A 226,306-nucleotide genomic window follows, 5' to 3' on the forward strand; every position below is an offset into this window, starting at 1 on the left:
CCGCAGACCCGCGGTCACCGGCACCGAGGGGAGCAGGCCGGAGCCGTCGGGCGCGCTCCGGTCCGCCGTGCCGAGCCGCACCGTGAGCGTCTCCGGGTGTCCCGGACCGCGCTCCCACAGCCGCGGTCCCGGTCCGAGCGCGGCCAGCAGCAGCGCGGCGGGATCCGGCCACCGCTCGGGAGCGGACGAGCCCGCGACGACGGGCTCCTCGGCTGCCTGTGTCTCGTACGTGCCGTCGTACGCCTCGTCGTGCTCCGCGTCCGGCTCGTCGCTCCGGCCGCCCGCCAGGCGCCTGGCCCATGCGGAGATCCCACCGCGCTTGCGCACACCGCGCGGCACGGGTGTCCCCCGGAGGGGAGTGCCTTTTCGGCCGCCCTCACCGGGAGCCGGTGCGTCCGGGTTCTCCTTGGGGGCCGCTCCGGAAGGTGCTCCGGTGTCCGTGCTCTCGATCCGCGGCGCCCGGCCCTGCCCCGGTACGACGGTCGGGTCCGCGGGCGTGTGCCCCTGGGGTGTGGGCGCGGTCCCGTGCGAGCGCCCGCCCTCGGCGGAGCCCCACCCGGCGGTGCCGTATCCGTGATGTGTCTCGGCGGTCGGCGGCGCGACCTGGAAGCGGGGCCCCGCCTCCGAAGCGCCCCCGCCCTCCCCGTCACCTCGGGCGCCCCCGTCGCGCGCGTGGGGCACCCTCGCCGCTCCGGGCGCCGGTGCCTGCTGTCCCGTACGACCCGCCGTGGCCGGCGTCGGCTGTTCCCGCTCGGGAGTCTCCGGTGCCGTCACGACCCGGACGTGTCCCTCGCCGTCCGGCGCGGTCTCCCGCACGACGGCCGGTTCGCCCGCCGGGGCCAGGCGCAGCGCCGACTCGCCCACCCGGAGGAGCGCCCCGGGCGCGAACCGCACCTGGCGCTCGCCCACGCGTCGGCCGTCCAGTGTCGTGCCGTTCGTGGAGCCCAGGTCCGCCACCGAGACGCGGCCGTCCGCCGCGACCGTCACGGCGCAGTGGAGGCGGGAGACGTCAGGGTCGTCCAGCGGCACGTCGGCGTCGGCCGAGCGGCCGATGTCGATCCGGCCGCCGTGCAGGAAATGGACACCTCCGGCGTCGGGCCCGGCCACCACGCGCAGCTGTGCCGCGGCGGGGTCGAGGTCGGGACCGGGCTCCGCGGGGGAGCCCAGGGACAGCACGGCGCCGTCCATGAGAGGTGGCTCACCCAGCGTGCAGCGCTGTGCGTCGAGCCGCTCCGCCCCCGCGTACAGCACCCCGGCTCCCTCGCCCCCGACCGCCGAGGCGAGGCCGGAGGCCACCGCCGCGAGCGCGGTCCCGGCGGGTGCTGTGACCAGCACGTCGCAGGACGCGGGGCGTCCCTCGGGGCGCGTCCCCAGCGGGTCTACGACGGTCAGCCGGATCTGCATCGCCGTCAGCGGTCCCTTCTGTCGCGGGCGCCCGCGACGAGGCTGCCCCGCGGTCCCCCACCGCAGATCCCCCCACCGCACACGGGCACGTCGGCCAGTACGGGAAGCATCCTCGCACCTGCCACTGACAACACGCCCGCCCTCCACCGGCAAGTGATCTTGATTGGTCGGCTCTGCCCGCAAAAGTGCCTGACCAATGCCCGACCGATGTCCGCTTGAGATCGGTCACGTCAAGATGCGGCAACCAAACCACCCAAAGCGAGCGTCTTTTCATCGAACACATACAGGAACGCCTTGCGTAATGCATGGGCAGGCGGGGTGAGGGAAACCGCAGCGGGACGACAGCCCGGTGCCACGTTCGACGGCACTACAGTGGGTCGGAACCATCCGTAGCAGGGTGGACGGATCAGTCAGGCAAGCAGCAGGGAGCGCATGACGTGCGGCCGGTAGGGAGCAAGTACCTCCTTGAGGAGCCGCTGGGGCGCGGCGCCACAGGCACCGTCTGGCGCGCCAGCCAGAGGGAGACAGCGGGAGCCGAGGCGGCAGTACCCGGTCAGCCGGGTGAAACGGTGGCGATCAAGGTCCTCAAGGAGGAGCTCGCCAACGACGCGGACATCGTGATGCGGTTCCTGCGCGAGCGCTCCGTGCTGCTCCGCCTGACCCACCCGAACATCGTGCGCGTACGGGACCTCGTGGTCGAGGGCGATCTGCTGGCCCTGGTCATGGACCTGATCGAGGGCCCGGACCTCCATCACTACCTGCGCCAGAACGGCCCGTTCTCGCCGGTCGCCGCCGCGCTCCTGACCGCCCAGGTCGCCGACGCGCTCGCCGCCAGCCACGCCGACGGCGTCGTGCACCGCGACCTCAAGCCCGCGAACGTCCTGCTCAAGCAGGACGGCGGCCAGATGCACCCGATGCTGACGGACTTCGGCATCGCCCGCCTCGCCGACTCCCCGGGCCTGACCCGCACCCACGAGTTCGTCGGCACGCCCGCCTACGTCGCGCCCGAGTCGGCCGAGGGCCGCCCGCAGACCTCCGCCGTCGACATCTACGGCGCCGGAATCATGCTGTACGAGCTGGTCACCGGCCGTCCCCCGTTCGGCGGCGGATCGGCCCTGGAGGTTCTCCACCAGCACCTGAGCGCCGAGCCGCGCCGGCCCTCCACGGTCCCCGACCCGCTGTGGACCGTCATAGAGCGCTGCCTGCGCAAGAACCCGGACGAGCGGCCCAGCGCCGAGAACCTCGCCCGCGGTCTGCGTACGGTCGCCGAGGGCATCGGCGTGCACGCGAACTCCGCGCAGATCGCCGCCGCCGAGGCCGTGGGCGTCATGCTCGCTCCGGACCTGGCGCCCGCCGCCGTACCGGGCGACTTCGGTGCCGCCGACCCCACCCAGGTGCTCCCGCAGGGGGCCGCCTCGTTCGACCCGAACGGCGCGACCAGCGTCCTGCCGCACACCGGCGCCGCCGACCCCACCGCCGTACTGCCGGGCCGTGGCGCGGCGGACCCGACGGCCGTGATGCCGCCGGTGCCGCCGGGTCAGCCCGGGGGTGGCCCCGAGGACCCGCACCCCTGGCAGAACCAGCTGCGGGCGGCCCGCGACCGCAACGAGCCGACGCAGATGCAGCCGTACCTCGACCCGAACGAGGACCCGCTGCGGCGGCGCCCGCAGCGCCAGGTCGCGAGGCCCCAGCAGCAGCCACCGCCGCCGCCGAGGCCCCAGCAGCCCCAGCAGCGCCGGCAGCGACCGCCCCAGAACCAGCCCGGCTACGGCTATCCGCAGCAGGGACAGCAGCCCCAGGGATACGCGCCCCAGCACCAGCCCCAGCAACCGCAGCAGCGGCACGCTCCGCCCCAGCAGCCTCAGCAGCCCGCGCCCCGGCCGCCGCGCGAGCCCCGGCAGCGCAGCGCCAACCCGATGAAGATCCCCGGGCTCGGCTGCCTCAAGGGATGCCTGTTCACCATCGTCATCCTGTTCCTGGCCGGGTGGGCGGTCTGGGAGTTCAGCCCGCTCCAGGGCTGGATCGGGACGTCCAGGAACTACTGGGACCAGCTGACGGACATGTTCGGCACGGTCTCCGGCTGGGTCGAGAACCTGGGCGGCGGTTCCGGGAAGTAAGTCTTCTCAGCTGCCGGTAAGTCTTTTCCGGTATTTCAGAGCATTGCCCCTTCAAATCCCCGGAACCGCGGTGCGGTTCTGGGGATTTGTCGACACCTGGGGGGTGATTTCTGTCGCCGAAGAGGAGGTTGGCGCTCTGGGCGCGTAGCTTTATCGGCAACACGCGCCCGTAGGAGCAGTCTTGGTACGGAAGATCGGCAGCCGGTACACCGCCAACCAGATTCTGGGGCGGGGCAGCGCCGGCACGGTGTGGCTCGGCGAGGGGCCCGAGGGCCCCGTCGCCATCAAGCTGCTGCGCGAGGACCTCGCGTCCGACCAGGAGCTCGTGGGCCGTTTCGTGCAGGAGCGGACGGCCCTGCTCGGCCTCGACCACCCGCACGTCGTCTCCGTACGCGACCTCGTGGTCGACGGCAACGACCTCGCCCTCGTCATGGACCTCGTCCGCGGTACGGATCTGCGGACCCGGCTCGACCGGGAGCGGCGGCTCGCGCCCGAGGCCGCCGTCGCCATCGTGGCCGACGTCGCGGACGGACTCGCGGCGGCGCACGCGGCGGGGGTCGTGCACCGGGACGTCAAGCCGGAGAACGTGCTGCTCGACATGCAGGGACCGCTCGGACCGGGCGGCTCGCACCCCGCGCTGCTCACCGACTTCGGCGTCGCCAAGCTCATCGACTCACCGCGCCGGACGCGCGCGACGAAGATCATCGGTACGCCCGACTACCTGGCGCCCGAGATCATCGAGGGGCTGCCCCCGCGGGCGGCCGTCGACATCTACGCCCTGGCGACCGTGCTGTACGAACTCCTCGCGGGGTTTACGCCGTTCGGCGGGGGACACCCGGGCGCGGTCCTGCGGCGGCACGTCACCGAGACCGTCGTCCCGCTGCCCGGGATCCCCGAGGAGCTGTGGCAGCTGCTCGTACAGTGCCTGGCGAAGGCGCCCGCCTCCCGCCTGCGGGCGTCCGAGCTGGGCGAGCGGCTGCGGGAGCAGTTGCCGCTGCTGGCCGGGATGCCGCCGCTGGACGTGGACGAGCCGGAGGGCGACGAGGACGGGGGCGGCGGGTACGACGACGGGTCGGCCGAGCCGGAGGCTCCGCGCGAGCGGGTCCGGCGCGGGGCCGTTCCCCTCGTACCCGGGGCCAAGCCGGACTCGAACCGTGACACGCATACGTCGATGAGGGTGCCCGGGCCCGACGAGCTGGCGGGCGGCGCCCGTGGCACGGCCCGCGCTCCGCGTGCCGCCGGGGCGCCCCGGCCGGGGTCCGCCCGCCATCGGGCCGCCGCGGCTCGGCGCCGGCGGATCACGTTGGGGGCGGCGGGGGTGGCGCTCGTCGCCGCGGTGGGGGTTGGCGCGTGGCTCGCCACCTCGGGTGACGACGCGGGCGCGACGCCCTCCGAGACGGAGACATCGGCACCGGCTTCGCCCTGACGGGCCGCTTGTCGTTTTTCGAGTGCGGGCCCGGCGGGGGCTGGTCGCGCAGTTCCCCGCGCCCCTGAAGACGAAAGGCAGGGGCTACGCCCCCGCTTTCGTCTTCAGGGGGCGGTAGCCCTTGCCTTTAAGGGGCGCGGGGAACTGCGCGACCAGCCCCCACCGGGCCCGCACCCAACAAACCGAGCCCAGCAAACACAAGCCCCCCGTTCCACCGGCGGAGCCACTTCGTGGAGCCGTTACGCTGGAGGCGTGGCAGTCGTCGATGTATCCGAAGAGCTCAAGTCCCTCTCCTCGACCATGGAGTCGATCGAGGCCGTCCTGGACCTCGACAAGCTGAGGGCAGACATCGCCGTGCTCGAGGAGCAGGCGGCAGCGCCGTCCCTGTGGGACGACCCGGACGAGGCGCAGAAGATCACCAGCAAGCTGAGCCACCTCCAGGCGGAGGTGCGCAAGGCCGAAGCGCTCCGCGGGCGTATCGATGATCTCAGTGTCCTCTTCGAGATGGCCGAGGAGGAGGACGACCCGGACACCCGGGCCGAGGCCGAGACCGAGCTCACCGCCGTGAAGAAGGCGCTGGACGAGATGGAAGTCCGCACTCTGCTCTCCGGGGAGTACGACTCCCGAGAGGCGCTGGTCAACATCCGCGCGGAGGCCGGTGGCGTGGACGCCGCCGACTTCGCCGAGAAGCTGCAGCGCATGTACCTGCGCTGGGCCGAGCAGCACGGATACAAGACAGAGGTCTACGAGACCTCGTACGCGGAGGAGGCCGGCATCAAGTCGACCACCTTCGCCGTCCAGATCCCGTACGCGTACGGGACGCTCTCGGTGGAGCAGGGCACGCACCGGCTGGTGCGCATCTCGCCCTTCGACAACCAGGGGCGGCGCCAGACGTCGTTCGCGGGTGTGGAGATCCTTCCCGTCGTCGAGCAGACCGACCACATCGAGATCGACGAGTCCGAGCTCCGGGTGGACGTGTACCGCTCGTCCGGGCCCGGCGGCCAGGGCGTCAACACGACCGACTCCGCGGTGCGGCTCACCCACCTCCCCACCGGAATCGTCGTCTCCTGCCAGAACGAGCGGTCGCAGATCCAGAACAAGGCGTCCGCGATGAACGTGCTGCAGGCCAAGCTCCTCGACCGGCGCCGGCAGGAGGAGCAGGCCAAGATGGACGCCCTCAAGGGCGACGGCGGCAACTCCTGGGGCAACCAGATGCGTTCGTACGTCCTGCACCCGTACCAAATGGTCAAGGATCTGCGCACGGAGTTCGAAGTCGGAAACCCCGAGGCCGTTTTCAATGGCGAGATCGATGGGTTCCTTGAGGCCGGAATTCGCTGGCGCAAGCAGCAGGAGAAGTAGGCGACATTTGCAGGCGTCGCTTTGTCGACAGGGCAACTGCCATCCACCGGACGGCAGTTGCCCTTTGTGTAGGCCGATGTCTGGGTTTTACATCACACTCACATGACGCTGTGCCGGTCAAATGAGCTTGATCTGGACATCGCGGTCGCAACGACCTTGACGTTGCATTGAAAAGTGGGAAGGCTAACGCGCGGCATGCGTATCTCTGGGGCGCATGTGAACCGGGGGCTCCACCGAGCTTTCCCCGATGTCGCGGCCCCGGGCGCTGCACCATTGACGATGAGCTACTGGGGGTAGCAACCAGATGACCAAGAAGACGCGCATCCGGATCGCGCGGATAGCCGCCGGCGCGGTGATCGCCGCCGGTGCCTCGCTGACCGCCGCCGGTGCCGCCTCGGCTCTCGATGTCGGTGTCAACGTGGGCGGTCTGAACGTCGGCGCCAGCGCCGACAAGGACGGTGTCGAGGTCGGCCTCAATGTCGAGGACCCGACGACCCCGGCCCCGACTCCCACCGAGCCGACCGAAGAGCCGACGGTGATCCCGACGGAGCCCACGGAGGAGCCGCCCACCGAGGAGCCGCCCACGGAGGAGCCGACCGAGGAGCCCACCGAGCCGACCGATGAGCCCACCGTTGAGCCGAGCGACCCGGGCAACGGCAACGGCGGCGGCACCGGCGGCAACGACACCGACCCCGACGGCGGCTCCCAGCCGGTCGAGCAGGGCGCGGGCAAGGAGAGCCTGACCGACACCGGTTCGGACACCTCCGCCCAGGGCACCGGCGGCGAGCTGGCCGAGACCGGCGCCGCCGAGAACATCACGTACCTGCTGATCGGCGCCGCGACGATGATCGCCGGCGGCATCGGCTTCCGTATGCTGCCCCGCCTGATGAACGGCCGCGGCGCGGCTGCGTGACGGACGTCATGGGCGTACACGCGCGTGAGTGCGTGATGTGAGTGCGTGAGAAGGGCCCGGAGCTTCAAGCTCCGGGCCCTTCTTCATGTCTTGTCCGCAGGCCTTGTCTGCGTCTCGTCGCCCGCTGCCGCCGTGCCTTGTGCGTGCCCGCTCGTGCCTCGCGCGCGTCCTACGCGGTCTGGTGGGCCAGCAGGGCCACTGCCGCGATCAGGATGGCGAGCAGTGCGATCAGCGCCATGGGGTTGAGGCCGCCTCCGAAGGGGCCCTCCTGCTGCAGTCGCGCACGGTTCGCGCGGCAGACGGGGCAGCGGCCTTCGTTCACGGGCGCGGCACAGTTCGCGCACACCAGCCGGTCGTACGTCATGCGCTCGCCCTCCTTGCACCGGTTCCACGTACACAACGCTCTCGGGAACGGATACGTTCCCCCTCCACTGTGCCAGGTTCCTCCGGAGGGTGCGCGGGTTCTCGTGCGGGGGCTGGGCAGGGCGCCCTCCTGAGGGGTGACTCGGGGTCGTTTCGCGGCTGCGGGCGGGTGGGGGCTTGTCGCGCAGTTCCCCGCGCCCCTTACGGGGCGGGGGCCCCGAGCCCTCTTCTCAGGTTGCCCCGCACAAAAGCGCACAACCCTTGCGCAACCTCTCCCGGCGACTGCGCGCGTGTACCCGGGTCGCGTATGGTCACGCTCATCTACCCCCGATATCCCCGACGGCCTGTGGTGCATCCGTGATCCGATTCGACAACGTATCCAAGGTCTACCCCAAGCAGACCCGCCCCGCTCTGAGGGATGTGTCCCTGGAGGTCGAGCGAGGCGAGTTCGTGTTCCTGGTGGGGTCCTCCGGCTCCGGAAAGTCCACCTTCCTGCGGCTGATCCTCCGCGAGGAGCGGACCAGCCACGGTCAGGTGCACGTGCTGGGCAAGGACCTCGCGCGCCTCTCCAACTGGAAGGTGCCGCAGATGCGCCGCCAGCTCGGGACGGTGTTCCAGGACTTCCGCCTCCTGCCGAACAAGACGGTCGGCGAGAACGTCGCCTTCGCGCAGGAGGTCATCGGCAAGTCGCGCGGCGAGATCCGCAAGTCCGTGCCGCAGGTGCTCGACCTCGTCGGGCTCGGTGGCAAGGAGGACCGGATGCCCGGTGAGCTGTCCGGTGGTGAGCAGCAGCGGGTGGCGATCGCGAGAGCGTTCGTCAACCGGCCCAAGCTGCTGATCGCGGACGAGCCGACCGGAAACCTCGACCCGCAGACCTCCGTCGGCATCATGAAGCTGCTCGACCGGATCAACCGGACGGGCACGACCGTGTTGATGGCGACGCACGACCAGAACATCGTGGACCAGATGCGCAAGCGCGTCATCGAGCTGGAGAAGGGCCGACTAGTCCGCGACCAGGCGCGCGGCGTGTACGGCTACCAGCACTGACCGCGACCTCCCTCACGCTCGCGGCGCCACCGCGGAGCAGGGGGAGGACTCCCCACGCATCCGCCACGGAAAGGCCTGAGAAGACGCCATGCGCGCCCAGTTCGTTCTGTCGGAGATCGGTGTCGGTCTCCGCCGCAATCTGACGATGACCTTCGCGGTCGTCGTCTCGGTCGCCCTGTCCCTCGCCCTGTTCGGCGGTTCGCTCCTGATGAGCGACCAGGTGAACACGATGAAGGGCTACTGGTACGACAAGGTCAACGTCTCGATCTTCCTCTGCAACAAGAGCGATGCGGAGTCCGACCCCAACTGCGCCAAGGGAGCGGTCACCACCGAGCAGAAGAAGCAGATCGAGACCGACCTCGACAAGATGTCCGTCGTCGAGACCGTCTCGCACGAGTCCAGCGACCAGGCGTACAAGCACTACAAGGAGCAGTTCGGCGACTCCCCGCTCGCCGCCTCGCTCACCCCGGACCAGATGCAGGAGTCCTTCCGCATCAAGCTCAAGGACCCGGAGAAGTACCAGGTCATCGCGACCGCCTTCGACGGCCGTGACGGCGTGCAGTCCGTACAGGACCAGAAGGGCATCCTCGACAACCTCTTCGGGCTCCTCAACGGCATGAACTGGGCCGCCCGCGCGGTGATGGCGATGATGCTCGTCGTCGCGCTGATGCTGATCGTCAACACGGTGCGCGTCTCCGCCTTCAGCCGTCGGCGTGAGACCGGGATCATGCGCCTGGTGGGCGCCTCCGGCTTCTACATCCAGGCGCCGTTCATCATGGAGGCCGCGGTCGCCGGGCTCATCGGCGGCGGGGTGGCGTGTGCCTTCCTGCTGATCGCCCGGTACTTCATCATCGACCACGGTCTGGCCCTGTCGGAGAAGCTGAATCTGATCAACTTCATCGGCTGGGACGCCGTTCTCACGAAGCTGCCGCTCATCCTCGCGACGAGTCTGCTGATGCCCGCGCTTGCCGCGTTCTTCGCGTTGCGCAAGTACCTGAAGGTGTGATGCATGACAAGAGGGCCGTACCGGCAAGCGCCGGTACGGCCCTTCTCGTTGTCCTAGACTCACCGGCATGTCAGGCCGTGACCTGTTCTGTCAGCCCCGCCGCTTCGGCCGCGGGGCGGCCCTGACGTTGGTCTTCGCGAGCGTTCTCGCGGCGGGCGCCGCGACCGGCTCGTTCGACACCCCCGGCCGCAAGAGCGCCTCCCCGTCCACCAGGTCCGCCCCCGCGGGCCACCAGGAGGACGTCGCCGACGCCGCCGCCGAGGCCATGGCCGACGGCAAGTCCCCGGTGGAGGCCGCCGAGCGGGCCGTCAGCCGCAGCGGCGACCGCTGGGGCGCGGTCTACTCCCCGGGCGAGTACGAGGAGTTCGAGGAAGCCCTCGACGGCCAGTACACCGGCGTCGGCCTGTGGGCCCGGCGCGAGCGCGACGGACGTATCGAGGTGACCCGGGTTCAGTCCGGCTCGCCCGCGCAGGCCGCCGGGATCCGCGAGGGCGACCGGCTGCGCAGCATCGACGGCCACCGGGTCGACGGCAGGCCCGTCACGGAGGTCGTCTCATTACTGAGGGGCGACGCCACCGACGCGAGCGCCGGAACGACCGTCGCACTCGGCCTTGAGCGCGGCACGCGCGCGTGGCGCGAGACCCTGCGCCGGGCCCGTCTGTCCACCGACTCCGTGACGGTCCGCGAACTGCCCGGCGGCGTCACCGTGATCAAGGTCGCCGCCTTCACCAAGGGCTCCGGCGACCTCGTACGGACCGCCGTGGCCGACGCCCCCACGGGCACCGGGGTCGTCCTCGATCTGCGCGGCAACTCCGGCGGCCTGGTCACCGAGGCCGTCACCGCCGCCTCCGCCTTCCTCGACGGCGGCCTCGTCGCCACGTACGACGTGAACGGCGACCAGCGCGCCCTGCACGCCGATCCAGGCGGTGACACCACCAGACCCCTGGTCGCGCTCGTCGACGGCGGCACGATGAGCGCGGCCGAGCTCCTCACGGGGGGCCTCCAGGACCGCGGTCGTGCGGTCGTCGTGGGCTCCAGGACCTTCGGCAAGGGCTCGGTCCAGATGCCGAGCCGGCTGCCCGACGGCTCCGTCGCCGAGCTGACCGTCGGGCACTACCGCACCCCCTCCGGCCGCGGGGTCGACGGCCGCGGCATCACCCCCGACCTGGAGGCCGACGAAGGCTCGCTGGAGCGGGCCGAGACCGTACTGAGCGGGCTCGGCGACCCCTCGTAACCGACCGGACACGGCATTCTGGGCCGACGGTCCGCGTCTCCCGTAATCGGCTTTCCCTCGTGGGCCCCTCTAGTGCGAAAATGGCCAGCACTATGAGCAAGGGCATGTACGTACCGAAAGAATCCCAGCCGAAGCAGGGAGGGGGCACCTCCGGCAAGGTCAAGGACGGCAAGCGCAAGATCGTCGCGCAGAACAAGAAGGCGCGGCACGACTACGCCATCATCGACACCTACGAGGCCGGGCTCGTCCTCACCGGCACGGAGGTGAAGTCCCTGCGCCAGGGCCGGGCCTCGCTGACCGACGGCTTCGTCCAGATCGACGGGAACGAGGCGTGGCTGCACAACGCCCACATCCCCGAGTACAGCCAGGGCACGTGGACCAACCACACCGTGCGCCGCAAGCGGAAGCTGCTCCTGCACCGCGAGGAGATCGACAAGCTGGCGTCGAAGTCCGAGGAGACGGGTCACACGATCGTGCCCCTCGCCCTCTACTTCAAGGACGGCCGCGCGAAGGCCGAGATCGCGCTCGCCCGGGGCAAGAAGGAGTACGACAAGCGGCAGACCCTCCGCGAGAAGCAGGACCGGCGGGAGTCGGACCGCGCGATCGCTGCGGCCAAGAGGAAGCAGCGGGGCGAGTAGCAGCGGGGCGAGTGGCGGGCCGGTGGGCGCCTCGCCGCCGGGCCGCGGGGAATACGGTGGCATGGGTGCGCGTTGGTCACGTACGATGGCACTGCACCTCATAGCAGGTGCGTACCTCTTCGCTTGGAGAAGTTCCGGAGAGGATTGAAAAATCAACATGGGGATGATCGGTTTCGACAGCGGCTGTTGAAGCAGGGGAAGCGTGTCGAGGAAGCGGCAATGATCTCGTTAACCATATGTCGCAACCAATAATCGCCAATTCCAAGAGCGATTCCCAGTCCTTCGCCCTCGCTGCCTAATAAGCAGTGAGTGAGGGACCCTAATGGGTGTCAGCCCGGGGGTGTTCCCGACCCGGACCCTGGCATAATCTAGGGAACTAAACCATCGAGCCCGGTCACGGGGTTCGCTGGGAAATCAAACAGTGACTGGGCCCGTCGGCGACTTGTTCGCGTGATCGCCGGGGCCGAGAAAATCGCAGCGAACTGCACACGGAGAAGCCCTGATTCTGCACCGGTGGACGCGGGTTCGATTCCCGCCATCTCCACTCATCCCATGTTAAACAAAGGCCTCGCTGCCCAGGCAGCGAGGCCTTTGTCGTGTTTGCCTACTGTCCATGAGGTGCGTCCTCCGGGATGCTCCTGTGGCATGAGTAGACCCGTGAGCAGACCCGTGATGAGAACTGCGAAGAGTTCTGGGGAGCGCGTCAACTCCCGTATGAAGCGGTGGATCTGGCCCGTCGTCATCGGGCTCGCGGCGGCCGCGCTCGGCTCGGGATCGCCGGCCGGGGCGGACGCCGACCGGAGCGGACTGCCGGAGGCCATCGACACCATCCTCGGGGACAGCCGGATGGAGGGCGGGGCGGCGAGCGTCGTGGTCGCCGATGCCGCGAGCGGCGATGTGCTGTACCAGCACCGGCCGACCGAGCGGCTGATGCCCGCCTCCAACACCAAACTGCCCACCTCGGCCGCGGCGATGGAGATCCTCGGCCCCGACCACACGTTCACGACGGACGTCCTGGCGAACGGCAGGCGGCAGGGCTCCGTCCTGCGCGGCGACTTGTATCTGCGCGGCAGCGGTGACCCGACCGCACTCGCCAAGGACTACGACGCACTGGCCGCCGACCTCGCCGAGTCCGGCGTCACCCGTGTCGACGGGCGGCTCCTCGCCGACGACACCCGCTTCGACAGCTCCCGGCTCGGCCGGTCCTGGGCCGCCGACGACGAGTCCGCGTACTACTCGGCGCAGATCAGCGCGTTGAGCGTCGCGCCCGACACCGACTACGACACCGGGACCGTGATCGTGGAGGTCGCGCCGGGCACCGAGGCCGGGGACGAGCCGACCGTCACCGTCACGCCGAAGACGGACTACGTCGACCTGGACGTCCGGGCCACGACCGTCGCCGCGGGCGGCTCGAACGACCTCACCGTCGAGCGGGAGCACGGCACCAACACCATCGTGGTCAGCGGTACGACGCCCGTGGGCGGCTCCGGCGCCACGGAGTGGGTGAGCGTGTGGGAGCCCACCGGGTACGCGGCCGCCGTCTTCCGGGACGCGCTCGCCGCGCACGGGGTGAAGGTGACTGGACCGACCCGGCTGGGACGCGCAACGCCCGCGGGGGCACGGCAGCTCGCCTCGCACGCCTCGATGCCGCTGAAGGAACTGCTGATCCCCTTCATGAAACTGTCCAACAACATGCACGCCGAAATTCTCACCAAGGCCATGGGCCGCAAGGTCTCGGGGGAGGGCAGCTGGAGCGCCGGGCTCGCCGCCATCAGCGGTTACGCGAAGGGCGTCGGCGTCGACACGGGCAAGCTGCGGCAGGTCGACGGGTCGGGGCTCTCCCGGATGAACAACTTCACCGCCGGCCAGTTCAGCAAGCTACTGCTCGCGGTGCGGGCCGAGCCCTGGTACGCCGACTGGTACAAGTCCCTGCCCGTCGCCTGCGGCCCCGACCGCTTCGTGGGCGGCACCCTACGGACCAGGATGTGCGGGACGCCCGCGGCGCTCAACGCCCGTGGCAAGACCGGCTCGTTGACCGGCGCGTCCGCGCTCTCCGGGTACGTGACGGGCGCGGACGGGCGCGAACTCGTCTACAGCATCGTGCTCAACAACTACCTCGCCTCCTCCGTGAAGCCGCTGGAGGACGCGATCGTGGTGACGCTGGCGCGATCCACGGCGGACGCGGCCGTGCTCGTGAAGCCGGGAGGCGCCGCGCGGGCCGCCGAGCGGAACGCGGACCTGGAGTGCTCGTGGCGCAAGCCGGGGGAGTGCTGAGGGAGTGAGTGTGGCGCGGCTGAGGGAGTGAGGCTGCGGTCCAGGGTGTCTCGTCGACGCCCTGGACCGAACAGGGCTCCGTACGGCCCACGGCCAGGGCCCCGGTCACGGCCGCGGCATCGTGCTCGCCCGTACCGTCAGCCGTGGCGAGAGCAGTGTGGCCTCCGGTACGGCCGTGGCGCCGCCGAGCTTCCTCATCAGCAGGTCCACCGCTCCCGTGCCCACCTCGGCGGTCGGCAGGGCGATCGAGGTGACGGGGACGCGGGTCTGGTCGGCCACCTCGTCAGGGCAGATCGCCGTGACCGACAGATCCCCGGGAACCCGTAGACCGAGTGCCTCGAACGCGTCGATCAGCGGCTCCAGGACCGGCTCGTTGTGCACCACGACACCCGTCAACGCGGGCCGCTCCCGCAGGAGTTGCTCCGCGACCTGCCGGGCCGCCGCAGGTGCCGCCTCGCACGGGTGCACCGAGGAGGACAGGCCATTGCGGTCGGCCGCGGCCGTGAAGCCCTGGACCACTCGTTGGGCGAACCCGGTCTCCCGTACGTACACCTCGGGCGGTGAGCCCACCAGGCCGATCACCCGGTGTCCGAGGCCGGCGAGATGCTCGACGCACAGTTCGCCCGCCGCCCTGAAGTCCAGGTCGATGCAGGTCAGCCCGGCGGGGTCGGCCGGGAAGCCGATGAGCACCGACGGGCGGTCCAGGGAGCGCAGCAACGGCAGGCGCCGGTCGTGGAGTTGGACGTCCATCACGATCAGCGCGTCCACGAGGGCGGTGTCCGCGACCCGGCGCAGCCCGTCCTCGCCCTCCTCCTGAGTGAGCAGCAGCACGTCGTGGTCGTGCCGGCGTGCGGCCGTCACCACGGACACCGCGAACTGCATCACCACCGGCACATGGATGCCGGCCCGTAAGGGCACCACCAGCGCGAGCACGTTCGACCGACTGCTCGCGAGGGCCCGGGCGCCCGCGTGCGGCCGGTAGCCCAGCTCGCGGATGCTGTCCTCGACGCGCTGCCGGGTCTCCTCGGAGATCGGGCGCTTGCCGCTGAGCGCGTACGAGACGGTACTGGCGGACACCCCCGCGTGCCGTGCCACATCGGTGATCTTCACCATGCTCAGCCCCGCTCCTGCTCGCGGCCCGGCTGAGGGGACTCGGGGCCCAGCTCAAGGGAGAGGAACCCGGTCCCGGCCTTCGCCCGCGCCACCCGTTCCCCGGCCGCCAGCGCCCAGGGCGCCGACGGATCGCTCGACGAGGCCCGCAGTGTGTCACCTTCGCGTACGACGGTGAAGGTCACGCCGTCCACGGGCACCGTGACCTGCGCGCCGCGATCGAGCCCGTACACGTGCAGGGTCACCCCGTCGGCGTGCGGATAGTCCGGCCGGTCGTCCACGGCTCCCACCGGGATCACCGCGCCCGGCCTGACGAGGAGCGGCACGCTGGAGAAGCCGTGCTTCTCGCGCACCCAGCGCGGACCGGTCACCTGGCGTCCGGTGAGGAAGTGGGTCCAGGTGCCCTCGGGCACGTAGTACGACACCTCGCCGTCGTCGGAGAACACCGGGGCGACCAGCAGATCCGGGCCGAGCATGTACTGCCGTTCCAGGTGCGCGCACCCGGGGTCGTCCGGGAACTCCAGGAGCATCGCGCGCATCATCGGCACGCCCTCGGTGTGCGCGGTGCGGGCGGCCTCGTACAGATACGGCATGAGGCGCAGCTTCAGCCGGGTGAAGAGGCGCAGGACGTCCACGGCCTCCTCGTCGAAGAGCCAGGGCACCCGGTAGGAGGAGCTGCCGTGCAGTCGGCTGTGCGAGGAGAGCATGCCGAAGGCGAGCCACCGTTTGAAGAGGGCCGGTGTCGGTGTGCCCTCGAAGCCGCCGATGTCGTGGCTCCAGTAGCCGAACCCGGACAGGCCGAGTGACAGGCCGCCGCGCAGCGACTCCGCCATCGACTCGTAGGTCGCCTCGCAGTCGCCGCCCCAGTGCACGGGGAACTTCTGGCTGCCGGCGGTCGCCGAGCGCGCGAAGACGACGGCCTCCGCCTCGCCCCGGTGCTTGCGCAGCACGTCGAAGACGGTCCGGTTGTAGAGGTAGGTGTAGTAGTTGTGCATCCGCTCGGGGTCGCCGCCGTCCGCGTACGCCACGTCGAGCGGGACCCGCTCCCCGAAGTCGGTCTTGAAGCAGTCGACGCCCTGTGCGAGCAGCGCCTCCAGCTTCGACGCGTACCAGTCGCGGGCGGCCTCACTGGTGAAGTCGACCAGTGCCATGCCCGGTTGCCACAGGTCCCACTGCCAGACGCTGCCGTCCGGCCGCTTCAGCAGGTGCCCGAGCGCCTTGCCCTCCGCGAACAGCGGTGAGCGCTGCGCGATGTACGGGTTGATCCACACGCTGATGTGCAGCCCGCGCTCCTTCAGCCGGGCCAGCATCCCCTCCGGGTCCGGGAAGACCCGGGGATCCCACTCGAAGTCGCACCAGTTGAACTCCCGCATCCAGAAACAGTCGAAGTGGAAGACGGAGAGCGGGAGTTCGCGCTCCTTCATGCCGTCGATGAAGGAGGTCACGGTCGTCTCGTCGTACGACGTGGTGAAGGACGTCGACAGCCACAGCCCGAACGACCAGGCCGGCGGCAGCGCCGGACGGCCGGTGAGGGCCGTGTACTTGCGGAGGATGTCCTTCGGGCTCGGGCCGTAGATGACGTAGTACGTCAACTGCTGTGTCTCGGCGCTGAACTGCACCCGGGACACCGCCTCCGAGCCGACCTCGAACGAGACCCGGCCCGGATGGTCGACGAACACGCCGTAGCCGGCGTCCGTCAGATAGAACGGCACGTTCTTGTACGCCTGTTCCGTGGCCGTGCCCCCGTCGGCGTTCCACATGTCGACGACCTGGCCGTTCTTGACCAGCGGCCCGAAGCGCTCGCCGAGTCCGTAGACCTGTGTGCCCACACCGAGGTTGAGCTGCTCGCGCAGATAGTGGCCGCCCGTGCCCGCGTCCCGCATGATGCCCATGCCCTTGGCGCCGCTGGTGGTCAGCGTGCGGCCGTCGGCCAGGAAGTCGACGTGCCAGGGTCCGGTGCGGCTCACTCGCACGGACAGGGCGCCCGCGGTGAGGGTCGCGGACTCCTCGTCGTACTCGGCGTGCGCAGTGAAGTCCTCCTTTCCCAACTCGAATTGAGGGCCGCGCGGCTCCTCGCCCTCGAAGTGCGTGAACGTGACGCCGATGACGTCCGGCATCGGTGCGTGTGCGCTGATCGTCACGACCGGTCCCTTCAGCAGGTCGCCGCGGTGGCGGATGGGCTGTGTCGGCGCGTGGATCGCCAACGCGCCCTGACCGGCGGTCACATCGAGGACCTCGACCGGATGGGCGGCGCTCACACCCTCGCGCAGCATCCAGTAGCCGTCGGTGAACTTCACACGCACACCCCTTACTTGGCCGCGCTCAGGGCGGTCACTTGACCGCGCCCACGGCGATGCCGCGGGTGAGCGTCCGCTGGAAGACGAGGAAGAAGACAAGAGCGGGCAGGACGCCCAGGAGAGCGGCGGCGTTCGTCATCGTGGCGTCCATCAGGCGCTGGCCCTGGAGGACGCCGAGCGCCACCGACACGGTCTGGTTGTCGTTGGAGATCAGCATGACCAGGGGGAGCAGGAACTCGTTCCAGGTCCAGATGAAGAAGAAGACCAGGAGTACGCCGATGGTGGGGCGGCTGACCGGCACCACGATCCGCCACAGCACCTGCCACTTGTTCGCTCCGTCGATCCGGGCGGCCTCGATGATCTCGCGCGGGAACTGGCCGAGGACCGAGGCGAGGAGATACGTGCCGAAGGCGGCCTGGATCACGACGAAGACGATGATCACGCTGAGCCTGGTGTCGTACAGGCCCGCTTCCTTGCTCAGGTAGTAGACCGGGTAGACCAGCGCCTCCTGCGGCAGCATGTTCGCCAGCACGAAGAAGGCGAGCACCCAGGTGCGGCCCCTGATCCGGCCGATGCCGATCGCGTACGCGTTGAGGACCGACAGGACGACGGCGCCCAGGGCCACCGACCCGCTGATGAGCACCGAGTTGACCAGCTTCTGCCCGAAGTCGACGCGCTCCCAGAAGTCCTTCAGACCGTCGAGATAGACGCCCTCGGGAAGGCTCAGCGGGCCGTTCGACGAGTACTCGGCGGGCGACTTCACCGCGTTGACGGCGACGATCAGGAAGGGCAGGACCATGAAGAGGGCCCCGATGAACAGGGCGACGAGGACGGGATAGCGGCGGAGGGCTGTCATACCCGGAGCCCTTCCTCTGCGTCTTCGGCGCGGGTCTGGAGCTTCAGCCCCGCGAGGGCGAGGACGAGGATGATCACGGTCAGGACCGTGGAGATCGCCGCCCCGTAGCCCACCTGCGTCTTCTCGAAGAAGGTGGTGAAGGAGAAGTAGGAGGGGACGTTCGTGGCCCCGCCTGGCCCGCCCTTCGTGAGGACGTACACCGCGCCGAACACCTTGAGCGCGGCGATCGTGCACCAGAGGAGTACGACGTAGATCTCGGGCCTGATCTGCGGCAGCGTGATGTGCCAGAACCGCCGCCACCAGCCCGCCCCGTCCAGCTCGGCGGCCTCGTACAGCTGCGGGTCGACGCGTTGCAGGCCCGCCATGAAGACGACGAGCGGGAAGCCGATCTGCACCCAGACCATCACGCCCATGACGGTGTAGAGCGCGAGGTCGGGGTCGCCGAGCCAGTCCTGCTGGAGGCTGCCGAGGCCGATGGCCTTCAGCAGCTCGTTCAGCGAGCCGTTCTCCGGCGCGAGGATCCAGCTCCACACGATGCCCGCGACCGCGATCGGCAGCACCTGCGGCAGATAGAAGCAGGCCCGCAGCACGGCGACCGTCCTGCTGCCGAAGTGCTTGCCGACGAAGTCGAACAGGGCGGCGGCGAGGACGAGTCCGACGACGGTCGGTACGGCCGCCATCGCCACGACCATGAACAGGCTGTGCCGGAAGGACGCCCAGAACTCCGAATCGTCCAGCAGCTCCCGGTAGTTGGCGAGCCCGGTCCACTTCGGCGTACCCACGCCCTGCCACTCGGTGAAGCTCACGCCCGTGTTCATCAGGAACGGCACGACGATGATCGCGAAGAAGGCGAGCGCTCCGGGGAGCAGGAACAGCGCGTACGAGTCGCGGGGGCGGCGCGGGTGTTTTGCGTGTTGATGCGCTTCGACGATCGGGCCGCCCCCGAACCGGCCGCCCCTGCCGCGCCGTTCGACCGTGACGGTCATGGGGCCGGTACACCCTTGTCGTACGCCTCCCGCACCGCGTCCAGGTACGCGTCCGGCTTCGCGCTCCCCGTGATCAGCTTCTGGGTCTCGGAGACGAGCACGTCGTAGAAGCCGGCGGCCGGCCAGTCGGGGTAGAAGGCCAGGCCGTCCCGCCCGGCGAGGGTGTTGAAGTTGGCGATGAGCCCCTTGGAGCGCGGGTCCGTGATGGCGGCGGGGTCGGCGGACACCGGGACTCCGCCGTTGTTGCCGAGCAGGTTCTGGATCTTCTTCGACATGGTGATGTCGATGAAGTCGTACGCCAGATCCTTGTTCTTGGCGCCCTTGGGGACCACCCAGAGGTTGCCGCCGGAGCCGAGGGTCATGTTCGAGCCGGGCCACAGGAAGGTGCCCCAGTCGGCCTTGCTCTCCGCGACGAAGCGGCCGTACCACCAGCTGCCCGAGAACAGGATCGGGCTCTTGCCCTGGATGAAGGAGACCCCGGCGTCCTCCGCCTTCGTACCGGTGGACTTCTCGCTGATGTAGCCCTTCTTCACCCAGTCCGCGAAGGTCTCGGCGCCGTACGTCCAGGCGGCGTCGTGGAAGTCGGGCTTGCCCTTGTAGAGCTCGTACGAGTCCACCCAGGCGCGGTCGGCCTTCGACAGCGCCAGCTGGTAGAGGTACTGCTGGGCGACGTACTCGGCGCCCGCGTTGGCGAGCGGGGTGATGCCCTCGTCGACGAACCTGTCCATGGCGGCGGTCAGTTCGTCGAAGGTCTTCGGTTCGGCGATCCCGTACTTCTTGAAGAGGTCCTTGTTGTAGAACACCATCGTGTACTCGGCGTAGTTGGGGATCCCGTACCACTTGCCGGAACCCATCACGCCCTTGGCGTCGTACTGGCTGGTGGTCCGCACGCCGGCGCTGAGCTTCTTGTCCCAGCCGCGCTTGGTGACCTCCGCGGACAGATCGGTGAGGAGTCCCTGCTGGGAGAGGTGCCCGGCCGTCGCGTTGCCCTTGTTGTACTCCATGAGGTCGGGCGCGTCATTGGAGTTGAGGACCATCGGGGCCGTCTTCTGGATCTGTTCGAAGCCCTTCTCCTCGAACTTCACCTCGACGCCCGGATGGGTCCTCTCGAACTCCTTGATGGCCTCTTTCCAGGCCACGCCCATCGCGCTGTTGGGTGCTTCGTAGTGCCACAGTTTGAGTGTCTTGCCATCGGAGGACCCGCTGTCCGAGTCGCCGCCGCAGGAGGCCAGCAACAGGGTGGTGCTCACCACCGCCGCGGCCGCGGCCATCACACGCCTTCGTGCCGTCAACATCCAGTGCCTCCGGGGAGTCGGATGGGATATCGGGACATCACGCAGCGTTCATCGAATCGATTCGATGCGCGATGTCGAAGCGCTTCGACGGGGGAAGGTATGTGGGGGCTGTGAGCGCGTCAATGGGGTGCGCGTGAATTGGGGCGGGCGTTCGGTGGGTCGAACGGGGGCGGGTGGGGTGTCCTCAGCGCCGGGCCTGGGGCTGGGTCGGGTCCGAGGCCTGGGAGTGGGTTGGGGATGGGGTTGGCGCTGAGGACGCGGCTGGGGCTGGGGCTGGGGCCGGGGCTCGGCGGCCCGTCGTCGTCGTGACGGAGATCAGGAGGGCGGCCGCCGCCGCTGCGACCGGCACCCCGTAGGCCGCGGTCGCCGACACGTGCTCCACGACCCATCCGCCGGCCGCGGCCCCACAGGCGATCCCGCCCAGCAGCCCGGTCACCGCCAGGGTCATCCCCTCGTTCAACCGGCCCTCGGGTGTCCGGTGCTGGACCAGGGTCATGCCCGTGACCATCGCGGGGGCGGTCGCCATCCCGGCCACGAGCAGCGCCTCGGCGAGCACCACGAGGGAACCCGTGAGCGAGGCGGCAAGGAGCGGCAGCCACATCAGCAGGGCCATCGCGGCGAGGCTCCACGGGTGTCGCCGCTCGGCCGGACCCGCCGGCTTCAGAGCCCCGTAGAGGAGCCCTGCGGCGCATGATCCGGCCGCCTGGAGCCCGAGGACCATCCCGGCCGCAGCCCGGTGCCCCTGCGCGTCGGCGAACGCGATCGTCACCACCTCCATCGAGCCGAACACCGCACCGGTGGCGAGGAACCCGACCAGCAGCGGCGGCATCCCGGGCGCCAGGGCCGGTGACCGGGTGGCTGTGGCCGTACGGCCCCGGGCGGGCGGTTCCGTCGAGCGCTGGGCGGCGAAGGTCAGCACGCCGGTCAGCAGCAGGACGACCCCGACGAGGGTGCCGGCCTCCGGGAACAGGGCCCCGCACAGGAACGCGGCCAGCACCGGCCCGAGCATGAAGCACAGCTCGTCGGCGGCCTGCTCGAAGGAGTTCGCGGTGTGGAGGCGTACCGGATCGCCCTTCAGCAGATACGCCCAGCGCGCCCGGGACATACCGCCGGTGTTGGGCGTGGTCGCCGTGGCGGCGTACGCGGCGAACAGCGTCCAGTCGGGCGCCCCGTACCGGACGCAGAGCACCAGCGCGAGCGAGCCGAGCGCGGCGACCGCCGTCGCGGGCACGGCGATCCGCGCCTGCCCGTGCCGGTCGACCAGCCGCGCCGTCCAGGGCGCCACGACCGCGGTCGCCGCCAGGCCGGTCGCGGTGACGGCACCGGCGAGCGCGTACGAGCCCCTTGTCCCCGCGATCATGATCACCGCGCTCACGCTGAACATGCCCATGGGGAGCCGCGCGATCAGATTCCCCAGGGTGAAGGCCCGGGTGCCGGGGATGGTGAAGAGGCGGCGGTACGGGCTGCCTCCCTGTGGGGCGCGGTCGTGCCGAGGCTGTTTCCGGCCAGGGGCGGGGCCGGGGCCGCCGGTCCGCCGCCGTGGTCCGAAATCGGCCACCACCAGGCTGTCGGCGGTGACGGCGGGGACGGTCGTACGTGCGTCGGGGAGGGGCCGGGGATACGGCCGAGGGGGCTGCTGAAGCTGCTGAAGGGATGGTCTGGGTGGTCGCGGCATGGATCAACGTTCGCCCGGGCCGTCGGCGGGGGTCCAACACTTACTCCGTACCGATTGACGCACCCGCGTTGTAGGTTCGCCGGATGCCCGCCCATCTCGACCCCCGCCTGCTGCGCGCCTTCCTTGCCGTCGCCGAGGACCTGCACTTCACGCGCGCGGCCGCCCGGCTGTACGTCGCCCAGCAGGCCCTCAGCCGTGACATCCGGCGGCTGGAGCGGGAGTTGGGCGCCACCCTCTTCGTACGCACCACCCGGCAGGTGACGCTCACCCTCGACGGCGAGCGGCTGCTGCCCTACGCGCGGCGGGCGCTGGAGGCGCAGGACGAGCTGCTCTCCGCCTTCGGGCGGCCGGACGCCGAGCGGCCTCTGCTCGTGGACGTGAACAGCCCCGGGCTGGTCTCCGGGCGCGTGCTGGCCCTGGCCCGTGAACTCGCTCCGGACTGCGAGCTGATGACCCGCTTCGAGAGCGGCCTCACCGGCGCCGCCGCCGAACTGCTCGCCGGGCGGCTCGACGCGTCCTTCGGCCGGTTCGCGGGCCTGGACCCGGCGGTCCGCGCCGGTCTGGAACAGCAGCCCGTGAGGTACGAGCCCATGGCGGTCGTGCTGCCGGAGGACCACCGGTTGGCTGGATTGGATGCAATACCGCTCGACGCGCTGGCGGGCGAACAGGTGTACGCCGGAGCCGGGAATCCCCGGACGCTGGAGTGGACGGACCTCGCCCATCAGCTCTTCGAGGGACGCGGGATCGAGGTCGCGGCACCGGCACCGCTCGCCGTCGGCACCGAGGAGTTCCAGAGGATCATGGCCAAGAAACGAAACCCCGTCCTGGCCGTGATGGATTTTCCGGCCATGCCCAAATCCGTCCTCCGGCCCCTCGTCGACCCCGTACCGCTGTCACCAGTGTCGCTGGTGTGGCGGAAGGGACTGATGCATCGTGGAGTGAAGGCGTTGCGCACTGCGGCGGCGCGGCTTGCGGGGGCGGAAGGGTGGCTGGAGGTCCCTCCGGAGGGTTGGATTCCGGCCACAGATGCACTCATCATGATGAGCCGGGCCTGACACAGAACCCTCACTGTTGCTTACGTGCGCTACATTCATGGGCCGGGTGCAGTGTGATAAAGGGGGCGCTCGGGCCGGATGGGGGTCCGGTCCGGACGACGAGTACGAGTGCCCGGGTCGTACACGGCACCCCTGGAACCAGTCCCGTGGGGGGATGTGCGTGCGCGTGGAAAGTTGGCGGGAAGACGCCCAACCGGGTCGGAGCGATTCCGATCGTCCGGGTGAGCGTGGAGCCGATCGGTCGGCCCGTCGTAAGGACGGTCAGTCGTTCCGTGGTGAGGCCGGTCAGGCGGCCCCTCGGGAGACGGATCAGTCGTTTCGCGGCGACTCCGGTGGCGATGGGTTCGACGGCAGAGCCTCCGGCGGCAGAGCCTCCGGCCGTGGGGACTTCGACCGTGGTGATTCCGGCCGTGGTGATTCCGGGCGGTGGGATTCCGGCCGGCGCGACATCGACGGGCGTGACATCCAGGGGCGTGACACCGACCGGCCTGACACCGACCGGCGTGACGCCGACCGGCGTGACGCCGATGAGCGTGGGACCGACGTGTGGTTCCGCCGTGCCGCGGCGCCGTCGGTGCCGCGGCAGAGAGACGACGAGCCGAACGACTACGAGCCGAACGACAACGAGCCGAACGACAACGACGACGAGCCGAACGACGACGGGCGGAACAACGACGTGCTGAGCGACGACCGGCGCGGTGACGGCCTGCGTGGTGACGGCCTGCGTGGTGACGGCCCGTGGAGCGACGGCGAGTACCGGAAGTACGGCGAGCGCGGTGAACACGGTGCACGCGGTGAGCGCGGGGAACAGAGAGACGGTGACTCGGGCGTGAGCCTGTCGCAGCCCGGCAGGTCCGGAGGGTCCGCCGGGCCGGTCGGGCCCGTAGTGTCCACCGAGCCCGCCGTGTCCACCGAGACCGTCATATCCACAGGGTCGGCCGGATCCACAGGGTCGGCCGGATCCATCGGGTCAGCGGGATCCGCCGGCGCCGCCTGGGACGACGCCGACTCCGACGCCGCCCAGGGCTCCTGGCAGGAGTCCGAACACCCCGAGCACACCCATGACCCGCACGAGGTCACGGTCCAGCTCGACGGTGTGGGACGGCAGCTGGAGGACTGGCTCGTCCAGCAGGCCAAGGGTGCCCCCAGCACCAAGGAGGCCTCGGACGGCCCGGTCTTCGTCGACGAGACGGGCCGCCGCAGCCGCAGATACCGCAGGATCGGCATGGCCGTCGGCATGGCCTGCGCGGTCTACGCGGTGGTCATCCTCGCCACGCTCCTGTCGGGCAACTCCAGCGCGCCCTGGCTCCCCGAACTGGGCCAGGAGCAGGAGGACAAGCCGGCCGGAAAGGTGGAGATCCCGCCGCTGCCCGCCGACTCCGCGGACCCGTCCGGCTCGGTGGTCCCCTCGCCCGGCGTGACGCCGTCGGCCGGCGGCACGGTGAGCAACGCGCCGGGCGCCGGCACCTCGACGGGCCCGTCCGCCAGCCCCACGGGCACGGGGAAGAGCACCGACCCGAAGCCGTCGGCGACCAACACGAAGCCCACCACGCCGAAGCCGACGAACACCGCGCCGTCGAACACGCCTCCGGTCTCACCCGATCCCGAGCCGAGCGTCAGCGTCAGCAGCGACCCCTCTGACCCGCCGGCCGACACCGATACGGTCGCCGGTGACCCGCTCACGCCCGGTCCCGTCGTGTCGCCGGACCCGAGCGCCGCCCCAACCGCACAGTCCCCGGAGAACACCCTCTGATGGCACCCCGCACCAGCCGCCGCGGTGCAGAGCGGGGCGCCGTCCGGCGTCGACGCCTGCCCATGCGTTATCTACTGCCCTCGCTCGTCCTCGTCGCCCTGATGGCGATGCTGATGCTGCGCGGCTTCGTCCACAGCGAGATCCTCGCCGACCACCGCGTCCAGTCGCCGGCCGCCTCCGACCGGGTCCCCAAGGAGATCCTGGAGGGCGGCCCGGTGATCGACACCCGCAACGGCCGCGAGGACAGTGTGCACGTCCCGGACCGCAAGCTGGTCCTGACGTTCGACGACGGCCCGGACCCCGAGTGGACGCCCAAGGTGCTCGACGTGCTCAAGAGGCACGACGCGCACGCCGTCTTCTTCATCACCGGCACCATGGCCTCGCGCTACCCGGACCTCGTCCAGCGCATGGTCGACGAGGGCCACGAGATCGGTCTGCACACCTTCAACCACCCCGACCTCTCGCTCCAGTCCAAGAGCCGGATCGACTGGGAGCTGTCCCAGAACCAGCTCGCGCTGGCGGGCGCGGCCGGCATTCGGACCTCTCTCTTCCGGCCGCCGTACTCGTCGTTCGCGGGCCAGATGGACAACAAGTCGTGGCCGGTGACCGAGTACATCGGCAGCCGCGGCTACATCACGATCGTCAACAACACCGACAGCGAGGACTGGCGCAGGCCGGGCGTCGAGAAGATCATCAGCAACGCCACGCCCAAGGGCGGCAAGGGCGCCGTCGTGCTGATGCACGACTCCGGCGGCGACCGCTCGCAGACCGTGGCAGCGCTCGACCGGTTCATCACCGGACTCCAGGACGACGGCTACCGCTTCGACACGCTCACCGCGGCCCTGAAGGTGCCCAGCGCGCACACCCAGGTCACGGGCCTCGACCTGTGGAAGGGCAAGGCGTGGGTCGTGGCGGTCCAGGCCTCCGAGAACACGACCTCCGTCCTGGTCGTCGGCCTCGCCATCATCGGCGCCCTCGTCCTCGCCCGCTTCGGGCTGATGCTGCTGCTCTCCGTCCTGCACGCCCGCAAGGTCCGCCGCCGCGGCTTCAGTTGGGGCCGGCCGATCACCGAACCGGTCTCCGTCCTGGTGCCCTCCTACAACGAGGCGAAGTGCATCGAGCAGACGGTCCACTCGCTCGTGGCGAGCGATCACCCCATCGAGGTGATCGTGATCGACGACGGGTCGAGCGACGGCACCGCGCGCATCGTCGAGAACCTGCGCCTGCCGAACGTACGCGTCGTGCGCCAGCTCAACGCGGGCAAGCCCGCCGCCCTCAACAGGGGTGTGGCGAACGCCCGTTACGACCTCATCGTGATGATGGACGGCGACACCGTCTTCGAACCGGCCACAGTCCGCGAGCTGGTCCAGCCCTTCGGCGACCCGAGCGTCGGCGCCGTCGCGGGCAACGCGAAGGTCGGCAACCGCGACTCGCTGATCGGCGCCTGGCAGCACATCGAGTACGTGATGGGCTTCAACCTCGACCGCCGTATGTACGACATGCTCAACTGCATGCCGACCATCCCGGGCGCGGTCGGTGCCTTCCGGCGCTCCGCCCTCAAGCGCGTCGGCGGCATGAGCGACGACACGCTCGCCGAGGACACCGACATCACCATCGCGATGCACCGCGACGGCTGGCGGGTCGTGTACGCGGAGAACGCCCGCGCGTGGACCGAGGCCCCGGAGTCCGTCCAGCAGCTGTGGTCCCAGCGCTACCGCTGGTCGTACGGCACGATGCAGGCGATCTGGAAGCACCGCAGGGCGATCATCGAACGGGGCCCGTCGGGCCGCTTCGGCCGCGTGGGCATGCCCCTCGTCTCCCTCTTCATGATCCTGGCCCCGCTCCTGGCCCCGCTGATCGACGTGTTCCTCCTCTACGGACTCATCTTCGGCCCCACCGAGCAGACGATCCTCGCCTGGTTCGGCGTCCTGGCGGTCCAGGCGATCTGCGCGGCGTACGCGTTCCGCCTGGACAAGGAACGCATGACCCACCTCCTCTCCCTCCCGCTCCAACAGATCCTGTACCGCCAGCTCATGTACGTCGTGCTGCTCCAGTCCTGGATCACCGCCCTCACCGGCGGCCGACTGCGCTGGCAGAAGCTCCGGCGCACGGGCGCGGTCGGCCTTCCCGGCGCCGCGGGCCCGGGCGGCGGCGCCGCGCAGCAACCGGAGATGGACCGGAGGCCGGTCGGATGAGCACGCCGCCTTCCGGGACTCCTTGGCCGGAGCCGGCCTCCGGCACTCCGTGGCCGGGTACAGACGCAGGAGCAGGCACAGGTACCGGAATCGGTACGGGCACAGGTACCGGAATCGGTACCGGCACAGGCACATGGGCCGGACAGGACACCTCGATGCAGGACTCGTACGACGGGACGTTCCCCGGCCCCGCGGCGGCACCGGGTTACCCGGACGGCGGTCCGACGGCGACGAAGCCGGGATGGGGTTCGGGACCGGGTTCGGGGCTGGGGCCGGGCTCGGGCTCGGAAACGGCCTCGGGGTCGGAACCGGGCTGGGGGCCGGAACCGGGCTCGGCGTCGAACTCCGTGTTGGGCGCTGCTCCGGACTCCGCTTCGGACTCCGCCTCGGCGTCGGTGAAGCGGTCGGGCCCCGTCCGGGACCGTTACTTCGACCTGCTCCGGGCGCTCGCCCTTTTCCGGGTGGTGCTCTACCACCTCACGGGCTGGGCCTGGCTGCCGCTGGTGTTCCCGTCCATGGGCGTGATGTTCGCGCTGGCCGGCAACCTGATGGCCCGCTCGCTGAAGCGCCCGGCCCCGCAGGTGATCCGCAGCCGTATCCGCCGCCTCATCCCCCCGATCTGGCTGCTCGGCGCGATCGGCGTCACCGGCATGGTCCTCCAGGGCTGGGGCCCGGACGAGGACGGCCACCCGGGCTGGTGGCTCCTCCACCTCACCTTCTGGATCCTCCCGATCAGCGATCCGCCGTACGCCGAGGGGCTGCCCGGAATCCACGGCTTCATCGGCGACAACTGGGCCTCGGACCTGGCGGGCCCGCTCTGGTACGTGCGCGCGTACCTCTGGTACGTACTGCTGTCGCCGTTCCTGCTCCGCGCTCTGCGCGCGCTGCCGGTGGCGACGATCGCGGCGCCGATCGCGCTGTCGGCGGCGTTCCAGCTCGAGTGGCTGTCGCTCCCCGGTGAGCGAATTCCGTCCGCCCTGACGGACTTCAGCACGTTCGGAGCGTGCTGGATCCTCGGCATGGCGCACCAGGAGGGAATCCTGCAGCGCCTCCCGCGCTACGTGGTCCCTTCCGTCGCCCCGGCCATCGCCCTGCTGGGCCTCTGGTACGCCACGAACAACAACTTCACCGAGGGACACGACCTGGACAGCATCCCGCTGGCCCAGGCCCTCTGGTCCTGCGGCACCGTGATGCTCCTGCTGCACTTCAGCCCGTCCTGGTCCGAATGGCCACGCCGACTGCGCCGCTGGGACAAGCCGATCACCCTCCTCAACTCCCGTGCCGTGACGATCTATCTCTGGCACAACACCTGCATCCTCATCGCCGCGACGCAGTGGGACCGCCTGTGGAACTTCGACGTGCTGTGGCAGAACGTCCCCTGGCTCCTGGAAAGCCCCTGGCCAGTCCTCGCCCTCACCTGGGTCCTCATCGGAGCCTGCGTCCTCTCCTTCGGCTGGGCGGAGGACGTGGCGGCGAAACGTCGCCCCCAGCTGTGGCCGACGGGCTCGAAGAAGAAGCCGGTCGCCGGCTCGCGGGGACATAGGGCTGGAGCGCGGTAGAAGACGCGGGACTTCGACGTCGGGACTTCGACGTGGAGGTGTCGCTCCGAGGTGTTTGCGCGGGCCAAGTCGGTGACTTGGCCCGCCACTTGGCGTAGTCGTCTCGCTGCTCATTCGGTCGCTCTTTGCGTCGAAATGCGAACTTTGACGCCCAGTTCGTGACGCGGTTGATGCAATTCGCTCTGGTGTCGTCTGTTACCCCCTCGGTAGCGTGGCCGGGCTCATGTCCCCCTCGCCCCACCGGGAGCCGTCCGTGAACCGCCGCCCCACACTGCTCGCAGCGATCGCGCTGACCGCCGCCGCGGCCCTGTCGCTGTCCGCCTGCGGCAGCGACGACAGTTCCAAGGACAAGGACAACGACAAGATCGCGGGCGCCGACACAGGCACGGAGAAGTCGGCTTCGCCTAGCGCGAGTGCGCCAGCTGTGGCCGGCCGCCCGAAGGTTGAGTTGCCGTCGGACATCACCCTCACCTTCACGCCGGAACAGACCAGTGACGCTGTTCAGACAGCGGTTCTGAAGGACAACGCGGAGTTCATCCGTGCACTCAACGCCGCGATCGTCGCCCAGAACCCACGACTGCCCGCCCTGGAGTACTACACGGAGGGCGAAGGTGCGGTGGCGGCCCAGGACTGGGTGGGGGCATTCAAGGACGCAGGTTGGACGGTCACCGGAACCGTGCGCTACTTCGACCGACAGGTCACGGTCAACTCCAAGAACAGCGCTTCGCTCAGCTACTGCGGTGACGAGAGCAAGGGCTTCAGCAAGGTGATCAAGACCAAGGAGCTCAAGGGAACCAAGGTCACCAAGGACAGCTACACCGCCTACGGAGTGCAACTCCAGAAGAACAAGCAGGGGGTCTGGGAACTCGTGAAGATCTCGTCCACGCAGGGGGCTGACAGGTGCCAGCCGTGACCCGACTTCTTCGTCTTGCCGCGATCGCGATTGTGGCCGGAGCAGCCTGTTTGGCCACCGTTCCCTCGGCTGTTGCCACCCAGAATCCTCCCGGTAAAGGTGGAATCGGTGGTGGCTCCGGAAAAGAGACAGGCCCATCGGGCGACGTCAACGGCGACACCATCTCCTCCGCCGCCGGCGGCATCATCTACGACCGATCCAAGAACGGCAGCGGTGGTTCCGTCGGAGCCGTGCGCCCCGCCACGAACTGGACGCCGCCCGCCTGCTGGTACGCCCCGAAGTACACCCCCGCCCAGCTTCAGGCTCAGATGGAGCCGATTTGGGAAGCCGGATCGACCGGCAGTGGGTGGGACAGCGAACAGCGCAACCGATACGTCAACGGTGATCCGTACAAGGACTTCAACAAGGACAAGACCGGCAAGGGTTACTTCTGGGACTCGTACGTCGACGAGAGCTATCCGCCGGGCTGGGACAAGTGCGAGGAGCCGCCCTTCTGGGTGGACCAGGGCGACGCCCCGCCCCCCGAGATCGAGAACGCCGTCACCCCGGAGATACTCGCCCAGCTCGCGTACGCCGAGATCCGCGTACCCGGCACCGAGGTGACGCTGGCCCCCGAAGGCACGACCAAGGTGAACCTGCCGACCTGGGCCTGGCTGGACGGTGCCGACTTCAAGCCGGTCTCGGTCACCGCGTCCGTACCCGCGATCGGTATCCAGGCGACGACGACCGCCGAACCGGTGTCTCTCAAGATCGAGCCGGGCACCGCGGACGCGGAGACCTACCCCGCCTCCGGCGTGTGCGAACTCAACGGCGACCAGATCGGCGAGGCCTTCGCGAAGGGCAAGGCGGACGAGACCCCGCCGTGCGGCGTGAAGTACCTGCGCTCCTCGGGTGACGGCTCCTACAAGCTCCAGGCCACGGTCACCTGGAAGATCCACTGGACCGGCACCGGCGTGAACGGTGACCAGCTTTTGCCCGACGGCGAGTTCGGGGCCGACCAGGACGTGATTGTCCAGGAGATCCAGGCCGTCAACCGCTGACCGATCCATGGCGAGAATTCACGGTTCCCGGGCTCCGTTTCGCAACGTGAGACGGAGCCCGCGCCGGTGAGCCCGCAGCTGCCAGCCTCGTGCCGGCGGTGCGGTAACTTCGCTTGTGCGTATGTGTGGTTGACGGTGTTGGCGTGACGGGGGTTGCGGCGTGGCGGGTTATCGGCCGACGGACTGGCATGTGCTGGACCTGGAGAAGGATCCGACGCCGGGTGATCCGGACCGGGTCAAGTCGTTGGCGAAGAGCCTGCACGACTTTGCCGACGATGTGCAGGACGCCCTGCGTCTGGTGAAGGGGATGGCGGATGAGGATGCCGTCCTGTCGATGGTGGGCAAGACCGCCGATGTGTTCCGGGACGAGTTCTCCGGCGTCCCGAAGAACCTGAAGAAGCTGAAGAAGTCGTACGACCTGGCGGGGGATGCGCTGGCGGCGTACTGGCCGCAGTTGGAACGTGCGCAGGCACTTGCCGACAAGGCCCTCGCCCAGGGCCGGGAGGCGCAGGCCGATCTCTCCTCCGCCAAGTCCCGTCTCTCCTCCGCCGATTTATGGGTGACCCGCGCCAACAAGGAAGCCGACAAGTACAAGGACGACCCCGGGTCTGCGGGCAAGGACGTCCCCAAGCCGGACGAAGCGAAAGTCCGTGCCGCCACCCGCGACGCCCAGAGCGCCAAGGACGCCCACACCTCCGCCCAGTCCGACGTCACCACCGCGCAGAACGCCCTGGATGCCGCGAAGAAGATGGCGGCCGACGCGCGGAAGATGCGCGAGGACGCCGCCGGGGATGCGAAGCGGAAACTCGACGAGGCCTCCGACGCGGGTATTCAGAACCGCAAGTGGTACGAGGAGGTCGGGGACTGGTTCTCCGACAACTGGGACACCATCGTCGCCGTCTGTAAGGTCGTTGTCGCCGTCCTCGGGGTCATCGCTCTGATCATCGGCGGGCCGATCCTGGGCGCGATCGTTCTCATCGCGGCGCTCGTCGTCCTGGCCGACACCCTCAACAAATACATGAAGGGCCAGGCATCCCTGTTGGATGTGGCTTTTGCCGCGCTGGACTGCATCCCGGGCATGAAGGGCCTGACCACCATCGGCGGTCTGGCCAAGGGACTCAAGGGTTTGAAGGGGCTCAAGGCCGGGATGAAGGGCATGGCGACCGGTGTCCGCGGCCTCGGCAAGTCGGCCCGCGGAGCCCTCGCCGACGGGGCTAAAGGCGCGTACAACCGCCTCAAGAGCAAGATCAAGGGCTGCGGAGACCCGGTCGACGCGGCCACTGGCCAGATGTTCCTGGCAGAGACGGACGTTACCCTGCCCGGCGTCCTCCCCGTCACGTTCACTCGACGAGCCGCCTCCGGCTACCGCACCGGTTGGTGGTTCGGCCCCACTTGGTCCTCCACCGTCGACCAGCGCCTCGAAGTGGACGACGACGGCATCGTCTTCGTCACTGAGGACGGCATGCTGCTGGCCTACCCACACCCAGAGACGACCAACGCCCCTGTGCTTCCTGAAGCAGGTCCCCGCTGGCCGCTGATTCGTGTGGACAGCGGCGGCTACCGAATCGACGACCCGATCGCCAGGCGCAGCCACCACTTCGCGCCCTCCGACGGACAACTGGCACTGTTGGAACGGATATCCGACCGCAACGGCAACACGATCGACTTCGACTACGACGCCGACGGCGCCCCTCACGCGATCCGGCACTCCGGCGGCTACCACCTCGCTCTGACCGTGGAGGAGGGCCGGGTCACTGCCCTCAGCCTGGCCGACGCCGCAAGGGACGGCTCGGAGATCGCGATCAAGCAGTACGGCTACACGGGCGGCAACCTCACCTCGATCACCAACTCCTCCGGTCGCCCGATGCGGTTCACCTACGACGAGCGCTTGCGCATCACGACCTGGGCCGACACCAACAACAGTAACTACGCGTACTCCTACGACGACCAGGACCGCTGCCTCACCCAGGAGGGCGAGGCCGGGCACGTCGCCAACGCTTTTGCCTACGACGGTACTGATGAGGCCTGGCCGGGGCACTGTGTCACCACGGTCACCACGTCCGAAGGAGCGACGTCCCGCTTCGTGATCAACGACAACTGCCAGGTCGTGGCCGAGATCGACCCGTTGGGCGGCGTGGTCCGCACCACCTATGACGCCCACCACCACCTCGTCTCCACGACAGACGAACTCGGCCACACCATCCGTCTGGTGAACAACGCCCTCGGCCAGGTCACCGAGGTGGTCTATCCCGACGGTGCCGTCATCCGCCATACCTTCAACGATCTGAATCTGCCCGTATCCATGGAACTGCCGGACGGTTCCCGCTGGTCGCAGCAGTACGACGAAGCCGGCAACTGCACGGCCGTCACGGACCCGTCCCGAGCCACCACCCGCTACACGTACACCGAACACGGCCACCTCGCCGCGATCAACGACGCACTCGGTCACACGACCACAGTGCGATGCGACCCGGCAGGTCTGCCCCTGGAAAACATCAACCCTCTGGGCGCGGTCACCGCGTGGGAACGTGACGCCTTCGGCCGGCCCGTCACCCGTGTCGATCCGCTCGGGCACGCCACCCGGTTCTCCTGGACCATTGAGGGGCTACCCTCTCGACGCATCACGCCGGACGGATCCGTCGAGTCCTGGACGTATGACGGCGAAGGCAACTGTACGAGCCACACCGACCGAGCGGGCCGGGTCTCCCGCTTCGAGTACACCCACTTCGACCTGCTGTCGGCGCGTACCGACCCGGACGGGTCCCGTCACGAGTTCGGCTACGACTCATCCCTGCGTCTCACGGGGGTCGTAAACCCTCAGGGAATGAGCTGGAGTTATATCTACGACGCTGCCGGCAACCTGATATCCGAGACCGACTTCGACGACCGCACGATCGCCTACACATGCGATGCGGCAGGGCGCTATGTGTCCCGTACCAACGCGCTCGGACAGACGGTGCGCTACGAGCGCGACGCACTGGGACGGGTGGTGCGCAAGGACGCCGACGGGCGGATCACCACCTACGCCTACGGTGCGGCGGATCAGCTGTCGGAGGTGAACGGACCGGACGCCACCCTCATACGGCGGTACAACCCGGCGGGCCGACTGGTCGCCGAGACCGTCAACGGCCGGAACATGACCTACGTATACGACGAGTTGGGTCGCCGCATTCGCCGTACGACCCCTTCGGGCGCGGTCAGCACATGGGAATTCGACGCGGCGGACAACCAGACACGAATGACCGCGTCGGGCAGGACCATCGCCTTCACCCATGATGCATCGGGACGCGAACTCACCCGTCGGACAGGTGAGTTCGCCACCATGACCAGCGCCTTCGACGAGCTGGGCCGCATCACCACCCACTCCATCTCCACTGCCGTTGCCCCGGAGATCCAGCGCCGGTCCTACGGCTACGGTCAGGACGGCAACCTCGTACGCCTCGACGACAAGCTCAACGGCACGCGCCGCTACGACGTGGATGCCGCAGGCCGCGTGACGGCCGTCGAGGCCCACAACTGGAGTGAGCGGTACGCCTACGACGAGGCGGGCAACCAATCCGCCGCGTCCTGGCCTGCAGTGCACCGGGGCCAGGACGCGGCATCCGTCGGACCCCGTCGCTACCGCGGTACCCGCATCGAGCAAGCAGGCAATACAAGGTACGAGCACGACACACTCGGCCGCATCACGCTGCGACAGAAGACCCGCCTGTCCCGCAAGCCGGACACCTGGCACTACGAGTGGGACGCCGAGGACCAACTCACCGCAGTGGTGACTCCCGACGGCACCCGCTGGCGCTACCACTACGACCCTCTGGGGCGTCGCATCGGCAAGCAACGCCTCGGAGCCGATGCCGAGACAGTCGTCGAGCGGGTCGACTTCACGTGGGACGGCAGCACTCTCTGCGAGCAGACGACGGCGGCTCCGGCTCTGCCTGATCCGGTGATCGTGACGTGGGACTACGACGGGTTGCACCCGATCTCCCAGACCGAACGGATGACTGCCGCCGACGCCACTCAGGACGACGTGGACTCGCGCTTCTTCGCCATCGTCACCGACCTCATCGGCACACCCACCGAACTCATCGACGAGTCCGGCACCATCGCCTGGCGTGCCCGAACCACCCTCTGGGGCACTACGGCGTGGGCGTCGAGCAGCACGACGTACACACCTCTTCGGTTCCCCGGCCAGTACCACGACGCCGAAACGGGCCTCCACTACAACTACTTCCGTTACTACGACCCCGAGACCGCCCGATATTGCACCTCCGATCCGCTGGGCCTCGAACCAGCCCCGAATCCACTCACCTATGTGGACAACCCTCACAGGTGGACGGATCCTCTTGGACTCGCGCCCACGGCATGTACGGACATGCCGTCACACAAGACGGCGCCGAGCCGAAACGCGGCATTCAGGATGGCAAAGCGTGACTTGGGGATCCCAGTGACGCAGCAGCCGGACGAGTTGCGCCGAGTCCCGATGACAGACCGCACAGGGCGCCAGATCATGGACGACAGTGGTAAACCGGTGATGACTCGCGAATATGTCTACACGCGGGAAGACGGAAGCCAAGTGATCGTCCAGGACCATTCTGCCGGCCATGATTTCAGAGAGGGCGGTGTTGGAAACCAGGGGCGGCATTACAACGTACGGCCGAGTGAGAACCCGCGGACAGGTAAGGTTCCTGGAACCGCGCAGCACTACGAGTACTAGGTTGGGTGAGGTGGCATGTCCTGGACAGCCCTATTGGAGAACCCCGAGGGAATTGATTCCATCTTCCAGGGATCGCCTCCGCGGCTTGAGGGAGTTCACATTCATGAAGTGGGACTGAACAGGGAAGGTCCTGCACTTCGAGTGCGGTTCGACCTGCCGGACTATCCGGTGCGGGCTCCTCGTAAATGGCAATTGCAGGGGTTCAATACGGTTCAAGTCGAGTTGCTCTTCGGTGGTTTGCGCAGTGTGGAAATCAGCGGATTCTCCGTGGAGCCGGTGGGTGACATCGCCCTGACAAGAGATGAGATGGTGCGGGTCGTCATCTCATCGAATGGAACCAGTATCCAGGCTGTCGCGGACAGCGTATCCATCGCAAAAACAGCCGCCTATCTGAATGCTCGCTGAACTCACCCGTTTTCCCACCTCCCGCACCTGCCGGATGCGGCGTTGCGGCCTCGCGGGGGCGACGCAGGACCGGCATGCCGGTTCGCGTTCCCCGTGCCAGTCGCCGACGCCCGCGTTGAACAACCTGCCCTTCCTTCTCGGCACGTCCGGGACATCGCTCACTTGCGGGGCGGTGAGGGTGCAGAGCACGCCACGGTGGCTGGGACGGAATCTTTGCAGTGGCCAACACGGTGATGGCGTTGCTTTCCTGAGGGCGCCCCTTCGAAGGCTTCGGGCTGAAATTTCCTGAATCTATGGGCGGTTTGATGTCGATGTGGGCGATCCCTCGGCGTAATTCGCTCTGGTGTCGTCTGTTACCCCCTCGGTAGCGTGGCCGGGCTCATGTCCCCCTCGCCCCACCGGGAGCCGTCCGTGAACCGCCGCCCCACACTGCTCGCAGCGATCGCGCTGACCGCCGCCGCGGCCCTGTCGCTGTCCGCCTGCGGCAGCGACGACAGTTCCAAGGACAAGGACAACGACAAGATCGTGGGCGCCGACACAGGCACGGAGAAGTCGGCTTCGCCGAGCGCTTCTGCTTCTGCTGCCGCCAGCCGGCCGAAGATCGAGCTGCCTTCGGATCTGACGATGACCTTCGAAGGTGGCAAGACGGGTGACGCGGTCAAGGACGCAGTGCTTGCAGACAGCGCTGACCGTATGCGCTCGGTCAACGCCGCCATTGCGGGTACCGACCCCAAGAGCGAGGCGCTGAGCTTCTACAACACCGGCCGGGCGCTGGAAGCTGCGGTGACCTGGGTTGGAAAATTCAAGGACGCCAAGCTCGGCATCATGGGCAAGGTTCGGTATTACAGCCGGACCGTGACGCTCGACGGCAGCAAGGCCGCGGCGGCCCTTTTCTGCGCTGATGAAAGCAAGGGGTATGCCAAGGACCTCAAGACGGGCAAGGCGAAGGTCACCACACCATCCAACGAGGACTTCATCCTCTACAACACGCGGCTGGAGAAGAACAGCGACGGTGTGTGGCAGACCACGCGCATCGTGTCGACGGCGGGAGCGAAGCAATGCCTGAAGTGAAGCGAAAGGTGCTCGGCGGCTTCGTCCTTACGCTGCTGTTGACGACTCTTGGGACCCCGAACGCCTGGGCCAAAATCACGCCCGACGGCAGCCGGGAGACTGACACGGACGTTTCGGCGGACGTCAATGGCGACAAGCTCACGTCCACTGCTGGAGCCGTTGTCTTCGACCGCTCCAAGAACGGCTCCGGTCAGTCGGCTGGTCCGGTAACCTCCACGGCGTCCAACTGGACTCCGCCTGCCTGCTATTACGCCCCCAAGTAGTCACCGGACCAGCTGAAGAAGTACCTGGAGCCGATCTGGGAGGCGGGCTCGACGGGATACGAGTGGGACGCGGAGCAGCGTAAGAAGTTCGAGGGCGGTGCCCCGTACAAGGACTTCAACAAGGACAAGGCCGGCGAGGGCTATTTCTGGGCCTCCTATGTCACGGAGGGCAGGGAAGGCGATCCCGGCGCGCTCGACTGCACCAGGGACTACTTCTGGGTGGACACGGGAGACCCGCCGCCTCCCGAGATCCCGGAGGCGATCACCCCGGAAATGCTGGCCCAGCTCGCCTATGCCGAGATCCGCGTGCCCTCGACGAAGGTCGAACTCGCCCCGGAAGGCACCACGAAGGTGAACCTGCCGACGTGGGCATGGCTGGACGCTGCGGATTTCAAGCCGGTCTCGGTGACGGCATCCGTCCCGCTTCTGGGCGTCCAGGCGACGACCACAGCCGAACCGATCTCCCTGAAGATCGAACCGGGCACGGCTGATGCGACGACGTACCCCGCTTCCGGCGTCTGCGAACTCAACGGCGACCAGATCGGCGAGGCCTTCGCGAAGGGCAAGGCGGACGAGACCCCACCGTGCGGTGTGAAGTACCTCCGCTCCTCGGGCGACAACTCGTACAAACTCCAGGCGACGGTCACCTGGAAGATCCACTGGACCGGCACCGGCGTGAACGGTGACCAGCCTCTGCCCGACGGCGAGTTCGGGGCGGACCAGGACGTGATCGTCCAGGAGATCCAGGCCGTCAACCGCTGACCGAGGTGGCTGATTCATCCCGTTGGCCAACCGCTCTCCCGAGGAGCGGTTGGCCGAGCGCCGTGAAGAACGGATAGCGTGATTCCGCTCTCAGGATGCGTGGGCGAACGGGGAGAGGTAGCGGGGCATGGCGGAGCGGTTGGCGGTCGACGGCGATGAGCTCGGGCGCTTCATGAAGATGCTGAACAAGTCGACGGACTCGCTCAAGGGCGTCCGCAAGGCGTTGTCCGAAGCGACCATCACGGGCCTGGGCACCGACGACCTGGACTCCGCGTGCGAGGACTTCCAGGAGGACTGGAAGTACGGCTCGGAGGAGATCGGCAAGCAGACCGAGGACCTTGCCGGGATCATCGAGCAGAGCCGGGACAGTTACCGCGAGGTCGACAAGGCGCTCGAAGAGGCGTTGAAGAAGGCCGGCAATGGCGGGGGCGGCGGTAGGAAGTGACAGTCACCCCCGGCATCGAGCCGTCGCCCTTTCCTCACTCTGAGGCCGCCAAGAACGCCCCCCTTCCGCAAGGGCTGAAGTCCTCCCCGAGGATCACGAATCCCGATTACCCGAATCTGGGGTTCAACCCGGTGCCGGGCAGCACCGACACGGTGAACGGCCTGCACAAGAAGCTCGCCGACTGCGCGAAGGTCCTCACAGACACGCGTGACCTGGTCGCCAAGCTGATGGACGGCAGCTACTGGAAGGGCGATGCGGCCGTCGCCTTCCGGGAGCAGCTCGACGGTGGCCCGCTGCCGCTGAACCTGAAGAACGCCGCGCGTTCCATCGGCAAGGCCGCCAAGCAACTGAGCCTCTGGGAAGGCGAGCTCGACGATTTCCAGCGCCGTGCCAAGCGTCTGGACGAGGAGGCGAAGGACGCGCGCGCCGTGGTCGACACCGCCAAGGGCAAGGCGACCACCGCGAGCGACGACCCGGCGCTGAACAAGAAGAAGGGTGCCGCGCACGAGGACGCGGAGAAGGCCCTGACTCAGGCGAACACGGCAGTCGACGAGGCGGAAGCCGACCTTGAGAAGATTCTTGGCCGGGCTCGAAAACTCGCCGAGGAGCATGAGAACCAAGCCGCGTACCGGGCGGGCAAGATCCGCGATGCGACGAAGAAGCTTGCGCCGCATGAGCCAGGGTTCTTCGACAGCGCTGTTGACTGGATCGCCGAGAACCTGCCGGACATCCTCAGCTGGACGGCGGCCGTGCTCGGCATCATTGCGCTGTTCGTACTCTCGGGTGGGACTGCGGCTGCGGTTTTGCTGCTGATGGCGGCGACGTTGAGCGCGGGAGCGTTTGCGGCACGGTTGTCCAACCCGGAAGTACGTGCCTCCTTGTGGGACGGCGTGAGCAAGGGGGAGCTCGACGCGGACTTCTGGAGCAACGGGATCGGACTGGCAGCCGATGGGCTGGGGATGCTTCCGGGCGTGGGAGCAGTATTGAAGGGGGCGCCAGCCGCTTTCCGCGGAGTCGGAGCGGCGGGCGAGGTGCTCACCGTTGGTCAGAGGGCCGCCGCTGCCGGGAGTAAAACCATGGAGACTGCCAAAGCGCTCACTGACTTGAGGAATCCATTGACGGAATGGGTGGTAACTAAAGCGCCTCGGCTGACCACGGGGGTGAGGGCTGCGGAGACGGCTGCGCCTTGGGCTGGTCTGGCCACGGCGACCTACGGTCTGTCAGCGAGCGTGGTCGACACGCTACAGAGTGATACGGCGGCGAACGTCGGTACCACGGTGGATGGGATCTTTCTGGGGCCGATCGATGCTGCCGAAACCGTTGACTTGGTCCGTCGAGTTTTCCAATGAGCGCCGAGCTGGCAGCGTGAACAAATCTGAACCGGAGAAGGCACTTCGCATGCACCTTACCAACCACCCCAGGGCCTGGGATCATCAGCCATCTCGCAAGGCTTGGATGAGACACATGGCGATGAACGTCGTTGGTCTCCTCGGCTGGTCCGGGAGTTGGGTCGCGCTGCTTGGCATCTCGACGTACACGCCGAACTGGGTTGTGTGGATTTTCATGCCCTGTTTCATTTACGGGTTCTACCGGTTCTTCAATCAACTCACCTACTTCCCCTGGGCCCTCCGCATGCGCAGCATCCTGCGCGAATATCCCTGGCAGGTTCTCGAAGGCGTACCCAGCGGCCTGGGCAAGTATCCCGAAGCTCGGGATGATGGGATCTGGTTCGAGTTTCGTGATCCGGCGGACGCGGATGAGAAGATCCCGTTGGTGTTCATCAAGCATCAGCGGTCGTACTGGTGGCTGAAGCGAATGGATGGTCCCCGCACCAAGCCCGGGCGAAGGGCGCAGATCGAGCCTCTCTGGTTTGCCGGCGACCCTCGCTTCCTCGGCGTGATCGCCGCACCGGGCCGAGGAGGCAAGGCGCCGAAGCGCCTCCATGTCCTCTACCAACGTCCCGTCTTCGACAGCCGTTGTGCGCCCCAGACCTGGGGCGCCGATGTCGCTGATATCGAGCGCGCCCAACGTGCCGGGGCCCGGTACCTCAACAACGCTCCGCAGCCTCACGCATAGCGACGAGCAGACATGAGTCATGACGACAACACCCCCACCTCACTTTCTTCTCGACCCCAGCGTCAACGCACCGGGAGAGGGCATCTGGTTCGCCACCCCGCCAGGGTTCACGGATCTTCCCCTCGAAACGCTTTTCGCGCCGCCCGACTCCCGTGAAGCGGAGAGGTCTCGCGAGGCACTGGCACCCTTCCTTGCATCCGCTCCGGACGAGGTGACCCGCCAGCGATTCATCGCCCAACTGGCCACCGTGCAGCGGATGTTTCACACCCTGCGTTCAGAAGGCACCGTCCACTGCTCCCTGGGCCTGCACCGCGATGACACGGGCGACGGCGATGGAGGAGTGCTGCTGTCCCTGTTCACCATCACCTGGGTGGGCACGGCTCGGGCGCCGCGTGGAGTCACGGCCGCTCGGGCAGTGGCGTCGGCCGAGGGCCACACGCATATCGAGTACGCCGAGCTCCCCTGCGGCCCGGCCACGTTCAGCGAGACGGTGCGTACCGCATCCGGCGAATCGGGTCTGCCGCAGGAGCCACTGCTTCAGCACCATGCTCACCTTCCGCACCCGGACGGTGCGGACCTGGCGCTGCTCACCCTCAGCACAACGGCCGTGGCCCACCGCGAGTACTACCGGGGGATTCTCCGCCACATCGCGACCCTGGTCAGCTTCGACGATCCGCTCTCGCCCGCATCCGAGCAGGAAGAGCGCCGACGACCGTGATATCACCACCACTGCCCCGGGCCTCGCAGCCCGCCATCGAGTACCCGCCCACTCGCCGTGCGATGCGTAGGCGCTTGCTTTGGCAGACGACGCTCATCTTGGTGGTGTGGCCGTCGCTCGTCCTGATCCCCCCGCTTTCCGGGGACAAGGGCCTCGTACCGCTGTGGGGCATGGTCCTGTGCACCGGCGTACCGGTCCTTCTCCCGCTGAACATCTGGGCCGCCGTCTCCGCCCGCAAGGCATACAACACGCTCAGCACTCACTCATGGCGACTCGTGGAGTGTGAAGTCGTGCAGGTCAGTTCGCATGAATGGCCTCTCAGAGGCTTCCAGGAGCAGGCGCAGGGCCGGGAAGTCAGAGCGCAGGCCGTTCTGCGGATCAACGGCCTGGTGGTGACGGCCACGCCGTTCAAGCGCTACGTCGACGTCCGGCTTGGCCAGGTGTGGTGCGCGGGAGATCCGCGTGGCCGAGCTGTTGCCTCGGAACCGGGTGGGAGGCGCCCCTTCCGAATCGTCCGATACAAGGGCCGTCTCCCGGCGGAGGAGGCCAGGGGGAAGTAAATGCATGCCGACAGGTGGCCGCTGCGCGGACCGCGCCAACTGCCATGTCGTCGGCGCGGCATGACGAACACCACCTGGGAAGCCATCGAGGTTTGCTCCGCTGCCGCCGAAGCGATCGCCGGCACGACCGCCGCGCGCTTGCCACCGCCGGGCGCCGATGGCGTCCGCGTAAGTGTCTGGGCGGATGGAAACGGAAGACCGCGCCCCCATGGAGCGGTGGTTTGGTCATGAGGGTCTCGGCCTCGCTGTGGGTAGGCGCCTCAGCGAAGTCGAGTGGCGTCGAGCGCTGCTTGATCAGGCGCGAGGAGTCTCTGGGAGCGTCTTCAGACTGCGTATGAGCCCCCGGAGCTGGTTGAGGTCTGTTGTCAGAATGACGTCGGGTTCGTCGCTTTCGCGGAGATGGACCGTTTCCGCGGAAGTGGCCGCCACGTACACACAGTTGGCCGCTTCGGCGCTGTACGACGATTTCTGCCAGGTGAGTTCGGGCACGGGGGCTCCTCAGAGGTCTTGTGCGATGCGCTGGATGAGGTCTCGGGACTTTGACTCAGGCAGGGCTCGCGATTCCATGCGGTCGAGTACGGAGCGGTAGCGCTCCAACTGCGCCTCCGCGTCGAGGAATTCGCAGCCGTGGTCGGTGTCCAGGACGACGGTGTCGAGCCCTGGCACGGGGCCGATGGCGCAGGTGAGGGGCTGGCCAGATGCAGGGAATCCCGCTTCCCCGAAAGGGATCACCAGGATGGTGATAGTGGGCTGCTCGCTCATCTCCAGCAGATAGCTGAGTTGCGCCCGGCTGATCTCAGGGCCGCCGAAGCCCATCCGCAGCGCCGCCTCGTGGACGATGGCCGTGTACGGGGTCGCGGTTCCCTCGAAGAGGACGGCTTGGCGCTTCACGCGGTGCGAGACGCGGTGCTCGATCTCGTACAACCGCATCGATGGAACCGCTTCGCGCATGACCGCGCGGGCATGCTCTGCGGTCTGCAGCAGACCGGGCATGTGGATCGTGACAGCCACCCGGAGCGCGGTGGCGTGGTGCTCCAGTTCGGCCAGGTCCAGCAAGTCGGAGGGGAGCATGTCGCGGTACTCCTCCCACCAGCCGCGGGGCCGCCGGCCAGTCATGGTGGCGATGGCGTCGACGAGCCCTTCGTCCGCGCAATCGTACGAGCGGGCCAAGGCGCGGACGCGGTCGGCGCTGAGAGGGCTGCGGCCGGTCTCGATCATGCTGATGCGTCCCTGGTTGACGCCGAGCAGCGTGGCAGCGCCGGTAACGGTCAACCCGGCCCGATCACGGAGTTTGCGGAGTTCGGCGCCCATTCGCCGCTGGCGCAGAGTCGGGGTACTGGTGGGTGGCAAGGCGCCTCCTTCAGGCCGCGTCGCGGCGCTCGGGTACCCCACACGAGGTAATCGATGATGGATATCGCAGATTTGGGAGATGTATCTCCCAAGTCGCGTTAGCTTGAGACCGTACCGCCAACTGCCCGCGCCCCCAAGCCGGAAGCGCACCCACCCAGGCATTGCCACCGCAAGGCGCCGACGTTGAGCGAGCTCAAGTGTCCGTCCCCTTCCCTTCCTCTCGGAGGCGTTCATGGTCACCGTAGCCCCGCCCGATACCTGGACGTACGCCCTTCGCCTGCCTCATGACCCCCGGGCCGCACGCGTCGCACGTATGACCGTGCGGGCCGCGCTGAAAGGGCATGGAATGGCTGAAGTCCTCGACACCGTCGAGCTGTTGACGTCCGAGTTGGTCACCAATGCGTACCAGCACACGAAGGGGCCTGCCTCTCTGCGGCTGACCGCGGTGGGGGACGGGCGGTTGCGGGTGGGGGTGTGGGACAGCAGTCCGCACATTCCGGCGCCGTTCGACGAGCCTCCCGGCGAACGGGTCCCGCCCGCCCCGGCGGGTGCGGAAGGAGGGCGCGGGCTGTTCCTCGTGCAGCAGTGCGCGAGTTCGTGGGGCGGCCGGCCGCTCGGTGGTGATCTGCTCGGGCGCGGCGCCGGAAAGCTGCTGTGGTTCGAGGTCGGAGGGCGGGGATGTCGCAGTTGGTAGCCGTGCGAGGGCTGCTCGTCTGCTCGGCGTAGTGAACTTGAGTGAACTTGAGTGAACTTGGGGGACAACGGGAGCCTGGCCACCGGCCTTGTCCTGTGTGTCTTCCGTGGAGTCCCGTGGTGTGGTCGTGGAGGGCCGGAGCTCCGACCCAGGGCCCCGAGTCGCCGTGGATAGGCTGTCCAGAATGATGATCACCCGCCGGCAACGGAGTACACCCCCATGAGCAACCGCCAAGTGCAGAAGATGTTCCAGCTCATGGCGAGTGGTGAAGCCGTCGAGGTGACCAGTGCCATGGCGTCCGTGAAGAAGTTGGCGCGGCTTGCCTTCGTTGCGCAGCAGTTCGGGTACGAGTACGCGGACGTGCGGCAAGGGGGTGGGCACAACGGTGCGCTGAAGATGCTCATCGTGCCCGATCCGGGTCCCTACGCCCGGCAGCGGGCCGCTCAGAACTGGGCCCAGTTTCCGCAGGCCGCCAGTGGTGGACCCCTGCCGCCCTTCGTGCCCGACGCCCTGGAGCTGCTCAAGGCGCGGATCAACTTCGACCTGACCGGGAAGAGCGCCGAGAAGCGGATGCTCTACGGGGCCCTCGGTGTCACCGTCGGATGTGTGGTCCTGGCGTTCCGGGCCGGTGGTGACGGCGTCGCCTTCGCCGGGTCCGCGGTCGTGTGTGTGCTGGTCCTCGGGGCCCTCGGCATCGGATTCGCCGTCACACGCAAGCGCAACGCGAAGTTCGCGGCGCGGTTGCGGGCCGCCGGGTTCACGCCGGTGACGGACGAGACCGGGCGGGTTCGCTACCTGCCGCAGGGCGCGCAGCTGCCCGGGCACGCCAACCCCTTCGCCGGCCCCGGAACGCCCGGCGCGGGAGGTCCGTACGCACCTCAGCCCGGTGTCGGAGGTCCATACGCTCCTCAGCCCGGCCCCGCAGGCCCATACGCACCCCCACCCGCCGCGGCTCCCTACGCTCCGGGCCCGTACACCGCTCCTCAGGCTCCCGGCCCCTACGCCGCTCCCCAAGCCCCCGCCCCGTACCCTGGCCAGCAGGCCCCCGGCTCGTACAGCGGTACCCAAGCCGCTCCCTACGTGCCCCCCGACACGCCCCCCTGGCACCCCCCTCACCAGTAGAAACCCCCCACCCCCCGAAAAAACCCTCACCGCGCCCCCCGCCCCGGGGTGAGAGCAACGTTCCCGGGCGGTCACTCGTCGCCACAGGCCGGAAACGCGCCATCCCTACCTTCGGGTGGACCAGCCGGAGAAATTGTGGAGGCGTGAGATGACAGCCCCGAGCAGCAGCATCGCACCGCGCAAGGGGGGCCGCTGGATCGAGCAGTGGGACCCGGAGGACGAGACGTTCTGGAAGGAGACGGGGGAGAAGGTCGCCCGGCGCAACCTGTTCTTCTCGGTTCTTTCCGAGCACATCGGGTTCTCGATCTGGACCCTGTGGTCCGTCATGGTGCTCTTCATGGGGCCCGAGTACGGGCTCACCCCGGCCGACAAGTTCTTCATCATCTCCATGGCCACGCTGGTCGGCGCCATCGTCCGCGTGCCCTACACCTTCGCGGTCGCGCGCTTCGGTGGCCGGAACTGGACCATCATCGCGGCGAGCATGCTGCTCGTCCCGACGATCGCGGCGTTCATCGTGATGGAGCCGGGGACGTCCTTCGGGACCTTCCTCGTCTGCGCCATGCTCGCCGGCGTGGGAGGCGGGAACTTCGCCTCCTCCATGACCAACATCAACTCCTTCTTCCCGCTGCGGAAGAAGGGGTGGGCTCTTGGGCTGAACGCCGGGGGCGGCAACATCGGCGTGCCCGTCGTGCAGCTCGTCGCGCTCGCCGTCATCGGGGCCAGCGGCGGCCCGCGCGTGCTGCTCGGTATCTACATTCCGCTGATCGTCATCGCCGCTGTTCTCGGCGCGATGTACATGGACAACATCACGTCCGTGAAGAACGACACCGGTGCCGCCAAGGAGGCCGTGAAGGACCCGCACACCTGGATCATGTCCTTCCTCTACATCGGGACGTTCGGGTCGTTCATCGGGTACAGCTTCGCCTTCGGGCTCGTGCTTCAGACACAGTTCGGGCGTACGCCTCTGGAGTCGGCCTACGTCACCTTCATCGGCCCGCTGCTCGGCTCGCTGATCCGGCCCGTGGGCGGCTGGCTCGCCGACAAGTACGGCGGCGCGAAGATCACCCTGTGGAACTTCGTCGCCATGGGCGCGGCGACCGCCGTGATCGTGGTCGCCTCCATGGAGGAGTCCCTGCCCCTGTTCACCACGGCGTTCATCGTGCTGTTCGTGCTGACCGGGCTCGGCAACGGCTCCACGTTCAAGATGATCCCCGGCATCTTCCAGGCCAAGGCCGTCGCCATGGGGCTGGAAGGGGAGGAAGCCGCGTCCTACGGGCGGCGGCTGTCCGGTGCCTCGATGGGGCTCATCGGGGCCGTGGGCGCGGTCGGCGGTCTCGGCATCAACCTCGCCTTCCGCCAGTCGTTCCTGAGCGTGGGATCGGGCACCGGGGCCTTCGTCGCCTTCCTCGCCTTCTACGCGGTCTGCTTCGCGGTCACCTGGGCCGTATACCTTCGCCGCCCGGCGGCCGCCGAGTCCCCGGCGGTGACCGTTTCCGAGGCGAAGCCGCAGCTCAGCTACGCGGAAGTGTGACGTAACACGGATGACATCAAGCGGAACCGAGCCTGTCACGCACGATTGACAGGCTCGGTCATCCGCCATGATGCGGGCAAATAGGGCGTGCAGTGGACGCCCCGGAGCAGGACGCACCGGCCCTGGGACCGGGCGCGCCACCACGGAGGCTCCACGCGGGACGCCCCAACCCAGCGGGTGACGCAGGACGAACACCACTCGAGCGGGACGAGAGCCATGTACGAAGAGCAGCGACCGGAGCAACGCCCCGAGCGAACCGAGCAGAGCCCCGAGCGACGACCCGAGCCACGAACCGAGCAGAGCCCCGAGCGACGACCCGAGCCGAGCCCGCAGCAGCGACCTGGGCTGAGCCCTGAGCAGCGACCTGGGCCGAGCCCGGAGCAGCGAACCGGGCAACGAAACGACCGGCCGGACCACGGGCCCCTCGCGGGGTTCACCGTCGGTGTGACCGCCGCCCGCCGTGCCGACGAACTCGGAGCCCTGCTCCAGCGGCGCGGCGCCGCCGTCATGCACGCGCCCGCCCTGCGTATCGTGCCCCTCTCCGACGACAGCGAGCTGCTCGCGGCGACCAAGCAACTGCTCCACGAGGCCCCGGACATCGTGGTCGCGACCACCGCCATCGGGTTCCGCGGGTGGGTCGAGGCCGCCGACGGGTGGGGGCTGGGCGAGGATCTGCTCGAAACGCTCCGCGGAGTCGAGCTGCTCGCCCGCGGACCGAAGGTGAAGGGTGCGATACGAGCCCAGGGGCTGACCGAGGAGTGGTCCCCGTCCTCCGAATCCATGGCCGAGGTGCTCGACCGGCTGCTGGAGGAGGGAGTCGACGGGCGCCGGATCGCCGTCCAGTTGCACGGTGAGCCGCTGCCCGGGTTCGTCGAGTCGCTGCGGGCCGCGGGCGCGGACGTCGTCGGCGTCCCCGTGTACCGGTGGATGCCGCCGGAGGACATCGGGCCCGTCGACCGGCTGCTCGACGCCACGGTCACCCGCGGTCTGGACGCGCTGACCTTCACCAGCGCCCCGGCCGCCGCCTCGCTCCTTGGCCGCGCCGAGGACCGCGGGCTGCTGCCCGAGCTGCTCGCCGCCCTCAACCATGACGTGCTGCCCGCCTGTGTCGGCCCGGTCACCGCGCTGCCGCTGCAGGCCAGGGGCATCGACACGGTCCAGCCGGAGCGTTTCCGGCTCGGCCCCCTCGTACAGGTGCTGTGTCAGGAACTGCCGTCCCGGGCGCGGACGTTGCCGATCGCCGGCCACCGGGTGGAGATCCGGGGGCACGCCGTGCTGGTGGACGACGCGCTGCGGCCCGTGCCACCCGCCGGAATGTCGCTGCTGCGCGCGCTGACCCGGCGGCCCGGCTGGGTGGTGGCCCGCGCCGAGCTGCTGCGGGCCCTGCCCGGCGCCGGCAAGGACGAGCACGCGGTGGAGACCGCGATGGCCCGGCTGCGTACGGCACTGGGGACGCCCAAGCTCATCCAGACCGTCGTCAAGCGTGGCTACCGGCTGGCGCTCGACCCGGTGGCCGACTCCAAGTACGGCGACGACTGACGACCGCTCCGGCCGAAGCGCCCGTACAGCACCAGAGCCCACGCCAGCAGGCCGAATGCCACGATGTGCAGTACGGCGCGTACGACGTTCCAGGCCACCCACGGGTCCTCGAACTTCTCGCGCACGGCGGCCGGATCGGCCGTCGTGGCCGGATTTCCGGCGTCCACGATCTCGTTGTTCAGCGGGATGTTGAAGGCGACGGTGACCAGGAACGCGAGCGCGTAGACGACGAGTGCAGCGAACACCCACACCCGGATCCGTGGCGAGCCGCGCAGCTGCCAGGCCGAGAAGGCGATCAGTAGCAGCGCTCCGTTGAAGCTCAGGAGGAACACCGGGTTCTGGATGACGTCGTTGATGTTCTGGATGACCTCGATGTAGACGCGGTCGTCGCTGCGGGCCAGCGCCGGCATCACGTTGTTCGCGTACGCGTAGAACAGCCCGGCGACCAGACCCGTTACGACCGTGGCCGCGACCAGTACACCCCCGGCGGTCGAACGCCGCCCCTTGTTGCTCTCTGTGGTGGTTGCCATGTCTATGAGTCAACAGGCAGGCCCCCGCGGACGACATGCTTCGGACGCGCGGCCGCATAAGCGGCCGTCCAGCCGGGGGAGTGCCGGGCGGCGCGCGGGAGGGTACGGCCCGGCGCGGGGCTTCCCGCCGCGCGCGGGGGAAGGCACTGTAGAGGGAGTACGGGCCACGCACGGACCCCTCCCGTACCCCCCACTCACGACCACTCACCGACCCCGCATGGCGGCAACCCCAAGGCGGTGACAGGCACATGGCACTGGGCACGGCCACAGCCACGGCCCCGTACGAGCTGCGGTTCGACTCCGGACGGATCTGTCTCGATCTTCTGGCGACCACCCACCCCGAGGAACGGCTCGACTCGGCGGAGCCGTTGCGGGCCTGGATCACCGGATCCGGACTCGTCCCGGCGGGCACGTCGCTCGCCCCCGTCGACTCCTCCTGGCTCGTCGGGTTTCGCGAATTGCGCGGCCATATAGGCCAGTTGGTGCGTGCGGAGCCCTCCCGGGACTCCCGGCCCTTCGGTATCGCGTTGGCTCGAGTAAACGAACTCGCCCGCACCGCACCGCCCGTGGCGCACGCGGTGTGGGACGCCGGCGGCTCGCTCGTACGCGCCCTGGACGGCCCGCCGACCCCCGCGGCACTGCTCGCGGCCATCGCCCGTGACACAGTGGAGCTGCTGACGGATCCGGCCGCCCGCGCGAGCATTCGGCAGTGTGAGGGAGACAACTGCCCCATCGTGTACCTGGATACGTCCAGAGGGCGTCGTCGCAGGTGGTGCTCCAGTGAGGTGTGCGGGAACCGCGAACGCGTCGCCAGGCACCGGCGCAGAGCAGCCCTCGCGCGGGCTTAGAGTTCACCCGTGAAGGAGACGCCCCCAACTTCCCCACACTCTCCTCACAAAGAATGCCCGTCACTTTGAACACAGCCGCGCCTGCACCCGTATCCCGGGATGAGCGACCGACTGGGGGATCCCCCGGACACCGGAGGTAGGCGTGCGCAAGGATTCCGCCGTGGCCGATGAACGATTGCCGAGGGCCCGACATCGTATGTCCCAGCCCTCGGAGCCGGACGAGGAGCTGATGCGTGCGCTCTACCGTGAACACGCCGGGCCTCTGCTCGCCTATGTGCTGCGGCTGGTCGCCGGGGACCGGCAGCGCGCGGAGGACGTCGTACAGGAGACGCTCATCCGTGCCTGGAAGAACGCCGGACAGCTCAACCGAGCTACCGGTTCGGTACGCCCCTGGCTGGTGACGGTCGCTCGGCGCATCGTCATCGACGGGCACCGCAGCCGGCAGGCCCGGCCGCAGGAGGTGGACCCGTCGCCGCTGGAGGTCATTCCCGCGGAGGACGAGATCGACAAGGCGTTGTGGCTGATGACACTCTCTGACGCGCTCGACGACCTGACCCCCGCCCACCGGGAGGTACTGGTCGAGACGTACTTCAAGGGGCGTACCGTAAACGAGGCCGCCGAAACCCTGGGGATACCCAGCGGCACGGTGCGCTCACGGGTGTTCTATGCCCTGCGTTCGATGAAACTCGCACTGGAGGAGCGGGGGGTGACGGCATGAGCACATACGGGGGATACGGAACGGGTAGTCCTGGACCCATGCAAAGTTCGCAAGGGCAGGGCGATGTACACGAGACGGTTGGTGCGTACGCGCTCGGCATCCTCGACGACGCCGAAGCCACCGCCTTCGAGGCGCACCTCGCGACCTGCGAGTGGTGCGGCCAGCAGCTCGACGAACTCGCCGGCATGGAGCCGATGCTCGCCGCCCTGGCCGATCTGCCCGCCGCTCAGGGCACTCCGGCCATAGGCGAGTCGCTCGCCGCCCGCCCGAGCCCACAGCTCGCGGACCGGCTGGTCGGCGAGGTCGTGGAGCGTCGGGTCAAGGCCAAGAGGAGCCGTCGTGCCTTCTTCGGGCTCGCGGCCTCGCTGATCATCGGCGGCCCCATCGTCGCGATCGCGGCCACCGGCGGCGACACGACCCAGGAGGCCAAGCCCCTGCAGTCCGCCAGTCCCGCCAAGGACGCCTTCACGCACATGACCGACAAGGTCAAGGCCACGGACCCGACCACCAAGGTCAGCGCCGTGGTGGGCATGGAGGGCAAGGCCTGGGGCACCCATTCGGTCCTGGAGCTGAAGAACGTCAAGGGGCCGGAGAAGTGCTCCCTCATCGCCGTCGGCAAGAACGGCGAGCGGGAGACGGCGACCACCTGGGCGGTCCCGAAGTGGGGCTACGGCATCGAGAACGCCAAGACCGAGCAGGCCAAGAGCCCGCTCTACGTGCACGGTGGCGTCGCCATGAACCCCGAGGACATCGACCACTTCGAGGTCATGACCTTCGGCGGCGAAAAGCTGGTCGAGGTCGCCGTGTAGGCGATTCGAGGTCGCCGTGCAGGCGATCAAGAGCGGAAACGTAGCCTCACGGGCTCCCCTTCGCGTACGGTTGACGGCTGCCATGCACGTCAGAAGGGGGCCCGGTGGCCGCTCAGGTTCAGCAGGAAACGGCGTTCGATCCGGTGGGCGACTCCGTGCGCGACCGCGAGATCGGCGTCGAACAGGAACACCTGGACCGGGTGTACCAGCGCCTCGAGGAGAAGATCCACGAGGCGGAGTTCCTGATGAACGACGCCGCCCAGCGCGGCCAGGTCGGTACACCCGGAGCACTCGCGGAGCGTGACGCGCAGGTGTTCCGGGCGGGGATCCACCTCAACCGCCTGAACAACGAGTTCGAGGACTTCCTCTTCGGAAGGATCGACCTCCTCGCCGGCAAGGACGGCAAGAAGGGTCCGGACGGCGCGTACACGGCGGTGGAACCCGCCGAGGGCGCGGTACGGCCCGACAACACCGCCGAGATCGCGGAGACCCTCCACATCGGCCGTATCGGCGTCCTGGACTCGGACTACTCGCCGCTGGTCATCGACTGGCGGGCCCCGGCGGCCGCCCCGTTCTACCGCTCCACTCCGGTCGACCCCGGCCGCGTCGTACGCCGCCGGGTCATCCGCTCCAAGGGCCGCAGGGTCCTCGGGGTCGAGGACGACCTGATGCGCCCGGAGCTGAAAGCTTCCCTCTCCGGCCGCGAACTGCCGGTGATCGGCGACGGCGCCCTGATGGCGGCGCTCGGCCAGGCCCGCAGCCACACCATGCGGGACATCGTCGCCTCCATCCAGGCCGAGCAGGACCTGGTCATCCGGGCACCCGCCGCGTCCGTCACGTACGTGGAGGGCGGTCCTGGCACCGGCAAGACGGCGGTCGCCCTGCACCGGGCCGCCTACCTGCTCTACCAGGACCGCAGGCGGTACGCGGGCGGCATTCTGATCGTCTCGCCCACGCCCCTGCTGGTCGCGTACACCGAGGGCGTCCTGCCGTCCCTCGGCGAGGAGGGCCAGGTCGCCATCCGCGCGGTCGGCTCCCTGGTCGACGGCGCCGAGGCCACGTTGTACGACTCGCCGGCGGTGGCCAGGGCCAAGGGCTCGTACAGGATGCTCAAGGTGCTACGGAAGGCCGCGCGGGGAGCGCTGGAGGCACCGGGCGAGCCCGGCCGGGCGCCCGCGCGGGGCAGGAGCAACGGGCAGGCCGGCCACAGCGGACAGAACGGCCAGAACGGGCAGCTCGCGTTCGGCGACCCCGATCCCGACGACGACTTCGCCGACTCGGACGACGAACCGCAGACGTCGTCCGCCACACCCGACCGCCTCCGAGTCGTCGCCTTCGGGCGCCGGCTGGAGCTGGAGGCACCCGAGCTGGACCGGATCCGCCAGAACGCGCTCTCCGGGACCGCCCCCGTGAACCTGCTGCGCCCGCGCGCCCGCAAGCTGCTGCTCGACGCCCTCTGGGCGCGGTCCGGCGCCGGGACCCGGCACACGGACCCCGAGCTGGCGGCCGAGCTGCGCTCCTCGTTCGACGAGGACGTCAGCTCCGAGGACAGCTTCATCGCGTTCGTCGACGTCTGGTGGCCCGAGCTGGCACCGGGTGCCGTTCTGGAGGCGATGGCCGACGAGAAACGGCTCGGACGGTGGGCGCGGCGGATCCTCAACCCCGGTGAGGTCCGGCGGGTCGCCCGCTCCCTCAAGCGGGACGGCCTCTCCGTGCACGACGTGGCCATGCTCGACGAACTCCAGGCCATCCTCGGCACCCCGGCCCGCCCCCGCAGGAAGCGCGACCTCGACCCGCTCGACCAGCTGACGGGCCTGGAGGAGCTCATGCCCGTACGCGAGGAGACACAGCGCGAGCGGGCGGAGCGGCTGGCCCAGGAGCGCACGGAGTACGCGCACGTCATCGTCGACGAGGCGCAGGACCTCACGCCCATGCAGTGGCGCATGATCGGCCGCCGCGGCAGGCACGCCACGTGGACGGTGGTCGGCGACCCCGCCCAGTCCTCGTGGTCCGACCCGGACGAGGCCGCCGAGGCCCGCGACGAGGCCCTCGGCACGCGCCCGCGCCGCCGCTTCACGCTCACCGTGAACTACCGCAACCCGGCCGAGATCGCCGAGCTCGCCGCCAAGGTCCTGGCCCTGGCCATGCCCGGCTCCACCTCCCCGTCCGCGGTGCGCTCCACGGGCGTACGGCCGCGGTACGCGGTGGTACGGGACTCCCTGGCCAAGACCGTCCGGGAGGAGGCCGCGCGGCTGCTCGACCAGGTCGACGGCACGGTCGGTGTCGTCGTCGCCATGAACCGCCGCGCCGAGGCCGCGCGCTGGCTCGCCGGCCTCGGCGACCGCGTGGTGGCGCTCGGCAGCCTGGAGGCGAAGGGACTGGAATACGACGCCACCGTGGTCGTCTCCCCGGCGGAGATCGCCGACGAGTCGCCGGCCGGGCTGCGCGTGCTGTACGTGGCGCTGACCCGGGCCACCCAGCAGCTCACCGTCGTCTCGGCCGACCGCGACGAACCGGACGCGAACGGGGTGCCGGACCTGCTGCGGGACTGACCGGGGCCCGGCCCGCGAGCCGCCCGCGGTTCGGCCATTGGGCCGGACCGGACCGGGTCCGAAGAACCTTCTCCGTGAACCTCCGGTACGGGAATTGCCTTACGGGGATCGTTTGTTACGGTTGGTGTGGCACCGGCCCGATCCAAGCCCCCGGGCCCAACCTTCGTCGCTACGAGCGACCACTTGCCGCGAGGCGAGCATGGCGGGTCGGTGTCATTGAACGAGTTCCGTTCGACGTGTCGTGAGCGGAAGAGAGGCCCCTGTCACCCAGTGACAGGGGCCTCTCCTTGGTTGAGAACAAAACGTTCGCAATCCAGGGCGGCTACCACGTACTCCGCGGTAGGTGCGACGATCGGACGGCAAACCCGCGAACCAGTAGCGCTCGCAGTACCCGGTGAAAGCAGAGGAAGTCGGCCATGGCAACGGCGCCCAGCGTCTCCTACTCGATTACGGTCCGGTTGGAGGTGCCCGCGAGCGGAACCGCGGTCTCCCAGATCACCACGGCCGTGGAGTCCCACGGAGGCTCGGTGACGGGCCTCGACGTGACGGCCTCCGGCCACGAGAAGCTCCGGATCGACGTCACCATCGCGGCGACGTCCACCGCCCACGCCGACGAGATCGTCGAGCAGTTGCGCGGCATCGAGGACGTGACGCTCGGCAAGGTGTCCGACCGTACGTTCCTGATGCACCTCGGCGGCAAGATCGAGATGCAGTCCAAGCACCCGATCCGCAACCGTGACGACCTCTCGATGATCTACACCCCGGGCGTGGCCCGCGTGTGCATGGCGATCGCCGAGAACCCCGAGGACGCCCGCCGTCTGACCATCAAGCGCAACACCGTCGCGGTCGTCACGGACGGCTCTGCGGTGCTGGGCCTGGGCAACATCGGCCCGATGGCCGCCATGCCGGTCATGGAGGGCAAGGCGGCCCTCTTCAAGCGCTTCGCCGACATCGACGCCTGGCCGCTGTGCCTGGACACCCAGGACACCGACGAGATCGTCGCGATCGTCAAGGCGATCGCACCGGGCTTCGCCGGCATCAACCTCGAGGACATCTCCGCCCCGCGCTGCTTCGAGATCGAGGCGCGTCTGCGTGAGGCCCTCGACATCCCCGTCTTCCACGACGACCAGCACGGCACGGCGATCGTGGTGCTCGCGGCCCTCACGAACGCGCTGCGCGTGGCGGGCAAGGCGATCGGTGACATCCGCGTCGTCATGTCCGGGGCGGGCGCGGCCGGTACGGCCATCCTGAAGCTGCTGCTGGCCGCCGGCGTCAAGCACGCCGTCGTCGCCGACATCCACGGTGTGGTGCACGCGGGCCGTGAGGACCTGGTGAAGGCCGCCGCCGACTCGCCGCTGCGGTGGATCGCCGACAACACCAACCCCGAAGGCGTCACGGGGACGCTCAAGGAGGCCGTGCGCGGCTCGGACGTCTTCATCGGCGTCTCGGCCCCGAACGTGCTGGACGGCGACGACGTGGCCGCCATGGCCGAGGGTGCCATCGTGTTCGCGCTCGCGAATCCCGACCCCGAGGTCGACCCGGCGATCGCCCGCCAGACCGCCGCCGTTGTGGCCACCGGCCGCTCCGACTTCCCGAACCAGATCAACAACGTGCTGGTCTTCCCGGGTGTCTTCCGCGGTCTGCTGGACGCGCAGTCCCGCACGGTCAACACGGAGATGATGCTTGCTGCCGCAACCGCTCTGGCGGACGTGGTGACCGAGGACGAGCTCAACCCGAACTACATCATCCCCAGCGTCTTCAACGACAAGGTCGCGGGCGCCGTCGCGGGCGCGGTCCGCACCGCGGCGAAGGCGGCGGGCGCGACGGCCTGAACGCCGGCCCGACCCTCCTGAGGGCTGCCGCCCCCCGGCCCCCGCTTTGGCCTGCGGCCTTGTCCTCAAGCGCCGGACGGGCTGGGCTGACATGCGCGTGCGGGTGCGTTGTGGCTGGTCGCGCAGTTCCCCGCGCCCCTAAAAGATTGCGCAGTTCCCCGCGCCCCTGAGGTATTTCAGCCCCTCCGGCGTTTGAGGAGCGGGGGTTCGGGGGCGGAGCCCCTGAAAGTGACGGGACTGGGTAGGGGAGGCGGGGGCGGGGAAATACCCCGTCCGGTGGCGACTGTGACGGTTGCCACCCGGCCCCCGTACCGGCGCGTCGCCGGACGTGGGGCCTCAGGCCGCCTCTAGGGTGGCGGCCATGGCTAAGTCCCTGAGGGCCCACCAGGCCTTTCAGGCCCTGCGGTCCGCTGCCGGGAACCGACGGAGCGTCACCAATTCGAGGCCGTGGCGCTTTTCGTGTGACTCCCAGGGGTGCCGGATTGGCTTTCCCGCCGCAGGTGGGGGCAGGATGCGTCTTCGGGCGCGAGGGTCCGGCCACGGACCCGGGTCCGGGGACCGCCGAGGAACCTGGCAGCATCGGCTTCGACGTGCCCAATATGCGGCTCCGCCGCGTGGCACGCCTCAACGGCAAGAAGAACACGGGAGTAACAACATGAACCGCAGTGAGCTGGTGGCCGCGCTGGCCGACCGTGCCGAGGTGACCCGCAAGGACGCCGACGCCGTTCTGGCCGCCTTTGCCGAGACCGTCGGTGAGATCGTCGCCAAGGGCGACGAGAAGGTCACCATCCCCGGCTTCCTGACCTTCGAGCGCACCCACCGTGCCGCTCGCACCGCGCGGAACCCGCAAACCGGCGACCCGATCCAGATCCCCGCCGGCTACAGCGTCAAGGTCTCCGCGGGCAGCAAGCTCAAGGAAGCCGCCAAGGGCAAGTGACCTTGCCGTCTACACCTCGCGGGACGGTGTTCGGCAGGTAGTAGCAGGTAGGTAGTAGGCAGTAGGAAGTGCGATGGGGCGGCACCCGGTTCTCGGGTGCCGCCCCATCGCTGTTGCGCTTACCAATGGCCTCAAACGCCGGCCGGGCTGGATGGCGCCCGGCCGGGCCGAGTGGCGCCGGCCGGGACTGTTCTCGCTAGCCGAGTGCCTTGCCCGGCAGCTCCACCTTCGCGCCCAGTTCCACGAGCTTCTCCATGCTGTGTCTATCCGGGGGATAACCCCCGGACCCCCAGCCGGTGGCGGGACTGCCGTGAGCCGGTGTTTCGGGGCGGGCTGTCAGCCGAGTGCCTTGCCCGGCAGTTCGACCTTCGCGCCCAGTTCCACGAGCTTCTCCATGAAGTTCTCGTAGCCGCGGTTGATCAGGTCGATGCCGTGGACGCGGGACGTGCCCTGGGCCGCCAGCGCGGCGATGAGGTACGAGAAGCCGCCGCGGAGGTCGGGGATGACCAGATCGGCGCCCTGGAGCTTCGTGGGGCCCGAGACGACCGCCGAGTGGAGGAAGTTGCGCTGCCCGAAGCGGCAGTGCGAGCCGCCGAGGCACTCGCGGTAGAGCTGGATGTGCGCACCCATCTGGTTGAGCGCGGAGGTGAAGCCGAGACGGGACTCGTACACCGTCTCGTGGACGATGGAGAGGCCGGTCGCCTGCGTGAGGGCGACGACGAGCGGCTGCTGCCAGTCCGTCTGGAAGCCCGGGTGGACGTCCGTCTCCAGCGCGATGGACTTCAGCTGGCCGCCGGGGTGCCAGAAGCGGATGCCCTCGTCGTCGATCTCGAAGGCACCGCCCACTTTCCGGTAGGTGTTCAGGAACGTCATCATCGAGCGCTGCTGGGCGCCGCGGACGTAGATGTTGCCTTCGGTCGCCAGAGCCGCGGAAGCCCACGAGGCGGCCTCCAGGCGGTCCGGAAGGGCCGCGTGGGTGTAGCCGCCGAGCTTGTCGACACCCGTGACACGGATGGTGCGGTCGGTGTCCATCGCGATGATCGCGCCCATTTTCTGCAGGACGCAGATCAGGTCCTCGATCTCCGGCTCCACGGCCGCGTTCGACAGCTCCGTCACGCCCTCCGCGAGGACGGCCGTCAGCAGCACTTGCTCGGTCGCGCCCACGGACGGGTACGGCAGCGTGATCTTCGTGCCGCGCAGCCGCTGCGGAGCCTCCAGGTACTGGCCGTCCGCGCGCTTCTCGATCGTCGCGCCGAACTGCCGCAGCACCTCGAAGTGGAAGTCGATCGGCCGGCCGCCGATGTCGCAGCCGCCCAGACCCGGGATGAACGCGTGCCCGAGGCGGTGCAGGAGCGGACCGCACAGGAGGATCGGGATACGCGACGAGCCCGCGTGCGCGTCGATGTCCGCGACGTTCGCGCTCTCCACGTGCGACGGGTCCATGACGAGCTCGCCCGGTTCCTCGCCCGGACGGACCGTCACACCGTGCAGCTGCAGCAGCCCGCGTACGACCCGCACGTCACGGATGTCGGGGACGTTGCGCAGCCGGCTCGGAGCACTACCGAGCAGCGCGGCGACCATGGCCTTCGGTACGAGGTTCTTCGCACCGCGGACCCGGATCTCGCCCTCCAGCGGGGTTCCGCCGTGGACAAGGAGTACGTCGTCTGAGCCGTTGACGGTCATGTATCTCGCGTTCCGGTTGGTTGGACAGGGGCGAAGAAGCAAGCGTAATGGCCGCCTACCCCCCTTCAGTAAGTCCAAGGGCGCCCCAGGGACGTCATAGCTTTGCCACAACACGAACCGCTCCTAAACGGACACACGGGGTCACCGTCGGGGGCGTGCGCTCCACCTGCATCCGTACGCCCTGAGCTGCATTCACCCGGGTACGGGTATTGCCTCCCCCCGCACGGGGAAGATGCGGGATCATGTCTCGCATGACCGAGGTGTCCTCGCTCACAGGGCGGCTGCTCGTGGCCACGCCCGCCCTGGCGGACCCGAACTTCGACCGTGCGGTGGTGCTGCTCCTCGACCACGACGAGGAGGGCTCCCTGGGTGTCGTCCTCAACCGCCCCACACCGGTGGATGTGAGCGACATCCTCTCGGGCTGGGCGGACCTCGCGGGCGAGCCCGGCGTGGTCTTCCAGGGCGGCCCGGTCTCGCTCGACTCCGCGCTCGGGGTGGCGGTGATACCGGGGGGCGCGTCGGGGGAGCGTGCTCCGCTGGGCTGGCGGCGGGTGCACGGGGCGATCGGGCTCGTGGACCTGGAGGCCCCGCCGGAGCTGCTGGCCTCGGCCCTCGGTTCGCTCCGGATCTTCGCCGGCTACGCGGGCTGGGGCCCCGGACAGCTGGAGGACGAACTCGTCGAGGGCGCCTGGTACGTCGTGGAGTCCGAGCCCGGAGACGTCTCCTCGCCCTCTCCGGAACGGCTGTGGCGAGAGGTGCTGCGCCGCCAGCGCAACGAGCTGGCGATGGTGGCCACGTACCCGGATGACCCTTCGCTCAACTGATGCTCCCCGGCTTCAGTACTCTTGCGTCTATGAGCACTCTTGAGCCTGAGACCCAGCCCCAGCGAGGCACTGGGACGGGGACCCTCGTAGAGCCGACGCCGCAGACGTCGCACGGCGACGGGGACCACGAGCGCTTCGCCCACTACGTCCAGAAGGACAAGATCATGGCGAGCGCGCTGGACGGCACGCCCGTCGTGGCGCTCTGCGGCAAGGTGTGGGTGCCGGGCCGTGACCCGAAGAAGTACCCCGTGTGCCCCATGTGCAAGGAGATCTACGAGTCCATGGGCGCCGGCGGCGACGAGGGCAAGGGCAAGGGCGGCGGCGACAAGTAGCGCCCCCTGCGCGCCCCCGGTGACTTCCCGCCCGGTGCGGTGCGCCGGGTGCGGTGGTGCCTTGTCGGTGGTCCAACCCTTCGCCGGGTGGACGGGTTTGCCGTGAGCGTGGGCCCCGGATGCGTCTTTTGGGCGCTTCCGGGGCCTTTGTGCTGCCCGTGTACGGTCCACACGTTGCACGGAGTGCTTCCAGTGGTCACAGAGTGGTTGAGACCTCTTGTGGCCGTGTTCATGTAGTCCATAGCCTCCGACGTGTTGTGCAGCGCAAAACCACCATTGCACGTGCTGCAACGCGCTCCCCCGGAGGACGCCTCGTGAAGCTGTCAAAACTCTCTGCCCGAACGGCCGCCCCGATCGCCGCGCTCGTCGTCGCCGGGCTCACGGCCACCGCCTGCGCCCCCGAGTCCTCCGACAACTCCGGGGGCAAGGACGAGAAGAGCGGCACCCTGCGGGTGTGGCTCTTCCAGGAGGTCGACACCGCACCGAAGGAGAAGGTGGTCGACGGTGTCGTCGCCGCCTTCGAGAAGGCCCACAAGGGCACGAAGGTCGACGTCCAGTACATCCCCGTCGAGACCCGCGCCGAGAAGATCAAGGCCGCCTTCAACGACCCCAAGAGCGCGCCGGACCTCATCGAGTACGGGAACACCGACACGGCCGGTTACGTCAAGGACGGCGGACTCGCCGACGTCACCAAGGAGTTCACGGACTGGAGCGAGGCCAAGGACACCGACCCGACCGCCAAGCAGTCCGTCACGGTCGACGGCAAGATCTACGGCGTCCCGTACTTCGTCGGCGTCCGCGCCCTCTACTACCGCACGGACGTGTTCGAGGAGCTGGGCCTCGACGTGCCCAAGACCCAGGCCGAGGTGATCAGCACCGCCAAGGCGATCCGGCAGGCGAAGCCGGACCTCTACGGGCTCGCGGTCGGCGGCGCCTACACGTACGGCGCGATGCCGTTCATCTGGTCCAACGGCGGCGAGATCGCCGAGGGCAAGGGCGGATCGTACGCCTCGACGATCGACAGCGCGGCGTCCCAGAAGGGCATCAAGGCGTACACCTCGCTGTTCGGTGACGACAACTGTCCGGCCGCCAAGTGCGCGGGCATGGGCGGCAACGACACGGTGACGGCCTTCGCCTCCGGCAAGGCGGGCATGGCGATCGGCGGCGACTTCAGTCACGCGGCGATCGAGGCCGGGAAGGTCAAGGGCAAGTACGCGGTCGTGCCGCTGCCCGGCGTGAAGTCCGGTGAGATCGCTCCCGCGTTCGCGGGCGGCAACAACCTCGGCGTGCTGAACAGCACCTCGCACCGCACGCTCGCCGTCGACCTGATGGAGCAGCTCGCCTCGAAGAAGACGCAGGGCGAACTCTTCGACGGAATGGGCTTCCTGCCGACCTTCACGGACGTACGCCAGGACGTCGCCAAGCGCGAGCCGTTCGTCGGGCCCTTCGTGAAGACCCTCGGCGCCGGAGCCAAGTTCGTCCCGGCCTCGCCGGCCTGGTCCCAGATCGACGCGTCCCTCGTACTGCCGACGATGTTCCAGGAGGTCGTCAGCGGGCGTAAGAGCGTGGACGCGGCTTCGAAGGACGCGGCGAAGAAGATGAACGCCGCGTTCAGCTCCGCGGGGTGAGCCGGATGACGAACCGTCCGCTGCGCGGCTCAGGCCCGTCGCCGGGCCACGATGTCCCGGCGGAGCGGGCCGGGAAACCGGCCTCCGCGGCTGTGCCGGAGGCGGCCACGGCCGCCTCCGGGCGGGCCGGCGGTCCCGGCGCGGGTGTTTCCGGGGCCGCGGCCCCGGTCGCGGCCCGCGCCGAGACCCGTCGGGCCGCGGGGTCCGCGCCGGTGAAGGGGGCCCCCGCCGGGGCCGCCCGCCGGGCACCCCGGCCGGGCCGACGAGCGGCCACCGGCCGCAAGTCCCCGCTCGCGCGCGGCGGATGGACGCCCTGGCTGTACCTCGCCCCCGCGCTCGTCGTCATCGGCGGGCTGCTCGTCTACCCCGTCTACCAGCTCGGGCTGATCTCGTTCCTGGAGTACACGCAGGCACAGGTCAGCGGCGGGGAGCCGGCCACCTTCCAGGGGTTCGGGAACTACGCGACGCTCTTCGGGGACCCGCAGTTCTGGCAGGTCCTGCTGGCCACCGTGCTGTTCGCCGCCGCGTGTGTGGTGTCGACACTCGCGGTGGGATGCGCGCTCGCCGTCCTCCTGACACGTGTCCGTGCCGTGCCACGGCTCGCGCTGATGCTGGCCGCGCTCGGCGCGTGGGCGACACCCGCGGTCACCGGGTCGACGGTGTGGCTGCTCCTCTTCGACCCCGACTTCGGTCCGGTCAACCGGATCCTCGGACTCGGCGACCACTCCTGGACGTACGGCCGGTACAGCGCCTTCGCCCTCGTCCTGCTCGAAGTGGTCTGGTGCTCCTTCCCGTTCGTGATGGTCACGGTGTACGCCGGCATCCGCGCCGTACCGGCCGAGGTCCTGGAGGCCGCGTCCCTGGACGGCGCCTCCCAGTGGCGGATCTGGCGCTCGGTGCTCGCCCCGATGCTCCGGCCGATCCTCGTGGTCGTCACCATCCAGTCGGTCATCTGGGACTTCAAGGTCTTCACGCAGATCTACGTCATGACGGGCGGCGGCGGCATCGCGGGCCAGAACCTCGTACTGAACGTGTACGCCTACCAGAAGGCCTTCGCGTCCTCCCAGTACAGCCTCGGCTCGGCGATCGGAGTGGTGATGCTGCTGATTCTGCTCGCCGTCACGCTCGTATATCTGAGGCTGATCAGAAGGCAGGGGGAGGAGCTGTGAGTTCCGCAAGTCCCGTGAAAACAGAAGGCTTTGTACGTGATTTCGCACGCCGTTCCGTACAGCGGCCGTGGCGGCTGGCAGCCGAGGCATCCGCACTGCTGATCGCGGCGGTCGTCGCATTCCCCCTCTACTGGATGGTGCTCAGCGCCTTCAAGCCCGCCGGGGAGATCGAGTCGACCGAGCCGCGGCCCTGGACGCTGGATCCGACACTCGATTCCTTCCGACGTGTCTTCGGGCAGCAGGAATTCGGCCGGTACTTCCTCAACAGCCTCGTCGTGGCGGTCACCGTGGTCGCCGTCTCGGCGCTCATCGCGTTTCTCGCGGCGACCGCCGTGACCCGATTCCGCTTCCGATTCCGCACCACCCTGCTCATCATGTTCCTGATCGCGCAGATGGTGCCCGTCGAGGCCCTGACGATCCCCCTCTTCTTCCAGATGCGGGACTTCGGGCAGCTCAACACGCTGGGCGCGCTGATCCTGCCGCACATCGCCTTCTCGCTGCCCTTCGCGATCTGGATGCTGCGGGGCTTTGTGAAGGCCGTCCCGGAGGCGCTGGAGGAGGCCGCCTACATCGACGGGGCGAGCCGGACGCGCTTCCTGTGGCAGATCCTTTTCCCGCTGGTCTTTCCCGGGCTCGTCGCCACCAGCGTGTTCTCGTTCATCTCCGCGTGGAACGACTTCCTCTTCGCCAAGTCCTTCATCATCAGCGACACTTCGCAGTCCACACTGCCGATGGCCCTCCTTGTCTTCTACAAGCCCGACGACCCCGACTGGGGCGGTGTGATGGCCGCGTCCACGGTGATGACCATTCCGGTACTGATCTTCTTCGTACTCGTACAGCGGCGGCTGGTCTCCGGACTGGGCGGCGCGGTGAAGGACTGAGACATGACCACCTCGGAACTGATCCCCGGCCCGCTCTCCATGTCGGCATCGGGCGACGGCGTTTTCCCGCTCGACGAGGAGACGACCCTCAGGGCGGGGCCGGAGACCGAGGGCACGGCACGCTGGCTGCGCGCGGTGCTCGTCGCCGCCACCGGGCTTCCCCTGCGCGAAGGCGAACCCGGGCCGTCCGGGCACGCGGCGGAGAACTCCGTCGAACTGCGCCTCGACCCGCAACTGCCGCCCGAGGGCTACAGGATCACCGTCCGCGACCGGCGGGCCCTCGTCGCCGGAGGCGGCCCGGCCGGGGTGTTCTGGGGCGCCCAGACGCTACGTCAGCTGCTGGGCCCCGACGCCTTCCGGCGCGCCCCTCTGAGGCGCACCGGCTGGGCGCTGCCGGAAACCGAGATCCAGGACGCCCCGCGATTCGCCTGGCGCGGCCTCATGCTCGACGTCTCACGGCACTTCATGCCCAAGGACGGTGTCCTGCGCTATCTCGACCTGATGGCGGCTCACAAGCTCAACGTCTTCCACTTCCACCTCACGGACGACCAGGGCTGGCGCATCGAGATCAAGCGGTACCCGAAGCTCACGGAGACCGGATCGTGGCGGGCGCGCACCAAATTCGGCCATCGCGCCTCGCCCCTCTGGGAGGAGAAGCCGCACGGGGGCTTCTACACCCAGGACGACATCCGCGAGATCGTCGCCTACGCCACCGAGCGGCATATCGCCGTCGTCCCCGAGATCGACATCCCGGGGCACTCGCAGGCCGCCATCGCCGCATATCCGGAACTCGGCAACACCGACGTCATCGACACGACCTCCCTCTCCGTCTGGGACACCTGGGGCGTCTCCAAAAACGTACTCGCCCCCACTGACAACGTCCTTCGCTTCTACGAGGGCGTCTTCGAGGAAGTCCTCGACCTGTTCCCCGCGGACGCCGTCGGCTTCTCGGAGTTCGTCCACATCGGCGGCGACGAGTGCGCCAAGGACCAGTGGGAGGCGTCACCGACCGCCAAGGCGCGGATCGTCGACCTCGGGCTCGCGGACGTGGACGAACTCCAGTCGTGGTTCATCCGGCACTTCGACAACTGGCTGGCCGCGCGCGGGCGCCGGCTGATCGGCTGGGACGAGATCCTGGAGGGCGGCCTCGCCCCGGGCGCCGCCGTGTCCTCGTGGCGCGGCTACCGGGGCGGCATCACGGCCGCGCGGGCGGGCCACGACGTCGTCATGTGCCCCGAGCAGCAGGTCTACTTGGACCACCGTCAGCACGGCGGCCCCGACGAGCCGGTGCCGATCGGCTTCGTACGCACCCTTGAGGACGTCTACCGCTTCGAGCCCGTTCCACCGGAGTTGACCTCCGATCAGGCGCGGCACGTCCTGGGCACCCAGGCCAACCTGTGGACCGAGGTCATGGAGGACCGCACACGCGTCGACTACCAGGCGTTTCCCCGGCTCGCCGCCTTCGCCGAGGTCGCCTGGAGCGCACTGCCCGAACCCGCGGAGCGCGACTTCGCCGACTTCGAGCGGCGGATGACCGCCCACTACGGGCGACTTGACGCCCTCGGAGTCTCCTACCGGCCCCCCACCGGGCCGTTGCCGTGGCAGCGGCGTCCCGGAGTGCTCGGACGCCCGATCGAGGGAGCGCCCCCGAACGTGTGAGGTGCCTCCCAAGGGGTGTCGTCCGAAGCGGTTGCCCTGGGACGGTGACCCTCAAGGAGAAAGGCCCCAAGGGTCATCGAAGGCTGCCAATTCGCGCTGACGGGCGATGTGGTGCGAAAACGGACCATCTGCTGGTGGCGGTAGGAATGCCTCCTAGCGGACCCCCGCGTCGAGGGGCGGGGAAGATGTGCCAGAGTTGCCACGTCCGCCCTGTCAGCACGTACCGTACGGCAACACAGGTGGGACCAGGTGGGGCAGCGGGAAGGGGCAGCCGGTTTGACCACGCACGCACCGCAGGCGGCGCAGGCCGTGACGCTGCCCGCCTCGCTGGACGAGGCCGTGGCGGCTCTCGCAGCCATGCCCGCGGCCGTTCCCGTGGCCGGCGGCACCGACCTCATGGCCTCCGTCAACTCCGGGCAACTGCGGCCCGCCGCGCTCGTCGGCCTCGGCCGGATCAGCGAGATCCGCGGCTGGCAGTACCAGGACGGCCACGCGCTCCTCGGCGCGGGCCTCACCCACGCCCGCATGGGACGCCCCGACTTCGCCGCCCTCATCCCCGCCCTCGCGGCCGCCGCGAGAGCCGCGGGACCGCCGCAGATCCGCAACGCGGGCACCCTCGGCGGCAACATCGCCTCGGCGTCCCCCACCGGGGACGCGCTTCCCGTGCTGGCCGCCCTGGAGGCGACGCTCATCATCGCGGGCCCGGGCGGCGCCCGCCGTGAGATCCCCGTCTCCCACCTGCTCGCGGGCATGGAGATGCTCCGCGGCGGCGAACTCATCGGGTACGTGCGCGTGCCGCTGCTGCACGCTCCGCAGGTCTTCCTGAAGGCGACCGGACGGACCGGGCCCGGGCGTGCCATCGCGTCCGTCGCGCTCGTCCTCGACCCCGCCAGGCGCGGAGTGCGGTGCGCCGTCGGCGCCATAGCGCCGATGCCGCTGCGGCCCCTGGACGCCGAGCAGTGGGTCGCCTCGCTGATCGACTGGGACAACAACCGCGCGATCGTGCCCGAGGCGCTGCACGCCTTCGGGGAGTACGTCGCCGCGGCCTGCATCCCGGACCCCGCGCCCGCCGAGGACGGCTCCGCCCAGCAACTGCCACCCGCCGTACTGCACCTGCGGCGCACCGTCGCCGCGCTGGCCCGACGAGCACTGGGGAGGGCACTTTCGTGACCGACGACCAGCACGGAGAGAGCACCCCGCAGTCGGGCAGCCGCTGGGACCCGCTGCCCCAGGGCGACTACGACGACGGCGCCACCGCCTTCGTCAAGCTCCCCGAAGGGGGCATCGACGCCCTCCTGGCGGACTCGCCGCTCGCCGCGCCCGGCCACGGCTACGTACCGCCGCCGATAACGCCCTCGCCCGGCACGGAAGACGGGACCGACCCGGGCGCGCCCGGCGCGTGGGCCGCGCCCCCCGAGGGCGGACAGCCGCAGGCCGTGCAGTGGCCCGACCCCAACGCCCTGCCCGAGGAGCACCGGCAGGGCGCCCAGGACGCTTTCGCGTACAACCCGGGGGCAACCGGCCAGTGGACCTTCGACGAGCCCTCACAGGGCGGCCAGGGCGGTCACGGCGACCAGGGCGCGCCCGGCCAGGACGTGACCGGACAGTGGTCCATTCCCGTCGCCGACGGTGATCTGCCCGACGAATCCGGCGAGTTCACGACCTCGGCCCTGGTCGAGCAGTGGGGCGGGACCCCTCCGGCCACCCTGCCGGGCGGGGCCGCGGCGCCCTGGGCCAACGAGCCCTGGGCCCAGCAGCCGGGTCCCGAACAGCAGTCGCCCGCCGAGGAGGCCGCGGCCCACGCCGAGCACGGCCCCGTCGGGCCCAGCGCCGCGGAGATCGAGGCGGCCGAGATCATCGACGTCTCCGGAGAGCACGCCGACGAGATCGCGGTCTCCGTGGACCGCGAAGAATCGATGCGCGAAGGCACGATGCGCGAGGAGCCGGGTGAGGCACCGGCCGCCCACGGCCCCCCGGAACGCGCCGACGAACCGGCTTCCGAGACCGGGGCGCACTCTCCGGAGGAGCGCACCGAGTCACCTGCCGACGCCGCCGAAGGACCCGCGGCCGACGACACGCCGGGTGCGCCCGCGCACAACGACCACCCCCTGGCCTCGTACGTCCTGCGGGTGAACGGCGTCGAACGGCCCGTGACGGACGCCTGGATCGGCGAATCGCTGCTCTACGTACTGCGCGAGCGGCTTGGACTCGCGGGCGCCAAGGACGGCTGCTCACAGGGCGAGTGCGGGGCCTGCAACGTGCAGGTGGACGGCCGGCTCGTGGCGTCCTGCCTGGTGCCCGCCGTGACCGCCGCAGGCAGCGAGGTACGCACCGTCGAGGGGCTCGCCGCCGACGGACAGCCCTCCGACGTCCAGCGGGCGCTCGCCAAGTGCGGTGCCGTGCAGTGCGGATTCTGCGTCCCGGGCATGGCGATGACCGTGCACGACCTCCTGGAGGGCAACCCGGCGCCGACCGAACTGGAGACGCGCCAGGCCCTCTGCGGCAACCTGTGCCGCTGCTCCGGCTACCGGGGCGTCCTGAACGCCGTGCGCGAGGTCGTCGCCGAGCGCGAGGCCCACGCGTCGGCGGACAGCGCGGACGCCGCGGACTCCGCGCCCTCCGCGGATGCCCGTATCCCGCACCAGGCGGGCCCCGGCGCCGGAAGCGTCAACCCGTCCGCGTTCGAGTCCCCACAGCCGCACCAGCAGCCCTACGGCCAGGACGGAGGCCAGGCGTGAGCAACGACACCGCCACCGCGACCACCGCGGAGCCCGGCACCGCCCCGGAGCCGCTGCCCCACGGCCTCGGCGTGTCCCTGCCGACCGCGGAGGCACGTGCCAAGACCGAGGGCACCTTCCCGTACGCAGCCGACCTGTGGGCGGAGGGCCTCCTGTGGGCGGCCGTCCTCAGATCACCGCACCCGCACGCGCGCATCCTGTCCATCGACACCACCCACGCGCGCGAGATGCCCGGCGTACGGGCCGTCATCACCCACGAGGACGTGCCCGGCACCGCGCTGCACGGCCGCGGCAGAGCCGACCGTCCGGTGTTCGCCTCCGAGGTCGTACGCCACCACGGGGAGCCCATCGCGGCCGTCGCCGCCGACCACCCCGACACCGCGCGCATGGCCGCCGCCGCCGTCATCGTCGAGTACGAGGCACTCGACCCGGTGACCGACCCGGAGCAGGCCTTCGAGGCCGAACCCCTGCACCCCGACGGCAACCTGATCCGCCACATTCCGCTGCGCCACGGCGACCCGGACGCGGCCGGCGAGATCGTCGTCGAGGGCCTGTACCGCATCGGCCGCCAGGACCCGGCCCCGATCGGCGCGGAGGCCGGCCTCGCCGTGCCACGCCCCGACGGCGGGGTCGAGCTCTACGTGGCGTCCACCGACCCGCACGCCGACCGCGACACGGCCGCCGCCTGCTACGGCCTGGAACCGGAGCGCGTGAAGGTCGTCGTCACCGGAGTGCCCGGCGCCACCGCCGACCGCGAGGACCAGAGCTTCCAGCTCGCCCTCGGACTGCTCGCCATGAAGACCGGATGTCCGGTCAAACTCACCGCGACGCGCGAAGAGTCCTTCCTGGGGCACGCCCACCGGCACCCGACGCTCCTGCGCTACCGGCACCACGCCGACGCCGACGGCAGGCTGGTCAAGGTCGAGGCGCAGATCCTGCTCGACGCGGGCGCGTACGCCGACACGTCGTCCGAGGCCCTCGCCGCCGCCGTCTCCTTCGCCTGCGGCCCGTACGTCGTGCCCAACGCCTTCATCGAGGGCTGGGCCGTCCGCACCAACAACCCGCCCTCCGGGCACGTACGCGGCGAGGGCGCCATGCAGGTGTGCGCCGCCTACGAGGCCCAGATGGACAAGCTGGCGAAGAGGCTGGGCGTCGACCCGGCCGAACTGCGCCTGAGTAACGCGCTGGCCACGGGGGACGTGCTGCCCACCGGCCAGACCGTGACGTGCCCCGCCCCGGTGGCCGAACTGCTGCAGGCCGTGCAGGACTTCCCGCTGCCCGCCCTCCCGAAGGACACGCCCGAGGACGAGTGGCTGCTGCCCGGCGGTCCCGAGGGCGCCGGCGAGCCCGGTGCCGTACGGCGTGGCGTCGGCTACGCCCTGGGCATGGTCCACATGCTCGGCGCCGAGGGCGCGGACGAGGTCTCGACCGCCACCGTGAAGGTCCACGACGGCATCGCCACCGTGCTCTGCGCGGCCGTCGAGACCGGCCAGGGCTTCACCACGCTGGCCCGGCAGATCGTCCAGGAGACGCTCGGCATCGAAGAGGTGCACGTCGCCTCCGTGGACACCGATCAGCCTCCCGCGGGGCCCAGCTGCCGCGGCCGCCACACCTGGGTGTCCGGCGGCGCGGTCGAACGGGCCGCCAAGATGGTCCGTACGCAACTGCTGCAGCCCCTGGCCCACAAGTTCGGGATGTCCACCGAGCTCCTCCAGATCACCGACGGCAAGATCACCTCGTACGACGGTGTGCTGTCGACGACCGTCACGGAGGCGATGGACGGCAAGGAGCTGTGGGCCACCGCGCAGTGCCGCCCGCACCCCACCGAGCCGCTCGACGGCACCGGCCAGGGCGACGCCTTCGTGGGGCTTGCCTTCTGCGCGGTCCGCGCGGTCGTCGACGTCGACATCGAGCTGGGTTCGGTGCGGGTCGTGGAGATGGCGCTCGCCCAGGACGTCGGGCGGGTGCTGAACCCCGCGCAGCTCGCCTCCCGGATCGAGGCCGGTGTCACCCAGGGCATCGGCGTCGCCCTCACGGAGAACCTGCGCACCGCGCGCGGTCTTGTGCGCCACCCCGACCTCACGGGGTACTCGCTGCCGACCGCCCTCGACACCCCCGACATCCGCATCGTCAGGCTCGTCGAGGAGCGTGACGTGGTCGCGCCCTTCGGCGCCAAGGCCGTCAGCGCGGTGCCGGTGGTCACCTCCCCGGCCGCGGTCGCCTCCGCGGTACGGGCGGCCACCGGGCGTCCGGTGAACCGGCTGCCGATAAGGCCGCAGGCGGCCGTGGTGACGGCGACGCAGTGACGCCGCCTCCCGAGCCGCCGCGTTACGAACCGGGCCCGGGCGTCGGGAAACTGATGCTGTGGGTGCTGGTGTTCGTGGTGGCGGCCGTGGTGGTCGTCGCGGGTGGCGTGTACTTCGGCTGAGGCCTTGCTGACGTTCTTCGGCTGAGGTGAGGTCCGGATCCGGCTGCGGGCTGCGGGCTGCGGGCTGCCGGCCGAGGGTTGTCGGCCGAGGGTTGTTGGCTGCCGGTGATCCGCTGGTCACGGCGGTGCCGGGGCGTTGTCAGTGGTGCCGCGTAGTGTTCTGGGCAGTGGGGAGGACCGCTGGGCGGCGGGGCATCCTCCACAGGTTCTCCATGCGTTTTCCGTGGGTCTGTCCACGGGTCCCACGCGTGTGTTCCCGTGGAGTTCCCTGAGCGTGCCGCCCGGTCCGGTCGTCCCGGGGGACTGTGAACAACCATGCGCGGGGGAACGATGAGCACGACGGACGCCGGCATCAGGACGATCACCCTGACCGAGGACGAACTGGACCCGTACGTCACGCACGCGGCGACGCGGCGCTGGCTGGCGGGCCCCGGACTGCCGGGCGACGGCGGCCTGTTGACCTTCGAGGCGCTGCGCGCGGACGGCCCCCGGACGGTGGCGGACTCGACCGGGGACCCGGACCTGCTCGCCGAGGACCTGCGGGACCAGCTGGTGATAGGCGCGCTGCGCGGCCCCGCCGACGCCGAGACGGAGTCGGTCCTGCTCGACGGGGCGACGGGCGAGGTCTCCACCACGTACTTCTTCCACGACCGCCCCGACCTGATGGACCGTCGCCCGCTCGCGCCCTCGCTCCAGGCGCTCATGGAGTTCGTCGCGGCGACGGAGGAGATGTCGGCCAGACGCGGCCGGTTCGCCTCCTACGAGGGCCGGTTCGGGCCGAAGGCCGTGGCCGCGATGTCGCAGCAGCTGCTCGCGGTCTTCGAGGAGGGCACCGGGGGCGAGATCCCGCCGTTCTGGCGGATGGCCGCGCTGATCCGCCCGCTGGCCCTCGTCGCGGGCCCGCCCGCCGACGAGACCCTGACCCTGGACCTGCCCGACCGGCTGCTGGACCAGGAGTTCGGCCAGGGCCGGGTCGTGCGCTTCGAGGACGTCGACTTCCCGGCGGCGCTGGCGCACGAGCCGACCCGCCGCTTCTTGCGCGACACGGGCCTGCCGGAGGACGGCTTCCTCTTCCAGCTGGACACGGACGTGCCGCTGCCGACCCTCGCCGAGTACTACGAGGACGAGCGTCCGGGCGAGTACACGGCCGCCGAACTCCCCGACGGCTCCGACCACTTGATACGCCTCGGCCATCTCATCGAGGACAACAGCCTGGTCGTCGACGGCTCGACGGGCGCGGTCCTCAACTGGAGCGAGCCCGAGGCCACCCTGCACGCCCTCAACACGGACGTCTCCACGCTGGCCTTCACCCTCTGGCTGCTCCACCGCGAGAAGGCCATCGACGGCACCCTGTCCCACGAACTGACCACAGAGGCCTACGACCAGCTGGCCACGACGATGACGCAGACCCTGTCGACGGTCGACCCCACGGGCACCGCCCCCGCGGCGGACTGGCACTACTGGACGGAACTGTTCCAGGACGAGGCGGGCGGGGTGCTGTGAGCCCTGGGCGAGGTGGGGCGAGGTGGTTCATCCGGAGTGTCGCGGGCGGTCCGGGCCAGTTCGATCGGTCTGGCTGTTCCGCCAGGTCCAGGCGGCGATGCCGACGCGATTGCGTACATCGAGTTTGCGCTGGATGTTGGCCACATGGGTTTTGGCGGTGCCGGCCGTGATGAAGAGCGCGGTGCCGATCTCCGCGTTGGTCCGTCCCTGGGCCACGAGCCGGGCGACCTCGGCCTCCCTGTCGGTCAGTGGTTCCGTCAGTGGTTCCGTCGGGCTCAGGTGGTGGTCGCTGGAGCGGGGAGCGAGGTGGCGCAGCAGTCGTACGGTGACGGATGGGCTGATGAGGACGTCTCCCGCCATGGCGGCGCGGACCGCTTCGGTGAGCAGGGCGGGTCCGGAGCGCTTGAGCAGGAAGCCACATGCGCCGTTGGCCAGGGCCTTGTACACGTATTCGTCGAGGTCGAAGGTGGTGACCACGATGACCTTGGTCGGTTGCGCCGCGTCGGGTCCGGCCAGGACGCGGGTGACCTCCAGGCCGTCCGGTCCCGGCATGCGGATGTCGGCCAGGACGACATCGGGACGGAGCCGGCGGGCGCAGTCGATGGCGGCGGCCCCATCGGCGGCCTCGCCCACGGTGCGCATGTCGGGTTGCGCGTCCAGGATCATCCGGAAGCCGATCCGGATGTCGCGTTGGTCATCGGCCACGAGGATCCGGATGGGAGTCGCGGTCATCGAGTCCGTCGCGGTCATCGGGTCCGTGGTGGCCATGGTTCCTCCCGGGTCGTCGACAAGGTCGCTCGCGTGGGCGTCCGCGCCGAGGCGGACATCGGCAGGACGGCCGTGACCTGCCAGGTGCCCGGGGCGGTGGGGCCCGCCGTGAGAGTGCCGCCGAGCGCCTCCACGCGTTCGGCCAGACTGATGAGGCCGAGACCGTGGCGGCGGTGTGCACCGCCGACGGTGTACGCGGGTGCCGCGCCCTGACGGCCCGCCGGGGTACGGCCGTTGGAGACGACGACAACCAGGCATGAGCCGCTGCCCCCGTCGCCCGTGAGCCTCGGGTCGCCCGGGCCTTCGTCGCAGCCGATGCTGATCTCGACGTGGGCGGCTGTGGGGGCGTGGCGGCGGATGTTGGTCAGGGCTTCGGTCACCACCCGGTAGGCGGTGGTGGCCGTCTCCCGGTCCGACGCGGCAGCCGCCCGGTGGTCGACGTGCAGGCGGGGGACCGAGGGGCCGATGGCCGCGAAGTGACCGACCAGGGCGGGAAGGTCGGCCAGTGTGGGCACTCGGGGCGGGGCGGGGCCGACGGCCGGTTCGTCGTCCGTGCCCCGCAGCATGTGCACCGTACGGTCCATCGAGGCGAGGGCTCTCTGCCCCGCCTCCTCGATGCGTTTCAGGGCCGCGTCGACCTCGGGCTGCCCGGCCAGTACATGGGTGGCGGCCTGAGCCTGGACCACCATGCCGGTGACGTCGTGAGCGACGAAGTCGTGCAGGTCCCGGGCGAGTTCCAGGCGCTGGGCCCGACGGGCCGCCGCGACGGAGCGCGCCCATGCCTCGTCCATCGAGCGCAGATGCAGGCCCACGGCGACGGCGACGGCGGCACCCAGCGACCAGTACGCCGTCGTCAGGAGCATGTTGGACAGTGACTCGGGCCACACGACACGTACCATCAGCCCGGCCTCGGCCAGGCAGATCACCGCTATGGCGACCGCGGCCCGGCCGAGCGTCGCCGACCGCCTGCACACCAGCACGGTCAGTACCAGTAGCGCCCCGGCCTCGCCCACGCCCCACACGGCGATCGGGACTGTCACCCCGCCGCCGACGAGCAGCACCGGGGTCACCCCGGCCGAGACGAGCGCGGCGAGTCCGGCCAGAGCGGCGGTCCAGGGCCGGGTGCGCTCGGGGAACACGATCAGGACGACGACCGCGGACACCGCGAGCACGGCGGGGAGCGGGGCCAGAGGGCCGGCGGTGACCACTCCGACGACGGCCAGCACGCCCACCCCGGCGGCGGCCGCCCCCGGTAACCACGACCGCAGCCGCTCCCACCCTCCACCGGACATGCCGCTCAACGTACCTCCGGCGGCGCGCGCACCGCGATCTGCCGAACGGCAGAGGACGCCCGACGCCCAACGGTCGGCTTCCGCCGTACGGCAGATGGCCGACCCGGCCGACACACCACGACGCTGGTGAACAGACCGGACCAGACCCAGCCCCGGACCCGAACCGGCGTGGAGCCGACGGGAACCACACCTCACCGATGGAGGATTGACATGACGTTACGCTCGCCCGCGTCAGATCAACGGCACACCGCCCGGCACACCGCCCGGCACACCGCTCGGCGGGCCGGTCTCCGCCGGCCCCTCGCCCTGGCCGCCGCGGCGGTGTTCGCTCTCGCCACGGGCGCGAACGCGGCCACCGCCCCGGCCCCGGACCCGGCGGGCGGCCACCTCACGGCAACGAGTGAACTCACCGAACCCACGGGATCGGGCGGATCAGCCGGAGCAGCTGAAGCCACCGCATCAGCCGGATCAGCCGGATCGGCACTTCCGCAGCTCAAGCGACTCATCCAGCGGCAGGCCGACGCGTGGAATCGAGGAGACGGTACGGCCTTCGCCAACACCTACGCCGAGGACGCCGAGTTCATCACTTTCGACGGCACGCACCTGCGCGGCCGACCAGAGATGGCCCGCAACTTCCAGATCTACTTCGACAACTACACGAAAGGGACCCGCCTGGTCTTCACCAAGGTGCCCGTGACACTCCGCTATCCGACGCCCACGACCGCCGTCATGATCACCAACGGTTGTGTCGCCAACCCCGGTGAGCCGGAGTGCCGTCCGGACAGCCACTCCGTCCAGACCTACGTGGCCGTTCACCGGGAGCGAGGCTGGGAGCTCGTCTCCTTCCAGAACACCCGGGTCCAGAACCTCCTCCCACCACCACGAGCCTGACCGGCGCCCGCACCGGCCCCCACCCGTTTGCTTCCGTTGCGCCCCATTCGCGCCCTACCCCGGTCCCGTAAATCACCCACCGGGCCTGAGCCGCCGGCCGGCCCCACTTGCCCCAACTGTGGGCTGGTCGGCGATCGGCATGTCACCTACTACGGCACACATGTGCTCCTTGAGCCGGGCATGCCCGCGCCCGCGCACATGGTGCCCGCCTGGCATCGCTGGTACATCGACTCCAATGGGACGGCGTGGAACAGCCGCAGGACGAGCCGATGGCGGGCGCCGTGTGCCGGATACCGCATCAGATCGCCTGTCCGGGCCTGAAGCTGGAGGAGATCGGGCTGTGGCGATGGCTGGACGCCGTGCGTGCGGAGAATGCGCGTCTGGCGCAGCGGAAAGCGGACGAGGAAGCCACTCCGGAGGCGCTGCCGGAGGTTGGTTGAGCGCCAACGGAGACGGCAACTGAGACGGACGGCCCCGAAGGGTGGCACCCCTTCCGGAGTGCCACCCTTTCGTCTTGCCTGGTCAGGCGCGTTGAGGCCGTGGCGGGAATCGAACCCACGTGCCTCGCTTTGCAGTCTGCTCACGCAGCCTGGGACTCGTACCGAGTCCGACCAGGCTCGTCCCCTTGGTCAAGCGGTTCAGGATATGGCAGGCGACTTACCCAGTTCGGGCACAGAGTTGGCCGTAGCCGCTTCTCACTGTGCTCCCAGTACCTTGACGTCACATGTCCAACCGGCCGTATTCCCTGGATGTCGGCCATGGACGGTAAACGTGATGGTCTTGCCAGGGGCGATGGAGTCCGTAGTCATCTTGACTCCGTCCGCCTGTCTCCCCGTGGCGAGTAATAGTCAAGACCTGTGGATCAAGCCATGGCGAGCTCCTAACACCATGAGGCTGGCGAGCTCCTTCGTTGGTCATGGTTCAGTCTTCAGTCATGGGCCAGGTCTCCCAGACCCGGTCAAGGCGTCGGTATGCGTCGTCGAACCAGGCATCGACCAGTGGGATGGTGACCGTCACGGTCGTCAGGGACATTGAGTGGTCCTTGATCGTGACCTGGCACCGGTCATCGTCCTTGTCGAGTTCGATGAACAGCCACGGGGCGCGTTTCCTCTCGCGCCAGGCGATGTCCTGTCCCGCGTCGAGCGAGTCCAGGGCCTGCTGCCACTGCCGCAGGTCCTCGGGGAAGATCCAGGTCTTGAGGGTGCCACGGACGAAGGGCGTATCGACCAGGAACTCTCCGACCAGGACATCGGCCTCGGTGGGACGCTTCCGCTCCTCCTTCCCCGCGATCCGGAGAATGACGCTGTTGCCCTCCCCCTCCAGGCGGATCAGGTCGATCGGATCCTCAGCCATGACTGCCCCTCCCAACTCACGCATGCCGCCGAACACTAATCGTCGGCACGGACACAGGATCGGTTGAGGTGTGTCAGGCCGCGTGAGCTTCGGGGCGTTCGACGAGGTGTCCTCGTTCGAAGCGGGCTCCGGCGCGGACGAGGGCGACGAGGTGGGGGTGCGTTGACGGCCCGCCACCGTTGCTGGGCGGATTCGACGAGCTTGAAGACCATGGCGAGGGCGGCGGCCGCGCTGCCGGCGCCCTTGGTCACCTTCGTGCGGAGTCGGACGGTGGCGAAGGTGGACTCGATGGGATTTGTGGTGCGCAGGTGGATCCAGTGCTCGGCGGGGAAGTCGTAGAAGGCCAGCAGCTCCTCAACGTCGTCGGTGATCTTCTTCGCCGCCTTGGGCCACTTCGCGCCGTAGACGTTCTCGAAGGCGGTGACCGCCTTGAGCGCGTGCTCGCGGTCCTCGGCGTTGTAGATGTCCTGCAGAGCCCTGCGGGCGCCGGGCTGCGCCGACTTCGGCAAGGCGTTGACGACATTGGCAGTTTTGTGAACCCAGCACCTCTGGTGCCGGGCTTGGGGGAAGACCTCCGCGAGGGCCTTCCAGAAGCCGAGCGCGCCGTCGCCGACGGCCAGGACCGGGGCGCGCATCCCGCGCCGGGCGGCATCGCGCAGCAGGTCGGCCCAGGACTCGGCCGATTCGCGGTAGCCGTCGGCCATCGCGATCAGCTCCTTGGTGCCGTCCGCGCGCACGCCCATCAGGACCAGGACGCAGGACTTCGCCTCCGCAAGCCGGATCCGCAGGTGGATGCCGTCGGCCCAGACGTAGACGTAGTCCGAGCCGGCCAGGTCACGCCCGCCGAACGCCTGGTGGTCGGCCTGCCACTGCGCTGTTAGGCGGGTGACGGTGGCCGGCGACAGCCCGGCCGAGCTGCCCAAGAACTGCTCCAGCGCGGGGACGAAGTCGCCGGAGGACAATCCGTGCAGATAGAGCAGCGGCAGTACCTCACTGATCTTCGGGGACTTCCGTGCCCAGGGCGGCAGGATCGCCGAGGAGAACCGCTTGCGCTCCCCGGTGGTCTCGTCGACGCGCTTGTCGTTCACCCGCGGAGCCTTCACCTCCACCGCCCCGGCGGCCGTGGTCACCGACCTGGGCTGGTGATAGCCGTTGCGCACCACCGGACGACGGCCGTTCTCGTCCCGCTGATCAGCCAACTCAGCTATGTACGCGTTGACTTCGGCTTCCAGGGCGGCGGCGAGCATCCGCCTCGCCCCTTCACGAACGATCTCGTCGATCAGGGAGCCGTCCGGGGTACTGTCATCGGCATTGACTACGCTGAGCACGGGCGTGCCTTCCCGACCCGCGCTGCGAACGCGGGCCTACTCGGTGACCATCACAGGATCAATCGGGAAGGTACGCCCTTCGCGTCCAACCCCAGGTTGATCCACAGGTCCTGAGCATTGCTCGTTGGCGTTCGAGACGGGCTGTAGTGGTGCGAGTGAGAACGTCCTCACTGAGGTCATGCCGCGACAGAATCGCCCGGATGTACTCGGGGGTTTGCAGGAGTCCCGGTATCAAAGCCGGTTGGAACAAGCGCAGTAGAGTCATCTGAGACTCAAGAGCCTTGGTCTGCTGCTGAGCTTTGTGGACTCCCATACGACGGACGAGACGCCATGCTGTGGTTTCTGTCGTAGCTGCCCGTACGACTTCCAGGTACTCGGCCTTGACCTCATCTGAGACACCGATGGCCGTGAGGATGCTCTCTACGTCGGCAACAGAGGGGGCAACCTTGCCGGTCTCGATCTTGCTGAGCTTGCTGGTGGACATGAGAGAACTGCGGGCCACGGTCTTGGCTTCCTTGCCGGATGCCTGCCGTAGTGCCCGCAGCGCTGCGCCTAGCTCTCCTCTGTTCACTCCTCGTACTTTGCCCGCCATTCGGCGAACGGAACAGCCTGAGAGAGAGCTCTGTCCCGGTAGCCGATGAACTCCTGTGCCTGACTGTCCGGAAGAACCTCAGACCCTGTGAACGTGCCCTTGTCGTCGTAGTTCATGACAGCAGCGTTCACGGAATCGAAGAGCCAGAAGTCTCCTACTCCTTCAAGCGGGTTGGTCTTGTCGGTGGTGTCGAGAATGAAGAACTCTTCACCACCCATCGCGTTCTTCCGGTAACCCCACCCAAGCTCAAACCGGAGATACGGAGTGAGGGGGCGAGAGAGGATGTGTACTCGGTAGACGCGCTTGCCCTTGCTTGTGTGGGAGCGGAGTTCTTCCACCCAACCATCGTTGTAATCGTCCGGCTGAGGCTCCCCGGCAAGGAACGCCCGATAGGCGTCCGTATTCCCCGAGTTGCTGTAGTCGTTCAGAGTCTCAAGCCGGAACGCTTCCCGTTCGAAGGTGTCGAAGAGTTCAGCGAGGCTCTTAGATGAGCCCATCGGCAATGGCCTTCCTGATCAGTTCCACGGGCAGTTCAACCACGGTTTCGTGAGCGGGAATCTCTAGGCCGTGGTTGGCAGGAGTCTCCCCCTGGAAGAGCAGTGTGCCCCTGTCCGTGGCGTAGATGGTGGGGCAGTCCTTGAGGTCGCACGTGGTCGCAAGCTTGGTCACCTTCATGGGGTTCCCTCCCTGGTCTGCTGCGTCGTGTCCCTGCCCGATGCTGGCCAGCACCAACCCCTGGGCACAAGGGAGTTGCGTTGCACAACAGGAAACCGGCTCGACACGGGTCTGAGCGGTGCCCGTGGGAACTTCGCCACACAGCGAGCCTCGCGACCCATGATCTTTTCCGCCGAGAGGTCAGTGACTATGCGCGCGTGACTCGCGACGGTGAGACATAAGCCGTGCCCCGGAGGGTTCCGACCGGCAGACGAGAGCCGCCTATTGCCGCTGGGAGGGCCAGGGGTTCGATCTGATCGCTCGCGGGTTCGATTATGAGTCTTCTGAAGAGGCTGAGGAGGGCTACAACTCGTTCATGGAAGCCCGTACGGTGGGATGCTCCGGAGAGCCGCTGAGGGGGACTCATGGCGAAGCCAGTAGAAAAGAGAGCCGACCAGTTGAAGGCAGGTGACTACCTGAAGCTGTGGAACGGCAAGGTAGTTGAAGTGCTGGAGATAGACCAGGCAGTCAGTCAGGTCGGCAAGAAGAGCGTGATACTCACGCTCTACAGGTCCGGAAAGATGACGGTCAAGGGATACCGGATGATGAAGATGCACTATCCGGAAGACTGAAGAGTCAGCACAACCTTGGGAGCCCCTGGATGCCCTGTCTGGGGGCTCTGTCATGCCTAACCGCAGATGTTCCTCAAGTCAGGGTCCGGCAAGGACACCGCTGGGCATCCTTGGCGCATGTCGCTTCCAGCTATCGCGATCATCGTCGCGTCCTTAAGTGCTCTGTTCACGATGTCCAACATGCTGATCTCTGCTGCTACATACCGTAGGGGTGGCCCACGAATTAAGCTGCGAGCTTTCCGGTTGCCGCTAAATGCCCATTTGGCTATGACCACAGGGGAGAAACGTTACCTAGAGCGTGTTATTCATGTGCATGTGGTGAACAGAAGTGCTAGTTCAATCACCATTGAGAGTGTTCATATGGAGCCCCTGTATGCCTTGATGGAAAGGTTGGTCAATTGGACGACGATTACGACTGGTCAGCCATGGGGCGGAGACTTGCGCAGGATGGAGTTTATTGAAGGTGAGGAGAAAAAGGAGATACCACCGTTCGGCGGTGCGCGCTGGATATTGCGAGAGCCAAAAGCGATGCCCGAGGTGAAATCTCGATGGTTGAAATTGGCTCTCGTCAAGCATCCGCACGTTACGGTTAAGCTGACGAATGGCGCCGAAGTACGGAGCCGGAAAGTGAGTAACTGGCGAGTCCGAGGCGTCATCCGAACTGTGGAGATAGTCAGTATCTATGCGCGAAATAGAAACCGGCCTGATTTTATGCTGGGCGCCTCACGTGACGTTCAGCTCTCCTTTGATGACATCCAGGAGGAAGAGTCATGACTGCTGACTGGTGGGCTCGGGGTATTGCAATCGGAGCCGGAATTGCAACGACGCTCAATATGGCTATCTCGTTTGCTACGTACCGTCGGGGCAGGCCGCGCGTAAGTGTAAAGATTCTAAGTATTGAGTCTGGAAACCCTCGCGACGGTATGGCTAAGGGGAGCGTAATATTCTCAGTGCGACTGGTCAACGACGGGAACACGTCGGTAGATGTGGAGGATATGAGTTTCAGCGTCAGGGTCCGGGGGCGCGGCGTGCAGGGTGTAACCGAGAAAACAGGCTTCAGCAAGCGCACCCTGGAGGCACATGCCGGAAAGACGGTGACGCGGTCTCTCCCGTTGGCGGAACTCCCAGCCAACGGGGAAACGCTGGTATATGTGCGGCTCGTTGCGCGTCTCAGCATGGAGAGCACGCGACAAGCAAGAAGATCAAGTCTAGGAACATACCGGGTTTTCCGCAACCCAAGCAGATCGGGAGTTGGGGGCGTTCGTCTAAATTCGTAAGCGGAATCTATCCCTCTCGTTTGTCAGTGGTGGGTGAGATGATGGGGGTAGTTGATTGAGAGGAGGAAGTAACCATCAGCTCACCGGTAAGAAAGCCAGCGAAGAAGTTGAAGGCGGGTGACCATCTGAGGCTCTGGAACGGTAAGACAGTAGAGATTCTGTCCATCGAGCCAGGGACGAACCAGTCAGGAACCAAGTGCTTGATTCTATCGCTCTACAAGATGTCAAAGATGGTAGTAAAAACTCATCGCACGATGACGATGCACTATCCAAAGTAGTAACTCGTCAAGGGGGACGCCGGTATCTTCAAACTCGGAGGTATCGGCGCTCCTGCTTTAGGGGGTCAACAGTAGTAACTCCTTCTAGTCGAGATACCTACGGATACCGAGTGTCCTAGCTGGATTCCCTTATGAATTCACATTGCGTAGCCTTATGTGTGGCAGAACGAGTGAGGGGCAACCTGTGCAGGGTCGTAACCCGCATCCTTTGCCCGCTTCTTCACCAGGACGTAGAGCCCCCTGTACTGGAGTGCTCCGCGTCCCCGCATCCCGAGCCACAGGAATGGAGTTGCGTCCGCCATGGTGTGCGTAGCGCGCACTCGGAGATACCAGGCCAGAGCCTTTGCTGTCTTGGGCTGTAGCGGGATCACACGGGCGTCCACGCTGTTCCGGTCCATCTTCAACGGGATCACCAGCATGGTTCGCTGTGCTAGGTCCAAGTCCTGTACCCGAAGGTTCAAAAGCTCCTCTGCCCTCAGTCCCTCTGTGAGAACACGGATGATGGCGTGATCCCGAACAATCTGGAAGTCACGGACTTCGGGAGAGCCGTTCCCCGTGGCTTTCAGTACGTCACTCACGAACTCTTCTGAGAGCGTCTTGGGCTTACCGAGAGGGGGAGCTGTGTATCTGTGGAGCTTGGGAGAGTCGTAGGGGCTCGGGTGGTCGTACTCCTCTGTCAGATAGATGAACAGCGGACGCAGGTTCTTTTGAAGGGTGTTGGTCCCTCCCGTGTATCCGCCCTTGCCATCCTGGCTCTTGGGTACGTCGTGCTTCGTCTAGTACCAGCGGAAGAACCTGTTGAGGGTGCCCACATCACACGTGGTGAAGTCGCCTTCCATGCTGCTCTCGGTCATCCAGTTGTGCAGAGCGACACCAGCGAACTTGTACGCGTTGATGGTCTTGCGCTGAAACGGACGGCCGTACCGGTTGGTGATCGTGCTGAGGTGCAAGTCCAGCTCATCGAGCATGGCTGTCCGTGCGTCCGTGGCTGAGCGTCCGTCAATGACCTTGAGAGGTGCTGTCGGCTGCTGCTGCGCATCGGTGCTCTGAGGCTTCCTGAGCGCGCTCCGGAGAGGTGTACGTGCTGGCATCGTGGCTCCCTGTGCGCCGTGTGGCGCTCTGTGGAGCTAGGTCAGTCCGTGGAGGACCAAGCAACTGACCTAGCTCCCTCTGGCGTGGGAGTCCCAGAGCTGTGAAGCCTTGCCTGTCCTGCAAAGATGCAGGTCAGACGTACTACTGGAGGCCGTGGCGGGAATCGAACCCACGTGCCTCGCTTTGCAGGCGAGTCCCTAAGCCACTCGGGCACACGGCCAAGCTTGAGTCCGGGGTTGCGGTGACCCGGTTACCCGGTGTTCCGGACTCGATGTGTTGAACGTACGGCGCTGTCGGCAGGGGGCTCAAGGGATGCGGCGGGGCTGCAATGGGACTGCCACACGGCGTTCATGAAAGGAGGCGGGGAGGGGTGGGGGGAGCGCGGAGCGAGGGCGGGTGACGGGTGGTCGTACGACCAAGGTCCCGGGGTGGGACCCGTCTTCCGACAGGGGTCAATGTCAGTCGTGCCCCTTACTCTGGCGGGCATGACCACCCTGGAACCGAGCGACACCGGCGTCGCTGAGACCCCGGCCGACTTGGCTGGCCTGGCTGATTCGGCCGATCCGGCGACACCGACCGCACCGACCGCACAGGTCCCATCGACCGAGGCCGACGCCCGCGAGGGCGTCCTCGGGCGTGCTCACCGGGCGCTCAGTGTCGGGATCGTGTCCGTCGTGCTGCTGATCGCCTTTGAGGCGACGGCGGTCGGGACGGCGATGCCGGTGGCGGCGCGGGAGCTGGGCGGGGTCTCGTTGTACGCGTTCGCGTTCTCCGGGTACTTCACGACGAGTCTGTTCGGGATGGTGCTGGCCGGGCAGTGGTCGGACCGCGCGGGCCCGCTGGGGTCGCTGACGGCGGGGATCGGGGCGTTCGCGGCGGGGCTGCTGCTGTCGGGGACGGCCGGGGCGATGTGGCTGTTCATCCTCGGGCGGGCCGTGCAGGGGCTCGGTGGCGGGCTGGTGATCGTCGCGCTGTACGTGGTCGTCGGGCGGGCCTATCCGGAGCGGTTGCGGCCGTCGATCATGGCGGCGTTCGCGGCGAGCTGGGTGATTCCGTCGGTGGTCGGGCCGCTCGCCTCCGGCGCGGTGACCGAACACCTCGGCTGGCGCTGGGTGTTCGTCGGGATACCGGTCCTCGTCCTCCTGCCGCTGGCGTTCGCGCTGCCGCAGATACGGCGGCGGGCGTCCGGCCCGGCCGGGGGAGCCGTGGCCGCGCCCTTCGACCGGCGGCGCATCCGGCTGGCGCTGGGCATCTCGCTGGGCGCCGGGTTGCTGCAGTACGGGGCGCAGGACCTTAGGTGGCTGTCGGTCGTCCCGGCCGTGGCGGGGGTCGCCCTGCTGATCCCGGCGGTGCTCGGGCTGCTGCCCAGAGGGACCTACCTGGCGGCGCGCGGGCTGCCGTCCGTCGTGCTGCTGCGCGGGATCGCCGCCGGGTCCTTCATCGCGGCCGAGTCCTTCGTGCCGCTGATGCTGGTCACCGAGCGGGGGCTGTCGCCGACGCTGGCCGGATTCTCACTGGCGGCGGGCGGGGGCACCTGGGCGCTGGGTTCCTTCGTGCAGTCCAGGGCGCGCGTGGAACCGTACCGGGACCGGCTGATGACGCTGGGCATGGTCCTGACCGCGGCCGCCATCGCCGCCGCGCCGAGCGTGCTGATCGACGGGGTGCCGGTGTGGACGGTCGCGGTGGCCTGGGCCTTCGGCTGCTTCGGCATGGGCCTGGTGATCTCCTCCACCAGCGTCCTCCTGCTGCACCTCTCCGCCCCCGAGGAGGCCGGCACCAACTCCGCCGCCCTCCAGATATCCGACGGCCTCTCGAACGTCCTCCTCCTCGCCGCGGGCGGCGCGGCCTTCGCGGCCCTGGGCGGCGGCACGGTCACCCATGCCGCCACGAACGCCTCCGGCGGCCACCCGGCCGCCTTCGCCGCGGTGTTCCTGCCGATGGCGGGTGTGGCGCTGGTGGGGGCTTGGGTGACCACACGGCTGCGGGCCCCGTAAGTTGTGTGGTACCACTATGACCCCTCTTTTGGTACCGTGGTGGTATGGCTATGAACCTTCGTCTGCGCGACGACCAGCAGGAGGCGCTCAGGCTGCGTGCCGAGGAGGAGGGGCGCAGTATGCACGCCATAGTGCTTCAGGCGATCGACCGGTATCTGGAGCAGGAGGCGGACCGTGCGACCGTCCGCCGCCTGGGGGCGAAGTACGCGGCGGGCCACGCCGACCTGCTCCGGAGGCTGGGGGAGTAGATGAAGTACCTCACGGTCCAGGAGGTCCTGGACCTGGCGGACCTGGCGTGCGGGGAGCAGACGCTGGTTGCCGTGCGTGACCTGGGTCTGCTCAGCTCGGCCGTTCACCGCCCCCGGTCACAGATGTTCGGCGTCGAGGCATACACGGACCTCTTCGAGAAGGCGGCGGCAGTGCTTCAGTCGCTCGCCGTGAACCATCCCCTGGTGGACGGCAACAAGCGCATGGCGTGGATGTCGACGGTCGTCTTCCTCGACTTCAACGGCACCGAAATGCTCGACGTCGACCAGGACGAGGCGTACAAGCTCGTCATCAAGGTGGCAGCAGGGGATCTGGAGGACGTGCGGATGATCGCTCTGCGCCTGAGAGCACTGCACTCGGCGAATGTGACCTGAGTCCCATCCGAGGTGGACCCCGCGTCGTCCGCGCGTTGACGTTCATGGCCCGCCGGTAGGGTGGCCCGGTTGTCATACCCGGCCGATGCCGGACCCAGCCGATGCCGGATAGCCGAGCCGCCCAACCACCCCACGGAGACCGTGACTACCGCCCGCCCGTCGCCCGCCGCCACCCTCAACGGAGGGCCCTTCGTGCCCGCCTCTCCTGTTGCCAGTGCCACCTCCTCGCACCACCTGTCACCCGCGTTTCCCGGGCGGGCCCCTTGGGGCACGGCCAGCAAGCTGCGTGCCTGGCAGCAAGGTGCCATGGAGAAGTACATCCAGGAGCAGCCGCGTGACTTTCTCGCCGTCGCCACACCCGGGGCCGGCAAGACGACCTTCGCGCTGACGCTCGCCTCCTGGCTGCTGCACCACCATGTCGTGCAGCAGGTGACCGTGGTCGCGCCGACCGAGCATCTGAAGAAGCAGTGGGCGGAGGCCGCCGCGCGGATAGGGATCAAGCTGGACCCCGAGTACAGCGCGGGGCCGCTCAGCAAGGAGTACCAGGGCGTCGCGGTCACGTACGCCGGTGTCGGTGTGCGGCACATGCTGCACCGCAACCGCGTCGAGCAGCGCAAGACCCTGGTGATCCTCGACGAGATCCACCACGCCGGTGACAGCAAGTCCTGGGGCGAGGCCTGCCTGGAGGCCTTCGAGCCCGCCACCCGCCGGCTCGCGCTCACCGGTACGCCCTTCCGGTCCGACACCAACCCCATCCCCTTCGTCACGTACGAGGAGGGGCGCGACGGGATCCGGCGGTCCGCCGCCGACTACACCTACGGCTACGGGTCCGCCCTCGGCGACGGCGTCGTGCGGCCCGTCATCTTCCTCTCCTACAGCGGCAACATGCGGTGGCGTACGAAGGCGGGGGACGAGATCGCCGCCCGGCTCGGCGAGCCGATGACCAAGGACGCGGTCTCGCAGGCCTGGCGCACCGCCCTCGACCCGCGCGGCGAGTGGATGCCCAGCGTGCTGCGCGCCGCCGACCAACGGCTCACCGAGGTCAGGAAGGGCATCCCGGACGCCGGCGCCCTCGTCATCGCCTCCGACCAGGAATCCGCCCGCGCCTACGCCAAGCTCATCCGTGACATCACCGGCAGCAAGGCCACCCTCGTCCTCTCCGACGACACGGGCGCGTCCAACCGCATCGACGAGTTCAGCCACAGCGACGACCGCTGGATGGTCGCCGTCCGCATGGTGTCCGAGGGCGTCGACGTGCCCCGGCTGGCGGTGGGTGTGTACGCGACCACCATCTCCACGCCACTCTTCTTCGCCCAGGCCGTCGGCCGCTTCGTACGGTCCAGGCGACGTGGCGAGACCGCCTCCGTCTTCCTGCCGACCGTCCCCGACCTCCTCACTTTCGCCAACGAGATGGAGGTCGAGCGCGACCACGCCCTCGACAAGCCCAAGAAGGAGGGCGAGGAGGACCCGTACGCCGAATCCGAGAAGGAGATGGAGGAGGCGAACAAGGAGCAGGACGAGGACACCGGGGAGCAGGAGCAGTTCTCCTTCGAGGCCCTGGAGTCCGAGGCCACCTTCGACCGGGTGCTCTACGACGGCGCCGAGTTCGGTATGCAGGCCCACCCGGGGAGTGCGGAGGAGCAGGACTACCTGGGGATTCCGGGGTTGCTCGAACCCGACCAGGTTCAACTGCTCCTCCAGAAGCGGCAGGCCCGGCAGATCGCGCACAGCCGCAAGAAGCCGGACGAGGAGGCCGACCTTCTCGAACTGCCCGCCGAGCGACGGCCCGTGGTCTCCCACAAGGAGATGCTGGAGCTGCGGAAACAGCTCAACACGATGGTGGGCGCGTACGTCCATCAGAGCGGCAAGCCGCACGGTGTGATCCACACCGAGCTGCGCCGGGTGTGCGGCGGGCCGCCGAGCGCGGAGGCGACGGCCGGGCAGTTGCGTCAGCGGATCGCCAAGGTGCAGGAGTGGGCCACCCGGATGCGGTGACCGCGCCCCGGTACGTCCTGCCCGCCCCGGTACGTTCACGTGAGCGCCGGTGTCGTCATGGCACCGGCGCTCACGCGTGTGTGCGCTCCGTGCGGGGGTCGTGCACGCCGAGTGGTGTGCGCCGGATATTTCGGGGCGAAAGTGAATCTAACTCCGGGTAACCGAACCCGGTCCGTACCTGCGAACGCCCGGATTCTGGACGGAGACTTCCGCTGAGCGAACCAGCTCGCTACTGTCCCGCTACGCACACGCCCCGTGGCAGCGCCGCCGCGGAGCGCAGCCGGTGCCCGCCCGGGAGAGCCCGGGACGCAGCCGACCGGCGGCCTCTGACGCGCGTCGCCGATGGGACCGGTGACGCATCCGCCGCGTAGGGGGGCCGTCGACTCTCACCACTAAGGAGTGGGCGTCGTGACCGCGGAGACCTCCCAGACGCTCGACCGGGGACTGCGTGTCCTCAAACTGCTCGCCGACACCGACCACGGTCTGACCGTCACCGAGCTGTCCAACAAACTCGGAGTCAACCGGACCGTTGTGTACCGCTTGCTCGCCACGCTGGAACAGCACGCCCTCGTACGTCGTGACCTGGGCGGCCGTGCCCGCGTCGGGCTCGGTGTGCTGCGGCTCGGGCGGCAGGTGCATCCGCTGGTCCGCGAGGCCGCGCTGCCCGCGTTGCGCTCGCTGGCCGAGGACATAGGGGCGACCGCCCATCTCACGTTGGTCGACGGTGCGGAGGCGCTTGCCGTCGCCGTGGTCGAGCCGACGTGGACCGACTACCACGTGGCCTATCGCGCCGGGTTCCGTCATCCGCTCGACCGGGGGGCCGCCGGCAAGGCGATCCTCTCCGCGCGGGCCGCTTCCGCGGAGGATCCGGGTTACACCCTTACTCATGGGGAGCTGGAGGCGGGCGCCAGTGGGGCGGCTGCGCCGCTGCTCGGGGTGACCGGGGTGGAGGGGAGTGTGGGGGTGGTCATGCTTGCGGATGCTGTGCCTGAGCGGGTGGGGCCGCGTGTCGTTGACGCGGCCAAGGAAGTGGCTGAGGCCTTGCGGTGATCTTGGCTCGGAGGTGCTCGGGGCCGGGGTGCCGTGGGGAGGTTGTGCGTCGGCTGCGGGTGGGTGGGGGCTGGTCGCGCAGTTCCCCGCGCCCCTGAAAGATTGCGCAGTTCCCCGCGCCCCTGAAAATGCGGGGCCCCGGGCCCTGAAAGTCCGCCGCGCCCCCGAAGGGGCGCGGTTGGGGCGTGGTTCCTCGGCGTGCCTACGGTGATTCGTGGGTGGCCCCCGGCCGGAAATCGGCCTCGCGTTAGATTGATCTCGTGCTCTCTCGTCTCACGCGTTCCCAGGCTGTCGCTGTCTGCGCTCTTCCCGTTGTGGCTCTGCTGGCCACGGCGGTGTTCGTGCCGTTGCCGTTTTCGGTGGCACAGCCGGGGATGACGGCGAATGTCCTCGGCGAGAACAAGGGGGACCCGGTTATTACGATCACCGGGGCGGACACCCACAAGACGCGCGGCCAGCTGCGGATGACGACCATCGAGGCGACGGGACCCGACCAGGACGTGAGCCTGGGGGACGTGCTCGACGGCTGGTTCCGTACGGACCAGGCGATCATGCCGCGCGACTCCGTGTACCCGAGCGGCGACAGTGTGAAGGAGATCGAGGAGCACAACGCCGAGGAGATGAAGAAGTCCCAGGACACCGCCACCGAGGCCGCCCTGAACCACCTCGGTGAGAACTCCGGCGACATCGAGGTCACCCTCAAGCTCGCCGATGTCGGCGGCCCGAGCGCCGGGCTCCTCTTCTCCCTCGGCATCGTCGACAAGCTGGACGGCGACGGCAGCGGCGGCGACCTCACGGGCGGCCGGGTCATCGCGGGCACCGGGACGATCGACGCCGACGGGAAGGTCGGCGCGGTCGGCGGCGTCGCCCTCAAGACGCAGGCCGCCCGCCGCGACGGCGCCACGGTCTTCCTGGTCCCGAAGGCGGAGTGCTCGGACGCCGAGTCGGATCTCCCGAAGGGGCTCCGCCTCATCCCGGTGACGACCTTGAAGGGCGCGGTCGCCTCCCTGGTGGCCCTGGAGAAGGGGCAGGGCTCGGTCCCGAGCTGCTAGTCCCGCGCTGCCGGCCGCAACCGGACCGCCCCCGCACCCGCGGCGCGTCCAGCGCTCAGCCCTCCTTCACGAACCCCTCGTCCTTCATCCAGTCCAGCGCCACCGCGTGCGGGTCCTCCCCGTCCACGTCCACCCGCGCGTTCAACTCCTGCGCCACGTCGTTGTTCAGGCGTTCGGTGATCGGGTCGAGGATCTGCGCGATCGCCGGATACTTCTTCAGCGCCTTGGAGTTGATCTCCGGAGCCACGTTGTAGTTGGGGAAGAATTTCTTGTTGTCCGCCATCACCGCCAGGTTCATCGACCTGATGCGCCCGTCGGTGGTGAAGACCTCCCCGTACGTGCAACTCCCCTTCGCCGCCTGGGTGTAGATGATCCCGGTGTCCATCTGGGTGACGTTCCCGGCGGGCAGCTTCATGCCGTACGCCTTCTCCATGCCCGGCAGGCCGTCGGCCCGGTTGGCGAACTCGCTCTCCACGCAGAGCGTGACCGCCTTCGGGTCGGACTTCGACAGCGCGGCCACGTCGGAGAGGGTCTTCGTGCCGTACTTCTTGAAGTTGGCCTGGTTCATCGCGAGGGCGTAGGTGTTGTTGAGTGCCGACGGCGGCAGCCAGGTCAGGCCGTTCTTCAAATCTGCCTCGCGCACGGCCTCCCACTGCTTGCGCGGATCGGTGATGGGATCGCTGTTGCCCTGGTACGTGATCCAGGCGGTGCCCGTGTACTCGTACATGCCGTCCGCGTCCCCGCTCTTGACGGCCTCGCGGGCGCCGATGGAGCCCTGGATGCCCGTGCGGTCCAGTACGTTCGCGCCGGCGGCCTCGAAGGCGATGCCCATGATCGCGCCGAGGATCAGCTGCTCGGTGAACTCCTTGGAGGTGACCGTGAGATCGGCGCCCTTGAGCGGTTTTCCCTGCCCGATCGAGCCGGGCTCCACGTCGTCGACCATGGGCGAGCCGCTGGTCAGCCCGCACCCGGCCGAGGCCGCCAGCACCGCCCCGGCGGCCACCAGACACGTACGCCTTCTCATGTCCCCGCCTCCAACCCGCGCGGGCTGAGCAGGATTTCGGCCAGCGAGGCCAGCCAGTCGACCAGCAGGGCGAGGGACACGGTCAGGATCGAGCCGAGCACCAGGACCGGCATCCGCTGGTTGGTGATCCCGGTCGTGATCAGTACGCCGAGACCGCCGCCCCCGCCGAAGGTGGCGAGGGTCGCCGTGCCCACGTTCAGGACGAGGGCGGTACGGACACCGGCGAGGATCAGCGGTACGGCGAGGGGCAGTTCGACACGGGTCAGTACTCCCACGGGCGACATGCCGATGCCTTCGGCGGCCTCCAGCAGCGTCGGGTCGTTCGCCTTGAGCCCGGCGATCGTGTTCGAGAGGACCGGCAGGACGGCGTACGCGATGATGCCGATCAGCGCCGCCCTCTGGCCGATGCCCAGCCAGATCACGAGCAGTGCCAGCAGGCCGATGGCAGGGGTCGCCTGTCCCATGTTGGCGACGGACATGGCGACCGGGGTCGCCTTGCGGAACATCCTGCGGGTCAGCAGGATGCCCAGCGGGATCGCGATGATCAGCACGAAGAACGTGGAGATCACGGTCAGTTCGATCTGCTGCCGCAGCGCCTTCCACACCTGGCCGCCGGACAGCGCGTTCTCCGAGAGCGGGTCCAGGTCCGCCTGCCGGAACCAGATCCAGGTGGCGAGCAGCACGACCGTCAGTACCGCGGGCAGCAGGGTCAGTTTCTGCCAAGTCACCCTGGAGGCACGGGACTTGCCGGGCGGGGGAGCCTTCGTCTCCTCGGACCCGGACGTCTCCTCGGACCCGGACGTCTCCTCGAACCCGGATGTCTCCTCGAACCCGGACGTCTCCTCGAACCCGGAGTCCGTCCCGGAGGCCTCGCCGTCGGGGTCCGTCCCGGTGTCGTGGCCGGTGTCCGGGGCCCTCACGCCTTCGCCTCCCCGCCGGCGCCGGCAGCACCGCTGACGCCTTCCTGCTCGTGACGGGTCTGCTCGGCGCGCGTCTCCTCCAGTTCGTGCTGGTGCTCCATCGCGTCGAGCCGGTCGGCCTCCAGCAGCTCGTGCACGGAGTTCATCAGCGTCTCCATGTCCACCACGCCGGTGTACTCCCCGCGCCGCCCCGTCACCACGACCCGCCCCGCGTTGTCGATGAGCACGGCCTCCAGCGCGTCCCGCAGCGTCGCGTCCCGGGTCACCGTGTCGTGCACCAGCGTGCCCGCCCTGGCCAGCGAGCCCTTGGCCCGCATCAGGTCCCCGCGCCGCAGCCACTTGTAGGGCCGCCCGCGCCGGTCGAGCAGCAGGATCTCGTTCGTACCGCTCGACCGGAGCTTGTTGAAGATCTCCTGGAGCGGGTCGTCGACGGTCACCGTCGGATAGTCGGTGATCTCCACATCCCGTACGCGCGACAGGTTGAGCCGCTTCAACGCGGCCCCCGCGCCCACGAAGCCGGACACGAAGTCGTCGGCGGGGTTGGTGAGGATCGCCTCCGGGGTGTCGAACTGGGCGATGTGCGACCGCTCGCGCAGGACCGCGATCCGGTCGCCCAGTTTGATCGCCTCGTCGAAGTCGTGGGTGACGAAGACGATGGTCTTGTGCAGCTCGTGCTGCAGCCGGATCAGTTCGTCCTGGAGGTGGTCGCGGGTGATCGGGTCCACGGCCCCGAAGGGCTCGTCCATCAGCAGGACGGGCGGGTCGGCGGCCAACGCCCGTGCCACGCCCACCCGTTGCTGCTGCCCGCCCGACAGCTGGCGCGGATAGCGGCCGTGGAACTCGCCCGGGTCGAGACCGACCAGATCCAGCATCTCCTCGACCCGGGCGTTGATCCGCGCCTTCGGCCACCCCACCATCCCCGGTACGAGGGCGATGTTCTGGGCGACCGTCATGTGCGGGAAGAGCCCCGAGGCCTGGATCGCGTACCCGATCTTGCGGCGCAGCTTCACCGGATCCATGTCGGTGACGTCCTCGCCACCGATCCTGATCCGCCCGCCCGTGGGCTCGATCAGCCGGTTGATCATCTTCAGGGTGGTGGACTTCCCGCACCCCGAGGGACCGACGAAGACGACGAGTTCACCGGCGCTGATCTCCATGTTGACGCTGTCCACGGCGGGGGCGGAGCTACCCGGGTACCGCTTGGTGAGGTTCTCCAGCTCGATGGTGGCGCCGGTGGTGGCGTTCGCCCCCGAGGTCGCGGTGGTCGCGGTGGTGGCGGTTGCCGTCGTGGCGGTCGGCTCAGGCACGGATCCCCCTCGGAATGGTCAGCCGCCCGATGAGGACGTACGCGGCGTCGAACAGTAGAGCCAGGACGATGATCCCGAGCGTGCCCGCGAGCACCTGGTTGAGCGCGTTCTTGCTGCCCAGGGAGGCGATGCCGCGGAAGATCTCATTGCCGAGACCCGGTCCCGAGGCGTAGGCGGCGATCGCGGCGATCCCCATCAGCATCTGCGTGGAGACCCGGATCCCGGTCAGGATCGGCGGCCAGGCGAGCGGCAGTTCGACCCTCAGGAGCCGGGCGAGCCGCGACATCCCGATGCCGGTCGCCGCGTCGACGAGCGAGGGATCGACCCCGCGCAGCCCGACGATCGAGTTGCGCACGATCGGCAGCAGCCCGTACAGGGTCAGCGCGATCACCGTGGGCGGAACCCCCAGCCCCACGATCGGGATGAGCAGACCGATCATGGCGAGCGAGGGGATGGTCAGCAGGGTCGCCGTCGAGGTCGTGGCCAGGCTCCCGGCCCACTCGCTCCGATAGGTGACGACACCGACCACCACACCGATCAAGGTGGCGACGACCATGCACTGGAAGACGGCGCTGGCGTGCTGGTAGGCGTCGGCGAGGAGCTGCTGATGGCGACTGCCCAGGTACTCCCAGAAGCTCACCCGCTTTTCACCCCTGTCGCCTCAGCCATCACTGTCGCCTCAGTCGTCGTCCTCCGCGGCCTGCTCCACCAGCGGGATGATCCGCAGCGGCACGGGGTTCTCCATGACGATCGCCGTGGAGGCCCGGACGATGCCATCAAAACCGACAACCCGGTCGATCACCCGCTGAAGATCGGCGTTGGACCGGGCCACGAGCCGGCACAGCATGTCCCCGCCGCCCGTCGTCGTGTGCAGCTCCAGCACCTCGGGCACGGTCGCCAAGTGGGCCCGTACGTCTGTGCCTTGGCCCTGCCGGATCTGCAGCGTCGCGAAGGCGGTGACGGGATAGCCGAGAGCCGCGGGATCCACCTGGGGCCCGAACCCCCGGATGACTCCATTCGACTGAAGCCGGTCGAGCCGCGCCTGCACGGTCCCGCGCGCGACCCCGAGCCGCCGGGACATCTCCAGCACACCGATGCGCGGCTCCCGCGCGAGCAGCACCAGCAGCCGCCCGTCCAGATGATCGATCGCCATGCAGGCCTCCGCGGTGGTCATCCTGTACACAAAGCCCGACCCAGTAGGCCTTTCACTGAACATATTGCCCAGCGGATTCGCAAACTATTGCGCACCTTGCCGAAGGGCGAGAGCCTGCGGCCATGACTCAGACCACTCACCACACCCCCGGGACCGCGCGGCAGGCAGACCCCTTCCCGGTCAAGGGAATGGACGCGGTCGTCTTCGCCGTGGGCAACGCCAAGCAGGCGGCGCACTACTACTCCACCGCCTTCGGCATGAAGCTGGTCGCCTACTCCGGACCGGAGAACGGCAGCCGCGAGACCGCGAGCTACGTCCTGGAGAACGGCTCCGCCCGCTTCGTCCTCACCTCCGTCATCAAGGCCGCCACCCCCTGGGGCCACTTCCTCGCCGAACACGTGGCGGAGCACGGTGACGGCGTGGTCGACCTCGCCATCGAGGTCCCGGACGCCCGCGCCGCGTTCGCCTACGCCGTCGAGCACGGCGCCCGTCCGGTCACCGAGCCCTACGAGCTGAAGGACGAGCACGGCACGGTCGTGCTCGCCGCCATCGCCACGTACGGCAGGACCCGCCACACCCTGGTCGAGCGCACGGGCTACGACGGCCCCTACCTCCCCGGGTTCACGGCCGCGGACCCGATCGTCGAGCCGCCCTCCCACCGCACCTTCCAGGCCATCGACCACTGCGTCGGCAACGTGGAACTCGGGCGTATGAACGAGTGGGTCGCCTTCTACAACAAGGTCATGGGCTTCACGAACATGAAGGAGTTCGTGGGCGACGACATCGCGACCGAGTACAGCGCCCTGATGTCGAAGGTCGTCGCCGACGGCACGCTCAAGGTCAAGTTCCCGATCAACGAGCCCGCCATCGCCAAGAAGAAGTCCCAGATCGACGAGTACCTGGAGTTCTACGGCGGCGCCGGCGTCCAGCACATCGCGCTCAACACGAACGACATCGTGGCGACCGTACGGACCATGCGCGCGGCCGGAGTGAAGTTCCTCGACACTCCGGACTCCTACTACGACACCCTCGGCGAGTGGGTCGGCGACACCCGCGTCCCCGTCGACACCCTGCGCGAACTGAAGATCCTGGCCGACCGTGACGAGGACGGCTACCTGCTCCAGATCTTCACCAAGCCGGTCCAGGACCGGCCGACCGTCTTCTTCGAGATCATCGAACGCCACGGCTCGATGGGCTTCGGCAAGGGCAACTTCAAGGCCCTCTTCCAGGCGATCGAGAGGGAGCAGGAGAAGCGCGGCAACCTGTAAGAACCGTGTCCCGCAGGACCGTTGGGGGCACGGGTCTCACACCGGACCCAGCGCCCCCAACGCCTCCTTCGCCGCCGGAACACCGAGCGGCGAGAAGTACGGACTGATCCGCAGCGCCTCCTCCAGATGGCGGCGCGCGGGTCCCTCCAGCTTCAACCGCCGCTCGATCATGCCTCGGTGGTAGGCGTAGGGCGCACTGCGGACCGCACCCACGTGCTGCCTGTCCGTGGCCTTCGTGGCGAAGACGAGCGCGTCCTCGTGCCGCCCGGCGCGATGCAGCGCCCATCCCAGCGCGTCCGCGACCGCCGCGGAGGGATGCCGCTCCCACTCGTCCCGCAGCAGCCGCACACCGGCCTGCGGGTCACCGTGGTCGGCCTCGAAGAGACCCGCCACGAGATCGGTGTTCACCCCACCGGCGGTGCCCGCCCGCACCCGCTCCCGCACCACGTCGTACTGGGCCCGAGCCTCGCCGCCCTGCCCCAGCGACTCGTACAACTCGCCCAGCTCCCACGCGTACTGGGGCAGCGCCCGTTTCTCCGACGCGGCCCGGTACGCGCTCACGGCGTCCGGGGTCCGGCCAAGGGCGGCCAGCGCCCGGCCCTGCCCCGCGAGCGCGGCGTGCCCGTCGGGATCGGCGTGCACCGCGGCCTCGAAGGCGCGCAGCGACTCGGTGGGCTCCCCGCGCTCCCAGGCCAGCTCCCCGGCCCCGGCGAGACAGTCCGCCCGCTCGGCCGGAGCGGAGGCGAGCGCCACAGCGTCGGAGAGCGCGGCGGCGGCGTCCTCGCGGAGCCCTTGGTCCCGGTACACGAGGGCGGCCCGCGCCAGGACCCGCGCCCTCGGCGCCGCCGACCCCTTCGGCAGCCGGACGAGCCTGGCCAGCGCCTTGTCCGCGGCCTTGAACTCCCCGAGCCCCCGGTACGCGTCGATCAGCGCCGGATAGGCCGTCCACCGCTTCGGCGAGGCCGCCACCGAGGCCTCGCCCCACTTCCGCGCCGCCCGGAAGTCGTGCCGGGCATTGGCGAGCGCGGCCAGTCCGTCGAGCGCCTCCACGTTCTTCTTCGGCTTCGCCCGCAACGACGTACGCAACGCCTTCTCGGCCTTCGGGTAGAACCGCGCGTCGCCGGTCCGCTCACCCCGCTCCGCATACGCCGCGCCGAGCACCGCCCACGACCGCACATCACCCGGATGGGCCCGCAGATGCGCCTCGCGGTCCCCGATCAGCGCGACCAGATCGGGCAGCGAGGCGGGCGCCCCGGCCCCGACGGCGGTCTCGGCCCGAGCCACCGGACCGGGCGCGGGCGGCCGCCCGTCCGGCTCCGGGGGCGCCACCATCAGCACACCGCCCAGCACGGCACACCCCACGACGGCGCATCCCACGACGGCACCGACGAGCGTCCCCCTCTTGGGTGAACGCCCCACCGAGCCATCCGCCGGACGACTTGCCGGGCCACCCGCCGGATCGCCCGCCGAACCCGAGGCCTGCTCTTTTCCGATGCCGCTCTCCATGCCGCTCTCCATGCGGCTCACTGTGCGCCAATACGAAGAGCACACCCGGCCACCACCCCGGCACGGAAAGCCTCGCGCGGGCGGGGTTCACACCGATGGCCCCGGGTGCGACGCTGTGATCATGAGCCGTATCGAAGCCCGTCCCGATGAAGACACCGTGGCGCCGGGCAGCCTCGCCGAACGTCTCCTCGCGGGCCTGCCGGCCGAGGCGGTCCTCACCGACCCGGACATCACCAGCTCGTACGCCAACGACATGGCCAGCTTCTGCGAGGCCGGCACCCCCGCCGTGGTGGTGCTGCCGCGCACCGTCGAGCAGGTCCAGCACGTCATGCGCGTCGCCACCGAACTGCGCGTCCCGGTGGTCCCGCAGGGCGCCCGTACGGGCCTGTCGGGCGCCGCCAACGCCTCCGAGGGCTGCGTCGTGCTGTCCCTCGTCAAGATGGACCGCATCCTGGAGATCAGCCCGGTCGACCGCATCGCGGTGGTCGAGCCGGGCGTCATCAACGCCACGCTCTCCCGCGCCGTCAACGAACACGGCCTCTACTACCCGCCGGACCCCTCCAGCTGGGAGATGTGCACGATCGGCGGCAACATCGGCACCGCGTCGGGCGGCCTGTGCTGTGTGAAGTACGGGGTGACGGCCGAGTACGTCCTCGGCCTGGACGTGGTCCTCGCCGACGGGCGTCTGATGTCCACCGGCCGCCGCACGGCGAAGGGCGTCGCCGGATACGACCTGACCCGCCTCTTCGTCGGCTCCGAGGGCTCGCTCGGCATCGTCGTACGGGCCACTCTCGCCCTGAAGCCGCAGCCGCCCCAACAGCTGGTGCTGGCCGCCGAGTTCGCGTCCGCGGCGGCCGCCTGCGACGCGGTCTGCCGGATCATGGAGGGCGGCCATGTGCCGTCCCTCCTCGAACTCATGGACCGTACGACGGTGAAGGCCGTCAACGACATGGCGAACATGGGCCTTCCGGAGTCCACCGAGGCCCTGCTCCTCGCCGCCTTCGACACGCTCGACCCGGCCGCCGACCTGACGGCCGTGGGCGCGCTCTGCGAGGCGGCCGGTGCCACGCAGGTCGTACCGGCGGACGACGCGGCCGAGTCCGAACTGCTGCTCCAGGCCCGCCGGTTGTCCCTCACCGGGCTCGAAGCGGTCAAGGGCACGACGATGATCGACGACGTGTGCGTACCGCGCTCCAAGCTCGCCGAGATGCTCGAAGGGGTCGACCGGATCGCCGAGAAGTACCAGCTGACCATCGGGGTCGTCGCGCACGCCGGCGACGGCAACACCCACCCGACCGTCTGCTTCGACGCGGGCGACCCCGACGAGTCCCGGCGCGCCCGCGAGTCCTTCGACGAGATCATGGCCCTCGGCCTGGAACTCGGCGGCACGATCACCGGCGAGCACGGCGTGGGCGTCCTCAAGAAGGAGTGGCTGGCGCGCGAGATCGGCCCGGTGGGCGTGGAGATGCAGCGGGCGATCAAGACGGCGTTCGACCCGCTCGGCATCCTCAACCCCGGCAAGCTCTTCTGAGACCCGGGAAACCTGTTCGGAACCACCACCTCCTCCGCATCTCGCTCCCCTCCCTCTCACCCTCCGCCGTCTCACTCCCCGTCCTTGGACTCGTCCGAGGGCCAGGGGTCACGCAGCCAGAGATCGTCGGCCGGGGTGGGCGCGAGCAGTTCGGCGAGGCCGTCGTCGATACCGAGCTGCTCGGCCTCGGAGCCCGGCGGCACCGCCCGCAGGGTGCGCTCCAGCCAGGCCGACACCTGCGCGGCGGGCGCCTCCAGCAGCGCGTCCCCGTCGGGTGAACTCAGCGCCATCAGGACCACGCTCCGCCCGGCGACCTTCGTCGGCCACACCCGCACATCCCCGTGCCCGCACGGCCGGAACACCCCCTCCACGAGCAGCTCGCGCGCGAACGTCCAGTTCACGGGGTGGTCCGAGCCGATGTGGAAGGCGATGTGGACGGCGTACGGATCGTCGGTGCGGTAGGTCAGCCGGGCCGGGACCGGGATGCTGCGCTCGGGGGACAGGACCAGTTTCAGTTCGAGCTCGCGCTCCACCACGGTGTTCATGTCGTGCGTTTCCTCTCGTCCAGGGGCCCTGTGGGCGGGCCCGTACGAGTGGAGAGGGCGCGGGCCGCGAAGCATTACGCGGGTTCGCTGGACTTTTTCCACGGACGTCGGCACACAACCGCCGTACACAACCGCCGTACACAACCGCCGTACACAACCGGCAGACCCGATCAGCACACGGCCCGCAGACGGTCGTCACCCGACCGGAAGCGGCCGGAAAACGTGGCGGAACCTTGCTCGAAGGGGGTAGGTACGCGAGGAGCGGCAGTGGTGCTTGCGCCGGTCTGATAGATGTGGACGCTCAACACGACCCCCGAGCAGATACGGGACGACGGACATGAGCGCCCCAACCCCGGCCCCCGGCGACGACAGGCCCCGCGAAGGGTATTACCCGGACCCTTCCATTCCCGGATATGTCCGGTACTGGAACGGTGCCTCGTGGGTGCCGGGCACCAGCCGTCCGGCGCCGTCCGGCGGCGAGCCGCTCTCGTCGCCCGCGGACGGACGGTCCGTGCCCGCCTCCACGGAGGAGACCGGGCCGCACTTCTTCGACGAGGACCCGCCGGCCGCGAGCCCGTCGCCCGCCGACGCCCAGCACGGCAGCCGGCCCGAGCCCGCGACCGCGTGGGGCGCCGACCGCTCACGGCAGACCGGCTTCGGCGGCGACCCGGACCGCCGGATCCGCTGGGGCAAGCCCGATCCGCGCGTACCCACCGACCAGTCGGCCGAGTCCGCCGGGCCCGCCCTGCCGTCCCAGCCCGACGGCAGGTCGGACCACACGGACGGCATGGCCACGTTCCACTCGTCCGAGTCCGAGTCCGAGCCCGAGCCCGAGCCCGGGTCCGGGTCCGGGTCCCAGGCCGGTGCCGGTGCCGGGTCCGACGGGGGCGGGGGCTCAGGGGGCCTCAAGCCGCCGGGCTCCGGCGGCACGGTGGTGTTCCGCAGGCCCACCGGACCGGTGCGGCCGACCGGAGCGGCGGGCTCCGCCGGACCCGGGGCCGCCGGGCAGGCCGGGGGAGCGGGCACGGCGGGAGCCATGGGCGCCGGGCGCGCGCATGGCTCGGGCGGCGACCGTCCGGGCGGTGTCCCCGGCTCCCGTGAACCCCTCGCCTCCGAGGGCACGATGACGTTCAGAACCGTGTCGCCGCGCGGGGGACAGCAGCGCGGGGCGCAGCCCTCCGCCGCCCAGCCCTCCGCCGCCCAGCCCTCCGCCGCCCGGTCCGCGGCGGCCCAGGCGCAGGCCGGCTCCGCCCAGGCGGCCCCCCAGGGCCCCGCAGCCGCATTCCCGGCCGCCCCCGCGACCCCTCAGCAGTCCGCGCAGCGGTCCGCCCCTCCGCAGGCCACCCCCGGCACCCCTCCGCAGTCCACTCCCGGCACCCCTCCGCAGTCCGGCTCCGGCGCGCCCATGGCCGCGGGTGCCGGCGGCGGGCAGCCCTCCTGGGCCCAGCAGGTGCACCGCCTGGCCGGGCCGGACGAGGACCAGCCCGTCGTGCCGTGGAAGCCGGTGCGGGAGGACCCGTTCCAGGCGGCGGCCCGCTCGCAGGCGAACGCGCGCCCGGCGGGACTCGGCAAGCGCCTGGCGGCCAGGCTCGTGGACACGATCGTGCTGGCCGCCGTCACCGGCGCGGCGGCCGTTCCGCTGGGCACCAGGGCCCTCGACCACGTCAACGAGAAGATCGACGCGGCCAAGCTGTCGGGTGAGACCGTCACGGTCTGGCTGTTGGACGGCACGACCGCGGTCTACCTCGGCATCATCCTCGCCGTGCTGCTCCTCTTCGGTGTCCTCTACGAGGCGCTGCCCACCGCCAAGTGGGGCCGCACCCTCGGCAAGAAGCTGTGCGGTCTCCAGGTGCGGGACATCGAGGGCGGCGACCCGCCGTCGTTCGGTCTGGCGCTGCGCCGTTGGCTCGTCTACAGCGTTCCCGGCCTTCTCGCCATCGGTGTCGTGGGTGTCCTGTGGGGCGCGTTCGACCGCCCGTGGCGCCAGTGCTGGCACGACAAGGCGGCTCACACCTTCGTCGCGGGCTGACCGCTCCCCCGGACGGCCGCCCCCCATTGCGCAGTCGGGGGGTTCGCGGTCGACTCGGGATATGACGACCGAGCCGCCGCCCCCGCCGGATGACGATCCGTTCAAGAAGAAGCCGCCGGACGAGGGCTCGTCCGGACAGCAGCCGCCACCCGGCGAGGGCCCGCCGTTCGACCCGTCGTACGGCAACGAGCCCCCGCCGGGCACCGGTTCGCCGTACGGAGCCACCCCGCCGCCACCGCCCTACGGCGGCGGCGACCCGTACGGCAGCGGTGGTGGGGATCCGTACGGCGGCGGCCCGTACGGCAACGACCCGCTGGCCGGGATGCCTCCGCTCGCCGACAGCGGCAAGCGCACGCTCGCGCGGATCATCGACATGATCCTCGTCGTCATCGTGGTGTGGCTGGTGACGTGGGCGTTCAACGTCAACGAGTACGACGTGGACACGGACAAGATCGACTACGGCAGGTCGTTCGGCCAGTCGCTGATCGCCGCGGTGCTCTACGTCGGCTACGACACGGTCATGACCGTCAGGGCGGGGCAGACCCTCGGCAAGAAGTGGCTGCATCTGCGGGTGGCGAACCTCGACAACGGCTCCACGCCGTCCGTGCAGACCTCGCTGGTCCGCGCGCTGGTCCTGTGGCTGCCGTTCGCGTTCTGCTGCGCGTGCGTCTGGACCGCGATCGCGGGCGGCTGGAGCTTCTTCGACAAGCCCTACAAGCAGGGCCTGCACGACAAGGCGGCCAAGACGGTTGTGGTCAGCACGGGTTGAGTTCCACAGGAGTCGGCACGGGCTGAGTTCCACAGGAGTCGGCGCGGGCTGAGTCCACAGGCGGCGCGAGCGCAGACGACCGGCGGGTCCGTGGTCAACGGGCCCGCCGGTTCGTGTGGTTGGTCGGGGTGGGCTCAGGCGCGCTCGCGTACCGGCTCGGGCGCGCTGGCGGCCGCGACGGTCTCGCGCGGCACCGGGAAACGGCGTTCCGTGACGGTGACGGGCGCGGGCCGGGCAACGGTCGCCGCCGGCGCGGCGGGCTTCGGCACGGGAACCGTCATGGCCACGAGGAGGCCGAGCACGAGGGCGGAGAGCGCTATCACCACGACTCCCAGGCCCGAACTCGTCTGTGACAGCAGCAGCATGGCGAGCGTGGAGAAGATCACGGTGCAGGAACCGTAGGCGAGCTGTGCGGCGGTCGGACGAGGCATGGCTATTCCGATCCTCGGGGTGGGGGTCTCCCCCCGTGCCTCTCGCGATGGGGGAGGGTGCGGAAAAGAATCTGGGGTTAAGAATCCGGGGTTCGACAACGGTGTCCGGTTGGCAAACCACCGGAAATCCGGCGAGCCGCCAACCGACTCTAATCGGCTGTCTGCCCGAGCGGAACGAGCAGTAAGCGTGACCTAACCCACGGTGCCGGTGCACAGGGGGCGCACGGAGTCATGGCGTCCATCAAGTGGACGTTCGAACGCGCCTGTTGAGTCGTACACCGTTCTTCCATGAGCGGACGGATGTCGTCGCGCGGCGCACGACCGCCGGTGCATAGCCCACTTGACCTGTTCAAGTCAAGGTCTGTCTTTTCTCCCGTAACTCCGATCGAATGTCGTCACTTGTGACGCGCATAGAGCGCGCGCGGACTCCATGACCTGGACACCCCTCCATTCCGCGCGCCCGGGCGCGGGGGAGGACTGCATCAAGTGACCAGCAGACCATGGACGTTCAGAGCAGCCGCGGTGGGTGTGTCGCTCGCAGCGGCCGCTGCCACGTTCTCGACCTTCGCGGTGGCGCAGGCCGCTGCCGGCGATCAGCCGGCCGCGGCGGCGGGCCGTCAGGATCCGGCCGCGAACCGGCAGGACCCGGCGCGCGCCGAGAACCACACCGATCGCGAGCACGACCTGAAGGGCCCGCTGACCGAACGTCAGGAGGCCCAGCGCGAAGAGGCGCTCAAGCAGGTCATATCCGGCGACGCCACCGTCAAGAACCGCGGCGGCTCGCAGGTCGTCAAGCTCCAGGACGGCAAGTACGTGGAGCTCGGCCGGGAGAAGACCGACCAGATCTTCACGATCCTCGTGGAGTTCGGCGACAAGACGGACCCCCGCTACGGCGGCACCCCGGGTCCCCTGCACAACCAGATAGCCCAGCCGGACCGTGCCGAGGACAACAGCACGGCCTGGCAGGCGGACTACAACAAGAAGCACTTCGAAGAGCTCTACTTCGGCACCGGCAAGGGTGTCGAGTCGATGAAGAAGTACTACGAGAAGCAGTCCTCGGGCCGCTACTCCATCGGCGGCGCGGTCTCCGACTGGGTCAAGGTGCCCTACAACGAGGCCCGTTACGGCTCCAACAAGTGCGAGCCCGACACCTGCGCGTGGAACGCCGTCGCCGACGGTGTCACCGCCTGGGTCGACGCCCAGAAGGCGGCCGGCAAGTCCGACGCCGACATCAAGTCCGAGCTGGCCGCCTACGACAAGTGGGACCGCAACGACTTCGACGCCGACGGCAACTTCAACGAGCCCGACGGCTACATCGACCACTTCCAGATCGTGCACGCCGGCGAGGACGAGTCCGCGGGCGGCGGCGCACAGGGCGAGGACGCCATCTGGGCCCACCGCTGGTACGCGTTCGGCACGGACGCCGGCGCCACCGGCCCCACGGGCAACAAGATGGGCGGGGCGCAGATCGGCGACTCCGGCATCTGGGTCGGCGACTACACCATCCAGCCGGAGAACGGCGGACTCGGCGTCTTCGCCCACGAGTACGGCCACGACCTCGGTCTGCCGGACCACTACGACACCACCAACACCGCCGAGAACTCCACGGGGTTCTGGACGCTGATGTCGTCCGGCTCCTGGCTCGGCGAGGGCAAGAACACCATCGGAGACCTGCCCGGCGACATGACCGCCTGGGACAAACTCCAGCTCGGCTGGCTGAAGTACGACACGGCCAAGGCCGCGACGCGCTCCACCCACAAGCTGGGTGTGGCGGAGTACAACACCAAGAACGCCCAGGCGCTGGTGGTCGAACTGCCCGAGAAGGAGGTCACCAACCCGGTGGTCCCCCCGGCTCAGGGTGCCACCCAGTGGTGGAGCGGTAGCGGTGACGACCTCAAGAACACGCTGACCCGTTCCGTCGACCTCACCGGCAAGTCCTCGGCCACGCTGACCCTCGACGGCTGGTACGACATCGAGACCGACTTCGACTACCTCTACACCGAGGTCTCGACCGACGGCGCCAACTGGACGCCGCTGGACGGCACGGTCGACGGCGCGGCCCTCCCGCGCGACGGCAGCGGCAAGCCCGCGCTGACCGGCACCGTGGACGCGTACAAGAAGCTCTCGTTCCCGCTCGACGCCTACGCGGGCAAGAAGTTCGACCTCCGCTTCCGCTACCAGACCGACGGCGGGGTGGCCCAGAAGGGCTTCGCGGCCGACGTGATCACGGTGACGGCCGACGGCTCGCCGGTCTTCTCGGACAACGCCGAGACCGCCGACGCCGCCTGGAAGGCCACCGGCTTCTCCCGCATCGGCGCGGCCGTCACGGACGACTACGCGCAGTACTACATCGCCGAGAACCGCCAGTACGTGTCGTACGACAAGACCCTCAAGGTCGGCCCGTACAACTTCGGCTTCTCGACCACGCGCCCGTCCTGGGTGGAGCACTTCCCCTACCAGAACGGTCTGCTGATCTGGAAGTGGGACACCTCCCAGAACGACAACAACGTCAGCCGGCACGCGGGCTCCGGTCTGCTGCTGCCGGTGGACGCCCACCCGAAGCCGCTGAAGTGGTCCGACGGCACGCTGATGCGCACCCGCATCCAGTCGTACGACTCGCCCTTCAGCACCTACCGGACGGACGCCCTCACGCTGCACAAGGCGGACGTCGCCACGAAGATCCCGTCGCTCCCGGGCAACCGGATCTTCAACGACCACACGAACACGTACTACGACGAGACCAACCCCACCTCCGGTGTCCGCGTCACTGACACCAACACCAAGATCGCGATCGTGAAGGAGCCGCGCGACGGCTCGACGATCACGGTGAAGGTCTCGGCCGCGACGAAGTAAAAGGCATTTCCGCAGGTCAAACCATGATCGGCCGCAACCCCCTGGCGGGTTGCGGCCGATCGTGTTTAGGTGCGTGCTGTGACTCTCTTATTGACACTGGTTCTCACGGGGGTGTGACTGCATGGCCGCAGGAGGTTTCTGCAAGCTGCCGAACGGCACGGTGGTGGTGGCGTTGAACCTGCCCCGACCGCCCGCCGCGGGCAGCGGCTCGGTACGCGTGCTCGTGCACGCCCAGAACCGCGCCCGCGCCCTGACGCGGCTGCGGAACCTGGGCATGCGGGCGGTGTACCTGCGCGGCAACGCGGAGCCCCCGACCCCGGACGAGATCACCGCGGTCCTGCATCATCCCGACGGCCTCATATGGCGCACGGCACCCGGCGCGGACGCGTGTGCGGCCGAGCTGTGGCATCCGATCCGGGCGCTGATGCGGCGTACGGCTACACCGCAGGGGTTTTGAGTATTCGGCTGGCGTTTGATGAGCCGCTGCGGGTTCGTTGTGGCTTGTCGCGCAGTTCCTCGCGCCCCTGAGGGAGGGCGCCGGAGCCTTTGGTCTAGACCACCGGCTTGCCGCTCAGTTCCACGCCCGCTGCGCTCAGCTCCTCCAGGGCGCGCTCGGTGGTCTCCTCGGCCACGCCGGCCGTGAGGTCGAGCAGGACCTGTGTACGGAAGCCCTCGCGGGCCGCGTCCAGGGCGGTGGCGCGGACGCAGTGGTCGGTGGCGATGCCCACCACGTCGACCTCGGTGATCTCGCGGGCGCGCAGCCAGTCGCCCAGCGTCACGCCGTTCTCGTCGGCGCCCTCGAAGCCGCTGTACGCCGCCGCGTACGCCCCCTTGTCGAAGACGGCGTCGATCGCGCCGGAGGCGACCGCCGGGGCGAAGTTCGGGTGGAAGCCGACGCCCTCGGTGCCCGCCACGCAGTGCGCGGGCCAGGAGTGGACGTAGTCGGGGTTGTCGGCGAAGTGGCCGCCGGGGGCGATGTGGTGGTCGCGGGTCGCCACGACGTGGCGGTAGCCGGCGGGAGCCTGCCCGATCAGCTCCGTGATCGCGGCGGCGACGTCGGCTCCGCCGGACACGGCGAGGCTGCCGCCTTCGCAGAAGTCGTTCTGCACGTCTACGACGATCAGGGCGCGGCGCATGTCGGTGTCCTTCTGCGAGGCGCTCCGCGGGGAGCGGTTCGTAGTCTGCGGGTGTGTGGGGGCCGGTCGCGCAGTTCCTCGCGCCCCTTGAGGGGGCGCCTACGCGGAACCGAGCCTGAGAGTTCGAGGGCATGGCGGGAGGGATGCGATTGTGGCCGTTGCATTCCCGCTCCTCGTCCGTTCATGCCCGTTCGGGCTCGGCGTGGCCTGAGGTGGGCCCCCGGGCGTTGCCCGGATCCGGTCCCACGTGGCTCATACGTACTCGGTCGGAATGACGGCTTCCCCGCGGGAGAGCTGGGTCGCGGAGAGGGGCAGGTTCGCGCGGGCCGCCGCGTGCCGGTCGCGTACGACGTCCAGGGGCTCGCGGGCGAGGACCTGGCCGCCCTTGACGAGTTCCACCAGGAGCTGACGGTCGCTGAGCTCGGCCGGGACCGCCCCGAGGCCGATCACCTCGGCCTCGGCGACCCCGTACGCGTCGAGCCGCCGCGCGGCCCATTTGCGGCCGCCGATGGACGTCTTGCCGCCCGTCGACTTCTTGGCCACCGGAACCAGCGGAGCCTTCGGGTCCGCCGACTCGGCACGGGCGACGAGCTTGTAGACCATCGAACACGTCGGATGGCCGGATCCCGTCACCAGCTGGGTACCCACTCCGTACGCGTCCACGGGCGCCGCGGCCAGCGAGGCGATCGCGTACTCGTCCAGGTCCGAGGTCACGATGATCCGGGTGTCCGTGGCGCCCAGCTCGTCCAGCTGCTGGCGTACCCGGTGCGCCACGAGCAGCAGGTCACCGGAGTCGATGCGGACCGCCCCCAGCTCGGGCCCGGCCACCTCGACGGCCAGCCGGACGGCCTCGGCGACGTCGTACGTGTCGACCAGCAGCGTCGTGCCCCGGCCGAGCGAGTCCACCTGGGCCCGGAAGGCGTCCCGCTCGTTGTCGTGGAGGAGCGTGAAGGCGTGGGCGCTGGTGCCGACGGTCGGGATGCCGTAACGGAAGCCCGCGGCCAGGTCGGAGGTGGTCGTGAAGCCACCGACGTACGCCGCCCGGGACGCCGCCACCGCGGCCAGCTCGTGCGTGCGGCGGGCGCCCATCTCGATCAGCGGGCGCTCCCCGGCGGCCGAGGCCATCCGGGAGGCGGCGGCCGCGATCGCCGAGTCGTGGTTGAGGATGGAGAGGATCACGGTCTCCAGGAGCACGCACTCGGCGAAGGAGCCCTCGACCCGCAGGATCGGTGATCCGGGGAAGTACACCTCGCCCTCGGGGTAGCCCCAGACGGCGCCGCTGAAGCGGTAGGAGGCCAGCCATTCGAGGGTCGGCTCGTCCACCACATGGCGCTCGCGCAGGAAGCCGAGGACGTCCGCGTCGAAGCGGAAGTTCTCGATCGCGTCCAGCACCCGTCCGGTCCCCGCCACGACGCCGTAGCGGCGGCCCTCGGGCAGCCGGCGTGTGAAGACCTCGAAGACCGAGCGCCGGTCGGCGGCCCCGCCCTTGAGGGCGGCCTGCAGCATGGTCAGCTCGTAGTGGTCCGTGAAGAGCGCGGTGGAGGGAACATCAACCGGCAGCCCTAGGTCCGCTGCGTTCACTTAGGGTCTCCTCGCGATGACACAGGGGGCACCCCCAGGTCGGCCGGGGGTCCGGGGGTTGTCCCCCGGGAATAGCGGCATGGCAACGGATGGTACTCCCTATCTCGTCACTCTGACGATTTGTGGGCTCGTTTGGCCGGGTACCCACCTGTGGTGGCAGCATGGGCCGTGTGACGGCTCCCGCACCCCTAGAGACCGAAAAAACCGAGTCGGCGGAGGAGGTCTTCGCCGTACCCGAGCCCGACGTCCCCTGGGTGACCATCGTCCACAACGACCCGGTCAACCTGATGAGCTACGTGACCTACGTCTTCCAGTCGTACTTCGGCTACCCGAAGGACAAGGCCACCAAGCTGATGCTCGACGTCCACCACAAGGGCCGGGCCGTGGTCTCCAGCGGCACGCGCGAGGAGATGGAACGCGATGTGCAGGCCATGCACGGCTACGGTCTGTGGGCCACCCTCCAGCACGACCGGAAATAGGCCGGTGAGATCCGGCCCGACCGGCAGTTGCCCGACGCCCGCGCAGTACTGGAAGTAGCGACGCACCTGATGCCAGGACACTTCGAACCGCTCCCCGGCGGCGGCGCGGCCGTCGCGCTCGACGAGGTCGAGATCTCGATCATCCGCTCCCTCGCCGTACAGCTCCTGGAGCTCATCGGACCGGGACCGGGCGAGGACGCCACCGACGACCCGCTCGCCGAGCTGTTCGCGGAGGGCCCGAGCGAACCGCCCTCCGATCCCGTGCTGAAGCGGCTCTTCCCCGACGCGTACAGCGGGCCCGACGTCGAGGCGAACTCGCCCGAGCAGGCCGAGGAGCAGCGCGCGTACTCCGCGGAGTTCCGCCGCTTCACCGAGAACGACCTGCGCGCGGCCAAGCGCGAGAACGCGCTCACGGTGATCCGCTCCCTGGACACGCTCTCGGCCGTGGGGGAGGGCGGCGCGGTCCTCAAGCTCTCCGCCGAGGAGTCCGAGCAGTGGCTGCGCGCCCTCAACGACCTGCGCCTGGCCATCGGGTCCCGCCTCGACGTCGTCGACGAGGAGGACACCGACCTCCTCTACCGGCTGCCGGACGAGGACCCGCGCAAGCCGATGGTGATGGCGTATCTGTGGCTGGGCGGCCTTCAGGAGACGTTGGTTGAAACGTTGATGTCCTGACACATTCCGTTCGCTCAGCGGACGCTCAAATCCGAATAACGATCACGTCACCGTGACCGCGCCCTATGGGGCGCGGTCAGACTTTTGTCCGGTTCTCCCTGTGGTGTGCGCTACACGCGCCTCAGTTGATCAGTGTTGCGGCCGTGATAGATCTTCACGACCGCCCGGCGGGACGCCACCCATGTCCGGCCGGGTGCGCCACCGGCCGGCGGATCGCCGACCAGGCACTGAGCGGTCTCGGGGAGACCGCGCGGCGGGCCCGGGGAGCCCGCTCAGCTCCATTCAATCCGGGGGGACCGGGACCCGATCCGGAGCCGACGACGGCTCGGATCGGCATGGAGAAAGGCGCACCAGACATGACCTCGGTGCAGGTCGGCAAGAACGACGACGGGCACGACCGCAAGGGTGTCGTGGGCAGCGAAGCCCCCGGAGAGGGGCATGCCCCCGAAGAGGGCTACGAACGCGGCCTCAACAGCCGTCAGGTCCAGATGATCGCGATCGGCGGCGCCATCGGCGTCGGCCTCTTCCTGGGGGCCGGGGCGAACATCGCCAAGGCGGGCCCCAGTCTCATCCTCATGTACGCCCTCGCGGGCGTCATCATCTTCTTCATCATGCGGGCCCTCGGAGAGCTCCTGCTCTACCGTCCCGTCTCGGGCTCCTTCGCGGAGTACTCCCGCGAGTTCCTCGGCCCGTTCTTCGGCTACTTCACCGGCTGGACGTACTGGCTGATGTGGGTCGTCACCGGCATGGCGGAACTCACCGCCGCCGCGATCTACGTCAACTACTGGTTCCCGGCGATCCCGCGGTGGGTCACGGCCCTGGTCTTCCTGGTGGTCCTCTTCGCGGCCAACCTGATCTCGGTGAAGCTCTTCGGCGAGATCGAGTTCTGGTTCTCGATGGTCAAGGTCACCGCCCTCATCGGCATGATCGTGATCGGCCTGGGCGTCCTCACCTTCGGCTTCAGCTCCGCGGGCGACTCGGCCGCCGTCTCCAACCTCTGGGCCTTCGACGGCTTCTTCCCCAAGGGCATCGGCTCGTCCCTGATGACGCTGCAGGGCGTGATGTTCGCGTACCTCGCCGTCGAACTCGTCGGCGTCACCGCCGGTGAGTCCGAGAACCCGGAGAAGACCCTCCCCAAGGCGATCAACACCCTGCCCTGGCGCATCGCCCTCTTCTACGTCGGCGCCCTCACCGTCATCCTCTGCGTCGTGAAGTGGACCGAGTTCGCACCGGGGGTCAGCCCCTTCGTGGAGGCCTTCGCGAAGATCGGCATCCCGGCGGGCGCGGGCATCGTGAACTTCGTCGTCCTCACGGCGGCCCTGTCCTCCTGCAACTCCGGCATGTACTCCACCGGCCGCATGCTGCGCACCCTGGCGGACAACGGCGAGGCCCCCAAGGTCTTCAACAGGCTGTCCTCCGCCAAGACGCCCGCGCTCGGCATCACCGTCTCCATGCTCTTCATGGGCATCGGCGTGATCCTGAACTACATCGTCCCCGAGAAGGCCTTCGGCTACGTCACCTCGGTGGCCACCGCCGCCGGCATCTGGACCTGGCTGATGATCCTGATCAGCCACATCCTGTACCGCCGCGCGGTCGACGCCGGGCGCCTGCCCGCCTCGTCCTTCCCGGCCCCGGGCGGTTCGAAGCTCAGCTGGGTCGCGGTCGTGTTCCTGCTCTTCGTCACCTGCCTCATCGCGTACGACGCCGACTCCCGCGTCTGCCTCTACGTGATGGCCGGCTGGGCGGCGGCACTGGGCATCGGCTGGGCCGTGCTGAAGTCGCGGAACCCGGAGGTCACCGAGCGCCGCGACCCGGAGTTCGAGAAGATCGGCTGACGGACCTCGCACAGAACATGTGGGGCTCGTGGCCCAGCATGTGGGCCGCCCCGTACCACCCTTCGGTACGGGGCGGCCCTTCTGCTTATCCTGACGACCATGCTGACCATCACCCAGGCCCTCGTCGACCAGATCGTCGCGCACGCGCGCCAGGACCACCCCGACGAGGCGTGCGGCGTGGTCGCCGGCCCGGAGGGCACCGGCCGCCCCGAGCGGTTCATCCCGATGCTCAACGCCGCGCGCTCGCCCACGTTCTACGAGTTCGACTCCGGCGACCTCCTCAAGCTCTACCGCGAGCTGGACGACCGCGACGAGGAACCGGTCGTCATCTACCACTCCCACACGGCCACCGAGGCGTACCCCTCCCGCACCGACATCTCGTACGCGAACGAGCCCGGCGCGCACTACGTCCTGGTCTCCACGGCGGACGCCGACGACGCCGGCCCCTTCCAGTTCCGCTCGTTCAGGATCCTGGAGGGCGAGGTGACGGAGGAGGAGGTCACGATCGTGGAGACGTACTGATCCCACGTTCTGATCAGACGTACTGATCCCGCATTTCGGTCAGAATTCATCCAGTATCTGAGATCACATTCCAGTACCCGGACCGGGAATCGATACGATGACCCCATGGTTTCCCACGACGTGAGCGACAAGACCCCGGGCATGCTGCTCGTGGCACGGTTGCACGTCGACCTGTGCAGGCTGCAGAGCGCCATCTGTACGCGCTGAACCCTGCCGCCGTACGGCCGTGAGCCGCGGCGTCTCACAACGCTCACCCGCTTCTCCGCGCCGCCGCGCGCCCACCGACTGACTGACTCACTCCCGACAGGAGCCCACAGCCATGGCCATCGAGGTCCGCATCCCCACCATCCTCCGCACCTACACCGACGGGCAGAAGGCCGTCGAGGGCGGCGGGGAGACCCTCGCAGCCCTCTTCGCCGACCTGGAGACCCGTCATGCGGGCATCCAGGCCCGCATCGTGGACGGCGGCGAGCTGCGCCGCTTCGTGAACGTCTACCTGAACGACGAGGACGTGCGCTTCCTCGACGGCATCAACACCAAGCTGACCGACGGCGACAACGTCACGATCCTGCCGGCCGTGGCCGGCGGCATGGTCTGACCGGCATCGGGCTCTGATCGCTGATGCGTTACGACTCCCCGCTGGCCGCGGTGGGCAACACCCCTCTGGTGCGCCTGCCGCGGCTCTCGCCGTCCGCCGACGTCCGCATCTGGGCGAAGCTGGAGGACCGCAATCCGACCGGTTCCGTCAAGGACCGGCCCGCGCTCCACATGATCGAACAGGCGGAGAAGGACGGCCGGCTGACGCCCGGCTGCACGATTCTGGAGCCCACCTCCGGCAACACCGGCATCTCGCTCGCCATGGCGGCGAAGCTCAAGGGCTACCGCATGGTGTGCGTCATGCCCGAGAACACCTCCCAGGAGCGGCGGGAGCTGCTCGGCATGTGGGGCGCCGAGATCATTCCGTCCCCGGCGGCGGGGGGTTCGAACACAGCGGTGCGGGTGGCGAAGGAACTGGCCGCCGAGCATCCCGACTGGGTGATGCTCTACCAGTACGGCAACCCCGACAACGCGGGTGCGCACTACGCGACGACGGGTCCGGAGATCCTGGCCGACCTGCCCTCGGTCACCCACTTCGTCGCCGGACTCGGCACCACCGGCACCCTGATGGGCGTGGGCCGCTTCCTCCGCGAGCACAAGCCCGACGTCAAGATCGTCGCGGCCGAGCCGCGGTACGACGACCTTGTGTACGGGCTCCGGAATCTCGACGAGGGATTCGTGCCCGAGCTGTACGACGCGTCCGTCCTGACGACCCGGTTCTCGGTCGGCTCCGCCGACGCCGTGACGCGTACGCGGGAGCTGTTGCAGCAGGAGGGGATCTTCGCGGGGGTCTCCACGGGGGCGGCGCTGCATGCGGCGATCGGCGTCGGCAACAAGGCCGTGAAGTCGGGCGAGCCCGCCGACATCGTTTTCGTCGTGGCCGACGGGGGTTGGAAGTACCTCTCCACGGGTGTCTACACGGCTGCCACGACGGAAGAGGCCATTGAGACTCTGCAGGGGCAGCTCTGGGCTTAGCCGGGTTTTTTTCGCCCCCGCCGCCCCTACCCATTCCCGTCCTTCTGGGGCTCCGCCCCAGACCCCGAGGGGTGCGATTTCGGGTGCGGGTTCGTTGTGGCTGGTCGCGCAGTTCCCCGCGCCCCTGAAAGATTGCGCAGTTCCCCGCGCCCCTAGGTCTTTAGGGGCGCGGGGAACTGCGCAATCTTTTAGCCCCTCCGGCGTTTGAGGAGCGGGGGTTCGGGGGCGGAGCCCCTGAGTAAGTGACGGGAATGGGTAGGGGCGGCGGGGGCGAGGAAAAGCCCTAGCGGGGGAGGTTGCGGACCTGGTCCCAGATCGATGGGTCCACCGGGCCCACCCGGCGGCGGAAGTCCCGTACCGGCAGCCCCCGCAACTCATCCGTTTCGAGGAAGCTGGCCCGCCCCCGGGCGTCCCCGACGGAACCGGGAGGCAGCGGAATCACCCCGGCCCGCCGCTCGTCGTGGTTCTTGCTGGTGATCTTGGCGACGACAGCCGTACGGCCCCGCACGGACAGAACGAGACAGGGCCGGTCCTTCGCCCCGGGCCCGTCCTCGTACGGAACGTTCGCCCACCAGATCTCGGCAGGCCGCGGACGAGAAGCACGAGAAGGCCGACGGAACCCACCCCGGCCCCGCGGCCGGCCCGGCGGGCGACCGGTCGAACGGCCCCGCCCGCCCGAAGACCCCCGCGGCCCCCGCCGTCCCCGTCGCCCCCACCCGTCCACCACCGTCGCGACCCCCGCCAACAGCACCACGGCCACCAACGCGAGCCACCACGACGTATCCATGGACATGACGGTACCGGCGTGACCGGGCCCACGTCCGGCCACCCCGCTGGCCCCCGAACCGGTGACACCGCAGGTGAGTTCCCCCACAACAGCCCTCGACGGAGGAGCGACAGGACCTTTTGCGCCTTACGCTCGACGGACCGCACGACCCCCGTCTTCATTCCCCGCCAGCGGAGGTTTCTGCTTTATGAAGCTCACCGTCGTCGGCTGCTCGGGGTCGTTCCCGTCCGCGGAATCGGCCTGCTCGAGCTACCTCGTCGAGGCCGACGGCTTCCGGCTGCTTCTCGACATGGGCAACGGTGCCCTTGGCGAGCTGCAGCGCCACTGCGGTCTCTACGACCTTGACGCGATCTTCCTCAGCCATCTGCACGCCGACCACTGCATCGACATGTGCGCGTACTTCGTCGCGCGCTACTACCGCCACGACGGCGGCCGCTGCGATCCGATCCCCGTCTACGGACCCGAGGGCACGGAACAGCGCCTGACCACCGCGTACGCGGACACTCCCTCCGCCTCCTCCATGAGTGAGGTCTTCGACTTCCACACGGTCAAGCCGGGTTCGTTCGAGATCGGCCCGTTCTCGGTGCACACCGAGAAGGTGAGCCACCCCGTGGAGGCGTACGGCATCCGTGTCGAGCACGGCGGCCGGGCTCTCACGTACTCCGGGGACACCGGCGTGTGCGACACGCTCGACGAACTCGCCCGGGACACCGACCTGTTCCTCTGCGAGGCCGCGTTCACCCACGGCAAGGAGAACATCCCGGATCTCCACCTCAACGGCCGCGAGGCCGGCGAGACCGCGACCCGCGCCGCGGCCCGCCGTCTGGTCCTGACCCACATCCCGCCGTGGACGGACCCCCAGGCGAACCTCGCCGACGCCCGAGCGACGTTCGGGGGGCCCGTGGAACTCGCCACACCGCGAGTCACGTACGAGATCTGAAGTCACGTACGAGATCTGACGTCGTCCGTACGCAGCACAAGGCCCCCGGAGCCGATCGGCTCCGGGGGCCTATGTCATGCCTCAGGCCTTGGTGCTCAAGCCTTGGTCCTCACGCCTTGGTGAGGTCCTCGACCTCCTCGTCGGGCTCGCGGCCCGGCGTCGCGAGGTTGAACCTGATGATCGCGAAGCGGAAGGTCACGTAGTAGATCGCCGCGAAGACCAGGCCGATCGGGATGATCATCCATGGCTTGGTGGCGAGGTTCCAGTTCAGGAAGTAGTCGATGGCACCCGCGGAGAAGCTGAAGCCGTGGTGGACGCCCAGCGCCCAGGTGACGGCCATCGAGATCGCGGTGAGGACCGCGTGGATCACGTACAGGACCGGCGCGATGAACATGAACGCGAACTCGATCGGCTCGGTGATACCCGTGACGAAGGAGGTCAGCGCGAGCGAGACCATCATGCCGCCGACGGCCTTGCGGCGCTCGGGGCGGGCGCAGTGCGTGATCGCCAGGGCGGCGGCCGGGAGCGCGAACATCATGATGGGGAAGAAGCCCGTCATGAACTGACCGGCGGTCGGGTCGCCGTGGAAGAAGCGCGGCAGGTCACCGTGCCAGACGGCACCGGCGGAGTCCGTGTAGGTGCCGATCTCCTGCCAGGCGACGGTGTTCACGAACTGGTGCATGCCGACCGGCAGCAGCGCGCGGTTGATGGCGCCGAAGATGCCCGCGCCGACCGCGCCGAGGCCGGTCATCCACTCGCCGAAGTTGGTGATGACGTCGCCGATGGGCTCCCAGACGAGGCCGAAGAAGACGCCGACGGCGGTGCCGATGAAGGCCATCAGGATCGGTACGAGACGGCGGCCGTTGAAGAAGCCGAGCCAGTCGGGGAGCTTGGTGCGGTGGAAGCGCTGCCAGGTGACGGCGGCTATCAGGCCCATCACGATGCCGCCGAGGACCTTGGGGTCGTTGTAGGTCGCGGCTACGTCCGCGCCCTTCTGGACCTTGGCCTCGCTGATCGGGAACGCGGTGAGGACGTTCTTGTAGACGAGGAACCCGACGAGCGCCGCGAGCGCGGTGGAGCCGTCCGACTTCTTGGCGAAGCCGATGGCGATGCCGACGCAGAACAGCAACGGCAGGTTGGCGAAGACCGCGTCGCCGGCGGTGGCGAACACGGACGCGACCCTGGTCCAGCCGAGCCCGTCCGCGCCGAACACATCGGGCTGGCCGAGACGGAGCAGGATGCCGGCGGCCGGCAGCACGGCGATGGGGAGCTGCAGGCTGCGGCCGACCTTCTGCAGGCCCTGGAGCAGGCCGGATCCCCACTTCTTCGCGGGGGCCGCCGGAGCTGTGGCGGTGGTCATGGTTCCTCCATGTGCAGGGTGCTGCCGGGGACGGGAAGAGAACGGAAGTGAAGTGCACGGGGGATGGACAGCATCCACGTGGTCTACACCACTCAGTGGTGTAGACCTGTTGTAGCACGGTGAAGGTGAGATAAGGAACCCGCGGTTTTTGTGGCCTGGGCCATACGGAATCAAGTGCCCGCAAGCATGAAAAAGCGCCCCATAGGGGGCGCGGGGCGATCGCAATTTGCGGCTCCGCCGCGGGGCGCGAACGGCCACGACGGTCCGCGGACTGTGAACCGGCCTCGTATCCCCCCAGGAAAGCGGAGCGCCTACGCCTTCGTCACGTCCACGACCTCGTCCTCCGGCTCCCGGCCGGGCGTCGGCAGGTTGAACTTTGTGATCGCGAACCGGAAGACCACGTAATAGACGACGGCGAAACACAGGCCGATCGGAATGATCGCCCAGGGCTTCGTGGCCAGATTCCAGTTGATGACGTAGTCGATCAGGCCCGCCGAGAAACTGAAACCGTCATGCACGCCCAGACCCCACGTCACCGCCATCGAGACGCCCGTGAGGATCGCGTGCACCGCGTACAGCGCGGGCGCGATGAACACGAAGGAGTACTCGATCGGCTCCGTGATGCCCGTGACGAACGACGTCAGGGCGATCGACATCATCAGGCCCCCAATTTCCTTGCGACGGTGGGGCTTTGCGCAGTGCGCCATCGCCAGACACGCGGCCGGGAGCGCGAACATCATGATGGGGAAGAAGCCCGACGTGAACTGCCCCGCGTCCGGGTCGCCCGCCAGGAACATGTTGATGTCGCCGTGCACGACCGTGCCGTCCGGCTTCGTGTAACTGCCGAACTGGAACCACATGGGCACGTTCAGGAACTGGTGCAGCCCGATCACCAGCAGCGCGCGGTTGGCGACACCGAAGAGGCCCGCACCCCACGAACCCAGGCTCACCAGCCAGTCGCTGAAGTCCTCAAGGCCCCGGCCGATCGGCGGCCACACCCACAGGCACAGCGCCGCGAACGCGATCGCCACGAACGCCATGATGATCGGCACGAGACGGCGGCCGTTGAAGAAGCCGAGCCAGTCCACCAGCTTGGTGCGGTGGTAGCGCTGCCAGAAGTACGCCGCCAGCAGCCCCATGACGATGCCGCCGAAGACACCCGGATTCTGGTAGGTGAACACCGCCACCGTGCCGTCGTCCGCCTGACAGCCGGCCGCCACCACCTTCGCCTGCTCCGCACAGTCCTCCGGGAACTGCCGCAGCACGTTGTAGTAGACGAGGAACCCGGCCACCGCCGCGAGCGCAGTCGAACCGTCGGCCTTCTTCGCCATACCGATCGCCACGCCGACGCAGAACAGCAGCGGCAGACCGAGCGATCCGTCCAGCAGCGCGCCACCCGCGCCCGCCATCACCTTGGAGACATCCGTCCAGCCGAGACCGTCGGCCCCGAACACGTCCGGCTGGCCCAGGCGGTTGAGAATGCCGGCGGCCGGCAGTACGGCGATGGGCAGTTGGAGGCTGCGGCCCATCTTCTGCAGGCCCTGGAACAGATTGCTCCAGCGGGCGCGTGCGGGCGCGGCGGCGCTGTCGGCACTCATCGGCGGTCCTCCTGCATCCTCCCGCGCCCCTCCACCGGCCTCCCGCGGCCCTCCCGCACCCCCGGGAACGGGGCCGGGTTTGGCGGCCGTTGAAAACTGGTGTAGACCAGTCGGCGAACGGTTGCGCTGTCGTGTTCGCCATCATTCGGTACGGGTGACGTGACCGCTCGCGAAGATGGGCCAACTGTGGGTTACTGCGACAAAGCGGTTCGGATCAGGGAGTAGGACATGGCCAGCAAGGCTGAGAAGATCGTCGCCGGGCTCGGCGGCATCGACAACATCGAAGAGGTCGAGGGCTGCATCACCCGGCTGCGCACCGAGGTCATCGACCCCAGCAAGGTCGACGAGGCCGCCCTGAAGGCCGCGGGCGCCCACGGCGTCGTCAAGATGGGCAACGCCATCCAGGTCGTCATCGGCACCGACGCGGACCCGATCGCCGCGGACATCGAAGACATGATGTGAACCCCCCGACTCCGGGCCCCGGCCCGGGGACCTGAGGACTCACTCCTGAGGGGCCGCTTCCGTTACCCGGGGCGGCCCCTCACCCGTATGCGACTAGGCTCGACGCCATGTCTCGAATCGACGGCCGCACGCCCGAACAGCTCCGCCCGATCACCATCGAACGCGGCTGGAGCAAGCACGCCGAGGGCTCCGTCCTCGTCTCCTTCGGTGACACGAAGGTCTTCTGCACCGCCTCCGTGACCGAGGGCGTCCCGCGCTGGCGCAAGGGCAGCGGCGAGGGCTGGGTCACCGCCGAATACTCCATGCTCCCGCGGGCCACCAACACCCGCGGCGACCGCGAATCCGTCCGCGGCAAGATCGGCGGCCGCACGCACGAGATCAGCCGCCTCATCGGCCGCTCCCTGCGCGCCGTCATCGACTACAAGGCACTCGGCGAGAACACCATCGTCCTCGACTGCGACGTCCTCCAGGCCGACGGCGGCACCCGCACCGCCGCCATCACCGGCGCGTACGTCGCCCTCGCGGACGCCATCACCTGGGCCCAGGGCAAGAAGATCATCCGCGCCGGCCGTCAGCCCCTCACCGGAACCGTCAGCGCCGTCTCCGTCGGCATCGTCGACGGCGTACCCCTCCTCGACCTCTGCTACGAGGAGGACGTCCGCGCCGACACCGACATGAACGTCGTCTGCACCGGCGACGGCCGCTTCGTCGAGGTCCAGGGCACCGCCGAGGCCGAACCGTTCGCCCGCGAGGAGCTCAACTCCCTTCTCGACCTGGCCGTTCTGGGCTGCACGGAACTCGCTGTCGCCCAGCGCACGGCACTTGATACGGTCCTGGAAAGGTAAAGGACACACCAAGACGGCCTCCTGTCACGGGCAACCACGGCACCGGCCGCCGCGTCCCTACGAGTACGGGCGTACGGCACACCGCTGTACGCCCGGCCAGCACCAAACGGGGCCTTGAGGCCTACGCAACGGGGCCCTCGGGCCTGAACAACGGGAGGACCGTTCCATGGCCGCGAGCCGCCGCCGAGCACGCCGCACCACCGCCATCGCCGCCGCCGTGGCAGCCGTCGCGCTGACGGCCGGGCTGACCACCGGCTGCGACGCCGTCAACAAGGCCCTGGACTGCGTCCAGACCGCCGACACCATCGCCGACAGCGTCACCGACCTCCAGCAGGCCGTGGAGAACGCCGCGAACGACCCGACACAGGCCGACGAGGCACTCGACTCCATCGACAAGAACCTCGACACCATCGGCGACAAGACCGACGACACCGACATCAACAAGGCCGTGGACGACCTCCAGAAGGCGGTCACCAACGTCCGCGACTCCATCAAGAACGGCGACGAGACCCCGGACATCAGCCCCGTCACGGACGCGGCCGGCGAACTCACCAAGGTCTGCACGCCGTAGCGGCGGCGGCAGCGGTAGCAGTAGCAGTAGCAGTAGCAGTAGCCGCACCGCCGGTAGTGGCAACGGCCGTCCCGCCGCGGGTGAGCGGGCGGCCCCGCGGGTGGGTGACTGGTTCCGCCGCGGTGGGCGGCCGGTTCCGTCGCGGGTGGGTGACTGGTTCCGCCGCGGTGGGCGGCCGGTCCCGTCGCGGTTGGATGACTGGTTCCGCCGCGGGTAGGTGGTCGGTTCCGTCGCGGGTGGGTGATCGGCCCCGCTGCGGGTGGTGAACGGCCGGTCCCTCCGCGGGTGGTGAACGGCCGGTCCCTCCGCGGGTGGTGAACGGCCGGTCCTCCGCGCGTGGTGAACGACCGGTCCTCCGCGCGCGGTGAACAACCGGTCCTCCGCGCGCGGTGAACGACCGGTCCTCCGCGCGCGGCAGGCGATCGCGGGCACCGGCAGGCGATCAGATCATGGACGCCCGTGGGCGATCGCAGGCATCGCGCGAGCAGTACGGCCCGGCTGGCTAGGGTGAGCACCATGACCCGCCTGATCCTCGCCACCCGCAACCCCGGAAAGATCACCGAGCTGAGGGCAATCCTCGCCGCCGCAGGTCTGCACCACGACCTCGTCGGCGCGGACGCCTACCCGGAGATCCCCGACGTCAAGGAAACCGGCGTCACTTTCGCCGAGAACGCCCTCCTCAAGGCGCACGCCCTCGCCCAGGCCACCGGCCTCCCGGCCGTCGCCGACGACTCGGGCCTGTGCGTCGACGTCCTCGGCGGCGCCCCCGGCATCTTCTCCGCCCGCTGGTCCGGCACCCACGGCGACGACCAGGCCAACCTCAGGCTCCTCCTCGCCCAACTCGGCGACATCGCAGACGAACACCGCGCCGCCCACTTCGCCTGCGCCGCCGCACTCGCCCTCCCCGACGGAACGGAACGCGTGGTCGAGGGCCAACTGCGGGGTACGTTGTGCCACGAACCCACCGGCTCCAACGGCTTCGGCTATGACCCGATCCTCCAGCCCGACGGCTACACCCGCACCTGCGCGGAACTCACCCCCGAGGAGAAGAACGCCATCAGCCACCGGGGCAAGGCGTTCCGCGGACTCGTACCGGTCGTACAGGAATTGCTGGGTTGACCCCCCTCCCGGGACCCCGACTACTCCACCCCGCCGTACGACCGCAGCGCCACCCGCGCGTCCAGGTCGATGCCGTTCACGCCCGCCGGGGCCGGTAGCCGAAGGACCTTGTCGAGCACGCGGCCCAGTCGGCCGCAGCCCGAAGTGCCCGGCGCCGCAAAGCGGTTGTCCGCAACCCCGAAGGCGACGACCAGCGGATCCGGCGAGACGACCCTCGGCGGATCCGTCTCCTTCAGCACCAGGTGGACCGGGGCCGCGTCGGTACCTATGGAACAACCGCGCGGGACCCCTGGCCCGGATATACGGAACGTCAGATCCAGCTCGCCCCGCCGCTCGTCGTTGGACTCGAAGTCCGAATACCCGCCGTACCGAGGCGTGATCGACAGAGGTGTGCCCCGAACTCGCAGGGGAGTGGCGGCCATCGCCCCGAACACCTGACGGAACTCGCCGCCGACCGTGCCCTCCGCGAAGGTGATCGCCAGGGGCCGGTCGATCGGCACATCGACGCGACCGAGGGTCAGATGCCCGGTGGCGGTCATGGCCTCGCACCGCCACTTCGCCGGATCCGCGCCCTCGGGAAGCTCGGAGAGGTTCGGGCAGTCCGCGAAGCCGAGCTGCCGTGCGTCCACCCCGAGGTCGGGGCCGACACCGGCGTCGGCGTGCACGGGACCCGCAGTCGCCGCGCCCGTGCCGGCGGCGAGGGCCAGGGCGGACAGTGCCATGACGAGACGTCGGGCGCGAAGCATGAAGGACCTCCTGGTGAATGGCGGACGGGCGGGAGGGTCCCGCGATGTCGATGCCCACGCCTCAAGGATTGCAGCCATTTCTCTGCAATGGAAGGTCTGCAGAGAAAATTCTGCAGACTTCACTCTGCAGAGGTTCGGCTGTGTGGCGGTAGGCTGACCCCATGAGCGATGAAGGCGAGCCCGAGCCCAAGCCCGGGCCGGAGGCCGACGCAGGCGCCGACTCGGGTGCCGAACCGGGTGCCGAACCGGGCGGCGAACGGCGTACGACCAGCGACCCGGCGGCCCTCAAGGCCCTCGCCCACCCGCTACGCCTGAAGATCCTCCGCCACCTGTCCGTCTCCGGCCCGGCGACCTCCACGACCCTCGCCGCCGCCCTCGGGGAGAACACCGGCACCCTCAGCTACCACCTGCGCCGCCTCGAACGCGGCGGCTTCATCGAGGACGTACCGGAACGGCCCAACAGCCGTGAGCGCTGGTGGCGGGCGGTGCGAGGACTCGACGTACGCAGGCCCGCGCAGGATGAGATGACCGACGGCGAGCGGGCGGTCGCTGGGGCCCTGGACCGCATGCGGCTGGACGAGGACATCGAGCTGGCCCGCCGCTTCACCGAGGAACAGGCCGAGTCGGACGGCTGGATGCGCGGCTCCCGGGGCCTCAGTCACCTCACCAAGGAAGAGGTGACCGCCTTCCACGACGCCTACCTCGACCTCCTGACCCGCTTCGCCCGGGGTCCCGAGGACGCCCCACCAGACGCCAAGCCGGTTCTGCTGCGGTGGTTCGCGCTGCCGGCTGAGTGAAGGTCCCCGCTTGGTGCTTGCGCGGCGAAGGCCCAGCTCGCGGGGTGCCAGCTGGGCCTTCTGCCTTGGTGCGCCCGGTCGGATTCGAACCGACAACAGCTGGTTCCTAGGACCAGTCTCTCTGCCAATTGGAGTACAGGCGCGCGTACCGCGCCCCACTTTACTGGGCGCGGCACACTGTCGGTAAGGAGAGTCCCGGTTACGAGGTTCGCCGTCGGCCCCCTCGGCACCAGGTGCTGGTGATCGCGTGGCAGTTGGGGCACAGCAGCCGCAGATTCTCGGGGCGATTGTCGCACCAGTCTCCGTTGCTGTGATCGACCTCCAGCGTCATCGGTTTGCCGAGCCATTCCGGGACGGTGCCGCATCTGGCGCACTGTTCAGGTACGCCGATCTCGCGAAGCGCCCACCGCAGCTGAGCGGTCTTCGTCCGCCGCTCACCGTTGTGCTTGACCAGCAAGTCTTCCGGCCGTTTCGAAGGTGTCGGCCCAGGCTTTCCACGCTGATGCCCCTGGCCCAGGAAGTGCGCGGTGTCGATTCGGTACCTATCGACCAGCTCTGGGAACAGCGCGCGCAGGCGGGTGTTGTCCGGGCGCTGCAGCAGGCGAAGGGTCCCGGCTATCGAAGTCGACTGGGCAACTGCATGCCGCAACTCGCTCTCACTCGGTAGGCCCTTTGGCCTGTCTCGGCCTTTGCGGGGGAAGTGGGAGACGTCGATACCGAAGTGCTCGAAGCGACGGTACAAGTGCCGCCGTAGGTTGCGGTACGGCCGGGTGTCGAAAAACGCGATGACTGCCTCGATGTCGGAGCATTGTTCGGCTGCTTGGATCAACCGCTCACGGGTGTACCGGACGTCATTGCTCACGCGACGTCACTCCGGTGGCGCCCAATACTGCGACCTCGGTAAGTGTCCGTCGTGGAGTGGCAGTTGGGGCAGAGTAGCCGGAGATTCTTGATCCGGTTGTTCCGCCAGTTGCCGTCAATGTGGTCTACCTCAAGGGGCAGTGGCTCTCCTTGCCAGACCGCCTCGATGCCGCAGAGCGCGCAATGTTCGCTGATGCCGAGTTCGCGCATGGCCCTCTTGAGCCGACTGCTAGGCGTGCGCTTGGCGTGTGTCGAGGAGTCCTCCACGAGGATCTCTTCGGATGTTCGGCGGCGAGCGTTGTCCCGCCCTCTCTCTGTACGAACCGCTCCTGTGAAGTGTGAGGTGTCCAGGCCATACGCCTTGATGCGCCGAGTGATGTGAGTGTGGTGGCCACCGACACCGTCGAGCCCGAGTAGACGCAAGACCTCTGAGACGCTCCTCGACGCTGCGACTGCTGGCTCCATAAGCTCTCTGGTCCACCGCCACCCTTCTCGTTCGAAGTGGGCTGTACTCACCCCCAACCTCTTCATGCGCGCTCGGATGTAATCACGCGTCGAACTCTTCGGATCCACCCCCAACTTCCCCAACGCCTCCGACAACGTCCGCGACGAACTCGCAGCCTCCGCCAGGCGCTCCCTGGTGTACGGGCTGACCGGCATGGCTCCCCTCCGTTCCGGCCGCTTGTTCGCGACCTCGTACGGAGTAACGAACCGTTTATCGGATGGTCACGACCGGAATACGGAACGGCCCGCGCCGCTTGTCGCGGGCGGGCCGTTCCGGTGTCGGTGGTGCAGGGAGCCGCAACTCAGGTCCTCAGATACTCAGTTCCCCGGAGCTGGGCCCCTCAGATCCCCAAGTCCTTGATGATCTTCGCCACGTGCCCCGTGGCCCGGACGTTGTACAGCGCCCGCTCCACCTTGCCCTCCTCGTCCACCACGATCGTGGAGCGGATTACGCCCATGTAGGTCTTGCCGTAGTTCTTCTTTTCGCCGTAGGCGGCGTACGACTCGGTGACCGTCTTGTCGGGGTCGGCGAGCAGGGTGATCTTCAGGTTTTCCTTGTCGCGGAACTTGGCGAGCTTCTCGGGCTTGTCGGGGGAGACGCCGATGACGTCGTAGCCCGCGCCGGCGAGGAGTTCGAGGTTGTCGGTGAAGTCGCAGGCCTGCTTGGTGCAGCCGGGGGTCAGGGCGGCCGGGTAGAAGTAGACGATGACCTTGCGGCCCTTGCGGTCGGCCAGGGAGACCTCGTTGCCGTCGGCGTCGGGCAGGGTGAAGGCGGGGGCGGTGTCGCCGGGCTGGAGTCGCTCGCTCATCTCGTGGGGTCTCCTTGCGAGGTGGTGGATACGCACCCGAGCGTAATGGGGGTGCCGGGCGGTGCGCGGCGTGCGGAGCTGACAGACTGTCGACCAGAGAAAAGGCCGAAGAGAACAGGCCACGGGAAGAAACGACCACGACCACGGAGGCAGCGCGTGTCGGACACGTCGAGCACGCCGGACACCAGGACTCCGGCGCAGATCGAGGCGGACATCAAGCGCCGTCGCGAAACTCTCGCCGAGACGCTCGACGAGATCGGTGTGCGGGTGCACCCGAAGACCATCGTCGGGGACGCCAAGGCCAAGGTGGCGTCCAGCGTCGACCACACGCTCGGGCGCGCCTACGTCGGCGTCAATCGCGTCGTCGGCGATGTGAAGGGCCAGTTCGTGACGGAGGAGGGGGCGCCGCGTCTTGACCGCATCGTGCCCGTCGCCCTCGTCGTGGTCGGAGTCGTCGGACTGCTCACCCTGAGCACCAGGCGCCGCAGGGGCTGACCCGCCGTCACTCCCACCCCCACCCCCACCCCCACCCGCACCCGCGAGCCCATCCCCGGTCGCACCCCACGTACGTACGAACCGTGTGAAGGCAGGTAGGTTCGAGACGTGAGCGCCAATCAGGACAAGCACAGTAACCATCACGACAAGTTGCCCATCCGGATGCTCCACGACCGTGTGCTCGTGCGGCAGGACACCGCCGAGGGCGAGCGCCGGTCGGGCGGCGGCATCCTGATCCCCGCGACGGCGGCCGTGGGCCGGCGGCTCGCCTGGGCCGAGGTCGTCGCGGTCGGGCAGAACGTACGGACCGTGGAGCCGGGCGACCGCGTCCTGTACGACCCGGAGGACCTCGCCGAGGTCGAGGTGCGCGGCACCGCGTACGTACTGATGCGCGAGCGGGACCTGCACGCCGTGGCGGCCGACCGCTTCGAGGGCTCCGAGGACTCAACCGGCCTGTATCTCTGAAACAGAAGTCGAACCTGCGCCTCTGAAACAGAGGTCGAAAGAGACAGCAGGGGCTGGTGACCATCGTCACCAGCCCCTTTTCCCTGCCCTTTGCTAACTTGGAAGGACCCCGACGAGACGCGCCGTACCGGGACTCGCAAAGACGACGCACCCCTGTTGATCAACGCCTGTTGATCCGTTCGCGGAGGTGCCTCATGGCCTGGGTCCTGCTCGTCGTCGCCGGTCTGCTGGAAGTCGGCTGGTCGATCGGTATGAAGTACACCGACGGTTTCACTCGGCTCGTGCCGAGCGTTCTCACCGGTGCGGGCATCGTCGCCAGCATGTTCCTGCTGTCGTACGCGGCGAAGACGCTGCCCATCGGTACCGCCTACGGCGTCTGGGTCGGCATCGGCGCGGCCGGGGCGGCGGTGTTCGGCATGGCGGTGCTGGGTGAACCGGCGACCGCCGCGAGGATTTTCTTCGTGTGCCTGTTGCTGGTGTCAGTGGTGGGGTTGAAGGCGACCTCCGGTCACTGAGCGCCGTGCGGGGCATGCGGGACAGGAACTGCGGGCCGTCCGTGGCTGGTCGCGCAGTTCCCCGCGCCCCTTATGGGGCGCCCCTCCTCAGGCCGGTGGGAATGGATCTACGGGAAGCCGCCGAACGTCGTCCCCGTGCCCCCGTCCTCGCCCCCGCCGTCCGTCGTTCCGCCGTCGGTCGTCGTGCCTCCGTCGCCGGTGGTGCCGCCCGCGCCGTCCGTACCACCCGTGGGGAAGCCGGTGCCGCCGCCCGTGGTCGCGCCTCCGGTGGTTGTTCCGCCATCGCCCGTGGTGCCTCCGTCGGTCGTCGTCCCGCCGTCGCCGGTGGTGCCGCCGTCCGTGGTGGTGCCGCCGCCCGTCTGGCCCTCGGTCGCGGGGGTCTCCTCGCCGCCGGTGGTCGTGCCGCCGTTGTCCTGTCCGGCGTCCGTGCCCGGCTGGTCCTCGTCGGGGTTGGCCGGGGGGAGCTGCTGCTCCTCCGCGCCGTCCTGGAGCCGCAGGTCGAACTCCTGGGCGGAGGTGCCCTTCAGGGCGGCCTTCGTGTACTGGGCCCAGATCTGCGCCGGGTAGCCGCCGCCGTTGATGCGGGGCTGCCCGAGCGCCCCGTACAGCGGCTTGTGCGCGCCCGTGTCGGGGTCCTGGCCCATGATGGCGACGACCGTGGCGAGGTTCGGGGTGTAGCCCGCGAACCAGGCCGCCTGGTCCTCCTCCGCCGTGCCGGTCTTGCCCGCCGCGGGCAGTCCGGCGGCCTGCGCGGCCGTGCCGGTGCCTCCGTCGACGACGCTCTGCAGGACCGAGGTCGTGGTGTCGGCGGCCTCGCGGCTCACGGCCTGCCAGGTCTTGCGCTCGGGCAGGTCCACCACGTCCGCGCCGTCCTTGGTGATCTTGTCGATCATCGTGTACGTGCCGCGCTTACCGTGGTTGGCGAGGGTCGCGTACGCCTCCGCCATGTCGAGGACGCTGGCCGTGGCCGGGCCGAGCGCGATCGACGGGGACGCCGTCAGGTCGGGGGTGTCGGACGGGATGCCGAGTCCGACGGCCGTCTTCTCGACCTTCTCCGGATCGACGTCCACGGCCATCTGCGCGTACACGGAGTTCACGGACTTGTCCGTGGCGGTGCGGACCGAGATCTGCCCGTACGAGACCTGGTCCTCGTTCTCCGGGGCGTACGTGCCGCCCTCCCAGCCCTGTACGGGGCGCTTGTTGGTGCCGTCGTAGACGGTGTTCGGGGTGATCGTGCGGCCGTCCTGCGTGGTCGAGTCGTTCTGCACGGCCGCGGTGAAGACGAACGGCTTGAAGGTGGAGCCGACCTGGTAGTCCCGGCGGGTCGCGTTGTTGTAGTACTGCTTCGTGTAGTCGATGCCGCCGTACATCGCGAGGACCCTGCCGGTCTTCGGGTCGATGGAGGCGCCGCCCGCGCGGACGTAGTTGTCGACCTTGCGGTCCTTCTTGTCGAGCTTCTCCATCACCTGGTCGTTCACGGCCTTCACGAAGGCGTCCTGCTTGGGCTTCTGCAGGGTGGTCGTGATGCGGTAGCCGCCGGCGTTCAGCTCGTCCTCGTCGAGGATCTTGTTGTCGGTCAGGTAGTCGTTCACGGCCTTGACGATGTAGCCGCGCTGTCCGGACATGCCGGCCGCGATCACCGTCTGCTTGGGCTCGGGGAACTTGATGCCCGAGCGTTCCGAAGCGGTGATCCACTTCTTCTTGACCATGCCGTCGAGGACGTAGTTCCAGCGGGCCAGCGCCGCGGGCTTGTTCTCGGGGTGGGCGACGACGTCGAACTCGCTCGGCGCGTTCAGCAGCGATGCCAGATAGGCGCCCTGGCCGACCGTCAGGTCCTTGGCGTCGACGCCGTAGTAGGCCTGGGCGGCGGCCTGGATGCCGTAGGCGTTGCGGCCGAAGTAGCTGGTGTTGAGGTAGCCCTCCAGGATGTCGTCCTTGCTCTTCTCGCGGTCCAGCTTGATCGCGATGAAGAACTCCTTCGCCTTCCGGGTGACTGTCTGCTCCTGGGCCAGGTAGTAGTTCTTCACGTACTGCTGGGTGATCGTCGAGCCGGACTGCTTGCCCTTGCCCGTGGCGGTGTTCCAGCCGGCCCGGATCATCGCCTTGGGGTCGACCGCCGACTCGCTGTAGAAGTCGCGGTCCTCGGCGGCCAGCACCGCGTGCTGGGCGTCCTTGGAGATCAGCCCCAGGTTCACGTTCTCCCGGTTGACCTCGCCGTCACGGGCGAGCTGGCTGCCGTCCGAGTACAGATAGACGTTGCTCTGCTTCATCGCCGCCGAGTTCGCGGCCGGGATCTTCACCAGGTAGTAGCCGAGCGCGAACGCGCCGATGAGCAGCAGGAGCCCGGTGAGGACCGTGCCGAGCACCATCCGCCAGGTCGGGATCAGGCGCCGCCATCCGGTGCGCTTCGGTCGCTTGGGCTTCTTGCCGGGTGTGTCCGGTGCCGCCGCCGTGGCGGGTCCCGGTTCCCTCGGTGCCCAGCCCTCGCTCGGCTGCTGCGGCTGCGGCTGGTCGTTCATGTTGTGCCGGACTCCCGTTTCGCGTCATACGTCTCGTACGCCCTCGTACGCCTTGTGCGCCCCTCCTTGAAGACTGTCGCACCCGGCGATTCGTTCCCCGTACGTGGCACGCGTCCCGGGAAGAAAATGCGTGGCACGCGGTACGGCCCCCGGGCTAGGCTCCTGCGCTTTGGCTCGGAACGGTCGAAGGGGGCCCGACGTGGGGACTTGGCGGTTGTACGCGGCCGTCGCGACGGGTGCGTTCCGGCGGTACGCGACCTACCGGGTGGCGACCGCCGCGGGCGTGTTCACCAACACCGTCTTCGGGCTGATCCTGGCGTACACGTACATCGCGCTGTGGGACGAAAGGCCTGGCCTCGGCGGGTACGACCAGTCCCAGGCGGTGACGTACGTGTGGCTCGGGCAGGGGCTGCTCGCGGCGGTCGCGGTGATGGGCGGCGGCTTCGAGGACGAGCTGATCGAGAGAATCCGTACGGGTGACATCGCGATCGACCTGTACCGGCCCGCGGACCTCCAGATGTGGTGGCTGGCGGCCGACGCGGGGCGGGCCGCGTTCCAGTTGCTGGGGCGTGGTGTGGTGCCGATGGCGTTCGGGGGGCTCGTGTTCCATCTCGCGCTTCCGGCCGATGCCGGGACCTGGCTGGCGTTCCTCGTCGCGGTCGTCCTCGGGGTCCTGGTGAGTTTCGCGATCCGCTATCTCGTGGCGCTGCTGGCTTTCTGGTTCATGGACGGGGCGGGTGTGCAGCAGCTGGCGGTGCTCGCGGGGCTCTTCTTCTCCGGGATGACGCTGCCGCTGAACGTCTTCCCGGGCGCCCTCGGAGAGCTGGCCCGGGCGCTGCCCTGGTCGGCGCTGCTCCAGGCACCGGCGGACGTGCTGCTCGGCGAGCGCACGGGCCTCGCGCTGCTGCGGACGTACGCCTTCCAGGCCGCGTGGGCCGTCGGGCTGCTCGCGGTGGGCCGGCTGGTCCAGTCGGCGGCGACGCGCCGGGTGGTGGTCCAGGGTGGCTGACCTTCGGGAGCAGCACGACGTGCACCGCGGCTTTCCGCCGGCCGGTCGCTCGCGTGTGGTGGACGGGCTGCGGGCCTACCGGCTGATCGCCTGGATGTGGATCCGCTCGACGATGGCGTATCGCGCGTCCTTCGCGATGACGGTCTTCGGCAACTTCGCGGGGACCGCGCTCGACTTCGTCACGATCCTGCTGATGTTCTCGCGGGTCGACGAGCTCGGCGGCTACACGCTGGGCGAGGTGGCGTTCCTGTACGGGCTGTCCAGTGCCGCGTTCGGCCTCGCCGATCTGGCGTTCGGTTCGGTGGAGCGGCTCGGGCAGCGGGTGCGCGACGGCACGCTCGACTCGCTGCTCGTACGGCCCGCGCCGGTGCTCGCGCAGGTCGCCGCGGACCGGTTCGCGCTGCGGCGCCTCGGCCGGATCACACAGGGGCTGCTGGTCCTCGGGTACGCGCTCCTCGTGGTCGACATCTCCTGGACGCCGCTGAAGGTGCTGCTGGTGCCGGTGATGGTGGTCAGCGGGGCCGCCATCTTCGCGGCGGTGTTCGTGGCGGGCGCGGCCTTCCAGTTCGTGGCGCAGGACGCGTCCCAGGTGCAGAACTCCTTCACGTACGGCGGCACCACGCTGCTGCAGTATCCGCCGACGGTCTTCGCGAAGGACCTGGTGCGCGGGGTGACGTTCGTGCTGCCGCTGGCCTTCGTCAACTGGCTGCCCGCGCTGTACGTGCTGGACCGGCCCTATCCGCTCGACCTGCCCGAGTGGGTCGCGTTCCTGCCGCCGCTGGTGGCGGTCGTCTGCTGCGCGCTCTCGGGGTTCGCCTGGCGCGCGGGTCTTCGTTCGTACCGGAGCACGGGGAGTTAGCCGCACATGAACACGCAGACGGACGTCGATCACGGCGGCGGCGACGCCGAGGGCTTCATTCACCTCGACCGCGTCGAGAAGGTCTTCGACGTACGCAAGAAGACCGGCTTCATGCGCAGTGAGCGGCGGCAGGTGCGGGCGGTCGACTCGATCTCCTTCACCGTGGCGCGCGGCGAGATGGTCGGCTACATCGGGCCGAACGGCGCGGGCAAGTCCACCACGATCAAGATGCTCACCGGCATCCTCACCCCGAGCGGCGGCCGCCTCCGCGTGGCGGGTATCGATCCGTCCCGCGAGCGCACCCGGCTCGCGCAGCGCATCGGGGTGGTGTTCGGACAGCGGACGACCCTGTGGTGGGACCTCCCGCTGATCGACTCGTACCGGCTGATGCACCGCATGTACCGGATCCCGGACGCCCGGTACGCCGAGAACCTCGACCGGTGCGTCGAACTCCTCGAACTGGGCGAGCTGTTGGACGTGCCCGTACGGCAGCTGTCGCTCGGGCAGCGGATGCGCGGGGACATCGCGGCGGCGCTGCTGCACGACCCGGAGGTGCTGTACCTGGACGAGCCGACGATCGGGCTCGACGTGGTCAGCAAGGCGAAGGTGCGCGAGTTCCTGCGGCACCTCAACGCCGAGCGCGGCACGACCGTGCTGCTCACGACCCACGACCTGACCGACATCGAGCAGCTGTGCCGGCGGGTGATGGTCATCGACCACGGACGTCTGATGTACGACGGGCCGCTGACCGGGCTGCACGAGATCGGCGAGAGCGAGCGGACGCTCGTGGTGGACCTGGAGCGTGAACTCCCGCCCATCGACGTCGAGTCGGCGCGGGTGGTGAAGGTCGAGGGGCCGCGGCAGTGGCTGGCGTTCCCGGCGGCGGAGTCGGCGGCGCCGCTCGTGGCGCGGATCGCGGCCGCGTATCCGCTGGTGGACCTGTCGGTGCGTGAGCCGGACATCGAGGCGGTCATCAGCCGCATGTACGCGGAGAAGGCGACCTCGTAGGCTTCTGTCCATGACGGACGAACTCCCCGATGAACATCCCGACGGGCTTCCCGAACTGCGCGCCTCCGACGCCGATCGTGAACAGGTCGCCGAAGTGCTGAGGGACGCCGTCGCGGAGGGGCGCCTCGACATGGAGGAGTTCGAGGAGCGTCTTGAGGCGACGTACAAGGCGCGTACGTACAAGGAGTTGGCGCCCATCACGCGGGATCTGCCCGCGCCCGGGGTGACTCCGCCCGCTCCCACCGTCTCCATGGCCAAGCAGCCCGCGGGGGCGGGCGGCTGGGCGGGCCGCATCGTCGGCGGTGACGGTTCGTCCCGGTGGGGCGTCGCGGTCCTGGGCGGGTTCGAGCGCAAGGGGCGCTGGACCATGCCGAAGCGGTTCAACTCCTTCGCGTTCTGGGGCGGCGGTGTCATCGACCTGCGCGAGGCGAACTTCGCCGACGGCGAGGTCGTCGTCAACTGCGTCGCGATCATGGGCGGGATGAACGTGATCGTGCCGCCCGGTGTCGAGGTCGTCGTCCGCGGCATCGGCGTCATGGGCGGCTTCGACCACCGCGAGGAGGGCGTCGAGGGCGACCCCGGCGCACCGCGGGTCGTCGTCACCGGGTTCGCCTTCTGGGGCGGTGTCGGTGTCGAGCGCAAGCTGACCAAGGCCGAGCGGCTCCGGCAGAAGGAGGAACGGCGGCTGGAGAAGCTGGAGCGGAAGGCCGCGCGGCAGGAGGAGTTGGAGGAGTCCCGGCGCCGGGCCCTGGAGGGCTCCGGCGCCGGCGACTTGGACCACCGGGACTCGTTGGACGATGCGCGGTCCATTCACCGGGCGGCGATGGAGCAGCATCGGGAGATGATGCGGGAGCATCGGGAGGCTCGGCGGGAGGAACGGCGTGAGCGGCGGGATGATCGGCGGGATCGCCGCGAGCGGGATTGAGCCTTGGCCCTGGCGCTCCCGCAGGTGGTTGTTGTCGGGTGCGGGTCCGTCGTGGCTTGTCGCGCAGTTCCCCGCGCCCCTAAAAGACTAGGGCGCTGCCCCCGCGCCGCACCAAAAAGGCCAGGGCGCTGCCCCTGCGCCCCTGAAGGGGCGTCGCCCCTGTCGGAGCGCTCACAGCTCGGCCGGGACCGATCCCTTCAGGTCGTCCAGGTTGAAGACCTCTGCCATGCGCTTGTAGCCCTTGTCGCTGGGGTGGAGGTGGTCGCCGGAGTCGTAGTCGGAGCGGAGGCGGCGGGGGTTGTAGGGGTCGCGGAGTGCCTTGTCGAAGTCGACGTAGGCGTCGTAGACCTTGCCGGCGCGGATCTGGGCGTTGACGGCCTGGCGGGTGTCCTCCAGGTGCGGGCGGTAGCCGCGGTGGCCCTGGAAGGGCATGAGCGTGGCGCCGACGACCCGCAGGCCCCGGGCGTGGGCCAGGCGCGTCAGTTCGCGCAGTCCGGCGGTGATCTTGTTCGCGTCGGTCTGCTGGGGCGTACGGAGGATGTCGTTGACGCCGAGGGCGATCACGACCGCCCTGACGTTCGTACGGCCGAGCACGTCACGGTTGAAGCGGATCAGGCCGCTCGGGTTCTCGGCGGGCCGGCCGAGGCCGCTGCCGAGGACGCGGTTTCCGCTGATGCCCTGGTTGACGACGCTGTAGCGGGGCCCGTCGGAGTTCTCGCGCAGCCGGTCCGCCAGGACGTCCGTCCAGCGCCTGTTCTCGCCCACGGACGAGGTCGAGCCGTCGGTGAGCGAGTCGCCGATGACGACGACCGTGCCGTCCGACTCGTTGCTCAGCACGTCCAACGCGGTCACGTAGCGCCAGTACGGCGTCTGCCCGGTGTACGCGGTGCCGGTCACGTCCTCCGTGAGGTCGCCCTCGGCGGTGTACGAGATCTGCCGTGCCTGCGTGTGGATGGTGACCGGCCCGGACGGGGTCGGCGAGTACGTCGTCACCAGCACGTCCGTGTCGTGCGGGACGAGCAGGCGCACGGCGTCGCTGACCACCTGCTGCCCGGCCGGCACGATCACCGACGGGCTGCCGCGGAAGGTGAGGCGGCGCATGGTGCCGGCAGCGGCGGCGGGGTTGTTCGCGGCGGCCGCGACGGCGACCGAGGCGTGAGTGATGCTGAGCGGCTGCTGCCCGTAGAGGTTGGACAGGGTGATCCGGACCGCGGTGCCGCCGACGCCGACGTGCACCACGTTGCGTACCGAACGGCCCGCCATTCCGTTGGCCTCGGTGCCGGGCTCCGCCCCGGACGGGGACGCCGACCAGGCGCCGACCCAGGTGCCGACGGACGCGGGAGCCGCCGAGTTGTGTGGCGTGCCGCCGCCCACGAGCGGCTTCTCCTCACCGTCGTCGGCGGCGACCCCGACGTATATGGCGGCTGAGATGACCACGACTACGGCGACGATCGCGGCCAGCAAGGCATAACCGTGACGCTTGGTCATGCGGTGCAAGTCTCCTCGGGCAGTGGGAGCCCGAGGCTCCGATGTGATGACCCCATGATGAGGCATGGCGTGGGGGGAAGCAGACAGGGCCCCCATTGCCCCCGCCGCCCGTATCCATTTTTTTCTGGCCCCGCCCGGCAAGACGCCGGGAACTCCTGTTCCGTTCCAGTAGTCGGTCAGGTTGGGACAATGTGTGCGGGGGACAGGGAACGGGTGGAGCGGATGGAAAGCGCGAAAGCGGATCAAACGGATGGAGCAGGGCCCGAAGGGCAGCATGCCCGGCCCGGCGGTGTGGCGAACCGCACGGTGCCCGGGCGCGCGATGAACTCGTTCAGCCCCGCGGACGAGGAGAAGTTCCGCGGGGTGCGCCGGATGAAACTCACGGCGACGGGCATGCTGCTGTTCGTCGCCGTCGTGTACGTACTGGCCAAGTGGGCCGGGAACTCCGGCGCGGGTGCCTGGACGGGCTATGTCGCGGCGGCCGCCGAGGCCGGCATGGTCGGCGCGCTCGCCGACTGGTTCGCCGTCACCGCGCTGTTCCGGCACCCCCTCGGGATCCCCATCCCGCACACCGCGATCATCCCCACCAAGAAGGACCAGCTCGGCGTCTCCCTGGGCGAGTTCGTCGGGGAGAACTTCCTCTCGCAGGACGTCGTACGGCAGCGGCTGCGGTCTGTGGGCATCGGCAGCCGCCTCGGTGCCTGGCTGGCCCATCCGGAGCACGCCGACCGGGTGACCGCGGAACTGGCCACCGCCCTGCGCGGCGCCCTCGCCGTGCTGCGCGACTCGGACGTGCAGGCCGTCGTCGGCGAGGCCATCAACCGGCGGGCCGACGCCCAGGAGATCGCCCCCGGCATAGGGAAGATGCTGGAGAAGGTCGTCGCGGACGGCGGCCACCGGCGGGTCGTCGACCTGATCTGCGTACGCGCCCACGACTGGCTCGTCTTCCACAACGACCAGGTGATGGACGCCGTACAGGGCGGCGCCCCCGGCTGGACCCCGCGGTTCGTCGACAAGCGGGTCGGCGAGCGCGTCTACAAGGAACTGCTGCGCTTCGTCACCGAGATGCGCGACATGCCCGCCCACCCGGCGCGCGGCGCCCTCGACCGCTTCCTCACCGACTTCGCCTCCGACCTCCAGTCCGACACCGACACCCGCGCCCGGGTGGAGAACCTCAAGCGGGAGGTCCTCGGCCGTGGTGAGGTTCAGGACCTGATCACGTCCGCCTGGTCCTCCGTACGGCAGATGATCGTGTCCGCGGCGGAGGACGAGCGCAGTGAGCTGCGGCTGCGTGTTCGTGCCTCGCTCCTCTCGCTCGGGGCGCGGATGGCCACCGACGCGAAGCTCCAGGCCAAGGTCGACGGGTGGGTCGAGGGGGCCGCGGTGTACGTCGTGACGACGTACCGGGACGAGATCACCTCGCTCATCACGGACACGGTCGCGGGCTGGGACGCCGAGCACACCTCGAAGAAGATCGAGGCGCATATCGGGCGTGATCTGCAGTTCATTCGGATCAATGGCACGGTGGTTGGCTCGCTGGCGGGGCTTTTGATTTATGTGGTGTCCCGGGCGTTGGGGGCGTAGCGCTCCGCGGGGTGCGTGGGTGTGGGTTGCGGGTGTGGGGTGGGTGTGGGTTGCGGGTTCGGCTGCGGGCCCGGTGGGGGCTGGTCGCGCAGTTCCCCGCGCCCCTAAAGATTGCGGAGTTCCCCGCGCCCCTAGACACTGCGCAGTTCCCCGCGCCCCTGCACCGGCCCCGTGAGGAGTGGCAGGTGAGAGGGGCGTGGATCCGGGGGCGGAGGAGGCGAGCCATGGCCGTCACCGAGGCCGATACCGGCACTGTCACGACTGCGGTTCCCGCCCGGCTGGACCGGCTTCCGTGGTCGCGCTGGCACTGGACCATCGTCATTGGGCTCGGCACGGTGTGGATCCTCGACGGTCTTGAGGTCACCGTCGTCGGCAACATCGCCGGCCGGCTCTCCGAGTCCGGCAGCGGGCTGCCCATCTCGGCCGCTCAGGTCACCGGTATCGCGGCCGCGCTCTATGTGGCCGGGGCCTGTTCGGGAGCGCTGTTCTTCGGCCGCCTGACGGACGTCTCTCCCCCCGCCCGCAGGCGAGATCACCATCCACCAGCGCAAGAGCATCGGGTTCCTCACCATCGGGCGCACGGTCTTCTCCACGTACCGCAAACGCGCCGTGCTCGGCCTCTCCCTCTTCATCGGGCAGGCGTTCCTCTACAACGCGATCACCTTCGGCTTCGGCGCGATCCTCACCACGTTCTTCGACGTGCCGACCTCCGACACCGGCTACTACTTCGCCGTCATCGCGGCCGGCAACTTCCTCGGCCCGCTGCTGCTCGGCAAGCTCTTCGACACCGTGGGCCGCCGGATCATGATCTCGTCCACCTACCTGTTCTCCGGCATCCTGCTCTTCGCCACCGCCTGGCTCTTCGACCGCGGCTCGCTGAGCGCGACGACGATGGCCGCCTGCTGGTGCGTGGTCCTGTTCTTCGCCTCCGCGGGCGCCAGCAGCGCGTACCTCACGGTCTCCGAGATCTTCCCCATGGAGACCCGCGCGATGGCCATCGCCTGCTTCTACGCCATCGGCACCGCGGCCGGCGGCATCAGCGGACCGCTGCTCTTCGCCGACCTGACCAGCACGGGCGTGGTCGGCGACACCGTGCTCGCCTTCCAGATCGGTGCCGGGCTGATGTGCGCGGCGGGGCTGGTCGCGGCGGCACTCGCGGTACGGGCGGAACGGCGGTCGTTGGAGGACATCGCCCGGCCGTTGTCGGAGGCGGCTTCGCCGTCAGCAGGGGCGAAGCCTTCCGGGCCGGCGCCTTCGGGGGCGACGGCCTGGGCCGCCCGTCCGGGTCCCTGGGCCACCGGCCCGTACGGCTGTCGGGCAGCTCTCCCGGATTCCCCGACGCCCGTCGGGTGACCTGCGAGGATACGCCGTGTCACCGTTTCCGGAACGACGCAGCGACGTGACGACGCAGAGCCGCGACGACGACGGGAACGCGCGTCGAATCGGAGGACGAGATGACGACCTACCCCCTGGACCCGGAGCTTGCCGCGGTCGTGCCCATGCTGCCCCGGGCCGACACCTCGGACCTCGAAGGCGCCCGGGCCGAGATGCTCGTCGGCATCACCGCGGCCCTCGAGGAAGTGGACGCCACCGGCGTGGACGTCTTCGACGTGGTGGCGCCCGGGCCGGAGGGCGCCCCGGACGTCCTCCTGCGCGGCTACCGCCCACAGGGCGTCGAGGGCCCCCTCCCGGTGATCTACGACATCCACGGCGGCGGCTTCATGCTGGGCAGCGTCGAATTCGACCACGGCATCAACGTGTCGCTCGCACGGGAACTGGGCGCCGCCGTCTTCTCCGTGGAGTACCGGCTCGCCCCCGAGAACCCGTACCCGGCCGGCCTCGAAGACACGTACGCCGGACTCGTCCACCTCACCAAGAACGCCGCCGAACTCGGTGTCGACCCCAGCAGGGTCGTCCTCTTCGGCGTCAGTGCGGGCGGCGGTCTCGCGGCCGGTCTGGCACTGCTCGCCCGTGACCGGGGCGGGCCCGCGATCGCCTTCCAGTACCTCGGCATCCCCGAACTCGACGACCGCCTCGACACGCCCAGCATGCGGGACTTCACCGATACGCCTCTGTGGAACCGGCCCAACGCGATCGTCAGCTGGGACGCCTACCTTGGCAGCGGGGTGCCGGGCGGCCCCGATGTCCCGGTCTACGCGGCTCCCGCTCGGGCCACCACCGAGCAGCTCGCCGGGTTGCCGCCCGCCTACATCTCGGTGATGGAGTTCGATCCGCTGCGGGACGAGGGCATCGACTATGCCCGTGCGTTGCTCGCGGCAGGGGTGAGTGTGGAGTTGCATCTGTTTCCGGGGACGTTCCATGGCTCGGCTCTGGTCACGCATGCGGAGGTCTCCCAGAGGGATGCGGCGGAGGCGGTTGCGGTGCTTCGGAAGGCGCTGAGGTAGCGCCCTTCGAAGCACCGGGTGGGTACCTGTCGTTTGTCGGGTGCGGGTGCGTTGTGGCTGGTCGCGCAGTTCCCCGCGCCCCTAAAAGCGCTGGTGTCGGCGTGGGTCTTGCGCAGTTCCCCGCGCCCCTGAAAAGCGCCGGTGTCGCCGTGGCTCTGACGCGGTGCCCGGCGCGCTAGCCGTCGTCCGCCAACCGCAGCGCGTACAGCGCCAGTTGGGCCCTGAAGCGGTCCCGTGGGTCGCTCAGGCGGTAACCCAGTGCCGTTTCCACTCCTGCCAGGCGGGCGGCGACCGAGCTGTGGTGGAGGTGGAGGTCGGTGGCGGCGTGGCGGAGGGAGCCGGTGCGGAGGAAGGCGGTCAGGGCGGCGAGGGCAGCCGGGCCGCCCTTGCCCTCGGCGAGTTCGGCCAGGGCGCGCACGTCGGGCTGGGCCCGCAGCCGGTCCACGGGGATGTCGGCGAGCAACGCCACCGGCCCGAGGGTGTCGTGGTCGACCACGGCCTCGTCCGGCAGCCCCGCCACATCGACGGCGAACCGCAGCGCGAGCCGGGCCTGCGCCCAGGAGACCCCGGCGTCCAGGGCGGGTGCACTGCCGCCGATCCCGATCCGTACCCCCTCGGTACCGTGCTCACGAAGCAGCGCCCGCAGCGCGTCGGCGGCCGACTCGGCACCCGGCGCCAGCGCCACGGCGAGCGGTCCGACCGCGGCGACCCGCACACCGGGCCGCAGTTCGTGCCGCCCCAGCACGGCCACCGAGGAGGCCCCGGCGACGGCGACCACCCGCAACGGCTGCTCGGGCACCAGACCCAGCAGGCGTAGCGCCCGCGCCCGGTCCTCGACGGCCTCACGTTCCGACAGCACCCGCTCGACCAGCGCCGGGTCCGCCACCTGATGGGGCGCGCTGTCCTGCCCCCGGCCGCCGTGTACGACGCCCGCGGCGATGGCCATCCACTCCAGCACCAGCTCGTCGAAGGGCCCCGGCGCCCCCGCCCGCTCCAGCCACACCCGGCCGCCCGGCGCGAACTCGGCGCTCCCGGAGACCGTGCCGACAGGCCCCGCCGGTACGGTCCCGGCCGGCCCGAACCGCACCACCCGCCCGCCCACCTCAAGGCCCGCCGGACACTCGGCGAGACCCGCCGTGGACCGCACGAGCGACTCGGTGTCGAGCCGCCCGGCCCCGAGCAGCGCCTCGAAGTGCGCGATGACCCGCAGCGCCGCCGCAGCGTCCGCGTCGAGGGCCGACAGCCGTAGCAGCAGTCCCTTCATGACCTGGGAGTCTAGGACGTGGGTGGCGCATACGGGTCGGTCGTACGGGCCGGTCGTGCGCCCCCGTTGCACGGCTGTACGGCTGTACGGTCGGTCCGGAGGAAGGCCCGGCGATCTGAGTACGCGTACTCTGTCGGCCCTGTGTGCGTCTGAGGAACGCTCGTTCCCATGACCCCCATGACCGAGAAGCTGCTGGGCCCGCTGTCGAAGCGCCCCTGGACGGAACGCTGGCTGACCCGCCTGCTGGGTGCCGCCCTGTCCTCGGCGGTGTACCTTCTCTGCCTGCCCTGGGATCTGCGCAACCGCCCCGAGTCACCCGGTTCGACGACCGCGACGACCCCGGTGTCCGTCCTCGGCGTCGCGGCCCTGGCCGTGACCCTGCTCCTCCTGGCCCTGTACTTCGGCCGCCGTGACGCCCTCGCCTGGCCACTGCTGCTGGTGGCGGCACCCCCGGCGACACTCATGTACCTCTCGTTCCGCACGAACCCCGAGCCGCCGGACGCGTCCCTGTGGCCGCTGACCTGGGCGTTCTCCACGCTTGTGATGGCGGCGGGGGTACTCGTCGCCACGTCCGTCGCCCGGCGGTTCAGGGAGGACACGGGGGACTCGACGGACGGGCTGGTGTTCGCCCACTCCTCCTCGGGGGCGTCCTCGGGAGCGGGCGGCGGTTCCCCGGCCGTCAGGCGCCCGTCGTTGAACCCGGGCGGACGATCATGAGGATCGTGACCGTGGCCCAGAGCAGATTGAAGATTCCGGTGAACATGGCGAGCCGGACGGTGGCGCGGGGGTTCGCGGCGACGCCGGTGGATGCGGTGGTGCCGGTGCCGATGCCGGTGGTGGCACCCGCTCCAGTGGTACCGGTGGTGGCACCAGCGCCGGTCGTGTCCGCGGTGCCGGTGGTCGCGTCCGCCCCGGCCGGCGCCTCCACCGCTTCGAGGAGTTCCTCCTGACGCGGCAGCACCAGCGCCAGCAGGACCGCCGCCGCGATCCCGGTCAGGGCCATCGAGGCGATCAGCCAGGCGTCGCCGAGCACGCCCATGCTCATGGCCGTGGCGAAACCGAGGACGGGAACGGCGATGCCGAGGCCCGCGTACACCCGGCAGATCCGGTGCAGCAGCCGTAGCGTCTCCACCGCCCGCTGGTCCCCCGGATCGGCGAGGGCGCGGCGCGCGCCCGGCGGGAACATGCTGGCCGCCACGGTGACGGGTCCGACGGCGACGATCGCGGCCAGGACATGGAGAACGAGGAAGAACTTGGTCACGAGGGGACGGTAGGCGGCGTACCGGATCTTGTGGAAGTGGCGGTATTGCCAGGGTTCAACGGATTCTCGCCAGCCCCACCGCCAGCCCCACGGACAGCCCCCACTGCCGTGCACCAGGCCGACACCCCTGTTGGCCAGAACCCGCGCCACCCCTACTCTTTCGCCATGCACACAGTGGCCGTACTGGTACTCGACCAGGTCATCCCGTTCGACCTCTCCGCGCCGATCGACACGTTCAACTGGGCCCGGCTGCCGGACGGCCGGGCGCCCTACCGGATCAAGGTCTGCTCGGTGGCGGAGGAGGTCAGCGCGGGCCCGTTCTCCGTACGGGCGCCGTACGGTCTCGAGGTGCTGGCCGAGGCCGACACGATCGTCGTGCCGGGCACCGCCGACCCGACCGTGCCGCTGCCGCCGGGCGTGGCGGAGGCGCTGTGCGCGGCGGCGGCGAACGGGACGCGTATCGCGTCGATCTGCGTCGGCGCGTTCATCTTCGCCGCCACCGGTCTGCTGGACGGACAGCGGGCGACGACCCACTGGATCGCGGCCGCGGACCTGGCGGCGATGTACCCGAAGGTGACGGTCGACCCGAACGTCCTCTACGTCGACAACGGCCAGTTCCTCACCTCGGCCGGCGCCGCCGCGGCGATGGACATGTGCCTGCACATGATCCGCCTGGACTACGGCTCGGCCGTCGCCGCACACGCGGCCCGGATGTCCGTCATGCCGCTCGAACGGGAGGGCGGGCAGGCCCAGTTCATCGTCCACGCCCAGCCCCCGGCCCCGGCCGGCACGACGATGGAACCCCTGCTGAGCTGGCTGGAGGAGCACTCCGACCGCGATCTGACCCTGGACGACATCGCGGCCCGGGCGGGCACGAGCGCCCGTACGCTGAATCGCCGGTTCCGCGAACAGACCGGCACCACGCCTCTCCAGTGGCTGCACCTGGCGCGGGTGCGCCGCGCCCAGCACCTTCTGGAGACCACGACCCACCCGGTCGAACGGATCGCGGCCCAGACGGGGTTCGGCTCACCGACGGCCTTCCGCGACCGCTTCAAGCGCGTGGTGGGAACGAGCCCGCAGGCCTACCGGAGAGCGTTCCGGGGAGCGCCGGTGGGATAGGGCGCCCGGCCCTCCCCGGAGTCGGCCCGAAAACCGGGGACGGCCCCGAAAGGAGAAGGAACAAGAAGAAAGACGCCCTCAGCCGCGCCGGTCGGCCACCGCCCAGGACGCCAGCGCCACGGCACCGGCCACACCGAACACCGCGGGCCACGCGCCCACCTTCTTGGCGAGCGGATGCGATCCGGCGAACCCGGCGACGTACGCGACGGTCAGCGCACCCGCCGCCCGCCCGCCGGCCTGCCGCCGCCACCGCTGCGCGGCCGTGGCCCCGGCGGCGGCGAGTACGGCCCCGCCGAGCTGCCGCTTCCCGGTCCAGCGGGCGACCCCGTACCCACCGATGAGCCCACCCGCGGCCACCGCCGCGGCCGGTACCTTCGCCATCACTGCCTCCTGATGCTGCTTCCGGACCGAATCCCGGACCGAATCCCGGACCGAATCCCGGACGGAATCCCGTCCGGAGTCCCGTCCGGAGTCTCGTCCGGAAGCCGTTCGGAATCCCGTCCGGAACCCTGTCCGGTCAACCGAGGCTAACCCGCCCCTACCGGACCCCCGGCACCACCTCTCCCGAGATCGGCAGCCCCAGCCCCGCCACGGCCCGGGAGACCAGCCGGGCCATCTCGACCGCGCCCCGCTCCTGGAAGTGGGTGTTGTCCTGGACCCCGTTCGGGAAGTTCGGGTACTGCCCCGCGGCCAGCCACAGGAAGATCCCCTTGGACCCCTCGATCCCGACCCCGTCGAGGTAGACCCGGCTGGCAGCCGACAGGTCCACCAGCGGGGCGCCCTCCTCCCGCGCGACCGCCTTCGCGGCATCCACGTACGCCGGGAAGGAGACGTTGAACTTCCCCGTCGACGCGTTGTAGGAGCGCCGCGACACTGGCGTCACGACGACCGGGGTCGCGCCCCGCGCCCGCGTCGCCCGGATGTAGTCGTTGCGCAGGTACTCCTTGTAGTCGGCGGGCGAGGTATACCGCTCCGGATTGCTCACGGTCGCGTCGTTGTGCCCGAACTGCGTGAAGAGGTAGTCACCGGCCCTGATCACCTGATGGATCGCCGCCAGCCGCCCCTGCTCGATGAAGGACCGCGAACTCCGCCCGCCTATCGCATGGTTGGCGACGGTGATGTTCGAGCTCAGGAACGAGGACAGCTTCTGCCCCCAGCCGGCCTGGGGGTAGTAACGGGAGTTGTACGTCTGGGCGGTGGAGTCACTGGCGATGTACACGGTGCCGGTCGCCGCCGTGGCGGCAACAGCGGCCCCGGGCAGCCCCAGCACCCCGAGCCCCCCACCCCCAACCACACCCACGGCACCGACAAGAAACCGTCTACGACTGCTCACACTGACATTGCGGCTCATCCGACCATCCCTGCAGAGGAGTTGAGGAACTGTCAGGGAGGGGTCGCAGCCGGGAGGGGAAAGGTTGCCGGGTGTCCCGCAGCCCGCGAAATCCGTACGACACGGGTGTCCACGTGCTGGAAAACTCCAGCCCAACAACAAGGAGTGACACCCCAGTTGGACACCCACACAGGCAACGCAACCACCCCTGACGGCACCCGCCTCGCCTATCGGGACCACCACGCAACCGCGCCCGACCCCGACGCGGAGCCCACCTCCGACTCCCAACGCCCCCCGCTGCTGCTCCTGCACGGCCTGGCGGGTCACATGGGGGAGTGGGACGACCTGCTCCCGGTCCTCCTGGCGGACGGCCACCGCGTGATCACGTACGACGCCAGAGGCCATGGCGCGAGCACGCGCCGCCCGCCGGACATGACACGGGCGTCGGCGGTACGGGACGTGACCACCCTGATCGAGGAACTGTCCCTCCCCACCCCGGTGACCCTCCTCGGCCAGTCCCTGGGCGGCCACACGGCGTTCCTCACCGCGGCCGCCCACCCGCACCTGGTCGACTCCCTGATCCTGATCGAGGCGGGCCCGGCCGGCCCGAGCCCGGACCTCCCCGCCGGGATCGCCGCCTGGCTGGACAGCTGGCCCACGCCGTTCACGTCCTTCTCCTCCGCCGCCGCCTTCCTCGGCCACGAGGCCTGGGCGAGAGGCCTGGAGGAACGGGAGGACGGCCACCACCCCCGCTGGGACCGCGACACGATGCTCGCCGCCGTCGCCGAACTGTCCACCCGCGCGTACTGGCCCGAGTGGGCCCGAGTCGCCTGCCCCACCCTCGTCGTACGCGGCGCGAGGGGCACGATGCGGGAGGCGGAGATGACACGGATGGCGAGGCGGGCACGGATATGGACCGCGGTCATCGAGGACGCGGGCCACGACGTACACCTGGACCAGCCGCGCCGCTTGCACGCGGCGGTAAGGGCGTTCCTCGCGGCGAGGAACACCACATGACCGGTCCCCGGTCCCCACGGGCCGGGCCTACGGCCGCGCGTCCGCCAGCCAAGTCCGCCAGACGTGGCGGCTGTTGGGCACCTCGGGTCGGTCCAGAATCCACAGCACATACCCGGCGTGCAACTGGGCCCAGGGGTTCTCCGAACGCCGGGCGCCCTCCAGCCGTACCCGCAGCGGGTCCCCGTCGACGACCCGGGCGATGCGCACGTACTCGCGGTCCTTGCAGCGGTAGGCACGCCGTACGACGATCTCCACCAGGTCGATCAGCTTGGTCCGGGCGACCGGGTCCTGCCCGACGGCGTCGGTGGCGAGATCCCGGATGAGCCCCTCCTTGGTCCCCCACGCCTTGGCATGCCGGGTCCACTCCTCCGGATACCGGGCCTCCCACTCCAGGAACAGCAACGCGTAGGGCAGCCCGGGCCATTCGGCAAGATCCTCGCCATGCCCTCTGTCCCACATACCGCTGGGCAGCGATTGGCTCCGGGCCCACAGGTACTCCTCGTTGGCCGACCGCAGAGCCGGATCCTCGTACGGATACATCACCCCCTGCCCCTGCAGCGTCCGCAACGTCTCGTTGAACCGGTGCTGAGCCTCCTCGGTCCTCCTCCGTGCGGAGGCCAAGTGGTCGAGCGCCGCGGCCCGTTCGGCCGGGTTGTTCGCGATCAGTCCGTACGCCCATGCCAGCCGCTTGTCCCACGCCCGGGCGTCGTCCATGTCCGCCCCGTGCCCTTTCCCATGCCCCATGGCACAGATCATCCCTGAGCGCGCCGCGCCGCGCTCCTCCGGGCACCGGTACCGGGAGGGGCGGGGTGCGAACAGGGATCTGGGATCAGCCGGCGCAGAGCGTCACATCGACGGTGTCGCCGTTGGCGAGCGCCGCGGTGATGGCGGCGGCGGGAGCGGGCGTCGGCCTCACCGCGACCGGCACTCAGCTTCCACTCGGTTACCAGATCCACACGCACGAGGAACCCGTGCCTCAACTCCGTACGCTGGCTGGCGGGCGTGATCCGCTGCCGGTTCGACTTCGACAAACAGGTGGCCATGAGGCTGGCCGAACACCTGGGCGCTACTCCGTCCGAAACCCTGGAGAGATTCCGACGAGTGGTCCCAAGCAGAACCAAGCCCCCTCTCCCTGCCCTGGCCATGCTGGGCGAGACGATCGTGCACGGAGAGGACATCCGACGCCCGCTGGGCATCGCCCGCGACCACCCGATCGAGACGGTGACGCAGGTGGCCGAGTACTACCGCGGCTCGGACCTGGTGGTCCTGGCCAAGGGACGCATCGACGGCCTGAGCCTCACCGCGACGGACGGCCCCTTCACGACCGGCGCGGGCCCACTGGTCTCCGGCAGCACCTTGGCCCTGGTGATGGCGATGACAGGACGTGCGACGTACTGCGACGACCTGGAGGGCGACGGAGTGGACCTCCTCCGGGCCCGCTGCGAGACGGCGTGACGCGAGGGGGACATGCGGTGGAGGGGCTTCTCCCGCAGGCACATCGTGCAATCGCAGCCGAGCAGGCGCACTCTGGAGGAAGGTGGAAAGCGGAAGGTGGAAGCGGCTGAAGACAGCTGGAGGCAGCTGGAAACAGCGGCTCCGGAGGTGATCGAGATGATGATGAAGACCGCTGTCGGATGGCACATAGAGCTGGAATTCGCCGAGGACGACAACCGCACCCGCGCAGCCGCCCTCGTACGCCTCCCCGACGGAAGCGAGGTACGGGCCCACGGCTACGCGAGCCGCCACCCCTCCGACTCCAACCAGCCGAGGGTGGGCGAGGAGGTCGCCGGCGCCAGGGCCCTCAACGAACTGGCGATGAAGCTCCTGACCAAGGCACACGACGAAATAGACGAGGCCTCGGGCCGCACGTCATACCCGCTGACCTGACCTGACGGGCAGGACAACGGGCAGACCACCGCCTCACCCGCTCACCCGCTCGCTCACTCGCGACAGACGGGCGGGGTGTTGATATACGTGTGCCCGGTCGGCGCGGTCCAGACGGCGTTCCCGGTACGGGCATCTCTGCCGACTCTCCACCCCGGATGATGAGTCTTGAGCCGATGATGCCGCCGACACAACGGCTGAAGATTCTCGGGAGTGGTGGGCCCGCCCCGCTCAGGACGAGCATGGTCAAAAGGCCGCACATGATCGAGATCGCAACGCGAGGCAGGCATCCGACAACTGGGAAACGCACAGTACTGATCCCGAGCAACCACATGCCGAGCAGCCTCCGCCGTCGGCTTGTACGTAAGGGGATCGGTCTTCACGAGCAGCCCACTCGCAGGCTGAACAAGAAGCCGCCGCCATACGGTCCCGCCGGCGAAGGCAATCTCCCGAACCTGCCCGGCGGTGACGGGCCCGTACCCCTTGAGTTCCCCCGGCCCATCATCAAGGCCCATAAGCACATCGAGCGGCACGGTGACGTGGACAACGGCGGCGGCCCTGGAAGGGGCCTCAAGCGCCGCTCCATTCCGCGGCTCGACCACCAGGTCGTACAACGCATCGGCCCGCTTCTGATCCAACGACCGCCCGTCGTCCCCGTACCCAACGACGTACGCCTCCACGACCTGCTCCATCACGGCGGCGCGCTGGGCGGGCAACACGGCCCCGAACAACGCCATCCCATCTTCCTGCGGATAGGACAACAACTTCCGCTCCCGCACACGCTCGTGATGCCGGGCTTCGGCCCCCGCGGGATCAACACGATGAACCTGCCGCCGCACAGCAGCCCGAGTCTGCCCTGCGGCCTGCTGAGGCATCCGCTCGACGAGCGCCCTCTCGACCTCTCCAGCCACGTCCACGGCCAACACGGCACACTGCTCGGCCACGACCCTGGCCTGCTGATAAGAGATCTCCCCGTCGGCGAGCAACCCCAGGGTGACCGGATGCCGACCGCTGAGCAACCGAGCAGTCTCCAACCGCTGGGCGGCAGTGGAATTGGCCAACTTCAGTGCACAGGCCACCTCTTCAACGGCACAGTCCCACTCACCGAGAAAAACGGCATCCATATCCGCACCCACAGCCGGACCATCGGCCGACGACGTCGGCACCTCGGTGTGATCGGAAATAGCGGCCAGCAACTCAACTTGCTTGGCCTGCAACCAAGCCAGATGCCGCTCCACGACGGCAAGCGCATCAATCCGCCCCCGAGGAGAAAGCCACTCACCCTTCAAATCATCAAGAGAGGCAGCAGTCTCAGCACTGGGAGCCTGCTCCCGCAAGAGGGCGGCCCAGGCATCCAAAGACTCCGAGCCCACTCCTCCCTGACCCACTTCGCTCACAGTCAACGCCTTCACCCCCTCCCGCTAGGCCCCGAGACGACACCAACTCACCGCCCCCACCAGGCGAGTTGACTCCTTCAATTCTCCCTCACTCAACGTGATAAGGCCAGGTCAGGCCAAGTAATCGAAAGGGTGAAAGAAAAAACCCCAAGCAGGGAACCCCGGAGGCGCCCCGCACGTACAGAACCCCCCTCTACCCGAAAGCCGCTGAGCCACCCCGGCGTGCCGGCGAGACGCAACCGCGCCCGAAGCCCCGGCCCACCCCCAAGCCCACCAGCGCGCCCCCCAACCCGGGGACCCCACTTTTCCGAGCCGCCCGCTCGCTTCTACCCCGTGATTCCGTGGGCCGAGTCAAGGGTGAAGCGAAGCGAAATCGCCGCAGGCGACGGCCGAAGGCCGCCCTTTACACGGCCCACAGAATCACGACACTGAAAAAGAAGCGGGCGGCCCCACGGCGCCTTCGAAGCTCAGGTTCACCGAGCCCACCGCTCAAAGCACATCACCTGGCAGGCCCATCGCCGACTTGGAATTCATTCACCCATTCCCGCGCCGCCGCAAGATCGAGGGCTGTTCCGACGACCTGGTAGGTGAACCCGTCCCACTCCTCCAGGACGCGCGTCTCGCTGGACCGGAGGTGACCGCCTCCGCCGCTCACGGGCCGGTGGCGCCGGTACTGGTCCATCGGCGGCCGACGGCGCTTGTTGTACGGCGCGAGCGGGTCGTCGGCGTCAGCGCCCGAGATGGCGCGCGACGGCTGGTTCGGCGGTCCGGGTCGGGAATGCTTGCCCATGCGCTTGATGCTCTCAGGCCGCGATCGTTGTCGGCCGAGCGGTGGCGAGGTCCTTCGCCCTGGCCCGCACCTCATCCACTGTGGCTGTCTCGTACGGGCGTGCCGCGTCCAGCAGCGTGTTGAGCCTGGACGTGACGAGCGTGGAGTCGACGCGGGCGGCGTCATCCAGTGCCTGCTGGGCCGCCTCAGCGCCCCGCTCAGCCTCGCCTTCGTCGAACAGTGCGGCGGCGAGCCCGACTTGGTCCATGACGCGGACGCGCTCGAAGCCGGGCTTGCGCATGCTCAGCGCCTCCTCGAAGTGGCCGCTGGCGGACCTGTGGCCAAGACCGAGTCCAGCGAGGTCACGGGCGGAGACTGCGCGAGCGCCGGCGTGCTCGGCAGCGTCGAAGTACTCGATCCACTCCGGCACGTCATTGCCGAGATGGTCTGCCAGGAGTTCGTCCGCATCACCGAGGTGCATCTCCGCCTGGCGCTCGTCGCCGAGAGCCGCATGGACTCGGCCAGTCTGCGAGGCGACCAGCGCCTTGACCGCGGGCATGTTGGCCTGCGCGGCAGCGACGCCGAGGAGGCCAAGGGCGTCGTCGGGGCGACCAAGATAGATCATCTGGTGGGACATGCGGGTGACGATCTCCACTCCGCGGTCGCGCTTCCCGGCCTCACTGGCCGCGTACACGCCGTAGCTCCAGTACCGCTGAGCAGTTCCGTACCGGCCAGAATCGTGGCTGACCCACCCCGCGAGCGCCGCCAAGTCGGCAGTTGCTGAGAACACCCGGGTCCGGAGACTTCCCGGTACCCCGTCCTGGATACGGCGGGCGACTTCGGAGAGTTGGGCGACGATCGCCGACCGGTACAGTCCGCCTCCCTTGGAGGCGTCGGCCTTAGTAAAGAACGACGTCACCTCCTCCAGCGCGGTGACAGTGTCCGCGTCGAAGCCCTTGAGGTCCGGATTCAGTGCGCGGGCGGTTCCGCCCAGCATCCGCTCGGCGGCGAGGATCAACGGGGCGCCGACAGCGAGCTTGAGGGTGTCGCGGCGGTTCATGAACAAGTCCATCTGCGCCCATCCGGCCAGAGTCTGGGCGGCTGCCTCGGTTAACAGCGGGACCTGGATGCTATCCAGCACCGGCCCTGTGGCCGTCAGGCCCAGATCACCGGGAGTGAGGGTCTGACCGACCGTGTCCGCGAGGACTGCCGCGAGCAGGGCGGGAACCGGCGGGCGGGGGCGTTCACCGTCGATCCAGCGACGAATGCGGGTGGCGTCCGGCGCAATCTGCCGATGGCCTTGGGCTTTGGCTGCCACGGCGATACGGCGGGCGATCTCCCCGTGGGACAGGTTTGTCGCTGCGACCCATAAGGCCAGGTGCGGATTACCGGGTCTGTTGGCCACCGTTGTCGTGCCCTCCCCATCATCGGTTGCGGAGCGTGGCATGTTCGCCACGATTCGCGACCCCTACGGTACTGGTGAGGACCCTGGGCGGGCACTGATTCTGCTTACGCGGCAGCTGCCCGGCTGACCGCTACCAGCAGAGGGAAGGGACAACGCATGACGACGCTTGCACCCGAGGTTCCGTGGGCGATGCGGCTGGTCACCGACCGGCTCCCGGTCCGCCCGCCGTCGTACGCGACGGTGACGCTCGATCCGGCTACGCAGACCGCCTGCTACACCGCCACTACCGGCCAGGTCGTGGAGATGGGCAAGCACGGCACGTCCAAGACGACCGGCACTGCGTCAGTGTCCGGGGGCGGCGACGGGCAGAACCCGCAGCCGCAGACTCAGGACGACAACACCACCGACTACGAGTCGGACTGACCGGTGGCCTCCATCGTTCTGGTGGTCACCGCGCTGGAAGACGTCACCGCGGATTGGGTCATCACCGCACTGAACGAGCGTGGCGTGCCAGTCGTCCGCCTCGACCCCGCAGACATCGGGCCCGCTCTGACCTTCGAGGCCCGCATCGAGGCGGGGGCGCCCGCGTGGGGCGGGTGGCTGCGTACGGCGACCCGGGAGATGGAGCTGGGGGAGGTGGCGGCGGTGTATTACCGCCGCCCCACCCCCTACGTCGCCCGTTACGGCCATCTCCCCGCTCAACAGCGGGACTTCGCCGCCGCAGAGGCCCGGCACGGGCTCGGCGGAATCCTGAACAACCTGCACGGAGCCAGGTACGTGAACCACCCGGCCGCGGTCACCCACGCAGACTTCAAGCCCGCCCAGTTGCAGAGGTTCGTCGAGCTCGGGCTACAGATCCCGCCGACACTGGTCACCAATGACGTCGAGACGGTTCGTAAATTCACCGCCGAGCACAGCTGCGTTATCTACAAGACGTTCCGTGGACTGCCCCGCTCCGAGGACGGGCACACCGGAGCGATCTGGACCCAGCGCGTCGACCCCGAGACCTTCGACGACTCCCTCTCGGTGATGCCGCACCTGTTCCAGGCCGAGATCCCCAAGACCGGTGACGTACGCGTCACCGTGGTCGGGCGGCGTGTTTTTGCGAGCCGGATTGAGACGCCGGACGGCGCCTTGGACTGGCGTCGCGGCGACTGGGACGATCTCATCCACACGCCTGTTTCCGTCCCGGCCCCGATCGAGACGGCTCTGCACAACTACCTGGCCTCGTTCGGTCTGGTCTTCGGCTGCTTCGACTTCGCCCTCATCGGCTCCGAGAATGAGCCCGACCACTGGATCGGAATCGAGTGCAACCCGAACGGACAGTGGGGCTGGCTGCCCGACGCGCCCACCATCACCGAGGCGTTCGCTGACATCCTGAGCAGGAAGGAGACGGCGCCATGACCAGGCCCGCCAGCCTTGAGAATGACGCGGCCCGCCTGCGCGAGGCCATGGCCAAGGACCTCGCCGAGGTTGGTGCTCTCGCTGACCCCGCTTGGCGAGCGGCGGTTGAGACGGTGCCGAGGCACCGGTTTGTGCCCAGCTTCTACCTGCCCGCTGAAGGGCGCGATGGGCAGGGGCTGACAGTGTGGGATCCGGTCACCGCCGAACTCGACTATGACCGGTGGCTGACCGCCGCGTACTCCGACACCACGCTCATCACGCAGTTCGACGGCGACGAACCCGACTGGAAGAAGCCGACGAAACGGTTTGGAGGGGCTCCCACGTCATCCTCCACGCTGCCGTCTCTAGTGTTGCGGATGTGGTCCGACGCCGACCTCCGTGACGGGAACTCGGTGTTGGAGATCGGCACAGGTACCGGCTACTCCACCGCGCTTGCGTGCGAACGCCTTGGTTCTGCCGACGTCACCAGCATCGAGGTCGACCCATACCGACTGCAGATGGCGGCGAGCGCGCTCTACGCCTGCGGCTACACGCCCACCCTCGCGGTGGCGGACGGACTGTACGGCTACTGGCCAGAAGCCCGCTTCGACCGAATCGTTGCCGCCTGCTCGTTCCGCGCGGTACCCCCGGCTCTGCTCGCGCAGACCCAGCCAGGCGGAAAGATCCTCCTCACCCTCTCGGGCTGGCTCTACGGATACGCCCGCGTCCTGCTGACCGTCGCCGAGGACGGCACCGCCAAGGGGCAACTGCTGGGCGGCACAGTTTCCTTCATGTCCGCCCGTGCGCACGCGGCGCCTGCGTTCGGCAACCCCGCCCACTGGGCCGCGGACCTGCCGGAGAAACCGCGGGCCGCCCGTCACAGCCCCGAGCGAATTACGGCGCCTACGGAGGAAGCGTTCCACCTACGGTTCCTCGCCCAGAGCGCGGTGCCGGACGCGCAAATGACCACAGTCGGTGACGTGGTGCACCTGGTCGATGTCGTCACCGGCTCCGCCGCAGCTCTCACCCCGCACGATGGCGGATGGCGGGTCCGGGAGGGCGGCCCTATGAAGCTGTGGGAGCGCATCGAGGGCATCCTGGACGCCTACGACGGAGCCGACCATCCGGGACCGGAGACCTTCACCCTGCACATTTACGACGGTGGGCAGCAGCTGAGGCATCCGCAGATGCCTGGCCTTCTACTACCTAGGCTCTGACGGGTCCGTCCCATGAGGGGCGCTGCGATGATGATGGTGTTGTTGTTCGGCAGCGCAAAGCACGCACCAAGCCACTCTGCTCAGTCATGGTTCACACAGAAGCTCTATGGCGTATCGCGTTACTGCCCTTGTATGAAGGCCCGGTGGCGGCTACGAGCAACAATCAGCAGATCCTGCTGCAGCTTGCGCCGTTCTCTGCCTCGTGTCTTGAGTGCGTGACAGTTGGGGCAGAGAGCGACCATGACTTCAGGGACGTCTTGCCCAGTACGAGCCAAGCCGTTGACATGGTCAACCTCCAGGAGGGGCGCGCCAGCGTCGGTGCGCTGGAGCGGGTGCCCCATGCAGGAAGGGTTTTCGCAACGGCCATCGCTGCGAAGAATCACGGCTTCGCGAGCAGCGGGTGAGCGCAAGTAGCGCTCCATCTTGGTCAGTTTGGAGCTGCGGGCTCGACCGGCTGCTGTTCGACGAGCGGCAGCCGCTAGCCGCTTGTACTTCTCGCGGGCACTGGTTCGCTTCGACTCTGGGGTTGAGTCCACTTCCAAGGGGACCACGTCGAGAGAGTCATCATGGAGCTGTCCGTCATCCTGTTCGAGGGCCTCGATGACCTCTGCGGGCCAGGTCTCCCGCATCGGTGAGGGGACAGGCGCGAGTATCCAAACGAACTCGCGGCGCTGCTGGCCGTCTTGTCCGCGCCCCCAACGTCGGCGGCGCTGGACAATGACGGCCCAGGTCTCGAACGTCCAGTGGCCTTTATGAGGTTTGTGCCAGTAGCGCAGGGCCTTCTGTCGCTCTTGATATTCCGCCATGGAGCGATTGCCCGCTGACAAGGTCTGGTCGCCAGACAGGCCATCGCCAGTGTAGGCAATCCAATCCAGCTCAGGGATTCGCTGGTCGGCGTATGGGCCCTTGTCATCCGAGTAGACGGTGAGGAGGCCATCCGAGAGCGGAGTGATTCCGAGCACGCGATTTCCACCATAAACTTCGGCTATGGCATTGCGGTGTTGGTATGGCTCTCCGGGGAGAGGGCGCAAGTAGGTGGAAATCTGTCCGGCCATCAACTCCTTTAGCCCCAAGGCTTCCAGCAACCTCACGGGGGTAGGGGTGAAGAACCGCACGAGCAGGGTGCCTATGGCCCATGCCGCCAGTTCGAGGTCCTCGGTCAGGCGGTCGTAGTCCTGCTTCGGGAGCCCCGCAAGAGGGTTCGCCTCGTCCAGTGCGGACAGCTTTGGGCGGCGCCCTCGACTCGTCAGGGGGAGGTCAGCCGGGTCCGCCACCTCCCACAGCTTGTTCCGCTGCAGGGCCCAGAAGGGATACAGCGCATCCTGCCGGCCATCAGCCGATCCGGCGAAAGCGGTGAGCAGCGGCCCCACGGTGTCCTTGACCACTGACCAGGGCTGCTCGCGTGGACGCCCGTGTACGGCTTGGGCGATCGCCCACAGGAGCAGCAACGGGCGGTGCAGAGGTTGACCTGTAGGTCGGTGGGCGGGCTGCAGCTTCCCTATTCGTTCGATCAAGTCCCGTCCATCGGTCACTTCGGCACTCCAGTCCTCTAGCGTCACTAGTAGGACTATCTGACCAGATGGCACTGACAATGAACCTCCTCAGCGACATCCTCGCCAGACGTGGCTTGTGCACGGTGTGTGGCAGGGGGTGTGCACGTCGGGAACTTGCCTGAGGGGACGTCGAGGTCGGATGAGGGGCAGACTTGGCTTGATCACCGTGATCGCAATGGGCTGGTGTCCTGAGCTGTCCCGGATCTTGGTGTAGGCGTAGGGCCGCAGGTGCATTAAGGCGTGTCCGGCGGCTCATGCTGCGATCGGCACGGTGCAGCAGGTCATCGCACTACGATCACGGGATGTTCGAGTACCACGGTTGGATCACGGTCAGGGAGACCGCAGCTGATGACGACAATGAGGCCAGTCTGCGGCAGATCGTCGATGAGCTTCGGCTTCGCATCGCCCAGATCGACAGCCCGTACTTGCTTGACCTCAGGTGGATGAACGGCGAGCCGTTCATCCACCTCGGCGGCCACTCCAATCACCGCTCGTCGCCTGGCATTGTCGAACTGTTCGGGCATGTGGCTGAGGTTGCCCCTGGTTCCTATGGGCTCCTTCACCTTCGCGATGACGAAGAACCGGAGCACGAAAACGAGGTACGCGTGCTCAGGCTCGTTCGCGGCGTGGTCACGCAGCACACGGAGGCGCTGCTGTCTCCGTGCATCCCGACAGTGGAAGATCCGTGCATCGACTGAGGCGCCTCCGGCGAATCACGTTTGGAGCCAGAGCCGGATTGAGGCTAGTCGTCCGATGCTGTGGCGACACCTAGATCCTCGCGCATGCCTCTCCTGAGTATTTCCAGAGTGGATTGATAATCCTCGCGCTGCTCGATGTAGGCCTCGTCATTGTGAGAAGCGCCGTCCTCGATTCTATTCCGTAGCTTACGAAGGGATCTGTATGCCGCCTCGGACGGCTGGATGAGCCTATCGGGTGCTGTAATTGTCATCTGTATGCGGAGCTCGTATGCGCCGCCGGTGTGGAAAGCTTCGCGGGCATTCCCCGCTCTTTCGGTAACGGGCGATCGGGCCGCCTCACGTAGACCGTTTCGAGTACGGGACAGGGCTGTGAGGTACTCGGTGTACACCTCTCGCCGTTCAGCCCGGTGACGTTCTTCGCTATCGCGTCGCCAACGTGCTCGATCAGCGAGCAGCGTTGAGGTAATGCCGATGGCTGCACCTAGCACAGCGCTAATGAGGGAAGCCCAGTTCATGGTCGCAGCGTAGGAGAACGAAGCAGTCAGCGTGTGAGGTCGACTGGGATTCGTACCGGACAGGGACGCTGGCCATGGTCAACGAAGGATCCTCGATGTCCGTGGCATTCATCTGCGACAAGGGCAAGGCGGGGTAGAGGAGGAGTCCAGCAACTCCCGCGTGTCAGCCCGCTGCGATAGCCGAATACGTCCACACATCGGCCGGAAGCTCATGCTGCAGGCGCCACGTGATCGCCATCGGCTTGCTGCCGGTGTGCTCCACGTACGTTGCCGGTCCCAGGAGCATCCAGGGCTGGGACTTGCCCATGTCGTTGTTCTTGTAGCGGCGCATGAAAAGGAGGACGTGGCTGCCCTGTTGCTCGTGACGGCGGTAGCGCAGACCGGTGCGCGAGTTCTCCGCGGTGGCGTTCTGGGATTCCCAGTGGAACAGGGTGGGGCTCAGCGCGTAGTCCTTGTAGCGGATGGTGGGGGAGAAGTCCTTCTCGTTCTTCTCCAGCGTGATCAACAGGGCGTCCGTCTGTATCTCGTCGACCCACTGGACGCCCTGGGCGAAGGACCTGGGCATCTGGCCGCCGAAGCGGGCCACGCCGAGAGCGGCCAGGATCTCAGAGCGGTTGTAGGCGCTGTGGACCTTCAAAGGGATGTGGAGATGGGGGCCCGACAGTGGGATCGGGAAGTGGTCTGACCGCTCGATCACGTATGACAGGACCTGTCGGAGCTCATCGCGGAACACGGGCTGCGAGCGCAGCGATTCCAGGCCCTGCTGGAAGCTGCTGAAGCCTCCGGCGTTGTCCCACAGGTTGAAGAAGAGCATGTGGGCATACGTCTGGTCGGTGGGAGTCAGAGCCTCGTACATGGGAGCGTCGTCTGAGAGCAAGCGAAGGTAAGCGCTGGCTCGCTCGGGGTCGTCGATGTGGAGGAACGCGTGGACGCGCTTGAGGAGCGCCGCTTCCTCTGACGGTGCTGGATCGTCGACGAGGCAGGCCTTGCGGAGGACCGCTGTCCAGGAGTTGTCGCTCTTGTAGAGCTCCTTGATCTCCCGGCGGCTCTCGCGGAGATAGTCCGCTAGCCGTGGCGTGTCGTATGCCTTGGCCTCGGTCACCAACGTCTTGATGGTGGCGCCCAGTTGGGTGCGGATGTTGTCGAGGATGAGGTCCTTGGACTTACCCTCCAAGATGATCTGGCACCCAGAGGGAAGCTGTGGGAAGTCTCGCTCGATGTGGTCGACGAGTCGGTTCCGGGTGAGGTTTGTCAGCGCCCGGAACTGCTCCTCAAAGCGGAACTCCGCTCGGTGCTGGCCGATGAAGTCCAGGACGGTGAGTACTGGCTTCGTCTCCGTGCGGCGCAGGCCACGGCCCAGTTGCTGAAGAAAGATCGTGGCGCTGTTCGTGGGGCGTAGGAGCAACAGGGTGTCAACGTCAGGAATGTCGAGACCCTCGTTGAACAAATCGACGGAGAAGATCACCTGAAGCTTGCCGTCGCGTAGGTCAGCCAGTGTCTGCGCTCGTAGGCCAGCAGGTGAATCGCTGTCGAGTGCAGCGGCTTGGAATCCTGCCGTGCGGAAAAAGTCGGCCATGAAGTGGGCATGAGCCTTGGTTACGCAGAAGCCCAAGGCTCGCATGGCCCCTGGGTTGGAGATCTTGTCCCGGATCTGCTTCACCACAATGCGGGCCCGGGCGTGGTCGCCCGTATAGAGGTTCCCAAGCTCGCGATCCGCGTAAGTGCCCTTCTGCCAACCGAGGTTGGTCAGGTTCGTACCGTCCGGGATGCCGAAGTAGTGGAAGGGGCACAGCAGATCGTTTTCAAGAGCCTCCCACAGTCGCATTTCGGCCGCGATGCGTCCCTCGAAGAACTCGTCCTGCACATTCCGCCCGTCCATCCGCTCAGGGGTAGCGGTGAGGCCCAACAGTTCCTTCGGCGTGAAGTGGTCGATGACCCGGCGGTAGGTGGCGGCTGTGGCGTGGTGGAACTCATCGATGACGATGATGTCGAAGTGGTCCGGGCTGAGCTGTTCGAGTCGCCGAACATTCAGGGACTGGACGCTGGCGAAAACGTGGTTCCAGTCTCGGGGGTCTTCACCGCCGTGGAGCAGCTCTCCGAAGGACGCGTCATCGAGTACCTCGCGGTACGTACGCAGCGACTGCCGAAGAATCTCCTTGCGGTGGGCCACGAACAGCAGCCTTGGTTTTCTGTCGCCGAACTTCTTGCGCAGAGCTCGGTAGTCCAGCGCCGCCATCACGGTCTTACCCGTGCCAGTCGCTGCGACAAGGAGGTTGCGGTGCCGGCTGCGAATCTCCCGCTCGATGGTGAGGCGTTCCAGCATGTCCCGCTGGTGCGGGAAGGCGCGTACTTCAAGTCCGGAGAGGTTGATCTTCAGGTCGGTTACGGAACCGGCGCCGCCCGCTTGGGCAAGGGCCCGATCGAGTCGCTCCCCATCGTCGTCGGGGTCGTACGACTCGAAGGCGATGTCGTTCCAGTACGCGTCAAAAGTCGCCTCGAACTTGTCCAGTACCGAGGGAGTCGCCACCGACGACAGGCGTACGTTCCACTCCAAGCCGTCGAGCAGCGCAGCCTTGGACAGATTCGAGCTGCCGACATACGCGGTGTCGAAGCCGCTGTTGCGTCGGAACAGCCATGCCTTCGCGTGTAGCCGAGTAGACCGGATCTCGTAGTTGACCTTGACCTCGGCACCGAAATCGCGGACAAGGCGGTCGAGCGCGAGCCGATCGGTGGCACCGATGTAGGTCGTCGTGATGACCCGGATCGGCACACCCCGCTCCTTGGCGGCACGGAGTGAATCCTCCAAGACACGGATGCCGTACCACTTCACAAACGCGCACAGCAGGTCGATGCGGTCTGCCGTAGCCAACTCGGCTCTCAACTCTGCGCCCAGGCTGGGGTCATCCGAAGCGTTGGTGATGAGCGACGTCTCGGAGAGGGGTGTGAGGGGACGTAGCGCGTAGACGCCTGGCGCCTCTTGCTCGGCGAGGGTCAGGAGCTGCCGTGGGCCGTCGACGATCGTACCGACGGCCTCGTCCTGGCCCGACGCACTCTCAGCGAGCGACTTCAGGATCTGGTTCGCGGCGGCGACCTGCTTGTCGTGGGGCAGCTGACTTAGCCTGCGCCCGACAGCCTCAGCGATGTGGCGGGCGAGCACGTGAGGAGCGGACTCCGCACTGACTTCCTCGTGGATGGCTTTCCAGCCTGAGGCTTCGAGCTGCTCTATCTGACTGTGCAGGTTCCGGGTGATGAGCTGCTCGTAGACACCTGCGACTGGCTGCGCCAGATCCCCCGGTTCCGCCACCCGATGCTCCCTCGATTGTGCGCGTTGACAGGGCTCTGTCCCGACTGCAGTTCTAACAGCAGCCGCTGACAATCGAGGGTGTTACACCCAAAGGTGATCGTCTTTGAGCGTGCTACGCAATCGAGGAAGCCACATCACTCGTCGCTGCCATGGCACTCCCCATACCCCCGCCCCGACCCACACCAACAAGCCGCCCCCCGCTCCGGCGGCCAAGCCTCAGCCCGCCCCCGCGCCGCCAGCGTCGTCGCGTACTGCGGCAGCAGCGATGCATCCCCGGGCGAAGCCCCCTCCGAGGCCGCGAAGGCCTCGTAAGACGGAACCGTGCCCGTCACGATCCCCAGGTTCGGTGTGCCCGAAGCCGCAAGCTCCCGCAGCGACCCCTCTATCGTCGCCAGGTGCTCCTCATGCGACGGGTACTCCTCTACCAAGGACGGGTACGCCGTCAGCAGTTCTGAAAGCTCCGAGGCCGGCCAGTGCAGTACCGCCACCGGGAACGGGCGGGACAACGCCTCCCGGTATGTGCCCAGTTCGGCTCGGAGGCGGGAGATTTCGGCCTCCAGTTCCGCCGGGTTGTCCGAGCCCAGGGACCAGACGCGCTTCGGGTCGTGGAGTTCGTCCAGGGAGACCGGGGAGGAGTGGAGGGTGTCCGCGAGGGCGTCCCAGTTGTCGTGGGGGAGGCCCAGCATGCGGCGTACGCGGTGGCGGCCGAAGAGGACCGGGTGGGTCGCGTACGGGGGTTCGGGGACGTCAGTCAGGAGGTGGGTCGCCGCCTCCGTGAACGTCTGCTGTGCCGCTTCGAGCTCGTCGTGGGACTCCAGGGACTCGGCCACGATCACCCAGGGGGCCGGGTCGCGGGGTGACGCCGCGCGGACGCCCTCGATGATCGCCTTCGCCTCGGCCTCGTGGCCGTACTCCCAGAGGTTGGCCGCCTTGAGGGCCCGTACCAGGAACGGGTTCTCCAGGGTGGACGGGGTGGAGAGCAGGCGGTCGTAGAAGGACGTGGCTCGCGGGCGGTCGTCGGCCAGTTCGAGGTGGGCCGCAGCCTGCAGCAGCAGGTGCTCGGCGTCCTCGGGGTAGAGGCCGGCGGTCCGCTCCAGGCGTGCTGCTTCGGCGTTGTGGTCGACGTACTCGGCAGACGTGTCGGGGCGCATGGTGGACACCGTACTGCCGACCGCCCGGCGGAGGAGAGGTATGGGCAGGCCAGGGGTGAGATCGGCGGTGGGGGCGTGAGGAGTCGTGGGTGGTCGTGAGCGGTGGGGAGGGGGCGGCTCGTTCATGGGGATGGTGAGTTGGGGCCTCAGCCCTTATCGTGCGGCCCCGGCCACCAGCCAGTCAGCCAGCCGAAGCCCCCGCTCGGACGGAGGCATACCCGCATGCGAGTCCCCGTCGTCCATCAGCAGGCCCGGCGGCGGCGTGCCCGCTACGCCCGCCTCCTCTGGAACGGCGCCGAGATCCTCGTAACCCTCGGTGTCGTCCTCATGCTCCTCGTCGTCCACCAGTTGTGGTGGACCAATCGGCAGGCCCGGGAGGGCGCCGAGAGGAAGGTCCAGGCCCTGCAGCGGGAGTGGGAGGGAGAGGGGAGTGCCGGGGGCGGCGAATCCGTCTCGGGCCGTGGCTCCGCCTCCCCCGACGACAGCGATAGCGATAGCGACAGCGACAGCGACAGCGACAGCGACAGTGGCAGTGGCAGTGGCAGCGACGGTGACCGTTCTGGCGTCGGCTCCCGTTCCGCGCCCGATTCCGCCTCCGCCAGCAAGCCCCGCTCCCGCCCCGGCTGGACCCAGGCCTACGCCATCCTCACCATCCCCCGCCTCGACCTCCGCGTTCCGGTCGCGGAAGGGATCAGTAAGGCGAACGTGCTCAACAAGGGGTACGTCGGCCACTATCCGGGGACCGCGCGGCCCGGGCGGGACGGGAACTTCGCGCTGGCCGGGCATCGGAATACCCACGGCGAGCCGTTCCGGTACATCAACCGGCTTCGGCGGGGGGACCGGATCGAGGTGGAGACCAGGACCGCCGTCTATACGTACGTCGTCGACAGGACGCTGTCGCAGACCTCGGCGCGGGACGGGGGAGTGATCCGGGAGATCCCGCGCAGCACGGTCAGGCCCTCGTACGGGTACTCCGACCCCGGTTACTACCTCACGCTCACCACGTGCACTCCGGAGTACACGTCCAAGTACCGCCTGGTGGTCTGGGGGAAGCTCGGTTCCATGCGGCCCCGCTGAGCCGGTCCGTTGAGCCGGTCCGCTGAGCCGGCCTGCCGAGCCACCCCGCTGAGACAGCCTGCCGAGTCAGCCTGCTGGACCACCCCGCCAAGCAGCCCGTCCAAGCAGCCCCGCCGAGCAGCCCGGGCCCCCGCCGGATCACTTCTCCTTCACCTGGTCGTAGCGGCCCAGGAAGTCCGGCCTGCCGTTCCGTATCCGGTGGAGGAAGAGGCCGTTGGTCCAGCGGAACTGCTTGGTCACCGGATCGAACTCGATGGTCTTGGCGAGCCCCTTGTGGGTGGTCTGGCGGAGTCGGCGGACCATGGCGCCCCGCTCGGGCTCGACGCTGCCCAGCTCGCGCAGGCCCCGGGCGACGAAGAGCAGCGCGTCGTACGCCTCCACCGCGAAGCGTTCGACGGTGCGTACCCCGTAGCGCTTCTTGTACGCCGCCACGAAGCGTGCCGCGGCCGGCAGCTCGGCCGGGTCGGCATAGCTCGTGGTGATCACCCAGCCCTCGGCCGCCGCGCCCGCCTCCGTGAGGAACGCGGCCTCCAGGACCGGCTCCGGCGCCATCCGCGTACCGCCGAATCCGGCCTGTTCCAGGGCGCGGGCGCACCGGGCGGCCCGGTGCGGTGAGGAGCCGCCGTACACGACGGCCTCGGCGTCGGCGGCGAGCACGGCGGCGGCGACCGTGTCGAAGTCCTCGCTGTCGGCGGGGACGGCATGGGTCGTGGTCGTGCCCTTGGAGGGCGGGTACGCGGCCACGTCCTCGACGATCTGCCAGCTGGTGCGGCCGGCCGCCCTGTCGTCTATGAGGGCGGTCCTGCGGCTCTTCTCGGCGTGGGAGAGGTAGTGGATGAAGGGCGTCGACAGGGCGTTCTCGTCGGGTCTGAGCTGGAAGTACGCGCGGGTGGTGGACTGGATGGTGGACCGGTCGTACAGATCGGCGCCGGAGGAGACGGTCACGATGGGCAGCAGGGCCTTCTCGTAGCGGTTGACGACGGCCTCGGCGGAGACGCTGCCGGTCGGGCCGAGGACGACGTACACGTCCTGGTCCGCTACGAACTTCTTGGCCACCTCGGCGGCCCGCTTCGCCTCCCCGGCGTCGTCGAGGACCTTCAGGGCCAGGTCGAACGTGCGGCCGTCGCGGGAGCGGGAGTTGAAGTCCGCCACGGCCAGCCTCGCGCCTCGCTCCTGTGCCAGGCCGATCGCCTTGTCCGGGCCCGAGAGGTCCGCCTGCAGACCGATGACGTACCGGGGCAGGGGTTCGGAGCGGGTCGCGCCCTCGCCGTCGCCGTCGGCCCTGGGCCTGGTGGCCGCCCACGCCGCCAGGCCACCGCCGGTCAGGACCACCGCGGCCGCCGAGCCCAGCGTCAGCAGGCGGCGCCGGGATACGGCGGGTCCCTCCAGCGGCTGCACGAGTGTGGTCGGGCCGGGGGCGGGGTCGGGGTCGGGGTCGGGCAGAGCCAGGACCGCGGACGAGCGTTCCGCGATCAGCCGGGGCAGCGAGGGCGGCAGCCAGTCGTCCGCCCCCGCACCGGCCCCCTCACTCGCCCCTTCACCGGCCCGTGCACCCGCCCCTTCAGCGGCCCGCGCACCGGCCCCCTCACCGGCCTGCGCACCCGCCCCTTCACCCGCCCCTTCACCCGCCCCTCCACCACGCGCCTGCCTGCCTTCCTCATCGCGCGTCCGTCCGGCCTTCCAGTCGTCCGCCCGTTCCCCCGCGCTTTCGCCCTCCCGGTCGCTCTCACCGGCCAGGGCGTTGCGCACCTCCTGTGCGGTGGGCCTGGCGGCCGGGTCCTTGGCGAGGCAGTCGGTCAGCAGCGGGGCCAGGGTCCACGGCACGGCGTCCAGGTCCGGTTCCTCGTGGACCGTACGGAAGATGACGGCTGCCGCCGTACCGGTGCCGAACGGGCGGCGGCCGGTCGCCGCGTACGCCAGGACGCAGCCCAGGGAGAAGACGTCGCTCGGCGGGCCGACGTCATCGCCCCGTGCCCGCGCCTGCTCGGGCGAGAGATAGCCGGGCGAGCCGATCACCACGTCGCTCGCGGTCAGCGCGGTGGCACCGGTGGAACGCGCGATGCCGAAGTCGATCAGCCGGGGGCCGTCCAGGGCGAGCAGGATGTTGCCCGGCTTGACGTCCCGGTGCACCAGGCCCGCGGCGTGCACCTCGGTGAGCGCCTCGGCCAGCCGGGCGCCCAGCGCGCGGACCGTACGCTCCGGCAGCGGCCCGTGCAGCGTGACGGCCTCCGCCAGCGACGGGCCCGGTACGAAGGCGGTCGCCAGCCAGGGCTCGCGGGCCGCCGGTTCCGCCGCGGTGACCGGTACCAGCCACTGTCCGGTGAGGCCGCTCGCCGCCTCCGCCTCGCGCCGGAAGCGGGTCCGGAAGTCGTGGTCGGCCGCGTATTCGGCGCGGATCACCTTCAGCGCGACCAGCGCCCCGCCCGTCGAACGGGCCAGGTAGACCACGCCCATGCCGCCCGCGCCGAGCCGGCCGAGCAGCCGGTAGCCGCTGACGAAGGGCGGGTCTCCCGGCCTGAGCGGGCGCACTCCCGCGGGCCCCTCGGCCGGCGACCCGCTCACGGCTACACCTCGGAGGGGGCATCACCGAGGAAACGGAACCGGCCGCCCTCGACCTGGTGCAGAGAGATGCCCCAGCCGTCGAACTGGCCGTCGTCCGGCCGGAAGGAGAACTGCTTGGTGACGCCCTTGTAGCGGCCCTTGCGCAGCAGGCCCACCAGCTTCTGCCGTTGCGGTGGCCGCCCGCCCTTCGTCGCCTTCACCAGCTCCTGGACGACGAGGTTGACGGTGTCGTACGCCTCGGCGGCGTAGTAGCCGGGCGTGGCGCCGAAGCGCTTGCGGAAGGCGGCGGTGAAGGTCGCCGCGGCCGGCACGGCCGCGGGGTCGATGAAGGACGCGGTCATCAGCCATCCCTCGGCCGCGTCCCCGGCCAGCTCCAGGAACTCCGGGTCGATCACGGCCTGCGAGGCGAGCCGCGGCCGGTCGAAGCCGGCCGCCGCCAGTTCGCGGGCCACCAGGGCAGCGCCCCGTGCGTAGCCGGTGTAGATGAAGGAGTCGATCCGGGCCCGCAGCATGTCGGCGACCACGGGTTCCATGTCCTCGGTGCCCGCCGGGATCACCCGGGGATAGGCCTGTAGTCCAAACTTGCGCAGCATGGTGTTGTTGATCCCGGCGGCCTCCTGGGCGTACGTCTGCGCGGTGCGGTCCTGGAGCAGGCCGGGGCGCCCTGTCACCTTCTGCTTCATCAGGTAGACGCTGATGGGGAGGTTGAGGGCCGCGTCGCTGGGGCGGCAGTGCACGAAGGACCGGTACTCCTGCGTGGTCAGCAGCAGTCCTCCGGCCGACACCGACAGCAGCGGCAGCAGGGCCTCGTCGTACGTGCCGAGGACCGCGTTGGCCGCTTCGTCGCTGGTGGGGCCGAGCACGGCGAGTACGTCGGCGTCCTGGATCAGCTTCTTGGCCGCGGCGGGTGCCCGCCCCGCGGCGCCGCCGTCGTCGACGGTCTTCAGCGTGAGCTCGAAGGGTTTGTCCCTACGGGCGTTGAACTGCTCGACCGCCAGCCGCGCGCCCCGCTCCTGCGCCTCGCCCGCGGCCCGCCGGGGCCCGCTCAGATCCGCCTGCACGCCGATCGCCCAGCGGCGGGCCCGCGGCGCCGATCCGCCCTTGTCGTCGTCGCGCAGCCCGGCCCAGGCAGCGGCCCCGCCCGCGGCCAGGAGGACCGCCGCGCCGGAGGCGAGGAGCAGTCGCCGGCGCCCGGTCGACGCCGGCTGCGTGTCCTTCGGGGCGTTGCCGGAGTCGCCGACGGTCGGCTCGATGTCGGGAAGTGCCAGCATCTCGGACGAACGGTCGGCGATGATCCGTACGACGTCCTCTGGCAGCCAGTCGATGTGCCCGCCCTCGGGGACGGCGTCCTCGATCAGCAGGACCGAGTCGAACTGCTCGGCCGTCGGACGGTCCGCCGGGTCCTTCGCCAGGCACAGGCGCAGCAGCGTCGGCAACCCGACGCCTCCCGCGCCCGCGGCATTCTCCCCGTTCTCCGCGTTCCCTCCGTTCCCTCCGTTCTCCGCGCCCTCCGCGGCCTCGATGCCGGACAGGTCGGGCTCGTCGTGGACCGTGCGGTAGAGCAGGGCGTCGACCGTGCCGGTGCCGAACGGCGGGCGGCCGGTCGCCGCGTACGCCAGCAGACAGCCCAGCGAGAAGATGTCGCTCGCCGGGCCCACCTCCGCTCCGCGCGCCTCGGCCTGTTCGGGGGAGAGGAAGCCGGGAGTGCCGACGATCAGATCGGTGGAGGTGATCGCGGTCTCGTCGGTCGCCCGCGCGATCCCGAAGTCGATCAGCCGGGGCCCGTCCATGGCGAGCAGGACGTTGGCCGGCTTGACGTCGCGGTGGATCAGCCCGGCGGCGTGCACCTCGCGCAGTGCGGCGGCGAGCATCCTGGCCAGGACGCGCACACTGCGGGCGGGCAGCGGGCCGTGGTGCGAGACCGCTTCCTCCAGTGAGGGGCCGGGTACGAAAGCGGTGGCCAGCCAGGGCTTGTCCGCGTCCGGGTCGGCGCCGGTGACCGGTACCGCCCAGGGGCTGGTCACCCGGCGGGCCGTCTCCACCTCGCGGCGGAACCGGGCGCGGAAGTCGGGCTCGTCCGCGTACTCGGCCTGGATGACCTTGACGGCGGCCAGGGACCCGGCCTCCGTCCGGCCGAGGTAGACCACGCCCATGCCGCCCGCGCCGAGGCGGGCCAGCAGCCGGTGTCCACCGATCGAGGCGGGGTCGGTGGGGAGCAGACGCTCGCTCATTCCGGCACCTCCAGTGCGGTCTCGGCGCGGGTCAGCATCTGGACGAATCCCTGTCGCATGGCGACACCGACCTCAGCCTCGGACCGCCCTTCGGCACCCCGGCCGACGACGGCCACGGTGACCTGGGACACTCGGCCCTGGTTCCAGTAGTAGTAGAGCGGGCCGCCGAGCTCCTCGCTGTAGTACTTGCCGGTCTCCGCGAGTGAGTCCTCGGTAGTGAAGTTGTTGCCCAGGCCGTAGGCCGACCCCAGGGACGTCAGGTCGCTGATCCGCTCGCCCTGGCGGAGCTGCTGATCGGGGCAGCGCATCGCCTCTTCGAGCATCCCGGCCATCTCCCAGTCGGCGTCCGTCGTGGTTCGGTGCACGGTGACGATCGCGGAGACGCGGATCGGGCCCTTGCCGTCCTCGGCAGGCAGCTCGCTGTGGCGGGTGAGGCTGGCGAACACAGACTCGGGCAGCGACCCGAGCTGCCAGACGCAGTTCGTGCCGAGGACGGGCCAGGAACCGGGGGCGCTCTCGTACGGGCTGCGTCTGACGAAGCCGGGGCCCCAGTCGGCGGGTGCCGCCGCGATGGTGCGGGCCAGACGTTCGGCCTGCGCGGCGGTCTTCGGCGCACGGCCGGGATCGGGGGTGAAGCCCAGGCCTGTGGGGCTGGAGGCGGGACTCGGGGTGGGGCTGGAGCGGGTGTCGCCGCTCGCGGTGGCGGGCCGGGAACCACTGGGTCCGGAGCCGGTGGGCTCGGCGCTCTTGTCGTCACCGTCCCCTGAACAGCCCGCCAGTAACAGCCCGGTGGCCAGGACGCCGGCGCACAGCCGCGCACGTCTTCGGTACACCATCGACTCCCCCAACTCCCCACGCCTGTATGCGCGTTACCCCCCGCTGGGAGCGTAGCGACTATGCCCCTGGGGTACTACGGCATTGCCGGAGTCCGTTGTTCCCTGTTCCTGGTTCGTTCCTGGTTCCTGGTTCCTAGCCGTTCACCTGTGGCATTGGCTTCTGGAGGCGATCCTGTATAACGGCAGGAGGCCACAGAGCCAGAAGAACCGGAAGAACCAGCAGGACGAGCAGGACCAGAGGACAGGAGGGCAGCCGATGACACGGACCTGGGCGCAGCTGAAGCCCGCCGTCCTGCTGTTCGTCCTCCTTCTGCAGGTGGCGCTCCTCGACACGGGCAGCCTCGCCGGAGCCGTCGCCGTCACGTTCGCGGCGACCGCCGCGGCCGGGTCCGCGCTCGCCGCCTGCTCCCTCATCGCCTCACGGCTCGCGCCCGCCGTACCCCGTACACGGGTCCGTACGGCCATCCGCGACCGTGAGAAGCGCACGGCGTTCCTGCCGCAGCGCGACCCCGACGCCCGGGGGCGCAGGCGTCCCCGAGCACCCGGCTGTTCCCTCCTGACGACCGCGTAGGGGATCACTCCTCGGGACCTCGGGACCTCGGGGCTTCGGAACGCTCTCAGAGCGTCCGCAGGAGATTTCCAGGGAACCTCAGCAGACCCCCACGCGGGTCGTCATGCCGACGTACGTCACGTCTCATCTCCTCGGCACGACGAGACCCACGGAGGGCTCATCCATGTCCGGCTTCTCTTCCCTCTTCTCTTCCTTCATGTCCGCGTTCGCGAGCCTCGTCGAGGGGCTCGCCGAGCTGCTCGAACCGCTCTTCCAGGCCTCGGCGGCGGCCGCCGCGATCGTCCTGTTCACCGCGCTCGTACGACTCCTCGTGCATCCCCTGTCCCGGGCCTCGGCGCGCGGGCAGCGGGCGCGGGCCGCCCTGCAGCCGCAGATCGCCGCGCTGCGCAAGAAGCACGGCAAGAACCCCGAGAAGCTCCAGAAGGCGGTGCTGGAGCTGCACGCCAAGGAGAAGGTGTCACCGCTCTCCGGCTGCCTGCCCAGCCTCTTCCAGCTGCCGGCCTTCTTCCTCCTCTACCACCTGTTCTCCAACTCGCGGATCGGCGGCGAGGCCAACTCCCTGCTCGCCCACCAGCTCTTCGCCGCACCGCTCGGCGGCCGGTGGGCGGACGCCCTCGGCGACGGCGGGGTCCTCGGGGGCGCCGGGCTGGTGTACCTGGCCCTGTTCGTGATCGTCGCGGCCGTCGCCACCTTCAACTACCGGCGTACGAAGCGGATGATGGCGGCCAGCGCTCCGGTGGCCGCAGCCGGCGGTGACCGGGGCGAGCAGCAGGTGCCCGGGCTCGGCGCGATCACCAAGGTCATGCCGCTGATGTCCTTCCTCACACTGTTCACCGTGGCGGTGGTGCCGCTGGCCGCCGCGCTGTACGTGGTGACCAGTACGACGTGGAGCGCGATCGAGCGGGCCGTGCTGTACCGGGACATGCCGGGGGCCGCGCCGGCCGCCGCCGTACTCGGCTGACGCGGCAGGAGTGCATGGCCTCGGGTGCCGGTCCGGGCGAGGTGGTTACGGTCCAGTCCGTGAACCGGGTCTTGCGGACTGGACGCCGACCTTGGACGATCGACCAGTCCTCCGATGGCTGCACCCGTCGGACGGGCCGCCCGCGATCAAGGGAGATTGTGATCATGAAGCTGCTGCGAGTCGGTACGACAGGGGCCGAGCGGCCCGCGCTCCTCGATGCCGAGGGAGTCCTGCGGGACCTGTCGGGCGTCGTGCCGGACATCGACGGGGCGCTGCTCGCCGACGACGCGGCGCTCGGCCGGATCCGTACCGCCGCCGGGGCCGGGGAGCTGCCCGTGCTCGACGCGGACGGGCTGCGGGTCGGCCCGCCGGTCGCCCGGATCGGCAAGGTCGTCTGCATCGGCCTCAACTACCACGACCACGCCAAGGAGACCGGTGCCGAGCCGCCCGCCGAGCCGGTGATCTTCTTCAAGGCGGCGGACACGGTTGTCGGGCCGTACGACACCGTGCTCGTGCCGCGTGGCTCGGTGAAGACCGACTGGGAGGTCGAGCTGGCCGTCGTCATCGGGCGTACGGCCCGGTATCTCGGCTCGCACGAGGAGGCGCTCGCGCATGTCGCCGGGTACGCGGTGGCGCACGACGTGTCCGAGCGGGAGTTCCAGATCGAGCGGGGCGGGACCTGGGACAAGGGGAAGAACTGCGAGACGTTCAATCCGCTCGGGCCGTGGCTCGTGACGGCGGACGAGGTTCCCGATCCGCAGGGGTTGGGGCTGAAGTTGTGGGTCAACGGGGAGCTGCGACAGGACGGGAGTACGTCCGACCAGATCTTCCCCGTTGCCGAAGTCGTGCGGTATGTGAGTCAGTTCATGACTCTCTATCCCGGGGATGTCATCAATACCGGGACGCCGGCGGGGGTCGCTCTGGGGATGCCTGAGCCCAAGCCGTTCTTGCGGGCGGGGGATGTTGTGGAGTTGGAGATCGAGGGGCTTGGGCGGCAGCGGCAGGAATTCAAGCCGGCGTAGCGCTCCGCTGGGGGCGCGGGGAACGGGGGTGCGTTGTTGGGTGCGGGGCTGTTGTGGCTGGTCGCGCAGTTCCCCGCGCCCCTAAAAGATTGCGCCGTTCCCCGCGCCCCTGAAAGGCAAAAGATTGCGCAGTTCCCCGCGCCCCTAAAAGCGAAAAGATTGCGCAGTTCCCCGCGCCCCTAAAAGCGAAAAGATTGCGCAGTTCCCCGCGCCCCTGAAAACGCGTCCCTAAGAAATTTCCGCGAAGCGTTCCAGCGCCTCTACCACCATTGCGTGGTCCTCCAGTTGGGGGAGGCCCGAGACCACCACCGTGCCGATTACGCCGGCGCCCTTCACTGTGATCGGGAAGGCTCCGCCGTGGGCCGCGTATGTGTCGGGGTCCAGGCGGGAGGAGTCCTCGAACGTCGTGTTCTTGGCTCGGAAGCGGGTGCCGATGAGGAGGGACGAGGCGGCGTAGCGCTCGACGACCCGGCGCTTGCGGTCGATCCAGGCGTCGTTGTCCGGGGTGGAGCCGGGGAGGGCGGCGTGGAAGAGCTGCTGGCCTGCCCGGCGGATGTCGATCGCGACGGGGGCGCCACGCTCCCGGGCCAGTTCGACCAGGAGCGTGCCGAGGGCCCATGCGTCGTCGTACGTGAAGTGAGGGAGCGTCAGGCGGCGCTCCTGCTCCTCCAGTTCGGCGATGGTCGGTGCGGCGACGGTCGGCGCGGCGTTCTCCGTGTTCGGGGTGGTCACAGGGTCACCGTCACGTTCTCGCGGGCCGAGCGGCGCGCGGCTTCCAGGACGTCCAGGGCGGCGGCGGCCTCCAGGGCGGTGACCGGGTTCTCGCCGGTGCCGCTCAGGGCGGCGGCGACGGCCGCGTAGTACGCGGGGTACGCGCCGGGCAGGGTCGGGACCGGTGTTCCGCCGCCGGTCACCGGGGATTCGCCGGAGCCGACGCGGCCCCACAGCTCCTCGGGCTCGACGCCCCACTCCTTCTCCCGGCCCGCGACCGGACGCTCGCCGTCGCGCAGGGCGGCCTCCTGGGGGTCGAGGCCGTGCTTCACGTAGCCGGCCTTCGAGCCCAGCGTGCGGAAACGCGGGCCGAGTTGGGCGGTCGTCGCGGAGACGTAGAGGTGGGAGCGGACGCCGTTCGTGTGCGTGATCGCGAAGAACGTGTCGTCGTCGGCCTCCGCACCCGCGCGGCGTACGTCCGACTCCGCGTACACCGTGGCCGCGGGGCCGAAGAGGACCAGCGCCTGGTCGACCACATGGCTGCCGAGGTCGTACAGCAGACCTCCGACCTCTGCGGGGTCGCCGGACTCGCGCCAGCCACCCTTGAGCTGGGGGCGCCAGCGCTCGAAACGGGACTCGAAGCGGTAGACGTCACCGAGGTCGCCCTCGGAGATCAGCTTCTGGAGGGTGAGGAAGTCGTTGTCCCAGCGGCGGTTCTGGAAGACGGAGAGCAGCAGCCCGCGCTCCTCGGCGAGGGCGGCGAGCTCGCGGGCCTCCGCCGCCGTGCCCGCGATCGGCTTGTCGACGACGACCGGCAGGCCGGCCTTGAGGGCGGCCGTGGCGATCGGGACATGCGTCTTGTTCGGGGACGCGATGACGATCAGGTCCAACTCGTCGGCGCGCGGCCACAGTTCGTCGGGGGTCGTCGCGATCCGTACGTCCGGGAACTCGTCCCTCGCCTGCTGCTGCCGGTCCACGTTCGACGTGACGACCGTGTCGAGGGTCAGGCCCTCGGTGGCGGCGATCAGCGGGGCGTGGAAGACGGAGCCCGCGAGGCCGTAGCCGACGAGGCCTACGCGGAAGGGGCCCTCGCGGACGGGGCCTTCGCCGAGGGAGGTGCCAGAGCCTGTACCAGTCATGCCCTCCACTTAAGCAACGCTGTTGCCAAAGTGCAAGCGCGGGGGACAATGGGGGTGTGGACGCACGCGATACAGGCGCACGTAGTGCAGGCGCACGTGGTACAGGGAGGATCTGAGTGGCTGGGATCGGGGCTGGTTCCGGAGCGGCCCGGGTGGGCGGCGGGGTGAACCTGCTCGCACTGCGCAGTCACAACGCCGCCCTGCTGCTCGATCTGCTGCGACGGGCCGGGCGTACGGGGATGAGCCGCCTCGAACTCGCGGAGCGTACGGGGCTGACGCCTCAGGCCGTCAGCAAGATCACCGCCCGTCTGCGGGAGGACGGGCTGGTGACCGAGGCCGGGCGCCAGGCCTCCACGGGCGGTAAGCCGCGCACGGTGCTGCGGCTGGTGCCGCAGGCCGGGCACGCGGTGGGGCTGCATCTCGACCGGGACGAGCTGCGGGTCGTGCTCGTCGATCTCACCGGGGCGGTCGTGGGGGAGCGGTGCGCTCCGCTGGATCTGGGGGCCGGGGCGGACGCCGTGTTCGATGTGGTCGTGGCCGAGTTCGGGGAGGTGGTGGCGGGGCTGGGGACGGGTGCGGAGGGTCGTGCCGTTGCCGCGTCCACCGTTCTCGGGGTTGGTGTTGCCATGCCTGGGCCCCTCGATCACATACATGGCGTGCTGCACCGGGTGACCGGGTTTCCCGAGTGGGACGGCTTTCCGTTGCGTGACGCGCTGGCTCGGCGGCTCGGGGTGCCGGTCGTGCTGGACAAGGACACGAATGCCGCTGCGCTCGGGCTGGCGGTCGGGGGTGAGGCCGGGGCCTTCGCGTATCTCCATCTCGGTACGGGGCTGGGGGCCGGGCTCGTCCTCGGTGGGGCCGTGCATCGCGGGTCCCGGACCGGGGCGGGTGAGTTCGGGCACCAGGTCATCCAGCTGGACGGGCCGCCCTGTTCCTGCGGCAACCGGGGGTGCGTCGAGGCGTTGTGCCTCGCGGCGGTGGCCCGGGGGGACGTGGACGAGGCGGCGCGTGTTCTTGGGGAAGGGGCCGCGAACCTGGTGGGGCTTCTGGACATCGACCTTGTGCTGCTGGGCGGGCGCACGGTTGCCGCGGAGTCCGCGCGGTTCGTGCGGGGGGTTGGGGCGGTTCTTGATGCTCGGGCTCGGCGGGAGGGGGTGGGGGCGCCTGTGCCCGTGCGGGTTGCCTCCGGCGGGGTGCGGGGGGTGGCTGAGGGGGCGGCTCAGTTGTTGTTGGTGCCGTTGTTTGGGCGGGCGGAAGGATGAGTGGGGTGCTTCCGCGGGTTCGGTGTCGGGTGCGGGTTCGTTGTGGCTGGTCGCGCAGTTCCCCGCGCCCCTAAAAGCGAAAAGATTGCGCAGTTCCCCGCGCCCCTGGAAGACAAAGGACTGCGCCGTTCCCCGCGCCCCTGGGTGGGGTGGGCCTGGCCCAGTCGTGCGGCTCGGCCTCGCCCGGTGCTGGACCGATCGGGCGCAACCCTCGCCCCCGAACGGACCCCGTGTCAGCGTGCCGAGGTCGGTCGGAGGGGGTGTCGTGGCAGGGTCCCGTGTCCATGCGACTGAGCAAGCCCGTTTGTCTCGCCGTCAGTGCTGCAGCCGCCCTCGCCCCTGTGCCCGCCGATGCCGCGGTGGGGGTGGATCAACGGCCGGGTCGGCCCACCTGTGCCGAGCCGGGGAACGGGGAGTTTCCCGTGCGGACGCGGATCCATGGCGGGCCCGCCGAGTACGACGCCGGGGGCGGGTTCCGGACCTGGTACATCGATCTGACCAACACCACCGACGCGACCTGCGGGAACATCCACCCGGTCGTCGTCCTCGTGGACGGGAAGCGGGCGTTGCGGCCGGAGCAGCCGCGGCTCGAGTTCTACGACGGGGAGCGGCCCCGCCCCGTCGACTTCGAGCGGACCGAGCAGGACGAGAACATCGGGGTTCTCGGCGTCCCCACTAGCCGAGGCGACCTATCCGCAGCCGATGGATCCGCAGGTGACCTATCCGCAGGCGATGGATCCGAAGCCGACGGGGCCGTAGTCGAAGAAGCTCCCTTCCCCGGGTTCACCGTGGCGCCCGGCGCCACCATCTCCGTCAAGGTGCGGCTCGCGGTCACGTCGGATGCCGTGGCCAACGACGTCGTCGCGCACGCGGCCGTCGTGCAGCGGCAGGGGGACGACGACGGCGACTGGGTCGGGCAGTCGAACGACTACCGCTTCCGCATCCTCGGCGAGGGCGAGGGCGAGGGCGAGGGCGAGGGAGACAGTGACGAGGGCGGGAAGGGGGAGGTCGGCGGCAAGGACGGTGCGGGCAGCACCGGCGGGCGGGACAGCGCCGACGCCTCCGGGCGCGTACCGGACGGGATTCCGTTCGCGGAGGAGCTGGCCCGGACGGGGCTGCACTCGGCCCGGGGGGTCCTCGCCGCGACGGCCGGCGCGCTGCTGCTCCTCGGCGCGGGACTGGGCGCGCTGCTCGTGGCCCGCCGCAGGCGCTGAGGGCGCTGAGGGCACCGCGGGAGCCGCGGGATTCTCTGCCCGGGCTGCCGGCCGCCCCCTCCACCAAGATCGGGCGGATGGCTAGTCTGGAGGCGTCGGCACACAGCTGTGACGGCGTCCCCACACCCGCGGCAGACCCGCACGGCTCACGCAGCACGCGTACGGCAGGAGACGGCACATGGCAGAGCGCAAGCCCATCGAATCGTGGCTCACCGACATGGACGGGGTGCTCATCCACGAGGGCGTGCCGATCCCCGGCGCCGACGCCTTCATAAAGAAGCTCAGGGAGTCCGGGAAGCCCTTCCTCGTGCTCACCAACAACTCCATCTACACGGCCCGTGACCTGCACGCCCGTCTGCGGCGGATGGGCCTGGACGTACCCGTCGAGAACATCTGGACGTCCGCCCTGGCCACCGCCCAGTTCCTGGACGACCAGCGCCCCGACGGTTCCGCGTACGTCATCGGTGAGGCCGGCCTGACCACCGCGCTGCACGACATCGGGTACGTGCTGACCGACCACGACCCCGACTACGTGGTCCTCGGCGAGACCCGTACGTACTCCTTCGAGGCCATGACCAAGGCCGTGCGGCTGATCAACGACGGCGCCCGTTTCATCGCCACGAACCCCGACGAGACCGGCCCGTCCGCCGAGGGCGCCCTGCCCGCCACCGGCGCCGTGGCCGCGCTGATCACCAAGGCGACCGGCAAGCAGCCGTACTTCGCCGGCAAGCCGAACCCGCTGATGATGCGCACCGGTCTCAACACCATCGGGGCGCACTCCGAGACCAGCGCGATGATCGGCGACCGCATGGACACGGACGTCCTGGCCGGCCTGGAGGCGGGCATGGAGACCTTCCTCGTCCTCACCGGTCTCACCACGTCCGCGGAGATCGAGAAGTACCCCTACCGCCCGTCCACGGTCGTCGACTCCATCGCGGACCTCGTCGACCGCGTCTGAGCCACCCGTGAGCCACCCGTTCGGGAGCGCCACCCGCCTGGGCGCGCCACCCGTACGGAGCAGTGGATCACCTCCCCGGATGCGCCCCCGTGCCCCGAGTAGGACGCTCCAGATATCTGGAGGTTCACGATGGGTTCACTGCGACTGACTCTCTGTGCCGGGGTGGCGGCCGCCGCCGCGCTCGCCCCCACCGCGTACGCGGCCGACGGGGGCGTCTCCGTGACGCCGGGGTCCCCCGCTCCCGGCAGCGACATCCAGCTGCGGGTCAAGGGCTGCTCCGGGATGTCCGGCACCGCCGCGTCCGAGGCGTTCGTCGCCGACGCGCAGCTCACCGGGACGCCCGGAGTCCTCACCGGCGAGACCCGCGTCCGCTCGACGCTCGACCCCGGCACGTACGACGTCAAGGTCACCTGCGACGGCTTCGAGGACAAGGTCAAGGGCGCCTTCACCGTCGTCGACAAGAAGCAGCGGGACAAGCAGGAGAAGAAGGAACAGCAGCAGAAGAAGGAACAGCAGGAACAGGAGGAACAGCAGGGGCGGAAGGAGAAGCAGCCCGGGGACTCGGCGGCTTCGCCCGTCGCGCCCGCCTCCCCCGTGGCGCCCGTCCACGCGGGCGGCGGCGGTACCGCGCGGCTCGCCGTCGTCGACGCCCGCTCGGAGGGGCCCGGCACCCGGCACGCGGTGGTCGGGCTGGTCCTGGCCGGTGTCGCCGCCGTCGCCGTGGCGGTCCGCAGTTCCCGTCGGAGTCGCGGGAGTACCCGCGGTACGGACTGACCGGCCATGTCCGACCGGGAGGACCGGGAACACAGCTCCGGCGGCGGCCGGCTGCTCATGGGCGTGGCCTGGGCGCTGCTGCTCCTCGGGCTGTGGCTGTGGGGCCGCGAGGTGACCGACGTGCGCCAGGGCATATCCGCGCCGACCACGGGTGACGTGGCGGCGGTCGGACGCCCCCTCGGTGTCGAACTGCCGCCCGCGGCCGAGCCGTTGGGGGACGCGCGGCCCCAGCGCGTGGACATCCCCGCGCTGGGCGTGCAGGCGCCCGTGGTGACCCGCGGCCTCGATCCGCGCGGGGCGATCGATCCGCCGCCGTACGGACAGGCGGGGACCGTCGGCTGGTACGGGGGTGGGGCGCGGCCCGGGGCGGCCGGGACCGCACTGCTCGTCGGGCACGTGGACACCGAGACCCGGCCGGCGGTCTTCTACCACCTCAGCGAGGTGCGGCCGGGCGAGACGGTCCGGGTGATCCGCGACGACGGCAGGGTCGCCGAGTTCACCGTCGAGGACGTCCAGGTCTTCACCCGGGACCGCTTCGACGCCGAGAAGGTGTACGGGACACGGCAGACCGGCCGCGCCGAACTGCGCCTGATCACCTGCGGCGGCACCTTCGACCGGTCCAGCCGCGCCTACACGGCGAACGTGGTCGTCTCCGCGTACCTCAGCGGCACGGGTCTGTGAGCCCCCCACCCCCAGGAAGCCTCGCCCGATCCCGAGAACCGACGCCGCGTACCGACGCCGCGTACCGACGCCGCGTACCGACGCCGCGTACCGACGCCGCGTACCGACGCCGCGTACCGACCCCCCCGTACCGCACCTGGCCCGGTCGACGACCCGCTCCCCCCGGAGCCGTCGACCGGGCTGGTCCTCGACCGTGGGCGCCCGGGCTGCGGGAGTAACCCGGCGGCCGGCACGGGAGGTTGAGGGGCCCGTCCGCGCGTCATCCACGCGCATCGGGATTGGTCCGACAGCCGGGGGCCGGGGGCCGGGGCCGTCTGATAAGACTCTAGTTCGGATGAGCGCTCCGGCCTAGAGTCTGATTGACGCCAAGTCCCGGTCCGGTGGCGCTGAGTTATATGCGCAGCTAGTTGCGGGTCTAGGCCGGTCCGCGGTGCTCGCGGCCCAGCTCCGCGATGTCCTGCGAGTCCGTGATCACGGCCGTCGCGACCTCGTCGATGGGCAGCCGGTTGCTGCGCGCGAACTGGCGCAGCGCGATGAACGCCTCGTCCATTCCGGTCCGCCGCCGCTCGGCGAGCATGCCCTTTGCCTGCTCGATGCGTACCCGGCTGGAGAGGGCCTCCTGCAGCTGGTCCGTCAGCGTCCGGTACCGGGCGAACACGCGGTGGTTGGTGAGCCCGAGGGCGGCCGCGTCGGCCAGGGTCTGCGCGAGGAGCAGCGCCGTGTCGTCCGCCGGGGACGGGGACGGGGACGGGGGTGGTGCCGGTGCCGGGGGCGGTGCCGCGGTCGGGCTGGCAGGCCCCGGCACGAACACGTTGAGGGCGCCGAGCGGGGTCCCGTTCCGGCGCAGCGGTACCGCGAAGGTGCTCCCGATGTCGTACCGCAGCGCCCGTTCCGTGAAGTCCGGCCAGCGCGAGGAGGCGTGGGCCGCGCGGATCGCGACCTGCGGGACGGGCTCTCCGCTGCCGTAGCTCTCCAGGCAGGGTCCGCCGTGGTGCTGGACCTCCAACAGGTCGAGCGCCAGCTCCTGTTGGCGGCTGCTCACGCCGAACGACACCGTCTCGCCGCCCTCGATCAGCATGATGCCGGCCGCCGAGGCGTCCAGGAGGTCCACACAGTGGTCGGAGAGCCGTCGCAGGTACGCCACCGTGTCGAAGCCCTCGGAGAGCGTGTCCGCGGCTTCCACGAGGGCGGCCCCCAGCTGGACCTCCCGACTGCTGTGGTGCATGTCCGCGCCCTTCCCGAGTCCGGCCACCGCCCCCGCACGTCCGTCCGGCGCCTACCCGGTGGGAAGGGGGTGTAACAGCTAGTGGACAAGGGGCGGACGAGCTCGTGGGCGGACCGACACGTATGTCAGGATTGGGACTTCGGACGGTGCACCCGAGGGGGAGTTTGATGTACGGGAGCAGGGGGGCTGTGTCTCTTTTCGCCACTGGGGGGGTGGCAAAGGCGTCCGTCGCGGTGGCCGGAGCTGTGCTGCTGCTGGCGGGGTGTTCATCCTCGGACGGTGACGGCGAGAAGGACACGTCGGGCGCCAAGGTGAGCCAGCAGCCCAAGGACAAGGACCCGTTCTGGGTCAATCCCGATGGGAACGCCGCTGAGCAGGTGGCCTCATATGTGAAGGACGGCAAGAAGGACGACGCCGAACTGATCCGCAAGATCGCCGAGCAGCCCACCGGTGAGTGGCTCACTCCGGAGAACGCCGAGCAGGAGGCGCGCGGTTTCACCGAGGCCGCCGCGAAGGCCGACCGGGACGCGCTGCTCGTCGTCTACAACATCCCGCACCGCGACTGCGGCCAGTTCTCCGGCGGCGGCGCCGCGGACGGCAACGCGTACCGGGGCTTCATCGACCAGGTCGCCAAGGGCATCGGCGACCGCGCGACCACGGTGATCCTGGAGCCGGACGCCGTGCTGCACATGGTGGACGGCTGCACCCCGGACGAGTTCCACGAGGAGCGCTACGACCTTCTGCGGGGCGCGGTCGAGAAGTTCAAGTCCCTGAAGAACACCAAGGTCTACCTGGACGCGGGCAACGCGGGCTGGGGCAAGACCGACAACATCGCCGAGCCGCTGAAGCTGGCGGGCGTCGAGCAGGCCGACGGCTTCTCGGTCAACGTGTCCAACTTCTACACGACGGCCGACAGCACGAAGTACGGCAAGGACCTGTCGTCGAAGGTCGGCAACAAGCCGTTCGTGATCGACACCAGCCGCAACGGCAACGGCCCGTACACGGAAGGCGATCCGGCGGAGAACTGGTGCAACCCGCCCGGCCGCGCGCTCGGCGAGTCGCCCACGACCAAGACCGACGACGACCTCGTCGACGCGTACGTCTGGGTCAAGCGGCCCGGCGAGTCCGACGGCACGTGCAAGGGAGGCCCGAAGGCCGGCCAGTGGTGGCCCGAGTACGCACTGAAGCTCGCGAAGGCGACCAAGTAACAGCCCACGGGCAACAGCCCGTAGGTGAACGCAGGCGACAGCCCGTACGTGACTGGGGGCGCCCTCCGCCAAGGAGGGCGCCCCCAGTCACATCACCTGTTCCGGGTCAGGGAACCTCGGGTCAGGGAACCTTGACCCACTGGGCCTTGCTCGGGGTGCCCTGGTCGTCCGTGACGAACAGCATGTACCAGCCGGACTCGACGAGGTTGCGGCTCTTGGGCACGGTGACCTCGATGCCGTTCTTCGTCTTCGTGAAGTCCAGCGCGATGGACCGCTGGTCGACGTCGGTGACGTGCGTCGACGCGCTCGGCCGGATCAGCCGGGCCGTCTTGATCGACGAGGCGTGCTGCGAGGTGAACGTCCCGGAGCCGCCGCGCTCGATGGTCTTGGGGCCGCCCGAGAGCGAGGGCCGCGAACCCTGGTACAGATACGGCGGCGTGTAGATCTCCACGCGCTGCTCGAACTTGCCCGGCTTGGTGTTGGCCTTGTCGGCGTAGAGCGAGTCCGAGCCGAAGAACATCACGCGGCCGTCGGGCAGCAGGATCGAGCCCGAGTGGTAGTTCCGGCCCACCAGCGGGTCGGCGACCCGCTGGAACTCGTTGGTCTTCGAGTCGTACATCCGCGCCTGGAGGATGTTGGAGTCACCGCGGCCGCGGTAGTCCTCCGAGCCGCCGGACACCAGCACGTCGTCGTTGGGCAGGATCGAGTACTGCGGATAGCGCGTACCCTTCTCCAGCTCGGGACCGTCCACGAACTTCGGGTCGTCGGCCAGCAGGTCGATGATGCGGGTCTTCTTGCTGGACCGTTCGGACTCGCCGACCCCGCCGCCGCCGATCACCATGTACTTCTCGTCCTGCGCGGGCGGCAGCAGCACCGTGCCCGCCGTCTCCAGGAGCTTCGGGTCGGACATGCCCTCGAGCTTGTTGAACTTGTTCGACTTGAGGTCCCAGATGCCCGGGTCACGGCCGACGTCGTCGGGGCCGTAACCGGCGTTCGCGCCCGAGTAGAACAGCTTGCCGTTCTGCATCAGGGAGATCGCCGGGTAGGTCGGGAACTGCCGGACGCCCTTGGTGTACGTCCACTTCTTGGTCTTCGGGTCGTACACCTCGTTCTTGCCCGGCACCAGCTGGCCGATCTCGTCGAGGCCGGAGAGGCTGAGGATCTTGCCGTCGGACAGGGTGGTGAGCGTCGGGTACCAGCGCGCCTCGTTCATCGGGTCGACCTTGATGTACTTCTCGGCGACCGGGTCGAACTCGTAGGCGTCCTTGATGCCCTGGAAGTCCTTCTTGTCCAGGGCGAGCTTCTCGGCGATGCCGTACGTGTTGCGCGCCTCGGCGCCCGACAGGCCCTGCACGCGGTAGTTGTCCTGCGTACCCGTCTCGTACTTCTTGCCGCTCTTCTGCGCCTCGACGTAGATCCGGCCCAGGCCGGGTTCGTTGCGCAGGAACTTGCCGGTGTCCGGGTCGAAGACCTTCTTGGCCCGCTCGACGACGACCGGGTCCTTGGACACGAAGGTCTTGCCGTTCTCCTTGCCCGTGAAGCGGGTGCCCGCGGGCAGGGTGATCGGCTTGTCCGGGTTCTCGTTGTGGACGACCATCAGGCCGCCCGCCTTGGTGATGTCGCCCTGGAGCTTCTCGTACCGCTTGGTGCCGCCCGCGATCAGCAGGTTGCCGTTGGGCAGTTGGGTGTGGCCCGTGCAGAACAGGTCGGCCGGCGTCGGGACCTTCTTGATCGTCTTCTTGACCGGGTCCCAGACACGCGTGTCGAACTTCTTCGCGTCGAAGTTGTCCTGGTTGTTGCCGGAGCCCGCGATCAGCAGGATCTTGCCGGTGTGCAGGAGCGCGGCGTGGATGGTGTTGAGCCGGTACTTCTCGGGGAACTCGACGACGTCCCACTTGCCGTTGTCGGCCTTGTACTCAGGTCTGTTGATCTTGTACTCGTGGTACTGGTCCGACCCGAAGCGGTAGAGCGCGGGCCCGTTCATCCCGGCCAGCGCAAGCACCACCGCCGCACCTATCGCGATGCGGCGGGCGCGGCGGCGGCTGGAACCGTCTTTCACTTCAATCCCCGTCTAACTTGTCGTGGTGGCTGGTGTGCAGGGCTTTTCGGCTGGGGGCTTGGGGCCTGGGCTCCGAGGTCCGGCGGCGGGGTCGCCGCCGGCCTCAGTTCCCGGAGTGATGCTGCCGTCCCCCGAGGGCGATCTGCACCGTCTGGTCGTTGCCCCCGCCTGCCGCCCAACTGGGCTTCTGCTGGGGCGTGTGCGGTGCGACCGGAGGCTGCTGTGAACTCTGTGGCTGGTGGGGAATGCGGCTGTCCTGCGGGGGCGCGGGCGGGTCCTGGGGACCGCCCTGCCGGTGCTTGCGCCCCTTTTTGTCCTGCCGCATCATCCAGCGCCAGGCGAACATCGGCGAGGCGGTGATGAGCAGCGCGAAGGTCGCCCAGATGATCATCGCCGGGTGGGCGTGACCGTAGACGAAGCCCGCGGCGATCGAACCGGCGAAGATCGCCATGAAGTACCAGTGGTACCGGAACGTCCCGAACCAGGTGTCCGGGCTCGCGGAATCGCCCTTCGGGGTGACCACGAACTTGCTCTTGCGACGCAGGACCGAGTCGATCAGCGCCTTCGCGTAGAGCGGCGCCGACAGCGCGGACATGATCATGCCGGCCACACCCCCGGAGCCCTCGGGCTCGTGCGGCGAGACGTTGTGACGGCGGTTCCAGACGTAGAGACCGATCTGCAGCGCGGAGGCGTTGCCGTAGAGCATCAGCCAGATCGCCGGGTCGATGTTCACACCTGAGGCGCCCAGGCCCAGGAACAGCGCACAGCTCAGCGCCGCCAGGATCCAGTTGAGGGCCGACATCGGGTAGAAGATGATCATCATCGTGTAGTTGAAGAGCTTGCTCGGCGGAAGCGAGTACCAGCCCTTCCAGTACTGCTTGAGGATCGTCTCGTACGTCCCTCGCGACCAGCGCATCTGCTGGGTGAAGAAGTCCGTCCAGGCGTTCGGGCCCTCACCGACGGCCAGCACGTCCGGCGTGTAGACCGAGCGCCACTTCCTGCCCGTCGCCGGGTTCTTGTGGCGGTGGATCTCGAAGCCGGTCGCCATGTCCTCGGTGATCGAGTCGTACAGACCGCCGATCTGCTTCAGCGCCTTGATGCGTACGGCGTTGGACGTGCCGACGAACATCGGGGAGCCGTAGGCGTTGCCGGCCCGCTGGATCAGCGCGTGGAACAGGAACTGCTGCGACTCGGCGGCCTTGGTGATCGGGTTGTCGTAGTTGCCGTAGACCTGCGGGCCGATCACGAAGCCGACGTTCGGGTCGCGGAAGAAGCCGAGCATCCGCTCCAGGTAGTTCGGCAGCGGTACGTGGTCGGTGTCGACCGAGGCGAAGTAGTCGTAGTTGTCGCCGTGCGCGTCCAGCCAGGCGTTGTAGTTGCCGTGCTTGGTCTTCGCGCGGTGCGGGCCCTTGGGCATGTTCCACTTCGCGACGCCCTTGCGGGAGAAGTGGTGCACGCCGAGGCGCTCGCAGACCTCCCGGACCTCGGGGTCGTTGCCCTCGTCGAGCAGCCAGACATGCATGAGGCCGCGGTGGCGGATCTTGACCGCGGCTTCGAGGGTCTTCGTCACCATCTCCAGCGGCTCCTTGCCGGGCACGAAGGAGGTGAGGAAGGCCACTCTCGTACCGGTCTCGGGCACCACCGGGATCGGGTCGCGGGCGACCAGCGTGGCGTGCGCGTTCGACAGCACGTTCATGCAGCGGAAGAGCTCGATCAGACCGATCGAGACCAGCATCACGATGTCGAGCGCCGGCAGGAAGTCGAAGGCCGGGTAGTCGCGTTCGGTCCAGTGCGCCGGCTGGAGCAGCCAGACGAGCAGGACGAGCGAGAGCAGTGGCGCGGCGCCCAGCATCAGGGCAGCGCGCAGCCGGTGCGGCTCCTGCGAGAGCAGCGAGCGGTACTGCACCTTGTACGGCTGGGTCGGATCGGGCTGTGTGAGAGGCCCCGCAAGCCTGCTGTAGTGCTCGTAGTCGTATCTCGGCAGTGTCTTCTTGATTCTCCGGAAGCTGCCGGTCCGAGTCTGTGACGGCACCCTCAGTTGGGTGGTCTCGGACGGATCGGAGTTCTGCCGGGCGCCCGTCGGCGTCGACGTCATGAGTCATCCCCCCACACGCGAACCATCGCGTGCTCGTTGTTCCGTTCGCCTGCTCATGTCCCCCTAGACATTCACAGGCGCATCAACAGCAGGCCCCCGCCACCACATCATCCACATACCCTATAGACACGGCGCACGGGCCTTCCGGTTGCATGATGCCCCCCTCGACATCCGTTCATGAACGGGGCCCCTATCCCCCGCCTTCGCACGCAACCGGTTCCTAGCCCCCAACTGCTCTGTAACCGCAGCCTCTTGTCGCCCAGGGTTCTACGCCGTTCACCATGATCGCAAGATGCGAAACATGGTGTTTACCGGTCATACGCGCTCATTGGGGTGTCTGATGGTCTCGTTCGGTGCGGTTGCGGTCAAGCGTGTACGGATGTTGCCGAAGTGTTCCCTTATCGAGTCCTCGGCCCTGGTCGCGTCACCGGAGCGCACCGCGTCGAGGATCTCCCGGTGCTGCCGGCAGGTGACCTTCGGATCCTGCGGCAGCCCCACGAGGTCCGTGCGTACGCGGTGGAAGGCGTCCCAGAAGGCCTCCAGGAGCTCGCTCAGCAGCAGGTTGCCCAGACCTCGGTAGAGAGTGGCGTGAAAGGCGCGGTCGGTGTCCGCGAGACCGGTGCCCGCGGCCGCCTCCGCGTCCATACGGTCCACCAGGGCGTCCAGTTCCGCGAGATCGTCCGCCGGGACCTTGCCCGCGAGCCGGACGATCAGCCCGGTCTCCACGGCCTCGCGCAGCTGCAGGAGCTGGAGCAGGCTGTCCTCGCCCCGGTAGTGCCCGGCGACCGTGCGGAAGGCGAGGCCCTCGATCATCGGGGCCATGGACATCGGCCCGACATAGGTGCCGAAGCCGTGCCGGATCTCGACGATGCCCATCGCCTGGAGCGCCTTCAGCGCCTCGCGCACGGAATTGCGGCTGGCGCCGAGCAGCTCCATGAGCTCGGGCTCGGTCGGGAGTACGGCGCCCGAGGGCAGCCGGCGGTCGATGATGAGCTTCTTGATCCGCTCCTGGAGGTCGCGCGCCATGGCCAGAGGGTAGCGGGCCGAAAGGGTTCGGCCATACGCGATGAGGTTTCGGCCGGATGCGAAGAGGCTCCTCGTGATCACGAGGAGCCTCTTCGGTGGTGCGCCGCCAGGGACTCGAACCCCGGACCCGCTGATTAAGAGTCAGCTGCTCTAACCAACTGAGCTAGCGGCGCGTGCTGCTCCGCAGATCTTACCTGGTGTCGGGGGGGTGCCCCGGCCCAGAGCCCCTTCAGGGGCGCGGGGAACTGCGCGACCAGCCCCCACCCGCCCGCAGGCAAAAAACAACCCCCTGCCGAACCGCCGGAGGCAACCCGTACATCATTTGGACCGTCAACATGCGACACCCGGTGACAGTTGAGAAACTGACGGACGTGCAGAAGCGCGGACATTTCCACCAGGAGTGTGAGGGGAATCGCATGGCGGCTCCGGTATTCGAGGAATTCGATCCCGAGAGCGACTGTGAATGCCCCGGATGTAAGCACTGGCGGCTTGTGCTGCCACATTCCACGGCCACCGGATTCGGTGGCCACCCGGCGGCCCACCGAGCGCTCGTCCTGGCCGCCGCGGCCGGCACGGCGCTGGGCGCGGGCCATGTCGTACCGGCCGTCGCGGCCGCCGCGCACGCCCCGCGGCTGCCCGGCGCCCCCGCGGCCGACGAACCCGACACACCGCAGGGCGGCAAGACCCCGCTCCACGGCCCCGGAGGCGTTCCGGCCAAGGTCAAGGCACCTCCGACGACCCGGGCCGAGATCATCAACCGGGCCAAGGAGTGGGTCGCCGCGGAGGTGCCCTACAGCATGAGCGCGTACTGGTCCGACGGGTACCGCCAGGACTGCTCGGGCTTCGTCTCGATGGCCTGGAACCTCGGCGGCAACGAATGGACGGGCAGCCTCGACAAGTTCGGCGTCCGGATTCCCCGGGAGCAGCTGGAGCCCGGTGACATTCTCCTGTTCCACAATCCGGCGGACCCCGAGAAGGGGTCGCACGTCGTGATTTTCGGAGGCTGGACGGATTACACGCAGGACTACTACATCGCGTACGAGGAGGCCCGCCCGCGCGCCCGCAAGCAGGCCACTCCGTACGCCTACTGGAAGTATTCGGACCGCTATCTGGCCTACCGCTACAAGGGGCTGAAAGGGGGAACCGAGGGTGCCGATCCGGCTTCTCCCGCCGATCCCAAGACTCCGGTCACTCCGACCACTCCGACCACTCCGGCCGTACCCGTCACCTCTCCGGGGACCAAACCCGCGGCGCCGCCCTACCCGGGTGCGGCGGCCTTCGGGCCCGGGGCCAGCAACGCCAGCGTCACCCGGCTGGGGCGGATGCTGGTCGGGCGGGGCGCGAGCGCGTTCTACTCGGCGGGGCCCGGGCCGCGCTGGTCGGAGGCCGACCGCAGGGCCACCCAGGCGTTCCAGCGGGCACAGGGCTGGACCGGGGCGGACGCGGACGGTTTCCCCGGCCCGGCGACCTGGGCGTATCTCGTGAACGACAAGGGACGGGACATCATCGCCCCGAGCGGCGGCAGTTCCGGCAAGCCCGGGCGGCCCCCGGCCGGAGGTGTCGCCTCGCACGGCGTCCCCGGCTATCCGGGGCGGGCGCTGTTCCGGCCGGGCGCCAGCAACGAGTACGTCACCCGGCTCGGCAAGCAGCTGGTGAAGAAGGGGTTCGGCAAGCACTACACGCAGGGGCCGGGACCGCGCTGGGGCGAGGGCGACCGGCGCAACGTCGAGGCGTTCCAGCGTGCGCAGGGGTGGCGCGGCGGGGCAGCCGACGGCTACCCGGGTCCGGAGACCTGGCGGCGGCTCTTCTCCTGAGGGGCCCGGACGGCCTGAGGGCCCGGACGGCCCGGGGGGCTCGGACTGCCCGGGGAGCCGGGCCGGTTCGGACGGCTCCCGACGGCACTTCTCACCACAGCTCTCTCACGACAGCTCTCTCATGACAGTTCTTCCTGGCGCGGAGGCACGGAGGCACGTATGAGTACGACGACTGAACACTCCCCGGAGTTCGAGGGGGCCCCAGAGGCGGGCGGTCGGGACACGGGTGGCCGCGGGGCGCGGCTCATCCACAACGAGGCGACCACCGAGATCCCGGTCCACCTGCTGTTCCGCGACGAGCCCGAGCCGGTGTCCGTACCGCTCGCGCCCGCCGTGGTGAGTCGGCGGCGCGGTACCGGTGAGCAGCCGAGGGTCACCCGGCGCTCTCCCGCCCCGGTGCGGCCGCGGCCGGTGGTGGAGGTCGACCCCGACCTGGTGGAGCGGCCCGCGGGCGTACTGCCGGGCGCGCTCGGGGTACTCGCCGGTGCCGTCGGCACGGCGGGCTGCGTCCTCGCGTCGTGGTGGGCGGGTGTGCTGCCGCCGCTCGCGGTGGACGCGCTGGGGCTGCCGGTGCGGATGAGTGCCGGGCTCGGCGGACCGCAGTGGGCGGCGCTCGCCGGGGCCGGGGCGCTCACCCTGTTCGGCTTCGGCGGGCTGGCCCGCGGCCGTACCGGACGCGCCTGGGTGCTCGGCCTCTTCGGCCGCTACCGGGGCACCGTCCGGCGCACCGGGCTCATGTGGGTCAACCCGTTGGTCCTGCGCCGCCGGATCGACGTACGCCTGCGGCACTGGCGCAGCGACCCGATGCCGGCGGTCGACGCGAACGGGGTCGCGCTGCGGGTCGTGGTGCTCGTCGTCTGGCGGGTGCGGGACACCGCGCGCGCCGCGCTCGGCGTCGAGGACCACCAGCGGTATCTGCGCGAGTGCGTGGAGGCGGCGCTCGCCCGGGTGCTCGCCCAGCTGCCGGCCGACGTCGCGCCGAACTCGCCGAGGGCCGCCGACTCCGCGACCCTGCGCAACACCGAGGCCGTCGGCGACTCGCTGACCCGCATCGTGGCCGCGGACGCGGCGGCGGCCGGCCTCCAGGTGTTCTCCGCACAGCCGCTGCGCGTCGAGTACGCCCCGGAGGTCGCCGCCGTGATGCAGCGCCGCCGGATCGCGGCACTCGACGCCCAGCACCGCGACAAGGTCCTCACCTCGGTCGTCGACTCCGTCGAGGACACGGTGACCCGGCTGACCGTGCGCGGGCTCGTCGAACTCGACGACTACGAGCGCAAGGCTCTGGTGAAGGACCTGACGGTGGCGTTCTATACGGGACATGGAGATCGCTGACCGCCGCACCCCCACCGGTGACCGCCGTGCCCCCGCCGACGAACACGGCACCCCTGCCGGTGACCGCCGCACCCCTGCCGGCGAACACCGCACCCCCGCCGGAGACCACCTCACCCTCGCCGGGCTCGCCTCGGACGCCTGGACCCTGACCGACGGAACACCGCGCGCCGTGCTGGGCCTCGCCGGCCCGCCCGGCGCCGGCAAGTCGACCCTCGCCCGCGCCCTCGTCGCGCACCTGGGAGAGGGCGCTGCCTATCTGCCGCTCGACGGCTTCCATCTCTCCAACGCCCAGTTGGAGCGCCTCGGCCTGACCGCCCGCAAGGGCTCCGAGCCGAGCTTCGACGTGTGGGGGTACGTCGACCTGCTGCGCCGGGTCCTCGACGAGACCGGCCGCGACATCTACGTACCGGACTACGACCGCACGCTCGACGAGCCGGTCGCCGCGCGGCACGTGGTGCCCCCGGCGGCCCGGCTGATCGTCACGGAGGGGAACTACCTTGCCTGCGACCTGCCGGGATGGCGGGAGGCGTACGTGTTCATGGGGGAGTGCTGGTACGTCGAGGCGCCCGGGGACGTGCGTCAGGTGAGGCTGGTGGAGCGGCAGTTGGCGGGTGGGCGGAGTGAAGGGGAGGCACGGAAGTGGGTGGAGACCAACGACGATCCCAATGGGGAACTTGTGGTGACATCGCGGGGCCGCTGCCACCGAATCCTCTCGACTATTGGTATGGACATGTTCAACAGTCAGCAATAATCTGGGACTTGGTCTAGACCTGAATCATCGCCACACGCATCGCGATGCGCACGCACAGCTCACGGAACTTCCCCCACGTTCTCCAGGAGCGGCAGCATGCGAGAAACTCCCCATCCCCGGAAGCGACTGAAGTGGTACGCCGCCGCGGTCGGCCTCGCCACCACGGGAGCGCTCGTGCTCTCCAGTGGTGGTGCCACCGGCCACGGCTACACCGACCTGCCCATCAGCCGGCAGAAGCTCTGCCAGAACGGCTCCGTGGCCAACTGCGGCGCCATCCAGTGGGAGCCCCAGAGCGTCGAGGGCCCCAAGGGCTTCCCGGCGGCCGGGCCCGCGGACGGACAGATCTGCTCCGCGAACCACACCAACTTCGGCGCGCTCGACAAGGCGACGACGCCCTCGGGCGGTGCCTGGCCGACGACCAAGGTCAACGGCGGGCAGAGCTACAGCTTCCGCTGGCAGTTCACGGCCCGGCACTCCACGACCGACTTCAAGTACTACATCACCAAGAACGGCTGGAACCAGAACGCTCCGCTGACCCGGTCCGCGCTGGTCACAGCCCCGTTCCTCACCGTCCCCTTCAGCGGCCAGCCGCCGGCGACGCTCTCGCACAGCGGCACCCTGCCGACCGGCAAGAGCGGTCACCACGTCATCCTCGCGGTGTGGACGATCGCCGACACGGCGAACGCGTTCTACGCCTGCTCGGACGTGACGTTCTGAGCGCCCGACACCCGTTCGCCGCGCAACTCTGAGCATCTCTTGAGGCTCTTGCCCACCCCCCACGGGTAGGTTCCACGCACGTCGGCATGACCATGACGGCGTGCGTGGAGCTGTACCGAACATCGGGGGATGTCGATGGACTTCATGTTCTATGCCGTGCCGGGCCTGATCATGGCCGTGACCGTCTTCCTGGCGGTCAGGGTGATCCGCCGCGCGCTGGAGCTCAGGCGGGCCTGGAACAGCGGGCTGACCGCCGAGGCACGCTGTCTGCGCACGTACACGACGACCAGCGGCGGCAGCGGCGACTCCTCCGTGCGCACGACGCTGCACCACGTGTACGAGTTCACGGCCCGCGACGGGCGCACCGTCCGTTTCGAGGAGGAGGGCGGGCCGGGCACGACGGTCGAGGGCGACATCGTCGTCGTGCACTACGCCGAGGGCGAGACCGTGAAGGCCACGGCCAAGGCGCCGGGCCACGTCAGGAACGCGGCCTCCACCGTGGGCATCCTGGCGTTCCTCTCCGTGGTCGTGGTGTTCTGCGTCGGCTTCATGGTCACGTACACCGAGGCATTCGGCGACAACTCCTCCGTCTCCCACGTGGACGAGCCTCCCTCGATCGGCGACAGGCCGTACACCAAGGTGCCGTGACCCTTCCCTGCTCGCCTCTCCACATCTGACGCCCCGTCAATTATGGTGCGCCTCCATGGGATCCAGGAGCGTGGGGACCGGCGCGCGGACCGTCGCGGAACTCGTACAGGACCGGTGGGGCGACCACCGGCCGGGGCTGTGGTTCGAGGAGCGGACCCTGACCCACCACGAGGTGGCCGCGGGCGCGGCGGCGCGGGCCGCGCTGCTGACCGACCTGCTGCCGCCGGGCGCGGAGCCGCACGTGGGCGTGCTGCTCGACAACACCCCCGAATACCCCCTGTGGCTGAGCGCGGCGGCCCTGGCGGGCGCGGCCGTCGCCGGGATCAACCCCACCCGCCGCGGCCCCGAACTCGCCCGCGACATCCTGCACACCGAATGCCGCGTCCTGGTCACCGAACAGGCCCACCTCCCGCTCCTCGACGGACTCGAACTCCCGGGAGTACGGCTGCTGGTGACCGACACCGAGGCGTACGAGCAACTGCTCGCGCCCTACGCGGACGCGCGCCCCGAGCCGGCGCGGGCCGCCCCGGAGAGCCGACTCCTCCTGTACTTCACCTCCGGCTCGACCGGGGCGCCCAAGGCGGCGATCTGCTCGCAGGGGCGGCTCGCGGCGGCCGGGCAGTCGCTGGTCGACCACTTCGGGGTGCGCGCGGACGATGTGCACTACGTCTGCATGCCGATGTTCCACGGCAACGCGGTCATCGCGGACTGGGCCCCCGCCCTCGCGACCGGCGCGGGTGTCGCCCTGCGCCGGCGGTTCTCGGCCTCGGGCTTCCTGACGGACGTACGGGCGTACGGGGCCACGTACTTCACGTACGTGGGACGGGCCGTGCAGTACATCCTGGCCACCCCCGCCCGGGCCGACGACCGGGACAACCCGCTGCGGACGGGCTTCGGGACGGAGGCGGGGGCGGTGGACGCGGCGGCGTTCGAGGAGCGGTTCGGGGTGCGCCTGGTGGAGGGGTACGGGTCCTCCGAGGGCGGGGCGGCGATCCAGCGGACGCCCGGCACACCGAAGGGGGCGATCGGGCGGGCCGCCCCCGGCGACGATCTCGCGGTGGTCGACCCGGTGAGCCGCACGGAGTGCCCCGCGGCGGCCTTCGGCCCCGACGGCAGGCTGCTCAACGGGCGGGAGGCGATAGGGGAGTTGGTGAACCGCGGGCCCAACCCCTTCGAGGGCTACTGGCGTAACGAGGCGGCGGAGGCTGCCCGGCAGAGGGACGGATGGTACTGGACCGGGGACCTCTTCTACCGGGACACCGACGGGTTCCTGTACTTCGCGGGGCGCACGGACGACCGCCTCCGCGTCGACAGCGAGAACCTGGCCGCCGCGGTGATCGAGAACATCCTCGCCCGCTACGGAGACGCCGCCGCCGTCGCCGTGTACGCGGTGCCGGATCCGGTGGCCGGTGACCAGGTGATGGCCACGCTGGCGCTGCGGGAGGCGGCGGACTTCGACCCGCACCGGTTCGCCGACTTCCTGCTGGCCCAGCCGGACCTGGGCACCAAGATGGCCCCCCGCTTCGTACGGATCGTGGACCGCATGCCGGTCACCGCCACCAACAAGATCCACCGGGTCGGGCTGCGGCGGGAGGGGTTCCGGTGCGCGGATCCGGTGTGGTGGCGGCCGCCGGGGGAGGGCGGGTACCGGCGGCTGGACGAGGCGGACCTGGCGGAGCTGATCGCGCGGTACCGGGCGCGGGGGCGCGAGGAGCTGCTGGTGAGGTAGGGCTGGAGCCCCTTCGATGCCGGGGGAGGGGTAACGCAGAAGGCCCCCGCTCTCGCGGAGGCCTTCGTCTTGTGCGCCGCCAGGGACTCGAACCCCGGACCCGCTGATTAAGAGTCAGCTGCTCTAACCAACTGAGCTAGCGGCGCATGACTCTCGCCAACCGCTTTTCGCGGCTGGCGACAGAAAAAATAATACCTGGTCCGTGAGGGTGCTCCGGACCACGCCGCCTGCGGTCAGATCGCGAGCGAGAGCAGTACCGGTGCCGCGCCCCGGTTCAGGGTGGCGGCCGCCTCGCGCAGGCGGTGGGCGTGGGACACCGGGAGGGAGAGGGCGAGGCAGCCCACGGCCGAGCCGGCCGTGATGGGGACCGCCGCGCACACCGTGCCGACCGCGTACTCCTGGAGGTCGAGCACGGGCACGGTGGGTGCCTGGGCGTCGAGCCGGGACAGGAACGCGCGCTCGTTGGTGATGGTGCGCGAGGTGAGGCGGGCCATCCGGTGGCGGGAGAGGTGGTCGCGCCGGGCGTTGAGGTCGAGCTGGCCGAGGAGGCTCTTGCCGATCGCGCTGGCGTGGGCGGAGGAGCGGAAGTCCACCCATTCGTTGACCGCCGGGGTGGTCGGGCTGTCGGCCCACTGGGCGACGTGGATCTCGCCGTCCACGTACCGGCTCATGTAGACGGCGGCGCCGACCGAGTCGCGCAGCCGGTCGAGGTTCCGCTGGAGCTGGGCGCGCAGGGCCTCGTCCCGGCCGTGTGCGGAGGCCAGCCTGCCGAGCGCCGCCCCGGTGACGTACGCCCCGTCGGCGATCTGCTCGACGTACCCCTCGCGGCGCAGCATCCGCAGGAGCGCGGTGAGGCGCTCCGCGCCGAGGCCGGTGAGGCTGGCGAGTTCGGCGTCCGTGACACCGGTGGTGTGCCGCGCGGCCACGGTCTCCAGGACGCGCAGGGCGTCCTGGGTCGAGTGGTACGGCACGGTCGGCTCGACCTTCACGAAAGCTCACCTCGCAGTGACGCTCCGGGTGCTGGCAGAAGTTTTTCCTGCCGGGGGTCCGGGGGTTGTCCCCCGGAATAGTGCAGCAGCGCCACGGTATCCCCTCGCGCTTTTCGGCCCGGCTTTCACTTCAACGCAGCCCGGACGGCCGGGCCCCCTCCACGATAGCCGCCAAGGGGCTTACGGGGAGGGGCTGTTGGCGAGATTGGTGGCGCGTTCCAGTCCCCTCAACAGCGGGGCATCCTTCTGGCATATGCCAAAGTCATGCCCCATCGGCTCGGCCTCGGAACCTTGACGTCTTCACCTCTTGAAGACCGGCGGTGACGCTCCCGGGGAATTACAGCACCGCGCCGAGGAACTCCCGCGTCCGCTCGTGCTCCGGGTCGCCGAAGATCTTCTCCGGCGGGCCGGACTCCAGGACGCGCCCCGAGTCGAACATCAGCACCTGGTCGGAGATGTCCCGGGCGAAGTTCATCTCGTGGGTCACGCAGAGCATCGTGATGTCGGTGGTGCGGGCGATGTCCCTGAGCACGTCGAGGACGCCCGCGACCAGCTCGGGGTCGAGCGCGGAGGTCACCTCGTCCAGGAGCAGGACCTGCGGCCGCATCGCCAGGGCCCGCGCGATCGCGACGCGCTGCTGCTGGCCGCCGGAGAGCTGGCTCGGGTACTTGTCGACGTGCTCGGTCAGCCCGACCAGTTCGAGCAGCTCCCGGGCCCGCTCCTCGGCCGCGTCCTTGGACATGCCGAGCACGGTGACCGGAGCCTCCGTGATGTTGCGCAGCACCTTCATGTTGGGGAAGAGGTTGAACTGCTGGAAGACCATCCCGATGTTCTTGCGGACCTCGCGGATGTGCTTCTCGCCGGCCGGGACCAGCTTGCCGTTCCTCTCCTCGTGGGTGAGGTAGTCGCCGTTGACCTTGATCGTGCCCTCGTCGGGCTTGGCCAGGGTCATCAGCAGCCGCAGGATCGTCGTCTTGCCGGAGCCGGACGGGCCGATCAGTGTGACGTGCTTGCCGGAGGCGACGGAGAAGTCCAGCTCGTCGAGGACCACGTTGTCCCCGAAGCGCTTGGTGACCTTGTCGAAGCGGATCAGCTCGCTGCCGTCCGCCGCCGGGTTGGCGTCGGAGTTGGCGTCGGGCTCTTTCATCAAAGGGGTGTCAGCGGACAAGACGTCGCTCCAGGGCTCGCATGAGGAGGGAAGCGGGATAGGAAATGAGGATGAAGGCCACGCCGATGACCGTCAGGGGCTCGGTGAACTGGAAGTTCTGCTGCGAGAACAGGCGCGCCTCGCCGAGCATGTCGAGGACGGTGATCGCCATCAGCAACGGCGTGTCCTTGAGCATCGAGATGACGTAGTTGCCCAGCGCGGGCACCACCCGGCGGATCGCCTGCGGCAGGATCACCGCGGTCCACGTCCGGGTCATGGGCAGGTTCAGTGCCGTGGCCGCTTCCCACTGGCCGGCCGGCACGCCCTCGATGCCGGCCCGGTAGACCTGCATCGTGTACGTCGAGTAGTGCAGCCCGATCGCGACGACACCGGTGGTCATCGCGGAGAACGTGATGTTCCACTCGGGCAGCACGTAGAAGAGGAAGAACAGCTGCACCAGCAGCGGGGTGTTCCGGATGAACTCCGTGACGACCCCTACAGGCCAGCGCACCCAGCGGGTCGGCGTCCGCATCAGCAGCGCCCACACCAGCCCGAGGGCGAACGAGATCAGCGAGCCGAACACCAGGGCCTGCAGGGTGACCAGCAGCCCGTCCCAGAAGTGCGGCATGAAGTCGCCGACGGCACTCCAGTCCCAGTTCATGCGGCACCTCCGCCGACTCCGGTGGTCTCCGGGCGGTGCAGCTCACGCTGGGACACACCCTTCTCGGGAACCTCTCCGATCCCGGCCTTCAGCTTTTTCTCCAGACCGCGCATGACGCGCGTGAGCAGGAAGGCGATCACGAAGTAGATCAGCAGGATGTACGTGTAGATCTCCGCGCTCTCCTGCAGCGCGAGCCGCACCAGGTTGCCGCTGAACGCCAGGTCGCCCATGCCCATCACGGACACCAGGGCCGTGCCCTTGAGCAGCTCGATCAGCAGGTTGGAGAAGGGCGGGATCATCTCCGGCACCGCCTGCGGCAGCAGGATCAGCCGCAGCCGCTGCCAGGGCGTGAAGCTCAGCGCGATCCCGCCCTCACGCTGCGCCGGGTCGACGGAGTTCAGGGCGCCGCGCACGATCTCGGAGCCGTACGCCCCGTAGGTGAGACCCAGGGCGAGGGTGCCCGCCCACATGGGGACCAGCTGCCAGCCGAAGGCCGGTGGCAGCACGAAGAACACCCAGAAGATCATGATCAGCGCGGAGGTGCCGCGGAACACCTCGGTGTAGAAGCCCGCGAGGAAGCGGACTATCCACAGCCGGTGGGTGCGCGCGATGCCCACCACGAAGGAGACGGCCGCGGCCAGCGCAGCGCTGAACACCAGCAGCTGGACCGTGACCCAGATCCCCTTCAGTACGAGTTCCCAGAGTCCCGATGTCATCCGCCGCACAACTCCTTCGCGGTCATATCGGTCATCTCGTTCTTGGTGAAACCGAAGGGCTGGAGGATCCGGAACAGCTCACCGCTCTCCTTCAGCTTCCTGAGCTCCACGTTGAAGGCGTCCCGCAGCTTGGTCTCCGTCGGGCGGAACGCGAAGCCGCCGCCGTCGACGTGCGGCTTGCCGTCCACGAGGGGTGCGAACGGCTTGGTCGACTCCGTCTTCCGGGACTTCTTGACGACCTCGCGGGTGGTCAGCGCCGTACCCGCGAAGACGTCGACACGGCCCGCCTCGACGGCGTTCAGACCCGCGACCTGGTCCGGCACGATCAGGATGTCGCTCTCCTTGTACCCGGCGTCGACCGCGTACTGGATCTCCGCGTAGCCGGTTCCGGTCGCGAACTTCGCCTTCGACTCCACGACGTCCTTGTAGTCGTGCAGGTTCTTCGGGTTGCCCTTGCGCACGATGAAGGAGTCGAGCATCTGGTAGTCGGGGTCGGAGAAGATCACCTGCTCGCAGCGTTCGGCGTTGATGTACATCCCGGCGGCGACGACGTCGAACTGCTGGGAGTTCAGACCGGGGATGAGCGAGCCGAACTCCGTGGGCACGGGCTGGACGCTGTCCACACCCAGCCGTTTGAAGATGACCCGCGCGAGTTCCGGTGCCTCGCCGGTGAGCTTGCCGTTCTTGTCGATGTAGCCGAATGGGATCTCGCCGGCGATACCGAGGCGTACGACGCCCTGGGCCTTCAAGCGGTCCAGGAGATCACCGCCGTCCTTGCCGGACGCCGTGGCCACGCGGCTGCATCCGGCCGCGCCGAGCGCACCGAACGCCGCGACGCCGGCCAGCAGTGACCGGCGGCTCGCGCCGCGTTTCTTCTCTTCCGCGGAAGCTTCCTTCGCGTCGTTCCCAAATGGTGGAGCCATGGGCGCGCGGCTACCCGGGACGATGCGAGTTATGCGGATCTGTTTGCGCCCCGTTTGCGGCAGGGCCCTCTTGACCCGGGGTGGACCATGGAAATCATGACCGACCGCTACATCGACGTGTCCCTGTCCAAGCGCGGAGTCCACTGCACGGCCAAGCTCCTCGACGACCGTGCGCCGATCACCTGCGAGGCGGTGTGGAACGCGCTGCCGCTGAGCAGTGACGTGTATCACGCGAAGTACGCCCGCAACGAGATCTACGCCCTGTTCCCGGCGTTCGCCCCGGCCGAGCCACCGCTGGAGAACCCGACCGTCACGCCCATTCCGGGCGATCTCTGCTATTTCTCCTTTTCCGGTACGCAGCTGGGTACGCAGGCGTACGGGTACGGGGGTGCCTCCGGCGTGCAGGCCGGGACGCCGGTGATCGACCTCGCCCTGTTCTACGAGCGGAACAATCTGCTGCTCAACGGGGATGTGGGGTGGGTCCCGGGGATTGTGTGGGGGCAGGTGGTGGAGGGCTTGGACGCGATGGCGGACGCCTGCAATGACCTCTGGCGCGCGGGAGCGCTGGGGGAGACGCTGAGCTTCTCCCGGGTGTAGGGGCGGTACGGCTGAGGTAGTGGGGAGCTGCGGGCCGGTGGGGGCTGGTCGCGCAGTTCCCCGCGCCCCCAAAGGCGAAAAGCCTGGGGCGCAGCCCCGCTTTTCAGGGGCGCGGGGAACTGCGCGAGCAACCCCGACCGGCCCGCGGTGAACCCAACACGTCAACCACCCACCCCCCCAGGGGCGCGGGGAACTGCGCAGTCTTTGGCTTTTAGGGGCGCGGGGAACTGCGCGACCAGCCACGATGGGCCCGCAGTCGAACCACCGGACCTTCAGTGGAAGCTCGGTGGGGCGACCCCGCCGAGCCCCGCCTCGTACAGAGCATGCGCCGTCCGCAGGACCAACGCGTCATCGTGACGCGCACCCACGATCTGAAGGCCGACCGGCATGCCGGTCTCATCCGTGCCTACCGGGACGGTCGCCGCAGGCTGCTGCGTCATGTTGAAGGGGTACGTGAACGGCGTCCAGCCCGTCCACCGCCGGTGCCCCGAGCCACGGGGAACCTCCACGCCCGCCTCGAACGCGGTGATCGGGATCGTCGGGGTGACCAGGACGTCGTAGGTCTCGTGGAAGAGACCCATCCGCCGGCCGAGTTCCATGCGTACGTCCACCGCCGCGAGGTAGTCCAGCGCGCTGGACCGGGCCCCCAGATCGCAGATCTCCCGCAGCCCGGGGTCCAGCAGTTTCCGCTGGTCGGGGCCCAGCCGCTGGGTGACCCGGGCCGCCCCGCCGAACCACAGGGTGTGGAACGCCTCGACGGGATCCGTGAAGTCCGGGTCGGCCTCCTCGACGTACGCCCCGAGGGCCGCGAGCCCCTCCACCCCGCGCCGCACCGCCGCCGCGACCCCGGGCTGGACAGCCACCTGCCCGCCGAGGGACGGGGAGTAGGCGACGCGCAGCCCCCGCACCCCACCGGCCAGCCCGTCCACGAAGGAGCCGTTCACCGGGCCGAGTTGCGACCAGTCGCGTGGGTCGGGGCCGCTGATGACGTCCATCATCAGGGCAGCGTCGGCGGCGTCCCTGGTCATCGGCCCGACGTGCGCCAGCGTGCCGAACGCGCTCGCGGGATACAGCGGCACCCTCCCGTACGTCGCCTTCAGCGCGAAGATCCCGCAGAAGGCGCCGGGGATCCGGACGCTGCCGCCCCCGTCCGTACCGAGGGACAGCGGTCCCGCGCCCAGCGCCACGGCAGCCGCGCCGCCGCCGCTGGATCCGCCGGAGGTGCGCGAGAGGTCGTACGGGTTCCGCGTCACGCCCGCCTGGGGCGAGTCGGTGACGCCCTTCCAGCCGAACTCGGGTGTCGTCGTCCGGCCGACGAACACGGCTCCGTGCTCGCGCAGCCGGGCGACGGAAGGCGCGTCCTCGTCCCAACGCCCTTCCGGGGAGATCGTTCTGGAGCCCTTGAGGGTCGGTCCGCCGCGCATCAGCAGGATGTCCTTCACCGAGACCGGCACCCCGTCGACCAGCCCGGCCGGCTCGCCGCGCCGCCACCGCCCGGCCGACTCCCGGGCCTGCGCGAGGGCCTCGTCCGCCTCGACGCGTACGAAGGCGTTCACCGCGGGCTGGACCTCCTCGGCCCTGCGCAGCGCGGCCCGCACCACGTCCACGGGGCTGAATTCGCCCTTGCGGTATCCCTCGACGAGTCGTACAGCGGTCAGCTCGGTGAGTTCGGTCATCCGCCCCTCCAACGTGCTTCAGTGGACGTGCTCAGTGGCCAGGTACGTATCCACGCTGCTTGTCGACGACGTTCGGCAGCGGCTCTCCCGTCTCCCAGAGCTCGAACAGCTCCACGAACTGCGCACCGAGTTCGTCCCGCCAGCCGACCGTGTCCCCGCTCATGTGCGGCGACACGATGAGACCCGGGGCCTCCCACAACGGGCTGTCGGGGCCCAGCGGTTCGTGCTCGAAGACGTCGAGCGCCGCCCCCGCGATCCAGCGGCTCGCGAGAGCCTCGGCCAGCGCTTCCTCGATCACAAGCTGCCCGCGTCCGACGTTCACGAAGCGTGCCGACGGCTGCATCAGCCCAAAACGCCGCGCGTCGAACATCCCGTGAGTGTCATCGGTGAGCGGCGCCGCGGACACCACCCAGTCGGCGCGCGCGATCAGCCGGTCGAGGTCCTCCGGGCCGTGCACGCCCTCGCGCGCGGCGCGCCCGACGAGCGCCGTCGTCATACCGAGCGCCTTGAGCGTCCGCTCGATCGCGCGCCCGATCGGCCCGGAACCGACCACGCACGCGCGATTGCCGGCGATGCGCTGCGACTCGCGGTGTCGCCACTCCCGGGCCCGCTGCAGGTCCCAGGTGCGCGGCAGGTCCTTGGCCATGGCGAGGACGAGTGCGGCCACGTACTCCGCGATCGGCTGGTCGAAGACGCCGCGCGCGTTCGTCACCAGCGTGTCGGACGCGGCGAGTTCGGGGCACATCAGGTGGTCCACGCCCGCGCTCGCCGTGTGCACCCAGCGCGGTCGCGGGCCCTCGCCCGGCCAGGCCCGGCGCACGGCGTGCGAGGCGAAGTCCCAGACCAGCAGGACGTCCGCGGAAGGCAGGAGCGCGGCCAACGACGACTCGTCGGCGTGCTCGACGCGCACCCGGCCGGTGAGCCGGCCGAGCCGGGGCGGCGGGTCCGCGTCGAGCACCAGGAGGGTTGTCTTTTCGGCCAGGTTCGGGGGCGTGGCAGAGGTCATCGGGGGGAAACCATTTCGCAACGAGGGTCCGCTTCTCTGGTGTCTGGACGCTGGACGCCGGGCTCTGAGTGCTTGCGGGACATCGGCAAAGCCGTCTGGGACCGGCCGTCGGGCCGGGGGCGCACAGCCGTCTCAGATGCGCGGATTGACCACGCTCGCACCGGAACCTACCTTCGTCAACAAGGGCTAGTTTCCGTGGGAATCCCGGAGTCCCGTCCGTTCCCCTGTCCCGACGTCCCGGCATGCGCCGGCTTGTGTCCCCCCGGCCCATCGGCCGGTCACCACCACTCGCTCGACCTGAGTTTGGGGCTGCTCATGGACGTCTCCTTCCTTGGTGGACCACACCCTCAAAGGGGTGTCGGCGTCGTCGCTCCCTTCGATTTCGCTCTCGACCGTGAACTGTGGCGCTGGGTCCCCGACGAGGTCTCACTCCACCTCACCCGTACGCCGTTCGTGCCCGTCGAGGTCAGCCTCGACCTGGCCCGGCTGGTCAGCGAGCACGAGACGCTCGGCGACGCGGTGCGCGCGCTGAACGCCGTCGGGCCGGAGATCGTCGCGTACGCCTGTACGTCCGGCAGCTTCGTCGGCGGCATCCCGGGCGAGCGCGCGATGTGCGAGGCCATGACCCGGGCCGGCGAGGTCCCCTCCGTGACCACGTCCGGCGCCCTCCTGGAGGCGCTGGAGGAGCTGGGCGCACGCCGGATCGCGCTCGTCACGCCGTACACCGTCTCCGTGACCCAGTCCCTGGAGGAGTACCTCGCCGAGGCGGGCATCACGGTCACCGGCCGCGCCTACATGGGCCTGACCAGGCACATCTGGAAGGTCCCGTACCGCAGTGTGGTCGACATGGCGCGCGACGCCGTACGCGGCCATGCGGACGCCCTCTTCATCAGCTGCACCAACCTTCCGACGTACGACGTCATCCCGCAGCTGGAGGCGGAGCTGCGCATCCCGGTGATCTCGGCCAACCAGGTGACGATGTGGGCTGCCCTGCGTCACCTGGGTACCCGGGCGGTAGGGCCGTATCAGGCGCTGATCGACGAGTCGGCGCGACAGCGGCCCGTACCGCCCGCGCTACCGGCAGAACCGGCGCTACCGGAAGAACAGGAAGGTTGGGCATGACGGCTCTCGGATTCCTCTACCCGGGCCACTCGGCCGAGGACGACTACCCGCGCATGGAGCAGCTCCTCGGCAGCGACATCCGCCTCCAGGTCGTCCACACCGACATCGGTGAGGACGCCCACCGCGTGGACGCGCTGCTGGAGATGGGCTCGGCGGCCCGCCTCGCCGCCGGGATCGAGGACCTGCGCCTGTCCGGTGCCGAGGCGGTGGTCTGGGCCTGCACGAGCGGCAGCTTCGTCTACGGCTGGGAGGGCGCCCACGACCAGGTCCGCACGCTGGCCACGACGGCGGGGCTGCCGGCCTCGTCGACGTCCTTCGCGTTCGCCCATGCCGTACGGGAGCTGGGTGCGAAGCGGGTCGCTATCGCCGCGACGTACCCCGACGACGTGGCCGTTCTCTTCGGGAACTTCCTGAGGGACGCGGGTCTGGATGTCCTCGGTGTGCGCAGCTCCGGGATCATCACGGCGGCCGAGGTGGGTACGTGGGGTGAGGCGGAAGTCCTGGCCCTGGCCCGCGCGGGCGACCATCCGGAGGCGGAGGTCGTCCTCCTCCCCGACACGGCTCTCCACACGGCCTCCCACATCCCGGCCCTGGAAAAAGAACTCGGCAAGCCGGTCCTCACCGCCAACCAGGTCACAGTCTGGGAGGCCCTACGCCTCACGGACCGCCGCGTGAACGCCCCCGAACTCGGTGCCCTCTTCACCCGGGAGCCGATCGTCCAGGCGTGACGGGCCCGGCGGGGGCGAGGGAATAAAGCGGAGCCAACCTCCTGTTAGGAGAGGCGCGGACAACGCGTCGTACCAAACAGGAGGACCCCCGTGGCGGCACCGGACCACACCCCCAGCGAACCCGACGAGATCCGGGCGGAGGCGAAGGGGACCGCACAGGTCCCCCTCTCCGTCCTGGACCTGGTCACGGTAGGCGCCGGCCGCACCGCGACGGACGCCCTCCGCACCAGCGTCAAGCTCTCCCGCCTCGCGGAGGACAGAGGCTTCCACCGCTACTGGGTCGCCGAACACCACTCCATGCCGGGCGTGGCCTCCACCTCCCCCGCCGTGATCCTCGCCCACCTCGCCGCACACACGACCCGCATCCGCCTCGGCTCGGGCGGCGTGATGCTCCCGAACCACGCCCCCCTGGTCATCGCGGAGCAGTTCGGCACGCTGGAGGCGATGGCCCCGGGCCGCGTCGACCTGGGCCTCGGCCGAGCCCCCGGCACGGACGGCGCCACCGCGGCCGCCCTCCGCCGCACCGAGCGGCTCAACGAGGGCGCGGACGACTTCCCCCAGCAGCTCGCGGAACTCACCCGCTTCCTGGACGACGACTTCCCGTCCGGCCACCCCTACGCCCGTATCCACGCGGTCCCGGGCCCCATCCAGGCGACCTCCCCCGGCGGCGTACAGTCCCCGCACCGCCCGCCGATCTGGCTGCTCGGCTCCTCCGGCTTCAGCGCCCGCCTCGCGGGCACCCTCGGTCTGCCCTTCGCCTTCGCGCACCACTTCTCGGCGCAGAACACGGTCCCGGCGCTCGACCTCTACCGCGAGTCCTTCCGGCCGTCGGCCGTACTCGACTCGCCCTACGCCCTGATCGGCGTCTCCGCCCTCGCGACGGACGACGAGAAGGAGGCCCGCCGCCAGATCATGGCCGCCGCGCTGAACATGGTCCGCCTGCGCACGGGCCGCCCCGGCCTGGTCCCCACCCCGGAGGAGGCGGAGGCGTACGAGTTCAGCCCGATGGAGCGGGAGTTCGTCGACTCCTGGAACGCGAACGTCGTCCACGGCACCGCCGACGAGGTCCGCTCCGGCCTCGACGACCTCCAGAAGCGCACCGGCGCCGACGAGCTGATGCTCACCGCCAACGCCCACAGCGGCGACGTACGCCTGCGCTCCTACGAACTGATCGCGGACGCGTACCAGTTGCCGTCGACCGGCGGCGCTCAGGCCTGAGAGCAGGCCGCCGCCGTCAACAGCGCGGAGATACGATCCGGCGCCACCGGCCGGGAGTAGAGCCACCCCTGGCCGGTGTCGCAGCCGATGCGTCGCAGCCGTGACGCCTGGCCCGCCGTCTCCACGCACTCGGCGGTGACCGTCAGGCCGAGCCGGTGCGCGAGTTGGATCATCGCCTCGACGATGACCTCGTCCGCCGGGTTGGACCGGGCGTCCGGACCCGCGCCGTTCTCGCCGGTCTCGTACTGGAAGCCCCGCACGAACGACCCGTCGAGCTTCAGAACCGAGACGGGCAGCCGGCTGAGGTAGGCGAGGTTCGAGTAGCCCGTGCCGAAGTCGTCGATGGCGATGCGTACGCCCATGTCGCTGAGGGCCTGGAGGGCCTGGAGCGGGCGGCCCGCCGAGCCCATCACCGCCGACTCGGTGAGCTCCAGCTGGAGGAGATGCGGGGCCAGTCCGGTCTCCGCGAGGGTCGCCGCCACGTCCGCCACCAGGTCGGAGTCCCAGACCTGGCGCACGGCCACGTTCACGCTGACGAAGATCGGTTCCGCGTCCGGGTGGTCCAGTTGCCAGCGGCGCGCCTGCCGGCAGGCGGTGGCCAGCACCCAGCGGCCCAGCTGCACGATCGAACCGTCTTCTTCGGCAAGTCCGATGAACCGATTCGGCGTCAGTGTGCCGAACTGAGGATGGTTCCATCGCACCAGCGCCTCGACCCCGCGCACCCCGCCGTCCTCCATGCACACGAGCGGCTGGTACTCCAGCGCGAACTCGCCCTTCTCGATGGCCGGGCGGAGCGTGGAGGAGAGGGCCTGGCGGGTCATCCGGTGGGCGTTGCGCTCCGGGTCGAACAGCGTCCAGCGGGACTTGCCGTCGGCCTTCGCCCAGTACAGCGTCGTGTCGGCGGCCTGCATCAGACCGGTCGCGGTGGTGCCGGCCGCGTGCCGCTCGACGACACCGATCGAGGCCGAGACCGACAGCCGCTGCCCGGAGAGGTCGAACGGCACCTGGAGGGACTTCAGTACGGAGTCGGCGAGGTCCGCGAGCTGCTCCGTACCCGTGGAGTCCTCGACCAGCAGCGCGAACTCGTCGCCGCCGAGCCGGGCGACCAGCGGGGTGGCCGGCCGCGCGTACCCGGCCTCGTTCGCGCAGCGTGTCAGGCGCTCGGCGACGGCCGCGAGCAGCCGGTCGCCGACGCGGTGGCCGAGCGTGTCGTTGACGGCCTTGAACCCGTCCAGGTCCAGATAGCAGAGCCCGATCCGGCCGGTGCCGGACTCCTCGTACGCCTCCGCCTCCAGCGCGGCCGAGAGCCGTTCGAAGAACAGGGTGCGGTTGGGCAGCCGGGTCACCGGGTCGTGCATCTGCAGGTGGCGCAGCCGGGCCTGGAGTTCGCGGCGGGCGCTGATGTCGGAGACCGAGAGCAGCACCGCGCGCTCCTCCTCGGGCAGCGGACTGACCGTCACCTGCGCCCAGAGGGAGTGGCCGTCGGGGTGTTTGAGGCGTCGGGTGCAGCGCAGCCTGGCCTGCCGGCCGCGGAGCACCTCGCGGTACGCGTGCCACGTACGGGCGTCCGAGGCGAGGTCCACCAGGTCGGCGGCGATCCGGCCGGTGAGCCCTTCCGGGCCCGCGCCGAGGAGCGCGGCCAGGGTGTCGTTGGCCGTGACGACCAGGCCCTCCCGGTCCACGACCGCCATTGCGAGGGGAGCGGCGGCGAAAGTGGCGCGGAATGTACGGGCGCCGGCTTCGGTGTCGGTGCCGGCCCGGGCTCCCGCGCCCGCACTGGGGTGGGGGTGGGGATGCGCGTCGGCACGGGGATCGGTGCCCGTGTGGGGGTGGCCGTCGGCCTCGAAGTCGATCCCGGGGCGCGGCGGAGGACCGGCCGGGGAACCGGCCGAGAGCCGGGCCGGAAGTCCCGCCGACAGACCGGAAGGGAATCCGGCGAGGAAGTCGGCCGGCAGCCCGGCAGAAAGCTCGGCGGGGAGTCCCGCCGAGAGGTCCAGAGGGGGTGCGACCAGGGATTCGACGCGTGGGACCCGTTCCTCGTGAGGAGGGGTCCCGACGCGACGAGAGGCCGCAATGTGACTCTCTGTGACGGCCGGCCGGACGAGGTCTACCGCGGGCGCCGGCCCATCGGACGTTCCGCTCACCGTTCGCTCCCGCTGTGCACTCGTTCGTCGTACAGGTCTCGTCGGGGGGTCGGCCGGTGGTGGACGGCCGCTCTAGCCGTGTCCGCGCAGGAAAGTGTGCCGATCATAGAGGTTGGCCGTAGGGCCTTCCAGCTACTGTCCAGTGTCCCGGATGAACCCCTCTCTCTGACAGATCGTTTCTGCCCGCAGCTGGACGGGTTCCTTCCCCGGCCGATCACTTGTGACGTTCCGTGAGTGCTCGGGGTGTCGGCGTGTCCTGGCGCCCCCCTGGTGCTCCCCGATGTTCTCGGTCGGATGTCGGCCCTCTCACTCCTTTGGTTCAGATAAACAGGGCGTAAACGATCAAACCGGCACAGGCTGGTTGCGGTATCCCGAATTCCGCATCCGGAGGTCGACGTGCCGCGTCTGCTCCCCCTCAAGGGGCTCACCCGTGGCGGGGTTCGACCCCGTTGGCGAGGCCTCGGACGGCCCGGTACGGGTCGGCCCGGTCCAGGTCGGTGGGTACCGGCATGGTGGGGACAGACCTGGCGCGAACGGTGGTGGCACGCGCCCGCTGCCGTGTTCACCTCCATGACGGCCCTCGCCGCCACCTCCCTCGTGACCGGTCCCTCGGTCGCCGTCCCGCTCTCCATGCCGTGCGCCCTCAAGCGCACCGAGGCGCACCACTCGGAGGGCCTGGACACCTGGAACGCCGCCTATCCGCGCCCCACCAGACGCCTCGACGCGGTGATGGTCTTCCTCTCCTTCCCGGACGCCGACCCGCTGACCACGCCGGACGAGCTGACGGCCGACTACTTCCCCGCCACCAGCCGCTTCTTCGAACGGGCCTCGTACGGCAGGTTCCAGCTCCGCCCGCACCCGCTCAGGGAGTGGATCCGGATGCCGCGGGCCTCCACCTCGTACGCCATACAGCGCGACTGGAACGCGGCGGCGCGCTCGGCGTATCTGCGCGACGCGCTCGCCGCGGCGGACGACCGGGTCGACTTCTCCCGCTACGACATCGTGTACTTCGTCGCCGACCCGGACGCGCCCGGCGTGGACTCGGACGCGACGAAGGTGGTGAACATGGACACGCCGCTGCGCGCCGACGGGAAGGACATCCGCCGGGTCGTCACGGTCTTCGAGAAGCATCCGCCGGACCGGCTGGTCCTGGCCCACGAGACCGGACACGTCTTCGACCTGCCCGACCTCTACCACCGCCCCTCCGACGGCAAGGGCGACTGGGACACGTACGTCGGCGACTGGGACCTCATGGGCAGCCAGTTCGGCCTGGCGCCCGACCTGTTCGGCTGGCACAAGTGGAAACTCGGGTGGCTGGAAACACGCCAGGTGGCGTGTGTTCGGGACGCGGGCGGACGGGGTACGCGGCTGACGCTGGAGCCTCTGGGGGCGGGGCCCGGGGTGGCCGCGGCGGGTTCGGAGGTCTTCGAGAGGGTGGGTGTCCCGGGTGCCGGGCCGGAGTCGGAGGGCACGGGATTCGGGTCCGGGAACGGGACGAAACTGGCGGTGCTGCGGACCGGGCAGGACACGGCGGTGGCCTTCGAGGCGCGCGGACCGGTCGGCAACGACGCGGCGGTCTGCTCACAGGGAGTGCTCGTCTACCGCATCCGCGGCGGGACCCAGTCCGGCGGCGGCCCGATCGAGGTCGTCGACGCGCACCCCTCGTCCGCGGCCTGCTGGGACGACTCGGTCTATCCGCCGCTCGCCGACGCTCCGGTCGGCCTCGGGGAGAGCTTCACCGTGCCGGGCGAGAACCTGCGCGTCGCGGTGGAGGACCGGACGGCCTCGGGGGCGTGGACGGTGACGATCTCCACCGGGAGCTGACCCCCTACCCCCTGGGCGGGGCCCACACCGGTTGGCTGCCGGGGGTGTGGGTGGCGAAGCCCCCACAACGCGCGGCGAAGCCGCGCAGGAATGACGATGGCGAGGTGGTTCGCGCTTTCCGCGAACACGCCTCGCCATCACCATCGTGCGCCGCCAGGGACTCGAACCCCGGACCCGCTGATTAAGAGTCAGCTGCTCTAACCAACTGAGCTAGCGGCGCTTGCTGACGTCGTAGACCTTAGCATCCTGATCGGCGGGAGGAAAAATCGATATCCGGGCCTCGGGGGAGGGCTCGGGGAGGCGTCGGCGGGTCGCTGACCGGGCAGCTCGTATCGCCGCCCAGAGCAGGATCGCCGGTGTCGGCAGCCAGGGATGGCGGGTGTCGGGGGCGACCAGCCAGCGGGATTCCGCGGGGGGACGGGAGCCTGTGCGGGGAGCGGCCGGGACGGTCGGGGTGGGGGGCGGGACCGTCACCGCGTCACCGGTGCCGTGGCAGAGGAGCGGCGGGACGGTCCGGGCCCGCTCCGAGGCGCCGCCCGAGCCCCACTCCTCCCACTCCAGGAGCGCGGGCAGCCGCTGTGCGGTCCCGGGCGCGGCGAACAGGAGCATCCGGCCCCGGTAGGTGGCCACGGGGCCCGATCCCGGGCCCTCGTCCCACAGCCGGTCCAGCATGCGGCGGCCGAAGATCGCGGGCGCGTTGACGACGTCGAAAGCGAAGCCGCAGGACAGGACCACCGGGGCGGCGGGCCGGTCCTCCCAGAAGGCGAGCGTGCTGCGCGGGTACGTACCTGTCGAGGCGAGCCAGGCGGCGCCCTCGGAGGTGACACCCGAGACGTCGAACCGGTCGGGGAGGTCGGGGAACGGCTCGACGGTGCCGTGGCCGGGGCTGTCGGGGGCGATGCTTGCCGGGTTCCGGTCGCTGCTCATGTCATCTAGAGCTACCGGGGGTGAACGGCCTGTCTCTGAGGGTTGCGGGAATGGGGGACAGGGGGGTGCGGGGTGGGGTATCTTGCCCGCCTGGCATATGCCAGGGGTTGTTTTCGGCTGGGCGTGGCTTGGATGCGTGGCTGCGGCGCGGTTGACGCACGGCTGTCCGAGGGGCCGGTTGCCTGTACGGCTTGCGGTTGGGTGCTCGCTGTCGCTTCCGATGACGCCGGCGTCGGCGCTCAGACCGGGTCCGCGTACCCCTCGGCGTCCGCGCCGCGCAGGAGTTCGCGGCCGAACTCCACCATCTTCTTCGCGTAGTCCTCGGTCCACTCGGCCCGTTCCGCGATCTCCGCGGGCGTCAGCCGGTCGAACCGGCGGGGATCGGCGAGCTGTGCGGCGGCCATCGCCTGGAACTCGACCGCCCGGTCGGTGGCCGCGCGGAACGCGAGGGTCAGCTCGGTGGCACGGTCCAGCAGCGCCTGGGGATCCTCTATCGATTCCAGGTCGAAAAAGTGCTCGGGATCGGCAGCAGCCTCCGCGGGCTCGAAGAGCAGCGGCGCGGGGCGAAGCCGCGGCTCGTTCCGACGCGGCGTGGGCTCCGCCATGACTTCTCCTCCTCGTACGGTGGTCGGCCCGTCCTTCTTGGTTGGGCCACCGTCCATTGTCCCTTGACTGCGCAAGAGTGCCTCGGGGCGCGGCTGACCGGCCCTGATGCACGCTCTCTCCTACCCTTCGCGCTCCCTCACGACTCCCACGGGATCCGGTGCTCGGCCAGATGCGACAGCACCGCGTGGTTCGCCTCCCAGCCGTCCGGGAACTTCACCGTGACGCCGAGCTGGACCGGCTCCGTGGAGGGGTGGTCGTCGAGTAGGTCGGTGACGCCGGCGCGGCAGACGACGATGCAGGCGTGGCGGTGGCGGGAGGCGAGGACGCACAGGCGGCCCGTTTCGAGGTGGAAGGCCGTCGCGTCGGGGCGGCCCGACAGGGGGTGCAGGACGACCGTCACGTCGTACTCGCGGCCCTGGAGGCGGTTCGCGGTGTCCACGGTCACGTCCGTGACGCCCAGCTCCGCCAGGGCCGTACGGACGGACGCCGCCTGGTCGCGGTGTGCGGTGCCGACGGCGATGCGGTCGGCCGTCAGCGGGGCCGGATCGGCGGATCGCTCCGAGGTCGCCGCGCCGCCCCGGTCCAGGAGGCGGCGTACGACCTGGGCCAGCGCCCGGATCGCCTCCGGGTCCGTGCGCGGGGTGTTCCGGGCGGGCAGTTCCAGCAGGCCCCAGCCCGATTCCGCCGCCTCGTCGATGACCCGGTCGGGGCCCGAACCGTCCGACGGGACGGCGAAGGCGAGGTGGCGGTCGCCGTGCCCCGTGCCGCTGCGGAACGGCGTGAAGGGGTAGAACGCGTCCGAGACCAGCGGAGCCGCCGACGCCGGGAGCCGCCAGGAGACGGGGAGGCGGTGCTGCGGCAGCTCGGGGTTGTGGGCGAGGAGAGTGGTGACCGCGGAGGCGGAGGGGTCGTACGACAGCCCTGCCCACTGCTCGCTGCCGACGATCGCGAACGGGTCCAGCTGGCCCGGGTCGCCCACGAAGAGCGCCCGCTCGAACAGCCCGGCCACGGCCAGCAGCGCGTCCGACCGCATCTGGTACGCCTCGTCGACGATCGCGTGTCCCCACGGCTCGACGCCCTTGACGTGCGCCCACTTCGCGGCCGTCGAGATGACGACGTCGAGCCCGGCCAGGTCCCCGGCCTTGGCGGACTTGCGGACGTTCGGCAGGTCGTCGAGCGCCTTGTCGTACGGGTCCGCGTCGCTGCTGTGCAGCCGGCCGACGGGCAGGTCGGGGTTCTTCTCGGCGAGCCGCAGCACCAGGTCGTCGACCTGCGCGTTCGTCTGCGCGATGACCATCAACGGGCGTCCCGCGTCGGCCAGTTCGAGCGCGGCCCGTACGACGAGCGTGGACTTGCCGGCGCCGGGCGGGGAGTCGACCACGACACCGCGGGACGTCCCGTGCAGGGTGTCGCGCAGGATCGCGTCGGTGGCGCGGGCGGCCTCGGCGCCCGGATCGAACACGGTGGTCACAGGACGTCCTCTTCGGTCACGGCGTCGGGCTGCACCTCGAGCTGCGGGGCGGCGGCATCGGTCTCGCCGGGCGGTCCGCCGTGCGTCCACGGCGTCTCCTCCGGGTCGGGCAGCTTCGCACCGCCCCGCTGCTCGTGCTCGAAGAGCGTGAAGCAGACCAGGTCGCCCTTCTCCGGTACGGATCCGGTCTCGGGCTCCTTGCCACGGCCCATCTTGTCGACCACGCGCAGTACGACCAGGGAGCCGAGGGTGTCGGTGGGGTCATTGCTGTGGTTGTCGGGGGCGCCGTCTGCCTCGTGCCGGACGTACTCGACGAACTCCGCCGCCTGCGGCTTGCCGCCGAGCGAGCGGTAGACCTTGGCGCGCTCGCCGAAGTGCGGCCGGTCGTCCGTGCGGACGGTCACGAGCGGGCGCGGGCTGGGCCGCTTGCCCTCGCTGTACGCCATCACGACATCCGTGACCTCGCCCGCGAAGGCCTCGCCCGCGAGCCGCCGGCCGGCCATGACGAGCGGGTCGTCGAGGGCCTCCTGGGCCTCCAGACGGGCCTGTTCGCGCTCCCGCGTGGCGAGTTTGTTCGCCGCCGTGACCGCGTCGTCGCGGCGCGGCTGCGGGGGCTCGCCGGCCAGGACCCGGTCCCGGTGGCCGGTGAACGACCAGCGGTCCCGGGTCCACCGGTCGGCCGCGTGGGCGCCCTCGGGCAGGTCGCGCAGCAGGTCGAGGCCGCGCCACACCGCGTCCCAGGTGGGGCGCGTACGGCTCTCCACGAGGTCGCGGATCTGCCGCTCGGCGGCGGTGAGTTCACCGAGCCGGTCGTCCGCCTCGATGCCGTCCTCGGCGGCCGCGAGTGCCGTACGCGCGCGGTCGTAGCGCTCGATGGCGGGGGCGAGCAGTTTGTTGTCGAACGCCGGGTCGGTGGCGGGCCCGGCCGGCGGGCAGAGGAGCTGCCCCTTGCTGTCCCGCCGCAGCTCGGCCCGTAGCGCGGCCTCGGCGCCGGACTCGCCGTCCGGCGGGTCGATCCAGGCGAGCAGCGCCCCGAGGTGCTGGTCCTCCAGGCTCGACTGTCCGGTCGCCCAGTGCCGGGACAGGACGTCGGTGAGCGCGAGGAGGAGCGAGGAGCCGGGTACGCGGGAACGCTCGCCGTAGTGCGTCAGCCACCGGCCGAGCAGCGGTACGCGCGGGGGCGCCGGGTGCGGTGTCTCCGGGTCCTGCTCGGCGGTGCGGCGGAAGCGCATGGAGCGGCCGAGCAGCCGTACGAAGTCGATGCCCGAGCGGCTCGGGACGATCAACTGCGGGGCGTCCGCGCACAGTTCGACCTCCACCTTGACCCGCTTGCCGGTCTCCGGGTCGGTCTCGTTGCGCTCTGCCGCCTCGACGTCCGCTGCGTACGCGTCGATGTACGGCAGGACGATGTCCGCCAGCTCGGCGAGGAACGCGAAGCGGAGGTCGCGGTCGCGGGGCTGGGGGACGACGAGGAGGCGGGGGGTTTCGCGGTCCGTGCCGATCAGTGCCCCTAGCGGGGCCCCGGCTTCTCCTGCGGTGGTGAGCGGTACGAAGACGAGGGGGTGCGGGGAGAGGTGGCGGTGGTTGGTGGTGGCCAGGGGCTGGGCTCGGCCTGTGTCCACGGCTTCCAGGCGGGCGAGGGTGGTGATCAGGGACATGGGGCTGCCTCCTGGGCGGGGCTCGCCGAGTGGTGCGGGTTGGTATGTGTGGGTTGTGGTTTGGCTGCGGGTGGGTGGGGGTTGCTCGCGCAGTTCCCCGCGCCCCTTTCGGGGCGTGGTGGTGTTGTGTGTGCGGGTGTGTGGGGGCTTGTCGCGCAGTTCCCCGCGCCCCCTGTGGGGGCGGGGGTGAAGGGGCTCAGCACGTCGTGTGTCCCGGTGTCTCGGGCAGTTGTTTCTCTCCGCTGGTCAGGGATCCCGTTCGGTCGCCCAGTGCCTCGGCTCGGAGTTGGGCGGCTCTGCGTAGGGCCGCGACTGCCGGGTCGGTTGGGTCGCCGGTTTCGGCGCGGGCTGCCGACAGGACGTCGGTGATCGTCGTCAGGCCGCCCAACTCGGCGCGGAGGGAGCGGCCGAGGGAGGTCACCGCGCCCTCTGCTCGGGAGTGGTCGCGGCAGTGGAAGGCGAGTTCGCAGGCGGAGAGGCACTCGGGGGCGTAGGTCGCCGGGACCGATTCCACCGCGGCCGTCAGGTCGGCGGAGGGGAGGTCTGGGGAGAAGCAGGTGCCCTCGGGGAGCAGGTCGGCGATGTCCTCGATGCGGGTGAGGCGGTCCAGCTGGCGGCGGGTGACCGAGCGCTGCTTGCGGACGTCGACGGCGGACGCGGTGGGGAGGTTGGAGAAGTCCTTCGGGCAGACCAGCAGCACCGTGTGCCTGACTTCGGGTGTGACAGCGAGCTGGGCCGCGACCCGTTCCAGGGCCAGGACGTACACCGCGGCCTGGCGGGCGGCCGCGCCCACCTTCGCCGCGTCCGCCGAACCGTCCAGCATCGGGAAGGACTTGATCTCGACGACGGTCCAGCTCCCGTCGGGATGCACGACCACCGCGTCCGGCTCGAGGAAGGCGGGGGAACCCGCGACGTCCAGGGCGAGCAGGGGGTGGTCGAGCAGTGTCCAGACGCCCGCCTCGGTGGCCTCGCGCAGCGCCAGGGCCGTACGGGCTGTACGACCCTCGGGGCCGACGGCGGACAGGTCGGGGACTGTGCCGGCCGCGGGCGGCTCGGCCCCCGCGTCCAGCTTCTCGTGCACGAGCCTCAGCAGCTCCGCGCCGCCGTCGGCCTTGACCCGTGCCTCGAAGGCGTTGCCCCGCATGAACGCGAACTGCGACTGGCCGAAGGCCGAGGGCGAGCCGAGCGCGCTCGCCAGTGCCGTCTTGTTCACCCCCGCCCCGTCGAGGATCGCGCGCCGCTTGCACCCCGGGTTCGCGGCGAGTGCCGCGAGGGCGCGAGCGTCGAGCGGCTGCGGCGGGACCGCGGGGCCGCGCAGCTCAGCGAGCCGCTGCCGGAGCCCCGTCCTCCGCGCCGGGGGGACTCGCTCCCGGTTCGGCTCCTGCCGGGGCTCCCGGCTCGGCGGTACCCGGGACGGCTGGGACCTTGCGCTGTCGGGGAATTCGCTCACCCGCCGAAGTCTGGCACCCCGCACTGACAATTGAGGAACCTGCGCCGTGCGAGGCGCCTGTGGAGCCCACGGCGGCCGATGCGAAGGGCCGGATCCCCAGCCGCGCCCGGAGCGTGTCCGCGAGCCGCAGCACCGGCCGGGTCAGCAGGAAGCCGATCCCCATCACGACGAAGCCCGCGACCGCGTCGAGGAAGTAGTGGTTGGCGGTGCCCATCACCACGATCGTGGTGATCAACGGGTACAGGACCCCCGCGACCTTGGTGAGCCGCGTGCCGCCGTACATCCAGAGCATCACACCGCACCACAGCGCCCAGCCGCAGTGCAGGCTCGGCATCGCCGCGTACTGGTTCGTCATGCCGCCGAGCCCGCGCGGTGCGCTCGCCTCGCTGCCCCACCAGCCGTAGTCGCTGTACTGGGCCATCGTGTCGACGAACCCGTGGCTCGCGGACAGCAGCCGCGGCGGGCAGGTCGGCAGCAGCGTGAAACCGATCAGACCGATGAACGTGGACGTCATCAGCCAGGTCCTGGCCGCTCTGTAGCGCACGGCACGGGACCGGAAGAGCCAGACCAGGACGGCCGGCGTGACCATGTAGTGCAGCGACGCGTACCAGAAGTCGGCCGGTATGCCGATCCAGGGCTCGCGGGTGAAGAGACGGTTCAGCGGGTGCTCGGCGTTGAGGAAGAAGAACTTCTCGACGCGCAGGATCGCCAGACCGTGGTCGACGGCGCTGGTCACGTCCCCGCGCGCGAGGAGCCGGCCCGCCGAGTACGCCCCGTACACCAGCAGGATCAGTGGCAGCTCGGTCCACCAGCGGAGGCGGGAACGTGGTACCGCCTCGGTGCTCGGTGCATCGGTCCGCAACATCCGATCCCTCCCCCTTCTGCTTCCCCGGCCGCAATGACCTGGCCCAATTTACGGTCTGTGCGCGTCCCCCGTGGCCGCGCCCCCCTGGTGGTCATAGACGCAGAGATCGCCCAGTGGGTTGCTAAACCTGTGAGTGAGCGATGATGGAGTGATCCACCCCTCGTTCCCCCGCGGTTCACCGCTCGATCTTCCCCGAAAGGCCCCTTCCATGGCACCGCGTTTCCTTCTGGCCCGGCACGGACAGACGGAATGGTCGCTGTCCGGCCAACACACCGGCCGGACCGACATGCCTCTCCTGGAGGAGGGCAGGCGCGGTGCCAAACTGCTCGGGGAGCGCCTGCACAGGGCCCCGCTGAACGGCCTGCCCGGGGTGGAGATCCGTACGAGTCCGCTGGCACGCGCGCGTGAGACCTGCGAACTCGCCGGATTCGGCGACCGGGCGACCCCCTGGGACACGCTCATGGAGTGGGACTACGGCGCCTACGAGGGCATGACACCCGACGAGATCCGGGCCGACCGTCCCGACTGGCTGATCTGGCGGGACGGGGTGCCCGGGGGCGAGACCCTCGCCGAGGTCTCGGCGCGTGCGGACGAGATCGTCGAGTGGGCCCGCTCCGCCGACCGTGACGTACTGGTCTTCGCCCACGGACACATCCTGCGCTCCATCGGCGCCCGCTGGCTCGGCCTGGACATCGATTTCGCGGCGCGTATCCGCCTCAACCCGACGTCCCTCTCGGTCCTGGGCTGGGCCTACGGAGAGCCCGCGATCGAGACGTGGAACGACTGCGCCCACCTGACGGCGTAGTCCGGCGGCGGCACCCCCGGCCCTTAAGGGGTGCGGGGAACTGCGCGATCAACCCCCGCCGGCCCGCAGACAGATCACAACGCGCCCCGGCGGAGCACAACGGCTCAGGCCGGCCGCGGCAGCGCCCCGTGTCGGTCCAGGAAGTCCGACACCCCCGACGCGCGGCGGTGCGGCAGCAGTACCCGGGCCGTCCCCGCCAGCATCGTCTGCACGCGGGACGACTGGACCTCGTCCAGCAGGTCCAGGACGCGCAGTCCGGCCGCGGCCGCCTCGTCGGGGTGCCCGGCGCGGGCCAGGTCGTCGGCCAGCTCGGCCGTGTAGAGCGCGAGGTTGCGGGTGAAGTGCGGATCCTGGAGCCGGGTCGCACGCCGCGCCTGATGGGCCGCGCGCGACCAGTCGCCCAGCGTCGACCAGCACTGGGCTTCCAGACCGGCCAACTCGGCGTCTCCGTAGAAGCTCATCCACTCCGGATCGGCGTCACAGGGACCGCGCCCGTACAGAGCCTGCGCTCGGGTCAGCGCCTGTTCGCAGCCCCTGCGGTCCGCGAGCCCCGCCCAGCCGCCCGCCTCGCGCAGCGAGAGGAGCGACAGCAGCCGCGCCGAGCCCAGCGGACGCGCCGCGAACTGGGCCGCCTGGGCAGCCCGGACCGCCTCGCGCGGCCGCCCCGCGTCCCGCGCGAGGAAGGACGTGTTGCAGAAGGCGTGTGCCTCCAGGGCCGGGTCCCCGGCCACCCGGGCGGTCGCGAGCGCCTCCGCGTAGTGCGAACGCGCGTCCTCGAAACGCCCCGAATCGTGTGCCAGCCACCCCACGGAGATGGCCAGTTCACCGGCCCCCGTGTGCAGCCGCTCGGCGGTCGTCTGCCGCGCGGCGCCCGCGTCCAGCAGGGCGTACGCGGTTCGAAGCGGAGTCGACGCTCTGCGGTACAGCCCGTCGGCGCCGTGCCGGTCGTCCAGCAGCCGGATCTTGCGTACGGCCTCTTCCAGTGCTCCCGCCTCGGCCTCGCCGGCCCGGCGCACGGAACGGTCCGCGGCCACGGCAGCGCCGCTGAAGGCGAGCCCTATGGGGCCCAGTGAGGCGGCCGCCACGGTGGCGGTACCGCCGCTCATGAATGCGCGACGTTGCACGTCGCTCTCCTCGTGGTTCTGGTCGTCGATCTCGTGCGGGTCATACCGGTCGTTCGGTTCGTGCGAGCCGTACGTGGTGTCATACGGCTCGTACGCCCCGTCCGTCTCATGCGGGGCGTACGTCGGGCTCGTGGTGCGCGGGTCGGGCGCCTCCTCGAAGGTGCGCGCCCCCCGGCCGCGTACCGCCGAACGGGGCACGAAACCCAGGTCCGTCAGCGTCCGGCCGGGGAACATGTGCAGGAACACCCGCTCGTACGCGTAGTTGGGACACCGGATCTCTCCCGCTTCGACCCGCCCGATGTAGCGCGCGTCGCAGCTGACCTGCTCGTCGATCTCCCGGGCGGCCCGTCGCACCGCCGCGGCGAACTCGCCCGGCGAGCGCTGGCCGCGCAGCCGCCGGAAGGCGAGATTCGGCCGCGCCGGCCGAGGTGACTGGGACGACGAGGTCATCGGTGACGACGCCATGGCCGGGCCCTCTCTCACGAACCGTCGAACCATGCCGGATCCAGGGCGAGTTGATCATGTTGTCGACCGAGCCGCACCTGTGTTTCCGGCGGGCACGAACGTACCCGCTGTGATGAGCCCACCACGCGGGGTTTGGCTACAAAACGGATATCTCATCCCTGATCTGCCATGAACTGCCATCCTTTGCGGCCGAGTTTCGCCGTAGCCGTTGACGCCGCACGGCGTTGAACCATGCGGTGTGCGATCGAGGAGGGGTTCCGTGGTGGAGGCCAGGATGGAGAGCAGGCAGAGCGTCGATCCTTGTGATCTCGTGACCGTCCCCGCTCGGCAGGGGCTGGAGGCGGTCGACATCCTGCGGCGCGGTGCGTCGGCGGAGGCCGTCGGCCCCGTCCTGCACGACGACAGCTGCGACACGCTCGGCTTTTTGGTGCCGTCGGGGACGGCTTCTGCCTGGGATGTCCCAGGCAGTACGTGTACGCAGACCGACGGGCGGGGGCTTCGGTTGGCGCCGGAGCCGCCGGTGGAGGGGTCGGACTGGCTGTTGCCTCCTGGGGAGGCGGACCTGGCGACGGATCCTGCGGTTCTGCGGGCTGCGTTGGGGGAGGCGGCTCGTCTGATCGAGGCGGCGGACAACTGCCGTTGAGGTTGGGCGGGGGGTTCGTTGGGCTTGCGGGTCTTTGTTGTCTGCGGGTCCGTTGGGGCTTGTCGCGCAGTTCCCCGCGCCCCTAAAAGAACACAGTTCCCCGGGCCCCTGAAAGAAGCAGAAGCAGGGGCCTGCTGTCGCTGAGCCGAACTGTCTGGTGCCGTCGATAATGGGTGCATGGCTCGGGCTAAGAACAAACGGGTGGATGATCGGCGGGGCGGTGACAGACGTGTTGCTGCTTCGGCTGTCGTCGAGAGTGTGGACGGGGGGCTTGCCGAGCTGATGCCCGACCGGGATCGGGTGCGCGCCTGGACGCTGCTCATCGACGGGGCCCCGCAGTCGCACGTCGACCTCGACGACCCCTCTTACCTGAGCTTCGAGTACCAGCGTCGGCTCGGTCACGTCATCGATCTCGTCGCCCCGCCCGGCAAGCCCGTACAGGTCGTGCACCTCGGCGGTGGTGCCTTCACCCTCGCCCGGTACGTGGCCGCCACCCGGCCCCGCTCCACCCAGCAGGTCGTCGAACGGGACGCGGCGCTCGTCCAACTGGTCCGCCGCGAACTGCCGTTGGATCCGAACGCCCGGATCCGGGTACGTTCCGTCGACGCGCGCGAAGGGCTCGCCAAGGTGCCGGACGGCTGGGCGGACCTGGTCATCGCGGACGTGTTCAGCGGGGCACGGACCCCCGCGCATCTGACGTCGGGCGAGTTCCTCACCGATGTGCGCCGGGTCGTCAACGCCGGTGGCCTGTACGCCGCCAACCTCGCCGACGGCCCGCCCCTCGCGCATCTGCGCGGCCAGATCGCCACCGCCGCCGGTGTCTTCCCCGAACTCGCCCTCATCGCCGACCCGACGGTCCTGCGAGGCAAACGATTCGGCAATGCCGTCCTGATCGCCTCGGCCGTCCCCCTCCCCGTACCCGAACTGACCCGCCGAGCCGCCTCCGACCCCCACCCGGCAAGAGTCGAACACGGCAAGGCGCTGAGGGACTTCACCGGCGGAGCGACCCCGGTGACGGACGCGGCAGCGGTCGCCTCACCGGCACCTCCACCGTCGGTCTTTCGGTAGAAATATCCGGGGCGGCCCTTTCGGCCCGGGGCGACCGAAGCGCGCCCGTCCTTGTCTTTTAGGGGCGCGGGGAACTGCGCGACCAGCCCCCACGCACCCGCAGCCAACTCACGCACCAAGCCACCCGCGGCGCTCAGTAATCGTTGACAGAAACCCGCGGCGCAGAGTCATGCCACGTACAGAACACCGAAACCCGATCCGCCCCCGCCGAGAACTCCACCCGAATCCACGTCTCGGTCTTCCACACCTGCATCGACCACCCGGACGCGGGCGTCGCGGACACCAGCGAGGCGTACGACTTGCCGAGGTCGAACACGACCCGGCCCCCATCGGTGTCGTAACTCTTCACCACACCCGAGGCACCCGTGCCAGAAGCGGCACCCGCCGACTTCGAGGGCGAAGGCGAGGCAGGGGGCGAGGACGAAGCCGGGGCGGAGGCCGAACGCCCCGCACTCGGCTCACGGCTCTTCGACGGTCCGGTCTCCGGCCCCGACTCGGGCCGACTCGTCGAGGAGGCAAGCGGCTTCGCGCCCTGCGCGGTCGTCCCGTCCCCCGTGATCGGCAGCGCGCGCGGCGGGTCGTACGCCGTCCCGGCCATCACCGTGTGGACACCCCACCACGACAGCGTGACCGCCGCGCCCGTGGCGAGCGACCAAGCCAAGCCGTGTACGAGTCCTCTGCGCATCGCGGGCCATACTGCCCCACGCGCCCCACACATGTCCCCTGTCGGTGCTGCCGGGACGGTTATCCACAGGCCCCGGACCGGCCCACCTCGTATGGCGTAGGTTGCGGGCCATGGCAAGTGTGCTCGTGGTCGAGGACGACCAGTTCGTGCGCTCGGCCCTCATCCGGCATCTGACCGAGGCCGCGCACACGGTGCGCAGTGTCGGTACGGCACTTGAGGCGCTGCGCGAGGTCGCCCATTTCCGTTTCGACGTCGTGATCCTGGATCTCGGCCTGCCCGACCTGGACGGGTCGGAGGCGCTGAAGATGCTGCGCGGCATCACCGACGTGCCCGTGATCGTCGCGACCGCGAGGGACGACGAGACGGAGATCGTGCGGCTGCTGAACGACGGCGCGGACGACTACCTGACCAAGCCGTTCTCGGTCGAGCACCTGGCGGCGCGTATGGCGGCGGTGCTGCGCCGCGCCCGGTCCTCGGGCGGAGAGGCCCCGCCGTCTCCGGAGATCCGCGTCGGCGGGCTGGCCATCGACCCGCTGCGCCGGCAGGCCGAACTGGACGGCGTACGACTCGATCTGACCCGGCGCGAGTTCGACCTGCTGGCCTTCCTCGCCGGGCGGCCGGGGGTCGTCGTGGCCCGCAAGGAACTGCTCGCCGAGGTGTGGCAGCAGTCGTACGGGGACGACCAGACCATCGACGTCCATCTGTCCTGGCTGCGGCGGAAGCTGGGCGAGACGGCGGCCCGCCCGCGCTATCTGCACACCCTGCGCGGGGTCGGTGTGAAGCTGGAGCCGCCAGGGCCGTCGGGCATGGAGCCGCCGCGATGAGATGGGCACTGGTCAAGGTCTGTGTGGCGGTGACCGCCATGGTCGTGGTGGCCTTCGCGGTGCCGCTCGGGCTCGTCATCAGGGAGATGGCGAGGGACCGCGCGTTCTCGAACGCCGAGCGGGAGGCCGCGGCCATCGCCCCCGCCCTCTCCATCACCACCGACCGGGATCAGCTGGAGCGGGTCGTCGCCTCGGCGGGCTCGGACGCGGGGATGGCCGTCCACATACCCGCGAGCGACGGTGTGGAGGCGGTCGACCTCGGCCGGCAGCGCGCCGTCGGCAAGGACATCGCCACCACCCGGAAGCTGGGCCGGGCCTCCACCACCGAGGTCCCCGGCGGCTCCACGCTGCTCCAGCCCGTCGCGCTGAGCTCGGGCGAGATCGCCGTCGTCGAGGTGTACGTGCCCGAGTCGGAGGTCACCAACGGCGTGGCCACGGCCTGGGCGGTGCTCGCCGGGGTCGGTATCGCGCTCATCGTCGGCTCGGTCGCGGTGGCCGACCGGCTCGGCGTGCGGATGGTGAAGCCCGCCCAGCGACTGGTGGAGAGCGCGCACGAACTGGGGGAGGGGAAGCTGGGCGCCCGGGTGCCCGAGGAGGGGCCGACCGAACTGCGGCTCGCGGCGGTCGCCTTCAACTCGATGGCCGACCAGGTCGTCCAACTGCTCGCGAACGAGCGGGAGTTGGCGGCCGACCTCTCCCACCGGCTGCGTACGCCACTGACCGTGCTGCGGCTGAACGCGGCCTCGCTGGGGGACGGGCCCGCCGCCGAGCAGACCCGCGCCGCCGTCGCTCAGCTGGAGCGCGAGGTCGACACGATCATCCGGACCGCCCGGGATGCCAAGCCGCAGACCGCGGCGATAGGCGTGGGCGCCGGGTGCGACGCGGCCGAGGTCGTGCGGGAGCGGATGGACTTCTGGTCGGCGCTCGCGGAGGACGAGGGGCGCAAGGTGCGGGTGGCCGGGGTCGACCGGCCGGTACGGATACCCGTGGCCCGCGCCGACCTGGTGGCCTCGCTCGACGCGCTGCTCGGGAACGTGTTCCGGCACACGGCCGAGGGCACGGCCTTCGCGGTCGACGTGCACAACGGCGAGGACGCCGTCATCGTGCTCGTCTCGGACGCGGGCCCGGGCATCACCGACCCCGAGGCAGCGATGGCCCGGGGCGGCGGATCCGGCAGCGACGGCTCGACCGGGCTCGGACTCGACATCGTGCGCCGGCTCGCGGAGTCGACGGGCGGGGACGTACGGATCGGGCGCTCCGTCCTGGGCGGGACCGAGGTCCGGATCTGGATCCAGCTCGACGGCCGGGAGCCGGAGAGGCGAGGTCACCGGGGCTCGGTGCGCCGCCGCCGATCGGCCAAATTGGTCTCGACCTTTAACCGATCCCGATCCCTTCCTTAAGCGCACCCTAAGATCCCCAACCCCCGTCCGGATCAGGCAGTTTGCCCGTTTCCAGCTCGCTAACGTGCTGCCGCACCCCACCCCCCTCCCGTGACCCCCTCGGGGACTCCCGGAACAGCGAAGGCAGGCACGCCATGAGCACCCACCGGCGCACGGTCACCGGCAGGAACAAGGCGATCGGAGGCGTGGTCGCCGCGGCCGTGGTCGGTGGTGGAGCCCTCGTGTTCTCCGGTACGGCGCAGGCGGCCGGGGTCGGCGCCGCCTACACCAGGACCAGCGACTGGTCGACCGGTTACACCGCGCAGTACGTCGTCACCAACGACACCGGCGCGGCGAAGACGGACTGGACGCTGGAGTTCGACCTGCCGTCCGGGGCCGGGCTGAGTTCCCTGTGGAACGGCGAGTCGAGCGTGAGCGGCCGGCACGTCACCGTGAAGCCTCCCGCCTGGGACAAGGACGGACTGGCCAAGGGCGAGTCGGTGACGGTCGGCTTCGTGGTGAACGGCTCCGGCACCCCCACCGGCTGTCTCATCGACGACGCCAAGTGCTCGGTGGACGACGGGGCGACCCCGGAACCGACCGGCCGCCCGACGGAGACGGGGACGGGGACAACGGGGACACCGAAACCCACCGCTACACCCACCGCGACCCCCACGGCCACCCCCTCCCAGACCGCGGACCCCACCGCCTCGCCATCCGAGCCCTCCGAGTCCACCGGCGACGGCACGGCGGCCACCGCCGGCTTCGCGCCCTACGTCGACACCTCCCTCTACCCCGCCTTCGACCTGGTCGCCGCCGCGACGGCCACCGGTGTGAAGGATTACAACCTCGCCTTCGTCACGGACGGCGGCGGCTGCACCCCCAAGTGGGGCGGTGTGACGGACCTCGGCACCGACGCGGTCGCCGCGCAGATCGGCGCCCTGCGCGCCAAGGGCGGCGACGTCCGCGTCTCCTTCGGCGGCGCGGCCGGCTCGGAACTGGCCCTCAACTGCTCCTCGGCGGACGCCCTCGCGGCGGCCTACGAGAAGGTGGTGGACGCGTACAAGCTCACGAAGGTCGACTTCGACGTCGAGGGCGGCGCGCTCCCCGACACGGCGGCGAACACCCGCCGGGCGAAGGCGATAGCCACGCTCCAGGCCGAACACCCGGACCTGGACGTCTCGTTCACCCTCCCCGTCATGCCCGAGGGGCTCACCCAGGACGGCGTGAACCTGCTCGCCGACGCCAAGTCGAACGGCGTCGGCATCGACACGGTCAACATCATGGCGATGGACTACGGCCCGGCGTACAGCGGCGACATGGGCACCTACGCCGAGCAGGCGGCGACGGCGACGCAGGCGCAGATCAAGGGAGTTCTGGGTCTGTCCGAGTCCGCGGCCTGGAAGGCGGTCGCCGTCACCCCGATGATCGGCGTCAACGACGTGGTGACGGAGATCTTCAAGGTCGACGACGCCACCCAGCTCGTGGACTTCGCCAGGTCGAAGGGGATCGGCTGGCTCTCCATGTGGTCCGCCACCCGCGACAAGCAGTGCCCCGGCGGCACCAAGCCCTCCGCCGACGCGACCTGCAGCTCGATCCTCCAGGACCCCCACGCCTTCTCGAAGGCCTTCGCCGCCTACAAGTAGCCCGACGGGCAACCCGCAAGAAGCCCAAGCGGCCCAACCAGCCATCTCCGCACGGGGGTCACACGCCCCGGCCGGCCTTCCCCCCACCCGGCCGGGGTTCGCGAAGGGGCGCGGCACTCCCCTCACAGTGCCGCGCCCCGTCCCCCGCCCGTGTCCCCCTTGAGGGAAGGGCTATTCGGTCGTGTTCACCGACGGAAGCGCCCCGGTCCGGGCCGCCTCGCCGTACCAGAGGGCGCTCGACTTCGGCGTACGGGCCTGGGTCGCGTAGTCCACGTACACCGCGCCGAAGCGCTTGTCGTAGCCGTACGCCCACTCGAAGTTGTCCATGAGAGACCACAGGTAGTAGCCGCGGACGTCCGCGCCGTCGGTGATCGCCCGGCGTACGGCCGACAGATGGCCGTGGAGGTAGGCGATGCGCTCCGGGTCGTGGACGCGGCCGTCCGGGTCGGGCTTGTCGTCGTAGGCCGCGCCGTTCTCGGTGATGTAGAGGGGGAGCCCGGGGGCCTCCGTCGTGTAGCGCATGATCAGCTCGTGCAGGCCCGTCGGGTCGATGGTCCAGCCCATCTCCGTACGCTCGCCCGGTGTCTGATGGAACATCACATCGTCCGCGCCCGGCCACGGCGAGTGGTCGCTCGCCCCGTGGCCGTCCGCGCGCGGGCCGTCCGTGACGGTCTCGGCGGCGCCGACCAGCGTCGGTGTGTAGTAGTTGAGGCCGAGCGCGTCCAACGGCTGGTTGATCAGGGCGAGATCGCCGTCCAGGACGTACGACCAGTCCGTGATCGACGACGTGTCGGCCAGCAGGGTCTCCGGGTACGCGCCGTGCAGCATCGGGCCGTGGAAGATTCCGTTGGCCAGGTCGTCGATGCGCCGGACCGCCACCAGGTCCGCCGGGTCCTGCGAACGCGGCCTGACCACCGAGGAGTTGAGGCTCACGGCGATGCTGTTGCGGGCCGGCATCGCGGCCCGCAGGGCCGAAGTCCCCAGCCCGTGCGCCAGGTTGAGGTGGTGCGCGGCACGCAGGGACGCCTCCGGGTCCGTACGCCCAGGAGCGTGCACCCCTGATCCGTAGCCCAGGAACGCGCTGCACCAGGGCTCGTTGAGCGTGATCCACTGCTCGACGCGGTCGCCCAGTGCCTCGCCGACGATCTGCGCGTACTCGGCGAACCGCAGCGCGGTGTCGCGCTCGGGCCAGCCGCCCGCGTCCTCCAGCTCCTGGGGGAGGTCCCAGTGGTAGAGGGTGATCGCGGGCTTGATGTTGTGCGAGAGCAGCTCGTCGACCAGCCGGCGGTAGAAGTCCAGGCCGCGCTGGACGGCGGGACCGCGGCCCGTCGGCTGCACCCGCGACCACGACACCGAGAAGCGGTACGCGGTCAGGCCCAGCTCCGCCATGAGGGCCACGTCGTCGCGGTACAGGTGGTAGTGGTCGTTGGCGATGTCGCCGTTCTCGCCACCGGCCGTCTTGCCGGGCGTGTGGCTGAAGGTGTCCCAGATCGAGGGCGTACGGCCGTCCTCCCGCACCGCCCCCTCGATCTGGTACGCGGAGGTGGCCGCGCCCCAGAGAAAGGCGGGCGGGAAGGTCACGGGCGTTGCGGGCTCAGGCATGGAAGCGCTCCCATGGGAGGAAAGGTCGTAGGAGACCTGGGGATATGGGGTCGGAGGGGGGAAGGAGCAGGGGCCGAGGCAGCGGCGGCTCGGCCCCTAGTCAGGGCGCGGCGGGTCAGCCCTTGATCGCGCCCTGCATGATCCCGCCCACGATCTGCTTGCCGAACAGCAGGAAGGCGATGAGCAGCGGCAGGGTGCCGAGGAGCGCGCCCGCCATGATCACCGCCTGGTCGGGGACGTAGCCGGTGCCGAGCGAGTTGAGGGCCACCTGCACGGTGGGGTTCTGCTGGTTGAGCGCGATGATCGGCCACAGGAAGTCGTTCCAGGCCATCACGAACGTCAGCAGCCCGAGCACGGCCATCGCCGGCCGCGCCGCCGGGAAGACCACGTGCCACACGATGCGCAGACTGCTCGCGCCGTCCACCCGCGCCGCCTCGATCAGCTCGCTGGGCAGCGCCTGTACCAGGTACTGCCGCATGAAGAACGTACCGAAGGCGCTTACCAGGGTGGGCAGGACGACCGTCTGCAGCTGGTTGGACCAGCCCAGCTCGCTCATCCACAAGTACAGCGGTACGACCGCCAGTTGCGGCGGGATCATCATCGTGCCGATGGTCAGCAGCAGCAGAAGGCTGGAGAACCTGAACCGCAGTTTGGCGAAGGCGAACCCGGCGAGCGTGGAGAACAGGACCGTACCGACGGTGATGGTCCCGGCCACGATCGTGCTGTTGAGCATCGCGGTGCCGAGGGCCGCCTCGTTCCACGCGGCTTCGAGGTTCTTGAACAGGTTCCCGCCGATCCACAGCGGCGGTGGCGTCTCGGCGAGCCGCTGGTTGGTGCGCGAGGCCGCGACCACCGTCCACAGCAGCGGCGCCAGCGAGACGAGGGCGAAGACGGCCAGGACGACGTACGTGACAGGACCCGCGTGCAGTTGCTTGCCCGCGCCCATCAGACGGCGGCGCCCGGAGCCTTCCCGGGCGGCCTTCTCGGCCGCGTCCATCGGCGCCTGAGGGGGCGTCAATTCACTAGTGGTCATTGGGACTTCCTCAGCCGTCGGGTGATCAGCAGGTTGATCGCGGCGACGATCAGCAGGATCAGGAACATCGTCCAGGCGATCGCGGACGCCTTGCCGAGGTTGCCGATGATCCAGCCCTGGTCGTACATGTACAGGCCGAGCGTCTGGTACTGGTGCTCGGAGCCGCCCTTGGAGCCGCTGGCCCCGCCGAACAGGAGCGGTTCACCGAACAGCTGCGTCGCGCCGATCGTGGAGACGACCACCGTGAACAGGATCGTCGGCCGCAGCATGGGGATCGTCACATGGCGGAACTGCTGCCAGCGGCCCGCGCCGTCCAGGGCCGCCGACTCGTACAGGTCGGAGGGGATCGCCTGCATCGCCGCGAGGTAGATCAGGGCGTTGTAGCCGGTCCACCGCCAGATCACGATCGAGGAGACGGCGAACTGTGAACCCCAGGTGGACTCACGCCAGTTGACCGGGTCGACCCCGACGAAACCCAGCAGCCAGTTGATCATGCCGCCGTCCCAGGAGTACAGCAGCACGAACACCAGGGTCGCCGCCGCCACCGAGGTGGCGTACGGGGTGAGCATCACGACGCGCCACACGGTGGAGCCACGCAGCTTGTAGTTGAGCAGGTGCGCGATGCCGATCGCCATGATCAGCTGCGGCACGGTCGAGATCACACCGATGGTGAAGGTGTTCTGCAGTGCCCCCCAGAAGAAGTCCGAGGACATCAGGTTCTTGTAGTTGTCCAGGCCCACCCAGGTCTGCTGGTCCAGGTTGGACAGCTGCACGTTGTGCAGCGAGTACCAGGCCGTGTACAGCAGCGGGACGAGCCCGAAGGCGCCGAAGAAGATGAAGAAGGGGGCGATGAACGCGTACGGCGACGCCTTCATGTCCCAGCGGTACAGCCGGCTGCGCCAGGAGTCGGGGCCCGGGGGCGGTGTACCGCGACCGTGAGCACGGCGCGCCGCGCCCGGCTGGGAGCCGGGCGCGGCGTCGGCGCTCGACGCGGACTGCGCGAGAGCCTGCTTGGAGCTGGTCACTGGCCGAGCACGTCCTTGATCTCCTTGGTGGCCGCGTCCCAGCCCTGGTCCGGGGTCTTGCCCTTCTGCTCGACCTGGAGGATGCCGATGTCCGTGATGGCGGTGCCGATCGGCTGGTCCTTGACGCCGAAGATCTGCGTCGGGATGGTCTTCGCCGAGTCGGAGAAGATCTGCGTGATCGGCGCGTCCGAGAAGAACGCCGTCGTGGCGGCCTGCGGCTTCAGACTCGGGTAGGCAGCCGGGATCGACGGGAAGCTCGCCTGCTTGGCGAAGACCTTCGCCTGCTGCTCGGGGGCGGTCAGCCACTTCGCCAGCGCGATGGCCTCCTTCTGGTGCTTGCCCGCCGTGGGCACACCGACGAACGCACCACCCCAGTTGGCCGCGGTGGGCGCCGCCGCGATGTCCCACTTGCCCTTGCCGGCGGCACCGGACTTCTCCTGGATGTAGCCGATCATCCAGGCGGGGCAGGCCACCGTCGCGAACTTGGCGTTGGCGAAGGCCTGGTCCCACGGCTTGTCGAACTGCTTCAGCTTCGCCGACATGTCACTGGTCGCCACCTCCATCGAGGCGTCCCAGGCCTTCTCCACCCCTGTGGACTTGTCCCAGATGACGTTGCCGTCCTCGTCGTAGTAGCGCTGGCTCTCGCCACCGAGCGCCGCGTTGTAGACCGAGGAGGCGGAGTCCACGAACTTGGTGCCCTTCGGCGCCTTCTTCATATACTCCTTGCCGACGTCGACGTACTTGGACCAGTCGCCCTTCCACTGCTCGGCGAGCTTGGTGCGGTCCGTCTCCAGACCTGCCGCCTCGAAGAGGTCCTTGCGGTAGCAGACCGCCATCGGGCCGATGTCGGTGCCGAGCCCGATGGTCTTGCCGTCCTTGGTGGTGGCCTGTGCGGTCTTCCAGTCCAGCCACTGGGACTTGTCGACCTCCTTGCCGAGGTCGACGAACTTGTCGGCCTGCGTCTGCACAGCCTCGGCGATGTTGCCGATCTCGATCGCCTGGAGGTCGTCGGTACCGGAACCGGCCTGCAGACGGGTGAGCGTCTTCGGCCAGTACACGTCGGTACGGGTGGTGACGTTCTCCTTGATGGTGATGTCCGGGTTCTTCTTCATGTACTCGTCGTAGAGGCCGGCCTGCTTGTAGCCGAAGACACCGAAGGTGCCGATGGTGAGCGTGGTCTTGCCGCCGCCGCTACCGCCGTCCGAGTTCGACGAGCCGTCGTCCGAGTCCTCGGCGCAGCCGGCCAGCAGCCCCGTCGTCAGCGCGGCGACGGCCGCGAGGGCCATCAGCCTGCGGGACCCGCGGGTACTCGTGCGCATTGCGTCCTCCTGTTGCCTGACGTGCCGACCCCCCGGCCAACTGCATTGTTGGGCCCGTTAGTTCACGCTGCGGCTCGGGCGGGGAACGTGCGGGATGTGTATGTGTCAGGTACTGTGGGAGCGCTCCCACAGGTGATGTGTTGAAGGTTCGTCGCTCGGCGCGGGGGTGTCAAGGGAGAGGGCATAGAGATATGTCTTCAGTTATCGGGCTGTTAGCTAACGGAGGTTGGGTTCGGGAGAGTAGGTCTCCGACGGTTTCGGGACGGCCTCGGGGAGGCGCCGGATCGGCCTCGGAGTGGCGTCGCGTGGCGTTGGAGTGGCTGCTTCGGCGTGGGTGTGGGGTCCAGGAGGTGCGGCCGGGTGCTGAGCGAGTACGGGCGGGGTGCCCGACGGGGTGCCGACCGGGGTGGGGGCCGGGACGGTGTGGGAGTAGGGGTGAAGTGCGGAGGCCCGGACTCCGGGCGCCGGGTCCCGATCACGACTGTTACATTCCAGGCCAAGCACGGCGAGAGCCGTGCCGGACGGGAGGCGGACATGGCAGTCCACGGAGCGCGTAGCCGGAGCGGCGGACGGCCGACCCTCGAAGAGGTCGCCGCGCGCGCCGGTGTGGGCCGCGGCACGGTCTCCCGCGTGATCAACGGCTCCCCGCGGGTCAGCGACGCCACCCGCGCGGCCGTCGAGGCGGCGGTCGCCGAGCTGGGATACGTACCCAACACGGCGGCCCGTGCCCTCGCCGCCAACCGTACGGACGCGATCGCCCTGGTCGTCCCCGAGCCCGAGACCCGCTTCTTCGCCGAGCCGTACTTCTCCGACATGCTGCGCGGAGTGGGCGCGGCGCTCTCCGACACCGAGCTGCAGCTCCTGCTGATCTTCGCGGGCAGCGACCGGGAGCGGCGCCGGCTGGCCCAGTACCTGGCCGCGCACCGGGTGGACGGGGTCCTGCTGGTCTCGGTCCACGCGGACGATCCGCTGCCCGACCTGCTGGCCCAGCTGGAGATCCCGGCGGTGATCAGCGGCCGGCGCTCGGCCGACGAGACCCTGCCGTCGGTGGACTCGGACAACTTCGGCGGCGGCCGGTTCGCCGTGGAACACCTGATCGCCCAGGGCCGCCGGACCATAGCCCACCTGGCGGGACGCCTCGACGTGTTCGGTGCCCAGCGCCGTGTCGACGGCTACCGCGAGGCGCTGCGCGAGGCGGGCCGCGAGGTCGACGACCGCCTCATCGTCCCGGGTGACTTCACGGAGGAGGGCGGTCGCCGGGCGATGAAGGAGCTGCTCGCCGTCTGCCCGACCCTGGACGCGGTCTTCGCCGGCTCCGACGTGATGGCGGCCGGCGCCCGCCAGGTCCTGCGCGAGGCGGGCCGCCGCATACCCGACGACGTGGCCCTCGTCGGCTACGACGACTCGGCCATCGCCCGCCACATGGACCCGCCCCTGACAAGCGTGCGCCAGCCGATCGAGGACATGGGCCGCGCGATGCTCGACCTCCTGATCGACGAGATAGCGGACCGCCGCCCGGCGGTGTCCCGGGGGCTGGAGAGGCGACAGCTTGTTCTTCCTACGGAGCTGGTGGCGCGGGCGTCTTCGTAGGGGAGGGGCGCGGTTTCCCGGGTGGTGCCGCCCCCCCCGGGTGCCGCCCTACCGGGTGAGGGACCACACCGCCCAGGCGACCAGGCCCGCGCCGACGAGCACCATCGCGGCGGACACCGACCGGGGGAGCGGCTTACGGGACCGAGGCTGCGGCCGTGTCCGCAGCTGTGGCTGTGGCTGTGCCGGGCCCGCGCCCGGAGGTCCGGCAGGGGTCGGTCGGCCGTACGTCCCCGTCTGCACGGGCGGTTGAACGGGCGGTTGAAAGGGAGCCACCCGCGGGTGCCGGGCGTCCCAACTCCCGCTCTCGTACCGCTGTTCCAGCACTCCCGTGGCCGACCGCCGCCACCGGACTCCCGCCGCGTCCGTGAACTCCACGACACCGAGGGCGGGTTGGGAGGGATGGGCGGGACCGAGGCTCGTGTCGCTCGTGGGCAGCAGGGCGCTGACGCTCTCGCCGGCGTGCAGCAGCCCGCCGGTGAGGGTCGTGGGGAGAGGCAGGCCGTCGTAGTGCAGGGCGACGTCCCTGACCGGCTGGTCGCTCCCGTTCGTGGCCTGAAGACTCCAGCCGACCCACTGCTCGGCCAGCGGCGACGGCCGGCTCCTCATCACCACCTGAACCAGGGATGCCTGCACCACCTCCGCCCGCCGCTCGGCCTCCCGCGCGAGTTCCCGCTCCCGCTCCTCGACCTCCCGGGCCATGGCCGCCACCCGCGCCGACTCCCGCACGGAGTGCCGATGCCCGGCATAGCTCGTGACCAGCCCCGCCACCCCGACAACGACCCCGACCACTCCGACGACTGCCTCCAGCATGCTCGTAACTGTGACGGGGGGCGGGATGGGCAGTCCAGTACCGCCGGGGAATTCGATCAGTCCGGGGGGGCGGTGGTGCCAGATGGTGCGGAAAACGCCTGAGGGCCGGTCCGCTTTCACGGACCGGCCCTCAGGATCTTCAGGGTGAGTGACGGGACTTGAACCCGCGGCATCCTGGACCACAACCAGGTGCTCTACCAGCTGAGCTACACCCACCATGACCGGGTTGGTTCTCCGAGTGGTTCACCGACCGGCCGAGAAAAAGTGTACAGGGTCCGAAGGGGTGCTCGCGCCCGTGTTTCGGTGGGGGTTATCCCGCAGGTAGGACGTGCTTCGAGGCGATGGTGCGGGCCGTCTCCGAGTCGGGGCCGGGCTGCGGGACGAAGATCGCCTCGCGGTAGTAGCGGAGCTCCGCGATGGATTCGCGGATGTCGGCGAGCGCGCGGTGGTTGCCGTTCTTCTCCGGGCTGTTGAAGTACGCCCGGGGGTACCAGCGGCGGGCCAGTTCCTTGACCGAGGAGACGTCCACGATGCGGTAGTGGAGGTACTCCTCCAGGGTCGCCATGTCGCGGAGGAGGAAGCCGCGGTCCGTGCCGACGGAGTTCCCGCACAGCGGGGCCTTGCCCGGTTCCTTGACGTGCTCACGGATATAGGTGAGGACCTGCTCCTCCGCGTCCGCCAGGGTCGTGCCACCGGCCAGCTCGGAGAGGAGGCCGGAGGACGTGTGCATCTGGCGCACCACGTCCGGCATCGTCTCCAGCGAGGCGTCCGGCGGGCGGATCACGATGTCCACCCCCTCGCCGAGTACGTTCAGCTCAGAGTCGGTCACCAGCGCGGCCACCTCGATGAGCGCGTCGTCCGACAGCGAGAGACCGGTCATCTCGCAGTCGATCCACACCATGCGATCGTTCATGGCCTCACCCTACGGCCCGCTCCCGCGCCCGGGCAGGCCCGGGACCTCGGCAGTCGGCCCCGATGTCGGTCCCGATGACGGACAAAAACCGCGCCGGCCCCGGACCACAACGGTCCGGGGCCGGCGCGCAACGCTCCGAAACGGCCGCGGCTAGGGCGCGCTCCGCTGCCCGGGCAGGCTCGCCCGTCCCGCCGCGTACATCTCCGCGCCGCTCCGTCCCTCCGTGGAGAGGGACGACGTCGCCGGAC

At 69.5% G+C, this 226,306-nt stretch carries 200 protein-coding genes, 6 tRNA genes, 1 other RNA gene, 4 pseudogenes and 1 riboswitch (2 of these 212 only partly in view); of the genes and pseudogenes, 122 read left to right on the plus strand and 89 right to left on the minus strand.

Translation table 11 applies throughout. The features are described 5' to 3' along the window. A protein-coding gene (locus ACIBEI_RS14040; protein WP_398888418.1) for an FtsK/SpoIIIE domain-containing protein crosses the window boundary here: on the minus strand, window positions 1–1,404 show its start. The gene continues 2,403 nt to the left of window position 1, outside the view; the window shows 1,404 of its 3,807 coding nt (coding positions 1–1,404); the start codon lies at window positions 1,402–1,404; its stop codon lies beyond the left edge, outside the window. A 437-nt stretch (window positions 1,405–1,841) separates the two neighbouring features. Here ACIBEI_RS14040 and ACIBEI_RS14045 point away from each other — a divergent pair, with 437 nt between their 5' ends. The 4 genes from ACIBEI_RS14045 (at window position 1,842) to ACIBEI_RS14060 (ending at window position 7,219) form a co-directional block, all read left to right on the plus strand. Continuing rightward, window positions 1,842–3,521 (plus strand): serine/threonine-protein kinase, encoded by a 1,680-nt coding sequence (locus ACIBEI_RS14045; protein WP_398888420.1) that lies wholly within the window; start codon window positions 1,842–1,844, stop codon window positions 3,519–3,521. Window positions 3,522–3,702: 181 nt separating this feature from the next. Further along, window positions 3,703–4,947 carry a serine/threonine-protein kinase gene (locus ACIBEI_RS14050; protein WP_398888424.1) on the plus strand — a complete coding sequence of 415 codons (1,245 nt, stop codon included), beginning with the start codon at window positions 3,703–3,705 and terminating at the stop codon, window positions 4,945–4,947. Window positions 4,948–5,199: 252 nt separating this feature from the next. Continuing rightward, window positions 5,200–6,306 carry a peptide chain release factor 2 gene (gene prfB, locus ACIBEI_RS14055; RefSeq protein ID WP_189843485.1) on the plus strand — a complete coding sequence of 369 codons (1,107 nt, stop codon included), beginning with the start codon at window positions 5,200–5,202 and terminating at the stop codon, window positions 6,304–6,306. Window positions 6,307–6,610: 304 nt separating this feature from the next. Then, the gene (locus tag ACIBEI_RS14060; RefSeq protein ID WP_398888426.1) at window positions 6,611–7,219 is read left to right on the plus strand and encodes an LPXTG cell wall anchor domain-containing protein; all 609 of its coding nucleotides are present in this window, start codon (window positions 6,611–6,613) and stop codon (window positions 7,217–7,219) included. 169 nt (window positions 7,220–7,388) lie between these two features. Here ACIBEI_RS14060 and ACIBEI_RS14065 read toward each other — a convergent pair whose 3' ends face one another. Next, window positions 7,389–7,583 (minus strand): hypothetical protein, encoded by a 195-nt coding sequence (locus ACIBEI_RS14065; RefSeq protein ID WP_055615824.1) that lies wholly within the window; start codon window positions 7,581–7,583, stop codon window positions 7,389–7,391. A gap of 356 nt (window positions 7,584–7,939) precedes the next feature. Between ACIBEI_RS14065 and ftsE the strand changes: the two genes are divergently transcribed. The 6 genes from ftsE to dacB all read left to right on the plus strand — a co-directional run bounded on the left by ftsE (window position 7,940) and on the right by dacB (window position 13,781). Continuing rightward, the gene (gene ftsE / locus ACIBEI_RS14070; protein WP_055615825.1) at window positions 7,940–8,629 is read left to right on the plus strand and encodes a cell division ATP-binding protein FtsE; all 690 of its coding nucleotides are present in this window, start codon (window positions 7,940–7,942) and stop codon (window positions 8,627–8,629) included. A gap of 88 nt (window positions 8,630–8,717) precedes the next feature. Further along, window positions 8,718–9,635: a permease-like cell division protein FtsX gene (gene ftsX / locus ACIBEI_RS14075; RefSeq protein WP_055615826.1), complete on the plus strand. Its 918-nt coding sequence runs from the start codon at window positions 8,718–8,720 to the stop codon at window positions 9,633–9,635. A gap of 67 nt (window positions 9,636–9,702) precedes the next feature. Beyond that, a complete protein-coding gene (locus ACIBEI_RS14080; RefSeq protein WP_398888429.1) occupies window positions 9,703–10,869 on the plus strand; it encodes a S41 family peptidase in 1,167 nt (388 codons plus the stop codon). Window positions 10,870–10,973: 104 nt separating this feature from the next. Beyond that, complete coding sequence (gene smpB / locus ACIBEI_RS14085) at window positions 10,974–11,507, plus strand: SsrA-binding protein SmpB (RefSeq protein WP_186001021.1); 534 nt, start codon at window positions 10,974–10,976, stop codon at window positions 11,505–11,507. 159 nt (window positions 11,508–11,666) lie between these two features. Beyond that, window positions 11,667–12,054: a transfer-messenger RNA gene (ssrA, locus tag ACIBEI_RS14090) on the plus strand. Between the two features lie 125 nt (window positions 12,055–12,179). Next, window positions 12,180–13,781, plus strand: coding sequence for a D-alanyl-D-alanine carboxypeptidase/D-alanyl-D-alanine-endopeptidase (gene dacB / locus ACIBEI_RS14095; protein WP_398888431.1), 1,602 nt, complete (start codon window positions 12,180–12,182; stop codon window positions 13,779–13,781). Window positions 13,782–13,886: 105 nt separating this feature from the next. Here the strand turns inward: dacB and ACIBEI_RS14100 are convergent, their stop codons facing one another. The 6 genes from ACIBEI_RS14100 to ACIBEI_RS14125 form a co-directional block, all read right to left on the minus strand. Next, on the minus strand, window positions 13,887–14,894 hold the full coding sequence (locus ACIBEI_RS14100; protein WP_398888433.1) for a LacI family DNA-binding transcriptional regulator: 1,008 nt from the start codon (window positions 14,892–14,894) through the stop codon (window positions 13,887–13,889). A 2-nt stretch (window positions 14,895–14,896) separates the two neighbouring features. Then, on the minus strand, window positions 14,897–17,188 hold the full coding sequence (gene yicI / locus ACIBEI_RS14105; RefSeq protein ID WP_398888436.1) for an alpha-xylosidase: 2,292 nt from the start codon (window positions 17,186–17,188) through the stop codon (window positions 14,897–14,899). Between the two features lie 34 nt (window positions 17,189–17,222). Then, window positions 17,223–18,044 carry a carbohydrate ABC transporter permease gene (locus tag ACIBEI_RS14110; protein WP_189843479.1) on the minus strand — a complete coding sequence of 274 codons (822 nt, stop codon included), beginning with the start codon at window positions 18,042–18,044 and terminating at the stop codon, window positions 17,223–17,225. Further along, entirely contained in the window at window positions 18,041–19,030 is a 990-nt protein-coding gene (locus tag ACIBEI_RS14115; protein WP_398888438.1) for a carbohydrate ABC transporter permease, read from the minus strand. The genes ACIBEI_RS14110 and ACIBEI_RS14115 overlap by 4 nt, the downstream gene beginning before the upstream one ends. Beyond that, on the minus strand, window positions 19,027–20,325 hold the full coding sequence (locus ACIBEI_RS14120) for an ABC transporter substrate-binding protein (RefSeq protein ID WP_398888440.1): 1,299 nt from the start codon (window positions 20,323–20,325) through the stop codon (window positions 19,027–19,029). The genes ACIBEI_RS14115 and ACIBEI_RS14120 overlap by 4 nt, the downstream gene beginning before the upstream one ends. Before the next feature lie 184 nt (window positions 20,326–20,509). Then, a complete protein-coding gene (locus ACIBEI_RS14125; RefSeq protein ID WP_398888442.1) occupies window positions 20,510–22,000 on the minus strand; it encodes an MFS transporter in 1,491 nt (496 codons plus the stop codon). 83 nt (window positions 22,001–22,083) lie between these two features. On the opposite strand from ACIBEI_RS14125, the gene ACIBEI_RS14130 reads away from it, so the two are divergent. From ACIBEI_RS14130 to ACIBEI_RS14195, 14 genes and pseudogenes are all read left to right on the plus strand, one after another. After that, window positions 22,084–23,055, plus strand: a complete 972-nt coding sequence (locus ACIBEI_RS14130; RefSeq protein ID WP_398888444.1) for a LysR family transcriptional regulator — start codon at window positions 22,084–22,086, stop codon at window positions 23,053–23,055. A gap of 574 nt (window positions 23,056–23,629) precedes the next feature. After that, window positions 23,630–24,808, plus strand: coding sequence for a hypothetical protein (locus ACIBEI_RS14135; protein WP_398888446.1), 1,179 nt, complete (start codon window positions 23,630–23,632; stop codon window positions 24,806–24,808). Continuing rightward, entirely contained in the window at window positions 24,808–27,003 is a 2,196-nt protein-coding gene (locus tag ACIBEI_RS14140) for a glycosyltransferase (protein ID WP_398888448.1), read from the plus strand. The genes ACIBEI_RS14135 and ACIBEI_RS14140 overlap by 1 nt, the downstream gene beginning before the upstream one ends. 155 nt (window positions 27,004–27,158) lie before the next feature. Then, window positions 27,159–28,562 carry an acyltransferase gene (locus ACIBEI_RS14145; RefSeq protein WP_398888450.1) on the plus strand — a complete coding sequence of 468 codons (1,404 nt, stop codon included), beginning with the start codon at window positions 27,159–27,161 and terminating at the stop codon, window positions 28,560–28,562. A gap of 223 nt (window positions 28,563–28,785) precedes the next feature. After that, complete coding sequence (locus ACIBEI_RS14150; RefSeq protein WP_398888452.1) at window positions 28,786–29,475, plus strand: hypothetical protein; 690 nt, start codon at window positions 28,786–28,788, stop codon at window positions 29,473–29,475. Then, entirely contained in the window at window positions 29,463–30,515 is a 1,053-nt protein-coding gene (locus ACIBEI_RS14155) for a hypothetical protein (RefSeq protein ID WP_398888454.1), read from the plus strand. The genes ACIBEI_RS14150 and ACIBEI_RS14155 overlap by 13 nt, the downstream gene beginning before the upstream one ends. 160 nt (window positions 30,516–30,675) lie before the next feature. After that, on the plus strand, window positions 30,676–35,226 hold the full coding sequence (locus ACIBEI_RS14160; protein ID WP_398888456.1) for an HNH/endonuclease VII fold putative polymorphic toxin: 4,551 nt from the start codon (window positions 30,676–30,678) through the stop codon (window positions 35,224–35,226). Window positions 35,227–35,241: 15 nt separating this feature from the next. Then, on the plus strand, window positions 35,242–35,631 hold the full coding sequence (locus ACIBEI_RS14165) for an Imm50 family immunity protein (protein ID WP_398888458.1): 390 nt from the start codon (window positions 35,242–35,244) through the stop codon (window positions 35,629–35,631). Between the two features lie 381 nt (window positions 35,632–36,012). Continuing rightward, on the plus strand, window positions 36,013–36,702 hold the full coding sequence (locus ACIBEI_RS14170; RefSeq protein ID WP_398888991.1) for a hypothetical protein: 690 nt from the start codon (window positions 36,013–36,015) through the stop codon (window positions 36,700–36,702). Continuing rightward, window positions 36,690–37,727, plus strand: a pseudogene (locus ACIBEI_RS14175) (hypothetical protein). The gene ACIBEI_RS14170 and the pseudogene ACIBEI_RS14175 overlap by 13 nt, the downstream one beginning before the upstream one ends. A 127-nt stretch (window positions 37,728–37,854) precedes the next feature. Further along, complete coding sequence (locus ACIBEI_RS14180) at window positions 37,855–38,172, plus strand: hypothetical protein (RefSeq protein ID WP_398888460.1); 318 nt, start codon at window positions 37,855–37,857, stop codon at window positions 38,170–38,172. Then, window positions 38,169–39,521: a hypothetical protein gene (locus tag ACIBEI_RS14185; protein ID WP_398888462.1), complete on the plus strand. Its 1,353-nt coding sequence runs from the start codon at window positions 38,169–38,171 to the stop codon at window positions 39,519–39,521. Before ACIBEI_RS14180 ends, ACIBEI_RS14185 begins: the two co-directional genes overlap by 4 nt. A 115-nt stretch (window positions 39,522–39,636) precedes the next feature. Beyond that, window positions 39,637–40,248, plus strand: coding sequence for a hypothetical protein (locus tag ACIBEI_RS14190; RefSeq protein ID WP_398888464.1), 612 nt, complete (start codon window positions 39,637–39,639; stop codon window positions 40,246–40,248). Window positions 40,249–40,267: 19 nt separating this feature from the next. Next, on the plus strand, window positions 40,268–40,966 hold the full coding sequence (locus tag ACIBEI_RS14195) for a hypothetical protein (protein ID WP_398888466.1): 699 nt from the start codon (window positions 40,268–40,270) through the stop codon (window positions 40,964–40,966). 854 nt (window positions 40,967–41,820) lie between these two features. Here ACIBEI_RS14195 and ACIBEI_RS14200 read toward each other — a convergent pair. Both ACIBEI_RS14200 and ACIBEI_RS14205 read right to left on the minus strand, forming a co-directional pair. Continuing rightward, window positions 41,821–42,015 (minus strand): DUF397 domain-containing protein, encoded by a 195-nt coding sequence (locus tag ACIBEI_RS14200; protein ID WP_398888468.1) that lies wholly within the window; start codon window positions 42,013–42,015, stop codon window positions 41,821–41,823. A 9-nt stretch (window positions 42,016–42,024) separates the two neighbouring features. Continuing rightward, window positions 42,025–42,876, minus strand: coding sequence for a helix-turn-helix domain-containing protein (locus ACIBEI_RS14205; RefSeq protein WP_398888470.1), 852 nt, complete (start codon window positions 42,874–42,876; stop codon window positions 42,025–42,027). 232 nt (window positions 42,877–43,108) lie between these two features. Between ACIBEI_RS14205 and ACIBEI_RS14210 the strand changes: the two genes are divergently transcribed. The 4 genes from ACIBEI_RS14210 (at window position 43,109) to ACIBEI_RS14225 (ending at window position 47,762) form a co-directional block, all read left to right on the plus strand. Next, a complete protein-coding gene (locus tag ACIBEI_RS14210) occupies window positions 43,109–43,570 on the plus strand; it encodes an ATP-binding protein (RefSeq protein ID WP_398888472.1) in 462 nt (153 codons plus the stop codon). Window positions 43,571–43,789: 219 nt separating this feature from the next. After that, window positions 43,790–44,692 (plus strand): hypothetical protein, encoded by a 903-nt coding sequence (locus ACIBEI_RS14215; RefSeq protein ID WP_398888474.1) that lies wholly within the window; start codon window positions 43,790–43,792, stop codon window positions 44,690–44,692. Window positions 44,693–44,840: 148 nt separating this feature from the next. After that, on the plus strand, window positions 44,841–46,223 hold the full coding sequence (locus tag ACIBEI_RS14220) for a nitrate/nitrite transporter (RefSeq protein ID WP_398888476.1): 1,383 nt from the start codon (window positions 44,841–44,843) through the stop codon (window positions 46,221–46,223). Window positions 46,224–46,667: 444 nt separating this feature from the next. Next, entirely contained in the window at window positions 46,668–47,762 is a 1,095-nt protein-coding gene (locus ACIBEI_RS14225) for a uroporphyrinogen-III synthase (protein WP_398888478.1), read from the plus strand. Here the strand turns inward: ACIBEI_RS14225 and ACIBEI_RS14230 are convergent. Further along, window positions 47,711–48,292, minus strand: coding sequence for a DUF1772 domain-containing protein (locus ACIBEI_RS14230; protein ID WP_398888480.1), 582 nt, complete (start codon window positions 48,290–48,292; stop codon window positions 47,711–47,713). The two genes, ACIBEI_RS14225 and ACIBEI_RS14230, sit on opposite strands and share 52 nt — an antisense overlap. 248 nt (window positions 48,293–48,540) lie before the next feature. Here ACIBEI_RS14230 and ACIBEI_RS14235 point away from each other — a divergent pair, with 248 nt between their 5' ends. The 6 genes from ACIBEI_RS14235 to ACIBEI_RS14260 all read left to right on the plus strand — a co-directional run bounded on the left by ACIBEI_RS14235 (window position 48,541) and on the right by ACIBEI_RS14260 (window position 55,988). Continuing rightward, complete coding sequence (locus tag ACIBEI_RS14235) at window positions 48,541–49,140, plus strand: CGNR zinc finger domain-containing protein (protein ID WP_398888482.1); 600 nt, start codon at window positions 48,541–48,543, stop codon at window positions 49,138–49,140. A gap of 196 nt (window positions 49,141–49,336) precedes the next feature. Further along, window positions 49,337–49,858 (plus strand): sigma-70 family RNA polymerase sigma factor, encoded by a 522-nt coding sequence (locus tag ACIBEI_RS14240; RefSeq protein WP_010039908.1) that lies wholly within the window; start codon window positions 49,337–49,339, stop codon window positions 49,856–49,858. 38 nt (window positions 49,859–49,896) lie between these two features. Continuing rightward, the gene (locus ACIBEI_RS14245; RefSeq protein WP_398888484.1) at window positions 49,897–50,667 is read left to right on the plus strand and encodes a zf-HC2 domain-containing protein; all 771 of its coding nucleotides are present in this window, start codon (window positions 49,897–49,899) and stop codon (window positions 50,665–50,667) included. A gap of 104 nt (window positions 50,668–50,771) precedes the next feature. After that, the gene (locus ACIBEI_RS14250) at window positions 50,772–53,219 is read left to right on the plus strand and encodes a HelD family protein (RefSeq protein ID WP_398888486.1); all 2,448 of its coding nucleotides are present in this window, start codon (window positions 50,772–50,774) and stop codon (window positions 53,217–53,219) included. 416 nt (window positions 53,220–53,635) lie between these two features. Further along, complete coding sequence (locus ACIBEI_RS14255) at window positions 53,636–55,051, plus strand: NAD-dependent malic enzyme (protein WP_307523924.1); 1,416 nt, start codon at window positions 53,636–53,638, stop codon at window positions 55,049–55,051. Window positions 55,052–55,706: 655 nt separating this feature from the next. After that, entirely contained in the window at window positions 55,707–55,988 is a 282-nt protein-coding gene (locus ACIBEI_RS14260; RefSeq protein WP_007382399.1) for an HU family DNA-binding protein, read from the plus strand. 336 nt (window positions 55,989–56,324) lie between these two features. Here ACIBEI_RS14260 and murA read toward each other — a convergent pair whose 3' ends face one another. Further along, window positions 56,325–57,671 carry a UDP-N-acetylglucosamine 1-carboxyvinyltransferase gene (murA, locus tag ACIBEI_RS14265; protein ID WP_055614624.1) on the minus strand — a complete coding sequence of 449 codons (1,347 nt, stop codon included), beginning with the start codon at window positions 57,669–57,671 and terminating at the stop codon, window positions 56,325–56,327. A 251-nt stretch (window positions 57,672–57,922) separates the two neighbouring features. On the opposite strand from murA, the gene ACIBEI_RS14270 reads away from it, so the two are divergent. The 11 genes from ACIBEI_RS14270 (at window position 57,923) to ACIBEI_RS14320 (ending at window position 70,833) form a co-directional block, all read left to right on the plus strand. Next, entirely contained in the window at window positions 57,923–58,495 is a 573-nt protein-coding gene (locus ACIBEI_RS14270; RefSeq protein WP_143632675.1) for a YqgE/AlgH family protein, read from the plus strand. Window positions 58,496–58,524: 29 nt separating this feature from the next. Continuing rightward, entirely contained in the window at window positions 58,525–58,827 is a 303-nt protein-coding gene (locus ACIBEI_RS14275; RefSeq protein WP_189843460.1) for a DUF3039 domain-containing protein, read from the plus strand. 320 nt (window positions 58,828–59,147) lie between these two features. After that, complete coding sequence (locus ACIBEI_RS14280) at window positions 59,148–60,455, plus strand: extracellular solute-binding protein (RefSeq protein ID WP_398888993.1); 1,308 nt, start codon at window positions 59,148–59,150, stop codon at window positions 60,453–60,455. 5 nt (window positions 60,456–60,460) lie between these two features. Then, window positions 60,461–61,624 (plus strand): carbohydrate ABC transporter permease, encoded by a 1,164-nt coding sequence (locus tag ACIBEI_RS14285; protein ID WP_398888489.1) that lies wholly within the window; start codon window positions 60,461–60,463, stop codon window positions 61,622–61,624. Beyond that, window positions 61,621–62,505 (plus strand): carbohydrate ABC transporter permease, encoded by an 885-nt coding sequence (locus ACIBEI_RS14290; RefSeq protein ID WP_398888492.1) that lies wholly within the window; start codon window positions 61,621–61,623, stop codon window positions 62,503–62,505. Before ACIBEI_RS14285 ends, ACIBEI_RS14290 begins: the two co-directional genes overlap by 4 nt. Before the next feature lie 3 nt (window positions 62,506–62,508). After that, window positions 62,509–64,164, plus strand: a complete 1,656-nt coding sequence (locus tag ACIBEI_RS14295; protein WP_398888494.1) for a beta-N-acetylhexosaminidase — start codon at window positions 62,509–62,511, stop codon at window positions 64,162–64,164. Between the two features lie 276 nt (window positions 64,165–64,440). Further along, a complete protein-coding gene (locus ACIBEI_RS14300) occupies window positions 64,441–65,334 on the plus strand; it encodes a xanthine dehydrogenase family protein subunit M (RefSeq protein ID WP_200397884.1) in 894 nt (297 codons plus the stop codon). Further along, window positions 65,331–66,902, plus strand: a complete 1,572-nt coding sequence (locus ACIBEI_RS14305; protein WP_398888496.1) for a 2Fe-2S iron-sulfur cluster-binding protein — start codon at window positions 65,331–65,333, stop codon at window positions 66,900–66,902. Before ACIBEI_RS14300 ends, ACIBEI_RS14305 begins: the two co-directional genes overlap by 4 nt. Then, the gene (locus ACIBEI_RS14310) at window positions 66,899–69,208 is read left to right on the plus strand and encodes a xanthine dehydrogenase family protein molybdopterin-binding subunit (RefSeq protein WP_398888498.1); all 2,310 of its coding nucleotides are present in this window, start codon (window positions 66,899–66,901) and stop codon (window positions 69,206–69,208) included. Before ACIBEI_RS14305 ends, ACIBEI_RS14310 begins: the two co-directional genes overlap by 4 nt. Beyond that, window positions 69,205–69,330: a hypothetical protein gene (locus tag ACIBEI_RS14315; RefSeq protein WP_398888500.1), complete on the plus strand. Its 126-nt coding sequence runs from the start codon at window positions 69,205–69,207 to the stop codon at window positions 69,328–69,330. Before ACIBEI_RS14310 ends, ACIBEI_RS14315 begins: the two co-directional genes overlap by 4 nt. Window positions 69,331–69,660: 330 nt before the next feature. After that, window positions 69,661–70,833 carry an SUKH-4 family immunity protein gene (locus tag ACIBEI_RS14320; RefSeq protein WP_398888502.1) on the plus strand — a complete coding sequence of 391 codons (1,173 nt, stop codon included), beginning with the start codon at window positions 69,661–69,663 and terminating at the stop codon, window positions 70,831–70,833. Between the two features lie 27 nt (window positions 70,834–70,860). Here the strand turns inward: ACIBEI_RS14320 and ACIBEI_RS14325 are convergent, their stop codons facing one another. Both ACIBEI_RS14325 and ACIBEI_RS14330 read right to left on the minus strand, forming a co-directional pair. Further along, window positions 70,861–71,565 (minus strand): response regulator, encoded by a 705-nt coding sequence (locus tag ACIBEI_RS14325; RefSeq protein WP_398888995.1) that lies wholly within the window; start codon window positions 71,563–71,565, stop codon window positions 70,861–70,863. 14 nt (window positions 71,566–71,579) lie between these two features. Beyond that, on the minus strand, window positions 71,580–72,893 hold the full coding sequence (locus ACIBEI_RS14330; protein WP_398888504.1) for a sensor histidine kinase: 1,314 nt from the start codon (window positions 72,891–72,893) through the stop codon (window positions 71,580–71,582). A 210-nt stretch (window positions 72,894–73,103) separates the two neighbouring features. On the opposite strand from ACIBEI_RS14330, the gene ACIBEI_RS14335 reads away from it, so the two are divergent. The 3 genes from ACIBEI_RS14335 to ACIBEI_RS14345 are packed head-to-tail and all read left to right on the plus strand — an operon-like array spanning window position 73,104 to window position 74,224. Beyond that, the gene (locus tag ACIBEI_RS14335) at window positions 73,104–73,784 is read left to right on the plus strand and encodes an SgcJ/EcaC family oxidoreductase (protein ID WP_398888506.1); all 681 of its coding nucleotides are present in this window, start codon (window positions 73,104–73,106) and stop codon (window positions 73,782–73,784) included. Window positions 73,785–73,820: 36 nt separating this feature from the next. After that, window positions 73,821–74,105 (plus strand): DUF6083 domain-containing protein, encoded by a 285-nt coding sequence (locus ACIBEI_RS14340; protein WP_398888508.1) that lies wholly within the window; start codon window positions 73,821–73,823, stop codon window positions 74,103–74,105. Beyond that, the gene (locus tag ACIBEI_RS14345; RefSeq protein WP_398888511.1) at window positions 74,030–74,224 is read left to right on the plus strand and encodes a DUF6083 domain-containing protein; all 195 of its coding nucleotides are present in this window, start codon (window positions 74,030–74,032) and stop codon (window positions 74,222–74,224) included. The genes ACIBEI_RS14340 and ACIBEI_RS14345 overlap by 76 nt, the downstream gene beginning before the upstream one ends. Before the next feature lie 481 nt (window positions 74,225–74,705). Here ACIBEI_RS14345 and ACIBEI_RS14350 read toward each other — a convergent pair whose 3' ends face one another. The 5 genes and pseudogenes from ACIBEI_RS14350 to ACIBEI_RS14370 form a co-directional block, all read right to left on the minus strand. Beyond that, window positions 74,706–75,137: a DUF5959 family protein gene (locus ACIBEI_RS14350; RefSeq protein WP_398888513.1), complete on the minus strand. Its 432-nt coding sequence runs from the start codon at window positions 75,135–75,137 to the stop codon at window positions 74,706–74,708. 73 nt (window positions 75,138–75,210) lie between these two features. Next, window positions 75,211–76,465 (minus strand): annotated as a pseudogene (locus ACIBEI_RS14355) (IS256 family transposase). Window positions 76,466–76,580: 115 nt separating this feature from the next. Then, window positions 76,581–77,036 (minus strand): annotated as a pseudogene (locus ACIBEI_RS14360) (Scr1 family TA system antitoxin-like transcriptional regulator); the annotation flags it as partial. Next, the gene (locus tag ACIBEI_RS14365; protein ID WP_398888515.1) at window positions 77,033–77,554 is read right to left on the minus strand and encodes a DUF6879 family protein; all 522 of its coding nucleotides are present in this window, start codon (window positions 77,552–77,554) and stop codon (window positions 77,033–77,035) included. The gene ACIBEI_RS14365 and the pseudogene ACIBEI_RS14360, both read right to left, overlap by 4 nt. After that, on the minus strand, window positions 77,541–77,732 hold the full coding sequence (locus ACIBEI_RS14370; protein ID WP_398888517.1) for a hypothetical protein: 192 nt from the start codon (window positions 77,730–77,732) through the stop codon (window positions 77,541–77,543). The genes ACIBEI_RS14365 and ACIBEI_RS14370 overlap by 14 nt, the downstream gene beginning before the upstream one ends. Window positions 77,733–78,136: 404 nt before the next feature. Here ACIBEI_RS14370 and ACIBEI_RS14375 point away from each other — a divergent pair, with 404 nt between their 5' ends. After that, a complete protein-coding gene (locus ACIBEI_RS14375; RefSeq protein WP_398888519.1) occupies window positions 78,137–78,343 on the plus strand; it encodes a hypothetical protein in 207 nt (68 codons plus the stop codon). Between the two features lie 117 nt (window positions 78,344–78,460). After that, window positions 78,461–79,117: a hypothetical protein gene (locus ACIBEI_RS14380; protein ID WP_398888521.1), complete on the plus strand. Its 657-nt coding sequence runs from the start codon at window positions 78,461–78,463 to the stop codon at window positions 79,115–79,117. Window positions 79,118–80,050: 933 nt separating this feature from the next. Here ACIBEI_RS14380 and ACIBEI_RS14385 read toward each other — a convergent pair. From ACIBEI_RS14385 to ACIBEI_RS14395, 3 genes are all read right to left on the minus strand, one after another. Beyond that, the gene (locus ACIBEI_RS14385; protein ID WP_398888523.1) at window positions 80,051–80,476 is read right to left on the minus strand and encodes a tyrosine-type recombinase/integrase; all 426 of its coding nucleotides are present in this window, start codon (window positions 80,474–80,476) and stop codon (window positions 80,051–80,053) included. 198 nt (window positions 80,477–80,674) lie between these two features. Next, window positions 80,675–80,866: a hypothetical protein gene (locus ACIBEI_RS14390; RefSeq protein WP_398888525.1), complete on the minus strand. Its 192-nt coding sequence runs from the start codon at window positions 80,864–80,866 to the stop codon at window positions 80,675–80,677. A gap of 269 nt (window positions 80,867–81,135) precedes the next feature. Further along, window positions 81,136–81,210, minus strand: a tRNA-Cys gene (locus tag ACIBEI_RS14395). Between the two features lie 265 nt (window positions 81,211–81,475). Here ACIBEI_RS14395 and ACIBEI_RS14400 point away from each other — a divergent pair. From ACIBEI_RS14400 to ACIBEI_RS14425, 6 genes are all read left to right on the plus strand, one after another. After that, window positions 81,476–82,984 carry an MFS transporter gene (locus ACIBEI_RS14400; protein ID WP_398888527.1) on the plus strand — a complete coding sequence of 503 codons (1,509 nt, stop codon included), beginning with the start codon at window positions 81,476–81,478 and terminating at the stop codon, window positions 82,982–82,984. A 50-nt stretch (window positions 82,985–83,034) separates the two neighbouring features. Next, the gene (locus ACIBEI_RS14405; RefSeq protein ID WP_398888997.1) at window positions 83,035–83,232 is read left to right on the plus strand and encodes an Arc family DNA-binding protein; all 198 of its coding nucleotides are present in this window, start codon (window positions 83,035–83,037) and stop codon (window positions 83,230–83,232) included. After that, on the plus strand, window positions 83,233–83,625 hold the full coding sequence (locus ACIBEI_RS14410; protein ID WP_398888529.1) for a type II toxin-antitoxin system death-on-curing family toxin: 393 nt from the start codon (window positions 83,233–83,235) through the stop codon (window positions 83,623–83,625). Between the two features lie 192 nt (window positions 83,626–83,817). Further along, window positions 83,818–85,620: a DEAD/DEAH box helicase gene (locus ACIBEI_RS14415; protein ID WP_398888998.1), complete on the plus strand. Its 1,803-nt coding sequence runs from the start codon at window positions 83,818–83,820 to the stop codon at window positions 85,618–85,620. A gap of 408 nt (window positions 85,621–86,028) precedes the next feature. After that, the gene (locus ACIBEI_RS14420) at window positions 86,029–86,670 is read left to right on the plus strand and encodes an IclR family transcriptional regulator (RefSeq protein ID WP_398888531.1); all 642 of its coding nucleotides are present in this window, start codon (window positions 86,029–86,031) and stop codon (window positions 86,668–86,670) included. A 260-nt stretch (window positions 86,671–86,930) separates the two neighbouring features. Next, on the plus strand, window positions 86,931–87,722 hold the full coding sequence (locus ACIBEI_RS14425; RefSeq protein WP_398888533.1) for a PDZ domain-containing protein: 792 nt from the start codon (window positions 86,931–86,933) through the stop codon (window positions 87,720–87,722). A gap of 55 nt (window positions 87,723–87,777) precedes the next feature. Here the strand turns inward: ACIBEI_RS14425 and ACIBEI_RS14430 are convergent, their stop codons facing one another. The 5 genes from ACIBEI_RS14430 to ACIBEI_RS14450 form a co-directional block, all read right to left on the minus strand. Further along, window positions 87,778–88,746, minus strand: coding sequence for a glycine betaine ABC transporter substrate-binding protein (locus ACIBEI_RS14430; protein ID WP_398888535.1), 969 nt, complete (start codon window positions 88,744–88,746; stop codon window positions 87,778–87,780). Further along, window positions 88,743–89,666 (minus strand): ABC transporter permease, encoded by a 924-nt coding sequence (locus ACIBEI_RS14435; protein WP_398888537.1) that lies wholly within the window; start codon window positions 89,664–89,666, stop codon window positions 88,743–88,745. Before ACIBEI_RS14435 ends, ACIBEI_RS14430 begins: the two co-directional genes overlap by 4 nt. After that, window positions 89,663–90,889 (minus strand): betaine/proline/choline family ABC transporter ATP-binding protein, encoded by a 1,227-nt coding sequence (locus ACIBEI_RS14440; RefSeq protein ID WP_398889000.1) that lies wholly within the window; start codon window positions 90,887–90,889, stop codon window positions 89,663–89,665. The genes ACIBEI_RS14435 and ACIBEI_RS14440 overlap by 4 nt, the downstream gene beginning before the upstream one ends. A 76-nt stretch (window positions 90,890–90,965) precedes the next feature. Further along, entirely contained in the window at window positions 90,966–91,613 is a 648-nt protein-coding gene (locus tag ACIBEI_RS14445; protein WP_307523942.1) for an ABC transporter permease, read from the minus strand. Window positions 91,614–91,652: 39 nt separating this feature from the next. Then, window positions 91,653–92,126, minus strand: a complete 474-nt coding sequence (locus ACIBEI_RS14450; protein WP_055617039.1) for an Lrp/AsnC family transcriptional regulator — start codon at window positions 92,124–92,126, stop codon at window positions 91,653–91,655. A gap of 122 nt (window positions 92,127–92,248) precedes the next feature. Here ACIBEI_RS14450 and hppD point away from each other — a divergent pair, with 122 nt between their 5' ends. Next, window positions 92,249–93,394 carry a 4-hydroxyphenylpyruvate dioxygenase gene (hppD, locus tag ACIBEI_RS14455; RefSeq protein ID WP_398888540.1) on the plus strand — a complete coding sequence of 382 codons (1,146 nt, stop codon included), beginning with the start codon at window positions 92,249–92,251 and terminating at the stop codon, window positions 93,392–93,394. A gap of 36 nt (window positions 93,395–93,430) precedes the next feature. Here the strand turns inward: hppD and ACIBEI_RS14460 are convergent, their stop codons facing one another. Then, window positions 93,431–94,912 carry a tetratricopeptide repeat protein gene (locus ACIBEI_RS14460; RefSeq protein ID WP_398888542.1) on the minus strand — a complete coding sequence of 494 codons (1,482 nt, stop codon included), beginning with the start codon at window positions 94,910–94,912 and terminating at the stop codon, window positions 93,431–93,433. A 103-nt stretch (window positions 94,913–95,015) separates the two neighbouring features. Between ACIBEI_RS14460 and ACIBEI_RS14465 the strand changes: the two genes are divergently transcribed. After that, window positions 95,016–96,431 carry an FAD-binding oxidoreductase gene (locus tag ACIBEI_RS14465; RefSeq protein WP_398888544.1) on the plus strand — a complete coding sequence of 472 codons (1,416 nt, stop codon included), beginning with the start codon at window positions 95,016–95,018 and terminating at the stop codon, window positions 96,429–96,431. Between the two features lie 71 nt (window positions 96,432–96,502). On the opposite strand, the gene ACIBEI_RS14470 is transcribed toward ACIBEI_RS14465, so the two are convergent. Further along, the gene (locus ACIBEI_RS14470; RefSeq protein WP_398888546.1) at window positions 96,503–96,976 is read right to left on the minus strand and encodes an SsgA family sporulation/cell division regulator; all 474 of its coding nucleotides are present in this window, start codon (window positions 96,974–96,976) and stop codon (window positions 96,503–96,505) included. A gap of 337 nt (window positions 96,977–97,313) precedes the next feature. Between ACIBEI_RS14470 and ACIBEI_RS14475 the strand changes: the two genes are divergently transcribed. Beyond that, window positions 97,314–99,005 carry an RDD family protein gene (locus tag ACIBEI_RS14475; protein ID WP_398888548.1) on the plus strand — a complete coding sequence of 564 codons (1,692 nt, stop codon included), beginning with the start codon at window positions 97,314–97,316 and terminating at the stop codon, window positions 99,003–99,005. 61 nt (window positions 99,006–99,066) lie between these two features. Continuing rightward, window positions 99,067–99,774: an RDD family protein gene (locus ACIBEI_RS14480; RefSeq protein ID WP_398888550.1), complete on the plus strand. Its 708-nt coding sequence runs from the start codon at window positions 99,067–99,069 to the stop codon at window positions 99,772–99,774. A gap of 134 nt (window positions 99,775–99,908) precedes the next feature. On the opposite strand, the gene ACIBEI_RS14485 is transcribed toward ACIBEI_RS14480, so the two are convergent. Continuing rightward, a complete protein-coding gene (locus ACIBEI_RS14485) occupies window positions 99,909–100,205 on the minus strand; it encodes a hypothetical protein (RefSeq protein ID WP_398888552.1) in 297 nt (98 codons plus the stop codon). Between the two features lie 486 nt (window positions 100,206–100,691). On the opposite strand from ACIBEI_RS14485, the gene ACIBEI_RS14490 reads away from it, so the two are divergent. Further along, entirely contained in the window at window positions 100,692–103,058 is a 2,367-nt protein-coding gene (locus ACIBEI_RS14490) for an immune inhibitor A domain-containing protein (RefSeq protein WP_398888554.1), read from the plus strand. Window positions 103,059–103,179: 121 nt separating this feature from the next. Beyond that, window positions 103,180–103,515, plus strand: a complete 336-nt coding sequence (locus ACIBEI_RS14495; RefSeq protein WP_189843439.1) for a hypothetical protein — start codon at window positions 103,180–103,182, stop codon at window positions 103,513–103,515. Window positions 103,516–103,609: 94 nt separating this feature from the next. Here the strand turns inward: ACIBEI_RS14495 and ACIBEI_RS14500 are convergent, their stop codons facing one another. Beyond that, window positions 103,610–104,194: a nicotinamidase gene (locus ACIBEI_RS14500; RefSeq protein WP_143632635.1), complete on the minus strand. Its 585-nt coding sequence runs from the start codon at window positions 104,192–104,194 to the stop codon at window positions 103,610–103,612. 252 nt (window positions 104,195–104,446) lie between these two features. Continuing rightward, a complete protein-coding gene (locus ACIBEI_RS14505; protein WP_398888557.1) occupies window positions 104,447–105,775 on the minus strand; it encodes a nicotinate phosphoribosyltransferase in 1,329 nt (442 codons plus the stop codon). Window positions 105,776–105,936: 161 nt separating this feature from the next. Between ACIBEI_RS14505 and clpS the strand changes: the two genes are divergently transcribed. From clpS to ACIBEI_RS14540, 7 genes are all read left to right on the plus strand, one after another. Further along, complete coding sequence (gene clpS / locus ACIBEI_RS14510; protein ID WP_055617033.1) at window positions 105,937–106,254, plus strand: ATP-dependent Clp protease adapter ClpS; 318 nt, start codon at window positions 105,937–105,939, stop codon at window positions 106,252–106,254. Between the two features lie 69 nt (window positions 106,255–106,323). Further along, entirely contained in the window at window positions 106,324–106,929 is a 606-nt protein-coding gene (locus ACIBEI_RS14515) for a DUF2017 domain-containing protein (RefSeq protein WP_398888559.1), read from the plus strand. Window positions 106,930–107,285: 356 nt separating this feature from the next. Beyond that, window positions 107,286–108,764 (plus strand): amino acid permease, encoded by a 1,479-nt coding sequence (locus tag ACIBEI_RS14520; RefSeq protein ID WP_398888561.1) that lies wholly within the window; start codon window positions 107,286–107,288, stop codon window positions 108,762–108,764. A 99-nt stretch (window positions 108,765–108,863) separates the two neighbouring features. Further along, the gene (locus ACIBEI_RS14525; protein WP_361060168.1) at window positions 108,864–109,286 is read left to right on the plus strand and encodes a M67 family metallopeptidase; all 423 of its coding nucleotides are present in this window, start codon (window positions 108,864–108,866) and stop codon (window positions 109,284–109,286) included. 105 nt (window positions 109,287–109,391) lie between these two features. Then, entirely contained in the window at window positions 109,392–109,493 is a 102-nt protein-coding gene (locus ACIBEI_RS14530) for a putative leader peptide (protein ID WP_313904860.1), read from the plus strand. 112 nt (window positions 109,494–109,605) lie between these two features. Then, window positions 109,606–109,884, plus strand: coding sequence for a MoaD/ThiS family protein (locus tag ACIBEI_RS14535; RefSeq protein WP_143632625.1), 279 nt, complete (start codon window positions 109,606–109,608; stop codon window positions 109,882–109,884). Between the two features lie 23 nt (window positions 109,885–109,907). Next, window positions 109,908–110,858, plus strand: a complete 951-nt coding sequence (locus ACIBEI_RS14540; RefSeq protein WP_189843434.1) for a PLP-dependent cysteine synthase family protein — start codon at window positions 109,908–109,910, stop codon at window positions 110,856–110,858. 283 nt (window positions 110,859–111,141) lie between these two features. On the opposite strand, the gene ACIBEI_RS14545 is transcribed toward ACIBEI_RS14540, so the two are convergent. Further along, window positions 111,142–111,645, minus strand: a complete 504-nt coding sequence (locus ACIBEI_RS14545; protein ID WP_398888565.1) for a type II toxin-antitoxin system PemK/MazF family toxin — start codon at window positions 111,643–111,645, stop codon at window positions 111,142–111,144. 187 nt (window positions 111,646–111,832) lie between these two features. Here ACIBEI_RS14545 and ACIBEI_RS14550 point away from each other — a divergent pair, with 187 nt between their 5' ends. After that, window positions 111,833–112,585, plus strand: coding sequence for an MBL fold metallo-hydrolase (locus ACIBEI_RS14550; RefSeq protein WP_398888567.1), 753 nt, complete (start codon window positions 111,833–111,835; stop codon window positions 112,583–112,585). A 109-nt stretch (window positions 112,586–112,694) separates the two neighbouring features. Here the strand turns inward: ACIBEI_RS14550 and ACIBEI_RS14555 are convergent, their stop codons facing one another. Continuing rightward, window positions 112,695–113,945 (minus strand): PTS transporter subunit EIIC, encoded by a 1,251-nt coding sequence (locus ACIBEI_RS14555; protein ID WP_398888569.1) that lies wholly within the window; start codon window positions 113,943–113,945, stop codon window positions 112,695–112,697. Window positions 113,946–114,256: 311 nt separating this feature from the next. Continuing rightward, window positions 114,257–115,543, minus strand: a complete 1,287-nt coding sequence (locus ACIBEI_RS14560; RefSeq protein ID WP_398888571.1) for a PTS transporter subunit EIIC — start codon at window positions 115,541–115,543, stop codon at window positions 114,257–114,259. A 228-nt stretch (window positions 115,544–115,771) separates the two neighbouring features. On the opposite strand from ACIBEI_RS14560, the gene ACIBEI_RS14565 reads away from it, so the two are divergent. The 4 genes from ACIBEI_RS14565 (at window position 115,772) to rdgB (ending at window position 118,540) form a co-directional block, all read left to right on the plus strand. Continuing rightward, on the plus strand, window positions 115,772–116,005 hold the full coding sequence (locus ACIBEI_RS14565; protein ID WP_398888573.1) for a glucose PTS transporter subunit EIIB: 234 nt from the start codon (window positions 115,772–115,774) through the stop codon (window positions 116,003–116,005). Window positions 116,006–116,112: 107 nt separating this feature from the next. Then, window positions 116,113–116,850 carry a ribonuclease PH gene (gene rph / locus ACIBEI_RS14570; protein WP_398888575.1) on the plus strand — a complete coding sequence of 246 codons (738 nt, stop codon included), beginning with the start codon at window positions 116,113–116,115 and terminating at the stop codon, window positions 116,848–116,850. A gap of 166 nt (window positions 116,851–117,016) precedes the next feature. Further along, complete coding sequence (locus tag ACIBEI_RS14575; RefSeq protein WP_143632615.1) at window positions 117,017–117,421, plus strand: hypothetical protein; 405 nt, start codon at window positions 117,017–117,019, stop codon at window positions 117,419–117,421. A 516-nt stretch (window positions 117,422–117,937) separates the two neighbouring features. After that, the gene (gene rdgB, locus ACIBEI_RS14580; protein WP_398888577.1) at window positions 117,938–118,540 is read left to right on the plus strand and encodes an RdgB/HAM1 family non-canonical purine NTP pyrophosphatase; all 603 of its coding nucleotides are present in this window, start codon (window positions 117,938–117,940) and stop codon (window positions 118,538–118,540) included. A gap of 20 nt (window positions 118,541–118,560) precedes the next feature. Here rdgB and ACIBEI_RS14585 read toward each other — a convergent pair whose 3' ends face one another. After that, the gene (locus tag ACIBEI_RS14585) at window positions 118,561–119,286 is read right to left on the minus strand and encodes a hypothetical protein (RefSeq protein WP_398888579.1); all 726 of its coding nucleotides are present in this window, start codon (window positions 119,284–119,286) and stop codon (window positions 118,561–118,563) included. Between the two features lie 161 nt (window positions 119,287–119,447). On the opposite strand from ACIBEI_RS14585, the gene ACIBEI_RS14590 reads away from it, so the two are divergent. Then, window positions 119,448–120,083, plus strand: coding sequence for a helix-turn-helix domain-containing protein (locus tag ACIBEI_RS14590; RefSeq protein WP_398888581.1), 636 nt, complete (start codon window positions 119,448–119,450; stop codon window positions 120,081–120,083). 66 nt (window positions 120,084–120,149) lie between these two features. Here ACIBEI_RS14590 and ACIBEI_RS14595 read toward each other — a convergent pair. From ACIBEI_RS14595 to bcp, 4 genes are all read right to left on the minus strand, one after another. Then, window positions 120,150–120,226, minus strand: a tRNA-Leu gene (locus tag ACIBEI_RS14595). Between the two features lie 56 nt (window positions 120,227–120,282). Next, window positions 120,283–120,945 carry an HNH endonuclease gene (locus ACIBEI_RS14600; RefSeq protein ID WP_398888583.1) on the minus strand — a complete coding sequence of 221 codons (663 nt, stop codon included), beginning with the start codon at window positions 120,943–120,945 and terminating at the stop codon, window positions 120,283–120,285. After that, on the minus strand, window positions 120,942–121,604 hold the full coding sequence (locus ACIBEI_RS14605; protein ID WP_398888585.1) for an HNH endonuclease signature motif containing protein: 663 nt from the start codon (window positions 121,602–121,604) through the stop codon (window positions 120,942–120,944). Before ACIBEI_RS14605 ends, ACIBEI_RS14600 begins: the two co-directional genes overlap by 4 nt. A gap of 185 nt (window positions 121,605–121,789) precedes the next feature. Then, a complete protein-coding gene (gene bcp / locus ACIBEI_RS14610; RefSeq protein WP_200397919.1) occupies window positions 121,790–122,257 on the minus strand; it encodes a thioredoxin-dependent thiol peroxidase in 468 nt (155 codons plus the stop codon). Between the two features lie 156 nt (window positions 122,258–122,413). Between bcp and ACIBEI_RS14615 the strand changes: the two genes are divergently transcribed. The 3 genes from ACIBEI_RS14615 (at window position 122,414) to sugE (ending at window position 123,732) form a co-directional block, all read left to right on the plus strand. Next, the gene (locus ACIBEI_RS14615; protein ID WP_055611832.1) at window positions 122,414–122,752 is read left to right on the plus strand and encodes a DUF3618 domain-containing protein; all 339 of its coding nucleotides are present in this window, start codon (window positions 122,414–122,416) and stop codon (window positions 122,750–122,752) included. A 162-nt stretch (window positions 122,753–122,914) separates the two neighbouring features. Next, window positions 122,915–123,217, plus strand: a complete 303-nt coding sequence (locus ACIBEI_RS14620) for a co-chaperone GroES (RefSeq protein WP_055611843.1) — start codon at window positions 122,915–122,917, stop codon at window positions 123,215–123,217. Between the two features lie 82 nt (window positions 123,218–123,299). After that, window positions 123,300–123,369: riboswitch (guanidine-III (ykkC-III) riboswitch) on the plus strand. Between the two features lie 42 nt (window positions 123,370–123,411). Continuing rightward, window positions 123,412–123,732 carry a quaternary ammonium compound efflux SMR transporter SugE gene (gene sugE / locus ACIBEI_RS14625; RefSeq protein WP_362077227.1) on the plus strand — a complete coding sequence of 107 codons (321 nt, stop codon included), beginning with the start codon at window positions 123,412–123,414 and terminating at the stop codon, window positions 123,730–123,732. Window positions 123,733–123,839: 107 nt separating this feature from the next. On the opposite strand, the gene ACIBEI_RS14630 is transcribed toward sugE, so the two are convergent. Then, window positions 123,840–126,251, minus strand: a complete 2,412-nt coding sequence (locus tag ACIBEI_RS14630) for a transglycosylase domain-containing protein (RefSeq protein WP_398888589.1) — start codon at window positions 126,249–126,251, stop codon at window positions 123,840–123,842. A gap of 199 nt (window positions 126,252–126,450) precedes the next feature. Between ACIBEI_RS14630 and ACIBEI_RS14635 the strand changes: the two genes are divergently transcribed. The 4 genes from ACIBEI_RS14635 to ACIBEI_RS14650 are packed head-to-tail and all read left to right on the plus strand — an operon-like array spanning window position 126,451 to window position 130,052. After that, entirely contained in the window at window positions 126,451–127,260 is an 810-nt protein-coding gene (locus tag ACIBEI_RS14635; RefSeq protein WP_398888591.1) for an ABC transporter permease, read from the plus strand. Window positions 127,261–127,279: 19 nt separating this feature from the next. After that, window positions 127,280–128,119 carry an ABC transporter permease gene (locus ACIBEI_RS14640; protein WP_398889002.1) on the plus strand — a complete coding sequence of 280 codons (840 nt, stop codon included), beginning with the start codon at window positions 127,280–127,282 and terminating at the stop codon, window positions 128,117–128,119. Between the two features lie 6 nt (window positions 128,120–128,125). After that, window positions 128,126–129,127: an ATP-binding cassette domain-containing protein gene (locus ACIBEI_RS14645; RefSeq protein WP_398888593.1), complete on the plus strand. Its 1,002-nt coding sequence runs from the start codon at window positions 128,126–128,128 to the stop codon at window positions 129,125–129,127. Between the two features lie 10 nt (window positions 129,128–129,137). Then, on the plus strand, window positions 129,138–130,052 hold the full coding sequence (locus ACIBEI_RS14650) for a DUF1707 domain-containing protein (protein ID WP_398888595.1): 915 nt from the start codon (window positions 129,138–129,140) through the stop codon (window positions 130,050–130,052). A 171-nt stretch (window positions 130,053–130,223) separates the two neighbouring features. Here the strand turns inward: ACIBEI_RS14650 and ACIBEI_RS14655 are convergent, their stop codons facing one another. Beyond that, window positions 130,224–131,540 carry an SGNH/GDSL hydrolase family protein gene (locus ACIBEI_RS14655; RefSeq protein WP_398888597.1) on the minus strand — a complete coding sequence of 439 codons (1,317 nt, stop codon included), beginning with the start codon at window positions 131,538–131,540 and terminating at the stop codon, window positions 130,224–130,226. A gap of 222 nt (window positions 131,541–131,762) precedes the next feature. Between ACIBEI_RS14655 and ACIBEI_RS14660 the strand changes: the two genes are divergently transcribed. From ACIBEI_RS14660 to ACIBEI_RS14670, 3 genes and pseudogenes are all read left to right on the plus strand, one after another. Then, window positions 131,763–133,124 (plus strand): DUF445 domain-containing protein, encoded by a 1,362-nt coding sequence (locus ACIBEI_RS14660; protein WP_398888599.1) that lies wholly within the window; start codon window positions 131,763–131,765, stop codon window positions 133,122–133,124. A 224-nt stretch (window positions 133,125–133,348) separates the two neighbouring features. Next, window positions 133,349–134,477 (plus strand): annotated as a pseudogene (locus tag ACIBEI_RS14665) (MFS transporter). Window positions 134,478–134,578: 101 nt separating this feature from the next. Continuing rightward, complete coding sequence (locus ACIBEI_RS14670) at window positions 134,579–135,529, plus strand: alpha/beta hydrolase (protein ID WP_398888601.1); 951 nt, start codon at window positions 134,579–134,581, stop codon at window positions 135,527–135,529. A gap of 175 nt (window positions 135,530–135,704) precedes the next feature. Here ACIBEI_RS14670 and ACIBEI_RS14675 read toward each other — a convergent pair whose 3' ends face one another. Beyond that, complete coding sequence (locus ACIBEI_RS14675) at window positions 135,705–136,793, minus strand: PucR family transcriptional regulator (RefSeq protein ID WP_398888603.1); 1,089 nt, start codon at window positions 136,791–136,793, stop codon at window positions 135,705–135,707. Between the two features lie 168 nt (window positions 136,794–136,961). Between ACIBEI_RS14675 and ACIBEI_RS14680 the strand changes: the two genes are divergently transcribed. Then, complete coding sequence (locus ACIBEI_RS14680) at window positions 136,962–137,510, plus strand: hypothetical protein (RefSeq protein WP_398888605.1); 549 nt, start codon at window positions 136,962–136,964, stop codon at window positions 137,508–137,510. Here ACIBEI_RS14680 and ACIBEI_RS14685 read toward each other — a convergent pair. Beyond that, window positions 137,473–138,054, minus strand: a complete 582-nt coding sequence (locus tag ACIBEI_RS14685) for a protease (RefSeq protein WP_398888607.1) — start codon at window positions 138,052–138,054, stop codon at window positions 137,473–137,475. The two genes, ACIBEI_RS14680 and ACIBEI_RS14685, sit on opposite strands and share 38 nt — an antisense overlap. Before the next feature lie 165 nt (window positions 138,055–138,219). Between ACIBEI_RS14685 and ACIBEI_RS14690 the strand changes: the two genes are divergently transcribed. Beyond that, window positions 138,220–139,173, plus strand: a complete 954-nt coding sequence (locus tag ACIBEI_RS14690; protein WP_398888609.1) for a GlxA family transcriptional regulator — start codon at window positions 138,220–138,222, stop codon at window positions 139,171–139,173. A gap of 78 nt (window positions 139,174–139,251) precedes the next feature. Here the strand turns inward: ACIBEI_RS14690 and ACIBEI_RS14695 are convergent, their stop codons facing one another. Continuing rightward, on the minus strand, window positions 139,252–139,554 hold the full coding sequence (locus ACIBEI_RS14695) for a hypothetical protein (protein ID WP_398888611.1): 303 nt from the start codon (window positions 139,552–139,554) through the stop codon (window positions 139,252–139,254). 157 nt (window positions 139,555–139,711) lie between these two features. Next, window positions 139,712–140,524, minus strand: coding sequence for a rhamnogalacturonan acetylesterase (locus tag ACIBEI_RS14700; RefSeq protein ID WP_398888613.1), 813 nt, complete (start codon window positions 140,522–140,524; stop codon window positions 139,712–139,714). A 156-nt stretch (window positions 140,525–140,680) separates the two neighbouring features. Between ACIBEI_RS14700 and ACIBEI_RS14705 the strand changes: the two genes are divergently transcribed. After that, window positions 140,681–141,520 carry an alpha/beta fold hydrolase gene (locus ACIBEI_RS14705; protein ID WP_398888615.1) on the plus strand — a complete coding sequence of 280 codons (840 nt, stop codon included), beginning with the start codon at window positions 140,681–140,683 and terminating at the stop codon, window positions 141,518–141,520. A gap of 27 nt (window positions 141,521–141,547) precedes the next feature. Here the strand turns inward: ACIBEI_RS14705 and ACIBEI_RS14710 are convergent, their stop codons facing one another. Further along, entirely contained in the window at window positions 141,548–142,264 is a 717-nt protein-coding gene (locus tag ACIBEI_RS14710; protein ID WP_398888617.1) for a hypothetical protein, read from the minus strand. Window positions 142,265–142,513: 249 nt separating this feature from the next. Here ACIBEI_RS14710 and ACIBEI_RS14715 point away from each other — a divergent pair, with 249 nt between their 5' ends. Together ACIBEI_RS14715 and ACIBEI_RS14720 are read left to right on the plus strand one after the other, a co-directional pair. Beyond that, window positions 142,514–142,975: a hypothetical protein gene (locus tag ACIBEI_RS14715; protein WP_398889004.1), complete on the plus strand. Its 462-nt coding sequence runs from the start codon at window positions 142,514–142,516 to the stop codon at window positions 142,973–142,975. A gap of 159 nt (window positions 142,976–143,134) precedes the next feature. After that, complete coding sequence (locus tag ACIBEI_RS14720; RefSeq protein ID WP_398889006.1) at window positions 143,135–143,407, plus strand: DUF1876 domain-containing protein; 273 nt, start codon at window positions 143,135–143,137, stop codon at window positions 143,405–143,407. Window positions 143,408–143,460: 53 nt separating this feature from the next. On the opposite strand, the gene ACIBEI_RS14725 is transcribed toward ACIBEI_RS14720, so the two are convergent. From ACIBEI_RS14725 to ACIBEI_RS14735, 3 genes are all read right to left on the minus strand, one after another. After that, window positions 143,461–144,801, minus strand: coding sequence for a DUF222 domain-containing protein (locus ACIBEI_RS14725; protein ID WP_398888619.1), 1,341 nt, complete (start codon window positions 144,799–144,801; stop codon window positions 143,461–143,463). 499 nt (window positions 144,802–145,300) lie between these two features. Further along, a complete protein-coding gene (locus ACIBEI_RS14730) occupies window positions 145,301–145,591 on the minus strand; it encodes a DUF6087 family protein (protein WP_398888621.1) in 291 nt (96 codons plus the stop codon). A 13-nt stretch (window positions 145,592–145,604) separates the two neighbouring features. Then, on the minus strand, window positions 145,605–146,888 hold the full coding sequence (locus ACIBEI_RS14735; RefSeq protein ID WP_398888623.1) for a Tat pathway signal protein: 1,284 nt from the start codon (window positions 146,886–146,888) through the stop codon (window positions 145,605–145,607). A gap of 243 nt (window positions 146,889–147,131) precedes the next feature. Here ACIBEI_RS14735 and ACIBEI_RS14740 point away from each other — a divergent pair, with 243 nt between their 5' ends. From ACIBEI_RS14740 to tgmC, 3 genes are read left to right on the plus strand one after another with little or no spacing between them, the layout of a single operon-like run. Then, window positions 147,132–147,398 carry a putative ATP-grasp-modified RiPP gene (locus ACIBEI_RS14740; protein WP_398888625.1) on the plus strand — a complete coding sequence of 89 codons (267 nt, stop codon included), beginning with the start codon at window positions 147,132–147,134 and terminating at the stop codon, window positions 147,396–147,398. A 3-nt stretch (window positions 147,399–147,401) separates the two neighbouring features. Next, window positions 147,402–148,379, plus strand: a complete 978-nt coding sequence (gene tgmB / locus ACIBEI_RS14745; RefSeq protein ID WP_398888627.1) for an ATP-grasp ribosomal peptide maturase — start codon at window positions 147,402–147,404, stop codon at window positions 148,377–148,379. Continuing rightward, window positions 148,376–149,575 (plus strand): ATP-grasp peptide maturase system methyltransferase, encoded by a 1,200-nt coding sequence (gene tgmC / locus ACIBEI_RS14750; RefSeq protein WP_398888629.1) that lies wholly within the window; start codon window positions 148,376–148,378, stop codon window positions 149,573–149,575. The genes tgmB and tgmC overlap by 4 nt, the downstream gene beginning before the upstream one ends. A gap of 119 nt (window positions 149,576–149,694) precedes the next feature. On the opposite strand, the gene ACIBEI_RS14755 is transcribed toward tgmC, so the two are convergent. Beyond that, complete coding sequence (locus ACIBEI_RS14755; protein WP_398888631.1) at window positions 149,695–150,960, minus strand: HNH endonuclease; 1,266 nt, start codon at window positions 150,958–150,960, stop codon at window positions 149,695–149,697. A gap of 470 nt (window positions 150,961–151,430) precedes the next feature. On the opposite strand from ACIBEI_RS14755, the gene ACIBEI_RS14760 reads away from it, so the two are divergent. Beyond that, the gene (locus ACIBEI_RS14760; protein ID WP_398888633.1) at window positions 151,431–151,826 is read left to right on the plus strand and encodes an Imm7 family immunity protein; all 396 of its coding nucleotides are present in this window, start codon (window positions 151,431–151,433) and stop codon (window positions 151,824–151,826) included. A 678-nt stretch (window positions 151,827–152,504) separates the two neighbouring features. Here ACIBEI_RS14760 and ACIBEI_RS14765 read toward each other — a convergent pair. Together ACIBEI_RS14765 and ACIBEI_RS14770 are read right to left on the minus strand one after the other, a co-directional pair. Further along, window positions 152,505–155,645: a DUF3427 domain-containing protein gene (locus tag ACIBEI_RS14765; protein WP_398888635.1), complete on the minus strand. Its 3,141-nt coding sequence runs from the start codon at window positions 155,643–155,645 to the stop codon at window positions 152,505–152,507. Window positions 155,646–155,779: 134 nt separating this feature from the next. Then, entirely contained in the window at window positions 155,780–156,796 is a 1,017-nt protein-coding gene (locus ACIBEI_RS14770) for an SEC-C domain-containing protein (RefSeq protein ID WP_398888637.1), read from the minus strand. A gap of 222 nt (window positions 156,797–157,018) precedes the next feature. Here ACIBEI_RS14770 and ACIBEI_RS14775 point away from each other — a divergent pair, with 222 nt between their 5' ends. Next, entirely contained in the window at window positions 157,019–157,873 is an 855-nt protein-coding gene (locus tag ACIBEI_RS14775) for a class E sortase (protein ID WP_398888638.1), read from the plus strand. Window positions 157,874–158,011: 138 nt separating this feature from the next. On the opposite strand, the gene ACIBEI_RS14780 is transcribed toward ACIBEI_RS14775, so the two are convergent. Genes ACIBEI_RS14780 through ACIBEI_RS14790 form a run of 3 tightly spaced genes read right to left on the minus strand, consistent with a single transcriptional unit; the run spans window position 158,012 to window position 163,502 of the window. After that, window positions 158,012–160,402: a bifunctional serine/threonine-protein kinase/ABC transporter substrate-binding protein gene (locus ACIBEI_RS14780; RefSeq protein ID WP_398889008.1), complete on the minus strand. Its 2,391-nt coding sequence runs from the start codon at window positions 160,400–160,402 to the stop codon at window positions 158,012–158,014. A gap of 35 nt (window positions 160,403–160,437) precedes the next feature. After that, window positions 160,438–162,666 carry a bifunctional serine/threonine-protein kinase/ABC transporter substrate-binding protein gene (locus ACIBEI_RS14785; protein WP_398888640.1) on the minus strand — a complete coding sequence of 743 codons (2,229 nt, stop codon included), beginning with the start codon at window positions 162,664–162,666 and terminating at the stop codon, window positions 160,438–160,440. Then, on the minus strand, window positions 162,663–163,502 hold the full coding sequence (locus ACIBEI_RS14790) for a hypothetical protein (RefSeq protein ID WP_398888642.1): 840 nt from the start codon (window positions 163,500–163,502) through the stop codon (window positions 162,663–162,665). Before ACIBEI_RS14790 ends, ACIBEI_RS14785 begins: the two co-directional genes overlap by 4 nt. Window positions 163,503–163,758: 256 nt before the next feature. On the opposite strand from ACIBEI_RS14790, the gene ACIBEI_RS14795 reads away from it, so the two are divergent. From ACIBEI_RS14795 to ACIBEI_RS14805, 3 genes are all read left to right on the plus strand, one after another. Next, window positions 163,759–164,073, plus strand: a complete 315-nt coding sequence (locus tag ACIBEI_RS14795; protein ID WP_398888644.1) for a DUF6412 domain-containing protein — start codon at window positions 163,759–163,761, stop codon at window positions 164,071–164,073. A 196-nt stretch (window positions 164,074–164,269) separates the two neighbouring features. After that, window positions 164,270–165,034, plus strand: coding sequence for a YidC/Oxa1 family membrane protein insertase (locus ACIBEI_RS14800; protein WP_398889010.1), 765 nt, complete (start codon window positions 164,270–164,272; stop codon window positions 165,032–165,034). Between the two features lie 164 nt (window positions 165,035–165,198). Next, entirely contained in the window at window positions 165,199–166,056 is an 858-nt protein-coding gene (locus ACIBEI_RS14805) for a fumarylacetoacetate hydrolase family protein (protein WP_398888646.1), read from the plus strand. 228 nt (window positions 166,057–166,284) lie between these two features. Here the strand turns inward: ACIBEI_RS14805 and ACIBEI_RS14810 are convergent, their stop codons facing one another. After that, window positions 166,285–166,788 (minus strand): heme-degrading domain-containing protein, encoded by a 504-nt coding sequence (locus ACIBEI_RS14810; protein WP_398888648.1) that lies wholly within the window; start codon window positions 166,786–166,788, stop codon window positions 166,285–166,287. Then, window positions 166,785–167,906, minus strand: coding sequence for a Gfo/Idh/MocA family oxidoreductase (locus ACIBEI_RS14815; RefSeq protein WP_398888650.1), 1,122 nt, complete (start codon window positions 167,904–167,906; stop codon window positions 166,785–166,787). The genes ACIBEI_RS14810 and ACIBEI_RS14815 overlap by 4 nt, the downstream gene beginning before the upstream one ends. Before the next feature lie 116 nt (window positions 167,907–168,022). On the opposite strand from ACIBEI_RS14815, the gene ACIBEI_RS14820 reads away from it, so the two are divergent. The 5 genes from ACIBEI_RS14820 to ACIBEI_RS14840 all read left to right on the plus strand — a co-directional run bounded on the left by ACIBEI_RS14820 (window position 168,023) and on the right by ACIBEI_RS14840 (window position 172,795). Further along, a complete protein-coding gene (locus ACIBEI_RS14820) occupies window positions 168,023–169,168 on the plus strand; it encodes an ROK family transcriptional regulator (RefSeq protein ID WP_398888652.1) in 1,146 nt (381 codons plus the stop codon). A gap of 422 nt (window positions 169,169–169,590) precedes the next feature. Then, a complete protein-coding gene (locus tag ACIBEI_RS14825; protein ID WP_398888654.1) occupies window positions 169,591–170,382 on the plus strand; it encodes a hypothetical protein in 792 nt (263 codons plus the stop codon). Window positions 170,383–170,560: 178 nt separating this feature from the next. Beyond that, window positions 170,561–171,340: an HAD-IIA family hydrolase gene (locus tag ACIBEI_RS14830; RefSeq protein ID WP_398888656.1), complete on the plus strand. Its 780-nt coding sequence runs from the start codon at window positions 170,561–170,563 to the stop codon at window positions 171,338–171,340. 129 nt (window positions 171,341–171,469) lie between these two features. Further along, the gene (locus ACIBEI_RS14835) at window positions 171,470–172,114 is read left to right on the plus strand and encodes a hypothetical protein (protein WP_398888658.1); all 645 of its coding nucleotides are present in this window, start codon (window positions 171,470–171,472) and stop codon (window positions 172,112–172,114) included. Between the two features lie 6 nt (window positions 172,115–172,120). After that, window positions 172,121–172,795, plus strand: a complete 675-nt coding sequence (locus tag ACIBEI_RS14840; RefSeq protein ID WP_398888660.1) for a class F sortase — start codon at window positions 172,121–172,123, stop codon at window positions 172,793–172,795. A 415-nt stretch (window positions 172,796–173,210) separates the two neighbouring features. On the opposite strand, the gene ACIBEI_RS14845 is transcribed toward ACIBEI_RS14840, so the two are convergent. Next, a complete protein-coding gene (locus ACIBEI_RS14845; RefSeq protein ID WP_398888662.1) occupies window positions 173,211–174,020 on the minus strand; it encodes an ANTAR domain-containing protein in 810 nt (269 codons plus the stop codon). A gap of 167 nt (window positions 174,021–174,187) precedes the next feature. On the opposite strand from ACIBEI_RS14845, the gene ACIBEI_RS14850 reads away from it, so the two are divergent. Further along, the gene (locus tag ACIBEI_RS14850; RefSeq protein ID WP_398888664.1) at window positions 174,188–175,228 is read left to right on the plus strand and encodes a glycoside hydrolase family 6 protein; all 1,041 of its coding nucleotides are present in this window, start codon (window positions 174,188–174,190) and stop codon (window positions 175,226–175,228) included. 121 nt (window positions 175,229–175,349) lie between these two features. On the opposite strand, the gene ACIBEI_RS14855 is transcribed toward ACIBEI_RS14850, so the two are convergent. The 4 genes from ACIBEI_RS14855 to ACIBEI_RS14870 form a co-directional block, all read right to left on the minus strand. Then, complete coding sequence (locus ACIBEI_RS14855) at window positions 175,350–177,287, minus strand: galactose oxidase-like domain-containing protein (RefSeq protein WP_398888666.1); 1,938 nt, start codon at window positions 177,285–177,287, stop codon at window positions 175,350–175,352. Between the two features lie 103 nt (window positions 177,288–177,390). Continuing rightward, on the minus strand, window positions 177,391–179,382 hold the full coding sequence (locus ACIBEI_RS14860) for a glycosyltransferase family 2 protein (protein ID WP_398888668.1): 1,992 nt from the start codon (window positions 179,380–179,382) through the stop codon (window positions 177,391–177,393). A gap of 315 nt (window positions 179,383–179,697) precedes the next feature. Next, complete coding sequence (locus ACIBEI_RS14865) at window positions 179,698–180,408, minus strand: FadR/GntR family transcriptional regulator (RefSeq protein ID WP_398888670.1); 711 nt, start codon at window positions 180,406–180,408, stop codon at window positions 179,698–179,700. A 96-nt stretch (window positions 180,409–180,504) separates the two neighbouring features. Further along, window positions 180,505–180,581, minus strand: a tRNA-Lys gene (locus ACIBEI_RS14870). 243 nt (window positions 180,582–180,824) lie between these two features. Here ACIBEI_RS14870 and ACIBEI_RS14875 point away from each other — a divergent pair. From ACIBEI_RS14875 to ACIBEI_RS14900, 6 genes are all read left to right on the plus strand, one after another. Continuing rightward, window positions 180,825–182,222 (plus strand): peptidoglycan-binding protein, encoded by a 1,398-nt coding sequence (locus ACIBEI_RS14875; RefSeq protein ID WP_398888672.1) that lies wholly within the window; start codon window positions 180,825–180,827, stop codon window positions 182,220–182,222. 159 nt (window positions 182,223–182,381) lie between these two features. Continuing rightward, a complete protein-coding gene (locus ACIBEI_RS14880) occupies window positions 182,382–183,554 on the plus strand; it encodes an SPFH domain-containing protein (protein WP_398888674.1) in 1,173 nt (390 codons plus the stop codon). Then, a complete protein-coding gene (locus ACIBEI_RS14885; protein ID WP_398888676.1) occupies window positions 183,541–184,305 on the plus strand; it encodes a nucleoside/nucleotide kinase family protein in 765 nt (254 codons plus the stop codon). The genes ACIBEI_RS14880 and ACIBEI_RS14885 overlap by 14 nt, the downstream gene beginning before the upstream one ends. 96 nt (window positions 184,306–184,401) lie before the next feature. Continuing rightward, window positions 184,402–185,022 carry a lytic polysaccharide monooxygenase gene (locus ACIBEI_RS14890; RefSeq protein WP_398888678.1) on the plus strand — a complete coding sequence of 207 codons (621 nt, stop codon included), beginning with the start codon at window positions 184,402–184,404 and terminating at the stop codon, window positions 185,020–185,022. A gap of 129 nt (window positions 185,023–185,151) precedes the next feature. Next, a complete protein-coding gene (locus ACIBEI_RS14895) occupies window positions 185,152–185,670 on the plus strand; it encodes a hypothetical protein (protein ID WP_398888680.1) in 519 nt (172 codons plus the stop codon). A 55-nt stretch (window positions 185,671–185,725) separates the two neighbouring features. After that, complete coding sequence (locus ACIBEI_RS14900) at window positions 185,726–187,399, plus strand: long-chain-fatty-acid--CoA ligase (RefSeq protein WP_398888682.1); 1,674 nt, start codon at window positions 185,726–185,728, stop codon at window positions 187,397–187,399. A 72-nt stretch (window positions 187,400–187,471) separates the two neighbouring features. Here the strand turns inward: ACIBEI_RS14900 and ACIBEI_RS14905 are convergent. The 6 genes from ACIBEI_RS14905 to ehuB form a co-directional block, all read right to left on the minus strand. Continuing rightward, a tRNA-Lys gene (locus ACIBEI_RS14905) sits at window positions 187,472–187,545 on the minus strand. Window positions 187,546–187,632: 87 nt separating this feature from the next. After that, window positions 187,633–188,388: an IclR family transcriptional regulator gene (locus tag ACIBEI_RS14910; RefSeq protein ID WP_398888684.1), complete on the minus strand. Its 756-nt coding sequence runs from the start codon at window positions 188,386–188,388 to the stop codon at window positions 187,633–187,635. Window positions 188,389–188,725: 337 nt separating this feature from the next. Beyond that, window positions 188,726–189,535 carry an ectoine/hydroxyectoine ABC transporter ATP-binding protein EhuA gene (gene ehuA, locus ACIBEI_RS14915; RefSeq protein WP_398888686.1) on the minus strand — a complete coding sequence of 270 codons (810 nt, stop codon included), beginning with the start codon at window positions 189,533–189,535 and terminating at the stop codon, window positions 188,726–188,728. Between the two features lie 10 nt (window positions 189,536–189,545). Next, window positions 189,546–190,196 (minus strand): ectoine/hydroxyectoine ABC transporter permease subunit EhuD, encoded by a 651-nt coding sequence (ehuD, locus tag ACIBEI_RS14920; protein WP_398888688.1) that lies wholly within the window; start codon window positions 190,194–190,196, stop codon window positions 189,546–189,548. After that, window positions 190,193–190,912, minus strand: coding sequence for an ectoine/hydroxyectoine ABC transporter permease subunit EhuC (gene ehuC / locus ACIBEI_RS14925; protein ID WP_398888690.1), 720 nt, complete (start codon window positions 190,910–190,912; stop codon window positions 190,193–190,195). Before ehuC ends, ehuD begins: the two co-directional genes overlap by 4 nt. Beyond that, window positions 190,909–191,835, minus strand: a complete 927-nt coding sequence (gene ehuB / locus ACIBEI_RS14930) for an ectoine/hydroxyectoine ABC transporter substrate-binding protein EhuB (RefSeq protein WP_398888692.1) — start codon at window positions 191,833–191,835, stop codon at window positions 190,909–190,911. The genes ehuC and ehuB overlap by 4 nt, the downstream gene beginning before the upstream one ends. A 96-nt stretch (window positions 191,836–191,931) precedes the next feature. Between ehuB and ACIBEI_RS14935 the strand changes: the two genes are divergently transcribed. Then, window positions 191,932–192,432, plus strand: coding sequence for a DUF3830 family protein (locus ACIBEI_RS14935; protein ID WP_398888694.1), 501 nt, complete (start codon window positions 191,932–191,934; stop codon window positions 192,430–192,432). Window positions 192,433–192,704: 272 nt separating this feature from the next. On the opposite strand, the gene ACIBEI_RS14940 is transcribed toward ACIBEI_RS14935, so the two are convergent. Further along, window positions 192,705–194,108: an amidase gene (locus ACIBEI_RS14940; RefSeq protein ID WP_398888696.1), complete on the minus strand. Its 1,404-nt coding sequence runs from the start codon at window positions 194,106–194,108 to the stop codon at window positions 192,705–192,707. Between the two features lie 31 nt (window positions 194,109–194,139). Continuing rightward, complete coding sequence (locus ACIBEI_RS14945; RefSeq protein ID WP_398888698.1) at window positions 194,140–195,114, minus strand: D-2-hydroxyacid dehydrogenase; 975 nt, start codon at window positions 195,112–195,114, stop codon at window positions 194,140–194,142. A 315-nt stretch (window positions 195,115–195,429) separates the two neighbouring features. Between ACIBEI_RS14945 and ACIBEI_RS14950 the strand changes: the two genes are divergently transcribed. The 3 genes from ACIBEI_RS14950 to ACIBEI_RS14960 all read left to right on the plus strand — a co-directional run bounded on the left by ACIBEI_RS14950 (window position 195,430) and on the right by ACIBEI_RS14960 (window position 198,182). Further along, a complete protein-coding gene (locus ACIBEI_RS14950; protein WP_398888699.1) occupies window positions 195,430–196,236 on the plus strand; it encodes an aspartate/glutamate racemase family protein in 807 nt (268 codons plus the stop codon). Continuing rightward, on the plus strand, window positions 196,233–196,964 hold the full coding sequence (locus ACIBEI_RS14955) for a decarboxylase (RefSeq protein ID WP_398888701.1): 732 nt from the start codon (window positions 196,233–196,235) through the stop codon (window positions 196,962–196,964). The genes ACIBEI_RS14950 and ACIBEI_RS14955 overlap by 4 nt, the downstream gene beginning before the upstream one ends. Before the next feature lie 90 nt (window positions 196,965–197,054). Continuing rightward, a complete protein-coding gene (locus tag ACIBEI_RS14960) occupies window positions 197,055–198,182 on the plus strand; it encodes an LLM class flavin-dependent oxidoreductase (protein ID WP_398888703.1) in 1,128 nt (375 codons plus the stop codon). On the opposite strand, the gene ACIBEI_RS14965 is transcribed toward ACIBEI_RS14960, so the two are convergent. Beyond that, complete coding sequence (locus ACIBEI_RS14965) at window positions 198,173–200,326, minus strand: putative bifunctional diguanylate cyclase/phosphodiesterase (RefSeq protein WP_398888705.1); 2,154 nt, start codon at window positions 200,324–200,326, stop codon at window positions 198,173–198,175. The two genes, ACIBEI_RS14960 and ACIBEI_RS14965, sit on opposite strands and share 10 nt — an antisense overlap. A gap of 570 nt (window positions 200,327–200,896) precedes the next feature. Here ACIBEI_RS14965 and ACIBEI_RS14970 point away from each other — a divergent pair. Further along, window positions 200,897–202,150 (plus strand): M6 family metalloprotease domain-containing protein, encoded by a 1,254-nt coding sequence (locus ACIBEI_RS14970; protein ID WP_398888707.1) that lies wholly within the window; start codon window positions 200,897–200,899, stop codon window positions 202,148–202,150. Between the two features lie 146 nt (window positions 202,151–202,296). On the opposite strand, the gene ACIBEI_RS14975 is transcribed toward ACIBEI_RS14970, so the two are convergent. The 7 genes from ACIBEI_RS14975 to ACIBEI_RS15005 form a co-directional block, all read right to left on the minus strand. Continuing rightward, window positions 202,297–202,370: transfer RNA gene (locus ACIBEI_RS14975), tRNA-Lys, on the minus strand. Further along, the gene (locus ACIBEI_RS14980; protein WP_398888709.1) at window positions 202,361–203,077 is read right to left on the minus strand and encodes a hypothetical protein; all 717 of its coding nucleotides are present in this window, start codon (window positions 203,075–203,077) and stop codon (window positions 202,361–202,363) included. The genes ACIBEI_RS14975 and ACIBEI_RS14980 overlap by 10 nt, the downstream gene beginning before the upstream one ends. Window positions 203,078–203,316: 239 nt before the next feature. Further along, the gene (locus tag ACIBEI_RS14985; RefSeq protein WP_189843370.1) at window positions 203,317–203,682 is read right to left on the minus strand and encodes a hypothetical protein; all 366 of its coding nucleotides are present in this window, start codon (window positions 203,680–203,682) and stop codon (window positions 203,317–203,319) included. Between the two features lie 137 nt (window positions 203,683–203,819). Further along, window positions 203,820–205,154 (minus strand): AAA domain-containing protein, encoded by a 1,335-nt coding sequence (locus ACIBEI_RS14990; RefSeq protein ID WP_398888711.1) that lies wholly within the window; start codon window positions 205,152–205,154, stop codon window positions 203,820–203,822. Further along, complete coding sequence (locus tag ACIBEI_RS14995; RefSeq protein ID WP_398888713.1) at window positions 205,151–206,812, minus strand: hypothetical protein; 1,662 nt, start codon at window positions 206,810–206,812, stop codon at window positions 205,151–205,153. The genes ACIBEI_RS14990 and ACIBEI_RS14995 overlap by 4 nt, the downstream gene beginning before the upstream one ends. A 196-nt stretch (window positions 206,813–207,008) precedes the next feature. Then, window positions 207,009–208,130, minus strand: coding sequence for a hypothetical protein (locus ACIBEI_RS15000; RefSeq protein WP_398889012.1), 1,122 nt, complete (start codon window positions 208,128–208,130; stop codon window positions 207,009–207,011). Window position 208,131: 1 nt separating this feature from the next. Continuing rightward, complete coding sequence (locus tag ACIBEI_RS15005; RefSeq protein ID WP_398888715.1) at window positions 208,132–209,127, minus strand: phosphatase PAP2 family protein; 996 nt, start codon at window positions 209,125–209,127, stop codon at window positions 208,132–208,134. A gap of 208 nt (window positions 209,128–209,335) precedes the next feature. On the opposite strand from ACIBEI_RS15005, the gene ACIBEI_RS15010 reads away from it, so the two are divergent. Further along, window positions 209,336–209,932, plus strand: coding sequence for a histidine phosphatase family protein (locus ACIBEI_RS15010; protein WP_398888717.1), 597 nt, complete (start codon window positions 209,336–209,338; stop codon window positions 209,930–209,932). A gap of 104 nt (window positions 209,933–210,036) precedes the next feature. Here ACIBEI_RS15010 and ACIBEI_RS15015 read toward each other — a convergent pair whose 3' ends face one another. Beyond that, window positions 210,037–211,521 carry a hypothetical protein gene (locus ACIBEI_RS15015; protein ID WP_398888719.1) on the minus strand — a complete coding sequence of 495 codons (1,485 nt, stop codon included), beginning with the start codon at window positions 211,519–211,521 and terminating at the stop codon, window positions 210,037–210,039. A gap of 274 nt (window positions 211,522–211,795) precedes the next feature. On the opposite strand from ACIBEI_RS15015, the gene ACIBEI_RS15020 reads away from it, so the two are divergent. Both ACIBEI_RS15020 and ACIBEI_RS15025 read left to right on the plus strand, forming a co-directional pair. Further along, the gene (locus tag ACIBEI_RS15020; protein WP_269649202.1) at window positions 211,796–212,164 is read left to right on the plus strand and encodes a hypothetical protein; all 369 of its coding nucleotides are present in this window, start codon (window positions 211,796–211,798) and stop codon (window positions 212,162–212,164) included. Window positions 212,165–212,341: 177 nt separating this feature from the next. Continuing rightward, a complete protein-coding gene (locus tag ACIBEI_RS15025) occupies window positions 212,342–213,232 on the plus strand; it encodes a spermidine synthase (RefSeq protein WP_398888721.1) in 891 nt (296 codons plus the stop codon). 133 nt (window positions 213,233–213,365) lie between these two features. Here the strand turns inward: ACIBEI_RS15025 and ACIBEI_RS15030 are convergent, their stop codons facing one another. Beyond that, window positions 213,366–213,917 (minus strand): hypothetical protein, encoded by a 552-nt coding sequence (locus tag ACIBEI_RS15030; protein ID WP_398888723.1) that lies wholly within the window; start codon window positions 213,915–213,917, stop codon window positions 213,366–213,368. Between the two features lie 110 nt (window positions 213,918–214,027). On the opposite strand from ACIBEI_RS15030, the gene ACIBEI_RS15035 reads away from it, so the two are divergent. The 3 genes from ACIBEI_RS15035 (at window position 214,028) to ACIBEI_RS15045 (ending at window position 217,766) form a co-directional block, all read left to right on the plus strand. Beyond that, window positions 214,028–214,741 (plus strand): response regulator transcription factor, encoded by a 714-nt coding sequence (locus ACIBEI_RS15035; RefSeq protein ID WP_398888725.1) that lies wholly within the window; start codon window positions 214,028–214,030, stop codon window positions 214,739–214,741. Next, complete coding sequence (locus tag ACIBEI_RS15040; RefSeq protein ID WP_398888727.1) at window positions 214,738–216,141, plus strand: ATP-binding protein; 1,404 nt, start codon at window positions 214,738–214,740, stop codon at window positions 216,139–216,141. The genes ACIBEI_RS15035 and ACIBEI_RS15040 overlap by 4 nt, the downstream gene beginning before the upstream one ends. A gap of 134 nt (window positions 216,142–216,275) precedes the next feature. Next, complete coding sequence (locus ACIBEI_RS15045; protein ID WP_398888729.1) at window positions 216,276–217,766, plus strand: cellulose binding domain-containing protein; 1,491 nt, start codon at window positions 216,276–216,278, stop codon at window positions 217,764–217,766. 171 nt (window positions 217,767–217,937) lie between these two features. Here ACIBEI_RS15045 and ACIBEI_RS15050 read toward each other — a convergent pair whose 3' ends face one another. From ACIBEI_RS15050 to ACIBEI_RS15065, 4 genes are all read right to left on the minus strand, one after another. Further along, the gene (locus ACIBEI_RS15050) at window positions 217,938–219,368 is read right to left on the minus strand and encodes a GH1 family beta-glucosidase (RefSeq protein ID WP_398888731.1); all 1,431 of its coding nucleotides are present in this window, start codon (window positions 219,366–219,368) and stop codon (window positions 217,938–217,940) included. Between the two features lie 115 nt (window positions 219,369–219,483). Further along, a complete protein-coding gene (locus tag ACIBEI_RS15055) occupies window positions 219,484–220,401 on the minus strand; it encodes a carbohydrate ABC transporter permease (protein WP_398888733.1) in 918 nt (305 codons plus the stop codon). Then, window positions 220,398–221,426, minus strand: a complete 1,029-nt coding sequence (locus ACIBEI_RS15060) for a sugar ABC transporter permease (protein WP_362077453.1) — start codon at window positions 221,424–221,426, stop codon at window positions 220,398–220,400. The genes ACIBEI_RS15055 and ACIBEI_RS15060 overlap by 4 nt, the downstream gene beginning before the upstream one ends. Further along, complete coding sequence (locus ACIBEI_RS15065; RefSeq protein WP_398888735.1) at window positions 221,423–222,745, minus strand: ABC transporter substrate-binding protein; 1,323 nt, start codon at window positions 222,743–222,745, stop codon at window positions 221,423–221,425. Before ACIBEI_RS15065 ends, ACIBEI_RS15060 begins: the two co-directional genes overlap by 4 nt. A gap of 534 nt (window positions 222,746–223,279) precedes the next feature. On the opposite strand from ACIBEI_RS15065, the gene ACIBEI_RS15070 reads away from it, so the two are divergent. Beyond that, window positions 223,280–224,335 carry a LacI family DNA-binding transcriptional regulator gene (locus ACIBEI_RS15070; protein WP_398888737.1) on the plus strand — a complete coding sequence of 352 codons (1,056 nt, stop codon included), beginning with the start codon at window positions 223,280–223,282 and terminating at the stop codon, window positions 224,333–224,335. A 48-nt stretch (window positions 224,336–224,383) separates the two neighbouring features. Here ACIBEI_RS15070 and ACIBEI_RS15075 read toward each other — a convergent pair whose 3' ends face one another. From ACIBEI_RS15075 to ACIBEI_RS15090, 4 genes are all read right to left on the minus strand, one after another. Further along, window positions 224,384–225,145 (minus strand): hypothetical protein, encoded by a 762-nt coding sequence (locus ACIBEI_RS15075; RefSeq protein ID WP_398888739.1) that lies wholly within the window; start codon window positions 225,143–225,145, stop codon window positions 224,384–224,386. Window positions 225,146–225,288: 143 nt separating this feature from the next. Continuing rightward, window positions 225,289–225,361: transfer RNA gene (locus ACIBEI_RS15080), tRNA-His, on the minus strand. 94 nt (window positions 225,362–225,455) lie between these two features. Continuing rightward, window positions 225,456–226,058 carry an oligoribonuclease gene (gene orn, locus ACIBEI_RS15085; protein ID WP_269647268.1) on the minus strand — a complete coding sequence of 201 codons (603 nt, stop codon included), beginning with the start codon at window positions 226,056–226,058 and terminating at the stop codon, window positions 225,456–225,458. Between the two features lie 150 nt (window positions 226,059–226,208). Further along, a protein-coding gene (locus tag ACIBEI_RS15090; RefSeq protein WP_398888742.1) for a helix-turn-helix domain-containing protein crosses the window boundary here: on the minus strand, window positions 226,209–226,306 show its final stretch. It continues 1,132 nt past the right edge of the window; only the last 98 of its 1,230 coding nucleotides appear in the window; the start codon falls outside the window, past its right edge — the gene reads right to left on this strand; it ends in the stop codon at window positions 226,209–226,211.

Origin of the sequence: Streptomyces sp. NPDC050988, from assembly GCF_044456225.1 — a bacterium.
GTDB lineage: Bacteria > Actinomycetota > Actinomycetes > Streptomycetales > Streptomycetaceae > Streptomyces.

What these genes read in the sequence shown, in the direction of transcription:
- ACIBEI_RS14060 (WP_398888426.1), top strand. Translation starts at nt 6,611, where the DNA reads ATGACCAAGAAGACGCGCATCCGGATCGCGCGGATAGCCGCCGGCGCG.
- ACIBEI_RS14065 (WP_055615824.1), bottom strand. Translation starts at nt 7,583, where the DNA reads ATGACGTACGACCGGCTGGTGTGCGCGAACTGTGCCGCGCCCGTGAAC.
- ftsX (WP_055615826.1), top strand. Translation starts at nt 8,718, where the DNA reads ATGCGCGCCCAGTTCGTTCTGTCGGAGATCGGTGTCGGTCTCCGCCGC.
- ACIBEI_RS14080 (WP_398888429.1), top strand. Translation starts at nt 9,703, where the DNA reads ATGTCAGGCCGTGACCTGTTCTGTCAGCCCCGCCGCTTCGGCCGCGGG.
- smpB (WP_186001021.1), top strand. Translation starts at nt 10,974, where the DNA reads ATGTACGTACCGAAAGAATCCCAGCCGAAGCAGGGAGGGGGCACCTCC.
- dacB (WP_398888431.1), top strand. Translation starts at nt 12,180, where the DNA reads ATGAGAACTGCGAAGAGTTCTGGGGAGCGCGTCAACTCCCGTATGAAG.
- ACIBEI_RS14100 (WP_398888433.1), bottom strand. Translation starts at nt 14,894, where the DNA reads ATGGTGAAGATCACCGATGTGGCACGGCACGCGGGGGTGTCCGCCAGT.
- ACIBEI_RS14110 (WP_189843479.1), bottom strand. Translation starts at nt 18,044, where the DNA reads ATGACAGCCCTCCGCCGCTATCCCGTCCTCGTCGCCCTGTTCATCGGG.
- ACIBEI_RS14115 (WP_398888438.1), bottom strand. Translation starts at nt 19,030, where the DNA reads ATGACCGTCACGGTCGAACGGCGCGGCAGGGGCGGCCGGTTCGGGGGC.
- ACIBEI_RS14120 (WP_398888440.1), bottom strand. Translation starts at nt 20,325, where the DNA reads ATGTTGACGGCACGAAGGCGTGTGATGGCCGCGGCCGCGGCGGTGGTG.
- ACIBEI_RS14125 (WP_398888442.1), bottom strand. Translation starts at nt 22,000, where the DNA reads ATGCCGCGACCACCCAGACCATCCCTTCAGCAGCTTCAGCAGCCCCCT.
- ACIBEI_RS14130 (WP_398888444.1), top strand. Translation starts at nt 22,084, where the DNA reads ATGCCCGCCCATCTCGACCCCCGCCTGCTGCGCGCCTTCCTTGCCGTC.
- ACIBEI_RS14140 (WP_398888448.1), top strand. Translation starts at nt 24,808, where the DNA reads ATGGCACCCCGCACCAGCCGCCGCGGTGCAGAGCGGGGCGCCGTCCGG.
- ACIBEI_RS14145 (WP_398888450.1), top strand. Translation starts at nt 27,159, where the DNA reads ATGCAGGACTCGTACGACGGGACGTTCCCCGGCCCCGCGGCGGCACCG.
- ACIBEI_RS14150 (WP_398888452.1), top strand. Translation starts at nt 28,786, where the DNA reads ATGTCCCCCTCGCCCCACCGGGAGCCGTCCGTGAACCGCCGCCCCACA.
- ACIBEI_RS14165 (WP_398888458.1), top strand. Translation starts at nt 35,242, where the DNA reads ATGTCCTGGACAGCCCTATTGGAGAACCCCGAGGGAATTGATTCCATC.
- ACIBEI_RS14170 (WP_398888991.1), top strand. Translation starts at nt 36,013, where the DNA reads ATGTCCCCCTCGCCCCACCGGGAGCCGTCCGTGAACCGCCGCCCCACA.
- ACIBEI_RS14180 (WP_398888460.1), top strand. Translation starts at nt 37,855, where the DNA reads ATGGCGGAGCGGTTGGCGGTCGACGGCGATGAGCTCGGGCGCTTCATG.
- ACIBEI_RS14190 (WP_398888464.1), top strand. Translation starts at nt 39,637, where the DNA reads ATGGCGATGAACGTCGTTGGTCTCCTCGGCTGGTCCGGGAGTTGGGTC.
- ACIBEI_RS14195 (WP_398888466.1), top strand. Translation starts at nt 40,268, where the DNA reads ATGACGACAACACCCCCACCTCACTTTCTTCTCGACCCCAGCGTCAAC.
- ACIBEI_RS14210 (WP_398888472.1), top strand. Translation starts at nt 43,109, where the DNA reads ATGGTCACCGTAGCCCCGCCCGATACCTGGACGTACGCCCTTCGCCTG.
- ACIBEI_RS14215 (WP_398888474.1), top strand. Translation starts at nt 43,790, where the DNA reads ATGAGCAACCGCCAAGTGCAGAAGATGTTCCAGCTCATGGCGAGTGGT.
- ACIBEI_RS14220 (WP_398888476.1), top strand. Translation starts at nt 44,841, where the DNA reads ATGACAGCCCCGAGCAGCAGCATCGCACCGCGCAAGGGGGGCCGCTGG.
- ACIBEI_RS14230 (WP_398888480.1), bottom strand. Translation starts at nt 48,292, where the DNA reads ATGGCAACCACCACAGAGAGCAACAAGGGGCGGCGTTCGACCGCCGGG.
- ACIBEI_RS14235 (WP_398888482.1), top strand. Translation starts at nt 48,541, where the DNA reads ATGGCACTGGGCACGGCCACAGCCACGGCCCCGTACGAGCTGCGGTTC.
- ACIBEI_RS14240 (WP_010039908.1), top strand. Translation starts at nt 49,337, where the DNA reads ATGTCCCAGCCCTCGGAGCCGGACGAGGAGCTGATGCGTGCGCTCTAC.
- ACIBEI_RS14245 (WP_398888484.1), top strand. Translation starts at nt 49,897, where the DNA reads ATGCAAAGTTCGCAAGGGCAGGGCGATGTACACGAGACGGTTGGTGCG.
- ACIBEI_RS14255 (WP_307523924.1), top strand. Translation starts at nt 53,636, where the DNA reads ATGGCAACGGCGCCCAGCGTCTCCTACTCGATTACGGTCCGGTTGGAG.
- ACIBEI_RS14260 (WP_007382399.1), top strand. Translation starts at nt 55,707, where the DNA reads ATGAACCGCAGTGAGCTGGTGGCCGCGCTGGCCGACCGTGCCGAGGTG.
- murA (WP_055614624.1), bottom strand. Translation starts at nt 57,671, where the DNA reads ATGACCGTCAACGGCTCAGACGACGTACTCCTTGTCCACGGCGGAACC.
- ACIBEI_RS14270 (WP_143632675.1), top strand. Translation starts at nt 57,923, where the DNA reads ATGACCGAGGTGTCCTCGCTCACAGGGCGGCTGCTCGTGGCCACGCCC.
- ACIBEI_RS14275 (WP_189843460.1), top strand. Translation starts at nt 58,525, where the DNA reads ATGAGCACTCTTGAGCCTGAGACCCAGCCCCAGCGAGGCACTGGGACG.
- ACIBEI_RS14285 (WP_398888489.1), top strand. Translation starts at nt 60,461, where the DNA reads ATGACGAACCGTCCGCTGCGCGGCTCAGGCCCGTCGCCGGGCCACGAT.
- ACIBEI_RS14295 (WP_398888494.1), top strand. Translation starts at nt 62,509, where the DNA reads ATGACCACCTCGGAACTGATCCCCGGCCCGCTCTCCATGTCGGCATCG.
- ACIBEI_RS14320 (WP_398888502.1), top strand. Translation starts at nt 69,661, where the DNA reads ATGAGCACGACGGACGCCGGCATCAGGACGATCACCCTGACCGAGGAC.
- ACIBEI_RS14325 (WP_398888995.1), bottom strand. Translation starts at nt 71,565, where the DNA reads ATGACCGCGACTCCCATCCGGATCCTCGTGGCCGATGACCAACGCGAC.
- ACIBEI_RS14330 (WP_398888504.1), bottom strand. Translation starts at nt 72,893, where the DNA reads ATGTCCGGTGGAGGGTGGGAGCGGCTGCGGTCGTGGTTACCGGGGGCG.
- ACIBEI_RS14335 (WP_398888506.1), top strand. Translation starts at nt 73,104, where the DNA reads ATGACGTTACGCTCGCCCGCGTCAGATCAACGGCACACCGCCCGGCAC.
- ACIBEI_RS14350 (WP_398888513.1), bottom strand. Translation starts at nt 75,137, where the DNA reads ATGGCTGAGGATCCGATCGACCTGATCCGCCTGGAGGGGGAGGGCAAC.
- ACIBEI_RS14365 (WP_398888515.1), bottom strand. Translation starts at nt 77,554, where the DNA reads ATGGGCTCATCTAAGAGCCTCGCTGAACTCTTCGACACCTTCGAACGG.
- ACIBEI_RS14370 (WP_398888517.1), bottom strand. Translation starts at nt 77,732, where the DNA reads ATGAAGGTGACCAAGCTTGCGACCACGTGCGACCTCAAGGACTGCCCC.
- ACIBEI_RS14375 (WP_398888519.1), top strand. Translation starts at nt 78,137, where the DNA reads ATGGCGAAGCCAGTAGAAAAGAGAGCCGACCAGTTGAAGGCAGGTGAC.
- ACIBEI_RS14380 (WP_398888521.1), top strand. Translation starts at nt 78,461, where the DNA reads ATGTCGCTTCCAGCTATCGCGATCATCGTCGCGTCCTTAAGTGCTCTG.
- ACIBEI_RS14390 (WP_398888525.1), bottom strand. Translation starts at nt 80,866, where the DNA reads ATGCTCGATGAGCTGGACTTGCACCTCAGCACGATCACCAACCGGTAC.
- ACIBEI_RS14400 (WP_398888527.1), top strand. Translation starts at nt 81,476, where the DNA reads ATGACCACCCTGGAACCGAGCGACACCGGCGTCGCTGAGACCCCGGCC.
- ACIBEI_RS14405 (WP_398888997.1), top strand. Translation starts at nt 83,035, where the DNA reads ATGAACCTTCGTCTGCGCGACGACCAGCAGGAGGCGCTCAGGCTGCGT.
- ACIBEI_RS14410 (WP_398888529.1), top strand. Translation starts at nt 83,233, where the DNA reads ATGAAGTACCTCACGGTCCAGGAGGTCCTGGACCTGGCGGACCTGGCG.
- ACIBEI_RS14430 (WP_398888535.1), bottom strand. Translation starts at nt 88,746, where the DNA reads ATGAGAAGGCGTACGTGTCTGGTGGCCGCCGGGGCGGTGCTGGCGGCC.
- ACIBEI_RS14450 (WP_055617039.1), bottom strand. Translation starts at nt 92,126, where the DNA reads ATGGCGATCGATCATCTGGACGGGCGGCTGCTGGTGCTGCTCGCGCGG.
- hppD (WP_398888540.1), top strand. Translation starts at nt 92,249, where the DNA reads ATGACTCAGACCACTCACCACACCCCCGGGACCGCGCGGCAGGCAGAC.
- ACIBEI_RS14460 (WP_398888542.1), bottom strand. Translation starts at nt 94,912, where the DNA reads ATGGAGAGCGGCATGGAGAGCGGCATCGGAAAAGAGCAGGCCTCGGGT.
- ACIBEI_RS14470 (WP_398888546.1), bottom strand. Translation starts at nt 96,976, where the DNA reads ATGAACACCGTGGTGGAGCGCGAGCTCGAACTGAAACTGGTCCTGTCC.
- ACIBEI_RS14475 (WP_398888548.1), top strand. Translation starts at nt 97,314, where the DNA reads ATGAGCGCCCCAACCCCGGCCCCCGGCGACGACAGGCCCCGCGAAGGG.
- ACIBEI_RS14480 (WP_398888550.1), top strand. Translation starts at nt 99,067, where the DNA reads ATGACGACCGAGCCGCCGCCCCCGCCGGATGACGATCCGTTCAAGAAG.
- ACIBEI_RS14485 (WP_398888552.1), bottom strand. Translation starts at nt 100,205, where the DNA reads ATGCCTCGTCCGACCGCCGCACAGCTCGCCTACGGTTCCTGCACCGTG.
- ACIBEI_RS14495 (WP_189843439.1), top strand. Translation starts at nt 103,180, where the DNA reads ATGGCCGCAGGAGGTTTCTGCAAGCTGCCGAACGGCACGGTGGTGGTG.
- ACIBEI_RS14500 (WP_143632635.1), bottom strand. Translation starts at nt 104,194, where the DNA reads ATGCGCCGCGCCCTGATCGTCGTAGACGTGCAGAACGACTTCTGCGAA.
- clpS (WP_055617033.1), top strand. Translation starts at nt 105,937, where the DNA reads ATGGGCCGTGTGACGGCTCCCGCACCCCTAGAGACCGAAAAAACCGAG.
- ACIBEI_RS14515 (WP_398888559.1), top strand. Translation starts at nt 106,324, where the DNA reads ATGCCAGGACACTTCGAACCGCTCCCCGGCGGCGGCGCGGCCGTCGCG.
- ACIBEI_RS14520 (WP_398888561.1), top strand. Translation starts at nt 107,286, where the DNA reads ATGACCTCGGTGCAGGTCGGCAAGAACGACGACGGGCACGACCGCAAG.
- ACIBEI_RS14525 (WP_361060168.1), top strand. Translation starts at nt 108,864, where the DNA reads ATGCTGACCATCACCCAGGCCCTCGTCGACCAGATCGTCGCGCACGCG.
- ACIBEI_RS14530 (WP_313904860.1), top strand. Translation starts at nt 109,392, where the DNA reads ATGGTTTCCCACGACGTGAGCGACAAGACCCCGGGCATGCTGCTCGTG.
- ACIBEI_RS14535 (WP_143632625.1), top strand. Translation starts at nt 109,606, where the DNA reads ATGGCCATCGAGGTCCGCATCCCCACCATCCTCCGCACCTACACCGAC.
- ACIBEI_RS14540 (WP_189843434.1), top strand. Translation starts at nt 109,908, where the DNA reads ATGCGTTACGACTCCCCGCTGGCCGCGGTGGGCAACACCCCTCTGGTG.
- ACIBEI_RS14545 (WP_398888565.1), bottom strand. Translation starts at nt 111,645, where the DNA reads ATGGATACGTCGTGGTGGCTCGCGTTGGTGGCCGTGGTGCTGTTGGCG.
- ACIBEI_RS14550 (WP_398888567.1), top strand. Translation starts at nt 111,833, where the DNA reads ATGAAGCTCACCGTCGTCGGCTGCTCGGGGTCGTTCCCGTCCGCGGAA.
- ACIBEI_RS14555 (WP_398888569.1), bottom strand. Translation starts at nt 113,945, where the DNA reads ATGACCACCGCCACAGCTCCGGCGGCCCCCGCGAAGAAGTGGGGATCC.
- ACIBEI_RS14560 (WP_398888571.1), bottom strand. Translation starts at nt 115,543, where the DNA reads ATGAGTGCCGACAGCGCCGCCGCGCCCGCACGCGCCCGCTGGAGCAAT.
- ACIBEI_RS14565 (WP_398888573.1), top strand. Translation starts at nt 115,772, where the DNA reads ATGGCCAGCAAGGCTGAGAAGATCGTCGCCGGGCTCGGCGGCATCGAC.
- rph (WP_398888575.1), top strand. Translation starts at nt 116,113, where the DNA reads ATGTCTCGAATCGACGGCCGCACGCCCGAACAGCTCCGCCCGATCACC.
- ACIBEI_RS14575 (WP_143632615.1), top strand. Translation starts at nt 117,017, where the DNA reads ATGGCCGCGAGCCGCCGCCGAGCACGCCGCACCACCGCCATCGCCGCC.
- rdgB (WP_398888577.1), top strand. Translation starts at nt 117,938, where the DNA reads ATGACCCGCCTGATCCTCGCCACCCGCAACCCCGGAAAGATCACCGAG.
- ACIBEI_RS14585 (WP_398888579.1), bottom strand. Translation starts at nt 119,286, where the DNA reads ATGCTTCGCGCCCGACGTCTCGTCATGGCACTGTCCGCCCTGGCCCTC.
- ACIBEI_RS14590 (WP_398888581.1), top strand. Translation starts at nt 119,448, where the DNA reads ATGAGCGATGAAGGCGAGCCCGAGCCCAAGCCCGGGCCGGAGGCCGAC.
- ACIBEI_RS14605 (WP_398888585.1), bottom strand. Translation starts at nt 121,604, where the DNA reads ATGCCGGTCAGCCCGTACACCAGGGAGCGCCTGGCGGAGGCTGCGAGT.
- bcp (WP_200397919.1), bottom strand. Translation starts at nt 122,257, where the DNA reads ATGAGCGAGCGACTCCAGCCCGGCGACACCGCCCCCGCCTTCACCCTG.
- ACIBEI_RS14620 (WP_055611843.1), top strand. Translation starts at nt 122,915, where the DNA reads ATGCTCCACGACCGTGTGCTCGTGCGGCAGGACACCGCCGAGGGCGAG.
- sugE (WP_362077227.1), top strand. Translation starts at nt 123,412, where the DNA reads ATGGCCTGGGTCCTGCTCGTCGTCGCCGGTCTGCTGGAAGTCGGCTGG.
- ACIBEI_RS14630 (WP_398888589.1), bottom strand. Translation starts at nt 126,251, where the DNA reads ATGAACGACCAGCCGCAGCCGCAGCAGCCGAGCGAGGGCTGGGCACCG.
- ACIBEI_RS14645 (WP_398888593.1), top strand. Translation starts at nt 128,126, where the DNA reads ATGAACACGCAGACGGACGTCGATCACGGCGGCGGCGACGCCGAGGGC.
- ACIBEI_RS14650 (WP_398888595.1), top strand. Translation starts at nt 129,138, where the DNA reads ATGACGGACGAACTCCCCGATGAACATCCCGACGGGCTTCCCGAACTG.
- ACIBEI_RS14655 (WP_398888597.1), bottom strand. Translation starts at nt 131,540, where the DNA reads ATGACCAAGCGTCACGGTTATGCCTTGCTGGCCGCGATCGTCGCCGTA.
- ACIBEI_RS14660 (WP_398888599.1), top strand. Translation starts at nt 131,763, where the DNA reads ATGGAAAGCGCGAAAGCGGATCAAACGGATGGAGCAGGGCCCGAAGGG.
- ACIBEI_RS14670 (WP_398888601.1), top strand. Translation starts at nt 134,579, where the DNA reads ATGACGACCTACCCCCTGGACCCGGAGCTTGCCGCGGTCGTGCCCATG.
- ACIBEI_RS14675 (WP_398888603.1), bottom strand. Translation starts at nt 136,793, where the DNA reads ATGAAGGGACTGCTGCTACGGCTGTCGGCCCTCGACGCGGACGCTGCG.
- ACIBEI_RS14680 (WP_398888605.1), top strand. Translation starts at nt 136,962, where the DNA reads ATGACCCCCATGACCGAGAAGCTGCTGGGCCCGCTGTCGAAGCGCCCC.
- ACIBEI_RS14690 (WP_398888609.1), top strand. Translation starts at nt 138,220, where the DNA reads ATGCACACAGTGGCCGTACTGGTACTCGACCAGGTCATCCCGTTCGAC.
- ACIBEI_RS14695 (WP_398888611.1), bottom strand. Translation starts at nt 139,554, where the DNA reads ATGGCGAAGGTACCGGCCGCGGCGGTGGCCGCGGGTGGGCTCATCGGT.
- ACIBEI_RS14700 (WP_398888613.1), bottom strand. Translation starts at nt 140,524, where the DNA reads ATGAGCCGCAATGTCAGTGTGAGCAGTCGTAGACGGTTTCTTGTCGGT.
- ACIBEI_RS14710 (WP_398888617.1), bottom strand. Translation starts at nt 142,264, where the DNA reads ATGGGGCATGGGAAAGGGCACGGGGCGGACATGGACGACGCCCGGGCG.
- ACIBEI_RS14720 (WP_398889006.1), top strand. Translation starts at nt 143,135, where the DNA reads ATGATGAAGACCGCTGTCGGATGGCACATAGAGCTGGAATTCGCCGAG.
- ACIBEI_RS14730 (WP_398888621.1), bottom strand. Translation starts at nt 145,591, where the DNA reads ATGGGCAAGCATTCCCGACCCGGACCGCCGAACCAGCCGTCGCGCGCC.
- ACIBEI_RS14740 (WP_398888625.1), top strand. Translation starts at nt 147,132, where the DNA reads ATGACGACGCTTGCACCCGAGGTTCCGTGGGCGATGCGGCTGGTCACC.
- tgmC (WP_398888629.1), top strand. Translation starts at nt 148,376, where the DNA reads ATGACCAGGCCCGCCAGCCTTGAGAATGACGCGGCCCGCCTGCGCGAG.
- ACIBEI_RS14760 (WP_398888633.1), top strand. Translation starts at nt 151,431, where the DNA reads ATGTTCGAGTACCACGGTTGGATCACGGTCAGGGAGACCGCAGCTGAT.
- ACIBEI_RS14770 (WP_398888637.1), bottom strand. Translation starts at nt 156,796, where the DNA reads ATGCGCCCCGACACGTCTGCCGAGTACGTCGACCACAACGCCGAAGCA.
- ACIBEI_RS14775 (WP_398888638.1), top strand. Translation starts at nt 157,019, where the DNA reads ATGCGAGTCCCCGTCGTCCATCAGCAGGCCCGGCGGCGGCGTGCCCGC.
- ACIBEI_RS14785 (WP_398888640.1), bottom strand. Translation starts at nt 162,666, where the DNA reads ATGAGCGAGCGTCTGCTCCCCACCGACCCCGCCTCGATCGGTGGACAC.
- ACIBEI_RS14790 (WP_398888642.1), bottom strand. Translation starts at nt 163,502, where the DNA reads ATGGTGTACCGAAGACGTGCGCGGCTGTGCGCCGGCGTCCTGGCCACC.
- ACIBEI_RS14795 (WP_398888644.1), top strand. Translation starts at nt 163,759, where the DNA reads ATGACACGGACCTGGGCGCAGCTGAAGCCCGCCGTCCTGCTGTTCGTC.
- ACIBEI_RS14800 (WP_398889010.1), top strand. Translation starts at nt 164,270, where the DNA reads ATGTCCGCGTTCGCGAGCCTCGTCGAGGGGCTCGCCGAGCTGCTCGAA.
- ACIBEI_RS14805 (WP_398888646.1), top strand. Translation starts at nt 165,199, where the DNA reads ATGAAGCTGCTGCGAGTCGGTACGACAGGGGCCGAGCGGCCCGCGCTC.
- ACIBEI_RS14815 (WP_398888650.1), bottom strand. Translation starts at nt 167,906, where the DNA reads ATGACTGGTACAGGCTCTGGCACCTCCCTCGGCGAAGGCCCCGTCCGC.
- ACIBEI_RS14830 (WP_398888656.1), top strand. Translation starts at nt 170,561, where the DNA reads ATGGCAGAGCGCAAGCCCATCGAATCGTGGCTCACCGACATGGACGGG.
- ACIBEI_RS14835 (WP_398888658.1), top strand. Translation starts at nt 171,470, where the DNA reads ATGGGTTCACTGCGACTGACTCTCTGTGCCGGGGTGGCGGCCGCCGCC.
- ACIBEI_RS14840 (WP_398888660.1), top strand. Translation starts at nt 172,121, where the DNA reads ATGTCCGACCGGGAGGACCGGGAACACAGCTCCGGCGGCGGCCGGCTG.
- ACIBEI_RS14845 (WP_398888662.1), bottom strand. Translation starts at nt 174,020, where the DNA reads ATGCACCACAGCAGTCGGGAGGTCCAGCTGGGGGCCGCCCTCGTGGAA.
- ACIBEI_RS14850 (WP_398888664.1), top strand. Translation starts at nt 174,188, where the DNA reads ATGTACGGGAGCAGGGGGGCTGTGTCTCTTTTCGCCACTGGGGGGGTG.
- ACIBEI_RS14860 (WP_398888668.1), bottom strand. Translation starts at nt 179,382, where the DNA reads ATGACGTCGACGCCGACGGGCGCCCGGCAGAACTCCGATCCGTCCGAG.
- ACIBEI_RS14865 (WP_398888670.1), bottom strand. Translation starts at nt 180,408, where the DNA reads ATGGCGCGCGACCTCCAGGAGCGGATCAAGAAGCTCATCATCGACCGC.
- ACIBEI_RS14875 (WP_398888672.1), top strand. Translation starts at nt 180,825, where the DNA reads ATGGCGGCTCCGGTATTCGAGGAATTCGATCCCGAGAGCGACTGTGAA.
- ACIBEI_RS14880 (WP_398888674.1), top strand. Translation starts at nt 182,382, where the DNA reads ATGAGTACGACGACTGAACACTCCCCGGAGTTCGAGGGGGCCCCAGAG.
- ACIBEI_RS14885 (WP_398888676.1), top strand. Translation starts at nt 183,541, where the DNA reads ATGGAGATCGCTGACCGCCGCACCCCCACCGGTGACCGCCGTGCCCCC.
- ACIBEI_RS14890 (WP_398888678.1), top strand. Translation starts at nt 184,402, where the DNA reads ATGCGAGAAACTCCCCATCCCCGGAAGCGACTGAAGTGGTACGCCGCC.
- ACIBEI_RS14895 (WP_398888680.1), top strand. Translation starts at nt 185,152, where the DNA reads ATGTCGATGGACTTCATGTTCTATGCCGTGCCGGGCCTGATCATGGCC.
- ACIBEI_RS14900 (WP_398888682.1), top strand. Translation starts at nt 185,726, where the DNA reads ATGGGATCCAGGAGCGTGGGGACCGGCGCGCGGACCGTCGCGGAACTC.
- ehuA (WP_398888686.1), bottom strand. Translation starts at nt 189,535, where the DNA reads ATGAAAGAGCCCGACGCCAACTCCGACGCCAACCCGGCGGCGGACGGC.
- ehuD (WP_398888688.1), bottom strand. Translation starts at nt 190,196, where the DNA reads ATGAACTGGGACTGGAGTGCCGTCGGCGACTTCATGCCGCACTTCTGG.
- ehuC (WP_398888690.1), bottom strand. Translation starts at nt 190,912, where the DNA reads ATGACATCGGGACTCTGGGAACTCGTACTGAAGGGGATCTGGGTCACG.
- ehuB (WP_398888692.1), bottom strand. Translation starts at nt 191,835, where the DNA reads ATGGCTCCACCATTTGGGAACGACGCGAAGGAAGCTTCCGCGGAAGAG.
- ACIBEI_RS14935 (WP_398888694.1), top strand. Translation starts at nt 191,932, where the DNA reads ATGACCGACCGCTACATCGACGTGTCCCTGTCCAAGCGCGGAGTCCAC.
- ACIBEI_RS14940 (WP_398888696.1), bottom strand. Translation starts at nt 194,108, where the DNA reads ATGACCGAACTCACCGAGCTGACCGCTGTACGACTCGTCGAGGGATAC.
- ACIBEI_RS14945 (WP_398888698.1), bottom strand. Translation starts at nt 195,114, where the DNA reads ATGACCTCTGCCACGCCCCCGAACCTGGCCGAAAAGACAACCCTCCTG.
- ACIBEI_RS14950 (WP_398888699.1), top strand. Translation starts at nt 195,430, where the DNA reads ATGGACGTCTCCTTCCTTGGTGGACCACACCCTCAAAGGGGTGTCGGC.
- ACIBEI_RS14955 (WP_398888701.1), top strand. Translation starts at nt 196,233, where the DNA reads ATGACGGCTCTCGGATTCCTCTACCCGGGCCACTCGGCCGAGGACGAC.
- ACIBEI_RS14970 (WP_398888707.1), top strand. Translation starts at nt 200,897, where the DNA reads ATGACGGCCCTCGCCGCCACCTCCCTCGTGACCGGTCCCTCGGTCGCC.
- ACIBEI_RS14980 (WP_398888709.1), bottom strand. Translation starts at nt 203,077, where the DNA reads ATGAGCAGCGACCGGAACCCGGCAAGCATCGCCCCCGACAGCCCCGGC.
- ACIBEI_RS14985 (WP_189843370.1), bottom strand. Translation starts at nt 203,682, where the DNA reads ATGGCGGAGCCCACGCCGCGTCGGAACGAGCCGCGGCTTCGCCCCGCG.
- ACIBEI_RS14995 (WP_398888713.1), bottom strand. Translation starts at nt 206,812, where the DNA reads ATGTCCCTGATCACCACCCTCGCCCGCCTGGAAGCCGTGGACACAGGC.
- ACIBEI_RS15005 (WP_398888715.1), bottom strand. Translation starts at nt 209,127, where the DNA reads ATGTTGCGGACCGATGCACCGAGCACCGAGGCGGTACCACGTTCCCGC.
- ACIBEI_RS15010 (WP_398888717.1), top strand. Translation starts at nt 209,336, where the DNA reads ATGGCACCGCGTTTCCTTCTGGCCCGGCACGGACAGACGGAATGGTCG.
- ACIBEI_RS15015 (WP_398888719.1), bottom strand. Translation starts at nt 211,521, where the DNA reads ATGGCGTCGTCACCGATGACCTCGTCGTCCCAGTCACCTCGGCCGGCG.
- ACIBEI_RS15020 (WP_269649202.1), top strand. Translation starts at nt 211,796, where the DNA reads ATGGAGAGCAGGCAGAGCGTCGATCCTTGTGATCTCGTGACCGTCCCC.
- ACIBEI_RS15025 (WP_398888721.1), top strand. Translation starts at nt 212,342, where the DNA reads ATGGCTCGGGCTAAGAACAAACGGGTGGATGATCGGCGGGGCGGTGAC.
- ACIBEI_RS15030 (WP_398888723.1), bottom strand. Translation starts at nt 213,917, where the DNA reads ATGCGCAGAGGACTCGTACACGGCTTGGCTTGGTCGCTCGCCACGGGC.
- ACIBEI_RS15035 (WP_398888725.1), top strand. Translation starts at nt 214,028, where the DNA reads ATGGCAAGTGTGCTCGTGGTCGAGGACGACCAGTTCGTGCGCTCGGCC.
- ACIBEI_RS15040 (WP_398888727.1), top strand. Translation starts at nt 214,738, where the DNA reads ATGAGATGGGCACTGGTCAAGGTCTGTGTGGCGGTGACCGCCATGGTC.
- ACIBEI_RS15045 (WP_398888729.1), top strand. Translation starts at nt 216,276, where the DNA reads ATGAGCACCCACCGGCGCACGGTCACCGGCAGGAACAAGGCGATCGGA.
- ACIBEI_RS15050 (WP_398888731.1), bottom strand. Translation starts at nt 219,368, where the DNA reads ATGCCTGAGCCCGCAACGCCCGTGACCTTCCCGCCCGCCTTTCTCTGG.
- ACIBEI_RS15055 (WP_398888733.1), bottom strand. Translation starts at nt 220,401, where the DNA reads ATGACCACTAGTGAATTGACGCCCCCTCAGGCGCCGATGGACGCGGCC.
- ACIBEI_RS15065 (WP_398888735.1), bottom strand. Translation starts at nt 222,745, where the DNA reads ATGCGCACGAGTACCCGCGGGTCCCGCAGGCTGATGGCCCTCGCGGCC.
- ACIBEI_RS15070 (WP_398888737.1), top strand. Translation starts at nt 223,280, where the DNA reads ATGGCAGTCCACGGAGCGCGTAGCCGGAGCGGCGGACGGCCGACCCTC.
- ACIBEI_RS15075 (WP_398888739.1), bottom strand. Translation starts at nt 225,145, where the DNA reads ATGCTGGAGGCAGTCGTCGGAGTGGTCGGGGTCGTTGTCGGGGTGGCG.
- orn (WP_269647268.1), bottom strand. Translation starts at nt 226,058, where the DNA reads ATGAACGATCGCATGGTGTGGATCGACTGCGAGATGACCGGTCTCTCG.